Consider the following 230,686-nt stretch of genomic DNA (forward strand, 5'->3'; position numbering starts at 1 on the left):
GATGTTCATCCATAGCAAAATGGTCTTCACATAAAACGCCACCAAACTTAGAAGAATAATCAAAACGTCCACTAGTTTTACCGCAAATGACACAATGGTCAAAGATCGGAGCTACACCAAATCGTTGTAAAACCTGCACTTCAAAAATATTGGTAATAATTTCAGCATCATAGCCATCATTGATTAAATTTAGACACAAAGATAAAAATTGATACAAATGAGGATCATAGATTTTATCTTCAATCGCAGCATCGACTAAATTCAATAAATAAGTACTATAACCTGCTAAAAAGATATCTTGTTGAATCATTATTAGCGGTTTCACATCTTTGGCACCATTTAAAAAAGAAAGGCCATCTGTCTTTAGATTCATAATGAATGTGGCTTCCGTAAAATTTTGCAAAACCGAAGTTAGCGGATTATTCTTTTTATGAATGCCTTTCACATAAAACATTTGTTTGCCGGCAGATTCCGTAAATATTTTTACCAATTTATCTTTTTCCTTATAGTCACGGGAAAATAAAATTAAACCACGACTTTCAGCTAATTGCATGGAAAAGCTCCTTAGTAATCATCTGGACGATAACCGTAATCTTGTAAGTAAGTTTTTTTATCGCGCCAATCTTTTTGAACTTTAACCCACAACTCCAAAAAGACCTTATCTCCAAGTAATTGTTCAATGTCACGACGCGCTTTGGTACCAATGTCTTTTAACATCTTGCCGCCTTTACCGATGATAATTCCTTTTTGACTATTGCGTTCCACGATAATCGTAGCTTGAATGTGAACTTTATCATTTTCATTGCGTTTCATGCTGTCGACTACCACAGCTACAGAATGAGGCACTTCATCACGTGTTAATAACAAAACTTTTTCCCGTACTAATTCAGAGACAATAAAATATTCTGGATGATCGGTAATCTGATCATCTGGGAAATATTGGGGACCAACTGGCATTTGTTCAATTAAGGTAGTCATTAACGTTTCAAAGTTATTGCCTTCTGTAGCAGAAATTGGGACAACTTCTGTAAACGCCATTTGGCTCGTGTAGTCCTCAATAATACCTAATAGATCATCAGGATGCACTTTATCAATTTTATTAATCACTAAAAAGACTGGTGTTTTATTCGTTTTCAACCGCTCCATGATAAAATCATCACCACGACCTCGTTTTTCATCGGCGCTAATCATAAATAAGACTGCATCGACTTCTTTTAAGGCACTGTAAGCTGTTTCTACCATAAAATCGCCTAAACGATGTTTCGGTTTATGAATCCCTGGAGTATCAATAAAAATAATTTGAGCTTCTGGGGCAGTGTAGACCCCTTGAATTTTATTACGTGTCGTTTGCGCTTTGTCACTCATAATTGCAATTTTTTGTCCGACGATTCGATTTAATAGAGTTGATTTGCCGACATTCGGACGACCGACAATTGCCACAAAACCTGATTTATGTTCTGACATATTTTTCCTCATTTCTTTTAAAACAATAGTTGCCAAATTTTTGGTAAAAACAAAATAATACCGATAATTACTGCAAATACAGAGGTTAATAAAACCGCACCTGCTGCCATATCTTTAATTTTTTTTCCAATTGGATGAAAGTGAAAATCGGTAAACATATCTACCACATTTTCAAAAACAGTATTGATAATCTCCACTAGCCAAACTAAAAATACCGCTAGTAATAACCACAGCCATTCAAAACGACTTAAACGAAAAATAAAGCCAGCTATAATCGCTAATATGCCCAAAAAGACATGTTTGCGCATATTCCGTTCTTCTTTAAAAACTGTTTGAATACCGGTAAAAGCAAATTCCACCGAAGTAATGAAATATTTGTTTTTGTGTGTATTCTTATCTTTTGAGTCCATAGGCATCCAAAATTTCCTTTTGTAATCCGAACATCTCTTTTTCATCTTCTGGTGTCATATGATCATAGCCATTAATATGCAAAAAACCATGAAGTGCTAAAAAGCCTAGTTCGCGTTCAAAACTGTGGCCATATTCTGCCGCCTGTTCTTTTGTTTTATCAAGGGAGATCATTAAATCTCCAAGTTCTCTAGGTAAAGGATTTTCACCATCTTCAAAAATAACTGGGATTTCTCCTTCACCTTCTTCTTCAAGCGCAAAGCTAATCACATCAGTGGGACGATCTTTTCCCCGATAATCTCGATTAATAACTTGAATAGCATCATTGTCCATAAAAGTTACCGACATTTCGGTAGTTTTCGGAAGTTTTAAATAATCTGCAGCAAATTGTAATAAATCATCCACTTCTTGCATTTTTTCTGGTGCTAAGGAATTGGTTTCATCCATAAATGTAATATCCATTATTTATCGCTTCTTTCTTGTTCTTCTTTCATTTTTTCGGCTTCAGACTTCATTTTAGGGTATTTAATCCGGGAATGAAACGTACTGCATAGTCCATTCACTAATGAGTCTTCAATAATTCGAATTTCTTTTAATGTCAAACCACTTTCATCTAATTGCCCATCTAAAATACGATCCACGATTAAATTATGAACAAATTGCCGAATTTTTTCATTAGTGGGATGATCCATAGCCCGCACTGCCGCTTCACAGCTATCTGCAATATTTACTACCCCAGCTTCTTTGGTTTGTGGTTTGGGCCCAGGATAGCGAAATTCTGCTTCAGTTACCTCAGGATTGCGCTCTTTGGCTTTAGCATAAAAGTATTTCATTAAGGTAGTACCATGATGTTGGTAACAAATATCGATTACGAGCTTCGGCATTTTATACTCTTCTAACACCTTTGCGCCATCCGTTACATGACCAAAAATAATCTGCTTGCTGTCTTCTGGCAATAAGAAGTTATGAGGATTCTCAGCTCCTGCTGGTAGATTTTCCACAAAGAAATTAGCATGTTTTAATTTGCCAATGTCATGGTAATAACAAGCGACGCGTGTCAAAAGGGAATGCCCTTCAATTAAAGCGACAGCATTGGCAGATAAATTTGCTACCATCATGCTATGATGATAAGTTCCTGGTGCTTCTTCCAGTAATTTTTTTAGTAAGGGATGATTAGGGTTACTCAACTCGTTTAGTACAATCACACTGTTGTCTGTAATTAACAGTTCGATGTATTGATGGAGTCCCATCGTTAATAAAAAGGACAATACTGTTCCTGCTAAACCACAAATAATAGTTGTCCACGTACGACTATCAGAAACGTTTAACCCTTGAAAAACGACCAAGACCAAATTGAGCAAGAACGGAAAAACGATAATCCAAATAACGGCGGTAAAACCTTGTTTTGAGATTCGTTCTCTTCTAACAATTGTCCCCATTAAACCTGAAAACATATACGTAATTAAAATAATCGTAAGTGAATTGGTTCCCAGTGCATCATAATAACAAAAAACTGCTGACACAACTTGGAACATGGCTGCAATAATCCCTGCTCTGCGGTTCACAAAAATATTTAAAACCAGTGGTACAAATGCTGCTGGGAAAAACAACGGAATGTATGGTAACAATTCCGTTTGGAAAACTTGGAAAAATTTCATCAATGTGACACTGCCGATCATAGCCAGTGTATAAAACGTTAAAAATTCTTGGCGTTTATTTTTATCTTGGTATTGTCGGGCAAAATAAAGTAGCACTAAAATTTGCACCAAAATCCCTGAAATCATCGCACCAATTGGAAAAAAAGAAGTATTTTGACTGGTTAATCCTAAAAGCTTCAATTTTTCAATGGCACTCGCATCAATTTGCGAACCTTCTCGGACAATAACTTCTCCTTGAAAAATCATAACCGGGGCCACACTAGCTCGTGCCTGCTCTTTTAATTCTTCTGTCTTTTTATCATTAGGAAAATCGTTTACCACAATGGCCGTCTTTAATAAATCGCTCATAGCATCTTTGGCCACAGTTGCAACCGCTAAACTATTCACTTGATTTTCGGCACTCTCTTTAAAAGTATTCAGGTTTGACTCTCGTACTTGATTTTTCATTTGTTCAGCCAAAATGTTTAAGCTGTTTTCTTTAACGGTATTTAAGGCAGCACTATTTAAAGTAAATGCAGCTTCGTAAAATGAAGTAGGAATTTTTTGATAAAACTGAACATCCTCGTCATTAACTTTTTCAAAAGACTTTTTTAATGCTGCAATGTAATCATCGATGGTAACTGCAGGTATTTCTTTATCTTTTGCTTCTTTTTGACGCTTCTCGTGATCTTCGTCAACTTCTTGCTTTACTTGCGTAATCAAATTAAAAATAGTATCCACCCGACTATGCTGGGTCTCAGCAATATCTTCTTGATACGTATATTCTGGTACAACTGCTTCAGCGGCTAATTGCCGTTTTTGGTCGGTTGCTGCTTTGTTTTCAACCGTTTTATTAGCCCGGATACTTTCACTGGCTACTTGTCCTTCGTGATAATCCACGCTCTTTTGTTTCACACTTGTAAACAAAAGGCCGAAAATGCTAACAAAAAACACTATTAAAATCAACGGAACATAAAAGCGTCCCAGATGTTCTCGTATTTTTCTTAACGGCTCAATAATCAAATTATTTCCCCCTAATTATTACAACAGCCTTAGTCTTTTTTCAGACTGGCTTTGTCATAAGCTTCAATGATTTTAGCGACAACAGGGTGACGAACCACATCACTGGCTTCAAAATTGACAAAGGCAATTTGCGGGATGGTACTTAGCGTTCTTTCAGCATGAACTAAGCCGCTAACAACTCCTTTTGGCAAGTCGATTTGACTGGTATCCCCGTTGACAATCATTTTTGAATTATAACCCAAGCGAGTAAGAAACATTTTCATCTGCATAATGGTTGTATTTTGTGCTTCATCCAAAATGACAAAAGCATCATCTAAAGTGCGACCACGCATATAGGCTAATGGTGCAATTTCAATAATGCCGCGATCCATCAGACGGTTTGTATGCTCCACCCCAAAGATCTGGTACAGTGCATCATAAACTGGACGTAAGTATGGGTCAACCTTTTCTTTTAAATCTCCTGGTAAAAAGCCTAAATTTTCACCCGCCTCTACGGCAGGCCGTGTCAAAATAATTTTTTGGACTTGTCCTTTTTTTAAAGCCGCAATTGCTAAAACGACCGCTAAAAAAGTTTTACCTGTTCCTGCAGGTCCAATACCAAAAACAACATCGTGTTTTTTGACAGCTTCCAGGTAGCGTTTTTGCCCTCGATTTTTAACACGGATAGCTTTGCCATTGCGATCTTTAACAATTTCTTCTTCGTATAAAGCCAAAAAGGCATTGGTCCCTTGAAGTGGAATTGCTTTTAGTGCTTGCGCAACATCAGGGGTACTAATATGTACACCGCGCTTAATTAATTCTTGTAATGCACCGATAACTTGTTGCGCTAAGGCAACAGCTTCAGCTTGGCCTTCTATCATAATCGTTTCACCACGACTACTAATAACTACGTGGATATTTTCTTCAATTAATTTTAAATGTTTATCATGCGCCCCTAACAACATACTGATATCATCTTCGGCGCTAAGTTTTAATTGCAAAACTTTTTTGTCTTCTGTCAAAAAGTTACATCTCCTTGTCATTTCCCTTTTTATCTCAGTTTGAATAGGTGAGTTTTCTGTTTTATCATACCACATTCAAAACTTAAAAGAAAAAAAATCGCAGACAAAAGTCTGCGATTAAATAACTATTTATTTAGTAACTCTTTGACGATAGCATTTACCTTGTTACCATCAGCTTTTCCTTTTACTAAAGGCATAACAGCACCCATTACTTTACCAAACTCACTTGGTGAAGTAGCACCGGTTTTGCTAATTGCTTTGGTTACAATCTGCCGAATTTCTTCATCAGAAAGTTGTGCTGGTAAATACTTTTCAACGACTTTGATTTCCGCTTTTACTTGCGTTGCCAAATCGTCACGTCCTGCTTTTTCAAATTCAGTTAAAGAATCACGTCGTTGCTTCATTTCCCGTGATAATACGGTCAATTCTTCATCGTCAGTTAATTCTGCACCTTTTTTGATTTGTTCGTTTTGCAACGATGCCTTCAACATGCGAATCACCTGCAAAGACTCTTTATCCTTAGCTTTCATCGCTGTCTTCATATCATCGTTCAAAGTACTTAGTAGTGACACACTACCAGCTCCAATCATGCTACAAACTAGAATTTCTTACGTTTTCTAGCTGCTTCAGATTTTTTCTTACGTTTCACACTTGGTTTTTCATAAAATTCCCGTTTACGAGATTCTTGAAGAGTCCCAGCTTTTGAAACGGAACGTTTGAAGCGACGAAGAGCGTCGTCAAGAGATTCATTTTTACGAACCACTGTTTTTGACATGTAAATTCCCTCCCTCCGAGCCTAAAAAGTAACCGTTTTTGTTAATCGAAACATTTTCAAAAAACAACACTGTCCTTCAAAAATTATAGCTAAGTAATAAAATAGTGTCAAGAGTATGGGGCAAATAAAAAAATCTTTTTCTCTTAAACATACGTAAAAAAAGTAAAAAAATAACTACTGACAGTCTGCACAACGCCCTAATATCTCAAACCGATGGCCTTCAATAGTACAACCGGGAAGTTGCCCTTTAAAAAAATCCATCGGACAAAGATCTAATTCTTGAGTTTTGCCACAGACAGTACAGATAAAATGATGATGATGATGATTTTTATCTTGGCAACAGTGAAAACGGAACTTCATTTCACCATTCAAATCCGTTTCTTCCAATAAACCAATTTCTGAAAAATCATGGAGATTGCGATAAACTGTATCAAAACTAATGCTACCAAATTCTGTTTCCATATATTCTTGGACTTCTTTAGCAGCAACATACCGATTTTTTTTGGCTAAAAACGTCAATAGCATTTCTCTTTTATTGGTCTTTTTAAACCCATGTTCCTTTAAAGTCACCATTGCCTGGTCGATTTTTGTCATTTCTTTTGTCAAAAGAAAGAACCTCCTAACAAATTCAGCTACAATACTACAGTAACAATTTGATTCACGATATAAATCATAATGATTACGTATTAGCTTTACGGAGTTATGGTATAATAAATTACAACAAATTACAAGTGAGGGGAAAAAATGAGTAAAGCTGCTGAAGAAATCTTAACAATTTTTGTCATTTCTGATTCTGCTGGCGAGACGGCGACAAAGTTAGCACAAGCCACTATGGCCCAGTATCCAACTGTAGAATTTAATTTGTTTCGCAAGACTTTTATGAGTGAAAAAGCGACTTTATTAAAAGCTTTAAAAGAAGCAAAAAAACTTAACGCGCTGATTTTATACACCATGATTAACGAAGAGTTAGTGCAATTAATTCGTGACTTTTGTCATGAAAGCAATTTGTTTGGCTTTGATGTTTTAACAGCGCCTGTCTTAGAAATTGAAAAAAGAACTGATGTCCCACCAACCAGAGAACCTGGTGCACTGCATCACTTAAATAAAAACTATTTTAAACGCATTGAAGCAATGGAATTTGCGGTAAAGTATGACGATGGTAAAGATCCTCGGGGCTTTTTAGAAGCTGATGTGGTATTGCTAGGTGTTTCTAGAACCTCGAAAACACCGCTAAGTCTATTTTTAGCTAATAAAAATTTGAAAGTGGCCAACTTACCCCTAGTTCCGCAAGCCCATATTCCCAAACAGCTCTGGGAAGTGGATAAGAAAAAAATTGTAGGCTTAACAAACGATCCCAATGTTTTAAATGGGATTCGCAAAGAGCGCATGATTGCATATGGCCTAAACCCGGATACAGCCTATTCCGATATTGATAAAATTCGCGCGGAGTTAGAGTTTGCCAATGATTTATATGAAAAATTAGGTTGTGTTGTCATTAACGTAGCCTCATTGTCTATTGAAGAAACAGCATCTATGATTATGAATGCACTGGATTTAGAAGATCACAGTTACTACACAATGGAAGCTGAATAAAAAAAGACCCCAACAAAATTGTAGGCACTAATTAGTGTCACTGATACGCCGGTGTAAATTAGGCTATAACCTACAATTTTTATTGGGGTCTTTCTCTTTATTTCACTCTTGTGTTTTAAGAAACGAATTTATACATTTAGTTTTCAAAATCTTTCGTTCTTCAACAGTAAAAAATTGACACACATCCGTGCAGTCTCAATAAAATCTTTTAAAAGTTTTTAACGTCTTTTAAAAAACTTGAACACCTTCTCGATCCACTTGGAAAACCTCAATGGTTGCCTTGTCATCAAGCGCTTTTAGTTGTGTAGTAATTTTACCACTAACACTTTTTGGCGCTAAAATAATAACTGTTGGTCCTGCGCCACTTAAATAGCATCCATAACCACTATTTTCGTGACTAATTTGCCGTACTTGGGCTAGATGGGGAACAAAGGAGCTGCGATAAATTTCGTGAAATTGATCTTGTTCCATCATTTTTCCTGCCATGGAAAGATCGCCTTTTATTAACGCGGCTACCATCACGTTGGCCACGCTGCTAGCAGCCACTGCAGCTGGAAATGTTAATTTTTCCGGCAGTACTCCTCGGCTCTCACTTGTTTTAAGCTCCGTATTTGGAATAAAGGCAATCAGTTCACAGTCAGGAAAATAATGTTTAACATAGTTTACTTTTTTTCCATTACCGCTCGCAATAACCAAATCTCCACAAATTGCCGGAGCCACATTATCAGGGTGGCCTTCCATTTGACTAGCTAATTCTACTTTATCACTTTCAGTCAAATGTAAATCTCCCAAACGATTAGCTAATTCAATCCCTGCTACAATCGCAGAAGAACTACTACCTAATCCACGTGTGAGCGGGATATCAGACGCAACTTTAATCCGATGTGGTAAAAGATTGGGGGCTGTCTTTAATGCTGTTTGAATAATTAAATTATTTTCATCAGTGGGAACTTGGTCACCATAGCTATGATCAACGTGCCATGTATCAGCGGCTTCCGCCACTTCTACAAATAAATAGCAGCTGACAGCTACACCACAAGAATCAAAACCGGGTCCTAAATTCGCACTGGTAGCCGGTACACGGATTCTCATAGTTTTGCAACTCCCTGACGCAAGTGATTGCGCATGTCTTCTAAATCACTCATTTTATGAATTGTAACAGCAGTTTCATTAATTGCCGTGTCTGGATCTTTTAGCCCATTACCAGTAAAGACACAAACAACCGTTTCACCTGGTTTAATTTTTCCGCTTTTTACATGCTGAATAACTCCAGCTAACGAAGCTGCTGAGCCAGGTTCGACAAAGACGCCATCTTGTCCGGCTACTTTTTTATAAGCATTCAAAATTTCTGCATCTGTAACAGAATCAATATAGCCGTTAGACTCATCACGAGCAGCCTCGGCTAATTTCCAGCTGGCAGGATTACCTATGCGAATAGCCGTTGCAATTGTTTCAGGCTGTTCTATCACTTCACCTTTGACAATTGCCGCCGCTCCCTGTGCTTCAAAGCCATGCATCCGTGGTAAAGTTGTTCCTTTTACTTCGTGCCACTCTTTAAAGCCTTTCCAGTAAGCAGAAATATTACCAGCGTTACCAACGGGAATCGCAAGTACATCCGGTGCTTTTTCCAATTGCTGACAGACTTCAAAAGCAGCCGTTTTTTGCCCCTCTAATCGATAAGGATTAACCGAATTGACTAAAGCCACTGCTTCTGTCTCAGCAATTTTTCGTACTGCTTTTAAAGCTTCATCAAAATTGCCCGGAATGGAAATAATGTCGGCACCATAGATAATAGCTTGAGCCAATTTTCCCATAGCGATTTTACCATCTGGAATAACAACATAGGCTTTAATACCGGCACGGGTTGCGTACGCTGCTGCTGCAGCACTCGTATTACCAGTTGAAGCACAAATAATTGCTTTGGCTCCATCTTCGACAGCTTTTGCTACGGCCATAACCATTCCACGATCCTTAAACGACCCCGTCGGATTTAAACCTTCATATTTCCCATACAAATTAATCCCTAATTCTTTTGACAAATTGTGTAGCGGAATTAACGGAGTATTGCCCTCTGCGAGTGAAATCATTGGTGTATCTTCTGTCACTGGTAAATACTCTTTAAAAGTTTTTAATAAACCTTCGTACATCTTTATCCCTCCAATATTTCCATCATTTGTGTTACTTCTACCTCAGCTTTACGGAATGCTTTTATCACTTTGTCTCGTTTTTCTAAAGTTATCTTTTGTGTCAAATAAACCAGTCGGAAAGTCTCCGTTTGATTTTGTTCCACTAATTCAACAGCTAAATCCGTTTCAGCTAAAATCGTTGCAATTTTTGTAACCTGTTCTTCGTTTTCCGCTTTAAGCGCAAGATAAAAACGGCCTGACACAGCATTAGCTTTTTGTAATTTTATCTGCTCTTGATAATTTGTAAAGGGCGTCACTTGACGTTTTTCCGCAATACGTTGTGCAATAACGGTTAAGTCATTCACAACACTGGTGGCTGTTGGAATAGATCCGGCACCGGGGCCATAAAACATACTTTCACCAATGCCTAAACTTTTGATAAATACACCATTTAATTCATTGCGAATACTCGCTAACGGATGGAATTTAGGAACTAATTTAGGTGCAACGTCGGCGTAGACCCCATTGTTAGAATTTTTAGTTTGAGCAATTAGTTTCACTTCATACCCGAGTTGTTGTGCGAGTTCTAAATCTGCTAAATCTATCCCGCGAATTCCCTTGATAGAAAAATCCTGCATTTTTAAGTCTTGTTTAAAGGCAAAACGCGTTAAAATGACAGCTTTATAGGCCGCATCAATTCCATCAACATCATTGGTTGGATCAGATTCTGCAAATCCTAACTCTTGGGCTTGTTTTAAGGAAGTTTCATAAGAAAGATGATTTTCCAACATTTGCGTTAGCATATAATTGGTCGTACCATTTACAATACCAAAGACTTCCGTAATTTCATCTGCTAAAAAGCTGTTAACCATTGTTCGCAAAATAGGAATACCACCAGCGACGCTAGCTTCATAATAAAAGTAACAGTCATTTTGTTGTGCTGTTGAAACTAACTCATTGCCATATTGGGCAATCAAATCTTTATTGGCAGAAACGACGTGTTTTTTATTATTAAATGCATTTAGAATAAAAGATTTGGCGGGTTCTATTTTACCCATCACTTCCACTACAATATCAATTTCAGGATCAGATGTAATATCGTTGATATCATGAACTAAAGTAAAACCGTATTCATCGGCTATCGTTTTTTTATCTTCACCTACCCGTACCAAAACTTTGGCAACTTCTAGTTTAATACCGGTAGTTGATAAAATTTTCGCGCTGTTTTGGGCTACCACTTTTATTACGCCAGTACCCACTACACCTAAACCTAGTAGACCAATTTTCAATCGTTTTTCCATACTACCTCCTAAAAGTTGTTTGATAAATGATTAGAATACATTCGTTGTTTTCAAAGAAATTTCTTTAAGCATACCAAAAATGATTAAAAAAAACTAGAACTTTCGCAAATGAAAGCTCTAGTTTTTTCAGTAAAGACAAGAAACATAATGAATTACGCACAAAAGTCTTTCATCAATATTAGTGATGATGAATATGTTCAAAGGTTTGCTCTAAAATATCCAATACGTGATGATCATCTAAACTATATAACACAGTTTTACCCATCCGTCGTGACTTTACCACACGGCTATCTCGCAAAAGCTTTAACTGATGAGAAACAGCCGACTGTTCCATTTCTACAACTTCACCAATGGTCGTAACATTTAATTCACCTGTTTTTAACGCCAGCAAAATTTTAAGTCGTGTTTTATCTGCTAAAACCTTAAAAAGCCGACTAACTTGCATAATTTCTGTTTCTTGATCCATTCTGACACCTCTTTTGCTTTTCCTAATCAGCTGTTATTTCATTAATAGCTGTTTTTAGTGCAGCAACTTTTTCAGCTGCATCTGCCTGACTCTCGCCTTTAACACCAATATAAAACTTGATTTTTGGTTCCGTGCCAGATGGTCGCACAGCAACCCAACTTTCATCTTCTAAAACATATTTCAAAACGTCAGAAGCAGGCGTTGTCATTTTGGTTTCATTCCCATCCAAGCCCACGATGGTACGCGCTTTAAAGTCTTCGGTTTGAACAACTTTAACGCCACCAATCTCGCTAGGTGCTTCATTACGGAATTTATCCATAATCGCTTTGATTTTAGCGGGGCCTTCTAACCCACTTAATGTTACCGAAATTGTTTCTTCAGCATAATAGCCATAGGTTTCAAAAATAGCTTGTAAACCATCATATAATGTTTTACCTTGTTTTTTGTAATAAGCCGCAACTTCTGCTAACAAGACTAATGCTTGAATAGCGTCTTTATCCCGCACAAATGGTTTTACCAAATAACCATAGCTTTCTTCAAAACCAAACATAAACGTTTGACTGTGATCTGTTTCAAATTGTTTAATTTTTTCAGCAATAAATTTAAAGCCGGTTAAAACATTTAACATCGCTACATCATATTTTGTCGCAATCGCTGTCGGTAATTCACTAGAGACAATAGATTTTAACACAGCCGCATTATCAGGGAGCGTTCCTGCTTGGTGATGAGCTGCTAAAATATACTCAGTAAAAATCGCGCCAATTTGGTTACCTGTCAATACTTGATATTCACCATTAGGCAAACGTACTGCCGCGCCTAAACGGTCTGCATCAGGATCAGTGGCAATCAATAAGTCTGCGTCTTCTTTTTTTCCTAGCGCAATTGCATATTCAAATGCTGAATGTTCTTCTGGATTAGGGGATTTGACAGTTGAAAAATCAGGGTCAGCAATTGCTTGTTCAGGTACTAAAACAAATTTCTCAAAGCCAGCTTGTTTTAATGCTTTTTCGCCTAACATCTTCCCTGTACCATGCAACGGTGTATAAACTAATTTTAAATCTTTCCCCATTTCATCAATCAATTCTTGATTAATAGTGACAGTTTTAATTTCTTTTAAGTAAGCCGTATCAATCTCTTCTCCTACGATATTGATTAATCCGCTATGTTTAACTTCTTCATCTGATAAAACTTGAATTTCTAGTGGATTAGCAATTGAGCGTACAAATGTCGTTAGAGCATCTGCATCAGCTGGTGGCATTTGACCACCATCTTCTCCATATACTTTATATCCGTTGTAAGCTGCTGGATTATGAGAGGCTGTAATCATAATACCCGTAAAAGCATTTAAGTAACGGACAGCAAAAGATAATTCCGGTGTTGGACGTAAACTTTCAAAGACAAAAGATGGAATATCGTGTTTCGCTAGTGTTTTTGCTGCTTCCATTGCAAATTCAGGAGACATATGACGAGAATCATAAGCAATCGCTACCCCGCGACGTCTTGTTTGCTCATCTTGTTCATCCATAAAACGCGCCAAACCTTCTGTTGCTTGACGGATAGTGTAAATATTCATCCGGTTAATACCTGGTCCTAAAATTCCTCGCATACCGGCAGTACCAAATTCCAGAGGTGCGTAAAACGCGTCTTCTAGTTTTTCAGGATCTGCTTTTAGATCAGCTAATTGTTTTTTCAAGTTTCCTTCTAAATTTTCATCGTTTAACCATTGTTCATAGACTTGTTCCCAAGACATGAAATAACACCTCTTTCAGTTTTTCTAATTACTTTTTAAGTATATCATTTCCCTTTGATAACGCCAACAATCTTTCTTAACATTGTTTTTAAAAAGTTTCTACTTCATTCAAACAAAACAAAAATTCAAAAAAATTCATCGTTATTTTTGAAAAATTAAAAAAAGTTAATCCAAAAAACAGCTCACTTATCCAACCTTTAGATAAAATGAAATCCGAATAAATCGCGGGCAATTTCTACCAACAACTTATTCGGATATGTTTTATGAGGTAAAACTATTAAGGTGTATTTTATTGATTTTCGATTTGGCTATCTTTTAAGTTTTCCAAATATTGGAAAACTTGTTGTCCCGCAATACCGCCTTCACCAACAGCCGTTGTAATTTGACGCAGATCTTTGGCACGACCATCACCAACAGCAAAAATACCTGGAATTGGTGTCTTCATATTACTATCTGTTAATAACCAACCGGCTTCATCTAAAATTTGCAGCTTTGTAAAGGGGGCAGATAATGGTTCTAACCCGACGTAGATGAAAACACCATCGGCAGTTTCTTCACGCACTTCATCCGTTTTAAGATTGCGGATATTAACACCTGTTACAACCATGTCATTGCCTTTAATTTCTTCTACAACAGAGTCCCAGATAAAATTGATTTTTTCATTAGCGAAAGCACGATCTTGAATAATTTTTTGCGCACGTAATTCATCCCGACGATGCACAATAGTCACTTCACTGGCAAACTGAGTCAAATAAATTGCTTCTTCTACCGCAGAGTCGCCGCCGCCAACTACAATGAGTTTTTTATTACGGAAAAATGCGCCATCACAAACTGCACAATAAGAAACGCCGCGACCAGCATATTCTTCTTCTCCCGGAGCGCCTAATTTACGGTGAACACAACCGGTAGCAATAATGACACTTTTTCCTTGATAGCGATTTTCTTCAGTAATCACTTCTTTATAACTTCCATGATCGACTACATCTTGAACAATACCATATTCATTTTTAGTCCCGAATTTCTCAACATTTTGATACATTTTCATAGAAAGCTCTGGGCCCATAATTGATTCAAAACCAGGATAATTTTCAATTTCGGCGGTATTATTCATTTGTCCACCAGGCGCACCTCTTTCAATCATCAAAACTGACAAATTAGAACGAGATGCATATAACGCAGCGGTCATTCCCGCTGGTCCTGCGCCAATTACGATTACATCATACATTTACTTTCCCTCCACTTACTTTCTATTAGTAAGCTAACTCTAGTTGAAATAGTTTTAGCTGTCTAATAATCTGCCTGTAATACTTTATATCCTTTAAAACTATATTACTTTTTTCTTATAATTGAAATCCCTAGCAGTTAAATTTTGGTGTCTAATATCATTTTATCACTTTAAAATGCACGCAACGTATCATTTTAAGGAAAGTTAAATACCTCAAAATCCTCGCAAGTAAAAAGCCCTGAATTTAAATTCAGGGCTTTTACTTAATCTAACTTTTCACCATTCGTGGCAATAACTTCTTTATACCAAGTAAAGGATTTTTTGCGGGAACGTTTCAGTGTACCATTACCGTGATCATCTAAATCGACATAGATAAAGCCATATCGTTTTTTCATTTCACCCGTTCCAGCAGAAACCAAGTCAATGCATCCCCACGGTGTGTAACCCATTAAATCTACACCATCCAATTCAACTGCATCTTTCATTGCTGCGATGTGCTTTTTAAAATAATCAATCCGATAATCATCCTCAATATTGCCGTCTGCTTTTACAACATCGACTGCACCAAACCCATTTTCAACAATAAATAACGGCACTTGATAACGATCATATAGTTTACACAATGAAATGCGTAGCCCTAATGGGTCAACGGCCCAGCCCCATTCCGATTCTTCCAAATAAGGATTTTTCACCGCCGGCTGCTGATTTCCACCTACATATTTTACATTTTCTGGATTAGCAGAAGAGGCTGTTGACATATAGTAGCTAAACCCAATATAGTCCACTGTTCCTTTTTTGATAATCTCATCATCTTCGGCCTCTTTTTTAATCACAATCTTTTCTCGTTCAAACCATTTTTGCTTATGCGCCGGATAAGTACCTTTCACTTGGACATCAATGAAAAATTCTTGTCCGCGGTTAAATTCTAATGCCGCCATGACATCTTCTGGATTACTCGTCATAGGATAACTTGGGATATAAGCTACCATCATGCCAATTTGAAAAGCGGGATTAATTTCATGTCCTAAGATTACCGCCTTTGCACTTGCGACAAACAGATGATGAATCGCTTGATAACGATGCTGGTTATCATTTTGATGAATACCAATTTGTGTCCAACTTCGTAAAAAATTAATTTCATTAAAGGTCATCCAATATTTCACTTTATCTTTGTAACGTTTGAAAATTGTTTCGCAAAAGAAAATAAAATAATCTACGGTCCGCCGATTGTTCCAACCATCTAATTCATCAGCAAGATACATGGGAATATCAAAATGGTTAATTGTCACAACTGGTTCAATGCCATGTTTTAACAGTTCATCAAAAACAGCATCATAAAAAGCTAAGCCTTCTTCATTGATTTCCTCTGTGCCTTTCGGACAAATTCGAGCCCAAGAAATAGACATCCGAAAACACTTAAAGCCCATTTCAGCAAATAATGCGATATCTTCTTGGTAATGACGATAAAAATCGGTTGCCACATGACTAGGATAATATTTATCAGGGTCAATATAACCAATTGCACCTTCTGGTAAACCTTCTTCACGAGTTACTTCTTTTATTTTTCCATCTTTTGTTTTAAAGGTAATCATTCGCGGTTGGTCTTTACTTCCACCTGTAATGGCATCTAGGGTAGCTAACCCTTTGCCTCCTGATAAATAGCCACCTTCATATTGGTTGGCTGCTGTGGCACCGCCCCACAAAAAGTCTTTACGAAATGTCATCTTTTTCCTCCTGCAACTTTTTTTAAAAGCCAGCCCTATTTGAGCTGGCTTCTCCTTTATTCTGCGCTTAAATCTTCACCGTTCGTGGCAATAACTTGTTTGTACCAATCAAAAGATTTTTTCTTCGTTCGCTTTAAAGTCCCGTTCCCTTCGTTATCGCGATCGACATAAATAAAGCCATAACGTTTCTTCATTTCCCCTGTTCCTGCTGATACCAAATCAATACAACCCCAAGTGGTATAACCTAATAAATCAACGCCATCTAATTCTACTGCATCTTTCATTGCGGCAATGTGGGCTGCTAAATATTCAATCCGATAATCATCCACAACATAGCCATCAGAATCCGGTGTATCCACCGCCCCTAGACCATTTTCCACAATAAATAATGGTTTTTGATAGCGGTCATAAATATCATTTAACGTAATCCGTAAACCTAACGGATCGATTTGCCAGCCCCATTCACTTGCTTTTAAGTATGGATTTTTAACCGAGGCAAAAATATTGCCGGCTGTTTGTTCCAATAATTCCGGATCAGTAGTTGAAACGCGGGATGAATAGTAAGAAAACGAAATGAAGTCCACTGTATTTTCTTTTAGTAATTCTAAATCGCCATCTTCCATTTTCAATTCAATCCCATTGCGTTCCAGTTCTTTTAATGCATAAGCCGGATATTCGCCACGAGATTGAACATCAATAAAGAAATAATTTTCGCGATCATTGTTTCGTGATGCCCAAACATCTTCTGGCTTACAAGAATAAGGATAATAGGCTCCTGCTGCTAACATACAGCCAACTTGATTTTTTGGATCCACTTCATGGGCAATTTTAGTTGCAACTGCTGAAGCCACTAATTCGTGATGCGCCGCTTGATATTTTACTTGCTCTTTATTATCTTCTGCTTCAAAATAAAGCCCCGCCCCCATAAATGGCGCATGTAAAATCATATTAATTTCATTAAAGGTTAGCCAGTATTTTACTAACCCTTTATAGCGATTAAAGATAACGCGACATAAGTTTTCATAAAAACCAATTAATTCACGACTTCGCCATGCCCCGTATTTTTCAATTAAATGCATTGGGCAATCAAAATGCGTAATGGTTACTAATGGTTCAATGCCGTATTTTTTACATTCTTTAAAAATATCTTCATAGAATTTTAGCCCCTCTTCGTTGGGTTCTTTTTCATCCCCTTTAGGAAAAATTCGGCTCCAAGCAATGGATAAACGATACGTTTTAAAGCCCATTTCGGCAAACAAGGCAATGTCTTCTTGCCAACGGTGATACATATCGATTGCTTCTTTAGCAGGATAAAAATGTTCATCATCAAAATCAAACATTTTCTTTTCACCAGTAATAACCGGAAAACGATCTGGTCCAATCGGCACAACATCCACATTGGCTAAACCGCGATCACCTTCGTTATACCCTCCTTCACATTGATTGGCCGCTGTTGCGCCGCCCCATAAAAAGTCTTTTCTAAATCCCATCATAAAGCCTCCATTTTTATCTTTTTGTCGTTTATCGTTATTTCTACTGAAAAGTAGCGAATCTTTTTTATTTTTAATACTACTCGTTTTATATCTACCCTAAATTGGCATTTTAATGCGCCATAATTTCATTCAAAGAAGGATTTATACTTTAACCAGATCCAAAGAATGCGCTACTTCATCTTGTACTTCGATACCTTCTTTTTCTAAACGTTCAATTGTTTCTTTAAAGTTTGGTAAATAGTCTTTATGGGCGATGAATAGTTCATCCATAACGCGTTTGGCTGTTTTTCCAGAAGTGATTAATGGATTTAAGGTAAAAGCTTGTAATGCCGTTCCATAGTCTCCTGTGACCGCCGCTTCAATCGTTAATAATTCCATCGCCTTCATCACTTGTAGCCAGCCTCTTTCTGCGGTTGGTAATGTACCAAAGGCAACATTGCGTGCTCCTTGGGCTCCTACATAAGCGGTTACTTCTACCACACAATCAGCCGGCAAATCCGGCACCGCGCCATTATTTTTAGTGGAAACAACAATTTGTGTTTCCTTATTGGCATAAATTGATGCAATCGTCTCACACGCAGCATCTGAATAATAGGCGCCTCCGCGTTGTTCCAATTGTTCGGGCTTATGGTCTAAGTTTTTATCTTTATAAAGCTCGAACAATTCATGCTCGGTCCGTTTTACCTGTTGGGCGCGTGTACCGATGGTGCGATATTCTTCCAATGCATGGGCCAACATCTCTTCTTCTTGATAATAATAGCGATGATACGCACATGGAATCATGTTCATTTGTTCTAATAATTCTCGTTCAAAGGGAATATCATAAATGTTTTTTGGCAAACCATTATCTTCTTGGTACATTTGATCAATGATTTCCATGGTGACATCGCGGCCTTGAGTGTCTGCTACTTTATGCCAATGAAAATGATTTAAGCCTGCAAATTTGTAAATTAGTTCATCTGTTTTTTTACCCAGCAAACCTGGCTCCAACATGGTGGCCATTACAGGTACATTACAAAGACCAATTACTTTATCCCACTTACCATAGCGCACGATTGCCTCTGTTACCATGCCACTTGGATTAGCAAAATTGACTAACCACGCATTCGGGCATAAGCGTTTCATATCTTCAACAATCTCTAAAATAACAGGTACTGTACGAAAAGCTTTAAACATTCCACCAGCACCGTTTGTTTCTTGTCCTAACATGCCATAATAAGCCGGAATTCGCTCATCTTTCACACGGGCATCCAATAAACCGACACGAAATTGCGTCGTAACAAAATCAGCGTCTTTTAGCGCTTCTTCACGATTTAAAGTTAAATGAATTTTCACATCATAAGGAGAAGCATCCCACATTCGTTGCGCCATCGCCCCCACAATTGCTAATTTTTCTTTTCCCGCTTCAATATCGACTAACCAAATTTCAGCAATTGGCAATTCATCATAACGTTTAATAAATCCTTCCATTAATTCAGGAGTATAACTGCTGCCGCCACCAATTGTGACAATTTTTACGCCTTCTCTCATACTGACCGCTCCTTTGTTGACTTGATAGTTTCATTATTAATGAGTTGTGGTTGAAAAACAATGGAATAACACACGCATTATAAAGCGTTTACAAATTAAAGAAAATTCATTTTATTTTTTGTAAATAATATTTACAAACAGGGTATAATAATTGTAAATAAATACGAAAGAGGTTGCATATGCTGATTCAAGAAAAGATTCGTCAAACAAATTTTTCTGATGCCGAACAAAATGTAATCAATTATATTTTAAATCGCCCTCAAAGCTTGAATTTAACGATCAAGGAAGTAGCAGAAGCTGCTTTTGTTCATCCTTCTACATTAATTCGCATTGCCAAAAAATTAGATTTTACTGGGTGGTTAGAATTTAAAACAGCTTTTAGTAAAGAACAGGACTATCTCACTCATCACTTTCAAACAGTTGATGCAAATCTGCCTTTTGCCCCAAAGGACGGCTTATTGCGCATAGCTAGTAAACTTGCACAATTAGAACAAACCACAATCAGTGACACGTTATCATTATTGCAACACGATGCTTTAAAAAAAGCGAAAGAACTGTTATTAAGTGCCCGTATCACTAGAATTTTTGGGAATAATGCCAATACATTAATTGCACAAGACTTTGCCGTCAAAATGAATCGTATCGGTAAAATTGTCACTACTAGCCAAATCCAAGGAGAAACGGCCTATGAAGCCTATAATTTAACTCCAAGCGATGCAGCCATCCTTATTTCTTATACTGGAGAAAATAAGATGATCTTGCAAACGGCACACATTTTAAGCCAACAACATGTTCCTATTATTGCCATTACAAGTATTGGCGATAATTCTTTAATGCAGCTTGCAACTTGTACCTTGCAAATGACGACTAGAGAACGGCTTTATTCAAAAATTGGTAATTTTACAACTAACTTATCTATCACCTATTTACTAGATGTCTTGTATAGTGTTGTTTTTGCTGAAAACTATCAACAAGAGTTAGACCATTTAATTAAAATTGGACAACAAATTGATCATCGGCAAATCAGTTCCACCATTATGGCTGAAAAAAAACAACCACCTGTCCAAATTCATGATTCCTTTACCCCAAATTAAAAAATTGAAGCTAATTTTGAGCGAAAAAGGCGAGCTGACTTTCTGCCAGCTCGTCTTACTCATTATGCTAAAGCTGTAATTAACTCATCACTACCACTTGCAACATTTGATTTATCACTTTCTAAAATATCCAAATAGTCTGCTGAATTTGTCACAATGACGGGTGTTTCAACACTATATCCCGCAGCTTGAATGGCTTTAATATCAAAACTCATTAATTTTTGTCCTCGTTTAACTTTATCCCCTTGTTTAACATGAGGGGTAAAGAATTTACCATCTAATTGAACAGTGTCAATACCGATGTGAATTAATAACTCCAGGCCGTTATCAGAAATTAAACCAATAGCATGTTTGGTTGGGAATAACGTCATGACTGTTCCATCAAAGGGTGCCACAACTTCGCCGCTTTCTGGTTGAATTAAGACCCCTTTACCTAAAATTCCTTGAGCAAAAGCTTCATCTTTTGAAGCACTTAATGGCATAATCGCACCGTTAATTGGCGCTGTTACAATCTCTTTTCTAACTTCCATGGTAGCTTGACCTTCTTCAACCGCTACAGTTTGATCTTTCCAGAAGAAGAAAGTTAATGAAAAGCTGACTACACAAGCGGCTAAAACTGCTAACACCGATGGAATAACTGTTGATGCATTTCCTTCTGGTGTAATGAAGTTAAAGAAACCAAAAATTCCTAGGCCTCCCATTGTGTAAGCGGTAACATTATTTAACATTAACATTAGGCCGCCGACTGCTCCACCAATCATAGAGAAGATAAAAGGTGTTTTTTTAGGCAATGTAATCCCGTAAATTGCTGGTTCAGTCACACCGAAAATTCCAGAAATAATAGCTGGTGGACAAAGTGCTTTTAGTTTTTTGTCTTTTAATTTAAAGAACATTGCTAAAACAACCGCCGTTTGTGCAAAGCTAGCAGCAAATGATCCCGTTAATACTTGTGAGAATCCTTCTTGTGTTACTTGCATAATTGCTAATGGTACAACAGACCAATGTAAGCCAAAAATTACCAATACTTGCCAGAAGAAACCTAAGATTACACCATATAAAGCAGGTGAGAAGGTCATCAAAGCTTGGAAGCCAGCACTTAATAAATCAGTCAACATACTGATAATTGGTCCGATGACTAAAAAGCCGACCGGCAAGGAGATCAATAAGACGAAAAATGGGACTAAGAAAGTTTGAACCACTGATGGAATAACCCGTTTCATCAACTTTTGAATTTGCGCAGCAAAAGCAATGATAAAGATTACTGGAACAACACTACTGGTATAGTTTGCACCTACCCAAGGAATTCCTAGGAAAGTTGTGTATGCAGGTAAACCAAAAATACTGTAAGGAGCACTAGCACCTTCTTCAACTAACGCTTGTAAAGCAGAACCTTGAATTGTTGGATAGACAAGCGCCGCACCAATTGTAATTCCGATCATGGGATTTAAATTGAATTTTTTAGAAGCAGTATAGCCTAAGATTACGGGCATAAAGTAAAAAATTGAATCCCCGATTGCATTTAACATCATGTAAGTGCCGGATTGAGCGGTGTAAGTAAACCAGCCTAATGTTCCTAAGAAAACCAGCAAGGCATTTAAACCTTTTATCATACCCGCTGCAGCTAATGCGCCTAAGAAAGGTTGGAAGCAACCACTCAAAATATCAATTAATCGATTAAAAATATTGCCGTCACTACTTGCTTCTTCTGATTCACCAGAAATTCCGGCTACTTCTAAAACATCGGCATAAACATCGGGTACATGATTGCCAATTACCACCTGATATTGACCACCGCTTTTCATAACCGTTACTACGCCATCCATGTTTTTTAAAACATCATCATTTGCTTTTCCTTCATCTTTTAACTTAAAACGTAGACGTGTAATACAATGTGTCAGACTGTTAATATTTTCCTTGCCGCCGACATTGCTCACAATTTTCTCGGCTAAATCGTGATATTTTCCCACAATAATTCCTCCAATTATTTTTTATTTTCTGTGGCCGTGCCACTTTCATCTTGACCTAATTTTTGAACCAACCTGGCAATGTGAATTGTCAAATATAATTTTTCGTCATTGGACATATGATAGTTATATTTTTGGACAACATATTGATTAATTTTTTCTACACAACTGTACGCGTTATGGTATTTTTTTTGAATAAGCAAAAGCAACTCTTCATCGGTTTCACCTTCGTTTTGACGATGATTCATAATTCGCGAAGCAAAAAAGCGCAAATGCGTGGAGAAACGATAATAATAAACAGATTCTTCATCAAATTGAACTTTAAAATAATAGCTGACAATCCGAATAATTTCTTGCATCAATTCGGTCATTTCATAAACATTATCATTATCTATTTCTGTTTGTGCATTAACCAAGTGTAAGGCGATAAATCCAGCCTCATCGTCTCCTAAATCAACTTTGTAACGTTTCTTTATCATCGCAACAGCCTCTTTGCCGATGCTGTATTCTGCTATAAAAAAACGTTTAATATCCCAAAGCAATAAATTGGGGACTCGTATTTTATTTTTTACGCGCTGAATTGCTGTGTGCAAATGATCAGTTAAAGAAATATAAATAGAATCATTTAACGAGGCATTTAATTTTTCCTTACTGCAGTCAATAATTTCCGTTGCTAGTTCTAAATAGCCAATTGGTACATCTTCTAATAATTCTTGTAATTTTGTGCTTAAATTTGAATTAGACAAGCGATAAGTCTTATCAACTTGACCTGGAACTACTTCATCCCCTATTTTTTTCTGAAAAGCAATCCCCTTTCCCATTACGACAAGTTCGTTATCCCACTTATCTGCTGTAATAATTACATTGTTATTTAAGATTTTTTTTATTTGCATCAGTGTCGGCCTCCACGTCACGCTTTACCTAATCTAAAATTAACCTTAAACTCATTTAGATTATAATTTGATGTTACTAAGATGCGTTATATTTGTCAACGCTTACATAATATTTTTTGTTTTCTAATCTTATAGAATTTCCTCCCTTCAAAATTTGACAAACAAAAAACCTAATGAGCGCGCACAAAATAACACAACGTCTCATTAGGTTTAGCTTGTAGTTAAACAATCACTATCCATTTGTTTGGTCTATTTAATTTATAGTTATTGTAGCAAACAAAAGAAAGCGCTGTCAATATTTTTTTGAAATTTTTTGCTATTCTTCTCAAATGAACGTAATGCTATTTTATAGAATAAAAAAAGCGGACTGATTGTTCAGTCCGCTTTTCTCGCAAAGTCAAAAGAATTATTTTTTCCCTTGATTTTTCATTTGTTGCATCATTTGACGAATTTTTTTCTCTGAAGGTTTTTGACCCATCGACATCATCATTGAACGTAACATTTCCTCGTTAACGGGAGGATTTTTTTCCAAATAGTCTTTCATATATTTACGGGCTAAGAAAAAGCCACCAACTGCTCCTAATAAAGCAGCAACAATTGCAATAAGCACTACGATTGATGTTGACATGAAAATCTCTCCTTTCTCTTATAGTCTCACTGTGTCATTTTACTAGAAAAGCACAAAAATGAAAAGAGCTTTTCGAGAACAAAGAAAAGTAAGCGTTTCCATTTTGCAAAAAACATGTTATCCTGAATTTATAAATTTTTTTGAGGTGAGTTTATTGGAAGAAAAAACTTTAATCATTATTAAACCAGACGGTGTAAAACGCCATTTAATCGGGCGGATTATCAGCCGTTTTGAAGAACGCCTGTTGACTATTGACCAAATGCGTTATGGCACACTCACAGAGGAAACAGCAAAAGCACATTACGCCCATCTAGCGGACAAACCTTTTTTTCAAGATATTATTGATTATATGACTTCTGGACCAGTTGTTTTTATAGTTCTAAAAGGTGAAAATGCTATTGAAATGGTCCGAAAAATGATTGGTCAAACCAACGCTTTAGAAGCAGCACCAGGAACAATTCGTGGTGATTTTGCTACTAACAAATCACAAAATGTTATTCATGCCTCAGATTGCCCAGCTGCAGCTGACGTTGAAATAAAACGTTTCTTTAGTGATAAGAACTTAAGCTATGTCAAACAGTAACTTTTTTCCAACTACTAAATAAAGTAAAGCTCCGCCCATAAAACAGCCTTTGCTTTGAATTGCCGAAAACAAAAGGCGGAAAATGGACGGATGCGCTACTTTATTTATTTTTTTGCGCGAATACTTTATATTAGATTCATTTTATTGTGCCATTATTTTTTCTAATAAGTTTGGATCAAAAACTCCGTTGCGCAGCATCGCAATTTCAAATTTATAGGGGGGCTTTTTATTTTTCTTTTCTTCACCTACATAAGGTGTTTCAAGAATTTTTGGCAAAGAAACAAGTTTTTCATGATTGGCAATATAATGTAACGCATCAAAGCCAATGGTTCCAAAACCTAAATTAGCATGCCGATCCTTTTTAGCTCCCCGCGGATTTTTTGAATCATTTAAATGAACCACTTTTAAACGTTCCAACCCAATCACTTGATCAAATTCAGCCAAAACGCCATCAAAGTCTTCTTTGACATTATAGCCAGCATCATTTGTATGACATGTATCAAAAGTGACAGATAGTTTATCGTTTAAAGTAACTCCTTCAATAATTGCTGCCAACTCTTCAAAACTACGGCCAATTTCTGTCCCTTTTCCGGCCATTGTTTCTAAGGCAATCTGAGGAATCTGGTCTTTGGTTAAAACTTCATTTAATCCTTTAATAATTTGATTAATACCAGCTTGAGGTCCTGCGCCAACATGAGCTCCGGGATGGAGCGTAATTTGTTTGGCCCCAAGCTCTTGAGCTCTGACAATTTCAGAGCGTAAAAATTCAATTGCAAAACCAAAATTTTGCGGCTTAATTGTATTACCTAAATTCACGATATAAGGCGCATGTACCACAAAATCCTGTATCTCATTTTCTTTCATTAGTTTTTTACCCGCAGCAATACTCTCTTGATTCATCTCGCTACGTCGGGTATTTTGTGGTGCTCCGGTATAAAGCATAAAGGTATTTGCGTCATAGCCTAACGCTTCTTCCACTGAAGAGACCAGTGCTTTACTGGCTTTAAAAGACACGTGGGAACCAATTAACATTTCTTCACTTCTTTCATTCACTTTTTTATTATTGTAATCAAGCTTTTCTTAAAAAGAAACCTTTACGCTCAATTTTAACGATAAGCAAAAATTAATGCTGTCATTAACGGTAAACTGATTAAAAAACTAAGAGAAGAGCAAAAACCCACACTTTCCTCATCACTACCCGTTAGCACTGCATTAATAACATTAAATATTGGAATAGGTGTTACTGCTAAAATACTTAACACCATTTTCATTAACTGATCAAGCGGCATAAAATGAATCACGATTACTAGAAATAGACCAATCAGATAGCGTAAAAACAACGTTTTCATAACTAACAACCGTGCTTTTTCTGGGAGTTTAAACTCTAAGTAAAGGCCAATCATAAACATTGATAAAAAAGTATTGGCATTAGCAATTGGAGAAGCAACTATAAGGAATGGTGATGGAATTTCAACTTCCACAAGACGTAAGATAAGCATTACCAGATAACAAACAAAAGGAACACTGCGTCCTAGTCTTTTAAAAAATAATTTTAAATCAAAATTATAATCTTCTCCTGTTAACATTTCGACTACTAATCCCGTTCCACCTGCCAGCATAACAGAATTACCAATATCGAAAAGAGAAATAAGTGGAATTGCCTGAGGCATAAAACTTTGGGCAAAAGGCAATGTAAAATTGCCAATATTAAATCCAGAACCCATGTATAAACTAAATGATAAATCGTCACGGCTTTGTCTTCCTTTGAAAAAACGAAATAAAATTAATTGTATCAAAGTAAAGCCGACCGCAATAAATATTAAAGAAATCCGATTCAACGTCACTGTTAACTGAGCTAAATTGACAATAATTGCAGCTGGTAAAGTCAAATTTAAAATAATTTGTGAAAGCATATTCCCATCGGCTTTACTAAAAATTCCCCAACGTTTGAAAAGAAATCCCAAGAAAATAATAAATAATAAACTAAAAGCACTTATTACTATCGCTTGCACAACACCACTCCTTATATTTAGAAATTTTATAAACATTATTTACACATGTCTGATGATAATTACTTATTAATTTATATTTTAGCATAGCGGTAAAAACAAATATGAAAAATCTTTTTATCCCCATTATAATAAGTAAATGTTTGGTTTTTTCTTAGTATTTCCCCACCATAATAGTAGAAATCTATCTATTTAAGAACTTTTTTGCTATAATGACACGGTAAATTTAAAACTGAGGTGAAAGTCATTGCCTAAAAAGCAAAAACATCATAATGAGCCTTTTTCCGATCGAAAAAAGGGCTGGTTTTATTTTAATATTTCATTACGGGTTCTACATTCCTTAATTTTAGTGGGAATTTCGTGTTTGATTATCGGCGGTGCATTGGCACTGGGGATTGGTGCGGGTTATTTCGCTTATTTAGTCGAAGATACACCAGCCCCTAATAAAGCGACCATGCAAAAAGAATTAGGAGATGTTTCCCAAACTTCTAAGTTAACTTATGCCGATAACAGTTCGATCGCGACTATCCGTTCTGATTTATTTCGAACATCAGTAAAGTCTGATCAAATTTCAAACCTATTAAAAAAAGCGATTATTGCAACAGAAGATGAGTATTTTTATGAGCATAACGGGGTGGTACCAAAAGCGGTTGTGCGCGCACTTTTATCCGAAGCAACAGGTTTTGGTGGCGGTGGCGGTTCCACTTTAACCCAACAGCTCGTTAAGCAACAGGTTTTAACTAGTGAGACAACCTTCAAGCGTAAGGCCAATGAAATTCTCTTAGCTATGGAAGTGGAAAAATTCTTTAGTAAAGATGAAATTGTCACGATGTATTTAAACGTCTCCCCTTTTGGTCGTAATAATAAAGGCCAAAATATCGCCGGGGTTCAAGAAGCTGCCAAGGGGATTTTTGGTAAAGACGCTAAAGATGTCAACTTACCACAAGCAGCTTTTATTGCTGGTTTGCCACAAAGCCCAATCGTATATAGTCCTTTTGACAATACCGGTAAATTAAAAGAAAATGTGACTGCGGGCTTGGAACGAAAAGATTTTGTTCTTTTTAGTATGTATCGTAATCATGATATTAGTAAAAAAGAATACGAGGCTGCTAAAAAGTACGATTTGAAAAAAGACTTCTTAAAACAACAAACGCAAAATAATGATGACCACGGCTTCTTATATTATACAGTCATGAACGAGGCCAAAAGTATCGTAGCACAACAACTTGCAAAAGACGATGGCGTTTCAACACAAGATTATGAAAAGAAAAAGACCAAAGAAGCTTATCTCGAAAAAGCACAAAATGAATTAATTAATGGCGGTTATACCGTTAAGTCGACGATTGATAAAAAAATCTATGACGCCATGCAAAAAGGTGTCGCAGAATACGGCTACATGTTAGATAACTATAGTGGTGATAAAATCGAAGTAGGAAATGTCATGATGGACAATGCTACTGGTAAAATCTTGGGCTTTATTGGCAGTCGTGACTTTAGCGATAACCAAAATAACCATGCTTTTGACACCTCACGAGCGGCTGGTTCCACTATCAAGCCAATCTTGGTATATGGTCCTGCTATTGACCAAGGCTTAATCGGTAGTCAAACCCGCATTTCTGATTATCCTGCTAAATGGAAAGCTGGAGAAGATGCGGGCAAAGAAATTGTTAATGCCACTAATAAAGGCTCAAAAACTTTCCAAACGGTGGAAGATGCTTTAGCAGAGTCAACAAATATTACCGCTTATCATGTCTATCAAGAGTTGCAAGAAAAGAAATCTGCTGATTTTGTATATGACAATTATTTAGCAAAAATGAACTTCCCCGCGAACAATTCGTGGAATGTTGAATCTGCCCCTCTTGGACCAATGGATGTGACTACCGTTCAACAAACAAATGGTTTTCAAGCTTTAGCTAATGGTGGTGTCTACCAACAAGGTTATTTGATTGAAGCGATTACCGACAGTCAAGGTAAAGCTATTTACAAACATGAAAATAAACCAGTACGGGTTTTCTCTAAAGCTACAGCTTCAATTATGAACAATTTGATGCGCAACGTTTTAAGTCAGGGAATTACCACTCCATTCAAGTCTACAATCAGTAATTTGAACTGGTACTTAGGTCAAGCCGATTGGGTTGGAAAAACTGGTTCATCAGACTACTACCGTGATTCATGGTTAATTGTTTCCACACCTAAGGTCACTATTGGAAGTTGGTCTGGTATGGATAGTCAAAAAGAAAAAAATGACGACGGGGCAGGAACCAGAACCGGAAATTACATGGCCTATTTAATTAATCGGATTTATATGGCTAATCCCGAAATTTTTGGTACCGATCAAAAATTCAAGTTAGATGATTCTGTAAAACAAGAAACGGTTGCTAAAGCGACAGGTGAATTACCCGGAAGTATCAGTTATAATGGCGCCACAGTGCAAGTACCAAATGATACAACTACCTCTCTTTGGGCAAAAAATGGTCCAGCAGACAGTAATTACCGCTTTGGTATTGGTGGAACTGATGCCAATTATGCTGATTATTGGAACAAAATTTATGCCAAGTCAAAAACTAGTACTCAGCAAAAAAACAGTAATAATACAAGTAGCAACAGTACCACAAGTGGCAATAGTAATAATGCAACGACTGCTAACAATAATGGAAGTAATTCTAATAACGCTAATACGACTGCTAACAATACCAATGGCAACAATAGCAGCAACGGCACAACGAATAATAATAACGGACAATAATAAAAGCAGGCGAAATTCGCCTGCTTTTTTCTCACCATCTTTTGTTCTTAAAAAAACAGAAAAACGTCCACAAAACCTGCAGACGTTTTTCTGTTTTATTTTGTTGAACCTTTTTCATCAATACCATATGGTAAAATGATAGTTTTTTCTTCGACTTCTTCTTTGTTCATCATTTTAGTTAATAAGCGCATCGAAACTGCCCCAATATCATATAAAGGTTGTGTGATGCTAGATAGACGAGGTCGCGCAACCTCTGTTAATAATGAATTATTGCTTGTCAAAATTTCAAAATCTTCAGGTACGTTAACACCTTCATCCACTAAACCATCTAAAATACCAATAGCTAATTCATCATCTGTGACAAAAGCCGCTGTAGCACCACTATTTTTCAAACGAGATACTAAAGAGATGCCATCTTTAAAGTTGTATTTTGCTTCAAAAATTAAACCTTCATTATAATCTAAATCATTTTCTTTCAAAGCTTCTTTGTAACCTTGGAGACGATTTTGACCGTTAATTGGATCAATCAATGCACCACTCACAAAAGCAATTTTTTCATTACCATTTTTTGCTAATAGATTCACGGCATCTTTTGTTGCATTCGTATAGTCAATGTTCACGCTGCCGACTTGTTCATCGGGATCAATTGATCCGGCTAATACAACTGGGGTTTTTGAACGAGAGAACTCTCCGCGAATTTCATCAGTAATGCGATGCCCCATGAAAATTACGCCATCAACTTGTTTTGCCAACAAATTATTTAATACATTTACTTCTTTTTGCGTATCGCCATCAGAGTTAGCTAAAATAATATTGTATTTGTACATTGTCGCCACGTCATCAATCCCACGTGCCAATGAAGAGAAATACATATTGCTAACGTCAGGAATAATAACGCCCACAGTCGTCGTCTTTTTGCTAGCTAAACCTCGTGCCACAGCATTAGGTCGATAGTCCAGACGATCGATAACCTCTAAAACTTTTTTACGAGTAGCAGGTTTTACATTAGGATTGCCATTGACCACACGAGAAACAGTAGCCATCGAAACGTTGGCTTCACGGGCAACATCATAAATTGTAATTGTTTGTTTATCCATTTCATATCTCCTTATTTAATTGGTTGATTTTTATTTTCTGAAAATGCCATTTACATTTCTTTGATAGAATAGCATGGAAAGATAGAGAATGCAACCGTTTTACTTCTCTTTCCTGAAAATTTTTATCATTTTTCAAAAATTCTTTTTTAAAAGAAGTGTGTTAAAATAATATTGATTATTCCGAAAGAAGGTTTCCTTATGAATTTAGCAAAAATCGAAGAATTAAAAAAATGGTTAAACTCTCACAATATTCCATTAGCCTACATTTCTAACCCAGATCACATTGCCTATTATTCTGGGTATACTAGTGATCCTCATGAGCGCGTACTCGCACTTTTTATTTCAGCTACAGCGGACCCATTTTTATTTACTCCTGCTTTAGAAGTTGAAACCGCTAAAAATAGTAGTTGGAAGTTTGACGTTTTAGGTTATGCTGATAATCAAAATCCTTGGCAATTAATTGTACAAGCTCTAAAGGAACGTTACGATGAACCTAAAAAAATTGCCATTGAAAAAAATCACTTAACTGTTGATCGTCTTGAAATCTTGCGTTCACTTTTACTTCATACCGATTTTAATTTTGATTTGACTCCTGTCATCCAACAGAGCCAATTACGTAAAACAACTGAAGAAATTACGCTGTTAAAAGAGGCTGGTGCTTGGGCTGATGAAGCCTTCAAAATTGGCTTTGCAGCTATTCAAGCAGGTGCCTCAGAAGCTGAAATCACTGCCGAAATTGAATATCAATTAAAACGACGCGGTGTTAGTCAAATGAGTTTTGATACCATTGTTTTAGCTGGGGATAATGCAGCAAATCCTCACGGTGCTCCAGGAGAACGGAAAATTGTACCAAATGAATTAGTTCTCTTTGACTTAGGGGTTATTTGGAAAGGTTATTGTAGCGATGCGACTCGTACTGTCGCTTACCAAAAACCAACTGCTTTACAAGAAAAGATTTATCAAATTGTCTTAGAAGCCCAATTAGCAGCACAAAATTTTGTACGCCCGGGCGTTACTGCTGCTCAAATTGATCAAGTAGCTCGCAATGTCATTGAAAAAGCAGGCTATGGTAAATATTTTAATCACCGCCTAGGGCACGGTATTGGTACAACGGTTCACGAATTTCCTTCCCTAGTCGAAGGCAATGATTTAGTGATTGAAGAAGGAATGTGTTTTTCTATTGAGCCTGGCATCTATATACCAGGCGAAGTGGGTGTTCGTATCGAAGATTGTGTTCATGTTACACACAACGGGTGCGAATCCTTCACTCAAACGCCAAAAGAATTGCAAATTATCACCCGTAAAGCTGATTAATAAGGTTATAGCGTACTCTTTGATCGCAAAATAAGTGAGTATTACTGTTTCTTATAAATTGAAATTGAAAAATCCCTTGGAGAAATTTCTCCAAGGGATTTTTCTATAAAACGATTACTCAGGATTGTTTTCTTCAATCTTTTCTTTTAATTCTTTTTCAGCTTCTTTAAAATCATCGGCTGCCATCTTTGTTTCTGCTTTGGTAACGTTCTTTGCATCAGAAGCTTCATCTTTCACTTGTGAAGTAACTTCTTTTGCAGCATCTTCTGTATTTTCTTTTAAATCTTTTGCGATCGGTTTTGCTTGTGCAACGCCTTCTTTTACAGTTTCCTTCATATCTTTGGCACTGTCTGTTGCATCAATAATAATATCATCGATGTCTTCTTTTTTATCGTCTGCAATATCTGCACCTTGTTCTTTTACCTCAGCGGCTGATTTTTTGAATTTTTCGGATAAATCGCCAGTTTGCTTTTTCAAATTGGCAATTAAATCTTTAGAGGAATCTTGCAAATCATCTAGAGAGTCGCCAGTTTTATTTTTTAAGCTATCAGCTGTTTCTTCAGCTTGTTGTGTTAATTTAACTGCTTTATCTTTGGCGATATCGGTTAAGTCTTGGCTCTTTTCTTTTGCCATATCGGCATAATCACTAGCAAAATCTAATAAATCATCGGTATGGTCAGCGAGTTTTTTACGCAATTCCTTCCCTGATTCTGGCGCAAGCAACATTACTGCCGCGGCCGCTGCGGCACCTCCGACTACAGCACCTAATAAAAATCCACTTGTTTTTCCCATTGAAATCCCTCCATTTTTTTATCTATTCGCTTTTTGAATTTGCGCTTTGTTCCCGTTGTTTATTGAAAAATTTTAATGCAGTTTGGCCAACTTTTCCCGCCACCGTTGCTTGAGCCGTGGTTTTTCCAACTGCACCTAATTTTGCAACTGCATTTTTACCAGAGCGATTTAACTCTGAAATACTTTCCCCTAAATCAGCAACAGCTGTAAATAACGGATCTATGGTAGCGACTTTCCCGTTAACATCATTTAGTAGCGTATTCGTTTTAACCAATAATCCTTCTACTTCACTAGTTAAAACATCTACATCTTTTGTAACTACTCGAATTGTTTTGTTTGCTTCCTCCACAGTTGTACTGACGCTTGCTACTGTTTTTTGCACTTGGGCTAGTAAACGAATAACAAATACCACTAGAACAGCAAAGGCAATCGCTGCAATTAATGCTGCAATTTCTCCTCCACTCATGCCAAAACTCCTTTCCAACACTGAAATTTTTTTAAATTCCGTCACCTTAAGCATATCACGAGGAATCTTTTGAAACAAATAAAAAGAACAGCTGAATTTTTCTATTTTCCTACTCCTATCCTTTTGTAAGCCGCTTCCAAAAACAAAAAACCTACGTAAGAAAAAATCTCACATAGGTTTTATAATTCTATTTTGTTTTTTGATCTTGTTTAAAATTTGCAGCTAAATCTAAGATATAGTCTTTTAAACCATCTTTTACTTCTGGATGTTTTAAACCATAATCAATACTAGTTTTCATAAAACCTAGTTTATCGCCAACATCATAACGTTGACCCTTAAATTCCCGTGCAAAAACGCGTTGTGTTTTATTTAATTCATCAATAGCATCTGTTAATTGAATTTCATTACCGGCACCAGGTTTTTGCACTTCCAACACGTTAAATATTTCTGGCGTTAATAAGTAGCGTCCAATAATTGCCAAATCACTTGGTGCTTTGTCAGGTGTTGGTTTTTCAACAAAGTTTTTAACATTGTACAAACCAGGTTGTACTTGCTCACCAGGATTAATAATGCCATATTTTGAAGTATCTTCATGAGGTACTTTCATTACGGCAATAGTAGAAGCATGCGTTTTTTCGTAATCATTAATTAATTGTTTTGTTAAAGGTACTTTGTCTTCCATTAAATCATCACCAAGCATCACGACGAAAGGTTCGTTGCCGACAAATGCTTTGGCTTGTAAGACAGCGTGTCCCAAACCTTTGGGATGAGATTGACGGATAAAATGCAAATTAACATCTGTTGTTTCTTCCACCAATTTTAATAAGTCTGTTTTACCCTTTTCTTTCAAATTAGTTTCCAGTTCGATATTGGCATCAAAGTGATCTTCAATGGGACGTTTGGCCTTACCAGTGACAATTAAAATATCTTCAATGCCTGATTTCAATGCTTCTTCCACAATAAATTGAATCGTCGGTTTATCAACAATTGGCAACATTTCTTTTGCCATCGCTTTGGTTGCAGGTAAAAAACGAGTTCCTAAACCTGCTGCTGGAATAACCGCTTTTTTCACTTTCATTTTTAAGACTCCCTTATTTTAAAGTAAACTCATTTTCTTTTCGTCCATCTCGCAACATAATATCACGAGCGGCATCTTTAATGGGTTTATTATCATACAATACATTATAAATTGTTTCCGTAATTGGCATTTCAATATTTAAATTTTGCGCCAATTCCATTGCTGCTTTGGTAGTCGCAACGCCTTCGACAATCATACCCATATTATCTAAAACTTCATCTAAAGAATGACCTTTACCTAGTAAATTTCCCGCACGCCAGTTACGAGAATGCACACTAGTACAAGTTACGATCAAATCCCCTACTCCGCTTAAACCGATAAACGTTAAAGGATTAGCTCCCATTGCCACACCTAAACGGCTGATTTCAGCTAAACCACGAGTCATAATCGCCGCTTTTGCATCATCTCCATAGCCTAATCCATGAATCGCACCCGCACCGATGGCAATAATATTTTTCAATGCCGCACCAGTTTCTACACCAATAACATCATCATTGGTATAAATTCTAAAATAATCATTCATAAATAAATCTTGGACATATTGAGCTGCTTTTTGATCGACACTCGCAGCAGTGATAGTGGTAATATCATGACGCACCACTTCTTCTGCGTGACTTGGACCTGATAAAACGACAACCGCTTTACGATTTTTCGTAGGTATTTCTTCAGTCAAAATTTCTGAAATACGCTTATGGCTTTCTTGTTCCAAACCTTTAGAAGCGTGAATAATGACAGGTTGATGTTTCACATTTTTAGCAAATTCTTTGGCAACAACTCGCATAGCTTTCGTTGGAACGACAAAAAGGGCTGCATCACAGTCTCGAATCGCTTCATTGATATCCTTTACTGCAACAATATTTTCTGGTAACTTCACATCAGGCAAATAGTGACGATTCGTATGATACGTGTTGATTTCATCAATTTGCGCAGGGTTGTTTCCCCAAATTCTTACTTCATGACCATTTTCAGATAACACTTGCGCTAACGCTGTTCCCCATGATCCCGGTCCTAAGACAGCAATTTTTTGTTTCAAAATAAACCCTCCTTGATTGTAAAGTTTCCTACAACAAAATGTCATAAAAAACTATTTTCCGCTAACGGAAAGTTACGATACATTCTTCATTTTAGCACAATTACCAGCGAAACAGTTAGTTAAATTAAAAAACGATTGTTCCCATGGCCGCGGTCATAATCTTTTAGTTTTGCGTTATTTTTACGGCGATAAAGCAATACTCCCCACGCTGCAAAGAACAACACAAACGATAGCGCTTGTGAAATGCGGATTGCACCAAATAGATATAAGCTGTCACTGCGCATCCCTTCAATAAAGAAACGACCAAAACTATACCAAATAATATAACCTAAGAAAACTTCGCCTTCTTTAAAAACTTTTTTGTTTCGCAAAATAATTAAGATTAAAAAGCCTAATATATTCCAAAGTGATTCATACAAAAAAGTAGGTTGGCGAAAATGACCGTCAATATACATATTCTCAATAATAAACTGGGGTAAGTGCAAATTCGTTAAAAAAGTTTTGGTGGTAATGGCACCATAAGCTTCGTGGTTCATAAAATTGCCCCAGCGCCCAATACCTTGAGCTAATATAATGCTAGGGGCTGCGATATCCAAAAATTTCCAAATTGGGATGAAGTGATGGCGACAAAAAATAATCAACCACAATCCTCCTGCAATTAGACCACCATAAATTGCCAATCCACCAGAACGAACATTAAATATTTGAAGCGGATTATTTAAATAAGTGGGTAAATCAAATAATACGTAATAAAGTCTCGCTCCAATTAACGCAACTGGAAGCCCCACCAACATGAAGTCTGTCACATCATCAGCTTTTAAACCAACCCGGACAGCTTCCCGTGAACTTAAAAACATCGCTATAATAACACCTGTGACAATAATAATGGCATACCAATAAATGGCCACACCAAAAACTTCAAAGGCGACACGATCGACTACTGCTAACATGAAAAAACTCCTATTCAATTAAATTATCGTTACTTCAAAAAAATTTTAAACCTAACTATCTGAATTTTCTTCAATTAACTGGCTTAAACGTTGTTCGAAGGTTTTAGTTGCATCATACCCCATTGCTTTAGCGCGGAAATTCATTGCGGCAACCTCAACGATAATCGCCACATTTCGCCCTGTTTTAACAGGAATTTTAATTTGTGGTACATCCACTTCAGCGATCTGAATTGTGGTAGCCGCTGAGCCAAGGCGATCATATGTTTTTTCTTTTGACCAGCCTTCCAAATAAACAGCCAGCTGTACTTGCATACTTCCCCGCACAGCGCTAGCTCCAAATAAATTCATTACATCAATAATCCCAATTCCCCGAATTTCAATCAAATGCTGTAAAATACGCGGCGGCTCCCCAACAAGTGTTAATTCATCTTGTTGATAGACATCCACACGATCATCTGCAATCAAACGGTGTCCACGCTTGATTAATTCTAATGCGGTTTCACTTTTCCCAATGCCACTGTCGCCTTGAATTAATACCCCTAATCCGTAGACGTCCACTAAAACCCCGTGGACACTTGTTCGCGGTGCTAACAAACTGCTTAAGTAGGCCGACATTTCCCCTAATAAACGCGAAGTTGAGATTGGGGAGCGCAAGATTGCAATATCAAATTCTTCACAAGCATCGGTCATTTCTTTTGGAATCGGTAGTCCCCGCGACACTATAAAGGCTGGTGTTTCATCATTACACATCCGTCGCATCACCATCAAACGTTCTTCTGGCATCATGCGCTCTGCAAAAGTAATTTCTTTGCTCCCAAATAGTTGCAAGCGGTCATAAGAATAATAATTAAAATAGCCCGTCAATTCTAAACCGGGACGTGATATATCAGCAGTTTTAATTAATCGATTTAATGCTTTGTCCGAACCTGTCACTACTTCCAAATTTAATTTTTCAACCATTTGGATGACTTTGACAACTTCTGCCATATAATTCCCTCATTTCTAAAAGTATAATCTGCCTCATTTTACCATTCTATTAATAAAGTTACTAGGATAGGGGCACGAAAAAAACAGTCACAAGCCTTACTTCCATTCAAGTCAGGAGTCCCGCCTGACCATACCGGTGTAATGAAACTTGTAACTGTTTTATTTTAATTTCTCTTTTGAAGTGTAGTATAGTCTTGGTCTTCTGTAATTTCCATATACGCTGGGCGCATAATTTTGTTGGAATTAATCAATTCCTCTAAGCGATGAGCCGACCAGCCCACAATTCTAGCAACAGCAAACATTGGCGTGTACAACTCTTTAGGCAGCCCGAGCATGTTATAAACAAAACCGCTAAAAAAATCAATATTCGCACTGACCCCTTTATATATTTTTCGTTTTTCTCCAATGATCCTTGGTGCAAGGCGCTCTACTAGCGCATACAAATCAAATTCAGCTTTTTCTTCTGGTCCCTTTTCTTCTGCCAACTTTTCAACGTAGCGTTTAAAAATAGAAGCACGGGGATCGTTATCACCATATACCGCATGACCAAACCCATAAATTAATCCTTTTTGATCGAAAGCTTTTTTCGCTAAGACTGCTTCTAAATATTTTTTTACTTCTTGTTCGTTGGTTAAATCCTGCACACTTTGCTTTAAATCTTCCATCATATTGGTGACTTTGATGTTGGCACCACCATGTTTGGGACCTTTTAAAGATCCTAAAGCAGCTGCAATCGTTGAGTAAGTGTCCGTTCCACTAGAAGTCACTACTCGAGTTGTAAAAGTCGAGTTATTGCCTCCGCCATGTTCCATGTGTAAAACCAAAGACATATCTAACGTTTGGGCCTCTTGTTTCGTATACTTTTTGTTGGGCCGTAGCATGGTTAAAATCGTTTCAGCTGTACTTAAATTTTCATCAGGACGATGAATGTACATGCTGTCTCCTAAGGTATAGTGATTATAGGCGTGATAAGCATAGACTGTTAATAAGGGAAAGACACTAATTAATCGAATACTTTGCTTCAAAACATTTTCAATAGAAGTATCATCTGCATTTTTATCATAACAAGCTAAAGTTAAAATACTACGAGCTAAATTGTTCATCAAATCACATGACGGTGCTTTCATCACTACGTCACGAACAAAATTAGTTGGTAACGTACGGTTTTCTGCCAATAACTGTCGAAAATCAGCTAATTTGCCCTGATTAGGTAGTTTCCCAAATAATAATAAGTACGTTACTTCTTCAAATCCAAAACGACCTTCTGAAACGAAACCTGACACAAGTTCATTGATATCAATACCTCGATAACGTAATTCCCCCATACCTGACACTATTTTTCCATTTAATTTTTTCTCTGGATAAATGGTTGAAATGGTGGTTAAACCAGCTAAAACACCTTTTCCGTCTACATCCCGCAATCCAATATTGACATTATATTTAGAATAATTATGCATGTTGATTTTATAAATATCCTGACATTGCTGTGCTAACTTTTGATAACCAATGCTTTTAAAGTTCGTTTTTTCCATAAATAACATCACATCCTATAATTTTTATTGTGATTAGTAGTTAAAAAATTGTTAAAAGCGATTATACCACGTATTAAACGAAAAAACATTCATAATTTTATATTTACTTTTATTTTATAAAAACGTATAATTATACTAATTATCGCGAATGGAGTGTTTTTATGAAATGGAAGAACCAATTATCGGTCGCCAATAAAGTGTATAGTTACTGCGACTTAAAAAAAGTTTGTGCCACATTTAATTGCGATTTAAAAAAACTGCCTTATACTATTCGTATCTTATTGGAGAGCGTTGCTCGTAATTTAGACGAAGATATCACCCAAAAAAACGTAGAAATATTAGCCCGTTGGCAAGCAACAAAACCTACTGGTGTGATTCCTTTCAAACCAGCACGCGTTATTTTGCAAGATTTTACGGGTGTACCGGCGGTGGTCGATTTAGCTGCTATGCGAGATGCTATAGTAGCCCTTGGCGGCGACGCGAGTCAAATTAGACCAGCTATTCCAGTTTCCCTTGTAGTCGATCACTCTGTCCAAGTAGATTGTGCAAAAAGTCCGGCAGCTTTAAGCTATAATACAAAAAAAGAATTCGAACGTAATACAGAGCGTTATCAATTTCTAAAATGGGCGCAAAGTTCTTTTCAAGACTTCGAAGTTATCCCACCTGAAACAGGAATTATCCATCAAGTTAATATTGAAGCGCTATCAAATGTCGTGCTCGTAAAAAAGGAAAACGAAGCAAATGTCGTCTTTCCCGATACGCTACAAGGCACTGATTCACATACCACCATGATTAATGGTCTTGGCGTTTTGGGTTGGGGCGTTGGCGGCATCGAAGCTGAGGCTGCACTATTAGGAGAAGCTTCCTATTTTCCATCTCCAGCAGTCATTGGCGTAAAACTAGTTGGCTTCCTTGCTGCTGGAACCACGGCAACAGATTTAGCTTTAACTGTCACAGAAAAATTACGCCAAGAAAATGTGGTGGGAAAATTTGTTGAATTTTTTGGTAGTGGGTATCAAACATTAAGTTTGTCTGATCGGGCCACCATTGCCAACATGGCCCCCGAGTACGGAGCTACCTGTGGCTATTGTCCAATTGATAAAGAAACATTAGATTATTTAGCAGTTACAGGTCGCGATAAAAATTTGATCATGTTAGTAAAAGATTATGCGATAGCCAATGGACTTTTTTACGATGAAGCAGAGGAAATAGAATATACCAAAGTGATTGAAATTAATTTAAATCAAGTAGAACCTTCACTAGCCGGACCAAAGCGCCCGCAAGACCGGATTGCCTTAGCGAAAGTAGCAACTGATTTTAAAAATAGCCTCACTGCGCCAGTTGGACCCCATGGTTTTGGTCTGTCGCCACGAGAATACGAAAAAACCGTTTCGATAGATGGTTTAAAAAAGGAAACGTTACAAACAGGCTCTGTCGTCCTTGCTGCTATTACCAGTTGTACTAATACTAGTAACCCTTCTGTTATGTTGGCGGCGGGATTATTAGCTAAAAAAGCAGTAGAAAAAGGCCTATCGGTTCCAAGTTATGTTAAAACTTCACTAGCGCCGGGTTCAAAAATTGTGACTACTTATCTAAAGGAAAGTGGTCTCATGGTCTATTTGGAAAAATTAGGTTTTTATTTAGTTGGATATGGTTGTACCACTTGTATCGGTAATTCTGGCCCGTTAGCAGAAAATGTCAGTAACGCCATTGAAGAAAATGAGCTCTTAACAGTCTCTGTTTTATCAGGAAATCGTAATTTTGAAGGTCGGATTCATCCACTGATCAAAGCAAATTATCTAGCCTCTCCACCTCTGGTTGTAGCTTATGCGTTGGCGGGGACTGTACAAAAAGATTTAACTACTACACCTTTAGGTTTTGATCAAGAAAATAAGGCGGTTATGCTAGCTGATATTTGGCCTACGACTGCCGAAATTAATCAAACCATTCAAAATTTTGTGAATCCTAGAACTTTTAAAGATACGTACAGTAATCTTTTGGATGCTAACACACGTTGGAATGCTATCCCAACTACAAAGAGCGATTGTTATGCTTGGGATTGTAATTCGACTTATATTGCTAACCCACCATTTTTTGATAACTTAACCAAAGCGTTACCTGAAACTCGTGAACTTCTCGAGTTAGCAGTCTTGGCAAAGCTAGGTGATTCTGTTACAACCGATCATATTTCTCCTGCAGGCGCAATTCCGCTTGATACACCGGCAGGACGTTACTTGCAAGCGCTGGGTGTTCCCATCTCAGATTTTAACTCTTATGGGGCGCGTCGCGGTAATCATGAAATTATGATGCGGGGCACATTCGCCAATATTCGCCTCCAAAACCAACTTATTCCCGAAAAAAGCGGCGGATATACTCGCTTACAGCCAACTGGAAAAATGATATCGATTTATGACGCTGCCATGCATTATCAGACAGAAAATAAAGGGACTATTATTTTAGCTGGAAAAGACTACGGTATGGGATCTTCCCGCGATTGGGCAGCAAAAGGACCCCAATTACTAGGGGTAAAAGCAGTTTTGGCAGAAAGTTTTGAGCGGATTCATCGGAGTAATTTGGTGATGATGGGGATTGTTCCATTAGAATATTGTGATAATCAAAATGCAAAAACGTTAGGCCTTGAAGGCAGTGAAAGTTTTAGTATCTTACTAAATCAGACACCACAAGTTGGTGATACTGTTAGCATAATGGCCAAAAAACCTGATGGTAGAGAAATATCTTTTATAGCTAAATTACGGTTTGATGCACCAGCAGATATTCGTTACTGGCAAAACCAAGGTATTTTACCAATGGTGATTCGTAAAAAATTAAATACTTAAAGCTTTTTTAGGAGGTATTCATGAAAAAAATTACTCTGGAAAATGAAAAAAACGACGTATCCAGTCAAGTCATTATCCCTTTTATTGAAGGGGATGGCATTGGAAAAGAAATCTGGCAAGCATCTTATCCTGTGATTGATGCAGCCGTAAATAAAGCTTACCAAGGTGCTAAGAAAATTGTTTGGCAAGAAGTTTTAGCCGGTGGCAAAGCCTTTGAAACAAAGGGAGAATGGTTACCTTCTGAAACGCTAACCGCGATTCAAGAGGCAAAAATCGCTTTAAAAGGCCCCTTAACCACACCTGTTGGAGGCGGAATCCGTTCTTTAAATGTCGCATTACGGCAAGAATTAGATTTATTTGCCTGCGTTCGTCCTGTTCGTTATTTCAAAGGTATTCCGAGTCCGCTGAAAACACCCGAAAAAACGAACATGATCATTTTTCGTGAAAATACTGAAGATGTTTATGCCGGAATTGAATTTGAAAAAGACAGTCCTGAAGTAAAAGAGTTAATTCAATTTTTAAAGACACAATTTGGCGTAAGTAAGATTCGCTTTCCTAAAACCAGTGCGATTGGGATTAAGCCAATTTCAAAAGAAGGTAGCGAACGTCTAATTAGTGCAGCCATTGAGTATGCTATTTCGCAAAAATTACCGTCGGTTACTTTAGTGCACAAAGGAAATATCATGAAATTTACCGAAGGCGGTTTTAAAAAATGGGGCTATAAATTAGCGGAAACAAAATATGCAGATTCCTGTTTTACAATGAATCAATACCAAGAAATTTTGGCGCAAAAAGGCAAAAAAGCGGCAGAAAATGCCTTAGCTACGGCAAAGACGACTAAAATTATTGTCAACGATGTTATTGCCGATAATTTTTTACAACAAATTTTACTAAATCCAACTAAATTTTCAGTAATTGCAACCTGCAATTTAAACGGCGATTATATTTCAGATGCCTTAGCTGCTCAAGTCGGTGGAATTGGGATTGCCCCCGGAGCCAATATTAACTACAAAACTGGCCACGCCATTTTTGAGGCGACTCATGGCACCGCACCCGATATTGCTGGTTTAGGCAAAGCCAATCCTTGTTCGCTATTACTATCAGCGGTAATGCTGTTAGATTACTTAAACTGGACTGAAGCCGGTGCCTTGATTACTGGTGCCATTGAAAAAGCATTGGCAGATGGTTTTGTAACAGCAGATTTTGCTGCTATGTTACCAAATGCCACTTTAAAAACTACCAAAGAATTTGGGAACTATTTAAAAGAAATCATTGAAAAATAACATATAAATAAAAAAACGACCTTATAAATAGGTCGTTTTTTATTCATCTTGATATTTTTGCATATTGTGTTCAGTTATGATCATATTTACCAGCGACATAATCACGGCCACCATAATTGCCGCTCCAAAAGATGAAAACCCAAAATTCAGCTCTCCCACAAAAGTTGAAGTTAATTTTAACATTGCTGCATTAATGACAAAACTGAACAGTCCTAATGTCAGAAATGTCAAAGGCAGCGACAACAACGATAGAATTGGTTTGACAAATCCGTTTAAAATGGAAAGTACAAAACTGGCAATCAAGGCCATAATCCAGCTACTGACATGAACCATCCCTGGCAGTAAGACTGCCAGGGCAATAAAGGTCAATGTGTTAACTAGTAAACGTTGGAAGTAAGTCATTAGAAATCACTCCAATCGTCATCGTCAATTTTTTCCGCCGATTTTCGGGGACGTGCTTTCGGCTCACTGTAATTTTCATGATAGTTACGTTTTGGTTGTTCATAACCATTCTGACTACTACGCCCGGAAGGCATAATAATCGCTAGGATGATATATAAAGGAATCGTTGAGCCAACACCAAACAAAGTGAAGAACACAAAGATTACACGCACGATGGTTGGGTCAATTCCAAAGAATTCAGCAATCCCTCCCAAAGTCCCAGTCAATACGACATTGTTCTTTGATTTTGTCAGTCTTTTTTTCATAATTCTCACCTCTATCCTCTATATAATACACTAGCTTGTTTTTATTTGTCTTGACTTTTATTCGGCATCTTTTAAAAAGATATTCCCAGTGGTAGTGGTTAACTCTACATGGGCAACTTCTTGATCACTGATACGACGAAATTGTAACATTTGATTCATTTTTTCTTTTTTCTCTCTCACAACATCGTAATCCGTCATGCGCGAATTAATACTGCCTAAACTCGTTCTTGCATTACCTTCTACTCCTAAAGAAGCTGGTAACGCAATTTTAACATTACCATTAACCGAACTAGCGCTAACCTTTTTTAAATTATTTTCTTTAAAGGTCAAACGAACATCACCATTAACCAAAGAAACTCCTAATGTTTGTGGCGTGGCTGTCATAGTCACCGTACCATTCACAGTTTCAATGATACTATCTAAAATACTGCCTTTAAACACGTCAATAGCGCCATTGACACCTTCAATTTCCAACATCGTCGCATTGATGGTTTGAAATTCAATATTTCCGTTGGTGGATTTGGTATAAACATCTTTTGCATCTAATTCTTTGACCGTCACATCACCATTTAATAAACGCAGTGAAACATGGTCATAAATACGTTTTGGTAAATAGAACACTAAGTCCGCCCGTACCCGTTTATTCGGTACTTGAAAAGAAATATGCTCATCATCTACTTCAATTTTACTACGGGCTTCAAAAGCTTCAAAAGGTGTTGCCTCATTCATTTTGCCATATAATTTGATTTTGGCGTCCACTTTGACACCCGGTTCATCCCATAATTCAAAACGGATATTCCCATTAGCTACTTTAATATCCAAAATACTCGCTTGTGTTTCCGGATACTCAAAGATATGTTCAAATTTAGTTGTCGCTACACCCGGAACTTTTAGATTGATATCTTTCCATTCTACATTGTCATTTACTGTTTCAGACACAGTTTGAAACGTTTGTTTTAAAAAACGACCTAAGTGAGTACTGGCTTCTGCCATTTTTTCACCCGCTTGATTAATGGCATCAGTTGCTTGTTCTTTCCAATCATCTGGCAATTCAATTTTAGCAGAAATCTTTTCTTTGGCTTCTTGCCACTGATCCTTTTTAATATCTTTCAATTGGGCTTCTAATGCTACTTTTTCGGCGATTAAATCATCTAAAGAGGATTCTAAATCTTTAATATCTTCTTCTAACAAATGACGTTCTGCTATTTCTGATTCACTAAGCATTTCCAATTCTTCTTTGGTATTGTACTCCATTAACGCGTGGCGTACTTCAGCTAATTGATCTTTCACACCTGCAATTTCAACGTTTAATTCATCTAACTCGGCAGAAGCTTTGCCAGCTTCAGTCGCTAAATTATCTAAAATATCTTCTACTTCTTTTTCGGCAGCTGATTTTTCTTCAGCAGTATCATTGTTATTTTCTACAGTATCGGCATTATCAGCATGAATCGTTTCGCTAGCCTTCTTGATTTGTTTTTCGTCTCTGGCAGTTGCCATGCTTTCCAGCAAATCCAAGGCTTCTTCCGTTGAAAGCACACCTTTTTTCACTAAATCCAAAATTCGTTCTCTTTCATTCATGGAAATTGCCTCCTTAATTATTATTTGCAAGTTTTCCTTACATGTATATTATGCCCTCTTTGATGCTACTTGTCATAGGACTTAAGACGTAACTTTTTCTCCACCCTAGGTCAAATTTAATTCAAATACCTGTTGCAATTTTCATTTAACTATTTTAACAATTACATTGCTACTTGAGACACGTCAAGACAGCAATAAATGAATACCCAATTCATCTGCAATAAGGCCTCAGTTTCTATTCTAATTACCATTGGCCCATTTTTGAGAAAAATCAAAAAACTCGCCAACATCATGTCAAAATTAAAAAATTGACTGTTGTGTTGACGAGTTAAAGAGATACCAAAAGAGCCCTTAAAAACTTTCATCATGATTTGAATTTAATTCAGTAATTTTGCCGGTAGCAAGATAGACGATCCATTCGCAGATATTCGTGACATAATCACCAATTCGCTCTAAATATTGCGCAACGGACAAGTAATCTGTCCCACTAATAACCGTTTCGGGATTTTCTTTCATACTAATAATAGTTTTTTCATAAATAGAAGAATAGTAGTCGTTAATTCGCTGATCCATTTGCGCAATCATCCGGGCATCTTTTTCATTTGTCTTAACATAGGCTACTAATACATTATCAACCATTTTTTTCACATAATCTGACATATCCGAAATATCTTTTTCAATTTCAGCAATTCGGGTTTCCCCTTTTACACGAATCGTCGATTTAGCGATTGAAACTGCATGATCGGCCATTCTTTCCAAATCAGAACTCGCCTTCATAACAGTAATAATCATACGTAAGTCCGTTGTCACAGGTTGTTGTAAGGCAATCATTTCAAAACTTTTCTTTTCCAGCTTTACTTCCATATCATTAATAGCTTCATCGTTATTAATGACTTCATTGGCCAATTCTTTATCATGTTTGATAAAAGCCCGTACGGATTTATGAACGGCTGAACTGACCATCATTCCCATTTCATAAAATTGGTTATGCAGATTTAATAATTCTTCTTCAAATTGTGTCCGTAACATGTTTTCCCTCCTAGCCAAATCTTCCTGAAATATAATCTTCAGTTTCTTTTTTCTGCGGTTGTAAAAAGATTCTTTTCGTATCATCAAACTCAATTAAATTGCCGTCTAAAAAGAAAGCTGTCTTATCTGAAATTCGCGATGCTTGAGACATATTATGCGTTACCATAATCATTGTATAGTTTTCTTTTAGCTCCAATAGCGTACTTTCAATTTTCCCCGATGAAATCGGATCAAGAGCACTCGTGGGTTCATCGAGCAAAATAATCTCAGGATTAACTGCCAATACCCGGGCGATACATACCCGTTGTTGTTGTCCTCCTGAAAGTGATAACGCGCTGGTATTCAATTTATCTTTTACATCATCCCATACAGAAGCTGCTTTAAGACTTTCTTCAACGACTTGATCAAGTTTTTGTTTATCTTTTTCCCCTTTTAATTTTAACCCATAAATAACGTTTTCGTAAATTGAAAACGGAAAAGGATTGGGTTGTTGGAAAACCATCCCAATTTCTTTACGCAATTCAACTGTATCTTGTTTGGGCGCATAGATATCTTTACCTTTATACATCACATTACCCGTAATTGTGACATTCGGAATTAAATCATTCATCCGGTTTAAAGAACGTAAGTACGTTGATTTACCACAACCAGAAGGACCAATCATGGCGGTAATTTCACCTTTATTGATGGCCAGTGATATTCCTTTTAACGCTTCTTTTTCACCATAATATAAATGTAAATCTTTTGATTGGATGATTACTTCTGACATGTTATTCCTCCATAATCCTAATAAACTTGCAGTTAACCAAAGTGACCAGAAACATAATCTTCGGTGGCTTTAATTTTTGGCCGTGTAAAGATTTTACGCGTTTCATCATATTCGATTGCTTTTCCTAAATAGAAAAATGACGTGTAATCACTAATCCGTGCAGCTTGTTGCATATTGTGGGTCACAATAATGATAGTATAGTTTTCTTTTAAGTTAACCAGTGTTTCTTCTACAGTACCGGTTGAGATTGGATCAAGAGCACTGGCAGGTTCATCTAAGAGTAAAATATCAGGTTTCATGGCAATTGCCCGTGCAATACATAAACGTTGTTGTTGCCCCCCTGATAAAGCCAAGGCACTTTTATGAAGACTATCTTTCACTTGATCCCATAAAGCCGCTTGTTTCAAGCTAGTCTCAACTATTTCATCCAATTTTTTCTTGTTTTTTTCGCCATGGCGTTTTAAAGCAAATGTGATATTTTCATATATCGATTTTGAAAAAGGATTGGGCCGTTGAAAAACCATGCCAATTCGTTTGCGCATCTCATAGACATCGACATTGGCTTGATTGACATCCACCCCTTTATACATAATTTTCCCTGTCACTTTGGTATTAGCAATACCATCATTCATACGATTTAAAGAACGTAAGTAAGTTGATTTACCACAACCAGAAGGGCCAATTAAAGCTGTAATTTTATTTTTTTCAAACTCTAAATCAACACCTTTTATGGCTTCATTTTGGCCATACCAAACATGTAAATCATCTGTATACAAAGCTTTTTCTTGGTTTTTGTTTAAGGTAATAATATGACGATCTTCTAAATTATAAGCACTCATAGCGATTCTCCTTGTTTAAAATGTAAGGAATTTTCTGTCTTGTTGTAAAAGAGTACAACCTTTTATGCAGAAGTCATTTTTTTATATAGACGCTTACCAGCTGCACGGGCGCCAAAGTTAAAGATTAAAACTGCAATAATCAGAACGGCAGAAGCGCCGGCAGAAACCGCCGCACCATCTGGCATTGTACCTTCTGTATTAATTTTCCAAATATGCACTGCCAATGTTTCTGCTTGACGAAAAATACTAATCGGACTTGAAACACTTAATGGATTCCAGTTGGTAAAATCCAAAGCTGGAGCACTTTGGCCGGCAGTATAAATCAAAGCCGCAGCTTCCCCAAAGATACGACCAGAACTTAAAATTACACCAGTCAAAATTCCGGGTGTCGCTTCAGGTACCACAATCCGAGTCACTGTTTCCCAACGCGACAATCCTAATGCCAGGCCTGCCTCTCTTTGCGTATAATGAACTGCTTGTAAAGACTCTTCAACGTTACGCGTTAAAAGTGGCAAGTTAAAAAACGTCAATGCCAAAGCCCCTGATAAGATGGAAAAGCCATATTCAAACTGAATTACAAAAACTAAGAAACCAAATAAACCGACCACAACTGATGGTAGTGAACTTAAAATTTCAATTGAAGTACGAATGACATCTGTTATCCAATTTTTTCTTGCGTACTCAGATAAATAAATACCCGCTCCCAATGAAAGAGGAAAACTAATTAACATTGTAATAAAAAGTAAATAAAAAGAGTTGAACAGTTGAATACCAATCCCACCCCCTACTTGATACGCTTTAGAAGGTTGGGTTAAAAAGCTCCATGAGATGTGTGGCACACCGCGAACTAAAATATACAGAAGTAAGGAAGCTAAAATCAAAACGATGATGCCAGAAATTGCATATAAGATACCTGTTGCGATTTTATCTGCACGTTTTGCATTCATTATTTCAAAGCTCCTTTCTTACCAATTAAACGAATAACAATATTAAAGACTAATGACATTAACAATAGGATTAGTGCTAATGACCATAATACGTTATTTTCTACTGTGCCCATAATAGTATTTCCAATTCCCATCGTCAAAATAGAAGTCAATGTCGAGGCTGGTGTAACCAAACTATTTGGCATTAAAGCAGCATTCCCAATCACCATTTGAATGGCTAATGCTTCGCCAAACGCCCGTGCCATTCCAAAAACAACGGCGGTCAAAATTCCTGGTACAGCTGCTCGCAGTACAACTTTATAAATAGTTTGCCAGCGGGTAGCCCCCAAAGCTAAAGAAGCTTCCCGATAATGTCGGGGCACAGCTTTTAAAGCATCCACCGTCATTGTAGTGACAGTAGGCAAAATCATAATGAATAAGACAAATGTTCCAGCTAAAATCCCAAAACCGGTGCCGCCAAAAACAGAACGAACAGCAGGTACAATAACCGATAGTCCAATAAAACCATACACCACTGAAGGAATTCCGACGAGTAATTCAATAACCGGTTGCAAGATTTTTTGTCCTTGCTTAGGTGAAATTTCAGTCATAAAAACCGCGGCACCAATTGCAAATGGCGTTGCCACAATAGCAGATAAAAAAGTAACGATAAAAGAGCCCGCAATCATCGGCAGTGCTCCAACCATTGGTTTACCATCTGCACCTAATTGACTTGGATTCCATTCTGTTCCAAATAAAAAATCAAATACATTAATTTTGTCCGTGAAAAAAGTAGCCAAACCCTTACTTGCAACAAAATAGAAAATGGATAAAACTACTAACACAATTAGGGCAATACACAAAAAACTAATTATTTTCCCTCGCGTTTCCATTTTGGCCCGCTTCGATTTGGTTAACAAAGCTTTTTTTACATCTTCCAAAAAGAATTCCCCCTTAGTATTTCAAGTGCTGTGCACATTTATTTTTTGTTAGAGGTTTGTGACATACTCCCATACTTTTACAGTTTACCGCGTCAAAGTCAATTTGCTTTTAACTTATTGTAAATTTTGTGTAAACTTTGTAGTTTCGTTTCTTCTGTTGAAAAAAAAATCATAACATTCGTTGATTCTCACACAAAAATGTATCATGGCGTGCCAAAAAATGCATAACTAGCTGAATTTTCGTCTTTTTGAATTGAAAAAAGCATTTTACCTTGATAAGGTAAAATGCTCTTCTTATTAATTAATAACGTTACCTTCCCAGTCCCGTTCGACTTTCATTCCCGAAACTGGAATATAGCCTAATTTTCCGACAATATTTTTTTGAATATCAGCAGATAAAATATAGTCTAAAAAATCACTAGTTAACTTGGTTGGTTTTCCTTTAGTATACATGTGTTCATACGCCCAGATCTTCCAATCATTGGTCGTAACATTTTCATCTGTTGGCAGTACACCATCAATTTTTAACGTTGCTACCGCTTTACTCACATAAGAAAAGGCAACATAACTGATAGCTCCAGGAGTATCCGCCACAATTTGACGTACCATCCCACTAGAGTCTTGTTCTTGCGCACGAATAGCAGTCTTGCCATCCAACACCCATTTCTCAAAAGTTCCTCGCGTCCCACTGCCAGCAGCACGATTCAAAATGACAATTTCTTGATTTTTGCCTCCAACTTTTTGCCAGTTGGTAATTTTACCCAAAAAGATATCCCGCAATTGGGCCATCGTTAACTCTGTCACACCCACACCCTTGTTAACAATTGGTGTAATACCCACAACGGCAACTTTGTGGTCAACGAGTTGGTCAGCTTTAATTCCCGTCTTTTCTTCAGCAAACAAATCAGAGTTACCAATCTCAACAGCGCCGGATTGGACTTGGCTTAAGCCGGTTCCGCTGCCGCCGCCTTGGACATTAACGAATTTACCCGGATATTTGTTTTGATATTCTTCTGCTACAGTTTCTACTAAAGGTTGTAAAGCTGAAGAACCTACAGCTGTAATCGATTCGCCACGATCAATCCATTTGGCACAGCCCGTTAAACCTAATAATAGACCGCAAGATGCTACAAATAATAATGCTTTTTTCATCATCTGCTCCTTATCATTTCTGCTTTTACAGTTTTCAAATTACTTGAATGATTTCCATACATAGTCCATATTTTAACATTAAGTGACAATGATTTAAAAGAAAAAATACGTTTCAAATTGGGTAAGGATTACAATAATACTATTCAGTTATTTTTTCCTATGCTATACTTGTTTGTGAAAAGTGTCATTTACTATTCAATTTTTTCTTACTTCCCCAAAAGAAGAAATACCCCAAATTGAGTTTTAACATCACTTTTCGCCATTTCGATAGCATTCTCCCCATATGCTAGGAAATGAAAACGAAGACTGGCAAATCGCCAGTCTTTTTTTATAGATAAATAGATTATATAATTTTAGGAAAGAAGAAGGCTGTTATATCAAATTTCTTGGTGCCAAGCTTTAAGAACGAACTCGCTAGGGCAATAAGTTGAAATTTCAAGAAATTTGGAAAAGCAATTTTTTAAAATTCTATCTTATTACTTGAGGTCAAAGAAGTCCGTTTCTTTTTCTTATAATAGTGGCGAAATCAGACGCGCTAAACCTTCTTTAAATTTAATAACCACACTACGCTGGTTATATAATTCTTTTGTAACACGTTTTGATTTTAACGAATCTTGATAAAAAGCTTGGCGGACCTTGGCAGCCATTTTTTCATCATACAACAAAGCGTTAACTTCAAAATCCAAACGAAAAGAACGAACATCAATATTAGCAGATCCCACTGAAACAATACCACCATCGATAATCATAGTTTTAGCATGCATAAATCCATTTTCATAAGTTTCAATTACTGCGCCATATTCCAATAGTTCAGCTGCAAACGAATAGGTTGCCCAATATACAAGCGGATGATCGGGCTTATTCGGAATTTGAATTTGCACGTGAACACCGGATAATAAAGCTAATTTTAAAGCTTCATGAATCGATTCATCGGGAATATAATACGGCGTTTGAATCAAAATTTCTTTTTTTGCCATACCAATCATTTTTAAATAAGTCATTTTGATTTCTTCATATTCCGAGTCGGGACCACTAGTAACAATTTGAATAGGAATTTTACCAGGAGACGTGATGGGAGGAAAATAATCTTCTGCAAAAAGCACTTCATTTTTATGCTGTGAATTCCAATCCATTAGAAATCGGTTTTGCAACGAGTAGACAGCAGGGCCAAAAATACGCAGATGGTTATCGCGCCAATAACCAAATTTTTTGATAATCCCCAAATACTCGTCTCCGACATTAAAACCACCTGTGTAGCCAATTTCACCGTCAATCACTACTATTTTACGATGATTGCGATAATTGATACGAGGATTAATGTATGGTACAAAAAGTGGGAAAAATAAAGAAACGTCACCGCCAGCTTCTTTTAATTCACTAAAAAAATTCAGGCTAACTTGAGTAGAACCCCAGGCATCTAATAACACCCGGACCTTCACCCCACGTTTTGCTGCTTTGATTAAAGCATCTCTTACTTCTACACCCAAGTTATCGCTACGATAAATATAATATTGCATATGAATATGATTTTTTGCAGCATCAATATCTTGTATTAAACGATCAAATTTTTTACGTCCATCCGTAAATAACTCCACATCGTTTTCAGTAGTATACAAGGAACGCTCAAATACTGTTAGCATATAAACAATTTGTTTGACATCTACTTGGGCTGTATTCGGATGCGGAAACAAGTTGCGCATCAAAGCTTGGCGTTGCTCTTCAATTTCAACGTTCATCCCGACTTTACCTTGCATTTTCAAATCAAAGATTTTTTCCTTTGAAATTCCCCGCCCGAAGAATATATATAAAATAAAACCTAAAACTGGAATGAACATCAACACTAAAAGCCATGCCCAAGTTTGTGCAGTTTCTTTTCGTTCACGAAAAATGATAATAAAAGACAAAAGCATATTGGCAATTACTAAAATTGTCGACATGTTTTGCATAAGATAATCCAACACCTTTTTTCTCCTTACTTCATTTAAATTCTCCTTATAAAGGATAGCTGACTTAACAAACAAAGTAAAGAACAACACGAGGCTGACTTATTTTGCATGATAAACTACTAATGCTTTGCGCCAAGTTTTTACAGGCTTCATACATCGGCGAAAAGAAAATTTTAAGAGATGATCCCTTAGTTTACTTAAACATTCGTCTTACCATTGAAAACTTTAGAAAACAAAAAAAAACGACTGGCTTTTGCCAATCGTTAAAATACTTTTTTAAACTTTCAAGAAACGGCGCATCGACATTACGGATCCGATAGAGCCAATCACAACACCTACGACAACCATTAAAAGACAAATTTGCCAAGTAAAAGTGTCAGGTGCTAATAAACTATAATTGGAACGCAATAGCGAGGGGTTAACCCAACGATAGACTTGATTATAACCAAACACCATAATTAATACAGGCACGATTGAACCAAGCAAACCAATCCAGCCACCTTCTAAAAAGAAAGGCCAACGAATATAGCCATTTTTAGCACCCACTAAGCGCATGATTTGAATTTCTCTTTGTCGTGATAAAATCGTAATTCGAATCGTATTTGAAATTAAAAACATGGCAACAAAGACTAAAAGAACGGCTGCTGCTAAGCCCCACGTCTTCACTGCATCAGCAATTTTAAAGATACGATCTGAGTTTGTGCCACCGTAATCGGCTCTAAAAACGTTACTCAACTCGCCGGCTTGTTTGGAAATAGTTTTTGTATATTTAGGATTTTCTGCACTAACAACATAAACATCATAAAGAGGATTACTATCTCCTTCAAATTGTTGCCAAGCATCTCCCATTGCATCCTGAATTTTTTTCAATTCATCTGCTTTACTAGAAAAATGAACCCCTTTAACATGATCCAAATCTTCTAATTCTGTCTTTAATTTATCCATATCTGCCTGTTTTGTCCCAATATCAACAAAGACAGATACATCAACATTTTTTTCAATATCTTGTGCTAATTTAGTAGCATTCATAATAACACCCATGAAAATCCCTACTAAGGTTAACGTAATTGTAACTGCACTGACAGACGCAATCGTCATCCAGCCATTACGTTTTAAACTCTTAATACTTTCCAATAAATGGCGGAAAAAAGTTCTAATCATCGTAGCCATATTCTCCTTCCGCTTGGTCGCGAATAATACGACCATTTTCAATAGCAATAACCCGATGTCTAATGGTATTTACAATCGTACTATTATGGGTTGCCATTACAATTGTAGTTCCTTGACCATTAATCCGATCCAATAATTTCATGATTTCCCATGAATTTTCAGGATCTAAGTTACCCGTTGGTTCATCAGCGATCAATACTTTAGGCGTATTCACAATAGCCCGGGCAATTGAAACACGTTGTTGTTCCCCACCGGATAATTCACTTGGGAAAACGCGCACTTTATGTTTTAAACCAACTAAATCTAAAACTTCCATCACGCGTTTTTTTATGTCTCGAGGTTTACGACCGATTACTTGCATAGCATAAGCAACATTTTCGTAAACTGTCTTTTTCGGTAATAATTTGTAATCTTGGAAAACAACGCCAATTTCACGGCGCAATAATGGTATTTCTTTGTTTTTGATTTTTAATAAATCATAACCAGCGACATTTAAAACGCCTTTGGTAGCTTTTTCTTCTCGATACATCAATTTAATAAAGGTTGATTTGCCTGCGCCGGAAGGACCGACCACATACACAAATTCCCCCTGATCAATATCGATGGTGATATTACGGATGGCAGTTGTACCATTAGAGTACTTCTTCATTACATCCTTCATTTCAATCATGGCTATCTCTCCATCTCATTTTTTTCATACCCGCTCATTATACCATGTCAATATTGCAGTAATCTTTCACAAGTTTACATTTTGATTTCATTTAAAAGAAAATTATTGTTCCTCTTGGCGCAACTTCATTTTTAAAAATGCATCAATAAAACCATCTAGGTCCCCATCCATTACAGCTGTAACGTTTCCAGTTTCATAATTACTGCGATGATCTTTGACCATAGAATAAGGATGGAAAACATAAGAACGAATTTGAGAACCCCACCCAATTTCCAAGTGTTCTCCTCTTAGCGCTGCAGCTTCTTGTTCTTTTTTTTCTACTTCCAATTGATATAACTTCGCTTTTAACATCCCCATCGCTTGCTCCCTGTTTTTCAATTGGGAACGTTGCGCTTGGCTGGCTACTACCACCCCGGTAGGAATATGCGTAATGCGGACTGCCGATTCAGTTTTATTAATATGTTGTCCGCCAGCACCACTCGCACGATACGTATCAACTTTTAAATCATCAGAATTAATTGCAATATCAATTGTCTCGTCTAATTCCGGCATTACATCGACAGAGCAAAAAGAAGTATGGCGTCTAGCGTTGGAATCAAACGGTGAAATACGAACTAAACGATGAACGCCACGTTCAGATTTTAAATAACCAAAAGCGTTATGCCCTTTAATTAAAAGGGTTACACTTTTAATGCCCGCTTCATCGCCTGCTTGGTAATCCAAGGTTTCTACTTGATAACCATGTTTTTCTGCCCAACGAGTATACATCCGTAAAAGCATGCTGCCCCAATCTTGGGATTCTGTGCCCCCGGCACCAGGATGCAGTTCCAAAATAGCGTTATTATGGTCATAAGGTTCATCTAATAGTAATGAAAGTTCATATGCCTGCAATTTTTCTTTTAATATAGGTAATCGCGATTCAAGTTCCGCAGTCATTTCTAAATCAGATTCTTCTTCTAACATTTCTACCATCACGGATAATTCTTCTTCTTCTTCTGCCAATTGATTAAATTGGTCATAGGTGGCTTTATTGGCATTGTTTTCATTAATTAATTTTTGCGCATTTTGACTATCATCCCAAAAACCTGGTTCCGCCATTTGATGCTCCGCTTGAGCAATCGCCTCTTCTAATTCATCTAAGTCAAAGAGACCTCCTAAAAGATTGAATTTGTGCTTTCATGGCACTTAACTGTTGTTTCATTTCATTTAATTCCATTAACAATTCCTCCTGTAAAAAAGACCATTTTACTTTTATATCATTATACTATGCCAGCATAATTTATCGTTTCTATCATAACCAAAAGATAAGGCTGGTACAAGTCGCGTACCAGCCTTATTTCATTGCATCTTTAAACTATGCGTTTTTGCCATGGCAATTTTTGTATTTTTTGCCACTCCCGCAAGGACATGGATCATTACGTCCCACTTTTTTTACTTGTTGCGGTTTTTGTGGCTGTACCTCTTCTTGTTCTGCCTGTCCTTGTGCTACTTGTTCTCGTTGGACATTTTGGCGAATCTCAGCTTTCATAAATAGACGAGTAACTTCATATTCAATTGCGCCTACCATATCTTCAAACATCGTATAGCCTTCTGTTTGATATTCTACTAATGGATTATTTTGCCCATAAGCCCGCAATCCAATTGATTGACGTAATTGATCCATTGCATCAATATGATCGGTCCATTTAGAGTCCACCACACGTAAAATGACAACTTTTTCAAATTCAAGTAACTGTTCTTGGCTGTTTAATTGTTCTTTCTTTTGATCAAAGATAACTTGTGCTTTATCCATTAAGAAAGTTTTCATTTCTTCTGGTGTTTTATTTTCCAAATCTGCAACAGAAATACTATCTTCATGCACAATAGCATTGCCAGCAAAGTCAACGATACCATCAAGGTTCCATTGGCTCTTATCTTCAATTTGCGTATGGGCGTCGACGACCCGGCTAATTGTGCGTTTCACCATGTTCATCAAAGTTTGGGATAAATCATTTTCTTCCATGATCACTTCTTGGCGTTGACCATAGATAACTTCTCGTTGTTCCCGCATCACGTCGTCATACTGTAAAACATTTTTACGCGTGTCATAGTTATTACCTTCCACTCGTTTTTGTGCTGACTCAACTTGCTTGGTTAGCATTTTACTTTGAATTACTTGGTCTTCTTCGTCCAAGTTCATCCGCTCCATAAAAGCTTTAATACGTTCAGAACCAAAACGTTTCATCAAGTCGTCTTCTAAGGACAAATAAAATTGTGAAACCCCAGGATCACCTTGACGACCAGAACGACCACGCAACTGGTTATCAATCCGGCGTGATTCATGCCGTTCTGTCCCAATTACAGCCAAGCCGCCCAGTTCAGCAACGCCCAAACCTAATTTAATATCGGTACCACGCCCCGCCATATTGGTAGCGATTGTTACTGCACCTTTTTGGCCGGCGTTTAAAATAATTTCAGCTTCCTTAAAGTGATTTTTGGCATTTAAAACTTCATGCGGCACTTTTTCTTTATCCAACATATTGGACAACAATTCCGAAGTTTCAACTGCAACTGTCCCCACCAAGACAGGCTGTCCTTTGCGATAACGTTCTTTGATGTCTTTTACAACCGCATGAAACTTACTATTTAGATTTGGATATAACAAATCAGCGCGGTCATCCCGTACAACAGGTTGGTTAGTTGGAATTTGGATAACCTGCATGTTGTAGATTTCACGGAATTCTTCTTCTTCTGTTTTAGCCGTACCGGTCATCCCAGCTAATTTTTTATACATCCGGAAATAGTTTTGGAAGGTAATCGTTGCCATTGTTTTTGTTTCATCTTCAATTTCAACGCCTTCTTTTGCTTCAATCGCTTGATGCAAGCCATCAGAATAACGACGGCCGTCCATAATACGACCAGTAAATTGATCGACGATTAAAACTTTTCCTTCTTGTACTACATAGTCAAAGTCGCGAATCATAATATAGTTTGCGCGTAACGCATTATCCAAGTGGTGGGTTAAAGCCGTATTTTCAATATCATACAGATTTTTTAACCCAAAGTTTTCTTCTGCTTTTTCAATCCCAGCTTCAGTTAACCCAATCGTCTTGGATTGAATATCGATTTTATAATCTTCCTCTTCTTTTAAACGTTTAATAAAATTGTCTGCCCGCGTGTAAAGAGCAGTTGATTTTTCCGCCTGTCCAGAAATGATTAATGGTGTTCTGGCTTCATCCACTAAAATCGAGTCCACTTCATCGACAACGGCATAATTCAAAGGACGTTGTACCATTTGATTGCGATAAACAACCATATTGTCCCGCAAATAATCAAAACCTAATTCATTATTCGTCGAATAGGTAATATCGCAAGCATAAGCGACACGTTTTTCTTCAGGTGTTTTAGAGTTGATATTCAAACCAACTGTCATACCTAGAAAATTATACAATTCACCCATTTCTTGTGAGTCACGAGTCGCTAAGTATTCATTGACGGTTACAACATGTACCCCTTCGCCACTTAAGGCATTTAAGTAAACGGGCATTGTGGCAGTCAAAGTTTTCCCTTCACCTGTCCGCATTTCTGAAATATTCCCGTCATGTAAAACAATCCCACCCATTAGTTGGACGTGGTAAGGATATAAACCTAAAACGCGTTTGGCTGCTTCTCGCACCACTGCGAACGCTTCAGGCAAAAGCTGATCAAGGGTTTCCCCTTTTTGATAGCGGGCACGAAATTCATCGGTTTTTTCTTTTAACTGAGCGTCAGATAAAGCGGACATTTGGTCAGCAAATGTTTCCACTTCGTTTGCAATTTTATCCAACCGTTTTAATTCTTTTTTATCATTTTCAATTAACTTTCGTATAAAGTTGGCCATTAGTGAATAATTCCCCTTCTTTGCATCAATTCTCGTTTCAAATTAGAAACTCTCCCGTATATTTTAGCATTAAGTTGAAACAAATGAAATACTTAGCATTAGAAACAAGAAGCTTTACTCTAATTTCATATTTATTCTTTTAAGCTATCTCTTCCACTGTGATCTCAAGATGACGCTATAAGATCCTCATCTAGTTTCACCAGAAGAATATGGAAAGTCTTATTTACTTTCTGATTTTTTCAATGATTATTTAAAAAAAGTAGTAATAGGCATTATAATAAGGAAAAAGGAGAAGATGATCCTATGATTGAAAAGTTTTATACTATTTTAACATTTTGCGGTGTGTGGTTACTCTATATTTTTCCTTTGTATCAAGGGGCGTTAGAACTGACTGAACCCAATCGGCTATTAAAAAAATTTCAAAAAACTGGCGACCATTATCCAAAAATATCTCCTTGGTATTGGCTAATACCACCATTAAAGATTCAAAAAGAAAAAAATCGCGGTATTAAAATTTTACGTCATAATATCAAAAATGAAAAAGAAATGGACCGGCTTTATCGTTATTTCAATAAAGCAGTTGCTTGGTATTATATCGCTATTGCTGGTGTACTAAATGGCATCGTGGCAACCCATGAATTTTTTACTGTCTTTTTTCAAAACAAGTATTTTCTTGGCATGATAAGTGTAGACATCTTGCTAATTATAGCGGGCTTTTACCATGTGCACTATCGACTCAAAAATACACGTAAAAAACGGCTGATGAAAAAAATTTTCACCAATGATAAATATCGCGATTTCTAAACCACTTCACATAGACTAACTTCTTTCATAGAAAAAAGAGCGTTCAAAATAAAAAAGCCAGACAGCAACGCTGTCTGGCTAAGACTCTTATTAGTTTGTTTCAATTAAACCATATTTACCATCTTTTCGGCGGTAAACGATGCTTGTGCCGTTGGTTTCGGCATCTTCAAAAATAAAGAAGTTATGACCTAACATATTCATTTGTAAAACAGCTTCTTCGCTATCCATTGGTTTTAAGGATAAGCGTTTTGTCCGAACGATATCTAACGCTGCTTCTGTTTCATCGTCTCCTGCTTCATTGTTAAACAAAACAGCGGCTTCTGCTGTCGGTACTGCTGTTTCGCGTGATTTGCGATTAATTTTTGTCTTGAATTTGCGAATTTGACGTTCTAATTTATCAACGACCAAATCAATACTTGCATATAAATCTGGTGAAGTTTCTTCTGCGCGCAATACCAAATATGGTAGTGGGATTGTCACTTCCACTTTCGCTGTTTTTTCCGTATAGACTTTTAAATTCACATGAGCCGTTGCATCAGGCGCGTCAGTAAAGTAACGCTCTAATTTTCCGACTTTTTTTTCTACATAATCGCGAATAGCTTCGGTAACTTCAATATTTTCTCCGCGTACATTGTATCTAAACATAACAATTGCCCCTTTCGTCTACCACTAAAGAAGGTAAAAGGACCACTCTTTTGCCTTCTTCTTACTATTATTATAGCGAACTCTAACCTATTTGCAAAGTTAAACGCTAACAAATTCATGAATTTCTCAAAACTTTAAAAGGCCTGTATTTTCCTACATTAACGTGCTAATGTAAAAGTCGCTACCTCTTTTGCACCAAGTTGATACAAGAGTTCTACCCCATGATAAATCGTCCTGCCGGTGGTATATACATCATCAACCAATAAAATTTTTCTTCCAGTAATGTTACATGCTGAGCGAGCTATATAGGGTTGCTGCAGAGCCAAACGTTCCTGCCGGTTTTTGAGCGCTTGTGGATTATCGTGCTGTTTTCGAATTAATAAATTTTCGTAAGAAATGTTGGCCGATTTTAGCAATGATTCCACTTGATTAAATCCGCGTTCTTTTTGACGTTCTTCGGATAAAGGAAGCGGTACAATAATGAAACCACGATATTTTTTTAACTTTTGTCTTATTGGTTGGATAAAGGTCGTACATAACTTATAGTCACCGCCAAACTTATAACGATACAGCCAATCTTGAAACGCTTCATTATAACAATAAAGCGCTTGATGTTGCACAGTAAACGCGGGATAAATTTGTCGCCATTGCTGACAATCGCGACAAAGGTCAGGGCAATTCGGTCGCATGCATCCACTACAAGCACTTTTTTTTTCAATTTTTTCAAAGGCGAGCTGACAAGTCTCACAGATTTCCCACTCAGGAATTAACCAGGGCAATATTATTTCATGGATTAAAAGATTTCGTCTGATTTTTTGACCACAATTACTACACTTCATCAATTAGTCCTGCCGCTTGTGCTTGTCGATTCAGCGCTTTAATATCGCTGAGTGCTTTTTTCAATTCTGGGGTCATTTGAGTAAAACAAAAGACGACTTCACTTTGAGAAAAATTACCTTTGCGATCAGCTCTTCCTGCAATTTGTAATAAGGTCGCCTTAGTAAAAACACGGTGATCGGCAGCGAAAACTAAAACCGAAACATTGGCAAAAGTGACACCTCGTTCCATTACTGTGGAACAACAAAAAATTTGAAATTTATTTTGACGCATACCCATTACTTTTTCATGCCGTTCCTGGTCTGTGGCATGAACACTGGCAACAGTTGTTTCCCCAAATTCATGCTTGAGAAATTTTTCCATGGTAATTACCTGACTAACAGTGGCACAAAATAAAAGCAAATGATTTTTCTGCAATAAGGCATTTACCAAGTTCAAAAACTTTTTTTTCGCGCCAAAAGATAATGGTAAATTCTGTTTTTTTAGCCGGACTAGTTGTGGTACTGGCAATTTACGTCGATGATAACGAGCGGGCAAACAAAATAGACTTTCATTTTGTTGTGCCGTTCTAATTTCGCTTTCACTAGGTGTTGCACTTAAAAAAACTTTACATCCGGTTTGATGTAAAGCATTTGCCACAGCAAAATGTAATGTTTCATCATAAACATAAGGAAAAGCATCAATTTCATCAACAATTATCAAATGAAAGGCTTCTTTAAAATATAATAATTGGTGGGTGGTACAAACTAAAAGAGGCGTAGGTTGATAGGGTTTGGCGCCATAATGCCGCAAGCCTATGTTCACTTCAGGAAAAACTGCCTGCAGACGCGGCCAAATTTCACAACAGACATCAACCCGCGGGCTACAAAAAGCAATATTTAGACCGGTTGTTAAACAAAGATGAATCAATGAAAAAAGCATTTCTGTTTTTCCAGCGCCCGTTACCGCATAAATCAAGCTGTCTTTTTTATTAAGAAAATTTTGAATTATACTTTGGCTAATTTTCTGTTGGGCTGGTGTTAATTCACCTGTAAAACAAAACGTAGTTTTTCTTTTTACAGGGTCTTTTAATGGCTTTGTCGCTAAGTAATGAGACGAAGTTATTCGTCCAAGGCCCAGACATTCCCTACAATAATACCTTCCGTCTGGTAAAAGATTTTCCCTTAGTAAAGAATGGGTATTGCAACGCCGACAACGAAATGATTTTTCTTTTATTTCTAGAGCTTTTTGCGCGATTAAATCGGATTGGCCAGCTAATTCATCTTTTGTTACAACGTATTGACATCCTGGATAAAAAACCATATTCATCACCTCAAAATAAAGTACGCAAAAAAAGATACTTCGATTTAATTTTACATACCTTTGCTTTAACCCGAGTTGATGATAAACGGCTTTTCCGTCACTATAGCTTAAATAAAAAAGCGGAAGTCAAAAGACTTCCGCAGCCATGGATATTATCTTATTTGTTTTCAATCAATGCCATTGCTTGTTTCAAAACATTATCGCCATTCATCATGCCATAATCAGCCATGTTAATAACCTCTAATGGAATTCCTTTGGGCGCCAATCTTTTTTCAAAATCAGCTTTCATAAAGCGGACTTGGGGTCCTAGTAATAAAACATCCACCGGTTTACTTTCTAAAGAATTATCCGCCTCAGAAGCAGATACTGCAAACACATCGGCCTCTACTCCTTGTGCTTCAGCCGCCTTTTGCATCTTCGTAACTAATAAACTGGTACTCATTCCAGCAGAACAAACCAACATAATGGTTTTTTTAGCCATTTTATTTCCTCCTTCAGTCATCCTTTAAGATTTTGCTTATATTAATTATAAGATAACAGCTTGTTTTGTCAACGCTTACTACTTATCGTTTCCTAATAGCCACTTTGCTTTCACAAGTTTATTAAAAACGCTATATTCCTTATGAAGATTAACATACACTACTTCATAACCCGCATTTAACCAAGCATAGGCACCTTTTTCTGGGTGATGATAATCGTTGGCCCACCATTCCTTTGTTTTACGAGCACTTTTGGGCAGCCCTGTAGCTGGAAATAACAATTCATCAAACTGCGTAAAAGTTAATGTTACTTGAGATCCCCCGTTTGTTTTTAAATAATGCGTAATAACGTCATATTTTCGTGTCATGATAATCACCTCTTCTAATTATCGCTTAAATGAAGTAAAAAGTGCAACCATTAGCTATTTGCAACTTCCCATCATTTTTTCTATACTAATGGGTAATGAAAACATAAGGAGTAATTTTATGATTGATCATTACGTCACCATTCAAAAAGACGGCGTCGCAGAAATCGAGATTAAAAAATCTCGTTTTATCTGTACACTAAAGCGCGTTACAACTGAAACTGAAGCGAAAGAATTTATTCAAAGTATTAAAAAGAAGCATCATAAAGCCACCCATAATTGTAGTGCTTTTGTTATTGGGGAAAAAAGTGAAATTAAACGCAGCAGCGACGATGGTGAGCCCAGCGGAACTGCAGGCATTCCGATGCTGGAAGTATTAGTAAAAAAAGATTTAATGAATGTTGCTGCTGTTGTCACTCGTTATTTTGGGGGCATTAAATTAGGCTCTGGGGGCTTGATTCGTGCCTATTCTCACGCTGTTTCCCATGCAATTGACGAAATTGGAATAGTAGAAGGTAAACTACAGCAAGAAGTTTTCGTGACAATCGCCTATCCATTATTTGATAAATTACAAAATTACTTAGAAAATCAACAAGTTGCGATTAAAGATACGTATTTTACTGCCGAAGTTGTTGTGACTTGCATGATTGATGAAAACAATTTATCAATTTTTGAAAAAAATATTACTGAGCGCTTAAATGGTCAGGTAACATTTTCTCATGGTGAAAAAAGCTACCACGAAATTTTAGTATCACAATAAAAAAATGGTTTATGCTCAAAAATGCTCTATTTTTTAGAGTGTCTTTGAAATCATAAACCAATTTTTTATTTTTCTAAATAAAATTCAAAACGATTACCGACATACTGCGTCCGCACATATTCAAAAGGTGCGCCATCTTCTAGATAAGAGATTTGACGCATCCGTAAAATCGCATCTCCCCGTTTAATTTTTAAAAATTCGGCAATTTGTTCAGATGCTAACATAGCAGAAATAGTTTGGTTAGCGCCGCCAATTTTCAATCCGCCTTTTTCTTCTAACGTTTTATAAAAAGATGTGGTGATTTCTGCTTTACTATAGTCTTTAATTAAGTGTTCCGGAATACTTGCCACTTCAAAACAAATTGGCACACCATCAGCAAAGCGAATGCGCTCCATTCGCAAAATACCTTCTTCCGGAGCCAATTTCAATTTTTCCATTTCAGAAGAACTCGGTGCTGTCATGAAATAAGAAACTACTTTACTAGAAGGTTCTCTTCCTTGTGATAACATAATTTCTGTAAAGCTTGTTGTGCCGGTCATTTTTTCTTGTACTTTTTGACGAGCTACATAAGTTCCAGAGCCGATTTTTCTTTCCAAAATTCCCTCATCTGCCAAAGTTTGGATTGCCTGTCTTAATGTCATCCGACTCACACTAAATTGTGTTGCCAATTCTCTTTCAGAGGGCAATCGATCACCGATTTGCCAGCCACCCTTTTCAATTTTAGCTTTAATTTGATCATGAATCTGAATATAGATTGGTAAACTATCAGACATTATTTATTTCTCCTTCAATTAAGATAATATTTAGAATAAATTTTCTCACCCAAATCGTATCATCATTATAACTGGTATATACCTAATTGGCAAATTTTCTCGTTCCATTCTTTTATTAAGACATCAAAAGAAGCCTTGAAATAAACTTTTTTTCAAGGCTTCCAAATTTTTTTTATCGCAAAGAAATAATTTGGTACAGATAGTTTTACTTCAGTTATACAGAAATTTTCTCTTCAGTCAGCATTTTATTGGCCGTTGCCATCATTAAACGAATTCGGTTTAATTGATTTACTAAAGATACTCCTGGATCGTAATCAATAGCGGCAATATTGGCTTTTGGATATTGATGACGCAATTCTTTAATCACGCCTTTACCAACTACGTGATTTGGCAGACAGCCAAAAGGTTGCATACAAACAATATTGTTCACACCCGTTTTTAGCAACTCAATCATTTCCCCTGTTAAAAACCAGCCCTCTCCTGTATGGTTGCCAATGGATAAGATTTTACTAGCATCTTCTGCTAAATCATAAATAGATTGAATGCCATCAAAACGCTTCGATGCACGTAATGTTTTATCCATCGGTCTTTCAACCATTTCGATTAAGCGAATACCAAATTCTGCTAAGACTTTGCCTTTTTTAGCCATTCCTAAGTTTTCATACTTCCAGATCTGATTGTATAATGAATAGTTCATAAAGCCGATAATATCTGGTACTACTGCTTCAGCACCTTCTTCTTCTAATAAACGCACGATATCATTATTAGCAGTCGGCGAATACTTGACTAAGATTTCTCCTACCACGCCAACTTTTGGTTTAATCACATCCGATAATGGAACCGTATCAAAATCGGCAATAATTTTTTTCATATTACGATTAAACTGAGTTAATGAGCCATTTCGAACATTTTTAGCCACTTTTTTCAGCCAATCGGCATGCATTTGATCAATTTGACCTTTTTCTAACTCATAAGGACGGGTACGATAGACGACGCGTTCAAATAAATCACCGTATAAAAAGGCGACAACAACGCGTTTTAACATTGGTAAAGTAAACTTAAAGCCTGGATTGGATTCTACCCCTTTATTTCCCATGGAAACAGAAACGACGGGAACTTGCGAAAATCCTGCATCATTTAGCGCTTTTCGCAATAACGGAATATAGTTCGTTGCCCGACAACCGCCACCAGTTTGGGTCATCATCACACTAGTATTTGCTAAATCATATTTGCCACTTTCCAGCGCTTCAACTAATTGACCAATGGAGATAATTGCTGGATAACATGCATCATTATTGACGTATTTCAAACCAACATTTACCGCATCTTTATCTTCTGCTGGTAAACACACTACATTGTATCCGGATGCTTTTAATGCTTCATCTACTAATCCATCTTGGTGGATAGGGCTGAGCATTGGCAATAACAAAGTATGTTTTTTGCGCATATCTTTGGTAAAAACAATTTTTTCAGGTTCATCATATTTTTTAGTAGGTGTGAAATCTTGTTTATCCCGTTCTTTGACAGCTGCTTTTAAGGAACGTAAGCGAATCCGAATTGCTCCTAAATTAGAGCCTTCATCAATTTTTAGCACAGTATAAATTTTGCCATACTGATCCATAATTTCTTCAACTTGGTCAGTTGTAACGGCATCTAAACCACAGCCAAAAGAATTGAGTTGCACCAACTCAAGATTTTTAGACTTCGCTACAACTCGTGCTGCAGCATAAAGGCGTGAATGGTATACCCACTGGTTAACTACTCGTAAGTTGCCAACATCACTTAAGTGGGAAATACTGTCTTCTGTTAACACATGGAAGCCTTCTTGGGTAATTACTTCACTGATACCGTGATTAATTTCGGGATCCAAATGATACGGTCGACCAGAGATAACGATGCCTCGTTCACCTTTAGCTTGTAACATCGCTAACGTTTCCTCACCTTTAGTGCGAATCGCTTGTTTAAAGTTTTCTAACTCTTCAAAACCATGATGAACAGCTGCGGCCATTTCGTCTTGACTAATTCCCAGATCCGCAAAAGTTTTACTCATTACCGCCACAACTGCTTCTTCATTAGCTAAATTCAAGAAAGGATTACGATAATCAACTTTCCCTTCGCGAATATCATCAACATTATTGCGAATCACATCGGGATAGCTTTGGACAATCGGGCAGTTGAAATGATTGTCTGCTTCTGGACTTTCTTGTCGTTCAAAAATAACACCTGGATAAAAAATCAGTGGAACTTCTTGGTCAATCAAAGCTTGAATGTGACCATGGGTAATTTTAGCCGGGTAACAAGCCGTATCACTTGGAATAGTTTCCATCCCTTGTTCATATAAAGCTTTATTAGAGCGCGGAGAAAGTTGAACTCTAAAACCTAAATCAGTAAATAGTGTATGCCACAGAGGGTAATTTTCATACATATTTAAAACCCGCGGAATACCAATCACACCTCTAATCGCATCTTTTTTACGCAATGGCCGATATTTGAAAAGCCGTTTGTATTTATAATCGATTAAATTAACCCGCCGGTCTTCTTTTTTAATTTTGATTTTCGCGCCTCGTTCACAACGATTACCGGTAATAAACTGACGTCCATCTGAAAAAATTGTCACCGTCAACTGACATTTATTTTCACATAAATTACAGTGCGTGAATTCTTTTTCCGCCGTAAAAGTGGCTAATTCTTCGGCATCTAAAATGGTGCTCTCTGCAGCGATATCATAATTTTCCAAAGCGATTAAAGCGGCACCGTATGCTCCCATTAAACCAGCAATAGAAGGACGGACTACTTGACGGCCTGAAATTTCTTCAAAAGCGCGCAACACTGCCTCGTTATAAAAAGTACCCCCTTGGCAAACAATTTTTTCTCCTAATTCTTCCGGCCGGCGAATTTTAATGACTTTATAAATCGCATTTTTAATCACGGAATAAGAAAGGCCGGCTGAGATATCACCCACGCTAGCACCTTCTTTTTGGACCTGTTTTACTTTTGAATTCATAAAGACCGTACAACGAGAACCCAAATCAACCGGTGCTTTTGATTGCGTTGCTGCTAGTGCAAAGTCTTTTACATCATAATTAAGTGATTTGGCAAAGGTTTCGATAAAAGAACCACAGCCAGAAGAACACGCTTCATTTAATTGAATAGATGATAAAACACCGTCTTTAATGGTCATGGCTTTCATATCTTGACCACCAATATCTAAAATGAAATCAACCCCTGGTTGAAAATGATTGGCAGCTTTGTAGTGTGCCATTGTTTCAACTTCACCAATATCGACTTTCAAAGCATTTTTAATTAATTGTTCGCCATAACCTGTTACAGCCGCTTTACCAATAAAAACATCTGCGGGCATTTTTTGATAAAGATCTGCTAATACTGTCATCGTAGTTTCCAATGGCTGGCCTTCATTATTGCCATAAAATGAAAACAAAATCCGGCCAGCATCATCTGTTAAGACAACCTTAGTGGTAGTGGAACCAGCATCAATTCCTAAGAAAGCCACACCGTGATGTTCTTCTAGACGCTTCTCTTCGGCAGTAGCTTGACCGTGACGTTCTCTAAATTCTGTTAACTCTTCGTCACTACTAAATAGTGGTTGTAAAGTATCTGTTGGTTTCAATTGATCTTGTTGGCCATTTTCCAAGCGATACAACAAATCAGTTAAAGTAGTAGCTTCCCCGCTTTCAGCAAATAAAGCCGCCCCCATCGCCACAAATAATTGGGGATTTTCCGGAAAAACAATATCTTCAGCAGCAATATTTAACGTTTCAATAAATCGTTTGCGCAATTCCGACATGAAGTATAGCGGACCACCTAAAAAGGCCACTTTCCCTTTGATTTTACGGCCAGCAGCTAGACCAGCAATCGTCTGGTTGACTACTGCTTGAAAGATACTAGCCGCAATATCAGCCTTATCTGCCCCTTCATTAATTAACGGTTGAACATCTGTTTTGGCAAAAACGCCACAACGCGAAGCAATAGGATAAAGCGTTTGATAGTTTTTGGCTAATTCATTTACGCCATTAGCATCTGTTTTTAAAAGCACCGCCATTTGATCGATAAAAGCACCGGTACCACCGGCACAGCTACCATTCATTCGTTGTTCAAGTGCCCCTTCAAAAAAAGTGATTTTGGCGTCTTCTCCACCTAGTTCAATCACTACATCTGTTTGGGGAATAATGGTCTCCACAGTTTTAGTACAAGCAATTACTTCTTGTACAAAGGGGATTTCTAAAACTTCTGCTAATCCCATTCCTCCAGAGCCTGTGATTTGTAGAGAAACTGGTGTATCTTTAATTACTTCTTTACCTTCTGTTAATATTTTATTTGTTGCTTTTTTCACATCGGAAAAGTGTCGTTCATATTTTGCGAAAATTGTTTCATTTTTTTCATTTAAAATGACTAATTTGACAGTGGTCGAACCTACGTCAATACCCGCTTTTAATTTCATATGGATCATCCTTTTTTATACAACAGTTTGTTGATTAACTTACAACCCGTCTGATATAATACTTATGTCTATTTTAAATTCTTGCTCACTTTTTGACAATACACAAACAAAAGCTGTTTGTGAGATAAACAACAAACTCACGTTTTTTGTTGCGTAACTAGAAAGGAAATTTCGATGAAAAAGATTGACTTGCGGGTGAAACGAACGAATAAAATGATTATTGAAGCGTTTATTCAGTTAGTAGAAAAAAATGGGTTTGAACAAGTCACCGTTCAAGATATTGCCGATGAAGCAATGATTAATCGGGCCACTTTTTATGCTCATTACAAAGACAAACAAGACCTTTATGAAACAATATTTGATTATGCGTTAACCGCCTTTACCTCTGTTTTAAATCCGACAGAACTGGTAAAAGGTAATCGTATTAAGGTCAAACAAATTGAACGGGTGATGTCGCAAATATACAGCAATATCTATGATAATCGTAAATTTTATCTGATCATTATGGATGGCTCTGCCAATGAAATTTTACGTAAAAAAATTGCCGATGTTTTAAATGAACAATATGCGGATATTTTTAATCGCTTAAAAATTACCGAAAATGACATTGAAGTACCTATGGATTTTATTATTGAATATATGACTTCTATTTTTATTGGTACACTTCACTGGTGGCTCACAACGGATTCTCAAATGACGCCTGATCACCTTGCAAAATTGGTTATTAAATTGGTAGGAAATGGTCACTTAACTGTTTTAGGAATAGAAATCGAAAAATAAAAAGTCGCAGGCTGCATTTTTTGCAACCTACGGCTTTTTTTTAATGATTCTTTACATGCCATTTAATTGTATGTCTTGTTGGTCGTGCTTTTTTTATATCGACGCCTTTTTTTGACACATTCACAAAATAATCCTCATTTTTCAACATGTAACGTAATTTTTCAGCAGTTTCTGTGACGGTTTCGGTAATTTTTTCTCTTATTTTCATTTACTAAGCCCCTTTTCTTTATCGTGCACCCTTACTAGACCAAGCAGTAGCAAGTGTGTATACAAGTTGTATTCTTCTTCATTTTAGAGGAATGTCAAGAGGAGAGCAAATGATACGGATTTTATCTTTTAGGTACACGTAAACAACGCATTGCATTTAAAACTGCGATTAAGGTGACACCGACATCGGCAAAGACAGCCCATCCCATCGTTACTAGTCCAGCTGCACCTAAAAGTAAAAAGAATACTTTAATAACAAGCGCAAAAATAATATTTTGTTTAACAATTCGGAGCGTTTTTCTGGAAATTTGAATACCAGTAGCAATTTTTGTCGGCTTATCATCCATAATGACAGCATCAGCTGCTTCAATTGCCGCATCACTTCCTAACCCTCCCATTGCAATACCAATATCGGCTGTGGCTAACACAGGAGCATCATTAATCCCATCTCCGACAAAAGCAACTTTTTTACCAGTTTGACGTAGTTTTTCAACATGCGCCACTTTATCAGCCGGCAAAAGACGTGAAAATACTTGATCGAGACCTAACTTTTTGCCAACATTTGCCGCTACCTGTTGGCCATCACCCGTTAACATTACTGTACTTTTAACATTACTATCTTTTAATTGTGCGATAGCTTCTTTTGCATCGGACTTGATTTGATCATTGACCACCAAATATCCCGCTACCTTTTCATTCACCACCACGTAGACAATGGTTCCGACATTATTAACCGGAGAAAATGTAATATTGTTTTCTCTTAAATATTTATCATTACCCGCAAAAACATTTTTGTTATTGATTATTCCCCTTACTCCCATCCCAGCGATTTCTTTGCTAGCTGTGACGGCAGGTAAAACTTCACCTTCAGCCGCGCGAACGATGGAACGTGCAATGGGATGACTAGAATTTTGTTCTAAAGCACTCGCATAGGCTAAAATCGGTATCGCTTTATCAAAGCGGACAACCTCTTCAACGGCAAACTGACCTTTGGTTAAAGTGCCCGTTTTATCAAAAACAACGGTATCCACTTTGGCTAAAGCTTCCAAATAATTGGAACCTTTTATCAAAATTCCAGCGCGACTAGCACCGCCAATTCCCCCAAAAAAGCTTAATGGTACTGAAATCACTAAAGCACAGGGACATGAAATTACAAGAAAAGTCAAAGCCCGATACAACCATTCTTGAAAATCTCCAAAAAATATAGTAGGAACAACCGCTAATAATACTGCTAAACCGACGACAATGGGAGTATAAACACGCGCAAATTTTGTAATAAATTTTTCTGCTGGTGCTTTTTGACTACTAGCATTTTCGACTAAATCTAAAATTTTGCTGACAGTTGATTGACCAAAAGATTTGGTCACCTCAATCGTTAAAGGTGTATCTTGATTAATACAACCACTTAAAACCGGATTTCCTGTTGCAACCAATTGAGGCATTGATTCCCCCGTTAAAGCAGAGGTATCCAGATAACCGGTTCCCGCTTTTATGATACCGTCTAAGGGAATTTTTTCACCAGGATTTACTTGTACCAATTCTCCTACTGCAACAGCTTCTGGTTTGACAATTTTTAATCCATTGTCAGTAACAAGTCGCGCCGTATCAGGCCGTACATCCATCAACGCCTTAATATTTTTTCGTGATTTATCTACAGCATAATCTTGGAAAAATTCGCCAATCTGATAAAGAAGCATTACTAAAACGGCTTCTGGCCGGTCCCCAATTAGAAAAGCACCAATTGTTGCAATTGTCATCAAAAAATTCTCATCAAAAATTTGACCGGTAAATAAATTCATGACAGCCGTTTTGACAATGTCATATCCAATTAACACATAAATTGCTCCAAATAAAATTGCATTAAAAGGTTCTGCCGGTTTCAGCAAGATAAGTAAAAACATTGCAACTGCTGTTAGTAAGATGCGCCCTAGCATTATTTTGGACATCGTAGCGCCGTGCTCATGCACATGATTGTGTCCTGCCTCTTTTTTAACCATAGTCACATCAGGTTCAATTTTTTGAACAATTTTTTTACTAGCAGTTTCAACATTTTCTGCCAGTTCCTTATCACATTTAATAGCGAGACTAGTGTTCATAAAATCCACTTGCGCTTCTTTTACACCCTCAACTTTAGCAACTGCACGTTCAATTTTTGCAGCACAATTGGCACAATCCAAACCATTTAATTGATATTTTAATTCCATTTTTCCCACTCCTTTACAAACGATTACATGAATTTGTATTCATACGTATTATAAATGAGCATTCATTCATATGTCAAGCAAAAAAAGAAGATTTATCTGTTTACCAGACAAATCTTCTTGACTATTCTTCTTTATCCACATGGTGTTTTGTCAACACATCTTGGCGAAATCTTCTATTTCCCAAAAATTTTAAAGCACACATTAATGGTTGACGATTTTCACCAACTAAGCCAATCAATTCGATAAATAACTCTAAGCCCACAGCAGTAAATACAATAAGCAATACCGTAGCCCATGTACTGGCGTAATTCATTAGGAGTGCGATAAAGGAAAAAACCAGTGCCAAAGCATATATCGTCAATACTGCACCACGATGGGTAAATCCTAGAGACAATAAGCGATGGTGCAAATGCATTTTATCAGCCGAAGAAATGGGTTGTTTATTAAATTTGCGCCGAATCATGGCATAAACAGTATCCGTAATCGGAACGCCTAAAATAAACATTGGCGTCAAAATAGTAATAAATGTAGCATTTTTCAAACCTTGTAGCGACAAAATGGCAATCATATAGCCCAGAAACAAAGCCCCTGTATCGCCTAAATAAATTGTAGCCGGATGAAAATTATAAGGGAAAAATCCGATTATAGAGGCTACCAAACTAAAAATGATAATAGCTAAAAAGACACCTGTATGAGGTAAAAAAAAGTAGCTAATTAAGCCGATGGTGGTCAAGCCAATAATTGAAATTCCCGCGGCCAAGCCATCTAACCCATCAATCAAATTCACAGCATTCGTAATGGCTAAAATCCATAAAAGTGTCACCGGTAAACTTAACCAGCCTAATTCAAACCGCCCAAAAAAAGGTAAACTAAAAGTATTTATTTCAATCCCCGCAATAAAATAAGCTTCTAATGCTGCTAAGGTAATTCCAAGCGTTTTTTGTAATGGCGTTAATTCAAAAATGTCATCAATTAGACCTGTCACGACAATAATTAAAGCCCCTAAAATCATCGGCCATACTTTATCTAGTGGTAATGTATCATTAAACTCCCATAGTAAAGCAATTGAAAATGAGATAAATATACTCAGACCACCCGCAGTTGGCATGGTTTTGGTGTTGATTCTTCTAGCACCAGGCTTATCAACTGCTCCTATTTTAAAAGCCAGTAATTTAACCATAGGAGTTAAGATTAACGAAATTATCATGGTCAAAAAGAGCCTGATAATAAAACGAAAAGTAAAAGTCATCGTTTTTTCCTGCTTTCTTTACTTGGAAGAATCCTGCTTGTTGTCTCTTCCAATTTTTGCTTCAATTTTATTGCCTAATTTAGCTAATGGTCCCTTACGATCTTGGACTTCTTCTCCGGTGATATATTCCGCGATAATGGCATTGGTAATTCCACCTAAAATGATAATCGTCGCTGCCATATTTAACCACAACATTAAAACAATAAAACTTCCGATAATTTGATAACCGCTAACCTTAGCGGCAAAAAACTGCGCATACAAACCAAATAATTGTCCTAATAACATCCAACCCAAAGTAGCGACTACTGCACCAGGCCAAGTAGTCATCAACTTAACTTTGGCATTTGGCACGATCCAATAGATAATCATCATAATGGCTAATAGTGCGATAATGGTTAGCGGCCATTTGAAACGTTGAAACGTCTCAATAATCTGACCGGAAAAGCCAAGGATTGGTTGAAGTCCATCTAAAATCATACGTCCGACACCCAAAACAACAGTAACTCCGACCATAGCTACCAATAATAAAACAATTACAATCACTGAGACAAGTCGAACCGCAATAAAATTTTTGCGATCATTCACTCCATAAGCACTGTTCATTGCTGTTTGTAAGCCGTTAATACTTTTACTAGCCGACCATAAAGCTGCTACAGCCGAGATGGATAAAACACCGCCGGAGCCTTGGGTTAATAAATTTTTAATAGCCGGTCCAATAAAAGTATAGACCTCATCAGGAATGATATCTTTAACATAGGGCAAAATGGAGTTGGGATTAATATTTAAAAAGGGCAATAAATTGCCCACCGCAATTATCAAAGGAAATAAAGACAATAATAAATAGTAAGAGACAATTACTGCGTTATTGCCAATCTGGGCATCACTAAAACGATTTTTTACAATGGTAAAAAGTCGCATTAATTTTTCGTTATTCTGTATTTTAGTAACAAGCTTCATCTGGTACTCCTTCTCAGTTTTGGGTAAAAGAAAGTAATTAACAATCACGGCAAACTTTTTTGTCGTGATTGTTAATTATTTTCAGACCAGATTAATTGTGCCCAAGTTTAGAATAAGCAAGTACCATTACTAGTACTTGCCTACTCGTTAACTAGATTAATACGTACCTTCTTCACCTTGAGAAGTTAAAATTTGAGGTCCTTCTTTCGTAATCGCAATGGTATGTTCATACTGACAGCTTAGTCCTCCGTCTAAAGTATAAGCAGTCCAACCGTTAGGGTCCATTTTCATTTTCCACGTACCGGTATTAACCATTGGCTCAATGGTTATCACCATACCTTCTTTTAGACGTAGCCCTTTTCCTGCTTCACCAAAATGCGGTACAGCTGGTGCTTCATGAATCGTAGGTCCAATCCCATGTCCGATAAAATCTCGGACAACACCATAGCCTTCTCCTTCAACATATGTTTGAATAGCATGGCCGATATCGCCAATGCGATTACCCACTTGCGCTTGCTCAATTCCGAGATATAAAGCTTTTTTAGTCACAGCCATTAGTTTCTCATCTTCTGGCGTAGCTTCTCCCACCACATAAGCCCAACAAGAATCAGACATGGCACCTTTTAAATCAATACACATATCGACCTTTACTAAATCGCCATTATGGAGTGGTTTTTTGCGAGGAAAACCGTGACAAATTTCAGAATTAATACTGACACAAGTTGCATACTTATAACCTTCAAAGCCGATTTGAGCAGCAACGCCGCCATGGCTTTCAATAAAATTCCGGACAAAAACCTCAATATCCCAGCTTGTGATACCCGGTTTAATAAAATCACGTAAATGTTTGTGAACATCTGCCAACAATGCACCTGATTTGCGCATTTCTTCAATTTCTCTAGCAGATTTTAATGTAATCATACTGTCGTCTCCTTTTAAATAAAGATTCCTTTTTGACGTTAACACTTGAAATAAAAAATTTTTTTTATTCTTAAACCTTTATTATTCTACCACAGGCACCTGTTTTCGCCAAATATTCAAATAACACATAGTAGGCAAGTTTTCATCCATTTGTTATAATCGTTACGATACTTGGGAAAACAAGAAAAGAATAGTTTAATTTTACTTAAAGGAGTGGCAGAAATGGCCCTAGCAAAAATTGTTTATGCCAGTTTAACCGGTAATACTGAAGAAGTGGCCGATGTTGTAGCCGAAGCTTTGGAAAATTTGAATATTGATGTAACCGTTGATGAATGTACACAAGTTGAAGCGACAGAATTTGAAGAAGCCGACATTTGCGTAGTAGCAACCTATACCTATGGCGATGGTGAACTTCCTGATGAAATTATTGATTTCTATGAAGAACTGCAAGAATTAGATTTATCGGGCAAAATTTACGGCGTTTGCGGTTCAGGCGATACATTTTACGATGATTTTGCCAAATCTGTAGATGATTTTGATCTGGCTTTTGCTAAAACCGGCGCAACCAAAGGCGCTGAGGTTGTGAAAGTCGATTTAAATGTTGAAGCAGAAGATATTGATAATTTAGAAGAATTCGCTAAAAAAATGGTTGCTGCATTAAATTAGAAACTTGCTAAAAATACCCGCAAAAAGATAGTGGACAGACTTTTAGTAGACTAAAAATACTTTAGTCTTACTTAAGTACCCCCTTTTTAGCGGGTATTTTATATGTGTAAGTTGCTTAATAATTAATTGCTAATGGTTCGTTGCGTTCAATAATTTGTTTAATGGTATCTCGCATCAATGCAATAACCTGCTCTTCTGTTGGATTGATGATTCCAGAAGATTTCAAGGCTGCAATACCCGTAGCCACAATCCAGCAACCTGTGTGTAGGGATTCAATCTCACTGTCAGAAAGATCTTTAAAGGCAGAATCTGATTTCACTGCGTTAGAAAAATATTGGAAAGAAAATTCCTGCATCTCTTTTCCCCCGCCGTATTCTTCTAAATACATGGCCCGGTATAAGCGTTTATGTTCAGTTGCAAAGCCAATGTAATTTAAAGCGAGATCGACAATCTTTTCTCCTGTATGTTCAACCGGAAAAACTTCTGTTGCCAAATAGTCATGCAGTTTTTTAATTAATGCCATTTTTAGATCTTCCATGTTTTTAAATTCCAAGTAAATTGGCTGTGTGGAACACTTCATCTTGGCTGCAATATTGCGTGCAGTAAAGCGAGAAAAACCGTCGGTAGCCACGACATCATAAGCCGCATTCAGAATCTGATCACGGGTGATTGTTTTCTTTCTTGCCATTATTTTTTAACTCCTTTTCCCTCTAGTCTTTTCATTTTTTTGTTATATTAATATTGTACCATGTTTTTTTGCCTTTGCAAAAAAGAAAACGGTTGATTTTTTTGTTTTAAGGGAAAATTCTCTAAAAAAAAGGCGGATAGATGCTAAAGCAGCAAGCTATTTCATTGTTTTCTTCTCATTGAAATGCTATTATCTAAATAGTTTGAAAATTAACGTATGGAATTACTTTTTGGTACTTTTCATCAAAATTTGGAGGTTTTTTTATGACAGATTTCAACAAAAATTTAGCCAAATATGCCGAATTAATTGTCGCCGTTGGCGTAAATGTTACTAAAGGACACACAGTGGTTTTACAAATTAGTGTCGATCAAGCCCCGCTTGCTCGTTTAATTACAGAAAAAGCGTATGCTTTGGGCGCTGCTGAAGTTTTAGTGCAATGGACAGATGATACAATCCAAAGAGAATTTCTTCTTCACGCAGCAGAGGACCGTTTAGAAAATATTCCGGACTATAAGGTAGCTCAAACAGATGATTGGCTTGAAAAAGGGGCCAGTCGCATCAGTGTAGTTTCTTCTGACCCCGGCGCTCTAGCAGGCGTAGATGCAAATCGGGTAGCCACTTATCAAGCAGCAAGCGGTAAAGCTATGATGAATTTGCGCAAAGCCACTCAAGCTAACCAAGTCAGCTGGACAGTTGTAGCAGCGGCCGGTCAGAAATGGGCTCAAAAAGTTTTCCCAAATTTAACAGCTGAACAAGCACAATTAAAATTGTGGGAAGAAATTTTCAAAACGACGCGTATTGATCGCGATGATCCTATCGAAGCTTGGAAAAAACATGATGAAACATTACGCAATAAAGCTGAAGAATTAAATAAAGAGCAATTTTCTGCCTTGCATTATACAGCTCCAGGAACAGACTTAATTATCGGGCTACCTGAAAATCACTTATGGGAAGGTGCCGGTAGCTTTAATGTTCGTGGCGAAGAGTTCATGGCAAATATGCCAACTGAAGAAGTCTTTACTGCTCCTGATTTTCGTCGTATAGATGGTGTGGTTTCTAGTACAAAACCATTAAGTTATGCCGGCTCTATTATTTCTGGTATGAAGTTTACTTTTAAAGACGGTAAAGTTGTTGATTTTTCAGCAGAAGAAGGTCAAGATGTCTTAGCTAAGTTATTAGATACTGACGAAGGTGCTAAAAGCTTAGGTGAAGTAGCATTGGTTCCTGATCCTTCCCCCATCTCACAATCTGGTATTACGTTTTTCAATACACTTTTTGATGAAAATGCCTCTAACCACTTAGCTCTAGGTTCTGCCTATGCTTTTAGCTTACAAGGTGGCACAAAAATGAGTGAAGAAGAATTAAAAGCACATGGTTTGAATCGCAGTCAAACTCACGTAGATTTCATGGTAGGTTCAGACAAAATGAACATTGATGGTATTCGCAAAGATGGTACAAGCGTCCCTGTTTTCCGCAATGGGGATTGGGCTTAAATTTTCGTCTATTTAAGTCTCTGTTTATAATCTTGTCAAAGAATTTTTAAGATACTACCTAAAAAAGGATGAAACTTTTTTTAAAGCCGGATTTTTCCGGTTTTTTTCTTTACCTTCACATCGCTTTTGCTCACAAAAAAAGTTCAAATCAAAATATTTGGATCCCTGCTAGAAAAAAAGAAAGAAATGATTTTCTTAGCAAATGAAGCTTGATTTTTTTACTCTTTTTCCAGCTTCTTCTGCAAACTTCAAGCTGAAAACATAGTAAATGCTGCATTTTTTTGGTAAAATTTGAGGTGATAGCTAGATTTATGCAAGCCATCTAGCCGCTGTGAATGAAAGATTCACCAGAAAGGATTGACTCCTGTGACACCTAATCGTGAAGATTATTTAAAATTAATTTTAGAACTAGGAGGCGACGAAGAAAAAATTAGCAATAAGCAAATTGTCGCCGGTCTAAGTGTTTCACCTGCTTCAGTAAGTGAGATGTTGTCAAAACTCGTTAAAGAAGGCCTCGTTGAACACACCGCCTATCAAGGCGTGCAATTAACAGAGACCGGAAAAAAAAGAGCCAGTGATTTAGTCCGAAAGCATCGGTTGTGGGAAGTTTTTCTAGTCGAACATCTTCACTATTCTTGGAATGAAGTTCACGATGATGCAGAAGTACTGGAGCATGTTACCTCTCATAAATTAGCGAAACGTTTGGATGATTATTTAAACCATCCACCTTACTGTCCTCACGGTGGACAAATTCCTGCTGAAAATACATTGGTTACGGAGAAAAAGCGAAAGACGCTAACAGATTTTCCTATCGGTACGAAAGTGAAAATCGCCCGAGTCTTAGATGAGCGGGAATTATTGGACTATTTAGTCAGTATTGATTTAGCGATTCACGAAGAGTATACCATTACCGATATTGCACCTTATGAAGGACCTGTCACTATTAGCAATGAACAAAAAAAAATGGCTGTTAGTTATAAAGCTGCCAACACGATTTTTGTTGATAAATTGTAAGGAGAGATCACATGACTGAAAATACCAATGTCTTGTTTACCATCTTCGGGGCAACCGGAGATTTGGCCAAACGTAAATTATACCCATCTTTATTTCGTTTATATAGAAAAGGAGATTTAAGCGAGTGTTTTGCGGTTATCGGCACTGCCCGTCGGCCTTGGAGTGATGATTACTATCACGAAGTAGTAAAAGAAGCAATTGCCTCTTTAGAACCAACAACAGAAGAAGCAGAAAAATTTGCCAGTCATTTTTACTATCAATCTCATGATGTTTCAGATACGAGCCACTATACGGTTTTAAAAGAATTAACTAATAAATTAAATGAAAAATATCAGCTTGGTGGCAACCGTCTTTATTATCTTGCCATGTCTCCGCGCTTTTTTGGCACAATTGTTACCCAGTTAAAAGAAAGTGGCATGCTTGACACAGATGGGTATCACCGCGTTATTATTGAAAAACCATTTGGCTCTGATTTTAAATCAGCAAATGAATTGAACAATGAAATCAATGAAGTCTTTGCTGAAAAAGATATCTACCGAATTGATCATTATTTAGGCAAAGAAATGGTACAAAATATCTCTGCAATACGTTTTGCAAACAATCTTTTTGAATCTATGTGGAATCAACGCTATATCGACAATGTTCAAATTACTTTAGCTGAAAATTTAGGTGTTGAAGACCGCGGCGGTTATTACGATCAAAGTGGCGCATTAAAAGATATGGTACAAAATCATATTTTACAAGTTCTTTCCTTACTTGCAATGGAACCGCCTGTAGCTTTTACTGAAGAAGCAATTCGTAACGAAAAAATAAAAGCATTAAATGCTGTACGACTTTATTCTGAAGAAGAAGTATATACAAACTTTGTTCGCGGACAATATACCAAAGGAAAACTTGGCGACAAAGAATTTGCCGATTATCGCCATGAACCAAATGTTGCTACAGACTCTACTACGGAAACGTTTGTCGCTGGTAAGTTTCTAATTGATAACTTTCGCTGGTCTGGCGTGCCATTTTATGTACGAACAGGTAAACGACTAACTGAAAAAGGTACGCGCATTAATATTGTCTTTAAGCAAGTACCAATCAATGTCTTTCGCTCAAGTACAACTGAAGTTGGAACACAAAACGAATTACCGCCCAATGTTTTAACAATTTATATTCAACCAACTGAAGGGTTTAGCATGACTTTAAATGGCAAAGAAATTGGTCAAGGCTATTCTACCAAGCCCGTAAAATTGGATTATCGAAATACTGCTGAAATGGTCGAAAACTCCCCTGAAGCTTACGAGCGATTGATTTTTGATGCTTTAAATGGCGACAGTACTAATTTCACCCATTGGGATGAAGTCGCACAATCTTGGCGCGTTGTAGATCGCATTCGCGCTGCGTGGGATAAACAAACCCCTGATTTTCCCAATTACGCTGCTGGAACTATGGGACCACAAGCAGCTTTTGATTTACTGGCAAAAGACGGCTTTGAGTGGATTTGGCAACCTGATAAGTGGTATAAAGAACGAAAATTATTGTAAAAAAACAAGTTCTCTAATTAGAGAACTTGTTTCTTTTTTTTTTGAGTTTTACACTTCACTTACTGATAAACTAACGCCCGTAAAGCTTCATCGACTTTTTCGGCTGTTTTACGCCCTTCACGGATGGCCCAAATTACTAAACTTGGTCCCCGTTTAGCATCACCAGCTACTAAAATCCGTTCATTATTAGTAGTATAATCATCATAAATTTCAGAAATACCAAATTGCTCAAATAAACTTTGCTCTGCCCCTAAAAAGCCCATGGCTAACAGAACAAGGTCAGCACGTATAACTTGATTAGTCTCTGAAATTGGTTGGAAATTTTGATCAATTGCGACTGTTTCAACCCCAATTACTTGGCCACGTTCCGCACCAATAAAACCGGTAGTTGCAGTACTGTATGTTGTAATTGCTTCACCAAAGCGTTGCACCGCCTCTTCTTGCCCATAACCTATCTTTCCAGTTAGGGGGTATTCTGGCCATGGATTGGTAGCCGTGCGTTGTGCAGGCAAAGCTGGTGTAATTTCTAACTGTTTAACAGAAGCTGCCCCTTGGCGAATAGCCGCTCCGATACAGTCATTACCGGTATCGCCCCCACCAATTACGACTACATGTTTGCCAGCTAATTTCTTACTATTCGCCGCTTTACCATGTTTTAACACATCTTTTGTCGCTTCAGTTAAATAATCTACCGCAAATTGGATTCCCTGAAATTGACGCCCCGCTACATTTAAGTCCCGCGGAACACTAGCACCGGTTGCCAAAATTATCCGATCAAAATCTTTTTCTAATTGAGCGGCGGTAATATCCACCCCAATTTCAGTATTGACAACAAAGGTGATACCTAATTCTTGCATCAGTTTTACCCGCCGTATCACAATATCTTTCTCCAATTTCATATTGGGAATTCCATACATCAAGAGACCACCAAAGCGATCGCTGCGTTCATAAACCGTAACATTATGTCCCAATTGGTTTAAACGCCAAGCTGCAGATAATCCTGCTGGTCCACTACCAACGATGGCAATTTTAAATTTTGTTTTACTCGCTGGTAGTCCACTAGCTTTAACCCAACCTTCTTCAAACGCTTTATCAATAATAAAGCGCTCATTATCGTGAATGGTTACACCGTCCCCATTTAATGACTCGGTACAACCTTTTTCACAAGGCGCCGGGCAAACCCGACCAGTCATTTCCGGTAACGGATTGGTTTTCGCTAACCGTTCAAAAGCAGCTTTAAAACGACCTTGGAAAAGTAAGTCATTCCACTCTGGAATCAGATTATCGTTGGGACAACCTGAAGCTACAGATTGGCTGCCATAAAAAGTACCTGAGTGACAAAAGGGAATTCCACAATTCATACACCGCGCCGCCTGATCTCTACGTTGTGCTTCCAAAAGCGGTTCTTGTAATTCACGCCAGTCATTTATCCTTTGGTCCACTGGTCGAAAGGGATTATCTTGTCGTTGATATTTTAAAAAGCCAAATGGATCTGCCAAATTATCCCCGCTCCTTTCCTGCAACTGAAACAGTTACATCTTTTTTTACCCCAATTACTTTTTCAAAGGCCGCATTTAACAACGCCTCTCCTGCTAACCCTTGACTTGCAAAATCTTCCAATGCATCATTAACAGCATGGAATTCTTTCGGATAAACTTTAACAAAATCTTTTACTGCTGTTTCCCAATTTGCTAAAATTTCACATGCTTTAGGTGAATCGGTATATTCTAAATGTTTTTCAATCATTTCTTTTACAACCGTATCTTGTGCGTCAACTGGATAAAGCTCCACCATTTCTTGATTACAATTTGCTGGAAAACTCTTTTCAGGATCATAAATATAAGCTAATCCACCTGACATGCCGGCAGCAAAATTTCGTCCTGTTTTACCCAAAATGACTGCTACACCGCCAGTCATATATTCACAACCATTATCGCCGACACCTTCAACAACAACCTTTGCACCACTATTGCGGACACAAAATCGTTCGCCTGCTAAACCGCGGAAATAACCTTCCCCTTTATTGGCCCCAAAACAAGCCACGTTTCCCACAATTGGCGATTCATTGGTATCATATGCCGCATCTGTGGGGGGAACAATGATTAGGCGTCCACCACTCAACCCTTTTGCAACATAGTCATTGGCTTCACCGATTAGTTTTAATTCCATCCCCTGGGTTGTAAAGGCACCAAAACTTTGACCTGCAATGCCCTGATACTCATATTTCAATAGGCCTGGAGTTAAGGCATAATTCCCAAATCGTTCTGCAATCCAGCCACCCATTCGAGCGCCGACTGTCCGTTTTACATTATTAATAGTTTCTTTTACTGTCACGGTTTGTTTGGCTGCAATAGCTGCTTTTGCGTAATCATCTAGTAACGGCCATTGACGTTTTTCTAAGAAAGGATCCGTGACTTTTCGTTCAATTCCCGCAATTGTTGTCAATATCCGTGAGAAATCAAGTGATTTTGCCTTGCCTTTTGCCACATAACGAGGTTTTAAAACTTCCGTATGTCCAATCATTTCATCAATTGTTTTAAAGCCTAATTCAGCCATAATCTCTCTTAAATCTTCTGCCAAAAACAGCATGGCATTCACTACGTGTTCCGGTTTACCTGCAAAAAATTGACGCAATGCTGGATTTTGCGTGGCTACGCCAACTGGACAAGTATTTAAACTACAAACGCGCATCATTACACAACCAATTGCTACTAGAGCTAAAGAAGCAAAGCTATATTCTTCTGCCCCTAATAACGCTGCAACCGCAATATCTTTTCCTGTCATTAACTTGCCATCAGTTTCCAAAATTACTCGTTGGCGTAAATGATTTAACGCTAAAGTTTGGTGCGCTTCAGCTAGCCCCATTTCCCAAGGCAACCCCGCATCTCGTACCGAATTGCGTGGAGAAGCCCCTGTTCCACCATCATAACCCGAAATTACTACCACATCTGCACCAGCTTTTACTACGCCAGTTGCAATGGTTCCCACCCCTGTGGAAGAAACTAACTTCACATTAATTTTGGCATATGGATTAATCGCTTTTAAATCATAGATCAGTTGCGCTAAATCCTCAATCGAATAAATATCATGATGAGGCGGTGGTGAAATTAAGCGTACTCCTGGCGTAGAACCGCGAATCTCTGCTACCCAAGGAAAGACTTTATTTCCCGGTAATTGACCACCTTCGCCAGGTTTTGCCCCTTGTGCAACTTTGATTTGTAATTCTTCAGCACTCATTAAATATTCTGCATTCACTCCAAAGCGCCCAGAAGCAACCTGTTTAATCTTACTATTAAAATTACGTCCATCTGGCAGTGGTTTGAAACGATCGCGATTTTCTCCCCCTTCTCCACTATTTGATTTAGCACCAATCGAATTCATCGCTTGGGCTAAACACTTGTGGGCTTCTTCACTTAAGGATCCATAAGACATTGCCCCAACTTTAAAACGTTTGACAATGTCAGTTGCAGGTTCAACCTCAGCTAAAGCAATCACGGGACGTTCCTTTTTAAACTCCCACATCGAACGCAATGTTGTTGGGGTTTTAAGGGCTTCGTCATTCATTGTATTGGCATAGTCTTTGTATAACTTATAATTACCACTACGAATAGCTTTTTGAAAATTATAAATGGTTTTGGGATTAAATAAATGATGTTCCCCATCTGCTTTATATTGATAACTTCCTCCAGAAGGTAAATAATCATGCGCAGAGGCACCAAAAGCCTGCTGATAATGTGCATAGTACTCTGCTTCAATTTGCGTTAAGTTTAATCCTCCAATTCGGCTAGCTGTCCCTGTAAAGTATTGTTCTACTACTGCACTAGAAATTCCCACAGCTTCAAATAATTGTGCGCCATGATATCCGGCTACAGTTGAGATACCCATCCGTGACATTACTTTAATTAAACCTTTTTCACAGGCACTCCGGAAGTTTTCCACTTTATCACTTAGATTGTAGGCTGCAAGCGAAGCATAGGCTAAATATGGATGGACACCGCTAGCCCCATATCCTACTAACATTGCGCAGTGATGAACTTCACAAACTTCAGCACTATCTGCCACAATTGAGGCTAGTGATCCTTTACCGCGAGAAACAAGATAGTTATGCAAGCCCGAAACGGCTAAAAGAATTGGAACAGCCATTTCGCCTTCTTTTCTATTACGATCACTTAAAACGATAATTGTACCACCACTATCAATTTTTGTTTCTGCTTCTTTAAAAATCTGTTCGAGTGCTTGCTGTAAGCTATTGGGATTCTCTTCATTAACAGGGTATAAAATCGATTGAATCATAGTCTTTTGTTGGTCACAATCTATTGACAACAATTTTTCAAAATCCGTGGTGTTTAAAATTGGGCTAGCAATTTTTACTTTATTACAGTTTTGGGCTTGGTCTTGACGGATATCGCTGTCTCTGCCCAAGAAAAGCTCGGTTCCAATGACCAACTTTTCTCGAATGGCATCAATCGGGGGATTCGTCACTTGTGCAAATTGCTGTTTAAAATAAGTAAATAAAGATTGTGGCTTATCACTCAAAACAGCTAATGGCGAATCAAAGCCCATAGAAATAACGGGTTCTTCCCCATTTTGGGCCATCGGCATTATCACGGTTCTTAGAATTTCATCTGTATAACCATTTAGGTGCCATAATTGCCGCAATTCTTGTTCCGTCATTGCTTTTACTTTTTTCTTTGATGCTTTTATCTCACTTAAATTAATTCGCTTTTCCGCCAACCATGTTTCGTAAGGTTTGGCAGTAGCATAATGTTGGCGAATTTCATCGTTACGATAAATCTTTCCTTGTCTAGTATCCACTAAAAATAAATTAGCAGGACCTAAGACTCCTTTTTCAATAACCTCATTAGGGGCTAAATCGACCACACCGGATTCAGACGCCACAACAATCAAACCATCTTTGGTAATTGAATAACGGGAAGGACGTAAACCATTTCGGTCTAACGCAGCTCCGACTATTTCACCATCGGTAAAACACAAGGCTGCCGGCCCATCCCAAGGAGCCATAAAGCTGGCATTGTATTCATTAAATGCTTGTAATTCTTTCGTTAAGTTCGCTTCTTCAGACCAAGCTTCTGGCACCATCATCATTAAAGCATGGGGAATGTCTCGGCCATTACGATACAAGTATTCCAAACAATTTTCTAATTTGGCCGAATCGGAATTATCTTCATTATAAACCTCAATTTTATGGCTATGCATCCAATTTTCCGCACCTCGCAATGTGTTGATTTCGCCATTATGGGCCAAAAATCGGAACGGTTGTGCACGATCCCAACTTGGAAATGTATTCGTTGAAAAACGCGAATGGGTCAAGGCAATGCTTGTCTCCATCAATTCATCTTTTAAATCTGGATAAAAACGGCCAACTTGATAAGCATGTAACATCCCTTTATAAACAATAGTTTTAGCCGAAAGACTACAAATCACTAATTCTTCTGAATGATATGATTTTTCAATTTTCCTTCTTAATCGAAATAGCTGATCTTCAAAAGCACGATCGCTTTTAACATCGAGCGGTTTTTCAATAAATAACTGTAAAAAATTAGGCATTACTGCTTGAGCGCCAGGACCACACTCATAAAAATTATAAGGCACATCCCGCGCCCACAAAACATCATAACCAGCTTTTAAAATATCTTGGATTAACACCTTGGTCATTTGTTCTTTTTGAATAGTATCTTTGGGTAAAAATAACATTGCTACTGCATAATCGCCAGCGTTAGGCAATGTTATGCCAGCTTCTTTGGCTTTTTTGCGGAAGAAGCAATCAGGTAAAGCCATTAAAATCCCTGCACCATCTCCGGTATCTGGTTCAGCACCAGTACCACCCCGATGATTCATTCGTTCTAACATTGTTAATGCATGTTCAACTAATTGGTGGGAGGGCTTGCCATCTTTTTGCGCGATGAAGCCCATTCCGCACGCATCTTTTTCAAACTTGGGGTCATACATCAAGTTTTTCTCTGCAATTTTTTCCACGCAAGCACCTACTTTTTCTATTTTCTGAAAATTCTAATTTTTACTAGTTTACATTGTTTTGTACGACACTGCAATTACTTTCAAAAATTTTCATCGTTTTTTTTTAGAAACGTTCGTAAAATATAACAATAACAAAAAATAAAGAGACGAAATAAGGACTTGGAATGTCGAAACATTCCAGGTCCTTATTATAAAAAGCAATAACCAGATAGGGTTATTTTGTTAGATTTTTATTCAATACCTTCGGCGACTGCATCAGAAAAGTTTTCCTTTACGATTTCGGTACAGTGATGACACAATGTTGGCAAGGCAGGATCAGCTCCAATTTCTTTGCGAACTTGACGGCAACGGTCACACACATGACCCGCTGCTTTTTCGACTAAAATTGCCACATCATCAAATTTCATCGCATTGTCAGGAACTTGTGCACCTACTTTTTCAACCGTAAAGTAGTCAGAAGCCACAATTAATAATTTAGCTAAATTACTATCAATTGCTGTCAATAAATCGGCGACTTGTTCATTGGGATAAATTGTCACTTTGGCTTCTAAAGGCTTACCAATTAATTTTTCATTACGTGCTTCTTCTAAAGCTTTCAGCACATTGTCTCTAAAGTCTAAGAAGGCACTCCACATATCTAATAACTCGGCCTGATTGGCAAATTCTTCATAACTAGGCATTTCTGCTAATTGGACATAGTCTTCTTCTTCTTGCAGGTAAGACCAGATTTCTTCAGCAGTATGAGGAAGAATTGGTGTTAATAGTTTTGTCAAAGCAACAGCTGCTTGGTAGAAAACAGTTTGCATTGAACGTCTTGCATGATCATTTTCTGCTTCAATATATACGACATCTTTGGCAAAATCCAAATAAAATGAAGATAAATCAACCGTCAAAAAGTTCATTACAGTCCGATAAATGTGTAAGAAATTATATTTTTCATAGCCATCTTCTAAAATTGTTTGGATAACTTGATTTAAACGAACAGTCATATATTTATCAACTGAACGTAATTCAGCATAAGGGACTGCATCTGTTTTAGGATTAAAGTCATTTGTATTAGCGAGTAAAAAGCGCATTGTATTGCGGATTTTACGATAAACTTCTGAGACTTGGTTCAAAATGTCCATCGAAACACGTACATCTGCTTCATAGTCAACACTTGCCACCCAAAGACGCAAGATATCAGCACCCATTTGATTAATAACTTTTTCTGGTGCAATGGTATTTCCTAGGGACTTACTCATTTTACGCCCTTCACCATCTAAGGTAAATCCTTGAGATAATACAGCCTTATATGGTGCAACGCCATTGATTGCAACACTTGTTGTAATACTTGAGTTAAACCAACCACGGTATTGATCTGAACCTTCTAAATACATATCTGCCGGAAAACTTAATTCTGGTCGTTGGCGTAGGACAGCTTCATGAGAAGAACCTGAGTCAAACCACACATCCATAATGTCATTTTCTTTGGTAAACTCACCATTCGGAGAACCGGGATGAGTGAAACCAGCTGGCAATAATTCTTTGGCTTCTTTTTCAAACCAGATATTTGAACCATGGGCTGCAAATAATTCAGCTACATGTTCAATTGTTTCAGGCGTGATGATTGCCTCACCATTTTCAGCATAAAAAATTGGTAATGGTACGCCCCATGCCCGTTGCCGTGAAATTACCCAGTCACCACGATCACGAATCATATTGTAAAGGCGCGTTTTTCCCCACGGAATGATCCAATCAACTTTTTCAATTTCAGTTAAAATATCTGCTCTAAATTTATCAATGGATGCGAACCATTGAGGGGTTGCGCGATAAATAACTGGTTTTTTCGTCCGCCAATCATGAGGATAACTATGCGTGAAAAAGTCCAGTTTTAATAAAGCACCTTTTTCTTCCAACAATTTGGTTACTTCAGGATTGGCTTTATCATAAAACATCCCTTCAAAACCAGGTGCTTCGGCAGTAAAGACACCGCGATTATCAATTGGTGATAAAACGTCTAATCCATATTTTTTACCAACGATATAGTCATCTTCACCATGACCTGGAGCAGTATGAACTAATCCTGTTCCGGCATCTAAAGTTACATGATCTCCACACATTACTAAAGAAGTGCGATCATAAAATGGATGTTGCGCTGTCATGTATTCCATAGCTGTACCAGGAAATTCTTGTAAGACTTTGACATCTTGCCAGCCAATTTCATTTTTGACAGTTTCTAATAAATCTTTTGCCACAACATATTTTTGACCTTCAGCCTCAATTTGAACATAAGTATAAGTTGGATTAACAGAAATACCTAAGTTTGCTGGTAACGTCCACGGTGTTGTCGTCCAAATAATCAAAGAAGTATCTGTATCTAGTAAATTTTTACCATCGACAACTTTAAATGCTACAAAAATAGAGGGAGATTTCACATCTTTATATTCAATTTCTGCTTCTGCTAAAGAAGATTCACTTGATGGTGACCAATAAATTGGTTTTAAGCCCTTATAAATATAGCCTTTTTCAGCCATCTTACCAAAAACGCGAATTTCAGCGGCTTCATAAGTTGGATCTAGCGTAACATAAGGATTTTCCCAGTCTCCAGCTACACCAAGTCGTTTAAAATCATTGCGTTGTTTATCAACTTGCGACATCGCATATTCCCGACATTTTTCACGGTACTCGGCCATTGTCATCTCTTTACGCTTAATTCCTTTATTTGCCAATACCTGCTCAATAGGTAAACCATGAGTATCCCAGCCAGGAACATAAGGAGCGCGAAAACCAGACATTGATTTATATCGCACAATAATATCTTTACTAATTTTATTTAAAGCATGGCCAATATGAATATTGCCGTTAGCGTATGGTGGTCCATCGTGTAAAACAAAAGAAGGTTTTCCTTCGTTTAACTTTTGGCGTTGTCCGTATAAATCGGCTTCTTCCCAATCTTTTTGCCATTCTTTTTCCCGATTTGGCAAATTCCCGCGCATGGGAAAACCAGTTTTGCCTAGATGCAATGTTTCTTTCATCTTCATGAATATCCGCTCCTATTCTATCTACTCACTCATTTTTTCAAAATAAAAAAACGTTCCTCCCGGTCAAGGGACGAACGTTGTCGTGGTACCACCCAAATTTGTACAAAATGTACTTCTTTGTGATTGTTAACGAAATCATACGTTAATGTCTACTTACTTCAACATTAAAACCGATAGAGGATCTTTTTTTTAGCAGGGTTCATCGGTCTTTCACTATCACCGACTCGCTGGTAGAAAATACTAAAAACTTTTCTGTTCTATTTTTGGTCTTTTTCTTCAATTTTATTTAGTAATTCCTTAGCATCATCTAATGTGTTGACCGCAGGAATTTCTTGACTTGGTGTGATGATTTTTTCACTGGCTTCTACGATATCAACTTGATTTTCAGTCATATCATTGTTTGAGTTTACTTCATTAGGATTTTCTTTGTCAAGTTCTTTTTCCATCAGTTCTTGAAATGCTTCATGCCCATCTTGCACATAGCTAGCAAATGGTTTTAAAATTTCATCCCATTCTGGACTTTTCACTTGTTCTAATTGTGATTGTAACATTAAAGTCAAGTTTTGATGGAAAACGCGGGTTTTTGTTTTCAAATCGTTGGTTTCAGTTGCTAATTGACGTGCACTTTCACTAGCATCATTCAAAATTTCTTTGGCTTTTTGTTCTGCTGCTGTTGTCAATTCATGGGCATGTTTTTCGGCACTTGAGACTAATTCATCTGCCCGATTTTGAGCAGAAGTTACGATAACCTCAGATTCTTTGCTTGCGCTTGTTTTTACCTTGTCAGCAGTATCTTGTGCTACGATAATGGATTGATTTAAAGCATCTTTTAACTCATTGAAATATTCTAATTTTTCTTCTGCATGTTTTAATGCTTTTTCCATTTCTCGATTTTTTTGTAGTAATTCTTCGTAGTCACGACCTACAATATCTAAAAAGTCGTCAACTTCGTCTTGATTATAGCCGCGCATTTTTACTGCGAAGGTCTTATTGTTAATGTCTAATGGAGTCAATGCCATTTTCTTACCACCTCTGCTTATTTTCTTAAAACACCTAAAGTTAAGCGTATTTTATCTTTTTTAGTTTTTCCTTCTATTTCTTGCAATTGAATACGTCCAAAACCGCGCACAGAAATAATATCTAATAAATCTAATAAAAAATCCGGACGCAATGTTTCAGTCCAATTTACTTTGATCTTTCCGCTTTCGACTAATTGTTTGGCGCGTTGGCGGGAAATATTGAACACAGTTGAGATTACCGTATCCAACCTTAACGATGACACCGTTGTCTTTTCTTCTTCCCAACTATCTTTTGGAGTCAAAATATTAGTATAACGCTGTTCTTCTAAGCGTGCAGTTACATTGCCAACTTTGACGATTTGTAAAGCAACAAAACTAGCCACTTCTTTCGCAATAAAAATTTGCCAAGCTGTACCATCACTAATGATATCGCCAAAATACTCGCGCTTAATTCCTGTACCCAGCATCGTTCCTAATAATTTTCCATGACTTAAATTGGCAAACTTGGTCGGATAATGAACTTCATAGATGGCAATATCAAACTCATCTAAAGTTGGTTCATAATAGTCCGGATAAATTAGTAAGCGGCGTCTCTCAGCTTGCTCATAGCCGCCATAAAACATAAATTTTAAATCCGTTTCTTGACGAATCAAAGTTTCAGCAATATATGCTTGACGAGGATCCAAAAAATCCGTTAAATGCGGCGCATATTGCATTTGAACTTGTTCAATCCAATCCGTTACAGCGTCAATAAAAGGGCGTTCATCAGCCCGGAAATGTTGATAGACATTTACGTTCATTGACTCCCACCCCTCATCTCTTAGTACATAATATTAACTAAAATTGTCGTTAAACCTTGACTAGCTAAATTTAATACAATAATAGCAACTGCAATTGTTAAATCGATTGGTCCAATCGTTAGATTCAGCCGATCAAATAAACTCAAATATGGTTCACAAATTTTTCTTAAAAAGCGACCAATAGCGGACTGATACCCTCCTGGAAACCAGGATAACAAAGCATAAATCATTAGTAAAACCGAATATAAATAGACGGCATCGTTAAGCAAACTTAATAACCTAAAAATAACAATTGCCTCCTTAATTTAAATCATATAAATCCGTTTCAGTGGGCAAAGAATCTTGACCGTCAATTTCCACATCACAAGGTGTGCATAAGAAGATTTCATCACCAACACGTTTAATATCACCATCTTGAGCATAAACAGTTCCGGTTAAAAAGTCGACAATTCTTCTTGCCTGATCTTCTTCTACCGACTGAAAATTAACTAAGACTGCTTCACCGTTTAACACGTGCTGTGCGATCTTTTTTACTTCTTGATAATTACGTGGTTCTAAAATCGTAATTTTACTAGCATTACTTTTAGCCAGACTCGCGTTATGTTGGCGCTTGGCAGCTGTTGGTGTCTTCATATTTTGCCGCAAAGACACAACTTTTTTATCTGCCTTAGGTGTTTCTGGCACAGAAATACTCTCTTGTACAGGATGTGATTGTTTAACTGGAATTTCCTCATCAACAACTGTTTCATAACCATCGACCCCAGGGGCCACTTCATATTCATCATAGTTATCTTCTGATAGACCGAAAAAATCTGCCGCTTTACTAAAAATCGACATGATAACTCCTCCTTTTAGGCATCTTTGACTAAAGCAGTACCGACACGAATGAACGTTGCCCCTTCATAAATGGCCGCTTGAAAGTCATTACTCATTCCCATGCTAAGTTCATGACAAGGAGCATAGACTAAATTAGCCGCTTCAATCTCTTGTTGCAGTTGTCGTAGTCTACCAAAAATATCTCGTTGTACTGATACTGTAGCGCCAAATGGTGCCATTGTCATCAGTCCTACGACCTGTATTTTATCATAAGGTGCAAGGGCTAAAATGAATTCTGAAAGTTCTGCTGGCGTAACGCCATGTTTTGACGTTTCACCAGAAACATTCACTTCCACAAAACATTTAATGACATGTTCTGCTCTTTTTTGAATTTCAGCAGCTAAGCTTAAATTATCCAAAGCATGGAAATAGTCTATTTCATTTATAATTAATTTTACCTTTCTCCGCTGTAAATTACCAATAAAATGCCAACAAATCGTATCAATATCGGCTAATTCTTGTTTTTTGTCTAAGAAAACGTCTGCTCTATTTTCTGCTAGATCTAAAACTTTCAATTCTGTTAATTGGCGCATCACTTGGCTAGAGACAGTTTTAGTCACGGCAACCAACCGGACACTTTTTTCATCACGACCAACAAGAGCACATGACTCCTGTATCTCTTGTCGGACCTCCCGCAAGTTCTCAGCAATCATGTGCTCTTACCTCCAAAGCTTTAATTAACGTTTACGACGGAAGAATGGGGGTGTGCTTAATTCATCATCATCACCAGATTTTACATCGTCACGATTAAATGTATCGAATTCTTTCTTTTCGATATTTTCAAATTGTGTATCATCAACTTTAGGACGCACTGTTTGTTCCTTGCGAATATCCCAATCGCCAAAAGCATTGTCATCTTCTGGTTGCATCGGTTTTGCTTGTTCCATATCTAAAACCGGTTTTTGCGGGATGCTGTGAATTTGATTTTGTCTTGAAGTACGACCTTTATTTTCCTTTTTTGTTGGATCAATCCCTGTTGCAATTACTGTCACGCGGATTTCATCACCTAATTCTTCATTAATTGAAGTACCTAAGATAATGTTGACATCGCCCGTTGCAGCATTAGCAACGATGTCAGAAGCATCTTGTGCTTCAAACAAGGTCATATCTAAACCACCAGTAATATTTAATAAAACTTGTTCAGCACCATCGATTGAAGTTTCAAGCAATGGTGAAGAAATAGCTTTCTTCGTAGCTTCGATTACACGATCTTCACCAGAAGCAACACCGATACCCATTAAAGCCGTACCTTGATTTTCCATTACTGTTTTCACATCAGCAAAGTCCAAATTCACGTAACCTGGAGCAGTAATTAAATCAGAAATGCCTTGTACCCCTTGACGTAAAACGTTATCTGCTTCCCGGAAAGCTTCTAGCATTGGTGTCTTTTTATCAACAACTTCTAGTAAGCGGTTGTTTGAAATAATTAATAGTGTGTCAACATTTTCTTTTAATTGTGCAATACCTTCAGCAGCAAAACGACCACGTTTTGGTCCTTCAAAAGTAAATGGACGTGTTACGACACCAACTGTCAAAGCACCAAGCTCTTTAGCGATTTTAGCGACGATTGGAGCAGCACCAGTACCAGTACCACCGCCCATACCAGCGGTAATGAAAATCATATCTGCGCCATCTAATGCTTCACGAATAGATTCTTCACTTTCTTCAGCAGCTTTTTGACCAACTTCTGGCTGTGAACCAGCCCCAAGCCCGCGGGTATATTTAGGGCCTAATTGGATAACTGTTTCAGCTTTTGAATTTTTTAAGGCTTGCACATCGGTATTTGCTGCGATGAACTCTACACCTTTAACGTTTTCTTCGATCATACGGTTGACTGCGTTGCCACCGCCACCGCCGACACCGATAACTTTAATGACTGCGCCGTCATTTACGGTATTGTCAATTGAAAATTCCATAATGTTTATTCCTCCTGCTTGGGTTTAGTCGAAAATATTCGAAAAGAAATCTTTTACTTTATCTTTAACGCTTTCGCCAGTGGATTCGTTTGTTTCTTCATACGTATCTTCTTGGCTATCGTATTCATCATAAGCTGGTTCTTGGGTGACTGGAACTGGCGCTTCTTGACTAGTAGCAGGCTGTGTTCTTTCACCGGTTACAGCAGTTTTTGCCAACTGATAAACTTCACTTAGATTTGCTGAATAGTCAACAATGGAAATTACATTTGTAAAGACAGGATTCCGTAAGCCCATGTGATTTGGTACATATAATTTCACGTTCGTACCAAAGATTTCTTGTGCTAAATCTACCACACCAGGCAAGCTCGCTGCGCCACCAGTTAAAACAACACCACCAGGTAAACTCAACGCATCAATTTCATCTAAAACTTCTTTAGACTTATTAAAGATTTGCTCCATCCGGGCTTCGATAATTTCAGCTAAATAGCGTTCATCAATTTTGACTGGTTCAGATTTACCAATAACATCCACAGGAAATTCTTCGCTAGCAGATGTTCGTTCTGGATAAGCATCACCATAATTAATTTTCAATGCTTCTGCATTGTTAAAAGATGTATTCAAAACAGTTGAAATATCTTTTGTTACGTATTCGCCACCCTCTTGGTTAACATGGGTGAATTTCAATTGTTTATCATGCATAACTGAAGTTGTAGTTTGACCACCACCAATATCGATAACGGTTGTACCAAAATCCTTCTCACCATCTGATAAAATGGATTCCGTTAAAGCAAGAGGTGTAATCACCATTTCATTTAAATGAAGGCCTGCTTTTTCAACACATTTGCGAATATTGTGCAAAATTGTTTTAGGACCGGTGAAAACAACGCCAAACATTTCGAGACGTACACCGATCATCCCACGTGGATCTTTAATACCTTCAAAGCCATCCACAGTAAATTCTTGCGGCAAAATCGTAATGATTTGTCTTTCAGGAGGAACTGAACGTACTAAAGCAGCTGAAGCGACGTTACGTACATCTTCATCTGTAATTTCTTTTGATTCGCTGTTAACAGCAATCATTCCTTGACAGTTTTCCACTTCTAATAAATTGGCTGGAACACCAACGCTTACGCTACGAATTTGGATACCTGCTTTTTCTTCTGCTTGCTTGACGGCCCGTTGAATTGCTTGAACCGATTTTTCAATATCGACAATAATCCCTCTGTTAATACCTTCAGATTTGGCGTTGCCTACACCAATGATATTCATTTGGTTTTCGACATACTCTGCAACGACAACTTTCACCGAAGTCGTTCCAATGTCAAGGCCGACATACATTCCCGTTTTTGCCATGAATGGGATTCCCTCCTACTAAATTTCCATATAGATCGAACAGTAAAGGTCCGTTTTTATCTATCAGTTTAATATTTTGTTCACTGCTAACAATAATACCACAAAAATCAACTTTTTAGAAATACGTTATGAAAAATATTTGAAATTTTTATTGCCCTATTTGGGTGTTATTATTGGTTTCACTCTGACTTTCATTTTCTGCGGTATTTTCATTGATTTCATTTTGATTATTATTACTATCTGTTGTGGTGTTTTCAGCCGATGATTCTTTCGTTTTTTCATTATCTTTCGGATACGGATACGTGAAAATTCCCACTTCCATATCCACAACCCCTTTGCCTTTTAACTCTTTAGCAACTTGTGGATAATACTTTAGTTGTTCTGTTAAATTAGAGATGTTAATAATAACAGTGTTTCCATCGTTCATTAACAGATTTAACAACTCTGTATTGGCACTAGTGGGTGTGTATTTAATTTGAGAAATACTAGCTCGTAATTCTTGAGAAAGTTTTTGATATTGCTTTAAGACAGTTAAAATGCGTTTTTGTGATTTAAAATCTTCTAAAATAGGCAGATTTTCAGCCGGTTTTTTAACCGTTTCAGCCAGAACTTTTCCATTTTCGATGACAGGAGCATAACTATCTCCTTTTTCTAAAATAGCAACTTCTTGATATTCTGTCACTGTCAATTTAAATTCATTAAAATGTTCAATTCCAACAGCCACACTTTTTACACGCGGTAAAGCCTGCTTTATTTTCGCTTCGTTTTCTCCGCGGTGCCAGTATTGTGACCAAAGGCCATCTTCTAAAGTAAAACCAGCCGCTTTTGTGATAGCATTTTTTGAAACTGCTTCGTTTTTTACTACATGAATAGCAGAGAGCTTACTTAGGGGAGAAACATAGTACAAAACAAATAACAATGGAATCAAAAACAGTGTAATCACAATTGTCAGCCGACGATAAAGTACCGAATTTCGTTCATACTTTAATTTGGGTAGCCGATCAGCAAAAGAACCATTAGGATTGCGCGATCCACCTTCAACGGGTAAATCACTGGCATTTTCCGGTAATTCAGGTTCTTCTTTTGGCTCCTGTCCGTCAATGACTGTGGGAGACCATGTCGCATCTTGACCATTTTTCTTCCGATATTCCAAGTTAGCTTTTTGCCATGGTGTCAAATTTACAGCTACATCTGAATGCTCACCTTTTTGCTTGGATTGGTCTTTTTTACTGATATGCGTCACCACCTTTACATTACACTGTAATTTCTTTAACTAATTGATATAAACGCTGACTAGCATCAGGAATTCCTTCTGATTTTGAAGCGGTAGCCATTTGTTGCCGTTTCGTTTGATTTTGCATAATTTCATCGACGGCTTCCACCAGAGCACTACCAGTCAACATCTCATCTTTAATCATCAACGCCGCCCCAGCATCCACTAAACTTTGTGCATTTTTAGTTTGATGATCTGCGGTCACGTAAGGACTAGGAATTAAGACAGCCGGTAAACCTAAAGCGGTAAATTCAGCAATAGATGTTGCTCCTGCACGCCCTACTAATAAGTCACAGCAAACCATCACCGCTGCCATCTTATCAATATAGGGGGCAACACTGACATTTGTCAACTGGCTTAAGTCAATCTTTGTTTCCTTTTTAATTTCATTAAAGTATCTTTCACCAGAAGCATATAACACTTGATAATCGCGCGTGGCAAAAATTGGCAAAGCTTCTGTTACAGCTTGATTAATTTTCAAAGCGCCTTGACTTCCGCCAAAAATCAGCGCGGTTGGTTTTTCTTGTTTCAAACCAAAAGTTGTTAAAATATCTGATTTTTTGGTATCACTGACTTCACTGGCACGCGGATTTCCCACAAGGACCGTTTTTTCAACTGGAAAAAATTGTGCTGCATCTTTAAAGCAAATCCCCACTTTTGTTGCATATCGACTCAAAAATTTATTGGTTATACCAGGAATACTATTTTGTTCATGTACAATGGTGGGGATTTTCATTTTAGCCGCTGCATAAACGACTGCTCCTGAAACATATCCGCCAGTTCCAATAACCACATCGGGTTGAAAAGATTTTAAGATTTGTTTAGCTTCTTTGATACTTTTAAAAAAAAGTTGGAGCGTTTTTACATTATCAAAAGATAGTTTTCGCTTAAAACCTTGAATTTCCAATGTTTTAAAAGGAATATCCGTTTTTGGTAGAATTTTATTTTCTAATCCTCTTTTGCCTCCAACATACATAAACTCAGAGGTTGGCTCTTGTTGTTTGACATAATTCACAAAGGCTAAGGCGGGATAAATGTGTCCGCCAGTTCCACCACCGGTTACTAATATTCTCACATGCTTCGCTCATTTCTATTATTTTTTCAAGGCATTAACTGCCGTTATAAAGCGTTCGCCTCTAATTTCAAAGTTTTTATACTGATCCCAGCTGGCATTGGCAGGTGATAACAAAATTGTATCTCCCGCCGCACTGAGAGCATACGCTTGTACCACGGCAGTTTCAGCATTTTCACTAAATTCAATAATTGGAACTTTAGCATCTCGTGCAGCTTGGGCTAATTTATCTTTTGTTTGACCAAAAACAATTATCGCTTTCAATCCATTTAACGAGGGAACCAACTCGTCAAATCCATTGCCTCGATCCAAACCACCAGCTAATAAAATTAATTTTTCATGATCAAAGCCGCTTAACGCCATCTCTGTTGCCAAAATATTTGTTGCCTTAGAATCGTTAAAGAAACGTCGTTCATTAATTGTTCCAACAAACTGCGTACGGTGTGGCACACCACTAAAACTTTGCAAAGTTGTTTTAATATTGTCATTTGAAATATTACGTAATTTTGCTACTGCGATTGCTGCCAAAGCATTTTCAACATTATGATTACCAGGCACACCTAATGTATCAGCCGCCATGATAAATTCATCGTGAAAATACAATTGCCCATCTTTTTGATAAGCTCCCGGTACAATTTGTGTACTAGAAAAGGGAACAATTTGGGCTTTTGTTGTTGCAGCCATATCTTGTAAAACCTTTTGATCCCAATTTAAAACCAAGTAATCAGCTGCTGTCATGTTCTCTTGAATATGCCATTTTGCTTTTTCATATTCAGCTTGGGAACCATGGTAATCTAAATGGGCAGAGAAAATATTAGTAATGACAGCAACTTCGGGATGAAAAGTTTGAATTCCCATTAATTGGAAACTAGACAATTCCGTTACCATTACATCGTTCTTTTGGGCATTTTGAGCCACAGTGCTAGCTGGATAACCAATATTGCCTGCTAATAGTGCCTTACCTTGCGTCATTCCAGCATTTAAAATTTCGCCAATCATTGTCGTCGTAGTGGTTTTCCCATTGGTACCGGTAATTCCAATTAGCGGACATTCCGCAATTTGATAAGCCAACTCTACTTCGGTAATAATTGGTAGACCTTTTTCGATTGCTTTTTTTACTAATGGTTGGCTATAAGGAATCCCAGGATTTTTTACCATTAAAGCAAAATCCTCATCTAGTAATTCAATTGGATGGCTGCCCGTGACAACTTTAATCCCTAACGCCAAAAGATCTTGTGCTTCTGGATTTTCTTCAAAGGGTTTTCCGTCATTAACGGTAACAAGTGCGCCCAAATCATGCAATAATTTGGCCGCACTGAATCCACTCTTTGCTAATCCCAGCACAAGAACTTTTTTATTTTGATATTCACTAATTTGTTTCATTTTTTCCATCTCCTACCAAATGATCAAAAGCGTAAGTACCGAACAAACAAAAGCGATCCCCCAAAAAACCAGATCGATTTTCCATTCAGTCCAACCACTCATCTCAAAGTGATGATGGATAGGTGACATTTTAAACAGACGTTTGCCGGTTAGTTTGAAAGAAGATACCTGCAACATTACACTGGCAGTTTCAATGACATAAATTAAACCAACAAGTAACAAAGTCCATTCCTGATGTAAAAGAATGGAAATCGCTGCCAGTAAGCCGCCGAGTGCAAGAGATCCTACATCGCCCATAAAAATCTTTGCTGGTTTGCGATTGTATGGGAAAAAGCCCAATAATCCACCGATCACACTTAAACAAATGATCAAGACATCAAATTGATTTTGCTTCCAAGCTATCATACCATAAGTTGCAAAGGAAATAACCCCCAGCCCCGAAACCAATCCATCAATTCCGTCTGTCAAATTGACTGCATTGGAAAAACCAACTAACCAAAAAATGACAAAAAGCCCGTAAAGAATCCCTAAATTTAATTCAAAACTAAAAACATTTAAACTGTTTGAATTGCCATCTTTTAAAAAGACAAAGTAAAAAATAACAGCACCTAGAATTTGTCCAATTAATTTTTGTAAAGAGTTCAATCCCATGTTGCGCTTTTTAAAAATTTTAATAAAATCATCTAAAAATCCAAGTAATCCATACAAGAATAAAATGAATAATAGGATAAACAAAGACGGTGTTAGTAAATTTTGCCATGCGCCAACCCACAATCCTGTCAAAACAGCAGCAATTAAAAAGACGACTCCTCCCATAGTGGGTGTTCCAGCCTTGACATTGTGCCATTTGGGTCCTTCATCCCGAATTTCTTGTCCGAATTGTTTGACTCTAAAATAGCCAATGAAAAGCGGCATGACAGCATAGGTCATCGCAAAGCTACTCACAATTGGTAAAATCATCTTTGTCCATTCCATTTTTCAAATCTCCTAGTTCATTTTAATGTATTCATTTTTATAAAAATGAAATTTATTTTCTCTACGCATATCATTCCTCTTTGGCAGAATACGCCAAGAGGAACTGACATCCTAGTTCATTTTAATGTATTCATTTTTATAAAAAATGAAATCTATTTTCTCTACACATATCAATCCTCTTTGGCAGAATACGCCAAGAGGATTGATAGCTTTTTTTCACACTGCAAATTTTATACTATTGCGACATGGTAAACTCAATTTCTTTACCATCCACACGGTCATAGGGTGCAAGACTTTGCCCGGAACAATAACCGTCTCCTTTAAAACTAACTTTCACGCCCAATATATCTCCGAGCTTGACCAAATCAGCTTTAGACCAATTGGTAACATCAGGCATGTAATATTCCGAACCAGTGGTTAATAAAATTAATTTTTCTCCTGCTAAGACTTTGGTGCCGTGAGGAGTCCCTTGCTCTTTAATTTTACTACCTGTCCCGATTACTACAGGCACTAAACCATTCTTACTAGCGTCTGCTGCCGCACTATCTTTACCTAAGTTGCGATAATCAGCAATTTCAACTTTTTCGGTATTTTCACTGGCAGAAGCTGGTTGATCATCTTTAAATTCCATTGCTCGTTTTAGCAAAGCATTGCCAATATCGCCAAGTGCTTTTTGTTCCCAATGCTCTGGCATTTTCATCGTCATATATAAAACATATTCTGGGTCTTCAGCTGGAATCATCTCAACTATCGAGTACAAATAAGCTGTATCCCCCTGATAATAACCGCCATTTTTTTCATCCGCTATCTGAGCCGTGCCGGTTTTAGCTGCAATTTTGTAGCCGGGCACATTGTAAACACCGTAAGCACTGCCGTAGTCTTTACTCTCAATAACATCTCGCATGTATTCGCGAACTTTCGCTGTCGTTTCAGCACTAACTGGATTTCCCACGATTTCTGGTTCTGTCACACGCTCGGTATCGTTTTGATTATTAACAATTTTACTAATATAGTGGGGCTCCAACATTTTACCATCATTGGCAATCGCAGAAAAGGCGCGCATCATTTGAAAGTTCGTCACGCCAATCCCTTGACCAAATGAACTCATCGCCTTGTCGACAATATTATTTGTTGGCAAAATACCACTGTTTTCTCCTGGTAAACCAGAATAGGTACTTTGACCAAAGCCAAATTTTTTCAGATAATTTTGCCAAGTATCTCCCATTTTTTGTTCCAATTTAACCATTCCGACATTACTTGACCAAGAGAGGGCTTGACGCATCGTTAACGTTCTTCTTTGCTCTTGGTAGTCCCAGTCATTGATAGTAGCATCGGCAACTTTAATCTCACCGGAAGTAAAGGTTTCATTTTCATTAAACACTCCTGACTCAATAGCAGCAGCAGTTGTCATGACTTTCATCGTTGACCCGGGTTCATAACGATCTTCTACTAATAAATTCATCCAATTAAAGTCTTTGTCGGAAAATTCTTTTTTCGTTTCCGGATTGAATGTCGGTCGTTGACTCATGGCTAGGATTTCTCCAGTTTTGGCTTCCATCAATACTGCGGTTGCATCTTCTGGTTTGTATTTTTTAACAGCTGTATCCATAAGTGACTCAAGATAAGTTTGTAATCCACTATCAAGAGTCGTATAAATATCCTGACCATCTTTAGCGGCCTTTTTTTGCGCTACTGTGCCAGGAAGCGGATTTTGATAATTATCTTTTTGGTAAACAATTTTACCATCAGTCCCACTTAAAATATCATTGTAGGCCGCTTCTAGACCCATTTTGCCGACTAACCCTTTATCTATTCCTTGCTTATCCACTTCAGATTCAGCATAGCCAATAAAATGAGAGGCAAACGTGCCATTGGGATAAATACGGTTAGGGTGTTCATCAAAGTCTAAACCAGACAATTCTGCCTTTTCCATCGCCTGTTCAATTTTTTTCTTCTTCTCTAAAGTAATGTTCTTGCCTTTACCAGAAAATTCAACTTGATACAATTCGTTTTTTGCCCCTTCTTTTAAACGGGCAATAACTTCTTTTTCCTCCAAGCCTAAAATATCATGCAAAATGGCGGCAACTTTTTCATAGTCCTTACTTTGGACGTATAATTTTTTATCACCAGTTTTATAATTTTTTGACAAAATAGCTTTTAAAGAATATGAAGTAGCGTCTTCAGCAATTGCGACGCCGTTGCGATCATAAATTGTACCTCGTTTTGCTTTCACTATTTTACTGCCTTCATAGAGTGCGGCAGTCTTTTTTTCTAAAGAGGTACCCGCCACATTGCCAACTACTACGAGATAGCCTAAACGAGCGGCAAACAAAAAGAACAACCCAATACTCGTAGCAAAGAGAATAATCCCTACTTTTTTGCGGTTGTTCGTTGGATTTTGATTTTTCTTGCGGAAATACTTTCTGATTCGTTTAAAACGCATTTACTTCACTTTCCTTAAATTGTCATCGTTAATTTTAAGTCCTTTTTTCTCTGCAATTTTTTTAATTCGTTCCGTTTTTGAAAGCTCACTTTTTTCTTGTTCTAAACGTGTTTTTTCTTCAGCTTGTTGCGTTGTTTGTGCTTCAATTTGAGAAACTTCTCGTTCTAGCTGGCTAATATCTGTTCGAACATACACTGTTAAAACAGCTAAGCCAATCACAGCAGCCAGAAGAAAAATCCCGATAATTTTTTCCAAACCACTGATACGTTTTAATTTTCGAGCTGGCGAAGCTGGAATGCGAATAATTTCAGGACGTGGTGGCGTCGATGGTTTTGCTGACGGATTGGGTTGTTCAATTTGTGGTGCTGCTTGATTCATATCATAATGATATTCACGTTTCGCTTCTGCCATTTCGACGCTCCTTTTTATTCTTTGATTCTTTCAGCAATTCTCAATTTTGCACTGCGGGAGCGATTATTTTCATCAAGCTCATTTTGACTGGCAACAATTGGTTTGCGATTAATTAATTTTAATTCCGGTTGATATTCCACTGGTACCATAGGTAAACCTGGTGGCAAATCTTTAGGACTACTGTATTCTTTAAAAATATTTTTAACCAAACGATCTTCTAATGAATGAAAGGTAATGACACTCACTCTGCCACTGACATTTAAAAGAGCTATTGCCTGTTCCAATGATTCTTCAATTGCGCCTAATTCATCATTAACCGCGATACGAATCGCTTGAAAAATCCGTTTGGCAGGATGCCCCCCCTTACGTCTAGCTGGAGCAGGAATTGCTTCTTTAATTAAATCTACCAGCTCACCAGTAGTTTCAATAGGGGCTTTTTCCCGCGCACGCTCAATTTGTCTGGCAACTTGTTTGGAAAATTTTTCTTCACCATAACGATAAAAAATTTTTACCATTTCATGATAATCATAAGTATTAACCAAATCATAAGCAGAAAAAGCTGCAGATTGGTCCATGCGCATATCTAATGGTGCATCTTGATGGTAACTAAAACCACGACTGGCTTCATCCAACTGTGGGGATGAAACACCTAAGTCGTATAAAACCCCATCCACTTTTTGGACGCCATATTCTTTTAAAGCAGCTGCTAGATGACGAAAATTACTTTTCACAAAGGTAACTTTCCCAGCTGCCACAGCGTCTTTTAAAAAAACTTGGGCATGATCAATTGCTTTTTGATCTTGATCAAAAGCATACAAATGCCCATTATCACTTAATTGTGATAATAAATATTGGCTATGCCCAGCACCACCTAAGGTACAATCAACATAAATACCGTCAGGTTTAATATTTAGTCCATCGACTGTTTCTTTAAGCATCACGGTGTAATGTTGAAATGAATCCGCCATTTAAGTTCCTCTTTCTATAAGCCAAAATCAATCATTGTTTCAGCAATTTCATCAAAATTCTCTTCAGCTTCTTCTGAGAAAGCCTGCCATTTTGCTTCATCCCAAATTTCAATCCGATTACTCACACCAGTAATAACACAATTTTTCGTTAAACTTGCGTGTTTACGTAACGTTTGAGGAATATTAATACGGCCTTGTTTGTCGATCTCACATTCCGTTGCCGCTGAATAAAAGAAACGGACAAACGTACGTGCATCTTTTTTGGCTAAAGGCATTTCATTTAACTTTGCTTCTAATTTTTCCCATTCTGCTTCAGGGTAGCCAAACAAACAACCATCAAGACCACGCGTGACAATGAATTTTTCGCCGAGTTTTTCCCGCAACTTGGCTGGGACTATTAAACGACCTTTCGCATCGATTGAATGCTGAAATTCGCCCATAAACATCGACAAAGACCCCCTGTCACCACTTGATATACACAGTCTACCACAATCCCCCACTTTCTACCACCAAATATGTATAGGAATAAAGGAAGTTTTTTGACTTTTTTTCACCAAGGATAACAAGAGAATTAATAACAAATCTAATTCACGACAACTTTAAAAAAAATTAAAGAAAATGCCACAAACTAAGCACAATTACAAAAACATAAAATACCATTGTCAATAAGAAAACTAGCCGCCAAAACATTTTTAAGTAGCGTCCATAGGCTAATTCACCATAAAAATAGGCATGAAAAATTGCCAAGCCAATACCCAAAACTAATAAGCCAATAATAAAATAAGGGAGCGCAGAAAAAGCAAAAGTAGCTTGGGAAGCTTGATTAATGCCCAAAAAAAGAAAAGGGACAGCTAAATCTGGTGCTTTTATTTTAAAACGTTTCGTTAAAGCAAAAGTGGTTACAAGAAAGTTACAGGCAACCAAAACGATTACCGGAAAAATGTACCAAAATGCTAATAACGGTGTAAACTTTTCCATTTGTCATTTCCTCTCCATACCGCTAGGGTAACTATACTTGATTTTCTTTACATAAGTGTTGCAGTTCTTTTAAAAATTCTTGCAGTCAACTAAGTTTTTCTTAAGTTTTTATAACCTTTCAAAAGAAATCACACCGTTTTTCTATTATAATGTTTCATAAAGGATGTGACTACATGATTACACATTATTTTCTTGAAGATAATCAATTAACTATAACAGAAGATATTAAGAAGTCTCTTTGGCTTCATGTTGAAAAACCAACAGCTGCAGAAATCGAACTTCTTTCTCAAAAATACGAACTTCCAAAAGATTACTTGACAAGTATCTTAGATGATAATGAAAATGCCCGTGCTGAAGGACTTCAGCAAGAAAAATTTTTAATTCCTGTCTTGCTATTATTACAGTTTCCATATGTTTCAACAAGCCCTAGTGGATACTTACAATTTAACACGTATCCTTTAGCAATGATTATTACTCCTCAAAAAAGACTAATTACAGTCTGCAACTATCATATGCCATTTTTTAAAGATATTTTGGAAAATCCGTTACCTAAAAACGATATGAGTAGCAAATTGAATCTAGTTTTACAGATTCTTTGGCACTTGGCTTTAACTTATAATCAAGATTTAGCCGATTTAAGACGTCAAGTCGATAAATTAGAAGGGCAAATACAAGTTTCCACAGAAAATAAACATTTGTATCAATTGATGGATATTCAAAAAAGTTTGGTCTTATTTGAAGCAGCAACAAAAGCCAACTTTCAAACACTAACCAGATTAGCCGATACTTCAGAATTTCAAGAGCACCATGCTTACCATATTCATCTACATGATATATTAGTTGAAACAAAACAGTCTATGACTTCGGCTAAAATTAATTTGCAACTAGTTAGCCAGATGAACGAAACGTTTTCGGCAATCGTTTCAAATAATTTGAATATTGTCATGAAAATATTGACTTCTTTAACAATCGTTTTAACAATTCCTACTATTGTAGGTGGCGTATATGGTATGAACGTCAAATTACCATTTGCCGAATCAGACAACGCATTTTTCTTGATTAGCGGTATCACAATCGTAATTTGTTATTTGGCAATTAAATATTTAAAAAAGAGGAATCTTTTGTGAAATTGACAGCAATAGACTTGAAGTAACTAACAAATAAGAGTAAACTCCAAGAGAAGAATTTATGTAAGGGTGGCCTTTATGAACGAAAAAAAATCCAGTAGTACTTTTAGTAAAGTAACCAAGATCGTGATTTGGACCATGTTGATTTTAACTGTTGGTTCCGTATTTTTAACTGCAATTTTAAGCGTCATGTAAAATCTATGCCATTAAAATAGCCATGGAAAAGCTGTTGCTTTTTCATGGCTATTTTTTATTCAGTGTCCGGCCATTGCCAATAATTCTTTGGCATGTTCCATCGTCAACTCGGTCACTTCAGAACCTGCCAGCATGCGCGCAATTTCGTATACACGATTTTGGGGTTCTAATTCTGACACTATCGTTTGGGTTCTTCCCTGATTAATTTCTTTTTTAATATAATACTGGTAATCAGCAATTGCTGCCACCTGAGGTAAATGCGTGATACACAAAACTTGGGAATTTGCGGCAATTTTAGCAATTTTTTCCGCAATAGCTTGCGCAACTCTCCCACTCACACCTGTGTCAACCTCATCAAAAACAATACTTGTGATTCCTTGGTTTTGAGAAAATATTGTTTTTAGTGCCAACAACATTCGGGATAACTCTCCGCCAGAAGCAACTTTAACTAAAGGCTTCAAGGGTTCACCCGGATTAGTCGTTAAATAAAATTCTACTTCATCAAAGCCATCTTCTTGTAGTATTTTTTTACTATTCATAAAACGAACTTCAAACTGGCTATGTTCCATGTACAGTTCTTTTAACTCAGTTACAATAGCAAGAGATAGTTTATAGGCAATCTTTTTACGTTCTTGATGCAATTGTTCCGCAAAATGAGAGGCTACTTCTTCTTGTGCACTGACTTCTTTTGCCAACTGTTCCAATTGCCCTTCAGTATAGGCAGATTCGGTCAATTCTTTTGTAATTTCCTCATAATAAGCCAAAACTTCTGAGACTGTTTGGCCATACTTGCGCTTTAACTGATGAATTAACTCTAAGCGCTGATTCACTTCTTCCAAACGCCCTTCATCAAAAGACAAACTATCAAATTGACGCGAGATATCCCCTGCTGCTTCTTGCAACAAATAAAAAGCTGATTGTAAATTTTCACTAACTGTTTCGTACTCACTATCCAAATGAGCAATATCTTGCATACTTGTTAAAGCAGCCCCAATACCGTCTAAGCTATTCCCTTCGTCATTGGTCAAAAGTGCGTAGCTGTGCGCTAAACTGTCGACAATTTTTTGATAATTTCCCAGTTTCGCCCGTTCTTCTGTTAATTCTTCTTCTTCATTGGGTAATAAATTAGCATTAGCAATTTCATCTTGTTGAAACCGTAACATATCCATCCGCTGAACATAAGACTGTTCATTGGCTTGAATTTTTCGCATTTGCTGTTTTAAATGTTGAAATTTTTCAAAAGCTTGACGATATTTTGCTAATAATTCTTGAAACTTTTTGCCCCCAAATTGATCAAGTAAATGCAAATGACGCTCGGGTTGTAATAATTCTTGATGTTCATTTTGCCCTTGGATATCGACTAAAAAAGCTCCAATTCGCCGCAAATTTGACAAAGTTAAAGTGCGGCCATTTACACGGCAAATATTTTTACCACTTTGGCTAATATCACGTTGCACAATTAATAATTCATCTTCTGTTTCAATCCCTAATTCGTGTAATAGCTCTGTAAATTGACTATCTGTCGGCACTTCAAATAGGCCTTCTAGACTACACTTATTACTACCTTGACGAATGTAATCTGTTGAACCGCGACTACCACATAAAAGTCCCATGGCATCAATAATAATTGACTTACCTGCACCTGTTTCTCCCGTTAAAGCCGTCATGCCGTCATGAAACTGGAGGCGCAAACTGGAAATAATGGCAAAATTTTTAATTCCTAATTCTACTAACATCGGCCTCAACTCCTGCTTTTATAAAAAGCGTAAAAATTCCCGTCGTAAATCTTGGGCAGCTGTCTCTGTGCGTGTAATCATTAAGACAGTATCATCATCATTTAATACTGAAAATAAATTATCTTGAAATCTTTTTTCAATGAGATTGGCAATCGCAGAAGCATTGCCTGGCAATGTTTTTAAGACTACAAATTTTTCCATTTGGTCAACAGAGACAAATGCATCTTTTAACATTTTTTCTAACTTTGCGCCGACATCTTCTGCCGTTTCTGCCGGCAGACTGTAGCGATAACCGCCTTCTTGCGAAGGAACTTTAATTAACTTTAACTCTTTAATGTCGCGGGAAATAGTCGCCTGTGTCACCACCACACCACGACTTTTTAATAGTTCAACAAAATCTTCTTGCTTTTGAATATTTTTTTCTGTTAACAAGCGGGTAATCAAACGATGACGCTCTTTCTTTCTCATAGCTTGCTCCTTCACATAAAATAAAGCCGCAGTAAATGAAATTGCTTCGATTTACACGCCTTTTCCTTAAAATTATTTTACTTTGAATTCTTATTAATAATAACGTATTTTTGCGCATAAATAAAGGTAACAAAAAACTAAAATTTCTTTTAGAACTTGTGCTAAATAAGAAAAACCCAACCATTCTCTGTATTTTAGTAATGGGCCCGCAGTAGATACAAGCAAACAAAAAATTACTACTAAATAGAATACAGATCATGTTTGGGTGATTCTTTCATTAAATTTTTATTGTTTTAACTGTTCATGAGCCGCAGCAACAATTTCTGTAATATTGATGCTTGGGGCAATGGCAGGTGTTTTACTTTTTTTCAAATGAGTAATAAACTCAATATTTCCTTCCCCTCCTTTAATGGGAGAGTAATCGAGTCCCACTACTGAAAATCCACTTGTAACTGCCATAGCGAGTGCTTTTTCTAACACTGCTTGATGTACTTTAGGATCTCTAACAATTCCGTGCTTGCCGACTGCTTCTTTACCAGCTTCAAATTGCGGCTTAATTAACGCCATGACATCCCCATTTTCAACTAAAATTTCTGCTAATGGGGGTAAAATTAGACGTAGGGAAATAAATGAAACATCAATTGTGGCAATTTGCGGCAAACCTTCTTGAAAATCACTTGGTTTACTATAACGAAAATTGGTTCGTTCCATCACAATTACGCGCGGGTCTTGCCGTAACTTCCACGCCAATTGATTATAACCCACGTCCAAAGCATAGCTTAATTTTGCTCCATTTTGTAATGCGACATCTGTAAATCCACCGGTAGAAGCACCAATATCCAACAAAATTTTATCTTGCATTGTTAAATCAAAAACCTGCAATGCTTTCTCTAATTTTAAGCCCCCCCGCGAAACATAGGGCAATTTTGCACCTTTTAGCTCCAAAAGAGAATCTTCTGGAATCTTTTCCCCCGGTTTATCTAAACGTTCACTATTTTTTGCCAAATATACTAATCCAGCCATGACTCCTCTTTTGGCTTGTTCTCTTGTCTCAAATAAGCCTTGTTGATGCGCTAAAATATCTACCCGTTCTTTTTTCATTTTATGCTTGTACCTCCAAAGTTAATTCTTCTGTCAGCATCATTAACAAGTCGGGTTTTATCAATGAAATAGCTTGTAATTTAGTGATACAGGCGTTTGTGGCAGCTAATTCTGTGGCCAAAAGTTGATGGCTTTTTTCAATTCCTAATAGTGCAGGATACGTACTTTTATTTAAAGCCACGTCATGTCCCACATTTTTGCCCAGCTGATCTTTGGTTGCTGTTACATCGAGTAAGTCATCACGAATTTGAAATGCCAAACCTAAGTGCTCTGCTAAAGTTTGTAATAAAGCAATCACGCTTTCATCTTGGTTGGCTAATAAGCCACCAGCTGTAATTGCAAAAGTAAACAGGGCACCGGTTTTACGTTGATGGACATAGGCCATTTCTGGTAAAGTCAACTGTTTTCCTTCCCCTTGAATATCTGCAGCTTGACCGGCAACCATTCCGACAGTGCCACTTGCTTTGGCTAGATTTTGTAGCAACAATAATCGCAATTCGCTGGTTAACTCTGCCCTACTTAACAAATGAAAAGCTTCTGTTAGCAGACCATCTCCAGCCAGCGTAGCTATTCCTGCACCAAATTTCATATGATTAGTTGGCAAGCCACGGCGTAATTCATCGTTATCCATTGCAGGCAAATCATCATGAATCAACGAATAGGTATGGATCATCTCTAAAGCTGCGGCTGTTTGATACGCCCCTTGGGTAATTTTTTTGCCAAATCCTGCAATCGTAGCAAGTAATAATAGTGGGCGTAATCTTTTGCCACCGGCATCAATAGAATAAAGCATACTTTCTAATAACAGTTCATCTGTTGTTTGCTGCCGCAAAAAACTACGCATTTCTGTTTGAACTCTAACCAAATGTTCCTGTCTAAATTCTGTCAATAAGGTCATTTTTCTTCCTCTTCAAACACAACAGCCTCGCCATTTTCTTGCATAATTTTTGTCAAGGCATCTTCTGCCTTGGTTAATGTTTCTTGACATTGCTTACTCAAGGTAATTCCTTTTTTAAATGCCGTCAATGCTTCTTCTAAAGCTACGTCCCCTTGTTCCAATTGTTTTACGATAGCTTCTAGTTCTTGTAATGATTCTTCAAAAGTTTGTTTAGCCATTATTTCCTCCATTTTACCAATAAGATTAATTAACATGAAAATCTTACTTCAGCTATTGGTTTACTTCCTGTTATCTTCAGGATTGATTTTTGTTACCGCAGCTTCTACCTGCCCATCTTGATAGTGAATGACTAACTTATCTTCCACTGTAATTTCTGCAACGCTTTTAATCACGTTATCTTCTTTTGTCGTATAACTGTATCCTCTACCCATAATTTTTAAAGGACTGAGTAAATCCAAAGATTGAATTGCATTGTGAAAGGATTGCTGTTTTTGCTGAAAAAGTTGCTTCATACTTTTTTCTAAGCGCTCTTGTAAATAATTCTGTTGTTGTTTTAATTCATTCACCCTATTTTTAGGATTAAATTGCCTTAAATTGTGATTTAATTGCATCACTTTCTTTTCTTCTTCAAAAAGACGGTTTTGCGTACTTTGAAGCAGGCGTTGGGTTAGTTGATCTAACTTTATAGATTGCGCTTCATAGAGTCGTTCCGGTTGTCGCAATACATACGAAGCACTTAAGCGTTCATAGCGCTCTTTTTTTAAAGCCAATTGATGCATAAAGGCCTGTTCCAATCGCGTTTGTTTTTCTTTAATCTTTAAAATTTCATCACTTAATACTGGTACCGCTAATTCAGCTGCAGCTGTGGGCGTTGCCGCCCGTACATCTGCTACTAAATCCGCGATAGTAGTATCTGTTTCATGTCCTACAGAGGAAATAATCGGCGTTTTGGCTGCAAAAATAGCTCGGGCGACTTTCTCTTCATTAAATGGCCATAAATCTTCAATTGAGCCGCCGCCTCGTCCAATAATCATCGTATCAAAATCGCCGCTTGCTTCTACGCGAGCAATATTTGCAACGACATCTCCTGCAGCTTTATCCCCTTGTACGACGGTAGGAAATAAGGTAATTTCAGCAATAGGATAACGTCTTTTAACGGTTGTCATGATATCTCTTATGACAGCCCCGCTAGGACTCGTTAAAACAGCAATTTTTTTAGGATATTTAGGTAAGTTTTTTTTAGGAGCTAAAAAGAGACCTTCTTTTTCTAATTTTGCCTTTAACTGCTCGTATGCTTGATATAATGCACCCACACCATCGGGTTCCATCTGTTCAACATAAATTTGGTAATTACCACTTGCTTCATACAGAGAAATCCGTCCAATAATAAAGACTTTCATTCCTTCTTCGGGTTGAAATTTTAATTTACTAAAAGCACCTTTAAACATCACAGCCGAAATTTTAGCCCCATCATCTTTTAAAGAAAAATACTGATGGTTCGGTCTTAAACGGAAATTAGAGATTTCACCCGTTAAATAAACTTTTTCCAAATAAGGATCCGCATCAAATTTGCGTTTTAAATATTTGGTTAATGCAGTGACAGTTAAATACTCTTGTGCCATCTAAACACCTGATTTCTGCAGATGATAAGCTTTAATCGTTTGGTAGAGTAACATGGTAATTGTCATGGGCCCCACACCGCCTGGAACTGGCGTAATAAAATCTGCAATTGGTTCCACGGCAGCAAAATCAACATCGCCGATTAATTTATTATTAGCATCACGGTTCATTCCAACGTCAATTACAACCGCACCTTCTTTGACATAATTTTTATCGACTAAATGACCCACACCCACTGCAGCAACTAAAATATCCGCCTTTTTGGCAATAGCAGGCAAATTTTGCGTTTTAGAGTGGGCAATTGTTACAGTTGCGTTTTCTTGTAATAAAAGGTGTGCCATGGGTTTTCCCACGATATTACTTCGACCAATTACCACTGCATTTTTGCCGGCTACTGAAATATTGTAAGCCGCCAAAAGCTTCATGATACCATAAGGAGTACATGGAATCATTACCGGATCACCTGCAAACAATCGTCCAATATTTAGCGGATGAAAGCCGTCCACATCTTTTTTAGGATCAATCGCTAAAATTACCTTTTCTTCATCGATGTGGGCAGGTAATGGGAGTTGTACTAAAATCCCATGAAATTGCTCATCTTGATTATATGTTTCAATTAATGCCAATAAGTCCGCTTCTGTAATCGTATCCGGACGACGATCCACTTTCGAACGAATCCCCATTTTTCCTGCTGCCACTTCTTTATTGCGCACATATATTTGGCTCGCTGGATCTTCCCCAACTAAAATGACGACTAAGCCTGGCACAATGCCGTCTTTTTCTTTAATTTTAGCTACTTCACTTTGCATTTCTGCCTGCATGGAGGCAGCTAATTTTTTTCCATCTAGTAATTGGGCCACAAAATCGCCTCTTTCATTCATTTAGCACTATTCTAGCACAGGGGACTTTTATTGTGAAAGTTCAGCAGATAATTTTACTGAAAATTTGGCATTCAAACAAAAAAGCAGCTAAGAATATAAACATTCTTAGCTGCTCTATGCTGTCGACAATCTTAAGCTTCTTTGGTTAAATCTGTGTTAATCGCTGATAACACACCATTAACAAATTTACGGGATTGATCATCACTAAAGGTTTTAGTTAGTTCCAAGGCTTCATTTAACGCCACTTTATTCGGAACATTTGTTTCATACATCATTTCATAACTGGCAATGCGTAAAATACATAAATCCATTTTAGAAAGACGCTTAATGCTCCAACCCTTTTTCAAATGTTTTTGTATCAATTCGTCTAAATCGGCTTTATGTTCGCAAACACCTGCCACCAATTTATCCAAATAAGCGGGTACAAAATTTTCTTGTTCCTCATCCACCATTTCATGGTGCTCTAGTTCAATAGCTTGCATAATGGCATCTTTTTTGTCTAAATCTTGATTAAAATCAAGGGGAAACAATGCTTGTAGTGCCATTTTTCGAATCTCGTGACGAGACAATTCTTTACTCATTTTCTTCCTCATTTTCAAATAATTCATCCAAATCTGGTGTTTCAACTTTTTCTGGTACCACAGCTACTACATGCACATTTACTTCTGCTAATTCAACGTCTGTCATAAATAATACTTGTTGTTTGACCCGATCTTGAATCTCCATCGCAGTTTTGGGCACAGAAATACCATACTTCATGTAGCAGTAAAGGTCAACCTTAATTCCATCTTCACTAATCGTTAACGAAACCCCTTTGCCGTGATTGGAACGACCCAATAACTCGGTCACATTGCTGGTAAAACTTCCTTGCATATCATAAACGCCGTCTACTTTAGAAGCAGCAATCCCAATAATTATTTCAATCACTTCAGGAGCGATGACAATTTCACCTAAATCTTGATTTGTACCTAATATTAAATTCTTTTCGTCAGCCACAATGACTTCCTCCAGTCTAATTACAATTATGCGCGTGAAACATAGGAACCATCTGTTGTATTGATGATTAATTTATCTCCTTGATTAACAAAAAACGGTACATTTACAGTAACACCGGTCTCCATTGTTGCAGGTTTTGAACCACCAGAAGAAGTATCTCCTTTGATATTTGGTTCTGTTTCAGCAACTTCTAAAACTACTGTATTGGGTAAATCAACCCCTAAAATTTCTGAACCATACATGATAACTGTCAATTCCATGTTTTCTAACATATATTTCAGTTCATCTTTAATCTGTTCAGTTGGGATTTCAATTTGTTCGTAAGTATCTAAATCCATGAAGACATGGCTGTCACCACTTTCGTACAAATATTGCATTTTACGGTTGTCAATTTGTGCTTTGGCAACTTTTTCACCAGCACGGAAAGTTTTTTCTTGAACCGCACCTGTTCGTAAATTTTTAAGTTTTGAACGAACAAAAGCAGCTCCTTTTCCAGGTTTCACGTGTTGAAAATCCACTACACGCCAAATACCACCATCAACTTCAATTGTTAAACCCGTTTTAAAATCATTCACTGAGATCATGGCTATCCTCCTTATTTACGATTACCAAAAGGCTATGAGCAAATCCTGCATATTCGTTAATAGTTTATCATTATTTTTAACCAAAGGCTATAAAAACCCACTGCTTTAACGGCAAATCCGCTCTTCTAGCTCTTAGGGTTCCTGCAAAAAAGTACTGTCTTCTATTTGAAAAAGACAAATAAAAGACTGTACTTTCATAATTTAATTTAACGCTTGTAATCCGGCTCCAATTATTCCACCTGTATTAGGATAAGGAGAAATACTTAGCGTACTAATACTGTGTGCTTGTGCTGTAACAATCCATTCTCCAAGCTTGGTTTTAATTAAGGGCAGCAAATCGGGATTTAACGTCATTACACTGCCACCAAACACAATCTTTTGGGGATCTAACAACGAGACTACCATATAAATCGCTCGGCTAACATCTTGACTCCATGACTCTACCAATTCTTTTGCCAAGGGTTCACCTAAGCGATAACGCCGAAAAATTTCTTCTGCAGTGACTGTACCATCATTATAAGCTTCTTTTCCTCGTTCGGCCAAGGCGGGTCCGGCTGCGCTTTGTTCAACCGTTAAAGTTTGACCTTCTTTTTCTTTTAAAGGAATCAGTCCTAATTCTCCGGCAAAACCATTTCCCCGAATAAAATCCCCCTGTGTCATGATAGCACAAGACATCCCGGTACTAATCGTCACATAGACTAAAATTTCTTTATCCTGTAAACCAGCGTAGTGCCACTCTGCTCGCGTGGCTTGGTAAACATCATTATCAATGGTGATGTTGCCAATCGCCGGAAAAGCTTCGCGTAAGCGAGCCACGACTGGAAAATTCTCCCAAGCCAAATTGTTTTGAAAAACAGCAATGCCCGCTGTCCGATCAACTAAACCCGGAACCCCTAAACCAACTGCAACTTCATTTGCTGGTAGTTTGCTATCCACTAAAACCTGCTCAATTACCCGGCAAACTATCGCAAACATTTCTTCACGATCACTTGATTTTGAAAGCAAGCGAGTAATGTGGGTTACATTTCCCATTTCATCAACCAACCCGCCGGCAACTTTGGTACCCCCGATATCAATACCGATTGCATATTTCATTTTGCCATCTCCTACTGATAATTTTTATTATAGCGCCACAAGAGACTTAATAACCCGACCAGCCCTAACAGTTGAAGCGCCAAACCAGTATAGCCAATATTTTTTTGACCATAAATAATTAGTAAAAAACAAATGATAAAAACTGCGACCTGAAACCAATATTTTGCCTTATTCATCATAATCCCTCCATTCAATGGCGCCAGGAGTTAAACTAATATTATAGTTATCTGTTGCTGTATAAACACGAGTTGTTTGTGGCAAATCTGTATTGTTGACAATTGCATATTGTTTTTTTTCAGGATAAGCATGCACTTCAATATCTGGATTGTCGGCATACCAAATTTTTAACTGCTCTTCTTTATGTGCAGCATAATAAATACTACGTAAAAAGATTTGAGCGTTGGCCGGTGAATATGGCAATCCACTAAAATATACCCCCCGACCATTAAAGAAGTCATGCGTTGCCAATTGAACGCTTCCATCCACATAACTTAGAATCTGCGTATCTTTTGAGAGTGCATAAATATTTTTTTGCATTTCACCAAAATCTTTAGCCTCTTTATTTTCGGTGATAAAATGCGTCGTATTTTCTGTTTTAAAATATTTATCTGTCGATAAGCTAAATCCTAATTCTTTATCCACCCCTAAAATGTGGGCTAACTGGAAGAAACGCCCATTAGCTAGGTAAGCTGTTGGTTCCCCAATACCGATAAATCCGCCCCCATTTGCGACCCATTGCGTTATCGTTTCAATCAAACTTGTCTTTGACCAATTTTTACCGCCGGAAAATGCCGTTCCCGCATCACCTACGTTAATCAAAACATCAATTTCACTTGGTACACCTTCTTTTAAGTCGGTAAAATTCAAAAATTCTACTGCTACTTTTTGACCAGATAACGATTCTAAAACACCTAAGTAGCTATAAATTTGTTGATACCAAAGCGCATGAGCAACCATATGCGTTTGCCAAGACCGTAATTTTCCCCATGAATTCAAAATCCCTACTGTAATACCAACATAGGGTTTAGTGTCAGAAATTCGTCCATATAGCTCACGAAACTCTTGCGTCACATGGCTGACATAATCCACAAAACCAGGAAATTGATTCGCTAAAGACAAATAACCGCCATAACCAATCCGATCAACGGGTTTACGTAACAATGCTCGTCGCGCCGTTAGCCAATTTTGTTTTGCTTCTACAGTTGGGTCGTTGCCTTCATAAAAAACATCGGGGAAAAAGTAAGGCAAAAATCGGCCTTCCGTATAGTTTACATGGGGAATTTCAGAAATCATCCGCAAAGTTGTCCCGTTGCCCACACTGCCAACTACAGCATCAATACCGATTTCTTTAAAATAAGGGCCATAGGGTTCTGTCCCAATCCAATTATCGCCCAAAAACATCATCGCTTCTCGACCGGCACCGTGAACGATTGCAACTAATTTTTTTGCTTCTTTTGCAACAAAGCGTTGGATAAAATCAATATAGTCTAAATAAGACTGAGAAGGTACTCGAAAAGTTGAATTATAGTACCCTTCATCGACAAAATTCTCAGCGGATAATTTATAACCATATTCTTTTTCAAAAGCTTTAAGCGCCCGGACGGAAACAGTTGAACCATAACCAAACCAATCGACAAATTTTTCTTTTTTCTGATCATTAAAAAACAACGTAAAATGATAAAAGAAGGTCGTAAAGCGGACTACATCTGTGTCTGGATTTTCTGCTAGCCAATTGGTTAAAAAATTACTTACAAAAGCTTGTGACTCAGGTTGACGCACATCAAATGGAATTTCATGGGATTTATCTCCCCAATCATTTGTTATATGATTATACATTTGCGTTGGATCCCAAACCATACTGGCTAAAAAGGAAACGGTATATTCATGATAAGGATGCCATTTTTTCAGTCGCACGCTATTTTCGGTTTGATTTACTTCCCAATTTTCTGGTGCAACTTTTTCACCTAACGTTCGGTCATATACTTCCCAAAATTCTTTTGGATCTTCGCGATAATTAGGTTGTAGTTGTTCTGCTAAGTATCCTGCCATAAAAGGAATAACCGCGGTGGTTTTTGTTGCCGTCACCCGCTGACTTAACAGAAAAGCTTGCTGTACTTCTTCCAAATGTTTTTCCGCAAAATCATTATGTCCCCGTGCCACAAAATACGTTGTATAAATTTTAGCTCCGATTTGCTTTAACTCGTCATCTAATTTTGTCCCATCGCTATCACGAATAGCATCTGCACCCCACAATGCCATTAAGCGTTTGGTTTCTGCCAAGAAATTACTTTCACTTGGGATAGTTACTCTTCCTTTTTCCATTTTCGTCTCTCCTATTCCTTATTCCCACCGACTGTCATTCCTTGGGTTAATTGTTTTTGAACTAATATATACAAAATTAAGGTTGGCAACATAACAATCACCAAACCGGCATATAATTGTCCGTAATTTGCTGCGGCTTTTTGTCCAGCCATCAAGTTTATTAGTCCGACTGGCAAAGTCTTATTAGGTCCTGGAATTAATGTTAAAGCAATAATGTACTCATTCCAAAAGCTCAAGAAGTTAAATAAAATGACAGTAATGATGCTCGGTTTTGCCAATGGCGCCATAACGACAACTAAAGTTTTGAAAAAGCCTGCGCCGTCAATATAAGCAGCTTCTTCATAAGAAGAAGATAAAGTACGAAAATAATTCGATAACAGATAAATAGTAAATGGCAAAGCCGTTGCAGCATAGACCAGCGCTAACACAAAAAGGTTATCAATAAAAAATCCCTGACCACTAATTTTTCTAAGCGCATTGTCGCCATCTAACAACATTAGGAAAATTGGTACGACAATATAATTAGAATTAATAAAAAGACCCATCATAAACAAAGTATTTAAAATGCCCCGACCCTTAAACTTAAAACGCGCCAACACATATGCTGCCGGCAATGCCACAATAATCAATATGAATAGCGCAAGTACTGTGACTTTAACCGAATTCCACATGTAAAGCCCCATGTTGGCTTTTTCAAAAGCCGCTACAAAATTTTCTAAATAAAAACCTTTGGGCATAGCCCAAGGATCACCATAGAATTCTGAATTCTCTTTTATCGATGCTAAAAACACCCAAGCAATCGGTACGACAATCGAAATTGCCAAAGTAATAAGGGCAACATAGACAAAGATTTTATACAGTTTTGTGTTTTTTTTCATCTTGTTTCCCTCCTAAAATTCATACACGTCACGTTTGGTAATTTTATTTAACACAGCCGATAAAATAAAGGAGAAGGTAAAGACGACTACGCCAATTGCCATTCCATATCCATATGAGGAGTTCGTATAGGCTTGTTTGTACATATAACTTAAAAATACTTCCGTCGAACCATCTGGCCCACCGTTTGTCATGGCTTTTACTAATAAAAAGCTTAAATTAATCGTACTAATAACAAAGAAAGTCAATGTTGTGCGAATCGTACTCCAAGTCAAGGGTAATGTAATCGTAAAGAATTGTTGCAAGGCACCCGCACCTTCTAGTGCAGAAGCTTCATATAAACTTTCTGGAATGGAAGCCATCGAAGCCATATACATTACCATGTAATAGCCGATTGCTTGCCAAATGAGGGCAGCTCCAATCGAATATATGACAATTTTTTGATCACCTAACCACAATTGTTGTAAGTTTTCTAAACGCAAAGCGCTGAATAAATTATTTAATAACCCGTTTGTTGGATCATAGATAGCTGAAAAAATCGCAGCAATAACTACAATAGATAAGATATTTGGCACATAAAAAATAATTCGAAATAAATTGACACCTTTGAATTTTTCTCGCGTTAAAATCGAAGCAAAAATAAGTGCCAACGCTAAGGTAAAAATGGTTACAATCACGATTAATAAAATCGTATTTTGAAAAGAGCGGAAAAATGCCATATCTTTAATGAGAGTCCTAAAATTATCCAAGCCGACAAAAGTTTTCTCTGCAGAATATCCGCCCCATTTAAACAATGACATAAAAAAGACATTGATAGTGGGATAGACCATGAAAATTAAAACCAACAACGTTGCCGGTAGCAGACATAAGGTGATAAACACCTTCTTTTGTTTTTTTTCATTCATAAGATCACCTTTTTTAGTATTATTTACAAATAGCGGTTCGTTTTTTATTTATAACTTTTACTTTATTATGAGAAAAGGCTGTCACAAATTCCTTTGCCACAGCCTTTTGTCTGCTACTTATTGTTTATCTGCTGCTTCGCGAATTTTATCCGCTGCAGTCACAACACTATCTTGCCAATCTTTTACAGTCTTATCACCAGAAACCACACTGTCAACTGCACTGAATAATGTATCGCGCATATTCACACCTTCAACAGTCACTGTGTTCTCAAGTCCACCCATGACAGCTTTAGCACCATTGTCATAGATACTGTAAAATAATTTATTTTCCCCATCTAATTTTTCAGACATTCCTTGAATTGGTTGGATAGCGCCGGCATCTTTAAAAATGTCTGCTGCTTTGTCAGAATACATATAAGCAATGAATTTTTTACCTTCTTCTTTATTTGCTGCACCTGTCGGCATCCACATTTGTTCAAAAAATGTATAAGAATAACTATCGCCACCGGATTCAAAGGCTGGTAATGCAGTCATCCCCCATTCAAAGCCATCTGCCCGAGGTGCATCTTTCATTTCACCTGGTACCCATGTTCCATTAGGCATAAAGATTGCTTTATCGTCTAAGATCAATTGTTGGTTTTTGGTAAAATCATTATCATTGGCATTTGCCACGGTTGTAGTAGCGGTATACTTAGCTAATTTGCCGACCGTATCAAAAGCTTCAGTCGCTTCTTTAGAAGACCATGCGCCTTTTTGATAAGTCATTGCATCATTGAAGAATTCAGGCCCACCAGTTACAGAAAGCAAACTATACATAAAGGAATCTAAGTAACCTGCTGTTGGATAAGTGAATAACGTAATACCTTCTTTTTTCGCTTTTTCCCCTAAATCCCACATTTCATCCCAAGTTTTTGGTACTTCCCAACCTTTTGTTTTTAATAAATTGGCATCATAAAATAATCCAGTTGGCGAATAAAACATCGGTGCCATGTAAGTTTTTTTATTGTTATATGGATTTGTGGCTAATGTATCAATAAAACCTGGAATCAATTTATCCTTCACGGTTTTATCCTCGCCAGGAACCTTCATATCAAAAACATCTGTTAAATCTTCTAAATTTTTATCTTTAATAAACGTTTCTGTCAATCCAGCTTCACGCCCGGTAGCTAGTAGAATAACATCTGGATAATTGCCTGCTTTCATATTAGGACTAATAACATCTTCTAACTTTTTATCAACAGTCAATTCCACTTTCACGTCTGGATTGTCTTTTTCATAGGCATCTTTTATTTTATCCCACATATCGGCACCATATGCAGATTCTAGCGCAGCCACTTTCAATACCTTTTTATCTCCGTCTGTATTCCCTCCATTGCTGCCATCTGTACTGCCTCCACTGCCACAACCTGCTAGCAATAGTCCTGATAATCCTAAAGCCAATGTAATCCCCAATGCTTTTTTCATGTCGGATTCCTCCCTCTTTTGATGCTTTTAGTATAGCTTTTTTGTAAGCGCTTTACTTTTAAAATGTTGGCTGTTTTTTTAGAATTATTTACATATTTCTTTAATAATAAAATACCTGAATAATTCATAGTTTTCAAAAACGCTTCAAAAACCTTGTTATAACAGTCTATTTTGTTTCGTTTATTCGCACCCTTTGGGTGTACAAAAAGAACCCCAATCTGCTATGGTTAAAGTGACTAAACCTAACCAAAGAAAGGGGTTCTCTCAATGGCAACTTTACACGAAAATCGTCTACTTTTCAATTCAAATGTTACAGTATCTCACTCTGGTGGAAATTTGTCCTCAGATTCCGGCTTAATATTAGCAAAAGAGTTCATGAACAAATTTGAGTTTAGCCAAATCTTATGTAAAAACATCCAGATTCAAGATGACCGACTGTATCATGTTCATGAAAATGAATCTATTCTGGAACAAATCATCTTGCAGTTGATTGCAGGCTATCCTACAGATTCTTCAGCCAATATATTAGCAACGGATCCTATCTTTCAAGCTGTTTTAAGCAAAAAGCGGTTGGCTTCACAGTCATCCATTTCTCGCTTTTGGGATCGGATGTCAACAGAAAATATCGTCCAACTACAAAAGGTTAACCAGATTTTGATTGATAAAGCACGTACGATTCGAAATACGAACGAAATGATTTTCGATTTAGATTCTACTCACAGTGATACCTTTGGAAACCAAGAAATGACCGATTATAATGCGCATTACCAGACAACCGGTTATCATCCACTCGTTGCCTTTGATGGTCTTACCGGAGACTTTCTTAAAGCAGAACTTCGTTCTGGAAATGTCTACACCTCAAAAGGCGTCGCAGCATTTACTCGTCCATTATTTGAGCATTATCACTCTGTGACACCAGTAAGCACTATTATGGTACGTGCAGATAGTGGATTCGCAATGCCTGATTTGTATGAACTTTGTGAAGAGTACGATAGTTTGTATACTATCCGTTTGAAATCCAATCGTAATCTGTACAGAATCGCTGAGCAATTCGTTACCATTAAGGATCATCACGATTGGAGTAAGAAAGAAGTTCATTACTATAACGCCACTTATCAAGCAAAGTCGTGGGGAAAATCCAGAAGGATCTGCATAAAATCAACCAGAGAAGCTAGTGAATTGCTTTTTAGACATGAATTCATCATTACCAATTTTTCAAAAGACGTCTCTCCAGAAATGGTTTTCCAAACGTATTCAAAAAGAGGAACGATGGAAAATTACATTAAGGAAGCAAAAAACGGCTTTTACTTGGATAAAACAGATAGCCCACGTTTTATAGAAAATCATGCTCGTATGATCGTAAGCCTATTGGCTTACAATATCGTGAACTTCATGCGAACATTGTGTTTTACCAATGAAACGAAAGGGTATCAGGTTTCTACTATTCGCTTATTTCTCTTTAAAATTGCTGGAAAGATAGTTCATTCCGGAAGAAGACAATACTTGAAATTAAGTAGTTACCATGTTTACCAGAAGTTATTTTATCGGATTCTACAAAACATTCAGGTACTGCAGTGTTAGTTGCGTTTATTGCGCCATTCAAAAAAATTCGTTAACCATTCGATAGGATGAGTGCGCCCAAAATGAGGTCTTTCTTGAACTTAATCAGTTAGCAAAAATAAATTAAACCCTTTAGAAAAATATTTTTGAGAAAAAGAACCATTGAGCATAAAACTAAACAGATAATTATAAAATTTGGTAGTTTATAAAAAGTATGAATTATTCAGGAAATATGCTAAAACTAAAGTTGACGTTTACGATATTGATTTGGGGAGCAGCCGACGCCTTTTTTAAAAGCTTGATTAAAATAGGATTGAGAGGTAAATCCTGAAATTTCAGCGATTTGTCCTATCGAATAATCGGTACTAATTAATAATTCTTGGGCATTTTCCAGTCGTCTTTGCATCATATAGTTCATTGGTGTTTCAGCAAAATTCGCTTTAAAAATATGAATCATATAGTACTTATCCAAATGCAGATGGCTAGATAAAACATCCAACGTCAAATTTTCTTTGTAATGTTGCTCAATAAAGTCTTTAATAATTGCACTATCTTTTGAAATGTTTTTATTTTCTATTTCAATTAGATTAAAGTTGTTGCTACGTAAAACTTTAACTAAAAACACCTCGGCTAATTTTTGTAAAACAAAATCGGCCCCTTCTCCTTGCTCATTAATCTCGCCAATAATCAACTTTAATACAGGCACCATCTCATCTAAAATATCACGAAAAATATAGTAGTTTTCCTGATGATTTTGTTTTACAAAACGAATATTATTTACACCAATGACGATATACCATAAGGGATAATCGCCTGAAGACTTCTCGGTATGACGCACATACGGATTTACCACCACAATATCATGGGCTTTAATAGGATATTCTGCCTCGTCAACAATAAAACTACCTTTTCCACTCAAAATGTACATTACTTCTGTAAAATAATGCGTATGTAAAGTACTGTGCCAATCTTCTTCACTAAATTTTGATTGATGGATATAGATCAATTCAGCTTGTTGTAAAACTTCGTCAATTTCTTTTGCCATGTTTCTCCCCCCTCCTGGCATTGTAACCGCTTACTAATTTATCGTCAAAACATCATTTTTTTGAGAAGCGAAATTTTAGCCATTCCCATAAAAAAACCGCGCTACATCCTTTCGTAGCACGGTCATAATTTCTATAAAATAATCAATTCTTTTGGTGATTTCGTTAAGACTTCATTACCTTCAGACGTAATTAATAAATCATCTTCAATTCGAACGCCACCAATACCTGGTAAATAAATTCCGGGTTCGTCAGTAATAACGTTGTTAATAACAAATTGCTTATCTGCTCTAAAGGAAACATTGGGTCCTTCATGAATTTCTAACCCAATACCATGCCCGGTCGAATGACCAAAAGCTTCACCATAACCAGCAGCTGCAATGTGATCTCTGGCAATAGCATCCAATTGAATTCCTGTTAAACCAGGTTGCGCTGCTTCAATTACTTTTAGTTGGGCTTCCAAAACAATTTGATAAATCTCTTTTAATTTTTCACCTGGGTCACCAATCGCAAATGTCCGTGTCATATCCGATACATAGCCATCATAATAACAACCAAAGTCTAAAGTAATCAAATCCCCTTGTTCAATTACTTTTTCACTCGCAACACCATGGGGCATTGCAGAACGCAAGCCACTTGCAACAATTGTATCAAAAGAGACACTAGTAGCGCCTAAAGAACGCATATAAAAATCTAATTGGTTGGCTACTTCAATTTCAGTCATACCCGGACGAATAAATTTCAACACATGTTCAAAACCTTGATCGGCAATTTGACATGCTTTTTGTATCGTTGCAATTTCATTTTCATCTTTTATTTCCCTTAATTCCTCAATCATCCCGTGAATGGGTACCAATGGCGTTTCTTCAATAATTTCTTCTAAGACAGAGTATTCCGCAAAACTTACAAAATCTTCTTCAAAAGCAAGGGCATTGATATTTTCCTCTGCACAAAGTTTTGCTACCTCATCAAAAATTGGTCCCACATTTTTAATAACTTCAAAATCCGGTGCTTGGGCTGCTGCTTGTTCTGTATAGCGAAAATCAGTAACAAAAAAGGCTTTATCTAATGTAATAACAGCTAAACCTGTCGTCCCTGTAAAATTAGTCAAATAACGTAGATTGTAAGGACTTGTTACTAAAAAGCCATCTACTTGTTCTTTACGCATCGCTTGACGCAATTTTTCAACTCGTAACATCATCATTCAATTCCTTCTTTCTTTTGCAGTTCTCAATCATTATAGCAAATAAGTAGCAAAATAAAAAAGATTGCGACAATATCTGTCAAAATAAAATAACCCAAAAAACTTTTATCTGCAAAAGTAACGCTAGTTTCTGCTAATAAAAGTTTTTTAGAAAGAGATATTCGGAATCATAAAGTGTGCTATTTAGTTTTACCGAAGAAAAAAGATACAATTGCTACAATAATAACGGCTCCTAAAATTGAGGGAATAATCGCCATACCGGCAATATGCGGTCCCATATCACCAAATAACGACTGTCCAACCGATGCACCAGCTAGACCGGCAATAATATTAAATAAACAACCTCTTTTTTCGCCAGTAATTCCGCCGGCAATCGCTCCTATAATTGCACCAACAATTAGTGTCCAAATCATTTTCACCACTCCTTAGCTAATATTTAACTCATGATAGCTTTCACCAACAAATAGTTATTCAGTAGTTCTTTGCAATTTATGGTAACATATTTCAAAATACAACGAAAATATTGAGCCTAAAAAAATAACCATAAAAGCATAAGCCTTCACGGTTATTGTTTTTTCCCAGTTAATTTTACCTTCCAACTCTTCAATCCTCGCTTGACTACCTGGAAAAATGTCAAGGATCGGACAAGGTGATCTGCCGGAACGTATTCACCTATCGCGCGTAAAACTTTTTTTGGTTGTTTTGAAGAAAATGAATAAACACCATTTTTCTTTGTTTGGATGGCATAACGCGGAATCCATTTACCTTTTAAATAAACAGATGCTACGACAAAATCCACTTCTTCCCAAGGAATTTGGATGAATTTATTAATATCACGGTCATTATAAAATTCAAACGCTTTATTGCCAATCATAATTTTTCCATATTCACCGATGCCTAAATAAGACGTTGCATCAATGGCTAAATCGACCTTTGTATTTAAAGATTGAACCATTACAGACACTCCTCACGGATATTTATTAAACATTATAGCCATAACTTATCATCAATGTAAAACAAAAGCTCAGGGAAAACCCCCTGAGCCCTTGTAAAAGTTCAATTACATGATGTGTAATACGTGTAAACCAACACCAACTACGAACAAGCCAATGATGATAACGATTGGAGAAACTTTTTTCTTCAATAACCACATGCAAAGTAATGTTAGTAATAAACCAGCAAGACCTGGAATTAATTGATCCAAGTTATCTTGAAGTGTTGTTACTTTTGTAGGTGTTTGAGAAAGACCAGCACCAACTTGACTGAAGGCTTCTTTGATACCTTCCCAGCCATCAGGCAATTTATCCCAGTGGATATAAGCTTTATCGTCCAATTGTACTTCAGAAACAACTGGTGTAAATTTAACACTTACCCAACGTTGTACTAATGAACCTAAAACGAACATCCCTAAAATAGAAGCACCTTTAGTAACTTTTTGTAATAAACCACCAGATAAGTCATCTGTAATTTTAGAACCCGCTTGGTAACCAAATTCTTGAGTATACCATAAGAAAGCAATACGGATAATATTCCAAGCAAAGAAGAATAATAATGGACCCATGATACTACCACTCATTGCAAGGGAAGCACCTAAAGCACCTAACATCGGACGTACAGTAAACCAGAACACTGGGTCACCAACACCGGCTAAAGGTCCCATCATACCAACTTTAACCCCTTGAATTGCAACATCATCAACAGGCGCACCATTGGCACGTTCTTCTTCAAGAGCTAAAGTAACCCCTAATACTGGAGCTGCTAAATATGGATGTGTATTAAAGAATTCCAAGTGGCGTTTTAAAGCTGCCGCGCGATCTTCTTTAGTTGTATATAATTTTTTGATTGCTGGGATCATTGCATATGCCCAACCACCGTTTTGCATACGTTCATAGTTCCATGAACCTTGAAGGAACATTGAGCGGAACATGACACTTCTACGGTCTGCTTTTGTTAATTGAATTTTTTCAGCCATTGTTTGTTCTCCTCCTTCAAGATTAATAGTCATTCAAAATATCGCCTAATGGGTCACCAGTATTACTGCCGCCGCCATTACCTGAACCACCAGTTTCTTCTAAGTGTAGGTAAATTAAAGCGATAGAAATAGCAAGTGCACCTAATGCGATTAATGTTAATTGTGAAACAGCCGCTACGACAAAACCAATAGCAAAGAATGGCCAAACTTCACGAGTAGCCATCATGTTAATAACCATTGCATAACCAACGGCTACTACCATACCACCACCGATTGCCATACCATCTGTTAACCAAGCTGGCATAGATTCTAAGAAATTACGAACAGTGTCAGCAGGAATTAATAGTAAAGCAGCAGCAGGAATTGCGATACGCAAACCTTGCATACAAATTGCAATCCATTGCCAGATTTCAATTTTACGATAATTACCTTCTTCAGCAGCACTATCCATGATATGGATAATTGGCACAGCTAGAGTACGGGCAATCATGGTTAAGAATAAACCAGCAACAGCTAATGGGATAGCAACGGCAACAGCAGATGCAACACCTGCTTTACCTTGTCCACCTAAAACTAAAATAATTGCGGATGCGACAGCTGCTAACGCAGCATCGGGTGCAACTGCGGCACCAATATTTGCCCAACCTAGGGCGATCATTTGTAGTGAACCACCTAAGATGATTCCGACTTCTAAGTTACCAGTTACTAAACCGATCAACGTACATGCTACTAGTGGTTGGTGGAATTGCCATTGGTCTAGGATTCCTTCCATACCAGCTAAGAAAGCAACGATGACCACTAAAATCATTTGGATTATGTTTAAATCGTGCATGATTAAGCCTCCTCTTTCTTATGACTAATTGGCATTTGCCAATTCAGTTTTTGCCTTTTTCAACAATTCATCAAAGTTTTCTTTTGAGTTGCTTGGTACTTTACGTACATCAAAAGTGATACCTTTGTCTTTTAATGTTTCAAAAGTTTGAACATCCTCTGCATTCATTGACAATACTTTGTTGACTTGAACTTTACCAACTGAATGGGCCATCGAGCCAACGTTAACTTCTTTAATAGCAACGCCGCCTTCAACAGCTTTTAATAAATCTTCAGGGTTTTCAAACAACAATAGCGCTTTAGTGTTACCAAAACGTGGATCTTTAGCTATTTCAATCATTTTATCAATTGGAATAACATTGGCTTTAACACCAGGAGGAGCAGCTTGTTCGATTAATTTTTTACGTAAATCATCTTTGGCCACAGCATCTGAAACTACGATAATGCGGTTAGGTCCCACTGCTTTAGTCCAAGCAGTAGCTACTTGACCATGTAATAAACGTGAATCGATACGAGATAGGACAAATTTGATATGTCCATCTCCTAAAACTGTACCAGGAGGGATAGACCCTGTTGGTTGTGCTGCACCAGCTGCGGCTGGAGCTGCAGTTTTTGGTTCTAATTCTTCTGGTTTGATGCGCACACCTTCCTTCGCAGTTTCAATGATATGAGCTGCAATTTCTTGTGCAGAGTTCATTGAAAAACGTGATGCATACGCTTCAATAACCATTGGCAAGTTCATGCCAGCGACGATTGCCCATTTGTCTTTATGAGCTTCAAACAAGTTATTGGCTTGGTTGAATGGTGTTCCGCCCCAAAGATCGACCAAGAATAATACTTCATCTTGATCATCAAAAGACTTGATCGCTTCTTCCATTTTGGCTCTTACATCATCAGGACCTTCGCTTGGCATTAACGTTACTGCTTTAACGTTTTCTTGTTCTCCGAAAATCATTGCGCCAGATTGCAAGATGCCTTCTGCGAATTCCCCGTGACTAGCCAGGATAATTCCTACCATCTGTATACCTCCTATTAACATTTTTGTTTTAATAATCGTCTAAAATATGAATAAATAATTTCTTAAAAGGGCGACGATTAAAACCAACTAGACAAAATTTTCTTTTTCCAACAATTCCATTAAGTAGACTTTGCGATCAGCGGGGACTTTTCTTAGCTCCAATTCAATATCTTGCTGAGCAAGATATTCAAAAGCTTTAATATCTCCTTGATCTAAAGAAACAAAGTTTGTCAACATCTTCTTACCAACTGTAAATCGCATTCCTCCGATGTTAATCGATGTCAATTTGACACCACCTTGAACCAAACGTGCTACCGCATGAGGATCAGTGAATAACAACATAACTTTTTGACCGGCTAATAAATCTTCGTGATATAACGCAATCATTTTATCTACGCTAATGACATTTGATTTGATACCCGGTGGAGATGCTTCCTGCAACAAAAACCGCCGTAATTGATCTTGGGCCACTTCATCTGAAACCACTAAGATGCGTTCAATCCCAGTCTGTTTGGACCAGGCCGTTGCAACTTGACCATGAATCAGACGATCATCAATGCGCGCTAAGCGAATATCAATGCTCATAAGTAACCCTCCTACTTAATAAAACTGAGCAGTCAAAATTTTAAATCCTGCTCACTTCAGAGTCTTTCACCTCCTGTGTCACTTATATATAAGCAAGATGCGTGCCAACTTTAAAAACGATACACATCTTTAAAAATCCTTAATTATAAAGAATTATCTATGAATTTTACGACACACAAAAAGCGACACACTTCAATACAGTGTGTCGCTTTTTGTGTATTCTCTATAATTCCTCAGAAGATACATTCTTTTTATGCGATTCATTAATGCGTGCTTTGATTACTTCTAAAACGTAATATTCCTCAGATGGCGGAATATTCAAACGCAACATACGTCCAAAAGACTGAATGTGATTATGCACCTGCTCATAAAGAGATTCATTTAGCAATTGTTCAGCCTCGGTGGTGGTTACTGCCAAAGGTTGTTTTAATAAGACGCGCTCTAAAACACCAGCTGTATGCAAAGCTAAGTTTATTTCCAAGCCAAAATCACGAGTACTTAAGCCTACATCTTCTACTAAATTAGTTACAAAATCCCAAATTGGCTGAGCCAATTTGTCCCCATTAATAAAAGTAAAGTTTTCATGAATAAACCGGTTAATCAATTCCACGGCTTTTTCACCTTGAATAGCTTCACTTGGGTAAGTGGCCAATTGTTCATGATCCAGTAATAAACGGTTTAAGATAGCTTTCACATCTTGATTAATAAAACGATCCAAAGGAATAAAAGGAGCATTAATTTTAGGATCAACAATTCCTGTAGCAGCAAGTAAGTTGTAGTCATTTTGAATTTTTTGCAAACGTTCAGGTAACGTAACGACGGATTGCGTAATGACTTGCAGTTGCTTTTGCTCCCCACTTAAAGAACGTTGAATAATTTCTTTGATACGTTGAGCAGTTCCTTCACCAGAAGCGCAGACAGCTAAAATGGCAGTTGGTTTGTTTTGAGTTATCTCATTTTTTTGTGGTATTAAAGTATAACCATTGAACTTGTGTAAAGCCTCATACAAACTATCCAAATCTGTTCCAAGTACCGAAGCTTTACGAACAGTTTCCAAAACAACTGCTGTTGTTACCATATCAATTGTCCGTACTTCAATACCGGTATTTTGGGTAATTTCATTGCCAAAAGTTGCTAAAGACCCCATATCTACAAGTAGCATTACTCCAGAACCATCATCTACTTCGGTCACTGCACGCCTAACTTTTTCTAAAGCAATTTTTGGCGGCATATCAAGAGGCATATCAACGGCTTGCACTTGGTCAATATCTAATAATTGCGTTACCACTTCCACCATACTAGTAGCAGTACTGTTGCCGTGAGCAGCCACCACGACACCAATTTTGCCATCTTTTTGATTCGCCCGTAAAGAAATCAACAAGACCGCTAAATAATAATCTTCGCTTTCCGGAATTTCTACCGTAAAGCTTTCACTAATATAATGGCGAATTTTCCGTGCAATTTGAAATTCAGCTGGAAAACCTGCTACCATTTGGCGGATATTATCATTGGTACTTCGTTCTTCACCATGTTCTAACTTTTTCAAAAAAGAACTGATATGTAGGCTCATAGCATAGACAAAATTTTGTTGAAAAGCATACCCTAATTTTTCCCGTACCATATCATAAATATGATTGGTGGTATCAATGACTTTTTGATCAACGAATTCTGCTAATTTATTATCGGCATTAAAAGCAAAGCCATGATTTTTATAAAATGATTTCAAATGAACATTGATATCTGTGGAGATAAAGTGATTAATGGTCTTTTGATCTAACCCATCCGCTTTTAACAATGCAGCTTTGTCGCCAATAATATCGTACAAATTGTATGGCAATTCATAAGTATCTTGTTGAATTAAAATCATCTGATCATTTGGAGCAATCACAATTTTAGGATCTAAAACTTTTGACAACTCGTTTAGCACTTCTCTTTTATTGGCAAGTAATAGTAAGCCGGAACGAATCCCCTCTGGTAAGTCGTCAATAGTAATATTCATCTCTTCACTGTTCATATGATTTAAAAAACCACGAGCACAAACAAGTTGAACATTCGATTTTAATTGGCCAATATTTCCATAACTAACACTGCCAATTAAAGCTTTCACGACATCTTCGGTCAAAGATATTTGGCGATCAATACGGCCAGCTTCTTGGGCGACCATCACTTTTACCAAATCGACTTTTTCACTGGCCGGACGTTGATCAAAAGCAGGTAATTGAATGTTTATAGGAATTCTTCTTACAAAAGTATCCAGTAAAGAAGAACTTGGATCTTCTGTAGTAGCTCCTACAATCCGGACATCGGCTTTATGATTTTTGCTACTTTCTCCTAAGCGAGAAAAAGTACCATGATCCATAAAATAAAAAACCATCTCTTGCCCTTCAGGAGGCAAACGGTGGATTTCATCTAAAAAGAGCATGCCGCCATCAGCTTGATCAATAATCCCGGTTTTATCTTGTTCAGCTCCTGTAAAAGCACCTTTCACGTACCCAAATAAATGACTCATCAAAAGTTCAGGATTATTCGCATAATCCGCGCAGTTAAAAACAATTAATTCTTTTTCTTCTTCAATTACATGACTGGTTATAGCAAAACGAAACATTGCATGAGCAAAATAAGTTTTCCCAGACCCTGTTGGTCCTGTAATGAGACAATTTAAGCCTCTGGGAGGATATAAAATAGCAGCTTTGGCTTGTTCAACAGCATTTTTCATACTCCCATTTGAACCAATAATACGGGAAAAAATATCCCCCCGACGTAAATCTTGGGGCAAACTCTTTTTCTGACTTACCGTTGGGTTTTCTTTATAACTTAATACATGATTATTTTTAGGGTAGAACTCTTGTGTTGTGTCATTTTCCTTAGGCGAGACGCCCTTTTGAGAAATAGCATATCGAACAGGCCGACCATCAATTTTAAATAAGCGTTCTGCTCGCACCAATTTATTCAAATCTTTACTGACATTCGTTCGCTGCAACGTAAGCCCTTCTGCCACATCATTTGTGGTGAGTCCGGTTTGAAACTGATCATTCATTGCAACAAACTGATAAACACGTTCAATTCTCTTTGTCATTGAATCTCCTCACCTTATTTACGCTAGTGTGTCATCTGTGTTGTTTCATTATAACTTTTTTCCATTAAAGCGCAAACTAAAAAGTCATTTAAGAAAAATAGTTTTCTTAAATGACTTTTCTACTATTATATATATTATAATTAGATACCAAGATGAGGCATAAACATAATGAAAGAACCCACAAATATTAAGAGTGCAGCCAACTGAAATGTTTCAGATTGCACCATCTTTTTCTGCGTTGTCTTTTTCTTTAAAAGAGCAACACCAAATAATAATAACCCAAAAATGAAACTTCCAACCCCAATTAAACTCATTTTTTTCCTCCTTATTAAAAAGCTGATCAATTTACTTAAAGTAAAAATCGCTACTTCATTCGTTAATTTAGTTTAACAAAACTAGGATTTATCCTCCTTATGATGAACTATCATAAAACGAACATTTTTGTAAGTTATCAAACAAAGCCGTCTTGCTTTACAGCAAATAAAAAAGTGCTAAGATATTAATATACGACATGACCTGTTAGTCAAGTGGTTTAAGACGCTGCGTTCTCAGCGCGGAGACACGGGTTCGAATCCCGTACAGGCTATAAAAAGCAAAATGGACTTGTTTGGCTCTCAAGAAACAAGATGGAGTTTTAATAAATTGCGTTTTACATTTCAGCCTCCTTGAGAACACCTATAATCCTTTTATAAAAAAAGACTTGCGTATTTTAACGCAAGTCTTTTTTATATGGTATAAATTTTTTAGGCGGTATCGTGACCGGCTGTATTGTTTTTTGCAACCACACCACATCATACCATTCATTAAACTTGTAGCCTAAATTAGAAAAAAATCCAGCTTGCTCATAACCAAGTTTTTCATGAAACTTTATACTGCCAATATTTCCAGCCGTCACACAGGCCAAGACCTGAATGATATTGAGTTTTTGTAATTCCACTTCTAGGGCCTGATAAAGACGCGTCCCCAAGCCCTGACTTTTCACATCTTTAGCCAAATAAATAGTGACTTCACAACTCCAATCATAAGCCGCTCGCCCTTTATATACACCGGCATAAGCATAACCTACTATTGTTCCATCTTCTTTTTGAGCAACTAGATAGGGATAACGTGATAAAGTTTGAATAATGCGTGCTTCAAAATCGATAAGTGAAGGCACTTCATATTCAAAGGTAATAGCCGTCTCTTTTACATAGGGCGCATAAATTGCTAAGATAGCTTTAGCATCATCTTTAGTAGCCATGCGAATTTTTTCAGTCATCAAATTCTCCTTTTTTAAAAACGTAACATGAACGCATTTCTTTAAACAAGTGAATCGTTACCTTATTCACTCTTACACAACCTTCACTTTGACTGCTTTTTGCTGTCCATTTTGATTAGTAGTAACATCATAACTAACTTTTTCCCCGACGAAAAGGATTTTATTGCTTGGGCTTATGATATCATCCCGATAAACAAACATTACTTGATTATGACTATTCACTAAAAAACCATAGCCGCCTTTTTCATTAAATGATTTTACTTGTCCTTGCACTTTTAAACCTTCTTCTTCCATAAAACTATTATACGAATTTTTGTAAACTGATAAAACCGAGTTGGATAGATTTATTTCTTTTTCTGTGTTAAACATGGAATAAAAAAAGTGTTAGTATTCATTCGAATACTAACACTTTATCATTTCATTAAGCTTCTTTCGCTACTGGGTAGACAGATACTTGTTTTTTGTCGCGGCCTTTACGTTCGAAACGTACTACGCCGTCAACTTTAGCAAATAAAGTATCGTCGCCACCTTTACCCACGTTTACACCTGGATAAATTTTAGTACCGCGTTGGCGGTAAAGGATTGAGCCACCAGTAACAGTTTGACCGTCTGCACGTTTAGCGCCTAAACGTTTAGATTCTGAGTCACGACCGTTAGAAGTAGAACCGCCACCTTTTTTATGAGCGAAGAATTGCAAATTCATTTTCATCAACATGAGATGCACCTCCTATTTTTCAGTAATGGTATTAATTTGAATAAACTCACTATTTTCGGCTTCAATTGACTGTAAACCTAACAACAAATTTTCTAAAAGAATTTGTTCAATGTTAGTTTGTTCTTGAGTTAAACCTGATACGACATCCATTTTAAGATAACCGCCTTCAGATTCATTTGCTTCAACTTTAGGAGCAACCCCTGCTAAAGCATCAATGCCGTTAATGGTACTAATTGCTAGTGCTGAAACACCAGCACAAACGATATCACTACCATATGGCCCAGCTTCGGCATGCCCTGTCAATTTGAACGTAACAATCTGGCCAGAGTCATTGCGTTTGAATGTCCCTTTGATCATTAGTGCGACCTTTCTCGCAAGTATTAAGCGTTGATAGCGTCGATAACCACTTTAGTATACGGTTGACGATGACCTTGCTTGCGGTGAGAGTGTTTTTTAGGTTTGTATTTGAAAGTAACAACTTTCTTTTGTTTCCCGTGTTTTTCAACAGTTCCTTCAACAGTTGCGCCTGCAACAGTTGGTGCGCCAACTTTCGTTGATTCGCCACCTACTAAGATAACTTCGTCAAAAGTGACTTTGCCACCAGCTTCAACGTCTAATTTTTCAACGTAGATTGCTTGACCAACTTCAACTTTAACTTGTTTACCACCAGTTTTGATAATTGCGTACATGCTCTAAAGCACCTCCTTATAATATACTTAGACTCGCCATCCCAAGTGACATAACGTGCTTAATACTTGTTCTGAGCGGTTGTAGCTGTGGAGTCCACAATTACAACATTTACACTTTAACAAAAAACAAGCGCGCCGTCAATTAGTTTTCTTTAAAAGTTAAAAGATAACCTATCTGCCCCAAACGTTATCTCAGATTACAATCTTATATTTTTAACATTTTTTTCAATCACGTTATACTAAATCTGGAGGGATGAAGATGGAGTATCCAAATGAACTGATCACTTTCGTAAAGAAACGAGCACAATATTTTGACTTACAGGGTTTTGTTGCGGGTCAAGGCCCCCTTAGCCCGAAGCTAATGATTGTCGGTGAAGCACCTGGCCGTAAAGAAATTGAAAATTTCATTCCCTTTAGCGGGCAAGCTGGTAAAGAATTAATGGCTTGTTTAGCGAATGTAGGACTAACACGCGCCGATGTTTATATTACCAGTGCAGTCAGAAGCCGACCTTATGCCGTCAAAGAACGTTTCAATAAGAAGACCGGAGCAAAAGAAATAATTTATCCGAACCGTACTCCTTCTAAAAAAGAAGTTTTAGCTCATGCGCCCATTTTGGATTATGAAATAGAAAAAATCGCACCAAAATTAATTACTCCTGTGGGAAATATTGGCCTTCAAAGACTACTAGGAAATTCTTATTTTGTTACTAAATGCCACGGTCAAATTATTCAGCATCCAATTCAAAAACTAAATGAAAATGGAGATGGTTACATTTGGTCAGAAGAAAACTATACGATCGTTCCTTTATTTCATCCCGCGGCAATTTTTTACAATCGTAAATTAGAATCTCTAATACAAGCTGATTGGCAGGTAATTGGTGATTTACTGCATGCTACTTAGTATGTGCTACAAATCTGCCTCATCTGTCTACAAAAACCGCAAACACCACTTCATATACTGAAAATCCAGCAGTGAATGAAGTAGTATTTGCGGTTTAAATTTTCGCTTGTTTTGATTTTGTAATCTCTTTTTTTAGTAGCCCGGTATAAAAATCATACCAAATTTCTCCCACATGGGCCTCTGAATAGTAATTGGATGCTTCATGAGCTAAAGAAGCATACTTTTTCAATAATGCACTATCAGTCTGCAATGCTTTAATATCACGATTCATTTCAGCAAAATCATCTGCTCCAAGGTAGTAGCCAGAAATAACTGCCTCGTATAAGTCCAAATTACGAACCATCACCGGTGTTTGACAGCTAAAAGCTTCCAAAATACTCATGGGAAATAATTCATTATAAGAAGGCAGTAAAAAGATATCCGCAAGATTATAATAATTAACCAACTCGCTCCGATCAATAATACCAGTAAAAGTTAAATTAGCCGGCGGGTTTTCATATACTTCCTTATATTCTTCATACCCATCAGTTATCTTACCAAAGGAAAAGCCCCCCACCCAAATAAAAGAGACCTCGGGATTTTCTTTTGCCAAACGAATAAAATCATCCACGCCTTTACGTTTTTGAATCTGCCCTACTCCTAAAACCACAAATTTATTTAGAGGAATTTGATATTTTTGGCGTAACTCATCCTTTTTTTCAGGTGTCATTTGATAAAATTCTTTTGCTGAAACAAAGTTAGGGATATAGCTAATTTTTTCTGCCGGTATTCCTGCTTTTATCAGTTCAGGAATAAAACTTGGATTCACCACCACTAATTTATCCATTCTGCGATAAAAGGACAATACATACCAATTGAAAATTTTTTGAATCGGCTTTGCCAAATGAATACTACCTTCTAAAGTTTCTGGTAAAAAATGGACATACCCTATCGTTACACCACGTTGTTTTTTAAAAAAAGTCGACAAATAAAACTCAGGGTTGATGGTGTGGTAATGAGAAATATCTGACTTTTTATATTCATTAATCCGCACATCAAAGTCTTGATTAAAGCGTTCTTTTAACATTTTGATTAATTCGTTATAAGCGCTTCCTACCCCTTGACCTTTGACCGTATCGGCTCGAGAAAACATGGCAATTTTTATCATAATTAAATCCTTTCGACGCTTAATTTGCACAAAGTAGGAAAATAACTTGCATATCTTCCCCTTTGATTAATTTTTAATTCTTTCTTTGGAATTTTGTAACGAGCCGTAGATTGGATTCTTCCACAAAGCTCGCCATTCCAAGTAATTTTCATGTATCGCGTAAACCGCTAAATTGACATAAAAAAAATTTTTTTAATACAATTTCCATTATAGCATAAGCCCTGAATGAATAAAATCATACCAAAGCCTGACTTTGTACTTGCGTTGCAACTTGCAAATGTTAAAATTTAATTAAAGAAATAATATATAACCGAGAAAAGGGGTGCGACATGAAAAAAATCTTTCTAATACTTTGCTTAGGTTCAGCTTTGCTTAGCACGGGTTGCCAAAAAGGAGCAGATCACTCTCACGTTTCAGACATAAAGAATTCAAGCGACAGCTCTCTTGTCTCCACTACCAGTTCCACAATTGATAAAAATCCGGATTTACTAATCAATCAAGCAAAGTATCAACAGTTGGCAGAAAAGACAGGTGCCGCTAAAGCAAAATTAGTGGCTACGAAAGAATACAATGTTACTTTAACCGATGCCAACTGGGAAAATGTCACCATAACAAGTGATGAGTGTACCATCATTAAAATCAAAGATTATAAAGATCGCAATAACCACCACTATGAAGGCTATGTTTTAATGCACTTTACCATTACTACAGGAGATACACCGGTAAATGTAATACCAGAAAAAGGTACTCTTACCACTAATACCAGCGGTAAAACTACCGGGAACTTAGCGATGGATGAGTTTGGTGGCAATTTGGCGGCTCACACAACAGTGAAAGGAACCGCCGCTTATCCTTTAGAAAAATTAGCAGATGCCGATGATGTCACGATGATTGCATTACAATTTAGCGGAAAAAAAATCGATTCAGCAAGTTCGGATAAAAATGCTACTCATAATTATGATTTTGTTTTGAATAAAACCCGCTAGTTTTAACAGCAACAGATAAAAGGCAAATCTTTCTCCTGCTTAACCTCACTATCAGCAAAAACAGCCATGATTTGAGAATATGACGCCTGTTTTGTTCATAAACTTACAAGCAATATCTTCGAAATCTCTTGGGGATGATGGTAACCTTAAACTACATTAATCTTAGGAGGGATTATTATGAAGCAGACAAAAGAAGAAATTTTGGCCCGTCGTATTGATAAGTATAAAAAATCCCGTGAAAAAATCATCAAGAACGCATTAAGCGAAGTTGAACCAGCAAAATCAAAATCGATTCACTTTAAATTTGTTCGTCCAACTATTTAGTTGCTAATACAAAGAAACTAACTCAAACAGCTACACTAATTATCAAGCTTTGCAACATTTCATTTGATACTAAACAAAGAAAAACCGTTAGAAATTAAAATTTCTAACGGTTTTTTAGCGTCACAGGAGGGATTCGAACCCCCGACCGTCCGCTTAGAAGGCGGATGCTCTATCCGGCTGAGCTACTATGACATCAGCAACAAAGTCAATTATAGAAAACTGACTACCTAATGTCAAATAGTTTTATTAATAATTGTGTTATTTTTTCTCAGACCAGAAAAATTGCTGCAGCAATGCCACCACGGTAGGGTTTGTTACGAGTTGACTGTGTTTGGCTTTTTGGGTCAGCACTATTTCTTGATAGCTCCGGCTATTTTCATAAAGTAATTGACCAGCCAAGACACTTGTGACTGGAACTGTGCCATCGGAACTTCCAGTTGTAACATCTCCTGCTACATTGATTAATTCAATGGCCTGGGGAAGGCGAAAACTTTTGGCTAAATAACGCGTAAATACGACACTATTTTCTTTAATTGTAGTAAAAGTACCGCCCATTTCATTATATTTCCAACCAACATCATTAAACGGGGTGCCTAAAAAAATGATTTTTTCAGGAACGGGATCAATAGAAAGACGTACATATTCGAGATAGTCTGTCATAACTAAACCACCATTTGAATGACCTAAAAAGTTGTATTTTTGCACACTATAAGTTTGTTGCAGATAATGAATTGCTTTTTGAAACCACTCTGCTTGCTGAGGTACGCTTTCTTCTGAACTGTCAGCAAAACCAATTACAATAATGGGTTGATGATTCTCCTCTGTCAATTTTCCGCTAATCGTTAATTGACCATCAGTTTGTACCGTAATTTTCAAAACATCGATGGTATTTGTTTTTTGTAACTGGGCTAACAATTGATCAAAACGATTTACACTTGCACCTGTCCCCGGGACCATTACCAGTGCCTCTTTTTTTAAGGTAATGGGTTGCTGCTTTTTATCAGCTTGAACAGTTATCATATGAAAACTATTTAATAAAAATGCCAACAGCCCCACTACTAAAACTCCCTTTATCCATTTTCTTATTTTCATCTGATATCCTCACTTTTTAAGTAAGGATAATGTCAATAGCTTAAATGAAAATTAAACTACAAAACAATAGTATCTTTTTCTTTGGTAATGAGTAAAACCCCATCCCCTAAAGGAACTAACGTAGATGTTAGATCCGGGTGATCCAAAACAAGATCTAAAAATTGATTCAATTTCCGATGAATACTGCGATTTTTACGCGGAATATCTTCAATAGCATCCAAAATTGTCCCTCCTTGAAAAACGTCGTCCACCATTAAGACACCGCCAACTTTTAAAAGTCGTAAACATTCTGGTAAAAATTCAATATATTTTGATTTGGCACTATCCATAAATATAAAGTCATAAGGGCCGCTAAGCGTTGGTAATATCTCTGCTGCATCCCCTTCAAGTAAAGTTACTTTATCGGTTAAATTTAATTTTTCATAGTTGGCTTTGGCTTCTGTAATCATTAAATCAAAACGATCAATTGTCGTTACATGGCCCTCACCGACAAACTGCGCCATTAAACTCGAAGAAAAACCAATTGCCGCACCAATCTCTAAAATTTCTTTTGGTTTAATTTGGCCCAGCAAAAATTGCAAAAAAACAACTGTTTCATGGGGAATTATCGGCACACGTCTTTTATGGGCATCTGCTTCTAGTTCTCCTAGGAGCCCATACAAAGGTTTTTGTTTTGTCCGCATATATTCTACCAACTGCTTATTTACAACTGGTCGATCCATCATTTCATTTAACATCTTCTCCACCTCGCTTTTGTTATTATACGTAGGAACAAAAACTTCCGCAATCTTTTTAAAAGATTATCTCACGATAACCTTTCTTTTTGATAGGATTTACCAAACAAAAAAGCCCGCGCTACTTTTTAGTAGTGACGGACTTGTCGATTATGTATCACTTGTTCAAACAAATGCCAAATTGTCGTTAAGGTAATAAAACCCGCAATTAACCAAAAAACTTGTTGGAGTAAATCCAGGAGCTCTCTTGAAACAAAGTGGCCTAAATAAGGCAAATGAATAACCGGCTGACCAATTAAATTACGGCTACTAACATAACCAATCTCCATTTGTTCGGTACCATCACCTTTTGTATAAAAAACTTGATTTTCTTCTTTTGCTACCACTCGTCGCGTTTGAATACTTTCCCCTTGATTGACGTAATAAGTAATGACCTCCCCAACATAAATATTTTGAGGACTTTCTTGTTGTACAAAAATTAAACTTCCCTTAGGATATGTCGGCTGCATATCTCCATCTTTAACAATGGAAATTGTCATGCCAAAAAGATGTGGCAATAACGTAATTAATAGTGCTAACGCCATAATGACAGTCACAATAACTGAGCCCAGCAATCCCATATGTCTAAAATTCGCCATTCCACACCTCACTCATAAAATTCTCTTTTTTTTCTAATTATAATTAGATTATATCACACGTCTTTTATAGAATAAATCCTATCGGCTTCTTTTCCCACGTTTCTTTGAAACAAAACAGCAATTATCTATTCTAAATTACCAAACTTTATTTAAATAACAATTAAAATTGAAGTATAATAGTTTTAAAACCTAAATAATACAAATACCATATTTTAAAAAAACTTAAACAAACAAATTATTTTAATAAAATTCATTTAGAGATAACTCTTTAAAAACTTTATTTAAATGAAACGAAAGGCTTGGGAAATCATGATTAAAAAATTAAATAATGAAAATTTAAAGAAATACAATCATAAAATTCTCTGGATTCCCTATTTATTGGTAGTAGCGACCTTCCTCGCAATTGGGATTTTTTTTACTCAAGCATTAAACGCGCCATTTTCCCAATCAACGATGGCTGAAGTAAAAGATACATGGGTCTATTATGCCAAAGATGATCCAATCACTTTATTTAAAAGCCGTTATGTTAAACGACTAAATAGTGTTTCCTCAGACGAAACAATGGTAATGGAACGCACGATGATTCGGAAAGTGGCAAATCCTACTTTGTTAATCCAAGGAAATCATCAATGGTTAACCGTTACCCTTGATGGCAAAACACTTTATCAGCATACTCCTCAAACTATTAAATCAACTTTTTTGGGTAAACAAAATCCTGGTAGTATCATGACTGAAGTCCAATTGCCTAAAAACTACGTGGGAAAAATCTTACGTTTGGAAGTCAAAAGTCCCTATAAAAACTATTCTGGTATTCCCGCCCGTGTTTTTATTGGGGATGCGGATTCTATTATGTCTTATATTGTCTCTGTTTCCATGCCACAAATCTTAATTTTAATCGTTTGTACTTTTATCAGTCTAGCAATTATGGTTTTTATTGGTTCGGAGCTACTCAAAAAACAACGACTAAATTGGGAATTAATTCTACTGGCTTGCTTTGCCTTGACAATTGCCTTAGAAGCTGCGGCTGGTGATATTTTGGCGGGGTTATTGTTTAGTCCATTAGTTAATTCCACCATGGCAATGTTACTTGCCATTTTTACGCCCATTTTCTTAATTTCCTATTACTGCTTAAAGATGAATCAAAGTCAAAAGTATTATCGCCTTTGGGTATTCTTTCATATCAGTTTTGATTTGATTATTTTATCTTGGGCATTTTTGTCAAAAGTCGATTTACCTGAAGTTAAATTTTATATCGATGCTGCAAATATTTTTGGCACACTAGCCACCACAATTGCCGCCATTACAGAAGCACATCAAAAAAATCGCTTTTTTGTTATTTGTACTCCTTGGATTGTTTTAGTCGCAATGGCTCATTGTTTTATCTATATTACAAGTGTCGTGCAATCAAATTTTTATCTTGTCAATATTTCGGGACTCTTGTTTGCCGTGATACTACTTGTAATTTTTATTTATACATTAGTCGAAGGTGCCGCAATAAGCGAGAAAAACAAGCGTCAAATGCATTTTTTAGAACTAAAGACCGAACTGCTAGAAGACAATCATGCTGCTGTGATTACTCACTTACAGGAATTGGAACAACTTCGACAAGACTTTAAACAAAATTTGCTACTTATTAAAGATTTAGGTGAAGATGGTAATTTACCGGCTGTGAATGAATATTTAGGAAGACTTTTAAAAGAAACGAAGCAACTGGATATTATTGGTGATTTTTCTGAACACACTTTGACCAATTTAATTTTAAGTCGTTATCAAAAAAACGCACAACAAAGAAGTATTACCGTCAACTTTAGCGCCGATTTGCCAGAAACAATCAATGTCGCAGATGATGATTTAAGTCAAATTTTAGTTCATCTTTTAGAACATGCAATGCGGGAAACTTATGCCATACACGATCCTAAAGAACGTAAAATCCAGTTACAAATACAATGTGAAAAAGAAAAACTAAAAATTAATTGTAGTCATACAGCACACTATCATACGAATATTTTTGACCAAGGAATTACTACCGACTTTCCGCAAAAAGAAGTACTCGATCTTTTTGTTATTGAAAAAATCACTAAAAAATATCAGGGACATTTACTACAAGACAAAGATAACCAGACAGACCAAATTACACTTTTCCTTTCACTCCGTTAGTCAAAGGAAAGATCAACAGAATTTGGACTTGCAATTTTTAGTATTTGCGATTAGCATAGAGACAGTCGGATTAGTAATGAAATTATGGTTTAGAGAGCCAATGTCTTGCTGAAAATTTGGTACCCGCTAATTTTTTGAACCTCCCGATGGCAGTGATTATGAAAATAATCGGGTTAAGGCCCTTATCCTTGTCTTGAGTTGGACTGGTAAACCAGTCAATAAAGGTGGTACCGCGAAATTCACGCATTTCGTCCTTTTTAGGATGAAATGCGTTTTTATTTTGGCTTTTTTAGTTAAAACAGTAAAATTTTTAGGAGGAAACAAGATGTCTGAACAACAAAAAAACGATTTTACCGAATGGTATTTGAAAACCATTCAACAAGCGGAATTAATGGCTTATTCTCCCGTCCGCGGCTCCATTATTTTTCGTCCTGACGGCTTTGAGTTATGGGAACATATCCAAGAAGAATTTAATAAATTCTTGAAAACCCAAGAAATTCGCAATGCCTATTTTCCAATGTTAATTCCAAAAAGTTTCTTTATGAAAGAAGCGGATCATATTGAAGGCTTTGCACCTGAATTGCCTTGGGTAACAGAAGTTGGTGATGAAAAATTAGATGAGCCTTTGGCATTACGCCCTACTTCTGAAACTATGATCGGATCTGCTTTTTCAGATTGGATTAATTCCTATCGTGATCTTCCTTACGAAATTAACCAGTGGGCCAATGTCTTTCGTTGGGAGAAAAAAACACTGCCATTTTTACGTACTTCTGAGTTTTTATGGCAAGAAGGTCATACGGCTCATGCAAATGAAGCGGATGCTAGAGAACGGACGATGGGTATTTTGGATGAATATGCCCGTTTAGCGGAAGAATTTTTAGCTATTCCAGTGTACAAAGGCCAAAAAACCCCTTCTGAACGTTTTGCTGGTGCGATAGATACCTACTCCATTGAAGCTATGATGCAAGATGGAAAAGCTGTTCAGGCTGGAACGTCTCACTATTTAGGTACAAAATTTGCTGAAGCATTTGATATCACCTATTTAACCAAAGAAAACAAACATACCCATGTTCATACAACTTCTTGGGGTATGTCAACGCGTTTATTAGGCTCATTAATTATGACGCATGGTGATGAAAAAGGTTTAGTCTTTCCACCAACTGTTGCGCCAACCCAAATCGTATTGATGCCAGTAGGACCTTGGAAGAAAAATCCAGCTATTATGGAAAAACTAGATGAATTATTTGTTAACTTCAAACAAGCTGGCTACCGTGTACGACTTGACGATACCGATAATTCACCGGGCTACAAATTTAACGAGTGGGAACTAAAGGGCGCTTGTTTGCGAATTGAATGTGGTCCCCGCGATTTAGAGAATGGGCATGTGATGGTAAAAGTGCGGGATGTCGATGCCAAAGATACGGTTAATTTTGCAGAATTAGACGCTTATGTTGCGGATCAATTGGCAATTATGCCAAAACGATTGCTTGAAAAAGCTCGGACACGCAATAAAGCCAATGAACATTATGATATTAATACATTAGCCGAACTAAAAGAACACATTGAAAAATCCAATGCTGAAGGAAACGTACCTGGCTTTGTTTTAGTTGGTTGGGACGGTAGTGAAGAAACTGAAGCAAAAATCAAAGAAGAAACAGGTTTTACAACGCGCAATATTCCTTTTGAAGTTCCAATGGAAAAAGAATTTGATTTGGTTAGCGGCAAACCAGCCAAATATACATTATGGATTGCCCGCGCTTACTAATTCGCTGGATATTAAAAAAATATCAAAATAAAAAATCACGACCTTTGTGGCCGTGATTTTTTTACTAATACAGTAGCTCTAAAAATTCTGCTTGGGTAATATTACCAAAATATTTTTTAACGTCAATTTTTTCTACTGTTTCTTTTAAGGCTGCTTTTTCATATTTGACACCTGATAGAGCTTGTTCTACATCGTGAATATCGCCTAAACCAAAGAAATCGCCATAAATTTTAGCGGCTGTGATCATACCTTTTTGGACATTTAATCGTACCTCAATTGAGCCAATCGCAAAGCGTTTGCGCCGTTGCAAATCAAATTCAGGCGAACGACCGTAATTCCAGTCCCAATTCCGATAATAATCTCTTGAAATTTGGTTGATTTTTTCCCAATCACTATCCGTTAGTTGATAGGTTTTAACATCTTTTACATCAGATACGCCAAAGATTTTTAATAAGATTTCTTCACGGAAATCTTTTGTCGTCATGTCTTGTTTATCTGCAGGTAAGAATGGTTTAACGTTTGTGACACGGGAACGAATGGATTTAATTCCCTTTGATTCAATTTTATCTTTTCTTACCTTTAACGCATTCACAACTTCATTAATGTCGCTGTCAAACATAATCGTGCCATGGGCAAACATTCTGCCATTCGTAGCATACATAGCGTTACCAGAAAATTTTTGATCATCAATTACTAAATCGTTACGCCCTTTTAGTTGTGCACCTTTAACACCCATTTCTTGTAAAGCAGCCACAATGGGTTTGGTTAATTTTTCAAAGTCTCGGAAAGAATCACCGTCATCAGGCATAATGAAACTGAAATTTAAGTTACCTAAATCATGATAAACAGCCCCGCCACCACTCAATCGACGCACCACATGAATGCCATGTTCATCTACATATTCTTGATTAATTTCTTCAATAGTATTTTGGTTACGCCCAATAATAATTGATGGCTCATTAATATAAAACAACAAAATTGGTTCAGTTAAGGGATAATCTTGAACCAAAAAATGTTCAATTGCTAAATTTATTCTTGGGTCATTGTTTTCATTTGGTACAAAAATCACAGTACATCCTCCTATTCATCGGCAACACATTTTCTTTAACTACGCTTCATCCTTAAAGCAAAAATTCTTTCCCAACCGCTGCTAATTCAACTGGTACACTACCTGCTGCATCCTGGGCTTGCTTTTGTAACAGTTGCAAATCACCGAATTGCGGTAAATGAGTCAAAACAAGTTTCTTAACAGTAGCATTTTTCGCAAAGCTACCAGACTCTTGCGCTGTAAAATGTGCCTTGTGGTGTTCGTGACCATTAAATAGATACGTATCTGCTAAAAAGAGATCCGCATCTTTGGCAAATTCATTGAAATCAGCTAAATAGCCCGAGTCTCCAGTAAATACAAATATTTTACCTGTATCATTTTCCACAAAGCGCATTGCATAACAAGTAACAGGATGAATCGTCTTCATAAATGTAACAGAAAACGGTCCCAAATCCAACTGTTTTGATTCATAATAAGGACGTCCTTCACTCACATCTGTCATGGTTAAATCGTTAAAATGAAATTCATCTAAAGTATGCCCATAGATTGGTAAAATTTTTTTATTTTTGGCCGGGAAAAGTTGAAAATAATATTGTAAAACACCTAAATCGGCAATATGATCATGATGATAGTGAGAAATTATGACGGCATCAAGGTCAAGTGGATCCAATCTTTTTTCCAATTCTACTAAAGTTGTACTCCCACAATCGAGTAATAAATTAAAATCACCGGACTGTAATAAGTAGCCAGTTGTTCCTTGTCCTTTATAAGGGTAGGCCCCTAGGCACCCTAATACGGTTAATTTCATTTTGTTCACACCTTTCTTTTCTTTTATGCTAGCACAATTTTTTCTTTTCACGAAACAATTACTTTAATCAAAACCTTTGCAAAAATTTTTGAATTACAACTTTTTAAGTAGATAAAAAGGCTTCACCAATTTTTATCGGCAAGCCTTTTTATAATTTTATGCTGAAATGAATCCGTTCACCCATTTCCCACTAGCTGGTTGCAATCACGACAGAATTAATAACTGCGAATAGTTTTGACTGCTTCATCGTCTAAACGACGGACAACCTCTGTCACTAATTTAACAGTATTTAAATAATCATCTTCATGAATAATCGAAGTATGGGAGTGGAGGTAGCGTACCGGTACCGTAATGGCTAACGATGGCACACCGTCGCGGGTTAAATGCATTTGTCCAGCATCTGTCCCCCCACCAGTAATAACAGTGTATTGGAACGGAATTTCCAATTCTTCTGCTACATCAACGACAAAGTTCAATAATTTCTTATGCGGTACCATCGAAGCATCAAAAATTAAGACTTGTGGACCTGCTCCTAATTTGGAATCTGCTTCTTTTGGTGTCATTCCCGGTGTATCTCCTGCAGTACCAGTATCTAACGCAATGGCAATATCTGGATTAACTAAATGCGTACTCGTTCTAGCCCCTCTTAAGCCAACTTCTTCCATCACATCACTACCAGCAAAAAGACAATTAGGATGGCCTTCTTGGGCAAGATTTTCTAAAACGCGTAACGAAACAGCTGTTCCCACTCGATTATCCCAAGCTTTAGCTAATAAAAATTTACCACCGTTTAATCGTTCATACTCAATATAAGGGGTAATCATATCACTAGGACGAATTCCCCAACTTTTTGCTTCTTCAAGGCTAGTCGCACCAATGTCAATAAACATATCTTTAATTTCATAAGGCTGTTTTCTCGCTTCAGGTGTTAAAACATGCGGGGGTTTACAACCAATTACACCACGAATTAATTTTCCAGCTTGTGTTTTAATTTCAACTTGTTGGGCTAACATAACTTGACTCCACCAGCCCCCTAGAGTTTGAAATTCAATAAAGCCTTGGTCGGTGATTTTTGTCACCATAAAACCGACTTCATCCATATGACCAGAAATAAAAATTTTAGGGCCACCACCTTCACCAACGTGTTTTGCGATAACACTACCTAAGCCGTCAAAAGAAATATCTTCAGCAAAAGGTGCCGTGTATTTTTTAAAAACTTCGCGAACTTCATCTTCATTACCAGGAACCCCTCTTGCTGAGGTTAGTTCAATTAGTAACTGCTCTTCACTTTTATCCATCTACATTGCCACTCCTAGCATTATTTATTACGCTTTTGATTATAACATGAGGCATTATAAAAAACAGTAGCACGGCCGTAACCGAACTACTGTTTCAATCATAGACAAAAAGATTGCATCATCTCATAAGCCCTAAATCCGATATACTAAGGGTGTTGTCTAGTTTCACAAAGGAATACTCCGCAATATTAAGTCAAAATTTTGAGAAATTGAAGAGCAATCGCTCAAGAATTTGCCTTATTTCTTAACAGCCAAGCAAATCCATTTAGATTTTATTATTTAATAGTTGCTGGATTTTGATTTTGCCAATCACTTGAATAAAAATAATTATTTAAATGATAAGTTGGGCTTGGTGTGGCATTTTCCAAAAATGGTTGAATGTATTGATCTGCGGCTAACCACCCGCGCCAACCTAAATGAATGGTATCGGTCATGAAATATGGTTCATGATCTTTCGTGGTAAAATCAGCAATTTGGTTAAACCCTTGAGAACGCAGCTGATAAGTAATCTTTTTGCTAAAGTCTTGTAACATATTTTGAGATAAACCGGTGTACTCACTCCATTTACCATTAATCGGTGGAATAATAAAGAGTGCTTGCGCATTTTCTTTAGCCAATTGATCTAAGACTAATTGAAAATCGGAAAATTCTTTGGAATAACGGTAGTCCCATTTGGCTTGGGAATCATTAAATTTAGCCAACCGGGGTTTAATTCGATGACTGTAAAACTTATTTTCAATGGCAAAAGAATTGTTTGAAGTCGCCTTTTGGCCAATTCTTTTTGCTAATTCATCTAATTGTCGCGCATTGTAATCTGCCGGTAATTTTTTTGCTTGGTCTTCAATTTGACCATTTTTAGATAACAAGCCAATTTCACTAAAAAGTTCATCTTCACGATTCAACATGTTGATGTGAAATTTGGCAACATCCACCTGCTTAGCCGTTGGTAATTTTCCTTGAGCAATTTCTTTTAGCATCAAACGCAACGTTTCATCATGATTGACTTTTCCATACGCTAATAATCGCGTCGCTAAATATTTATCAGTTTCAGATACTTGATCTAATTTAATAGCCCAAGTATAGGTTTGTAATTCAGAAAAATAAGCGTCAAAATAGGCTCTTTTAATTCCGCCTTTGACAAACCACTGGGGTGAAATGATAAAGACAACCTTTTTATCTTTTAAATCACTGCCAAAAGACTGCATCATCATATATTGTGTTAGAGATTGTGTGCCAGGAGCGCCAAGTAAAAACGGTGTATAGTTGCGATTATACTTTTGCGCTAAAACAGAAGGATGAAAAGGGCTGATCCGACTTAATTCAGAAGAACCAAAAAATGGAACGTATTCTCCCGACTTCACCGCTTCATTTTTAATCGAGTTTCCCCGTAAAATATTTCCCGACATCGAACTGCTAGCTTGGGCCCATAGGTCTTTATTTTCATCATTAATTTTAAATGGTGAAAAGAAAAACAGCGCCAGCAGGACCGTAGCTGCTATTAGCGGCCCAAAGATAGCAAGAAGCTTTTTTTTCATCACTAGTTCCCTTTTAATTCAGAAACTTTAGCAATAATTTTATTGGGTGTATCCCATTCTTCACGGTCAAATTCTGAAACGGGCACTTGAACATCTAATTGTCCTTCTAATTCCACTAATAATTGAACAGTTGCCATTGAATCCATCAAGCCTTCATCAAATAAGTTAACATCCAAATTTTGTTTGACTTCATCAGTCCCGGTGATTTCTTCTAAAATATCTAATACTGTGTCTTTCATTGTTCATTCTCCTCTTTTAAATTAATTTATCTAAAATTCCTGAAAAAATCATAAAACTAAAACATACTGCCTGAAAGTTTAAAAAGATGGCCAATGCATGCGTAAACTTATTGGAGGGCAAATTTTTATGTTTTTTCTTATAACGCAACCACGCATCAGTTAAACAAATCAGCAAGGCATGGTATAGGCCATAAACAATATAATACCAAGCTAAACCGTGCCAAACCCCCATAATCAAAAAGAGGGCAAAATAACCAACATTGGAAGCCACGATTCGGCTTTTAAAAACTTTCTTTTTTAACAAGGTAAACATTAAGCGCATATAAATGTAATCACGGAACCAAAAAGATAATGTCATGTGCCAACGATTCCAAAATTCTTTAATATTCCAAGCTAAAAATGGTTTATTAAAGTTCATTGGGGTTTCATAGCCTAATATATTACTGGTTCCCACTGCAAATAAACTGTATCCGGCAAAGTCAAAGAACAAATACATACTATAAACATACATATAGCCAACTAATGCCCAAGAGAGGCCGCCATTAATAATGGTGGCACGCTCAACTGGTGGTAATAAAACTGAACCAAAATAATATCCAATAATAAACTTGTATAAAAAGCCGATAAAGATACGATGAATCCCAGTACCTAGTAAATCAACGTATTTTTCTGGGGTTGGCGGATTATCAAAGTCCTTATCAAAACGTCGAAAGCGATCAATTGGACCTGAAGAAATGGTTGGAAAAAACAAGAGAAATTGAATGTAATGCCAAAATTTATAGGATTTAATCATCCCATCTCGCGTTTCCATAATCATTTGAACCGATTTAAAGGTTAAATAAGAAATACCCAAAAAACCTAAAATGGAACTATGACCGCCATTAAAGAAAGGAACTACTTTTGTAATTGCCAAAGGTAAAATTGCTAAAACGACAGCGCCGTAAAAAATACTGCTACTATTTTTTTGCTGGCGATATGAAAAGTACGCATAAACTAATAGCGTCTGCCAAAGGACATAAAGAATTAACGCTACTCCTTGATGCCAACTGGCACCACCAAAACTGACGTATAAGAAAAACAAAGTCACCAAACTTTGGTACCACGCAGGTCGCTTACCGGCAATCAACATACTTAAAATTAACGGAATAAACGCAATCAATAGTAATAAAAAGTATTTGGGATCTGCATAAGGAATACTATGAGGAAATGCCATTAGCTATTCACCTCATTTATCAGACCCTTACGATCAATTTTGCCATTTGCTGTCCGTGGTAGTTGCTCAACATAAACGAAGCGTTGGGGAATCATGTAATCCATAACGCCTTCTGCTAATTCTGCTTTAATTGCTTTTGTTAATTGAAATTCCTTGGCAAAATCATTTTCATTCGCAACCACAAAGGCCACTAATTGTTGCACTTTATGATCTTGATATTTTGGTACCACAGTTGCTTGTTTTACAAAAGAAACTTGATTTAAATGATGATCAACATCCTCTAATTCAATCCGGTAACCATGTAACTTCACTTGAAAGTCCATTCGTCCTTCATACCGCAATAAGCCATCTGCTGGCAAACTTCCAGCATCGCCTGTACGATATGCCCATTTATCATCTAACCAAAAGAATGCTTGCGCAGTCTTTTCTGGGTTGTTTAAGTAGCCTTTTGAGACGCTAGGACCTGAAATAACAATCTCTCCCACCTCGCCAGCAGTAAGGACATTATCTTCATCCATGATTGTAACTGTTGTATCTTCTTTTACATAGCCAATCGGTAAACGATCGACTTGCGCTAATAATGCCGGTGTAATTTCCACACCAGAAATCGCTACTGTTGCTTCAGTTGGACCATAAGTATTATAAATATGAGCTTCAGGAAAACGTTCCAATAAACTTTGCGCCGTTTTTTTGGTTAACTCTTCGCCACAAAAGATAAACGTTGTTAAACTCGGAATATTTTGTGTATTAAATTCTTTTTCCATTAAACAAATGTCCATAAAAGAGGGAGTAGAAACCCAAACTTCTAATGCTAATTGCGGTAGTGTTGCAAATAACGTTTTAAAATCGTTAATAATTTCTTTTTTCATTGGAACCAACGAACCACCAGAACATAATGCTGGATAGACATCAAAAACCGATAAATCAAAAGAGTACGGTGCTTGTGATAAAAACCGACTATTTTCTGGCAAAACAAAATCTGTTAGCGTCCAATTTACAAAGGATAATAAGTTAGCATGACTAATTTGTACACCCTTTGGTACACCAGTTGTCCCAGAAGTAAAAATTAAATAGTAATTTTCATCCTCCCTTACACTTTCAAATGTTGGTAAAGTCCTTTTTCCCTCAAAAATTGTGTTTAGCGCAGTTGGCGTTAAAATTTCACAATTTGCAGCAATTTCAGGCCATGGTTCCACACTAATAACTAAAGCGGGCTGTGCAACTTTCAAAATTAACTCGACGCGTTCATTTGGTGTATTGGCTTCAATTGGGATATAGGCATGACCCGATTTGCTTGCCCCTAAAAAAGCGGCTAACATTTCAAATTCTAAATCCCCATACACTACAATTGGTTTGCGCCCTGATAATTTTTCACTTAAAAAAGCGGCAAGTTGATCTGACCAATCTTTTAACTGACCATAGGTATATTCTTTTTCATCGATGTAAGCAATACGATTGGGTTCAGTTATTCCCCAAGACTCAATTTGTTCAATAATATTTGTTACAGTCATCTGCACTCACCTCTTAAAATTCGTTGTAAATAAATGTGCCGCCTTGAATATTTTTGTAATGATACAAATAAATCAAAATAAGCAGGACACAGAAGTAAAAGAGCGTTTTTCCAATAAATGTTAACCAGTAATGGGTACTTTCTTTATGCAACCAATTTTTCATTCTCACTCTCTCCTTTTCAGCCTCAGTATAAATGACTTATTTAGAATAAAACATTTTTTTGACTTACACCAAAAACGACAATCTAACACTTTCGTCACTTAAGGGCTTTCAATTTCAAAAGCTGAACTATACTTAAATGCTGAGAAATAAGAGCCTTACTAAGTAATGAAATTTTCCTCAATTAGAACTTATGGTAAAAGCAACGGAATTCTAAGATAAAATGCAATTTGGATAAAAAAAGACAACCCAAAAAAAATTCTTTAAAAGCATAAAGCTCAAAAAATTTTATTTTATAGGTTGTCTTTTAAAATAAGAGTGCTTAGCTTTCCCAGCTATGCAAGAAAAATTTTACAGTCAAAATATAGGCTGCGAAATAGATGACAGCAACGATGCCGCAAAATAAATAAGCGAGCCAATAGCTACCATACGTGACAAATTGGGACCATGTATAAATTGCAAAGCCGGCATGTCCACTTACCAACAAGACAGGGGGTGCGAAAATCCAAGCGTTTTGATAATAGAGGTTTCGCTTCATTTGTTTGCGACTAACGCCTAATTTTTGTAATAATAAGTAATCTTTTTTACCATTTTCCACCTCTGACAATTGACGTAACATCACAATTGCGGCAGTAGTAAAAGAAGCAATCATTCCCAGAAAAATCGCTACATACATAAAAATGCCAGCCTCTCTGGTTGCCCTACGAACAATGGGAAAGCGACTCGTATGATTTAAACGGGAATAATTACCGGTAAAAGCATGTGGAGTAGCGTTTTTTAAAACCTTTGTCGTGATTTCACCTTTCAAAAAATGATCTTGATAGGTAAAGTCATAATATATATCATTGCCCCAATCGGCGTTCAAATCTTTTTCCACCGCGGTGGCTAGTTTTTCTTCATCTTTTGTCTTCACATTTACCATTGCAATGGTATAGTCAACACCTTGAATCTGGTTAAACTGTGTATCGGGTAAAACCAACACCCCTGCGCTATAACGAAGCAGTGAATCCCCTAATAAGTCGGAATAAAAGTGTTGCACTTTAATATCCAGTCCATTAGGTAAAGTAACTTTTCGACTGACCTCACTAATGTTGTTATACAACATATAATTATAATCAAATAAAACACCGTTGTTTTCTGACAATGGCGCAATTGGGGGCAAATCCTCATGCTGGGCTTGAAATTTTTGATAATCACTCAGTCGTAAAATGTTAATTAAATTGAAGCGCTGCATTTCTTCGCTGCTAAATATTTTTAAAGCAAACCGCCCGGCTGTGACTTTATAATGTAAGTTTTGCGTAGATGTTATTTTTGCGTCATTTTCTTTAATAATAGTTTGGAGTTTACCAAGTTCATTAACGTGTACTTGAAAATCTGTCGGAGTTTCATTTTGACTTACGCGACTTTGAATACTAACTAAAGAAATTGCCCCGCCAATCAAGGCGATTGCCAAAGAAGTTAAAAGTGTCAGTAATGCTAAAGAACGCCAATTTTTTAAAATTGCTACCAAACCACGACTACGTTCATAATAATTTAGCCCGTGGTAACGGCTCTTTTTTTTATCTAAAAAATGAAAAATCGTTTTTAAACCATAGCGATAAAACAAATAGGTGCCTAAAATACACGCCATTAAAATACTACCCGGCAACCAAAATAAAATCGAAAAACTTTCGCTTAGCAAAATAAAGCGAAAAGTTAATGGTCGAATAAAAAAGGCCACTAAATATGCACTTATAATAAGGAGGATGCTAAAGATACCTAGCCTAATTTCATAGGGTTTAATTTTTAATTTCTGCAATTCAAAAGATGATTTAGCCGAAAATACGCCATCCACTTGTTTTTTAGACAAAACGAGAACATTTTGAAAAGCACTAATGATAAAAACAAAAATAAAGACTGCTGCAGTAACTTGAACCGACTGCCAAGAAAAAAACAGCGTACTTGCAACATCTAGAGCCATTGCCTTCACTAAAATCATAGAAAAAAGTTTGGAGAAAACAACGCCAAAACTAATTCCCAGTAAAAAAGCCAATAAATTCAAAGCGAAAATTTCAACTAAAGATTGTAAAATAATGCGCCGCCGCTTCAAACCAAATAGTTGATAAAGTGCCACTTCTTGTTGACGCTTGACAATAAAAAAACGATTAGCGCTTAAGACAAAAAAGACCATCATCACGATGACAAAAAAACTGCCAACTGTTAAAATATTTTCAATTTTTATATCTTGACCCGCTCTTTTCGTGAGGGGCTGATCGTGTGTCATGGCATTAAAAGAATAATAAATCATTACCGCCATGGTAATACTAATTAAATAAATACCGTAACTACGAAACTGTTTCAAAAAACTGCGCCAGGATAGTTTATAGAGCATTCCTTCGTCCCCCACCACCTAAAGTTGCCTGCATATCAATGACTTGCTCAAAAAAATCTTGCCTACTGCCCCGTTTTACCACTTCAGAAAAAAAGACACCATCTTTAATAAATAAAATACGATTGCAGTAGCTTGCGGTATAAGGATCATGAGTGACCATTAAAATCGTCTTATTTTGTTTTTGATTCAATTCACTTAAATAGTACAATAATTCTGTCGCAGATTTTGAATCTAATGCTCCGGTTGGTTCATCGGCAAAAATAATGCGCGGTCTTACTACGAGTGCACGAGCTGCGGCTACTCGTTGTCTTTGACCTACAGATAACTCATCTGGATAGCGTTGCAAAATGGATTTGATTCCTAATAAATCAGCAGCTTCAGCTACTCTTTTTTCAATTTCATCCAGTTTTAAAAAATCAATAGCCAAAGGTAAAATGATATTATCTTTCGCCGTAAGTGTTGGCAATAAATTGAATTCCTGAAAAATGAAACCTAAATCTTTACGACGAAAGTCACTAAGCTGATCTTCTTTTAATGCGGTTAAATCTTGACCATCAACTTTTACTGTCCCAAAAGTAGGCAATGCAATTGAGGCTAAAATGTTCATCAGAGTCGTTTTTCCTGCTCCACTTGGTCCCATAATACCCACAAATTCACCTTCGTCTACACTAAAGGATAAATTGTCTAAAACTTTGGTTTGATTCATGCGATTACCGTAAGTTTTGCTTAAATGTTTTACTTCTATAATCTTTTTCATATTTTTACTTTTAGTCTCCTTACAAAATAATTTGCGGCTACTTTTTATTATCTCTATGGTAGCATAAGCTGTTTTAAATACGGAGTTTTTAACTTAAGGCCAGACAAAAATTTAAACAAAAAAATTTTTTCAGCGTCATTCATTTTTTATACAAGTTTCCTTTTTTTATAAATTAGAAAAGCCTATGCCTATCTGTTTTCAATCTTTTTACATATTTTTTATACACTATATATAGTGTCTATTGGTAATTAATTAGAACAAAAACACTATATCTAGTCACGTTTTTGGTTGCACCTTATTTCTTTTTCGGCTATCATATTATGTGAGTAAGGGCACAAATAAAGCCGTATGAGCGCAAATAGTCTGATAAAAATACGTGCAAACAGATTGTGAGTTAAGAAATAAAGGAGTGGGCAAGATGATGGATTTAAAAAATGATTTACAAATAAATGATTTACATCCCCAATTACAGACGATTAAAATTATCAAAAGAGACGGACGTCTAATGGATTTTGATGATCAAAAAATCTATGATGCATTAGTAAAAGCTAAACGTCAAATTCACGGGGAACTTTCACCTATCGATCATGAGCGTCTTTTAGAAATAGTAGAACGGATTGATGCAGAAATTGGGCAACGTTTTACTACGGATGTCAAAATTTATGAAATCCAAAATATTGTTGAACATATCCTCCTTGAAAAAGGCGAATACGAACTGGCGGAAGCTTATATCAATTATCGGACCCGCCGCGATTTTGACCGCAGTAAAGCCACCGATATTAACTTTACAATCGGACGCTTAATTAATAAAGATCAAAGTGTCGTAAATGAAAATGCGAATAAAGATAGTAATGTCTTTAATACCCAACGCGATTTAACTGCCGGAATTGTTGGCAAATCTATTGGATTGAAAATGTTGCCAAAACATGTGGCCAATGCCCATCAAAAAGGGGACATTCACTATCACGATTTAGACTATCATCCTTATACGCCAATGACGAACTGTTGTTTAATTGATTTCAAAGGCATGTTAAACAACGGATTTAAAATTGGCAACGCTGAAGTGGAATCACCAAAATCAATTCAAACAGCCACTGCCCAAATTTCACAAATTATCGCAAATGTCGCTTCCAGTCAATATGGTGGCTGTTCGGCAGATCGTACCGATGAATTATTAGCTCCTTTTGCCCAATTGAATTATCAAAAACATTTAAACGATGCCATGGAATGGATTGAAACTCCTGCCCGAAGAGAAGAATACGCTAAAGCAAAAACAAAAAAAGATATTTTCGATGCCATGCAAAGTTTGGAATATGAAATTAATACGTTGTTTACCTCAAATGGTCAAACACCATTTACTTCTCTTGGCTTTGGCCTGGGGACTAACTGGTTTGAGCGTGAAATTCAACGGGCTATTTTACAAATTCGCATTAATGGCTTAGGTAGTGAAAAACGGACAGCAATTTTTCCAAAATTAATTTTTTCTATTAAAAAAGGAGTGAATTCTGCACCGACTGATCCCAATTATGATATCAAACAATTAGCTTTAGAATGTGCCACTAAACGGATGTATCCTGATATTTTAAATTACGATAAAATCGTTGAATTAACTGGTAGCTTTAAAGTACCAATGGGCTGTCGTTCCTTTTTACAAGGATGGCAAGATGAAAACGGTGAAGAAGTAAATGTTGGACGCATGAACTTAGGTGTTGTGACATTAAACTTGCCACGCATTGCTTTGGAAGCTGCTGGCGATCAAGAAAAATTCTGGTCAATTTTAGAAGAACGTTTGGCTACACTGAAAGATGCTTTAGTTTACCGCGTGGAACGTTGTAAAGAAGCAATTCCTGCTAATGCGCCGATTTTATATATGTACGGGGCATTTGGAAAGCGACTCAGCCGCACGGATGCTGTCAACGAACTGTTCAAAAATAAACGCGCTACTGTTTCATTGGGCTATATTGGTTTATATGAAGTTGCTTCTACTTTTTATGGCGGCACTTGGGAAAATAATCCCACTGCCAAAGAATTCACTTTGAATATTGTTAAATCTCTAAAAGCACATGCTGATGACTGGGGCAATGAGTATGGTTACCATTTCAGCGTGTACTCTACCCCGAGTGAAAGTTTAACCGATCGCTTCTGTCGTTTGGATACTGAAAAATTTGGCGTTGTAGAAAATGTGACCGATAAAGAATACTACACCAATAGTTTCCATTATGATGTGCGGAAAAATCCGACACCATTTGAAAAACTAGATTTTGAAAAAGATTACCCCAAATATTGCTCAGGCGGTTTTATACATTACTGCGAATACCCAATGTTGCAGCAAAATCCGAAAGCTTTAGAAGCTGTTTGGGATTATTCTTACGATAAAGTTGGTTATCTGGGAACAAATACACCGATTGATCATTGTTATGACTGTGGCTTTGAAGGCGACTTTACGCCGACAGAACGCGGTTTTGAATGTCCACAATGCGGCAATCACGATCCCAAAACGTGCGACGTAGTAAAACGAACTTGTGGCTACTTAGGTAACCCCCAAGCCCGCCCGATGGTGCATGGCCGTCACAAAGAAATTTCTTCTCGTGTGAAGCATATGAAATAACCCCAATAAATAAAGTTTTGCATAACCCGAGCATAGCAATTGTGGTTCGGGTTATTCTCTTACGCGCATTTCAACGAGATTGTGCTGATTCAATAGAAAGAAGGCATTTTTATGCGTAATCCCAAGCCCAAAGAATGGCAAGCAAATAAGTATAGTAAAAATTATATAGCCGACTATAAAGCATTTAACTTTGTAGATGGTGAAGGTGTCCGCAATAGTCTATATGTCAGCGGCTGTTTGTTTGCTTGTGAAGGATGCTTTAACAAAGCCGTCCAAAATTTCAATTACGGCACTCCTTTTACAGAAGAATTAGAAGAGCAAATCATAACCGATTTAGCCCATGATTATGTCCAAGGACTCACTTTATTAGGTGGCGAACCTTTTTTAAATACAACAGTCTGTCTCCAAGTTGTTAATCGTGTTCACAAAGAATTTGGGGATAAAAAAGATATTTGGAGTTGGTCAGGATATACTTTTGAAGAACTCTTGGAAGAGACAGATGATAAATTAGAACTATTAAGTAAAATTGATATTTTGGTAGATGGCCGCTTTGAATTAGCCAAGCGCAACTTAAACTTGCAATTTCGCGGTAGCAGCAATCAACGAATTATCGATGTAAAAAAATCGCTTGCGGTTAGACGCGCTGTGATTTGGGAAAAATGTCATGATGCAACTGAAAACTTTGAGCAAATAAAAAAACAAGATTTTATTTAAAAATCGCTAACATTCTAAAAAGGTGAGACAAAAATTTTGTCTCACCTTTTTTACGAGTAGAGTTACCAGCTATTTGATTAATCTTTTCCAACATCGTAGTAACAGAGGTAAACATTAGACTGTATCTTCTTCCCACAAAGGCAATGTAAGATTTTCAAAAGTTATCGGATCTAAATTTGTAACAGTGACGCCTAGCAGCCGAATACCTTTTTCAAGTCCCGCCACTTCTTCCCAAATCATACTAGCTTGCGAAAAAATTTCCTGTTTATCTGCTAAATAAGCTGGCAATGTTTTCCTTTTAGTCACAGTTTCATAGCCAGCATAGCGCACTTTTAAAACAACAGTATGGCCATGTTTACCGCTTTTCTTTAAAGCTTCTGCAACTTTTTCAGATAGTTGGCGTAATTGAGACAAAACTTCATCTTCGGTTGTTAAGGGCTTGCCATAAGTATGTTCTTTTCCGACTGACTTTCGCTCCCTGCTTACAGCTACGGGAGAATCGTGAATTCCTCGGACTTTTCGATATAAAAAATAGCCCATTTTCCCAAAAGATTGGATTAATTCCATTTCAGTTTTTTTATATAAATCAGCACCAGTGAAAATCCCCATTTCATGCATTTTTGGGACCGTTTTTTTCCCGACCCCATGAAATTTTTCAATTGGCAATGCCGCTAAAAACGCTTGTGCATCCCGTGGTGGGATAACAGTAATTCCATGGGGCTTCATAAAATCAGAAGCTAATTTGGCTAAAAACTTATTGTAACTAACTCCCGCCGAACAGGTAAGATGAACTTTTTGCCAGACATCTTGCTGGATTAGACGAGCAATTTTTACAGCTGAATGACTATTTATTTTATTATGAGTAACATCTAAATAGGCTTCGTCGATGGAAACGGGTTCAATAATATCTGTATATTTAGAAAATATAGACCGTACTTCCTTGGAAACCAAGCGATACTTCTCATGATTACCCGGTACAAAAATAGCATGGGGACACAATTCATAAGCTTTTTGTGCACTCATTGCTGAATGAATGCCATACTTTCGCGCTTCGTAATTTGCAGTAGTCACCACACCTTTTCCACCTGTATCACTAGGATGGCGGGCAATTACTAGAGGATGTCGTGCCAATTCGGGATTATCTCTTTCTTCCACAGCAGCAAAAAAAGCATCCATATCAATATGAATAATTTTACGACTGGTATCATTTTTTAAGGGAAATTGCAATTCCGCCATCAACTCACCTCCATCCGCTCTTATTATACTAGCCCAAACAGACGTTCGCAACCGCTACTCTTTTAAAAAATTTATTTGAAAAATATCTGAATCAGAAGAAAGACTGACGAATTCCTTCAACTCTCAAATAAGAAGAAATCTTGCTCAATGGCCCTCTAATTTTCTTGAAATTTTTACTTGTTGCCGCTAAAAACGCCAACAGAACTATTCTGCTGGCGCATCGATTTCATGATAAGCTTTATAAACCATCTGCTTTTTCATTTGATTATTTTGGGCAACCAATTTAATGGCGGCATTTGGTTTTAACCCTTCTTCAATTAACACTTGTACCTGTTCTTTGACAGATAGTTCAGATGCTGCTGCTGGTTCTTCCTCCTGGCCACAAGAACCAGCTACTAAGAGACAACATTCTCCTTTAAGAGTATTTGCTGTCAAATAATCAGCTAACTCCATTAGCGTTCCCCTCAAATATTCTTCATGAACTTTAGTTAACTCCCGACAAATAACAGCTTGGCGACTACCAAAAACTTCCCCTAACGTCGCAACGGTTTGCTTTAAACGATAAGGTGATTCATAAAAAATCAAAGTCGCCGTTTCATTTTTTAAGGTTGTCAATACTTTCACTTGTTCATTTTTTTTGCGAGGCAAAAAGCCATAAAAATAATTCGGTTGCGGATTCAAACCAGAGGCAATTAAAGCAGTCAACCCAGCAGTAGGACCAGGTAGCGCAACTACCGGAATATTTGCTGCTATACAAGCAATGACCAACTCATGGCCCGGATCACTAATAGAGGGCATTCCTGCGTCACTCACTTGCGCAATTGTTGTCCCCTGTTGTAATAACGCCATTAGTTCGGGCACCCGTTCTTTGTAGTTATGCTCATGTAAACTTTTTTGTGGGGTCTTAATTTCAAAATGATTTAACAATTTTTGTGTATTACGCGTATCTTCACTGGCAATGAGTTGAACTGTTTTTAATGTTTCGACAGCACGATAGGTCATGTCTTGTAAATTTCCAATCGGCGTTGGCACCAAATAAAGCGTGCCGCTTACTTGTTGACCTTTGAAACTACTTTGCTTTTGCACTTGTTATCACCTTTTCCATAAATTGAAAAAGAATTGATACAAAAGGCAATCCATCCAGCACCTTTTAATCAATTCCTTTTCACTTAATTTTGACTTTCGCGGTACAAAACTTCTAAACAAAAGACACATTGTTCATCATTTTCTCTTCTCGCGCCGTAAGACTCACGGCAAATATGAAAACCTTCTTCATAAATTTTTTCCAAATTCATGCGGGACTTGGACATTCCTTGTTTTACTTCTTCGGCCGCGTTTTCTTCTTTTAACTCCTGTAAGTACTCACGCAACTTTTGATTTTCCAATTCAAGTGTTGTATTTTTTTCTACGATTTCTTGCAAGGCTGCTTTCATTGCTGTTAGTTGTTGCAATGAGCTTTCCAAGTCTAACTCTAACTTGCTTAATCCATCATAAATATCACGTTTGTCCATGCTCACTGGCATCACCTGCTTTTTTTGCTTCATTGGCTGGGGCTGTTACGCTGACAGCTGCTTGTTGTGCCGCAAAATCTTTTAATTCATCATAATGATATTCCATTGGGGTTTCCCGCTGAAAAAGTCGCACTTTGACGATACGACTTAATAAATTCAAACCGATAACTTTGCCTTTACCATCTGGCGTGACAATTTCTTTACCATAATCAGGTAATTCTTTTTTAGCGGCTTCGTATTCATCATTTTCATATTTCAAACAGCACATTAAACGGCCACACAAACCCGAAATTTTAGCTGGATTTAATGATAAGCCTTGATCTTTAGCCATTTTAATTGAAACAGGAATAAAATCTCCTAAAAAAGTCGAACAACATAATTGGCGGCCACAAGGTCCAATTCCACCTAATATTTTGGCTTCATCACGAACACCAATTTGTCGCAATTCGATTCGAGTACGAAACTCACTCGCCAAATCTTTTACCAATTCACGAAAATCGATACGACCATCGGCAGTGAAATAAAAAATCATTTTACTACGGTCAAAAGTATATTCCACAGAGACCAATTTCATCGCCAAATCATGCTGACGAATTTTCTTTTTGCCGATGACAAAAGCCGCTCGCGCGTCTTCTTTATTTTGCGCAGCCCGTTGTAATTCTGCCTTCGAAGCAATATGTAAAATCGGTAGCACTTCATCTGGCAAATCGGCACTGTCAATTTCTACTTTTGGAATAACGACTTCTGCTAATAGTTTCACTTGCTGTGACTCGACAATTACTTTTTCTTCATAACGATATTCCTGCTGCTTGCCAGGTCGATAGTAATAGACATGACCAGCTTCTTTATAGCGGACTCCTACTACTTCCATTAAAGTCCCTCCCTTACTTTAAATTTTATCAGTCGAACCTTACAACGACTAAACATTTTTATGAAAGTCGAACAATCCGTAACACTAATTGTTCACAGACATTTTGAAAGGCAACATTTGCTCGTAATTTTTGTTCTGCTTGCAAAACAAGCTCTAAAATTTGATTTATGAGTTGCAAGTGAGCTAAATTATTGAGTTCTTTTTCCCGTTGCTGCCGAAAATAAAGCAACAATATTTGAAATATTATAAATTGTTGTTCCTTTTCTTTAGCCAAAGGCGTTAACTTTTTTTGAACAAAAATAAAGGCTTGTAAATCTGCTTTTTCAAGATAACGATGCCACGTTAAAACGGCATCCTTAGCACTATTAAACCATTCATCTGATGAGAATTCAATTGCTTTTTCATAACTATTGGTAAGGCTTGCAAGTAAGAGCGCACTTTGAGCTCCAACTCCTTGCGTTTGCAGGCTTTTCACTAATTGTTCTTTTGATAAGGGCGTAAAATGGATGAGCTGACAACGGGATTGAATCGTTGGTAAAATACGACCTAAGGCACTCGTCTCTAAAATTGCTAAAAAGCCAGCTTGGGGTTCCTCTAAAAATTTCAACAAACTGTTAGCTGCATTGACATTCATTTTTTCAGCATCTGAAATAATAAAAATTTGTCGTTGCGACTCAAACCCCTTTTTGCCAAATTCTGCTTGCAAGCGCCGCATTTGGTCCACTTTAATGGTTTGTCCTTCAGGCTTTATTACTTGCACATTGGGGTGTTCATTTAAAGTAATCCGTGTGCAGTTATTACAAACATTACACGGTTCATTATCTGTAACATTGGTACAAAAAAGCCGTTTTGCTAGCCACAGACTCATTTGATGTTTGCCAGTACCTCTCTCCCCTTCAAAAAGATAAGCATGAGCCAAACGCTCATGCTCGACACTTTTTTTTATTTGGGCAAAGACGTGAGGCTCATTTTTTAATAAAAATTCTTGCTCCGTCATTTTCTCTGCTCCTTAATACTGATGGAAACCTTCCACTGGCATCACAAAGACAGTAGCGCCGCCAACTTCAACTTCCACGGGATAAGGGACTTGACCATCTAAAGAAATATCTAAAGACATAGGTGTTGAAACATATTGTTTTCTTGATTGGCACGTTTTTTTAATTAGTTCTAACGCTTCTTGCACGCGTTCATCTTCAATTCCGATAATAAAAGTACTGTTACCTGCTTTTAAAAAACCGCCGGTAGAAGATAATTTTGTTGCGCGAATATTATTGTCGATAAATTCATTTGCCAAACGGTTACTATCCTTATCTTGTACAATCGCCATAATTAATTTCATAAAACTGCCTCCTTTTATTGGAAAGACTTCACAACCTAGCTTTACTACTGCCTAGTCAGCTAAACTGATCGATTAGCACAGCGTAAAGTTAGTTTCTGAAGCAAAACTAATTGCCTATAAACAACATTTTATCCTTTTATAATGGTTTTGTTTAGAAAAACTGTGGATATGCTTCGGTGATAGCAGTAAAACTGGCATCAACCACCTCTTGTAAACTCATACGCGCATCAACTTTGTGGATTCGAATAGGATCTTCTTCTGCTAATTTCAAATAAGCATGCCGCACCCGTTGATGAAATTCCAAACTTTCAATTTCCAAACGATCCGCTTCTCCATGGCGCGAATTTTCAATACGTTTTAACCCTGTGTCTGAATCAACATCCAAATAAAGAGTAAAGTCCGGTTTTAAACCTTCTGTTGCAAATTCATTAATCTTGGCAATTTCAGGAATGCCGATTCTGCGCCCTGCTCCTTGGTAAGCTAAGGAACTATCTACAAAACGATCACAAATCACGATTTTACCAGCATTCAAAGCCGGCATAATAACTTCAACTAAATGTTGACGTCTAGCCGCTGCGTACAACAAAGCTTCTGTGCGATCATCCATTTCTTCATTGCGAGGATCTAAAATAATTTTTCTGATTTTTTCTGCGATTTTAACACCGCCAGGTTCTCGTGTTTTAACGATGCCGCGCTTGGCAATCAGCTGAATCCGAGGAAATAATTCGTTGACAACGCTCGTTTTGCCAGCGCCATCGGGTCCTTCAATCGTGATAAATAATCCGTTCACAAGTTTATCCTCCAATTATCTAATAACATTATTGTACAAAAAAAACATCAATTTTGAAACTTTACAACTCACGCCGGCCCTCGACTGCTTTTAAAAGGGTGACCTCATCTGCATATTCAATATCGCTACCAACAGCTAACCCATGGGCTAATCGTGTGACTTTTATCCCCGCAGGTTTAATTAAGCGAGATAAATAAATCGCTGTGGCTTCTCCTTCTGTCGTAGCATTCGTCGCTAAAATCACTTCTTTTACTTCATCATCATGAAGTCGCTTCAAAAGACTTGGAACGTTGATATCTTCTGGTCCAGTTCCTTCCATCGGTGATAAAACACCATGTAAAACGTGATATAGGCCATGATATTCCCGCATTTTTTCCATTGCCATCACATCTTTGGGCTCTTCTACAACCAAAATTGTACTGCGGTCACGACTTTGATCAGAACAAATCGGACAAGGATCTTCTTCGGTAATATTACCGCAAATGCTGCAAAAATGTAGATCACGTTTGACACTTAAGAGGGATTTGGCAAATTCATTAACAACTTCATCTTTCATATCAATTGTGTAAAAAGCCAATCGCGTCGCGGTTTTTTGACCAATTCCGGGCAGTTTCATATAGCTGTCAATTAATTTGGCAATTGGTTCTGGATATTGCATACACATTTCTCCTTAGCTAAAACTGCTGTATCAAAGGATTTTTTAAAATCCAGGCATCCCTTTAGTATATTTACCTAAAGTTTGTTCTGTTTCTTTTTCAATTTTTGTTAAGGCGTCATTTACCGCCATCATCACTAAATCTTGTAACATCTCACTGTCATCAGGATCAATGACATCTGGCACAACTGTTAAACCAATCATTTTACGGTCGCCAGTGAACGTCGCTTTAACATATTCATTTGTTGAAACGCCGACAAATTCTTTTTCGTTTAATGTAGCCTGTGCTTTTGTCATTTCTTTTTGCATTTTTTGTACTTGTTTCATCATGCCTTGCATATTACCCATGCCACGCATCATATTAACCACTCCTTAATTTTCTAATTAATCATCCATTACTTTTACTACATCCGCGCCAAATAATTCAACTGCTTTTTGTGCTGGATCTTCCTCAGCGGACTCAGGAGGAAGATGATTTAACAAATCATCATCTACGATTCCGGCCGCTGTTAAATCTGCTTTACTGTCTATTGGTGCTGCTTCTTTTTTACTAGCAGTTGGTGTTAGTGTTTTATTTTTATCCTCTTCACTAGTATCATCGGCCAATAAGCTGCCATTTTTTTGAGCTGTAACAAATTCACGTCTTAAATCTTGCCAAGCCGCACTTGTTAAATAGACAGGTGCTGGTGCATAATTTGGAATCATTTTGCTCAAATTATTGGCCACTAATTGACTCATTTCTTCATCGGCCACCGCCTTTTGACAGATAATTTCGTAATCAAACGTCACAACTATGCCAGTCGGACTAGCCGCACGCACTTGTCCTTGTCGTAAGACGGCTTTTTTGGTAATCGGTAAACTTGCTAATAAATCTTCCCAAACATTTTGAGTTTGATGTAAGTTCTCTTTTGTCGCCGCTTTTAACACACCAAAGACTTGACTACGAGGCACCCGCAAATTATTTTGTTTTTGTTTTGGTGTACGATCCGGAGCCTTTTGAGCAGATACGGTTACTTTTTGACTATCCTGTACCTGTAATTGTTTTAATTCCGCTTCAAGCTGATCTACTTTTTGTTTTAAGGCAGTAATTACAGAACCTGTCTCGTCATGGTTTTCTATTGGCTCATTAGTCGCTGACTCCCCAGATATTGTTGGCGTATTTGCTACAGACTGGGAATTTTCTGCTAACTTCACGATACAAACTTCTAAATAAATCGTCGGGCTATTAGTAAAACGCACTTCATTTTGTGTTTCATTTAAAATTTTAATCCAATAAAAAATTTGTTGACTGCTCAATCGTTGCGCTAATTGTTTAAAGGCAGCAGTCAAATGCCCCGCCTTTTGTTGCAATAGTTGGGGGGCTTTTTGATATAACAATAAATCCCGACAGTAGACCAACAAGTTTTCCAACAATCGTCTGGCTTCTTTTCCTTCTGCTAAAATGGCAGATAATGAGGTCAAAGCTGCTCCTGCATCATGATCTAAGCATTGCTCTAAGAGTTGATCCATCATTTCATAGGTCAAACTACCAGTAACAGCCATCACATCGGCTAAAGTAATCGTTCCATCTGCAAATGAAATGGCTTGATCCAACATCGATAAGGCATCTCGCATACCGCCTTCTGCAGCTTGCGCAATAATTTGTAAAGCCTGTTCTTCATAAGGCTGATTGCTTTCTTCTAAAATGTGTTCCATGCGACCGACAATAGCACTTGTATCAATCCGCTTAAAATCAAAGCGTTGTGTCCGAGAGATAATCGTTGCAGGGATTTTATGAGGTTCAGTCGTCGCTAAGATGAAAACTAGACTTTCTCTTGGTTCTTCTAACGTTTTTAATAAAGCGTTAAAGGCCCCAGTAGAAAGCATATGAACTTCATCAATAATATAAACTTTATATTTACCTTTAGTAGGCGAATAGTTTGCCCGCTCTGTCAAAAAACGAATTTCATCAACACCGTTATTACTTGCCGCATCAATTTCAATCACATCATCAAATTGGCCATTCGTAATGGCACGACAATTTTCACATTCATTGCAGGGCTCCCCGTCATGACTATTAGGACAATTAATTGCTTTGGCAAAAATTTTAGCTGCACTGGTCTTTCCTGTTCCTCTTGGCCCAGTAAATAAATACGCATGGGAAATTTTTTGTTGGCTGATTGCATTTTTTAAGGTTTGCGTAATCGCATCTTGTCCTACTACGTCATCAAAACGCTGAGAACGCCAAACACGATATAAGGCTTGATAGGCCATATTTTGCCTCACTCTCTTTAAATTCACTATTTTCTATTATACGCAATTTTTAGCAAAAAAACTAGTTTTGGCTTGTTCTTTTATCAATTCTAAAACCTTGTTTCGTCAAAGCAGGCAACATGTCATTCCTGTGCTATAATTTTATTATAGTAGGCGCTTTCTCTCTTTTGAAAGGGTCGACATGATAAAAAAGGAGGACTTTTGCATGGGAATTATTAAAGCTGCAGCAGGAGCTGTAACAGGTGGTTTAGCCGATCAATGGCTTGAGGTGATTGAACCGGCTGATATGGGAGACAATACTGTTTTAACCAAAGGTGTTCAAGTTAGAAAAGATGCCAAACGCAATGCCAATAAAAAAGGCACAAGCGATGTCATTACAGATGGTTCTGTCATTCACGTTTACCCAAATATGATGATGCTTTTAGTCGATGGTGGCAAAATTATCGATTATACCGCTGAAGAAGGTTATTATACTGTCAAAAATGAGGCAGCCCCCTCTCTTTTCAATGGTTCATTAAAAGATGCTGTCAAAGAAACCTTTGGACGATTTAAATTTGGGGGCACAACGCCACAAAAACAACAGGTCTTTTATATTAATTTACAAGAAATTAAAGGGATAAAATTTGGCACACCCGCACCGCTAAATTATTTTGATAATTTCTACAATGCCGAATTATTTTTAAGAGCCCACGGAACTTATTCTATTAAAATTACTGACCCAATTTTATTTTATACCAATGCTATTCCTAAGAATAAAGATCAAGTAGAAATTGACGATATCAATGAACAATATTTAAATGAGTTTTTAACTGCATTACAAGCAACAATCAATCAAATGTCTGCTGATGGTGTACGTATTTCTTATGTCCCTTCAAAAAGCATGGAATTAAGCAAATATATGGCTGACGTTTTAGATAAAGATTGGAACACTTTGCGTGGCATGGAAATTGTAGCAGTGGCCGTGGCAAGTATTTCTTATACCGATGATTCCACTAAATTAATTAATATGCGTAATGAAGGTGCCATGTTAGGCGATGCCAATATCCGCGAAGGTTACGTACAAGGTTCTGTTGCAAGAGGCATGGAAGCCGCTGGTAAAAATGATGCTGGTGCTGCGACCGGCTTTTTCGGAATGGGAATGGGAATGAACGCTGGAGGTAACTATTTAAATCAAGCCAGCCAAAATAATCAACAACAAATAAACAATCAACAGTCAAATAACCCGCAAGCAAATAGCCAAAACACTGACACTTCCAGTGAAACATGGACATGTCCGCAGTGTGGTACTGAAAATACGGGTAAATTTTGTAGCAATTGCGGCACACCAAAACCCGCTGCCTCCGGTAAAGTAGATTTAAAAATGAAATGCAGTGAATGCGGTAGTATCGTGGATCTTTCTAATGGTATTCCAAAATTCTGCCCTGAATGTGGTAAGCCATTTAAAGGTGTGCCTCTTGATTAAACGATAAAATTTGAATATCGCATAATAGAGTAAGGAGTGACGCCATGGACGCTTTAACGCATAAATGTCCCAACTGCAATGGTCCGCTAACTTTTGATCCTGACGATCAGAAGTTTCATTGCCCATATTGTGGCAGCATTTTTACTGTCGATGAGTTAAGCGCTTTTGAAGCAAACAAAAAAAATACACAAAACAACCCAGAAAATCAATCCGAATTAGATCGCGATGGTATTTCAGCTGACACGGCCAAGACAAAAAGCCAGACAACAGATGCCGTTGATAATTCGTTAGATAACGCGTCTGAAGCAAAAGATGCGACTACTGAAAATATGGAGCTTTATCTTTGTCCAAACTGTGGCGCAGAAATTGTAACAGATGCTACAACAGCTGCAACTTATTGTTATTATTGTCATAATCCGGTCGTCTTACAAGGCCGTCTTTCTGGTAAATTCTTACCCGATAAAGTCTTGCCTTTTGCAATTGGCAAAGAAAAAGCGACAGCAGATTTTTTAAATTGGGCACAAAAAAAATTCTTTGTTCCAAAAGATTTTTTTGATAAAAGCCAAGTTGAAAAATTAACAGGTGTCTATTTTCCTTATTGGCAAGTTGATGCTAAAGGAGCGGGCAGTCTAATGGGCAACGGGACCTCTATTCGAGTTTGGATTGTAGGTGATATTGAATATACTGAAACCAAGCAATATGCTATCAGTCGCAAGGGAAACCTTACTTTTAAAGAACTTGTCAAAAATGCTTTGACAAAAAATACACCCCAAAAGATGGTCGCAAGTGTCCAACCTTTTCCCTTAGAAAAAGCAGTTTCATTTAAAAATCAATATTTAGCTGGTTTTCAAGCAGAAAAACGTGACATTGAATATGCTGATTTAAAAGATGAAGTTTCAGACGAATTAAGAGATTATGGTGAAAAGAAACTCCGCGAAACCGTGGGGAGCTTTACCACATTTACAAAAACACAACAAGATCTCACTTTGACTGAAACAAAATCTTCTTATTTATTATTGCCCGTCTGGCTCGTTACTTATCGGAGTTCGGATACGGATAAAAAAGTTTTTTATTATGCGATGAATGGGCAAACTGGTAAAGTCAGCGGTGTCTTACCTATCAGTTATAAAAAATTAGGTCTGGTATCTGCAGGTATTTTCTTAGGTTTATTTCTACTATTTTTATTAGGAGGTTATTTCCTATGAAAAAAATATGCAGTAGCCTGACCTTACTTGCCACTTTTCTTTTTCTATTGCTGGCCTTACCTGTATATGGCGCCACGGGTTATATTAACGATGAGGCACAACTTTTCAGCCCTGAGCAAACCAATCAATTAAATCAAGAAGCTGAAAAATTAGGACAAAAAATAAAAGGTGGGATTTATATTGTCACCACCGATACTAATGAAGATGAACCGCGAAGTTTTGCAAATGAGTATTTGCGAGACAAAGTGGGCAATAATCAAAACGGTGCCGTCTTTTTAATTGATTTGAACCAACGAGAAATGTACGTGGCAACTTCTGGCAATATGATCGACTATTTGACCGACTCACGTCGAGAAGAATTTTTTGACACGGTAAGTAGCGACATGAGTAATGGTAATTATTATGCTGCTAGTACCACATTTTTAAGCAAAATGACAGACTACGTAAATGCTGGTATCCCGGGCGGACACTATCGCATTGATGAAGAAACTGGCAAAATTACTTATTATAAAACAATCACCTTGTTAGAAGGTGTCATCGCTTTTGCCCTGGCTTTGGTAGCCAGCGTTGCATTTTTTGTAATTGTCAAATCCCGTTATCAATTAAAACTTGGAACCTACAAGTATCCTTTTAAACAAAATACACAGCTTGAACTAACTGAAAATGAAAATCGTTTGATTAATTCTTTTGTTACCACCAGACGTATTCCCCGCAATAACTCTAGTGGCGGCGGTGGTGGTGGCGGTAGTACCACCAATTCCAGTGGAGGGGGTACTTTTGGTGGTGGCGGTCGCGGTTTTTAACCCGTCGCTACAAACTGTCTTGCTTTCACTTTGATAAGAAACAAAAAAACTAACGCTCGGTTCCTCACGTCTTATCCGTGAAGTCACAACCAAGCGTTAGTTTTTTAAATTATTTCTTTAAAAACAGAAAAATCAATATTTCCCCCTGAAACAATGGCAATTGTTTTTTTTCCTTTAAGCAGGTGATCAATATGCCCACTTAAAATAGCAGCAGTACTCAGGGCTCCTGCACCTTCTGCAATCACTTTTTCCTTCAAGGCTAAATAGTGAATCGCTTGTTCGATTTCCTCTTCTTCAACTAGTACTGTTTCATCAATGCGCTCTTTTAAAATGCCATAGGTTAACTCCCCAGCTAAAGCTACATCACAACCATCTGCCAATGTCTTATAACTTCGATTTGCAATCAGTTTTTGCTGCCATATAGACGAAATCATCCCGTGAACATGATAAGATTGCACCCCAATAATTCTCACTTGCGGGCGATAAGATTTAAGTGCTAACGCAATTCCTGCAATTAGCCCGCCGCCCCCAATAGGAACAATTACATTATCCACTTCGGGTAAATCCTGTAACAATTCAATTCCAATCGTCCCTTGTCCTTCCATAACAGCACGGTCATCAAACGGCGAAACAAAAACTTCGCCGCTTTTTGCTACTTCAGCCAATGTAGCAGCTTTTGTTTCATCAAATGTTTCCCCGACTAATTCCACTTTAGCGCCATAATTTTCTGTAGCAGAAATTTTAGTCTTCGGAGCACCTTTTGGCATGAAAATTCGCGCTCCAATATTTAAAAGAGAAGCTGCTAGGGCTACTCCTTGCGCATGATTACCAGCCGAACATGCGATGACGCCTCGCTGTTTTTCTTCAGGTGTTAAAGTTGCTAATTTATTATAAGCTCCCCGGGCTTTAAAAGAACCCGTTCGTTGTAAATTTTCCAGTTTTAAATAAATTTCCCCATCTTTTTCTTGTCCCAAAATATTACTTGGTGCTAAGGGTGTATGAATCATTAATGAATTAATTCGTTCATAAGCTTTTAAAATGCCATAAAGAGCTTGGTCCTGCGTTTCTGAAATCATTTCTTCCACCTTCTTGTTAGCGTTTACAAGTACATTGAAACATGAATTAACTCAAATAGCAATAATCTTTTACAAAACAAAAAAATAACAAGAGTTCCAAAAAAAGCTTGGAATTGTCTTGTTATTGTTTTTCAATTATGTAGCGAAACAATTAACGAAACACTAAATGATAATTCTCACTGCCACTCGCTTCGATAAAATGGTATAAAATCAATTCCATTAACGCAATCATCGAAATATGGGAAGTAATATCCAAATGATTTAACCCAATTTCATCGGTAAACAAGTATAGATTTAAGTCGCTAGAATTTTGTAAAAGATTATTATCTGCCCCTGTGATAGAAACAATTAATGGATGGTTTTGACTCTTCAGCTTACGTACTGCCTCAATCAACTCCAAATCTTCGCCCTTATAACTAAAAAGAAACACAATATCATTTTTTTCTGCTTGTTGCTGGGCAATCGCCCGCGTTTGATGGTCTTCTGGAAAAATGACAAAAAAGCCAGCTGTGTTGTACAAATATTTTACATAGCGCATAATTTCTTTACTGAGTCCTTTAGCAAAAAGAAAAATTTTAGGCTTTTTTTGTAGTTGCGCCACAATTTGCGTTACTTTGTCAGTATCCATTACGCGGACAGATTCCACCACATTTTTCAAATATTCTTCACGATAATCTTTTTGACTTACCACAAAGGGGCTTGATTGTGGTAGCGTCTTTTTGTTTAAAAGAGTATATTTAATCACAGTGGTAAACTCACTGAAACCTGAAAAACCTAGTTTACGGACAAAGCGTAAAAAAGTAGTAGTCGAAACAAAACAGTCATCCGCAACTTCACGAATACTTTTATTTTTGATGCTGTCCAGATTTGTAATGACATAATCAAACAGCACTTGTTCATTTTTAGTCAATTCCGCAATATGACTGTTGACTATTTCAAAAAAATCCATTGTTTCTCTCACCTTTCATGCTGTGGTATACCTTGTGCGATACAGTGAATATTACCGCCCCCAAGTAAAATTTCGCGCGCTTTTATCCCAATCACTTCATAACCTGGGTAAAGTTCGCGTAATAATTTCTCTGCCTTTTCATCATTGGGATCTTCAAAAAGAGGAAAGACGATCCCATTATTAGCCGTATAATAACTGACATAAGTGGCCGTTAAACGATCCCCTGCTAGACGTGGCAACATGCCATTGACCGGATCGACACCAGCCGCTTCTTCACTAGTAATATACAAAGATTTCGGCAATTCCAATTTATGAATCGTAAATTTTCTCCCTTTTGCATCTTTTTGGCTTAACAAGACGGCTTCTGCTTCTCGGGTAATTTCATACATTGGGTCATTAGGATCCTCACACCAAGTTAAAACAACTTCCCCTGGTCGAATAACATTTAATAAATTGTCAATATCACCATTGGTCTCGTCCAAAAAAAAGCCGCGTGGAAACCAAATAACTTTTTCAACCCCACAATATTCTTTTAAAATTTCTTCTATTGCTGCTTTTTTTAATTGGGGATTGCGTCCTTCTGATAACAAGCATTCTTCGGTGGCAAAAAGAGTGCCGTGCCCATCTGTATGAATAGAACAACCTTCTAAGACAAAATCTTTTAGTTGATAATAATCGATTCGTTCCAAATCACAGAGTTTACGAGCTAACAAATCATCTTGATCCCAAGGGAAAAACAAGCCATCTAATAGTCCCCCCCAAGCATTGAAACGAAAATCCACACCGCGTAATTTTCCCAGCTTATTCATCACTAAAACCGGCCCTGTATCTTTTAACCAAGCATCATCATTACTCATTTCCACGACACGAATGGCATTGTCTAACTGGTGCCGTGCATTCAGAAATTGTTGTTTTGAAACTAAAACAGTAACATTTTCAAAACGACTAATGGCTTCAGCTACTTCTTGGTAAATTTTTTGAGCGGGCTTGCCTCCTAATCGCCAATTATCAGTCCGCTCGGGCCAAATCAGGTAACATTCTTTATGAGGTAACCACTCAGGAACTATTTGAAACCCATCCCGCCTTGGTGAAGTTTCTACTAACATCAAAGCTGCCTCCTTATTTTATCTCTTACACTTGGTAGTCAGTAGCTATTATCTATAAATCTGAGTTTTCCTACTATTTAACTATACCATAGGCAAAAGTCGTTTTTTATTTTTTGTCAGAAAAAGCCGAACCATTTGGCTCGACTTTTTTTCTTAATTTGCAATAAAATCCTTCAAATGACTTTTTTGCTCTAAATTTTTTCCACCGTAAATAATAGTACCCGCATCTTCTTTTAATAAGGCATCTAAATTAGCCAACGAAGTAATAACCGCTCTTGCATTCGGACGTGCTTTGACAAATGCCAAGGCCGCTTCCACTTTTGGCAGCATACTTCCCGGTGCAAATTCACCTTGATCCTTATATTTTTCCAACGTTTCACTATCTACTGTCGTGAGATTTTTTTGCGCTGGCGTATTAAAATGAACAGCGACATTAGGTACACCGGTTAAAATAATCAATTCATCTGCGTCAACGATTTCAGCAATTTTTTCTGATGCAAAGTCTTTATCAATCACCGCTTCTACACCCTTTAAACCTTCAGCTGTAGTAATAACAGGAATTCCGCCACCACCACCAGCAATAACTAATGTATCGGTGGCCACCATCGTTTTAATTGTTTCTGATTCGACAATATCAATTGGTTTTGGTGAAGCGACCACTTTGCGCCAGCCTCTGCCTGCATCTTCTTTGTAAGTAACATTACTTGCTGCCATTTCATTTTGCGCTTTTTCTGCTGTTAAAAAGGGCCCGACAGGTTTGGTAGGATTTTTAAAACCCGGATCATCAGCAGACACGACAACTTGCGTTAATAAAGTTGCGACTGGTTTTTTTATATGACGTCTTTTTATCTCATTATCTAACGCCTGGGTTAACCAATACCCGATACTTCCTTGTGTCATTGCGACACTGGTATCTAAAGGCATTTCCGGATTTTCAGGAGAAGCAGCAGCTTTTTGTTGTAGTAAAAGATTGCCCACTTGTGGTCCATTCCCATGGGAAATTATTACCTTATAACCAGCTTCAATCAGACTGACTAAAGCAGTTGCGGTTTTCGCTAATGCCTTTTGTTGTCCAGCGGCGGTTGGATCATCCGTTAAAATGGCATTGCCACCTAAAGCTACCACAACTGTTTTTGCCATCTTCACGCTTCCCCTTTCGGAATTTGTTGGGTAATACAGTGAATATTACCGCCACCTAGCAAAATTTCACGTGCATAAACGCCAACAATTTTGCGATCGGGATATAACTTTTGTAAGGTTTCTTTGGCTTTTTCGTCCATTGGATCATCAAATAACGGATAAACAATCCCGCCATTTGCAGTATAGTAATTGACGTAGCTAGCAGCCAGACGATCGCCTACTTGTCGCGGCAAAGTACCATCAACTGCATCGACACCCCCACTTTCTTCTTCATTAATTAAAATTGGTTTTGGTACATATAATTTGGTTACATTAATTTTACGACCCTTGGCATCTGTTTCACTTTCCAAAATATCCAAACATTCTTTTGAAATTTCATATTGCGGATCATTTTTGTCATCCGTCCACGCTAAGGCAACTTCTCCTGGAGCAACAAAATTTGCAATATTATCGACATGACCATTGGTTTCATCCAAATAAATACCACGTTTTAGCCAAATTACTTTTTCAATATTCAAATACTCTTTTAAAATATTTTCAATTTGTTCTTTTGATAATTGAGGATTACGCCCTTCTGACAATAAGCATTCTTCTGTCGTAATTAAGGTTCCTTCGCCATCCACATGAATTGATCCGCCTTCTAAAACAAAATCATTTAAGCGATAACGATCTTTCCATTCATTTTCACAAATTTTTTGTGCTACTTGATCATCTTTATCCCAAGGAAAATATAAACCGTCAACTAAGCCACCCCAAGCATTGAAAGTCCAATCAACTCCTCTGGTTTCTCCCTTACCATTGGTCACAAAAGTTGGACCGCAATCTCTGACCCATGAATCATCACTGGCAATTTCAACCACCCGAATATTTTCAGGCAACATATGGCGCGCATTATTGTATTGATCAGGATTTACTCCCATTGTTACAGATTCAAAAGCAGAAATCGCTTTAGCAACTTCCACAAAAGATTGTTGGGCAGGTTTTCCCCCGTCTCGCCAATTATCAGGACGTTGCGGCCACAACATATAAACGCCTTCATGAGGTGCAAATTCTCCTGGCATTTTAAATCCATCTTGACGTGGTGAACTATCAATTGTTTTCATCTGTAATAACTCCTTTTTCATGTTTTTCTTTTGCTGAGTAACGAATTACAATCTCACCGATTACAAAGGCTAAAATCGTACCAATTAAGACAGGTATTTTGGCATTCATTTCCGCGCTACTGGAATCAAGAGGCACAATTGAAAAAATTAAAGTAATAATTAATAAAATCATAGGAACAAACGTCATTATTTTCATTAACCAGTTTGGCCCAGGTATTTTAAAAGGATGGACAGCGTTTGGATCAATTTTACGTAGTTTCAAAAAAGCCGGGAACATCATAATATAAGAAAGCAACAACGCGACGACATTCAATGAGAAAAACGCCCAAAAAATGTTTTCATTGGGAATAAAAGGTGCAGCTACTACGAGAATAGAAGCAATAACCCCATTCACAATGGAAGCCCCAACTGGCATATCATTTTTAGGATTTTCTTTGGCAAAAACAGCTGGCATATCGTTGTTTCTAGCAGCGTACAATGCGACATAATTCACACCTAATGCCCAAGAAATCAGATTTGCAGCTAATGTGTACATAAATAAGATGCCAATAATGACTACAAATGGATTTAATCCTCCCACTAATAAAATGAAACTATCAATTAAGCCCCCTGAAGCAGACAGTTGATCGGCTGGTACCGCTGCGCCCATACCAAAAGCAGCAAAAAGATAAAAGAAGGCAATTAAAATTCCACCATAAATAATGGCTTGCGGAATTTGTTTTTTGGGATTGTCCATATCACTGGCTAGCGTAGTTACAACTTCAAAACCTAAAAAGTTAAACAAAATAACTGATAGAAAACTTAAATTTTGAATATCAAACTTAGGTAATAATGCGGCACCAGAAAAATCATTTGCCATTCCTTTTGTCACAGCATGATAGATACCTAAAATACCCAAGCAAACCATAATTGCAACTTTTGCAAAAGCAGCAATATTTAAAATCCATTTACTATCACTAACAGGATAACAACTAATAATCGTGACAAACCATATAAAAATAAGTTGAATCAACACTAAAACGGGAGTACTTAAGTGAATTTGAAAAATTTGTGTTAACACTTCTTGAAACAAAACGGCAAGACTAGCCATCCAAATTGGAAAGTTAATCCAATAAAACCAGGCAACACGTGCTCCCCATCGTCGACCATAAGCCTTTTTAACCCAGTCGTAAATACCACCTTCATCATCATAAGTTGTCCCAAGTTCTGCTGAAATTAAACCATAAGGGAGGAAAAATAAAATTAACAGTAATCCCCACCAGAAGAATTGTGAAGATCCAATTGCCGCAGCGGGTGCTGCTGACTCTACTACCAAAATAACAACGACGGCCATTAATACCGCATCAAAAAGACGAAACTTCTTCTTTTCTTTCATAATTGTGCTCCTTTCAATGAGCCCGAGCAGAAAAACTCAGCAAACTTGACAGAATTTGTGATAAATCGTGTCAAGTTTGTGATAGTTTTTCAAAGTTCCAAAATTAGTCTTTGCGTTCCAATTGGCGTTTTGGTTGCAACATATATTGCAATTCACCATCGAATTTCGCTGCTAAAGCAGCATCCGCATAGTCTAAATATGGATTTAAGAAATAAACTAATAATGCTCGCATTGCAGTTAAACGATTTTCAGCTTCATCCAAGACAACTGATTGTTTGCCATCTAATACTTCATCGGTTACTTCTTCACCACGAGTCGCTGGTAAGCAATGCATGAATTTAGCATGGGGAGCTGCTTTTGCCATCAATTCATCATTAACCTGATATTTAGGATAAAAGGTATTCATGCGTTCTTCTTCTGATAATTCTGCTTCATATAAGCCATACCATACATCTGTATAGACAAAATCAGCATCCTTCAGTGCTTCATCGGCATCTTCAGTAATTAAAACGCTACCCCCTGATTTTTCAGCATTGGCTTGACCAATGGCTAATGTTTCTTCTTTAATTTGGAAACCTTTGGGACCAAATTGCACAAAATCCATACCCATTTTGGTTGCCATAAACATCGTTGATACACAAACTTGTGTGGCGTCGCCAACAAAAACAATTTTACAATCGGATAATTTTTTCCCAGCCGGCAAATGTTCAGTCATCGTGATAATGTCCCCTAATTCTTGGGTTGGATGGTTATAATCACTCATACCATTAATAACTGGAATGGTAGCATCTTTTGCTAAAGCAACGACGGATTCATGACGTTCTACTCGGGCCATTAAAATATCAACTAAGCGCGACAATACGCGAGCTGTATCTCCTAAGCTTTCATGGCCGCCTAATTGAATTTGACCTGGTGCTAGATATTGTGCATGGCCACCTAATTGGGTCATTGCTGTTTCAAAAGAAACGCGGGTACGTGTAGAAGATTGTTCAAAAATCATTCCCAATGTTTTATTTTTAAGTAATAATGGATAATGGCCGTGTTTGATACTATCTTTAATTTTTAAAGCTAACGCGATTAAATATTCAATTTCTTCTTTAGTAAAATCATTGGTATCGATAAAGTCTCTTTTTTGCATGATATAACACTCCTTTAAGTTATTAATATATTTGTCTTTACTCGAGTAATGCTTTTGACATATTTAGCTTAACGTGAAGCAATAATTTTAGAAAGGGTTTCCAATCTTTTAGAAAGAAGCTTGTGATAAAGAAAACATGTTACATTTCCCGTAACATGTTACACTAATTAGCGCTAGCAAGTTTAAAAGCCTACTGCATAAACTTTCACACAACGCTTAAACATAATAGTTTAAGCAGCAGCTGACTTTAATTTGCGGAATTTTTACCAGAAGATTATAGTAGAATTAGTGAGATTTGCTAAGATACAGATTTTTATAGAGAGATAAAAATGTACCATCGCAATAAAAATTGTTTCGCTGAGTTCTTAATTAAGAAGTGCGTCATTTTAAGAAAAGGGGATGAAAAAATGTTTCGTGTCAGTGTTTTGGAGATTTTATGTCGTTTGGGTTTGGTCATTCTAACAAGTGGCATCATCGGATTTGATCGGGAACAAAAAAATCGACCAGCCGGGATGCGGACACACATTCTCGTAGGAATTGGAGCTTGTATTATTGCCATGATGCAACAAGAAATTGCAGCACAAGCTGTTATATTTGCGAAAAGCAATCCTCAAATCGCTACTGTCATCAGAGCTGATCAAGCTCGTCTTATCGCACAAGTCGTTAGCGGAATTGGCTTTCTTGGTGCTGGAACCATCGTTGTAACTCATCATTCCATTCGTGGATTAACCACTGCTGCTTCTTTATGGGCCACCGCTGGATTGGGATTAGCAATTGGTATGGGCTATTACGCCATTGCATTATTAAGTTTTATTGCTGTCATCGCGGTTTTAGTCCTATTGAAAAAAATTGTGCATGTACCGACGAATAAAAATTTTCAAATTAAATATGTAAATCCCGATGAGGTAGAACCCTTTATTCAAGAATTTTTCAAAAGCCGCAACATCAAAGCGATTACGACAGATTACGCAGTGGATACACAAGATGATGTAAAAATTTTTCGCAAAAATTATGCGATTGCCTTTATTAGTGCTGATACTTCAGCAGAAATTATTGATGGCTTAGCCCAAAATAAAAATATTATCGCAGTTCGTGCCCTAGCCAAATAATCGTACGGGTTTCTAAAAAGTCCTTGTAAAATATAAACAGTAAACATTGAAGGAGTTTGTTATGACGTTTGAAAAAATTCAACAAATCTATCCAACTGCTCACTTTAGTAATACTCCGATAGACGATCCCAACTTTTATTGCATTCGTCTGGAAGAAGGCTTTGCAATTTTGCGCACGAGTATGCTGACAAATAATGAACGCAGCCTCTTGCAGTTGTTGGAAAATCCAGTAAAAGAACCTAAAAATGCCGCTACCCACCGTTGGTACCGTATTTTATTTAAAGCGGATAAAGCGCCTAATACCAACCAAGTGCGTATCTTACAAATAAAAATAAAAGGTGGCAAAGACTTTGAAAAAGAAACTTGGCAACAAGCCATTATAGAAATTGTACAAGCGACAGCAGATGCTTTTTGGCTTAGTCAAGATACTTTTATTCTCATTGAAAATAAGGAAATTGGTAATTTTTCTCCGAGTGAACTCTTTAGTATTTTTCAGGCTCTTGATAGTGATTTCAACTGTTACAGCCAAGTTTTTATTGGTAGTTTTCATCAAGCAGATGATAAACTTTCACAAGATTTCCAAGCAGAAAGGCAAATTTTTTTACAACAAGCCCATCGCAGTAATAGTCAACAAAATTTTACATTACCCAATTCCGCTATTGATTACCTTATTTTTGAACCCATGCAAAGCACACCTCTTTTTAAAAATTTATTTGAATTGTGGTTTAGTGATTCTGAAATGACAGCTATTTTAGAAGCGTTATGGCAAGCGCAAGGAAATGTTAGTTCGGCAGCGAAGACAATGTTTTTGCATCGTAACACCATCAGTTATCGTATTGACAAATTCCAAGAAGCAACAGGTTTAGATTTGAAAAAGATGGACGACTTAATGTTTTGCCACCTTCTGATTACCTGCTTTTCAGAAACATAAAAAAGCCAAACGAATTCGCTTGGCTTTCAGGCAATTTTAATAGATGACTCTTAAAATTTCAGCTTATTGTCCTAGAGAGTTCTTTTGGATAGCTAGACATCACCCCTTGGTATATCGGCTGTATTTCTTAACAAGATTAGATAATTTCTTTACCTAAAATAAAATTGTAAAACCGAGCTAGAAACCCTGCGAGCTCGCTTTTACAATTTTTTTGTTCGAAAATTTAATTACCTTCTGCCAAGCTAGCTTTGTGATCAGCTTTGATTTGTGCCAATAGAGCCGGCTGCTCAAATAGATCCAAAGCTGTTTTGGCCAGCAACTCTGCTGCAATGGCAATTGAAGCTAAACCTTTTTCACTTTTTGCTGCTGCTTTAAATTCTTCAGAGTGACCCGCAATATATACATCTGCAATAGAAACTGTCGGTTGAATAGTAGGGACAACTTGGCTGACATTTCCTACATCAGAAGAACCTAAGCTCGTGCGTATTTCTGTTTCTACTTCATTTTCAGGAATCTTTAGTGCTGCTAAATGTTGAAAGAAAAGCGCATCAAAACTTGGTGTTACAATGACATCATCCACTGAATTTTGAAAAAGACCAAATTCATAGGACGCCCCAGTTGCTAACGCAGCGGCTTTGACAATATTTTCTACTTTTTGATAAACCTCATTTAATGTACTACGATTTTTTGCCCGAAGATAAAACCGGCCAGCGGCATATTCAGGAATGACGTTGGCTGCTACCCCGCCATCGGTAATAATACCGTGAATATTCACATCTTTTGGCAAAAATAATCTTAAACTGTTAATTCCATTAAAGACTTGTAATAATGCTTCTAAAGCGCTAATTCCTTTTTCTGGTGCACCCGCTGCGTGGGAAGCACGACCATAAAACTTAATATCCACCGGATCATTGGCCAAAGAAGCCGTTGTTTTGCCATAACGATAAGCAGGATGGACACATAAAGCAGCATCCACATCTGCAAAAAAACCTTCCCGGACAAAGCTGCCTTTGGCTGAACCATTTTCTCCTCCTTCTTCACCAGGCGTTCCGTACACGCGGATTTCCCCACCAAAATCGCCGATCAAATCTTTTAGCGCACTGGCCGCTAAAACAGAATAAGTGCCAAAAAGATTGTGTCCACAAGCATGACCAATACCAGGTAAAGCATCAAATTCGGCTAAAAAAACAATGACCGGTCCGGGTTTACCAGAAACAAAGCGTGCATCAAAACCGGTCCGATGTCCAGCTACATCTTTTTCTACCACAAAACCTTCTTTTTCCAATTGTTTAACTAGCGCATTGGAGGAATAAAACTCATAATTACTGACCTCAGGATGGTTATGAATATCTAAAGCAATTTCTTGATAACTTGGCAAACTCGCGTTAATAAATTCTTCGATGTGTTGTTGTCTTGTTGTTGTAATGGACATATTCTTCACTCCTCTTTTTTACTGGTTGCTAAAATCTTTTCTATTTGAAAGGTTGCTTTTTTTATTGTGAGTTCTAGTTTTTATTTACGTCCAAATGTTTCCCAAGCAGGAATGCTAGAACCTTTGGAAGTTTCTTCAATCACTTTTTCAGTTGCTTTTGTTTGATAAGCATCCACGATCTTTTGATAAACTTTATTGTTTGCATCTTCTTTGCGCGCCACGATAATATTGACATAAGGACGGGCGTTATCATCTACTGGCTCCAAAAAGATGGCATCTTTCGTCGGAGTAAAACCCGCATCTACTGCGACGCCACTGTTAATGACGGAAATATCTACATCAGACAAAGCGCGGGCAGTTTGGGCAGCATCTAATTCGGTAATTTTCAAATCTTTTTTATTTTCGGTAATATCTGAAACCGTCGGCGTCTGTTTTTTAGCCGGATCGACTTTGATTAATCCCGCTGTTTGAAGTAACAGTAAAGCACGTCCACCATTGGTAACATCATTTGGAATGGCAACTTTCGCGCCATCTTTTAATTCTTTTACATCTTTTAATTTATCAGAATAAATTCCTAAAGGGGCATTGACAGTATTGCCGATAGAAACCAAATTGGTTTTATGTTCTTTATTGTAGTTATCTAAGAAAAATTGATGCTGAAAAGAATTCAAATCAATCGATTTATCCACTAATGCGGCATTGGGCTGATTATAGTCTGTGAATTTGACATATTCCAAATTGACACCTTCTTTTTTGAGACGATCTTTCACATTATCCCAAACATCTGTATCAGACCCAATTACGCCAAGTTTCACTGTCGTTTCTTTTTGTGTTTCACTTTTTGCCTTAGCATCACCTTTTGAACAACCAGTACCAACAAGTAACAACGTAACCGCAACAATACCAAATTTCACTAATTTTTTCATTTTAAATTCCTCCACTATCTTCTTATATTAATGACTGATTTTCTTAATCACTTGATTACTAATAAATTGACTGATAAAAACTAAAATTAAAATTAATAAGGTTGCCACAATCGTCACATCGGTTTGGAAACGATTATAGCCTCGCGAAATAGCTAAATTGCCTAAACCACCCGCACCAACAGCTCCTGCCATCGTCGTTAAACCAATCACATTAATTATTGTTAAAGCTGAAACACGGACAATCCCCGGTAACCCTTCTAGTAAATAAACGCGAAAAATAATGCCTAAAGGACTAGTCCCCATTGATTCTGCTGCCTCAATTACACCCGGATCAACTTCTAATAAGGCATTTTCAATTTGACGCGCAAAAAATGGGACAACTCCCACAACAAGAGGTACTAGCGCTGCTTTTTCACCAATAGTTGTTCCTACCACAAAGCGGGTTACTAAAGCTAAAAGTGAAAGCATAATAATAAAGGGAATCGAACGTACGATATTAATCAGTTTATCTAAAAGACTATACAACAAACGATTTGGTAAAATGCCATTTGGCCGACTGACTACTAAAATTACACCTAATAAGATGCCAAAAACCCCCCCAACTAAAGCCGTCCAAAATGACATATATAACGTTTGTTTGGTTGCTTCAATAAATTCATCTGGTATGGATAAGACATTCGGGAAATACTTTTCTAATAATGATTGCATCTTAAAAACCTCCAATAGCCACTTTGGCACTTTCCTGCTGATACTTTAAAACATTGGTGTAGACACCGAGTTTTTGCAAATGTTTTAAGGCTTGGCGTCGTTGATTTTCTTCCCCAGCAAGTGTCACAATTAAACTTCCCAGTGGGACTTCTTGAATAATTTCCACATTGCCATACAAAATATTTGTAGTTACTTGATAGCGACTGTACAACTGGGCAATTAATGGTTCATTCGTTTGATCTCCCACATAAGCCAATTCCACTAACCATTCATTATCTGCTAAGCGACTGAACTTTTCACTGTTCAAAATAGTCTCTAACGCTTGATCGATATGGGTAGCTGTCCGAATAAAATCCCGCGTTAAGGCTTGTTTAGGTTGACTAAAAACCTGAATACTACTTCCTTTTTCAATAATTTTCCCTGCTTCCATCACCGCAACTTTATTACAAATTTCTTTTACAACTTGCATTTCGTGCGTAATTAAAATAATCGTCAGTCCCAATTTCTTATTTAAATCTTTTAATAATGCCAAAATTTGGAGGGTGGTTTTAGGATCTAGTGCGCTTGTCGCTTCATCACATAATAAGATACTAGGATCATTTGCTAATGCTCTAGCAATAGCCACACGTTGCTTTTGACCACCTGATAATTGGGAGGGGTAGCTATCGGCTTTATCAGCAATACCCACAAGATTTAATAGTTCATCGACTTTTTGTTGACGTTCCTGTTTGGATTTTCCTGAGTATTTAAGCGAAAATGCCACGTTTTCAAAAATTGTCCGACTATTCATTAAATTAAAATGCTGGAAAATCATCCCAATTTCTTTGCGTTTTTCCCGCAATTCTTTATCTTTTAAAGTCGTTAATTCCGTCCCATTAATCTTAACTGTCCCGGTAGTGGGGCGTTGCAATAAATTTATAACTCGCACCAAGGTACTTTTACCTGCACCAGAGTAACCTACAATTCCATATACATCACCTTTTTGGATGTGCAAATCGACATCTGCTACCGCTTGTATCACTTTATCCTGAGTAAAAGTTACCGAAATATTCTTTAAGTCAATCATCTTTTTCCTCCTAAAAATCCATTTTGCTTCGTCTTTTTAAAAGGATCACATTCGCTTTAGCTCCATTTTATCCAACCTTTCTTAAAACATTTGATACAAAAAAAGCATCCTCAAACAAAGAAATTTTCTTTGCTTGAGGACGCTTTTTTGCGTGTTACCACCTCATTTTGAATTTAGCTCACACTAAATTCCTCTTCAAGTACCAGCATACTCTAGCGCTATATCGGGCGCTCCCGTTATCTTCTTACCTAGGGCTCGAAGACAAATTACTCATAGGCCATTTTCAACAATTTCCTTTTTACTTCTTTTCAGCTACCGAAGCTCTCTTAAAAAAATTTGATTGTTTACTTACCCAGTCATCGTAATGAATATAAAAAAAGTCCTTTTATAGATTAAATCTATAAAAGGACGAATAATCGTGTTACCACCTTAGTTCAAAAGCAATTGCTTTCCTCTATCCAACGTTTATGAAATTTATCATAAAGATTGGTGCTTCTTTTAACGGTGAAACATCCGAAGCTGCCTACTTATCGGCAAACTTTTTCTCTTAGGCCATTTTCAGCTTTTTGTCCATAACACTTTTCACCAACCAGTGTCTCTCTAAAATGTACGCCAAACTTACTTTCCTCATCAACGAAATTTTATTTATTTGTTGAAATGAAGTTTACGCTAGCCACTATTTTTTGTCAACTCCAAAATAAAATTTATTTCTGATGATTGATAGATAAATACAAATGAATAGCGCCACTATAGCCTTTATAAAACATAAAATAAATTTCCAGCCAACAATTTGCAACCCCTTTCAAAAAGGTGCACAAAAAATTGGCTTCATTTTGTGCATACTGTCCTAACAATTAAAAACGGTTACATTTATACTATGATTATAGCAAAACAAAAAAAGAAAAAGAGGTAGAGATTATGGTACAAATGGCACTAAACCACGTTTACAAAAAATATGACAACGCGGAAAATTATTCCGTTACTGATTTTAATTTAAATATTGCCGATCGTGAATTTATCGTTTTTGTTGGCCCTTCTGGCTGTGGTAAATCGACAACTTTACGTATGATTGCTGGTCTTGAAGATATTACAGAAGGCGAACTTTCGATTGGCGACAAAGTGATGAATGATGTTGCACCAAAAGACCGCGATATCGCAATGGTATTCCAAAACTATGCATTGTATCCTCATATGACAGTATTTGATAACATGGCATTTGGTTTGAAATTACGTAAATATAACAAAGAAGATATCAAAACTCGTGTAGAAAATGCAGCTGAAATTTTAGGTTTAACCGAATACTTAGATCGTAAACCAGCTGCTTTATCTGGTGGACAACGCCAACGTGTTGCTTTAGGACGCGCTATTGTGCGTGATGCCAAAGTCTTTTTAATGGATGAACCTTTGTCAAACTTAGATGCAAAATTACGTGTAGCAATGCGGGCTGAAATTGCAAAATTACACCAACGTTTAAATACAACTACTATTTATGTAACCCATGACCAAACCGAAGCTATGACAATGGCTGACCGAATTGTCATCATGAAAGATGGCTTTATTCAACAAATCGGTACACCACAACAAGTATACGATACACCCGTAAATGTCTTTGTTGCAGGTTTCATTGGCTCTCCAGCTATGAACTTCTTCAACGTTACACTAAATAACGGTATTATCACAGATGGATATGGCTTAAAATTACGTATTCCTGAAGGAAAAAATAAAATCTTAGTGGAAAAAGGTTACGAAGGCAAAGAAGTGATCTTTGGTATTCGTCCAGAAGATATCCACTCTGAACAAGTAGCAATTGATGCTTCACCAGAAGCAACAGTGAACGCTGAAGTAGTCGTTTCAGAATTACTTGGTGCTGAATCTATGCTATACACAAAAACTGGCGAAACAGAATTCGTTTCAAAAGTAGATGCACGTGACTTCCACAAACCAGGTGAATTCATTGATCTTGCTTTCAATATTAATAAAGCACACTTCTTTGACAAAGATAGCGAAAACGTTATCAAATTACCTTAATTCCGTTCATTTCTTATTTTCCCATAAAGGCAAAAAACGTTCGCAGTCGCGAACGTTTTTTGTTTGCTTTAATGAAGATAGACCCGAAGAATCAATTCTGATTCATCAGTCCTATAAATTATAGAGCCAATTTAGTTATCGAATAATGTCAGTAGCATTAATTTAATAGCGCTTTAGTACTCTTAATTACTGGTGTATAATATTTATATGTTACAAATTGAATAAGGAGGTGTCATTGTGGACTTAGAATTCATAACTAAAGGTAAACAAATTTCTGACAACGATTATCATATTCTAAAATATCTGGTAGAGCAGACGAATAATCTTGATGGTGTCTCTTTACGTCAAATTGCTGGTAACCTTTATACTTCTCCTGCAACCATTGTTCGTTTAGCACAAAAACTGGGCTTTTCAGGTTATTTAGAATTATTCTATTTTTTAAAGAATCAATATCGTCCTACTAACCAATTAGCCGAAGCTGCTATTGATATTACAATTGACACAAAACTAATTACACCTTCAATTTCGGCGATGAAGCAAATATATGCAGATAACCAGCACAAATTTATTACCATTTATGCAGCCGGATTCTCTAGTATTATTGCTGAATATTTACATAAAAAGTTGTTAGTTAATGGAATAAAGACACTTTTTGTTAACGCAGCCGATTCTTCTGGAATTATTAACAACAATACTAATAATATCAGTATGCTAATAAGTATCTCAAAATCTGGAGAAACTACTAAAGCCATTGAAAAAATGCGATTTTGTCAGGAAAAAGGTATTCCCAATATTTTATTTACCGGCAACAAAGAATCCCTAGCAGCAGAACTCGCGACAATTATTTTTGAAGTTCCGGATGAACGTCCATTAGATAGTCAAAACATTCACTCCAATAGTTTTTTTGGTAAATTACTTTTACTCTTAGAATATATCGTGCAGGAGTTTACTCAAGATTAAATTAGAAATACTTTATGAATGTATCTTTTACTCTATGCAATGTAAATAGTAAAAAAACAATGGCTGTGAGAATCTCACAAACCATTGTTTTTTACTCAAAATAATTTTGACTTAATTTTTCATAGGCTACTTGAATTTTAGTGTCTGGAATAAAATGAGCACCGTTATCTTCTTTGAAAATATCTGGTTGAAAATATAAGTAGTAGAGGCCAAAAATCGGTTCGTTTTCAACCGCATAAAAACATTCTGCACCAAAAACATCACTCGCCAACTGAGCCAGTTCGCTTGTTTGGAAAAATCCGCCACTAACAGATATGGTCTCACTAGGAGCAACCAGCTTCACAAGACGTCTGATATTTAATAACATTCCTTCGATAACACTTCGTAATAATTCATCGCGCGTATGCTGTAAAGTCAAATCATAAAATCCACCTTTGACATTTTGATCCCATAACGGAGCTCTTTCCCCATTCAAGTAAGGAAAAAAACGTAGCCCCCGCGCACCAACTGAAGTCCTTTTTAGTAGGTCTGGTAATTGTTTATAAAATTCAGTTGAATTTTGTGACAGTTGCAGTGCTGACCATTCTAACAAACACGCACCATTGTTAGAGGGAGCACCAATAACAAAGTATTTTTCATTTAGATAATAACAAAAGTTTTGTTGCTTGGGTTCTAATTTTATTTTCGTAGAAATTTGTCTGACTGCTGCACTTGTCCCAATCGTCAAACTAGCACTACGTTTGGTATGATAAAAACTGGCGTAAGCAGCTAATGTGCCATCGCTCGCTCCTGCTATTACTTGAATATTTTGTGAAAAACCGAATTTTTTAATTTGTTCTGGTAGCATCTCAAAAACATCAGTAGTATCGACAATCTCTGCTAATTGGTATTTTTTGATCCCGATATAAGCTAAAATTTCTTCACTCCATTTTTGTTGATACAAATCATAATATCCCGTTGCTGACGCACAGGAACGATCGATGATAAAACGTCCCGTAAAGTATTCTAAGACAAGTTCTTTTAGACCATACCATTTTTTTACAGTTTGAAACTTATTTGACAGTTTAAAATAGAGTAGTTTAGCAAAGGGTGACATAGCATGTATCGGTGTACCGCTTAATTGGTAAAATCTTTTAGCTAAATTACTACGAGCAAATTTTGCTATAACATCTTGTGCTTGTAAATCAGACCACAGAAAAATTTCGTGATGTTTTTCTGGTAATAAACTATGCATAGCAGAACTAAAACCAATTTTATCCGCTTTCCTTCGCCATTTTTCCGGAATTGCATAAATTCCTTTTTCTAATACTGAAATAATTTCAGACTTATCTTGGTATTTTTTTACATCATTTCCATATGTTATAATCTTAATTGATATTTCAAAGACAAGAGATCCATTTTCAATTACACCAAATTTGATTGCAGTTGTTCCGATATCAATACCCAAAAAAACAGACAAATTATTCACCTTCTATAAATGCATGGCCGCCAAATTGATTCCGTAATAAAGCGACCACTTTTTCTCCTATTTTATCACAATCTTCAGAAGCATAACGGGTCATAAGTGACTGCGTTATAACGGGTAAACTGACTTTTAGCCGCAACGCTTCTTCAACAGTCCATTTTCCTTCTCCTGAAGATGGTACAACACCTGAAATTTTATCAAAGTCAATTTCGCTACGATACACATTTTCTGTCAGCTCCATTAACCATGAACGAATAACAGAACCGTGATTAAAAACTTGTGCTACATTTGCCAGATTATATTCATAAGGGCTATGAGTCAACAAATTGAATCCCTCTCCAATTGACTGCATCATACCGTATTCAATTCCATTATGAACCATTTTTAAATAATGACCGCTTCCAGCTTTACCACAATATAAATAACCACTTTCAACACAAATATCTTTAAAAAGTGTTTCGATTTTTTTAAAAATAGACGCTTCGCCTCCAATCATCATACATGCGCCATACTTGGCTCCATTAACACCGCCAGAAGTACCGACATCTAAAAAATGAATACCTTTTTTCGCTAGAAATTTTGTATTATAAACAGAATCTGTATAATGCGAATTTCCTGCATCAATTACAATACTACCAGGGTTTAAATACTCTGCAGTTTTTTGGATAGTTTCATTTGTAATTTTTCCAGCGGGCAGCATAATCCAAACTAATTGTTGCTCATCTGTTAGTAACGATTGTAGGCTCTCATAGTACGCTCCGCCCCTTTTTTCTAACTCCAAACGTGTCTCTTTAGCAGTATCAAATCCTCTGACTGTATGACCATTGCGCAATAAATTTTCAGCAATTCCCATCCCCATTTTACCTAATCCGATTACTTTTACTATCATTTTTTCCTCCTGTATAGAAAATATCATTTATTTTTCCACTAAAAAACCTGAACCCCAACTTTACTACATTACTATATTAGGCAATATCAAATTACCAATAACAGTTTTTATGCAGTACATCTAAGTGAGTCCAGGCATGAGTTTTTATTATTTTATTTATCTAGTAGGTATTAATGTAGTTCTGGCCAAAAGTCACCATTTTCTTCAATTAAATCATCTAAAAGTTCTTTTGCTACTTGAGCACTCGGTACAGTTTTTGATAGCGTTAATGCTTGCCACATCTTTTGATAACTCTTTTCTACGTATGCTTCCACCACCAATTTCTCAACCGTTACCTGTTGAAACATTAAAGCATGTTGGAAAGCGGGGATATTTCCTTGTGTTAACGGTTCAGGACCATCTACTCCTACAATGCAAGGTACTTCTACCATCGCATTATCAGGGAAATTAGCAATCGCCCCATTATTTTCAACAATCATAACCATCCGCTCATGGGTATTGAAAGCTATTGCTCGAGCTAGGTCTACGATAAACGTAGCATGGGAGTCAATATCAAAACCAATACCTTCAGCTGAACCATTTTCAATAATTTTACGAGCATGATCAAAAACGTGTTTTTCTCGTCCTTGCATAACTTCATTAGCTCGAGTATATTCGGGGTGTTCTTTCATGTGTTCAAAAACATAATCAGGATATAAATAATATTTCAAATAAGTGTTTGGTAAATATTCAGGGGTAACTGCTAAGATATCCTTTGCCTTTTTATGTGTCTCTTGCCAGCTAGGATCGGTATGTTGTGTATCCACTTCAATTTGTGTTAAATAGCCATGTTCAGAAACATAATCCCGAATTTGATCTAAATACTCGTGTCCTTCTTTGTCTTTTACGCTTGTCCACCAGCCAAAATGATTTAATCCAAAATAGCGGACTTCCAATTCTTCAGGTTTTTTACCAACAATTTGAGACATCCGACGTAATGTTCCAACTGGCATATCACAAATATTTAATACTTTAGAGTTTGGACGTAATACGCGACAAGCTTCTGCCACGATAGCAGCAGGATTGGAATAGTTTAACATCCAGCAATTAGGAGAATACTGTTCCATATAATCAATTATTTCTAACATCCCAGTAATACTGCGCATACCGTATGCAATTCCACCAGGACCACATGTTTCTTGACCGAAGACACCATGACGTAAAGGAACTTTTTCATCTTTTTCTCTCATTGCATATTTACCAACACGAATATGCGCCATACAAAAATCAACATCTGTAAAAGCTGTTTTAGGATCTGTTGTATAAATAAATTCAATTTCAGGAGCTTGTTCTTTCAAAAGAATTTCAAGTGCATCTCCCAATATTTTTTGTCGATCTTTATCATTATCGTATAATTTCAATGTTCTAAGTGGAAAACGATCCAGATTATCTAACAACATCATCACGATGCCTGGCGTAAATGTACTTCCCCCACCAGCAATTACTACAGAAAATTTTTTCATTATTCTTCGTCTCCTTTATCTCTACCTAAATATTTTTCCAGTTTTTCTCTAATTTTTGGTACTGTTAAACCATATACAACATGGACATTTTCACCGTTACGAATAACGCCTTTTGCTTGTGTAACTTCTTTTAAATATTCCTCGTTCACTATGGCCGGATCAGTAAGTTTTAAACGAAGTCTAGTATAACAATTATCAATTGTCTTAATATTTTCAGCTCCACCTAAACCAACCACAATTTCTTTAGAAAACTCATCTTCAGGTATAACTTCAGTAACTCCTCCTTTAGAAAAAGTTTTTTTCTTTTCGTTGTATTCTTTTTTAGAGTATAATTTTGTTTCTTTTCCACTGTCTTCCCGTCCAACTGTTTTTAAGTTCAATTTGCTAATCAAAAATCGGAAAGTAAAATAGTAAATGAAGAAAAAGGCAATTCCAACCCCTATATAAATTGGCCAGCGAGTTTTTTCAACACCTAATGGTACATTGTAAAGTAGGAAATCGATAAATCCGTTTGGTCCAATGGCACGAGACCCTAGAACATTTAGAGCAACCATGCTCAAACCACTTAATGCTGAATGAATGACAAATAACACTGGTGCTACAAACATAAATGAAAATTCGATTGGTTCAGTTACACCAGCCACAAAGGAAGTCACCACAGCAGGAATCAAAATTGCTTTTACTTTTAATTTATTTTCTGGTTTAGCAGTTTGATACATTGCTAAACAAGCACCAATTAGACCAAACATTTTTGAAATTCCTCGTGCATCCCAAATTACACTTTGAGACAATACCTTAATAGCAGGATCAGCAATTTCAGCAAAGTAAATGTTACGCGCGCCTTCAAAAACTTGACCGCCAACTTCGGCTACACCACCAAGAGATGTATATAAAAATGGAGTATAGATTAAATGATGTAGTCCAGTTGGAATAAGTAAACGTTCCAATGAACCATATAAGAAGATACCAAAATTACCAGTAGTCTGAATAATTCCTCCTAATGCGTCAATTCCTTGTTGAATAACTGGCCAAATGAATGAAAGTAAAATAGCAAATACAACCAGCACAGGAATTAGAACAATAAAAACAAAACGAGCACCACCATAAACTTGAAAGGCATTATTAAATGTTGTGTCAATAAATCGATTATGGATAAGTGCTACTACAATCCCTAAAATAATTCCAAGAAAAACGCCCATATCTAACACTTGTACACCTAAGACTAGCGCTTGTCCGGAACCTTGTAATTGCTCAGGATCAACCAACATTCCCCGTAATTCCATGAACTTATTCATAGCATATAAAAAGACTAGATATCCAAGTAAAGCAGTAAATGCAGCTTCAGCTTTCTTTTTGTTCGCTAATCCAAGTGTAATTCCTACACAAAAAATGACACCAAGATTAGTTAAAACTGGTAATAAAGAGGCAGACAAAATACTGCCAAATCCCATTGTAATTGGGTTATCTAAAAAACTAAATCTTTCAATCAAACGGGGATTAGTAAAAACATTCCCAATAGCAATTAAAATACCAGCAATTGGTAAAATAAGAACTGGTACAAACATTGCTTTTGAAAATTTTTGCATGATATCCATGACTTTTGCTTTCATATTTTTAGCTCCTTCTTCTTTGATGTATTCAGTATATGGTTAAAGAATCTATAGTTAAATAGGTAACGCTTACAAATTAATGTGTTTCAAGAAATGAAACACATTTCATAAAGAGCCATTGGGCCTATCATTTATGTTACACCACAAAAAAAGACGCCAATACAATCATTGGCGTCTTACTATTTGAAAATTAACGGTGGATATAAGTTAAGCCAGATGCACTTAAAGTTTCAATGTTTGGACCAGTTGGAGATGAGAAGCCCATACCACCTTGTGAAATTGTAATGGTGTTGTTCGCAGCGTTATAAGATTCTACGTAAGCTACGTGTCCATAAACTGGATCAGCATTCCAACTACCTACGCTTTGACCACCGGCAAACACGACAACTGCGCCAGCCGCTGGTGTACCATCTACGCGATAGCCATCAGCTGCAGCAGATGCTCCCCATTGAGCTCCATTACCCCAGTAAGTACCTACCCAAGGTGCAACTTGTTTTACATACCAAGTACATTGTCCTTGTGCATACATGTTACCTGAGCCAGAATGGTCAACACCATTTCCTGAACCACTACCATTGTCAGAGTCATTAGTATCATTATTTGAATTATTGGTATCATTATCATTTGAGTTATTTGTATTGTTTCCTGTATTACTTGTTTGGTCTTCTTGTGCTGGTTTACTTGTTTCAGTAGAATTTGAATTTGAAGTTGAACCAGTTGTATTACTTACAGGTGTTTTGCTTGTTTCTTGTTGCGCTTGCGCAGCTAATTTTTCTTGACGAGCTGCTTCTTCAGCGGCTGCTTTTTGTGCAGCTTCTTGTTCTTTACGGATCCGAGCTGCTTGTGCTTCAGCTTCTGCTTTTTGTTTATTTAATTTGTCTTTATCGCTTTTAGCAGTTGCTTCTTCTGCTGCCAAGTTGGCTTTCAAAACATTCAATTCAGCTTGCTTATTAGCAATATCATTTTTTTGTGTTTCTAATTCTTTTTGGGTTGCAGCTAAAGCATTCACTTTTTCTTCGTTTTCTTTAACTTTTGTTTCAACGGCTTGTTTGTCAAGTTTTTGTTGTGCTACTAAATCATTGTTTGCTTTTACAATGGTTGTCATTGCTTGAACGCGACCAATAGCATCTGATAATGAATCAGATTCAACTACAGCATCGATGAAGTTTGTGCTTTGGCCATTGACTTGTACGTCACGGGCTTGCTTTTTAATTGCTTCTTCACGTTTTGCAATTCGCACTTTCAATGTTGCAATCTTATCTTGTAATTTCATTGTGTCATTATTTAATTTAGCTTGTTTTGCTTCTAAGTTACTTACTTTTTCAGCAACTGCAGCAATTTCAGCTTCTAATGAACTAATTTGATTGGATACATCAGCTTGTTGTCCTTTCAAGCTGTTAATTTTTTGATCTTGTGCTTCAATTTTCTCATCAATAGTATCTGCAAAGGCTACATTACTTGGTACGGCAGCAAGCGTTAATGAGCAAACTAATAATGCTGATAACAAACTTTTCTTCACGTAAATTTCCTCCGAATGGCGTCTTATTTAATAAATAATAATTACAGGTTAAAAACTTAAATTTCTTTTAACGCTAAGAGCAGTTTAACATAGTGATATGTCAAACAAATAATAACTATGTTACAAAATTGTTTCAAAAGAACCTGTTTTTTTTACATTTATAAAAAAAGTGATTAAATCAACCTTGATCATTGCTTTTTTTATGAAACTTTTTCATTTTTTTGTTCTTTTTAAACAAATAAAGTTTCTTTTTTATTCAATTACCTAACATTTTTGTCATTTGAAAGTAGAAAAATAATTTTATTTGCCAAGAATATCCTGAATAATTCATAGTTTTCAAAAACGCTTCAAAAACCTTGTTATAACAGTCTATTTTGTTTCGTTTATTCGCACCCTTTGGGTGTACAAAAAGAACCCCAATCTGCTATGGTTAAAGTGACTAAACCTAACCAAAGAAAGGGGTTCTCTCAATGGCAACTTTACACGAAAATCGTCTACTTTTCAATTCAAATGTTACAGTATCTCACTCTGGTGGAAATTTGTCCTCAGATTCCGGCTTAATATTAGCAAAAGAGTTCATGAACAAATTTGAGTTTAGCCAAATCTTATGTAAAAACATCCAGATTCAAGATGACCGACTGTATCATGTTCATGAAAATGAATCTATTCTGGAACAAATCATCTTGCAGTTGATTGCAGGCTATCCTACAGATTCTTCAGCCAATATATTAGCAACGGATCCTATCTTTCAAGCTGTTTTAAGCAAAAAGCGGTTGGCTTCACAGTCATCCATTTCTCGCTTTTGGGATCGGATGTCAACAGAAAATATCGTCCAACTACAAAAGGTTAACCAGATTTTGATTGATAAAGCACGTACGATTCGAAATACGAACGAAATGATTTTCGATTTAGATTCTACTCACAGTGATACCTTTGGAAACCAAGAAATGACCGATTATAATGCGCATTACCAGACAACCGGTTATCATCCACTCGTTGCCTTTGATGGTCTTACCGGAGACTTTCTTAAAGCAGAACTTCGTTCTGGAAATGTCTACACCTCAAAAGGCGTCGCAGCATTTACTCGTCCATTATTTGAGCATTATCACTCTGTGACACCAGTAAGCACTATTATGGTACGTGCAGATAGTGGATTCGCAATGCCTGATTTGTATGAACTTTGTGAAGAGTACGATAGTTTGTATACTATCCGTTTGAAATCCAATCGTAATCTGTACAGAATCGCTGAGCAATTCGTTACCATTAAGGATCATCACGATTGGAGTAAGAAAGAAGTTCATTACTATAACGCCACTTATCAAGCAAAGTCGTGGGGAAAATCCAGAAGGATCTGCATAAAATCAACCAGAGAAGCTAGTGAATTGCTTTTTAGACATGAATTCATCATTACCAATTTTTCAAAAGACGTCTCTCCAGAAATGGTTTTCCAAACGTATTCAAAAAGAGGAACGATGGAAAATTACATTAAGGAAGCAAAAAACGGCTTTTACTTGGATAAAACAGATAGCCCACGTTTTATAGAAAATCATGCTCGTATGATCGTAAGCCTATTGGCTTACAATATCGTGAACTTCATGCGAACATTGTGTTTTACCAATGAAACGAAAGGGTATCAGGTTTCTACTATTCGCTTATTTCTCTTTAAAATTGCTGGAAAGATAGTTCATTCCGGAAGAAGACAATACTTGAAATTAAGTAGTTACCATGTTTACCAGAAGTTATTTTATCGGATTCTACAAAACATTCAGGTACTGCAGTGTTAGTTGCGTTTATTGCGCCATTCAAAAAAATTCGTTAACCATTCGATAGGATGAGTGCGCCCAAAATGAGGTCTTTCTTGAACTTAATCAGTTAGCAAAAATAAATTAAACCCTTTAGAAAAATATTTTTGAGAAAAAGAACCATTGAGCATAAAACTAAACAGATAATTATAAAATTTGGTAGTTTATAAAAAGTATGAATTATTCAGGCTTATATTTAAAAGTTAAGGAAAAAAGATGAAAAGCACAAAGAACCATTTACGTTTCTAGCGAGAAAGTAGTCACTAGGATAAGGACTGATAACGTAATCCGGATATCAATCAACCACAAGTTTATAAAGAAGGAGAAGATTTTATTGAACCAAGCTCACTACGGTTTCAACGATTTAAATGAACAAACTGACTACACCTGCCCAACTGAAGCATTAGCAAACTTGTTGGGTAAAAAATGGATTCCGCAAATTATCGAACTTTTGAACCAACAGGATATGCGCTTTGGCCAATTGCATCAAGCGATGGATGGGAGCACACCTAAAATGATCAAACAACAACTGACACTTCTGGAACAAAATAAGATAGTGGGAAATGAGAAAGTAACAGAAAATAATATGCTGCAGTCCACTTACCATTTAACCGCCAAGGGCAAAAAATTAGCAGTAATAGTTGAGCAAATGAAAATGTGGGGACAAAGAGAACTGGTTTGTCCTTAATGAAAAAAGGAGATGAGCAACTAGACTCATCTCCTTTATCATTTATTTCAAGACATCATTCAAAGCTTCCGCCATTGTAGGGTGGGTAAATATTTGATCTCTCAACACTTTATAAGAGATGCCTGCCTTCATGGCTAATGAAATGATATTAATGGTTTCATGGGACTCGATGCCATATAGAGAAGCGCCTAAAATATTCTCGGTTTCTGTGTCCACGATAATTTTATACATGCCACGTGCATCTTCTGCTACTTGTGCTTTTGGAATCGCGGCAACGGGTTGTTTGAACACTTGATACTTAAAACCTTCTGCCTGCACTTGCCGTTCTGTAAGTCCCACATTGGATAGTGGCGGAGTTAAGAAAACTGTATAAGGAACTACAGCCCGGTCATTAGTCGATCGGCTGCCATCTCCGAATAATTGATCTGCAATGATACGGTAATCATCCAACGAGATATAGGTGAACTGCAGTCCGCCTTTTACATCCCCGATGGCCCAGATATTCTCAGTGGTTGTCTGCAATTTTTCATCAACCATAACAGCCCCATTCGGCGACACTTCAATAGAAGTATTTTCTAAACCCAAACCTTCTGTGTTTGGCTTCCGGCCCGTTGCAACTAACACCATATCGGCTTCAATCACTTTGGTTTCGTTGTTTCCATAGTGGATTTCAACAGCCTCTGGATTCTCTACGACTTTAACCAACTGCTGATCCAACTCAAATTTTATACCTTGATTGCCCATGTCCTCATAAATCATAGCTGCAATATCCTCGTCTTCTCGAGGAATAAATTCTGCACGGCCATCAATCACCGTAACTTCCGAACCAAAATTCGCAAACATTGAAGCGTATTCCAGTCCAATATAGCCTGCTCCAATGATGACCAACCGATCAGGGCGTCGATCCAAGGACATGATTTCTTTAGAAGTAACCACGCGCTTCCCTAAAGTAAGCCCATCAATCGAAGGGATAATTGATGTGGCGCCGGTATTGATAAAAATTCTTTCCGCTTTGATTGTCCGTTCTGATCCATCCATCATATTGACCAGCAGCTCATGGTCATTTAAAAAGGAAGCTTTTCCTGTCCAGACGGTAGCCGATTCTTCATCCTGAAGCATATGATAGTTTTTGTCTCTTAGTTTTTCTATCAAGACATCTTTCTTCAGGACAGCCTGCTCAAAAGCTTCTCCTTTTTCGCCTTGAAGAATCAAAAATTTGGAGGGAATGCAGCCCACGTTGATACAGGTTCCTCCGTACATTTGGTCGGACTCTTCAATGATCAGTACCTCTTCATTATGCTTGGCTAACAGCTTCGCCAGTGTTTTACCGCCCTTTCCAAACCCGATAATCACATTTTTATAAGCTTCCATCTGAATCCTCCTTTAACGATTTGTGCTATATAAAGTATACCAATAATTTCCAAAAGCTAACAATTAGGTACTTTGAAGTAACCGGGTAGGGTGAATTTTGATGGTTCGGGATTATATACTACTAGGTATTTGAACGTAGAAGACATCCATGAAATGAATGGAGTTTATTTATGGAATACACAATTAAAAGCTAGTATAACGATGACAGAGAAGGAACTTGATAGGATAGTTGACACTGCTGTAAATGAGCTTACTAGGTACTACAATATTGTAAATTAGTATCTCCCACATCATTTAAAAAGTCGTTTGCTAAGGATGTTAAATCAGTATGAAAAAAGACTTATTAGAGTTGATAGCGGGTTTGGTGAAAGGGAATATTGGGCCTATACAAACGAATATTGGCAATTGGTTCGGGTTGCTGCCGCAGAAATCATTTTGCAAAATACTGCCACTGAACCAGTGAATTATGACGGACGCTATTATGATGATGAAGCAAAAGTTCCGGTTACAGAGAACGCAAATCTTGATCAAGGGCATGTCATTGCCGATTCCTTAGGAGGAGTGGCCAATGCTTATAATATTACGCCACAAGACAGTGTGCTGAATCGTCACGGGGACCAGGCTTATATGGAACGAAACATTGTACAAGCAGGTGGGGCCACTAATTTTGAGGCGATCATTACCTACCCAGATACAACTACACAAGTTCCGAGTCATTATAGGTACACGTATACGATTAATGGGTATCAAGTAGTAGATGAGTTTCAAAATATTAACCCGGATGAATATAATGCAGCACAAGGATTAACAGGAGAGGGCAGCTCGCCTTCTGACGGCTCCGGAACAGCAGCATTCGCTGCGCCCACCGAGACTGCTGGAGGAGATGTATCTGCTGTAGATACGAACGGAAACGGACAAGTCACAATCCAAGAAGCAAAAAACGCGGGATATGCTATGCCCATTTATAGTGATCATTGGTTGTATCAGTACATGGATGACCGAGATGGGGATGGGCAAGTCGGAGAATAGCTATCTTAATAAGTACAGGTTCATAAAATCAACTCCCTTTGAAACATCTCATTCAGGTGATTCAAAGGGAGTTTTTGTTATAAAAACCCACTGATATCAAGGTTTACAGCCATTCTCGTTACACAATCCGGGAATGCAGGATAAAAATAGGAAGAACCAGGCCGTAATAGGTTACATTATGATTTTTGAATTTTGAAAATACAAAAAGCCAGATATTTCTATCCGACTTTTCTAGCAAATTCAGAATGGTTTCACTCATTTGTTTCTATTCTGAAGAAACCGTATAAAAATGCATGAATTCTGTTTTATAAAAAAAATCTAATAGTGTAGTTAAGATTTTTTTTTATTGAATATATAAGCAGCCAACAAACCGTGTATATTAGAATACCAATAATAGTTATTGAAAAATTATTATTGGTCGACAAAGAATTTTTGCTTAAAATAATTAGAATGAAAATAATGACTTTCAAGATGCTTTCTTCCCAAGATGATATTAAGTTTTTTTTTTTCATTCATTAATTCCCTCCTACATTTAACTCTTATATTAATAATAATAGACTATTTTTTGCCCTATTAAGTTTGTTCTGCTACTATTTGAGTATTGCTTTATAGTAACCCTTTCGCCCATTATAGTAGGGACAGGAGTAGAATAATCAAAAATCCTATACACATCTTCAGAATTATATACATAGGTTAGGTTCATAGAGTAGGCCATAGCTGCAACTTCGATTAAGTAAGCTGATATTTGCGCATATACATGTGGAACATAACCAAGTGACTTTGAAATTGCGAGTGCTATTGCTCCCACAGTCAATCCTTTTGCATAGGTACTTGTTTTAAATGTCTTTAAGTATTCCCAATTGCTATCCATAAAAGGGGTAACTCGGTTATCCGCTGATCGTTTTCCAGTATCTTTTTCAACTTCTCCCAACTCAATATTTTGACTAAATTCCTCACCATAAAAAATTCCCTCTTGATATAAGGAGTTGTCTATTAGCTCTGTTTTAATTATGGACACTGTTATGGGAGTGTCAGACTCTTTTATTTCATAGGTAGTGGTTTCCACTTTCCCAGATTTAAAGTCAATTTTCTCAATTGTTTGATAGTTCATATTATCTTTTGAATAGTTATAAACTATTTCTGTAGTACTTTGTCTTACAAATTCGAAATTCGTTATACTTTCATTAGTTTCTTCAAAAGTATTTGCCACACTTTCTAAATTATTTTGAGCAGCAGATACTGTAGTAGATGTGGTTAAAATTGGTGAAGCGACTAATGTAACTATAAAACCTATAGTTATAAATTTTGATAATTTCATATCGATACCCTCCATATCTAAATAGTACTATAGAAAAACTGATAGATATTGAACATGGATAATATTGCTTAATTACATGTTCAAATTAACCACTTTGATGCATAAATTTTTATATACTCCTCCTCTCCATATTTTTAACAAAAAATGTTAACGCTTACATATAAAGTGTAACATACAGCAGCTAAATTATTACCAAATATCCATAAATGAATATTCGGTGTCTATCCTATTAATTTCTTATGTAATGAAAAAGACTTACTTTGGCACCTATAATTATACCCGTCAGTATTTTCAGTAAAACTATACTATCAGATAAGTTTAGCTGTCGAACTAATTCTTGCGCTCATTTACTTAATCAAACGTTACAATATACAGATGCAGTATTTCTTAATCGTTTACATATCTCTTCTCGCTTAAGCATAATTATATAACACTAAATATAGCGTGATACAAAATAGTCATATACGACTATTTTGTATTTGGGAAAGTGCTATAAAAATCATACAGACTTTTCTTAGAGCATTTCTATTGTTTTCAAGTAGACTTTATAGTGAGCACTTCCGCTTAAAAATTTTCCAATGTTCATTAGTATACGTCCTCTGCGTCCATCCCCAACTGAAAACGGATGGATCCCTTCGAGTTGATTATATTTATCTAAAATACTCTCTAACTTCTCTTCTTCAGTAGCTGCATTCTCCAACCGGTATTCTAGGTTATACACCAACTGTTGAATAAGAAATGGCGTTTGCGATAGCGAAGCAGTTTGGAATTCTGCACCTATAATCATGTTTTTTTTCTTTTTGAATTGGCCTTTATCATATTGAAGGCGATCGGTTAAATCAGCATGAATCTCTTTGATAATGGCCACAGAAAGTTTATCATTATTCTCTAAATGATCCAATAGATTAGAAAAAGCTATTTTATGATTTTCAATTTCGTAAAATTCACGTACAGTTGCCCCACCGCTAACTGGCAGTATGCCATTCAAAATAATTGAGACTGTCGCAGGCAATGATATCGTATTTCCTTCGATCCCTGCTGAGTGGTGAGCAAGACGTACCAACATATCATCTAAATAGTCTTGTGGTATTTTTTTTAAACAAATCATATGGCTTCTCCAATAATAAAAATAAGTTTCTACTATCAAATAATATAAAATAAAGTTGACTAAACACACTAAGTATACTAGCAGAGGAGAGGGAATGAGCAAGTGAGCAGAGTTGTACTCTAATTCACTAAAAAATTTTTTTAGTGAATTAGAGTACAACATGCTTATGCAAGTCCGTTCTAGCGTCGGATCGGTCAGTCGCGTGTTTCGCATCTGTATGCGTCGGTGTCTTTTCAACACACCTGAAACCCTCTTAAAATCCTCCCTAAGAGCATTGTTTCCGGTTACCGGGCTTTCGGCCCAGGATTACCACCCCCGCCGTTTACGGCCGCGGACGCCATTCGGGGAGAGCATGCATACAGTAATGCTCTTGATCCCCTAGCATTATTTATTGCAGCGGCTAATGCTTAACCTTTCCACTTCGTTTCTAAATTAATAGATCGCTGCTTGGCTCCAACGATGTTAAAAAAGCCTTTGCCATTTGTCCAGGTGCTTGGTATAATGACAGTACATAAATCGTGAGTTATGTTTTGTCCTGCGAACGCCAATTCGTGGGGCTTTTTTTGTATTCAATTTTTAACCTCTATCAAACCTTATAAGATACTCACAGAAAGCTTCTTCAATATTTTGAATACTCATAAAGTTACCTTAACCTAACTTATTTTGTAAGTAAACCCTTTAATGCTCCTCAAAACTACACAAGAGTATACTGGTATACCAAAATAACTATACAAGAGTATACCAGTATACTTCCGCGTAGTTATTTTTAGGTCAAATCACTCTCGCGAAATTTTAAATCGCCTATATAACTTGTTTTCATTTCCTTTCATTCCGGAATACAAAATACACGTAAGTATACCAGTATACTTACGCACCAGTATACTAAAAAAACTATGCAAGAGTATACTGGTATACTCTTGCATATATTACATTTCTGTTACATCCTTACAAAAGTATCTTTCAAATGAGTATACCGTTGCATAGTTTTTTATGAATGGTATAATCTATACATGAGTATACTATTGAATATTTTTCGGAGGGACATACATGGACGGAAAAGTATATGTTGTAGGAAATTTTAAAGGTGGCGTAGGAAAAACAAAAGTCGTCACAATGTTAGCGTATGAAGCAGCCACACAATTTAAAGATCGCACTTTAGTAATCGATTTGGATCCACAAGGGAATGCCACACGTGTCTTAGCCAAAACGGGTAATATTGATAATATAGATAAATCTATTACTGACGGATTTCGTGTAGGTAATTTAGAGAATGAAGTCATATCCATTATGCCTAAACTTGATTTGATACCAGCCAATACTTCCTTCAGGAACTTAACAAAAGTATTGTTCGAAAAGTTTCCAGAAGATGAGATTTCTCAAATTTCTTATTTAAAAGAGTTAATCAAACCGTTGAAAGGAAAATACGATCGTATTTATATTGATGTTCCACCTACCATTTCGGATTACTCAGACAATGCAATGATGGCAGCAGACTACTGTATTATTGTCTTACAGACGCAAGAATTATCATTAGATGGCGCGCAGACATATATCGCTTATATGCAGTTTCTCTCTGAAAAGTACAACGCACATTTGCAAGTACTGGGAATCATTCCTATGATGTTACGACAGGGAGGACGTGTTGATACAAAAGTCCTCGATCAAGCAAAAGAAATGTATGGGAATAATGTATTGGGAACAATTGTAAATTACCAGGAACGCTTGAAAGTTTATGACGTGGAAGGTATCCATGTAAACAGAAATATCAGTGGAACTATAGAAATGTGGGACGGAAAGGCACACCAATTATTCATAGATGTTTTGACAGAGCTAGATGAACACGAAAGGTACTTGGAAAGCATTTAGATTATTATCGCGTAGGAAAGGAGTCGTTTTATGAGTAAATCATTTGAACCACTTATCAAAAAGAATAAGAATAGCCTACTAGAAAAAAATGTCAGCATTAAAGGAACCAATGAATTCGATCGGACACCCCTTCGGCCTATTATAACGCCCTCAAAAATAGACAGACCTTCTGAGCAAAAAATAGAACAACAATCACAAGAAAAAAGTATTCCAGATAATTTTTTTAAGGCTACAAAAACCGCAAAGTTATCACCCGACGTATTACTTCGATTAAATACTTTGAAACCATTTATTGAAGAGTTAGAAGAGACAGATAAGTCTACAGTTAATGATATGATGCAAATGCTGATTGAATGTTATGTGAATACACGACTCACTACTCGTCAAAGAGAAGGATATAATCAAATGTATGCTCACCTTTTTGAGCACTCAAAAAAGTAAAGCTTCTGATAAATATGCCCTACACTTAATCAAAAGCATGGATAACTGTCAATAAGCACCTTATGATGCGCAGTGCTCTTATTTAAGAGTATCCGAGACAAAGGAAGTTTGAAATTCTTTATTCCTTAATACGTATTTAAAAGTAAACATTTTATCACTACTAATGACTAACTTATGATTCTGTAATTCAGTGAAAAAAATATTTTTGACTCAGCCTAATTCGTTAAAGGTAAGTCTAAAGTTATTTTTCCATGAGCATAAGGAGGTCACTCCGCTGCGGTTTTCTCAATCTCTCGAAAACCGCGGCAGATCAGGCAAAGCCTGATGCGTCCTCTACTCCGCTCAAAACGACCCAAAAAGGCCTATTTTAATAGTTTTTAATAGGAATTAGTAGTTTTTAATAAGCCTAAAACACATTTTTAATAACTTTTAATAAGAGGATGAAAGTCATCTTAATCAAGAATTTCTCTCCTCGTCTTTATATAATTGAGTAAAGAATGCCGCAGTCCATTCTTATTCTTGCTTTGCTTAAGAATAGGATAAAAGATTAGAGACTTTTCATATCCAATAGTCTATTGAGACAAAATTTTGTAGGATATACTTTGGGGAAATTTGAATTTTCTTGATAAATCGTAGACATATCCGATTAAGAACATACATTCAATAAAACAAATATCTGCTGTAAAGAAAACACACAGGTACTATTATTTGCAAACAGATTTCCTTTCCTTTGATTGAGTATATGAGTAGATTGTTTTCTTGGTTATGAACTTCTAGTTCGTCATTTCCCTACTTATATTAATTTCAACAGGGCTTATTTCACGCTAATTGTTATAAGAAAGCGACTCTTTCTACTAGACCAGAAAGAGTCGCTTTTTATTAATGTAAGAAAGAAAAGAAGTGTTGTTCCCGGGTTTATACGGGGCCGCTATTCTTCCAGTAGAAAATCAAAAACATTTTTGTGTAGAATCCCATTTTGGGACATATCCAGTCGATCCATCGTGATCAACCATTTTGGATAATTGTCCGTAATTTTTTCAAAAGCTTTAAATTCTCGTTCTTTTGTCTGCTCGTCCATCACCGAAAGAGAGACTTGAATATACATTTTTGTATCCGATCTTTCCGCAATGAAATCAATTTCGGCGGTCCCGTTTTTCCCAACAAAAACCTGGTATCCTCGTCTGATTAACTCTAAGAACACAATGTTCTCAAGATCGTGGCCCATGTTGGAAGACTTATAGCCGATCAATTGATTGCGTAGTCCCATGTCGACAATATAATACTTCCCGTTCGTCCGTAAGAGCTCTTTTCCGCGTATGTCATAACGATTGCACTGGTAAAGAATATAGGCATTACACATCAACATCAAGTAATTATCCACTGTGTCATGGCTGATTTTTGATCCCTCAGAACGTAACGTATTGGCTATTTTATTGGTAGACAGACTATTGCCGATATTATCAAATACAAATTTTGCGACCTTGTAGAAGCCACCAATTTCTCTTATTTCACCGCGGCTAATAATATCTCTTGAGAAAATAGAATCAAAGAGTCCTTGGTTAATCGTTCGAATCAAATTTTCGTCTTCCACCAGGTTCACTGCGGGGAAGGATCCGCTGCGGATATACTCTTGATAATGTTGTTCTAGATTATTTACCGTATCGTACTGTTTAAACTCCAAAAACTCACGGAAAGACAAGGGGTAGACCTTTATTTCAATATACCGTCCGGATAAGTAAGTAAGATATTCTCCAGAAAAAAGACTGGAGTTTGATCCTGTCACATAAATATCCGCATTGAACGTCACCTTGAGACTATTTATAACCTTAGCCCATTCCTGAATTTCCTGCGCTTCGTCAATCAGCAGATACACCCGCTTCTGTCCTGGAATCCGTTCCCTTAGATAAGCATGGAGGCGGTGGCCGTCTTTCAAAGGTTCATTTTCCATCTTCTCATAACTGATTTCGATAACTTGATCTTCTTCGACTCCACGCTCCAGCAGCCAGTCTTTATACAGCATTAAAAGGGTTGATTTCCCACAGCGTCGGACCCCAGTCAGTACTTTTACAAAATCGCTGTCTTTTGCCTGAATTAATTTATCTAAATAACTCTGACGATTAAACATACTGTTCCTCCTAAAATCCTGCGACATAAGCGAAATATGTCTCATTCTCAATTATATTTCAAACATACTCTAATAATTTTCTTTCTATGCATATATTTCGATTATACTCTAAAAAATCATTTATTTGTTTACTTTTTCGATTATACTCGAGGAATTTTTGTTAATCGTAAAATCTAGTGAACTTTAATGGGTAGATACCTCTTATTCAGAATGAACGTGCCTTAAAACCCTTTATTTTACCACCCCTTTTAAAGTAAAAATGGGTCTGAGGTTAGTTGAGAGAAATATAATACGTCTTTCTGCACAAAGAATACACGTTCGCTCATCGTCCTTGATAAAGGCTTTCCGAGAGGGGTAAAATAGAGAAAAGAATTATTCGGGCTAAGATGAAAGGCAGGCGGTAATATGTTGCGGGGCGAAAAAATTGTATTTACGGGTAAATTGGATACGTTATCTCGGAAGCAAGCGCAGGCCTTAGTCACTGCCTTAGGCGGAAAGCCGCAAGCAGCTGTCACTAAGGACACGACGATTCTAGTGGTAGGAAAGGCGAACACCAATCTTTTCCAAGAAGACCCGAGGAGTTTGAAGATGCAAAAAGTGGAAGCTTTGCAACAAGAAGGCCATTCTGTTTGTGTTTTATCTGAGCAGGCGTTCTTGGAGAAAGCTCTGTTACACCTAAATCAAGTAGTGGGGATCATGAAAGGGAATCGTGGATAGGAATATCCCTATTTAATTTTCGAACGGTTAAATGTCTTAAAGAAATTAAAGAAGGAACAATGCCTGATTTAGTCAGCTTTGTTCCTTCTTTTTTTCGTAGTAGATTTTGATAGGTAGTCCCTATGAGTAACCGACCGTTGCTACTGCTGGTCGGATTTGTACTTCAATAATTGTGATTGGAGTATCTTTAGTGCTTCGTTCAATCCGCTAAGACGGCCCTCTTCACTATCCAGCAATGCATAATGATCAGAGAATTGCTCTACCGGTGCACCCGAGCGTAATTGCTTATGTAGATACGTCTCTGTCTTTTTGATAGTAGCCTTACTAGTTGCAATCTTAGAACAAATCTGATCAACTACTTCCGCATAATGTTCCAACTTTATGATATCCCCCCCTTAAAATTAAGTATACGCTCTCTTAATCAGGAAAGAAATAGTTCAAAAACTAGAAAAAAACGCTGAACAGCCGTACGCTACATACCTATTTCTGAGATGGCTAGATATCCCAGGTGCCTCGACTACTCTATCCACTCCTCGCTCTGATTGAAGTCCTCAATCCAGGTAATTTCCGTATCCAAAGTATCATTTTCTTCAATAGGGGAAGATGTTGGATTAGGATTCTTTCCGGCTATTTGCATTCGATTATTTGTAAAGACGTGAATCTGGAACCATTTTTCCTCTTGTAAAAGCTGTATATTGCGAATAGATTCCAGTGAAATCCATTGATTGTTAATGAAGATTTTATTTCCCCTTTTATTATTACTAATAAATATATAAAAATCTACTACCACTATTGAACAAACAGTTCATTAGCTTTGGAAGTAGATTTTTTTGAAGCTTTTCTTCATTACTATTTTGTATACTTATTCTGAAATTCCACTATCGCATCATATTCTTGTTCATACATACGGCTCAAGCGAATATATAAAGGCATTATTTCATTGTAGATAGTGTTTTTCTCTTCATCTGGATAATTAATAGTTTCTGTCTGGACCATATATTTGACTTCGGAAAGGTCTTCGACTTCTCCTAGAGCATACATCCCTAGAATCGCTGCTCCTAAACAGGCACTTTCGACCGTTTTTGGAACATGGACTTCCTGCCCAAAAATATCTGCGATCATCTGCCGCCAGACTTCTGAGTGCGCAAAGCCGCCGGTTGCACGGACTTCTTTTGGTGTACCGATCAATTCTTCCAAAGCGAGCATCACCATATGAATGTTCATACTGATGCCTTCTAAAACTGCCCGCATCATGTGTTCTCTATGATGATGGATGGCCAGTCCGAAAAAAGATCCTCTGGCATTGGCATTCCAGGAAGGTGCTCTTTCTCCGGATAAGTAAGGGTGGAATAACAACCCTTCAGATCCTGCTGGAACCTGATCGATTTTCTCGGTAATCAGGTCATATGGATCTCGCCCCTGTCGGTTTGCTTCCTGCACCTCTTCCGAACATAGCTCATCCCTCATCCATCTGAAAACCATGCCGCCATTGTTCACAGGACCACCGATGACCCAGTGATTTTCGGTCAAAGCATAACAGAAGGTCCGGCCTTTTTCGTCAATAACCGGTTTGTCGGTGACGGTTCGAATCGCTCCGCTTGTCCCGATCGTAATGGCTACTTCTCCCGGCATGACGGCATCTACACCGAGATTTGCCGAGCAGCCGTCATTAGCGCCGATTACAAAAACAACCTGTTCATCCAGTCCCAGCTCTTCTGCCAGTGCCGGTTCAATGCCTTTAAATTGAGTAGTTGTCGGTACAATCCGGGATAACTTTTCTGGCCCGATTCCCAGAATGTTGAGTGCTTCCTCATCCCAGTCCAATGTATGCAGATTGAACATTCCTGTAGCCGAAGCAATCGAATGATCAATGACATATTCTTTAAAGAATGCATGGAACACATATTCCTTAATGCCAATGAACCGGTCCGTCTGTTCAAACACTTCCGGTCTATCTGTTTTAATCCAGAGGATATTGGTTAATGGCGACATCGGATGAATCGGCGTGCCGGTTCTTTTATATAAGTCTAACCCTGTTTGAGCTTTGATTTGTTCTGCATAAAGGGCGCTTCGCTGATCTGCCCAGGTAATGGATGGCGTGAGCGGCTTTCCCTCTTGATTGATCGCTATCAGGCTATGCATCGCTGCACTGAATGAGACCACCTTTAAATCTTTTGGATCAATGCTGCTCTCTTTCATGACCGTTCTGATCGATTGCTTGACCGCCTCCAGAATTTCGTCGGGATCCTGCTCTGCAGCACCTGGCTCTGGAACGTTCAGCGGATATTCTATGGATGACTGTTTCACAGCGTTGCCTTGTCGGTCGAACAAGACGGCTTTTGTACTAGTCGTTCCAATATCTACTCCCAGCATATATGATTTCATATAGATAATCCTCTCTAGCAAGATATAATTACTTTGGGTTCGTTTACATACTTTGCTTCTTAAGCATAACGATAAAAGTCGATTCTGTCTATTTCAAATTTGAAAAATCCTTTTTAACGCTTTTCTACAGCATGTCCGCCAAATTGATTTCTTAATGAAGCCACCACTTTTCCGCTGAAAGAATCCTCTTCCAGTGAACGATTTCTCATCATCAGTGACAAAGCAATAACAGGAGCGGCTGTCTGCAGTTCCATGGCCGTCTCAACCGTCCATTTTCCTTCACCGGACGCTTGGACGACACCTTTGATTTCATCTAACTTCGGATCTTCTGAAAATGCATTTTCCATCAATTCCATCAGCCAGGAGCGGATTACTGAACCATTATTCCAAACACGCGCTACTTTTTCATGGTCAAAGTCATAGTCGCTTTTTTCTAAAATATCAAAGCCTTCACTAATCGCTTGCATCATGCCGTATTCCACACCGTTATGCACCATTTTTAAAAAGTGTCCGCTGCCTGACTTTCCAGTATATAAATACCCATTCTCTACTGAAATGTCTTTGAAAATCGGCTCGATCTGCTCAAAGACTTTCTGGTCGCCGCCGATCATTGTGCAAGCACCTCCCCGAGCGCCCTCCATACCGCCGCTTGTCCCTACATCTACATAAGAAACACCTTGATTTTTCAATGCTTCATATCTTCTGACTGTATCTTTGTAGTTGCTGTTTCCTCCATCAATCAGGACATCTCTTTCTGACAGAAGCGGTTTCAATTCATTGATCAGATTCTCTGTAATCTCACCTGCCGGCACCATCATCCAGACTATTTTCTGTTCTCCCAACAACTGTATAGCTTCTTCTGCAGACCCGGCAGGTTCCGCACCTTTTGCCGCTGCCTGTCTGACCGTTTCTTCATGAATGTCGTAAGCTACTACTTCGTGCCCATGGTCTAATAAATTCAGCATCAAGTTCCAACCCATTTTTCCTAATCCTAATAATGCTAGTTTCATAATTGATTCCTCCTAAGAAATTTTATTTCGCACTATCAGTATATAAAAGAATTTTATTCTGCACAAGTGAATAGAAGAAAAATATTTCTTCCAGCTGTCTTTTTATTTATAATAGCTCTAACGATAGTAAAGGAGCTGACGAGGTATGCCGACTGAAAATCAAACCTGCAAAATGAGGATCCGCTCAATCTACGGAACTTTTAGTACAAAAGAAAAACGATTAGCCGATTACATCTTGAATCACCCTGAAAAAATGATCCACGGGACCATCAGCCAAATTGCTGCAGAAACAGAACTGGCTGAATCGACCGTTTTTCGTTTCTGCAAAAGGATTGGATATAAAGGATTCCAGGCTATGAAGATTGCACTCGCTTCTGAACAGACCGAAGAATTTCCTGATATTCATGAACATATCTCTGCTGATGATGATGAAAAAGCGGTTTTGAAAAAGGTCTTTCAGTCAAATATCAAAACACTGGAAGATACATTGACCGTACTAGACGAGACAGCCTTTAAAAAAGCTGTTTCCGCTTTACTGGATTCAGATAGAATCGAACTGTTCGGGTTCGGCGGCTCGAATGTTATCGCTTTGGATGGATATCATAAATTTGTGCGGACCGGTCTGCCTGTCTCCACCCAGATCGATGCCCATATGCAGATGATGTCTGCTTCACAACTGACTGCCGGTGCAACAGCCATTTTGATTTCTCATACTGGTCAATCAAAAGATATCCTGGAGCTGCTAGAAACCTTGCAGCACAATCAAGTGACCACCATCGGAGTTACCAGTTTCACTCAATCACCTTTAAGCCGTAAAGTCGATATACCGTTATACACCCTATCAGAAGAAACCGATTATCGATCTGAGGCTTTAGCTTCGAGAATCGCTCAACTCAGCCTGCTGGATGCCCTCTATGTCAACTTAATGATGCAGCTGGAAGAAAAAGGAACACACTCGCTTAAAAAAGTGCGTGAAGCTATTCAGAACCGCCGCATCTAATGGACTGATTAGCGATATACTGACCAACCTGAAACTCTTCACATTAGAAAGGGTCCATTTGATTAGAAAAAATATTATCATTGACTTAAAGAAACCCATAAAAAGGAGAATATTAATGACAACGAGAAAAAACTATATATTAGAAATGTCAGAAGTTGATCCTTTAGGAGTACCCATTTACTTTTTAGTTTCATTAGGTAGAGGGACACTTAGTGACGGAGGGAGAACTCTCCAAAATTTGGAAAGCTTACAACAAAATATAGAAACATATATCCCTTTATTTCATTCTTTTGGAGTTTCCTATATACCTGAAGAAATAGTTTTTCAAACCAAAGACATAGATGTTCGAAAAGGTGGCGAATTACTCGTTTCGGTGTGTTCAGAAGAAGATGTAAATTATAAAATTTGGGATTTTGTTGATTGTTTATCTGCTTTGAATCAAAAGATAAAAGAAGAAACACCTCAATAGAACATAATATAAACCTATAAGTAAAGATATACTAGCATTAGGTGTGCAAAATAGAACCCAGATGAGGCAGAATACGTCCTTTTAGCAGAAACGAAAAAAGACAAGAATATAAAAAAGATAAACATGTCCTTGTCTTTTTTTGGTTATGAATTTTACTAGGGTTAAATTTATACTTTACTACTTAGATTTTAACTACGTTTGTAGCTTGAGGTCCACGGTTTCCTTCTTCGATATCGAATTCTACCGCTTGGCCTTCGTCTAGAGATTTGAATCCTTCTTCTTGCGGAACAAAAATCAATTCCTTCGCCAAGGAGAAGTGGCGCTCAGCTATGTCATCTGGTATTCAGCTGGAAGGTTTTTTATTGAAGGCATGCGGACAGACAGCTTATGGATAGGCGATTTCTTGCGAGTTTCACAAGGCTTGTCCCTCGTTTTGGTCGTAGCAGCAATTGGAGTTTGGATGTATCGCAGATATTATAGTTACCCACCCGCACCTTACTATAGGGGTAAACTTAATCTTCACAAGGCAGTTAATTACGAGGAGGTAAAAATATGCTAAACAGATGGCAGTTAATTAACAGAGAGACCGACAAAGTGGAAATGGAAGGAACATTGCAAGAGATTCTGGAAGAATTGGAAGTGCCCTCTCCTGAAGAGATTCAGATCAATACACACTAACGAAACCTCAAAATCACTCCACAGGAGATCATGAAAAAAGAAGAGTCAATGAATAAAGCTCTTTTTAGGTTAAACGCAAAAGCTGAATCAGAAAAAGTTTACGACTTTTTGATTCAGCTTTTTTGTCGATTATGAGTGTACCCCAAAACTACATAGCTAGAACTTCTTCCATACAAAAATATTTTTGTATGGAAGAAGTGTCTATTAATTTAGGATGTGTAGTGAGGATGATCGATGTTGAGTGATATACTTATTTTACCTGGTATTCTAACCTATATCTTTAACGTTCTCTTTAACTCGGAGCGCTAGGCGAATTTGAGTATAGAAGAAGAGAATGAAATAGAGTAGCAGTTATTCACTATAAAGTTGAAAAGGAATAATTTTAGAATGTTAAATAAAAATATAATTGAAAAATATAAAAAAATAAAAGCTAGTAAAAATAGGATGGGCGACTATAAGAAAACATTATTTCATGTGCATACTCCAGCTTCCTATGATTACCGATTCAAATCTGAATGGAATAGTAATGATTATAAAGGGCTATCTGAACAAGACTTATTCCATGAACATATTGTTAGTAGTTTTGATAATGAGATTGCTGCGTTAATTGGCGAAGTAGAACTAAACGGAGAATTGGCTATTTTTGAAACAAAAAAGGACTTTTATTCATACTTATTAATAGCAAATCAGTTAGTAAAAAATAATTATGAAATTGTAGTTGTAACCGATCATAATACTACGAAAGGGATTGTGAAACTACAAAAAGCTTTAGATGAACATAGAACCAATATGCACAAGCACTGTAATGTAATTTACGGTATCGAAATTACATGTGCAGATAGACTCCACGTTGTGGGGATGTTTCGAGCAGAGCAACTAAGAGAAGTTGAACAGTGGCTATCTGATCATCTTATTTCAGAAGAGTATGGAGTCATGAAAAGTAGCTACGATGTCCTTAAGTATTTTTATGATAAACAGAGCTATGCATACATAGCACATATAAATACTTCAGAATTATTTAGTAAAAAGAATATATACAGCGGTGGTTATAAAAAAGAATTATTAAGCGATCGCTATTCTAAATTTATCGGAGTTAATTCCGAAAAAGAAATTTCAAGATATAACCTGAATAATTCATAGTTTTCAAAAACGCTTCAAAAACCTTGTTATAACAGTCTATTTTGTTTCGTTTATTCGCACCCTTTGGGTGTACAAAAAGAACCCCAATCTGCTATGGTTAAAGTGACTAAACCTAACCAAAGAAAGGGGTTCTCTCAATGGCAACTTTACACGAAAATCGTCTACTTTTCAATTCAAATGTTACAGTATCTCACTCTGGTGGAAATTTGTCCTCAGATTCCGGCTTAATATTAGCAAAAGAGTTCATGAACAAATTTGAGTTTAGCCAAATCTTATGTAAAAACATCCAGATTCAAGATGACCGACTGTATCATGTTCATGAAAATGAATCTATTCTGGAACAAATCATCTTGCAGTTGATTGCAGGCTATCCTACAGATTCTTCAGCCAATATATTAGCAACGGATCCTATCTTTCAAGCTGTTTTAAGCAAAAAGCGGTTGGCTTCACAGTCATCCATTTCTCGCTTTTGGGATCGGATGTCAACAGAAAATATCGTCCAACTACAAAAGGTTAACCAGATTTTGATTGATAAAGCACGTACGATTCGAAATACGAACGAAATGATTTTCGATTTAGATTCTACTCACAGTGATACCTTTGGAAACCAAGAAATGACCGATTATAATGCGCATTACCAGACAACCGGTTATCATCCACTCGTTGCCTTAGATGGTCTTACCGGAGACTTTCTTAAAGCAGAACTTCGTTCTGGAAATGTCTACACCTCAAAAGGCGTCGCAGCATTTACTCGTCCATTATTTGAGCATTATCACTCTGTGACACCAGTAAGCACTATTATGGTACGTGCAGATAGTGGATTCGCAATGCCTGATTTGTATGAACTTTGTGAAGAGTACGATAGTTTGTATACTATCCGTTTGAAATCCAATCGTAATCTGTACAGAATCGCTGAGCAATTCGTTACCATTAAGGATCATCACGATTGGAGTAAGAAAGAAGTTCATTACTATAACGCCACTTATCAAGCAAAGTCGTGGGGAAAATCCAGAAGGATCTGCATAAAATCAACCAGAGAAGCTAGTGAATTGCTTTTTAGACATGAATTCATCATTACCAATTTTTCAAAAGACGTCTCTCCAGAAATGGTTTTCCAAACGTATTCAAAAAGAGGAACGATGGAAAATTACATTAAGGAAGCAAAAAACGGCTTTTACTTGGATAAAACAGATAGCCCACGTTTTATAGAAAATCATGCTCGTATGATCGTAAGCCTATTGGCTTACAATATCGTGAACTTCATGCGAACATTGTGTTTTACCAATGAAACGAAAGGGTATCAGGTTTCTACTATTCGCTTATTTCTCTTTAAAATTGCTGGAAAGATAGTTCATTCCGGAAGAAGACAATACTTGAAATTAAGTAGTTACCATGTTTACCAGAAGTTATTTTATCGGATTCTACAAAACATTCAGGTACTGCAGTGTTAGTTGCGTTTATTGCGCCATTCAAAAAAATTCGTTAACCATTCGATAGGATGAGTGCGCCCAAAATGAGGTCTTTCTTGAACTTAATCAGTTAGCAAAAATAAATTAAACCCTTTAGAAAAATATTTTTGAGAAAAAGAACCATTGAGCATAAAACTAAACAGATAATTATAAAATTTGGTAGTTTATAAAAAGTATGAATTATTCAGGCAGAATTTAGTCATGTTATGAATCCAATAAAGTAGATATGGAATATTTATTTTCTCTTGTCTAATTTATAAGAACTAAATGATTTCATCATTGTTTTGACACTCTCAGATAAAGCAGTGAAGACAAGTAATTATTACTTTGAAGATGTAGCATAACTATTACTATTCAAGTATAACCTGAATAATTCATACTTATAAATTTCCTTTATTTATTTGGGAAAATCATTGGTTTTTCTTGTTTATCAGGGATTTCCGGATGAGAATCGCGTCGTTGGCGCAAAATGTACCTATTTTTTCGGAACGGCAGGAATTTATTCCGAATTTCGGACGCAAAGACCCCTCGGAACCGGTGAAATTTTAAAAATTTAACTGTGCATGGCTTTTACCCAGGGAGCTGTTGGATTTTATCCAAGAGACAGTAGAATAGATCCTGGTAAACATAGGAGGAGCTCATTTTCAGAAATAGCTTCCGTCCGCTCCGAACGAGCTTTCCGGCCACCTGGAAGGCTGCTTCTTTTGCCGGCAGGCAGAGGGTCTTCATGAAGTTGACCAGGTTTTAGGCCAGTAAGCTGACCATCATTCGGGCATGATTTTCCAGGAAATCAGAGCTGTCCGTCTTGTCCAAGTAAAAGCCGTTCTTCGCTTCCATGATGTAGTTTTCCTTTGCGACACGTTTTTGGTACAACTGGAAAACCATTTTTACAGAAAGGTTTTCCGATAGACCCGTCACTACATATTCGTGGCGGAAGGTCAGTTCCCCGGCTTCCCGCGTAGATTGGATGCAGACCCGCCATCCTTTTGGCCAGCTGCTGGCCCGGTAAGAAATCGAGTAATGGTCAACTTCTTCCTGTTCCCAGGGGTGATTGTCCCCGATCCGAACGAGGGATTCCACCAATGCGGCCAGCTTGGCATTCACCTTATGGCGAATCACGTAGTGTCTTTGGTAAGTTTCGCAGACATCGTACACTTCCGGTGTCGCAAACCCGCTGTCCCCACGCACCAGAATGTCCGTGCAAGGAAGCGTCTGGGTATAATGTTCCAGCAAGGGCTCCAGAACCCCCCCCGTTGGAGATATAGACATTACCGGAACGAAGTTCCGCCTTCAGTAAGTCGCCGGTCAAACCGTCAAAAGCGACTAAGGGATGGTACCCATTTGTTTCATAGCGGGCGTTGTAGTCCGTGTCCTCCTGGTTCCCAACGATATCGGAATAGGCGGAATCCAAATCAATCAGGAGTTCCGTTGTATTCCGTTCCAGCCGGCTTTGTCCACCAAAGCTTGATTTAGGTTTAGGTTTTAGAATTGGGAAATGGTTTACGGCGTGATCCGTCCCCAGAACCGGGAAAGTCAATCTTGGGAAGCAATCCCCCTTCAGGGAGTTGGCGGCCGAATCCGCTGGGTAGCCGACAATCAGCTGAAACAAGAGCTGTTCCAGTAAGGAAAGGTTGTCGTGAATCCAGTAGCTTCGGTTATCCCGGAACGTGAGCAGCCGGGCGGCCATTTCCGATAAACCGATGGAATGCATAAAATCCTTCACCAAAATCAAGCCGGCATCGGTCGAAAGATTGACACCGAATCTCCTCCCCTTTCCCAATCGAGTAGAGGGAAAATAAAATAATTTATTTTCGCCCCTCTCACAACACCGTACGTACGGTTCTCGTATAGGGCGTTTCAATTTATATTACAGTATGTACTTTTAGATAACGTTCCAAAGCAGAGGGGATGCCTCTCTGCTTTAATCGTTTATTTGAGAGTGCTCTGTGAAAAACTTTCGATAATCCGATATACCGATAACCTTTCCTGCAGTAAGTTAAGCCTTTGGCTTCTTCTTCCGGTATCCCTAGTTGGATTAACGATTTGATTTGTTTTCGGGGTTTCTTCCATTGTTTCCAGATAATTACCCGGATTCTTGACCGCAATTTCTCATCTATCCGAGTCATTGCTTTCTTCATATTAGCGATTCTAAAGTAATTGACCCAGCCCACAATAACTTGTTTTAATTTCACGATTCGGTAGTCCAATGGAACACTCCAATTTCGCTTCGTCAGATGCCGAAGCTTCCTTTGGAATTTCCGAACGGAAATCTGATGGGGTTTCACTTGGTATCTTTTGTTTCTGAAATCGTAATAGTAGCCGAATCCTAAGAATTTCAAGTCTTTCGAGCGAGAGATTCTGCTCTTCTCGGCGTTGACGATTAATCCCAGTTTTCCTTCGATTAGCTTCACGATGGAATGTATCACGCGATTTGCCGCTTTCTCGCTTTTCACAAACAAAGATGAGCGCATCATCGGCATATCTGATGAATCGCAGTCCTCTGCTCTCAAATTCTTTATCAAGTTCGTTTAACATGATATTACTGAGTAACGGGCTGAGGTTCCCTCCTTGCGGAGTCCCGACAGGCGTCTCTTCGTATTTCCCCTTCACCATGACACCACTGACCAGATATTTTCTGATAAGCGAAATGACATCTCCATCATCTATTGTATTGGCGATGATTCGCATGAGCTTGTCGTGGTGGACGGTATCGAAGAACCTTTCCAGGTCGATGTCCACAACCCAATCGTATCCGTCATTTAAAAATTCCAAGCTTTTGACAATCGCCATCTCACAACTTCTTTTTGGTCTGAAACCATAACTGAATTCACTGAACTGTTTTTCAAATATCGGACTGAGTACTTGATGAATAGCCTGCTGAACGACCCGGTCCACTACTGTTGGTATGCCCAATTTGCGCATCTTGCCATTCTCTTTTGGGATTTCCACTCGTAAGGCAGCCTGTGGCTGGTACTTTCTTGCTCTGATGCGCTGGCGCAGTTCATCCTTGTTCTCTTTCAGGTATTCTTTCAGTTCTTCGACCGTGATTCCATCAACCCCACTTGCTCCTTTATTTCGGTAAACACGCAAGTAGGCTTCATTCATGTTTTGATTACTTAGAATCTGTTCTAAAAGGTTCACACTCGTTTCTCCTTTCCTCTCGCGTAGTAACTGATAGCTCCATTTTGGGTTGTCCTTTGAGATACGCTCATACTTTCACCCGTAACACATTCGGTGTTCGTCTCTTACGCACTCGCGGCGTTGAAACTCTATAAATTGTTCTGCCCTTCACGAATCTCTTCGCTATTATGGCTTCGGCTGACTTCTTGCGGCTAACCTTTTTCGACTGCACCTCCCAGGGTAAGACAACTATCTTTCCTCTTTTACTCGCCTGATCTACCCATCAAAGTTACGCACATCTTTTGGACTTCGACTTGTTATGGAGCCTTATCCCTTTGAAAAGCCTTCGTATCAGATTTCTGTTCGTCGAGCCAAGATTTTATTCCACACTTCCTCCAGCCCTTACCTCACGGCAAGCACCTTGTGCTTCCTTAGTGGTTGGTCAATGTGTACCCCCACAGTGGACTTTCACCACCTAGATAGTTGCCATGCCTGGCACACATAAAAAAAGCTGCCTTCTGCAGGCAGCTTTTGGTTTATTTGACTGATCCCAGCATTCCGGCCACGAAGTATTTCTGCAGGGCGAAGAATACAAATGCGGTCGGGATGGTGGCGATGAAGATGGCCATCATCATGAGTCCGAAATCGGGGGTGTAGCTGGAGCCCAGGTTGGAAATCATGAGCGGCAGGGTTTGTTTACTTGGCGACTGGATGACGATTAGCGGCCACAGGTAGTTATTCCAACTGTTCAGGAAGGCGATGATACCGGCAGCTGCGTATGTGGTTTTCATGGTTGGGACGTAAATCCGGAAGAAGAGTCCCAGTTCGGATAGTCCGTCGATTCGTCCGGCTTCTAGTAAGGCTTTCGGGAACATTTTGGTGTTCTGCCGGAAGAAGAAAATCAGGAAAGCTGTGGACAAATATGGCAAGATAACCGCGCTGATGGTGTCGATCCCGATAATCGGAGCGACGGCGGATAAAGTTCCAAACATTTGAAACAGCGGCACCATGAGAGCAGCGAACGGAATCATCATCGACAAGAGCAAAATGCGGAAAACAATTTCTTTGCCTTTGCTTTGGTGGATTTCAAAACCGTATCCGGCTAAGGAAGCCAGGAAAATCGACAATATCGTCTGCAAGAGGGAAATTACCAAGCTGTTTTTGGCTGCTGTCCAAATATCGTATTGGCTCGTCAAGTTGCGCAAGTTTTCTATAAAGTACGTTCCCGGTGTCAGGACGCCTTGCATGATGTCGCTTGATTTGTTGGTGGCGCTGACAATCAAGAAATAGAACGGGAAGGCAAAAATAATTGCCATGACAACTAAAAAGAGATAGGTACAGAATTTTTTCATCGGTTTGTTCATCTTGATTTCTCCTCCGCTTTGAATTGGATTATGGAAAATATGATAACCAGAATCACAATGGCGTAGGAAACGGCTGCAGCATAACCGAAGTCCGGCGTATATTTAAAGGAGAGGTTGTAAATATACTGGGAAATGGTTGTAGTCGCGTTCCCCGGTCCGCCTTGTGTCAAGTTCATCGGTTCGTCAAACAACTGCAAGGTACCAATTGTGGAAGTGATGGAAGAAAACAGGATGACCGGCCGTAGCATTGGGATGGTGATGGTGAAAAACTGCTTCACAGCGGAAGCTCCGTCGATCCGTGCTGCTTCATAAATTTCTTCATCGATATTCTGCAGTGCGGAAAGGAAGAAAATCATATTGTATCCAGTCCAGCGCCAAGTGATCGCCAGAATAATGACAAACTTCGACCAGAACGGGCTGGAAAAAAAGGCGATCGGCTGAGCTACCAAATGGAATTGTACCAAGAGATGATTGATGATTCCTTCGTTAGCGAATAAGGTTTTGAAAACGATAGAATACGCAACCAGAGAGGTAACCGCCGGCAAGAAGACTATCGTCCGGAACAGGCCTTTCAAGTGCAGCGTCTTGTTATTCAAAAGCACCGAGAAGAAAATTGCCATGACAACCATAATGGGTACTTGGAATAGCAGGAAAATCAACGTATTTTTTGTAGCTGTCAGAAAGGTTGGGTCGGAAAACAGGCGTTTATAGTTATCTAAGCCGACAAAGGACAAGTTGGTGCCTGCTCCTGACTGGAAGGAAAGAATCAAGGCTTTGATCATCGGGTAGAAGTAGAAAATAGAAATCAGTATGACGGAGAATGAAACGAATGACCAGCTCATGATCTTCTTTCTCATCTCCAAGGAATGCAGCAAACTTTTTTTATTGGGATTCATCAATCATTCGTCTCCTTTGTGTTCGACAACGAGAGGGAAATATCTGCTCGTCTTTTCTGTTTCGAGTTGTTTTGTTTTAAAAGGCAGCCCCGATGATCGTTCATCCTGCAAGGCAGCAACGGTTCGGGACTGATAACCTTTTTTACGTTCGTTTATTTCACTTGTGTTTCAGCTGTTTTTTGAGCTTCTTCCAAGGCTTTGTCCAAGTCTTTTCCGTTCATGTAGTCTTGGAGAGTAGTTTTGACTACGTCTTCGAATGCATAAGTGTTTTTACCGAAGTTCACAGCTGGAACTTCTTTTGCCCACTCGATGAAATCATGGTAGATTTTCTGGTTGTCGAAGAAAGCATCTTCTTGCTGGTAAGTCTCGGTTTCCGCTGCCGGTTCGTAAGAGCCGATTGCGCCGATTTCTGTTGCCAAGTCTTCGTAGAAGTCTACGTCTTTGCCAAAGGTTTCTGCAATAAATTCAGCTGCTTCTTCTTTACCGTCGATATTCAAAATGTAGATGGAAGATCCACCCAAGTTGGAAGCGTTGGTTGCTCCGACGATGCCTTCTTGTCTTGGGTAAGGAACAACTACCCAGTCGCCTGCTTGGCTTTCTTCCGCTTTGATGGAAGGGATGATCCAGTTTCCTTGCGCCACACCGGCTACTCGACCGCTGTTGAAGTTGGCAACCAATTGATCCCAAGCGTTATGTGTAATCATGACGCCACTGTCCATCATTTCCTTGAAGTCTTGTAAAGCAATTTTCAAAGACTCGTTACCGGCGAAGTTCGGTGTAGAACCGTCTTCTTTGGAATACCAGCTGCCGCTGGAGTGCATCATCGTTCTTAAGAGACCCAAGTCGTTCATGTCAGAAGACAAAAGCGGTTTGTCAGTTTTGTCTTTGACTTGTTTGCCCAATTCAATGAATTCAGTCCAAGTGATGTCGGTAAAGTCTTCTGGAGCCAAACCAGCGTCCCCAATTACTGATTTTCTCAGGAACAAACCGGTCACCCCGGAGTCGAATGGAGTCCCATATTGAACGCCGTCCACAGAAGTAGCTGCGATTTTATAGTCCATGAATTCGCTCGGGTCGATAAAATCGGTTACCGGGAAGAAGGAATCCGGAAAAGCTTCTAGGAAGCTCTTGGCACGGTAGTCTTCAATCATGACGATATTCGGCAAGCCGGTTTTAGTTCCGGAACTCAGGTTGGTATTCAGCTTTTGAACCATATCTTTTTGTGCATTTTCCACGATGTTCAGTTTAAAGTCAGGATTGTCTTTTTGGTAATCAGCCTCTGCCATTTCAAAAGCAGCGATGTTGAATTTCGGATCCCAAGCCCAAACAGTCAAGGCATCTTTGGCGTTTCCTCCCCCGGCTGTGGAGTCTCCGGTACCGGCGCTTCCGCCGTTTCCGCATGCGGCCAGTGTCAAAAGTGTTCCTACAGCAATCCCCAGTTTCCATAATCCATTTTTCATCTTGTTTTCCTCCGTTTGTTTTCGTTTATTTTTCTGACGGGAAGGAGACTGTGAAGCCCCATTCCCAATTTCTTTCACTGATGCAGTACTGCTCGGAAAGTTCTGGTCCGCAGCTGTTGGAGCCGATTCCCGCTTGCTTGTAATCGATAATCAAATCATGGGAGTCGTTTTCTGTCAATTCATAGCTGTGTTTCTTCTCGCGCAGTTCTTCAATGGAATAAAGCGAGAAGTTGAAGCCGAAATCATGATCAGCTTGTGCGCGCAGACGGTGTGTTTTGTCTTCCACTTCCACTAGGTTGCAGAAGGAGCGTTCGCCATGTTCTTGCGGCTGCAAGTAATTTTCGTACAACTCTTGAATCGTTTGTTCGTAGCTGCCCAAGCGGCTGGCTTGGTGTTTGTCTTGATAGTTTTCATACGGCCCGTAACCGAAGTAGCGGACTTCGTCGAAGGAAGTCTTGAGCGGGAAGCGGACGCCGAAACGAGGCAGGCTCGGTACATACGGGTTCTTCTCCACATGCATGAAGCAGCTCAGTTCTTCTTCGCGTTTGATGGTCCACGTCAAGGTTAAGGAAACGATTTTCTCTCGGTAAACCGGCAAGAGTGCCATTTCAAAGGTGAAGCTCAAAGAGTTTTCCTCTTCTTTGACACTACTTGTGTAAACGCGGGTTTCATAGTCGAAGACTCCGGCTTCTTCCCATTCCAGTTTGATTTTGCGGTCGTTGTCGGTCGGTGCGCGAAAGACTACCAAATCAGCTGCTTTTTCCAAGAAGCCGCCTTTTTTGTCTGCCAATTGATGCAGCATCCCGGTGTGTTTGCCGATTGCAAAGGACAAACGGTCGGTTTGAACTTGGTACTCTGTTTCTGTTTCCTCGTATTCCAATTTGGAACTGGCGGAAGTTTCAGCGAAATCCTTCAGCACCCATGCGAACTCTTCCGGCACATAGCTGTCCATGCCGCAGAAAACCTCTTCTCCCATGGAATCTTTGTAGTAGTCAAAGTGCACATAGCCGGTTTCGGCATTCAATTCTTCCAGTTCTGGGAAGCCCACCCAAACTTCTTCTCCCGGTTTTATTTCCGGCAAGTCCAGCTGTCCTTCTTTGACAGCTTTTTCTTGGTCATAAATGGCGTACGCGACGTGGATGCTGTCTTTTGCATCCAGGAAGCCAAGCATGTTTTTCATCAGCAGGCGGTTTTTGTTGCGGTCTGTTTCCAACAGGCGTAGCGGACGGTAGACTTGGCGGAATTCCAGCAATCCGGACTTGATATCCCGGTTTGGAGAAACCAATCCGTCCACACAGAAGTTGCCGTCGTGGTACCTTTCACCGGAGTCGCCACCGTAAAGCAGTTTCCCGTCGCCGAAGTCCAGCGCATGGTCGGTCCATTCCCAAATGAAGACACCCATGAAGCTTGGTTCTTTTTGGAAGTAGTAATCGTAATCCAAGATGTCTCCCGGGCTATTCCCCATAGCATGCGCATATTCGCAAAGCATGTAAGGTTTGTCGTAGTCCTCGAAGTAGTCTTCGATTTCTTTGAAAGTCGGGTACATGCGGCTGTGGACATCCAAGTTGCTGTAATCGTGCTCCTTGTTCGGATCGGCATAGAAAGCTGCTTCGTAATGCAGCAGACGAGAATCGTCGATCTCGCGAGCCAGTTCCAAACCTTTTTCAAAATTGACGCCGTAGCCGGATTCATTCCCCATCGACCACATGAAAATGGATGTTTCGTTCAGGAACGGAATCATGGAGGCAGCTACCCGGTCCAAAATCACTTCTTGGTAAATCGGGTCATCGGCAATCATATTGTAGTTGGCGTTTCTGCCTTTTCCGTACAGATCCACCACTCCGTGCGTTTCGATGTCGGCTTCGCTGACAACATAAAAGCCTAGTTCGTTGCACATTTCATAGAAAAGCGGTGCTTTCGGATAGTGCGCTGTGCGGATGACGTTGATGTTATGGTCTTTCATGATTTTCAGATCCCGCAGGAAATCTTCTCTGTCGATAACCGGTCCTGTTTTCGGATCGCTGTCGTGATGGTTCACACCGTGTAGCTTGATCGGCTCTCCGTTGAACAGGAAAACGCGGTCTTTAATTTCAATCGTGCGGAAGCCTACTTTTTTATAGAAAGTTTCTTCCGGTGTTTCCAAATACAGCTGGTACAAGTAAGGATCTTCTGCCGACCATAAATGGATATCCTTCAAGTTGAATTCTAGACTGTTTTCGGTTATTTCTTCTTCAAACAGCTTTTGTCCTTCGCCGTCCAGGAAAGTAACTTTCACTGGCAGTTCTGGATTGGTTTTCTTGAATTCCAGTTTTACTGCTGCTTTCTTTTCTGAAACGTTTACATCTTCTTTGAAAACATAGTCAGTCAAATGCTCTTTCGGGCGTTTCAAAAGGTAAACGTCACGGAAGATGCCGCTGGTGCGGAATTTGTCCTGATCCTCGAAGTAAGTAGCCGTACACCACTTGAGAACAAAAACAACCAGTTCGTTTTCTCCTTCTTTCAGAAAAGATGTAACATCGAATTCATGCTGGGCATGGGAGATTTGACTGAAGCCGACAAACTCTCCGTTCAAGTAGACATAAAAACAGGCATCTACTCCTTCGAAGTTCAAATAGTAGTTTTCTTTCGTTTTTCCGACAGTAAAAGTACGGCGATAAATGCCGCCTGGATTTTCATAAGGAACGTACGGCGGGTCGTAAGGAATCGGATAACGCACGTTGGTGTATTGCGGCTGATCATAGCCGTTCATCTGCCAAACGCTCGGTACTTTCAAGTCACCTTCAAATTTTTCGCTGTCATTCAGCCAATCTTCTACGTCAACGGTGCGGATATTCGGCTGATAGCTGAATTTCCAAGTACCGTCCAAGTCGATATACTGGGAAGAATGCTTGCGGTCTTTTTTGAATTCTTCCGCTTCTTCTTTTTGAAAAGGTATAAAATAACTGCGCTGAGGCAGTGTGCCGATGTGCAACGGATCAAATTTTTCGAAATAATTCTGTAATTTTGTCATCTCTTTCTCCTTTGCTCTCATTTGAATTCGCTTTCATATTTATAAGTATAACAGAAAAAATTTCGCATCAAACTATATAATCTACCCTATCCATGTTATAATGTGTACAAAATTGAAATAAGCGAGGAGAAAAATGAAGTTATTATGGAAACATTATAAACCGTCTAATTCAGATTTGAATGTCATTGAATGCGGAATTGAACAATTTTATCTTAATCTGACTTATGATTACAAAGTTAGGCAAGAATTTGTAATACACTATATTGAAGAAGGTGAAGGCTTTTTTATGCTGGATAATAAAAAAGTCGAGTTGAAAGCCGGAGATGGATTTATTTTGCGGAAGGGAATGGTTCCGAAATACGGCACTAGGAAAGAAAATCCTTGGAAGTATTACTGGGTTGGCGTGAGCGGTGAAAAAGCACTGGAATACTTGATGCGTTCATCTGTCTTAAATTCCTTTGGCTTTACTTATCCAGATTCTTCGCAATCTCCTGCCATCATCAAAGATATTTGCGAAATTTCTATGAATGAAACGGAATATTTGTCGAGTGACTTGAAGAAACTGGCTAAGCTGTATGATTTGACTTATGATTTGATTGCTTCTTTCCCCTCTGATTATTCTGAAAAAAATCTCCAGCTTGCTTTTCCACTGCAAGACGCAATTCTTTTCATGAATGAACATTACAATGAAAAAATCGCGATTACCGAAATCTCCGCCCATGCCAACATCAGCCGCAGCTATCTTTATAAATTGTTCATGCGCTATACATTCCAGACTCCGCAAAGTTATCTAATCAATCTGCGTTTATTCAAAGCTTCTATTTTGTTGAAGAACACTCCGCAAACTGTCAAAGAAATCGCCCTACAAGTCGGCTATTCCGACCCATTTGTCTTTTCGCATGCTTTTAAAAAGAATTACGGCGTTTCACCGAGCGAGTATCGGATGCATCCTTAGAGTTGCTTCTTAAAAACTTTGAAAACTTCCTGTCTGCTTCTAAAATAATTTATTTTGCGTATAATGAAATCACACAAAATAAAACAAACAGCTTCACCTATCTGTTCGAAGCAAAATCCAATCAAAAAAGATAGAAGAAAAAGGAGGGGAGGTTTTGCAAGAAGTAGAAGACACAAGAATGGGAACAGAGCCTGTCTCTGGGTTGATGTTTTCTTTGGCGCTGCCTTCTATTTTGGCGCAAGTCATCAATATTCTTTACAACATTGTGACCGGATGTATATCGGCCACATTCCTGAAGTCGGTGCTTATGCTTTGAAGGGATTGGGAATCAGTGTGCCGCTTTTGCTGATTATTTCCGCTTTCAGTATGCTGGTCGGCGGAGGCGGAGCGCCTTTAGCTGCGATTGCCTTGGGGAGGAAAGACCGGGAAGAAGCAGAGAGGATTTTGGGAGCCGGGACTTTTTTTCTGACTGTTCTTGGTATTTTTTTGCCCATTATTATCCTGAATTATTCATACTTCTAAATTCCCTTTATTTATTTGGGAAAATCGTTGGTTTTCTTGTTTATCAGGGATTTCCGGATGAGAATCGCGCCGTTGGCGCAAAATGTACCTATTTTTTCGGAACGCCAGGAAATTCTTCCGAATTTTGGATGCAAAGATCCCTTGGAACCGGTGAAGTTTTTAAAAATTCAACTGTGCATGGCTTTTACCAACGGAGCTGTTGGATTTTATCCAAGAGGCGGAGGCTTTTCTCGGCTTCCGTTCTAAGTAAAAAACGTTCTTATCCTAAGCTCCTCATTATAGCATGAGCGGACAAACAAAAAACGCATAAAGTAGAAATTATTCGCGCCTTTTTAATTATTTTGTTGACAGTTGATCGTTAGCTACACCGTTTAGTAATTGCCAACATTTCTTACACAATCGCGCCCAACCCGGAACAATTTAAACTCAACTAACTTTATGATAAGTTGAATAGTTCTATTGTCTCGAAATAGATAGCTCTTATGTGCCTTAGTACTTTTCTCAGCTCTCAATTTGTTTAATAAAATATTCTACAGTTGATTTTTCTTGCCATTGCTGAATAGTAGAGGCATCTAAATGAACGAATGGCCCATCTTCAACTATTAGGTATTCTCCATCCTGCGAACCGACCCCACCTGCTTCAACATGTTTTTCTATTTTTTCATAATGCATGGTAATCGCGTTACGGACTTCTTCACGCGCTGTAATGTAGCTTTCTGTTTCTTCATTTGGGATGAGATACGTATCAACTTGTGTCATACCTTCTACACGTCCTTCGACCTCACCTATAATAGGCAGCTTATCCCAAATGAAAAGTTCAATTCGCCCATCATCAGGAGTAAACATATATTTTGTAAAAGGATAGCGGCTTCCTTTCCACACAATTTCCTCATAGAGCGGCAAATCCTCGTAATTCATCGTATAGGTTACAAATTCTTGCCCTCCAAAAACTTCACTTTCTTTACGAACATAAGGAAGTGCTTCAATCCATTCTTTCGCTTCCTTTTTTTCTCTAAACAAACCCACTGTATGGCGTCGATCTCCTTGTTGTAATTCTACTAAATACATAGTGATTCCTCCCGGTATGTTTTCTTCTAGTCTACACACCTTAATTTTTCTGTCTAGTTAATTGTAGCCCATCCAACGAATACGTTCATTATGTAAATAACTGTCCTTTAAAATTATATGTCTTTACGCGAATAGATAATTTAAAACAAAGGATAGAAAATAGAATCATATATGGTGGTGTAGTTTTGACAGATAAAAGAAACAGTAGAAAACGACAAAGTTCTTTACTAAATCTGCCTAACAAAAAAGGCAAGTCACTATAACATAGCGACTCACCTTTTTTATTAAACTATAAGTTGTACATCAAAAAATTATTTAGCTACGATAGATTCTAGACCTTCAGCTTTTAGGTACTCGCTAAATGGTACTAATTCTTCAGCTTCATATTTTTCTTTGTAAGCTTTGATTTCTTCTGCGCTGTACAATGCAGGGTCTAATTTCAATGTTTCTACTGGAATTGGACGATCTTTAGTGATCTTAGCATCGATTACAACTGTTTTACCTTCTTTGTTAGCTTTAATAGCTTCAGCCATTACTTGATCCATGTCTTCGATACGGCTTACTGTGAAACCAACAGCACCTTGTGCTTCACCAATTTTAGCGTAGTCTACATCAGTAAATTCAGTACCGAAAGTATTTGTGTTTGTATCTTCGTATTTGTTCTTGATGAAACCATACTCAGTGTTAGTGAATACTACGTTGATAACAGGCATGTTGTAACGTACGTTAGTAACAACATCTTGGTAGTTCATAGAGAACGCACCGTCACCCATTAAGTTAAATACTTGACGTCCAGGGTAAACATTATTCGCTGCAATACCACCTGGAAGTGCGATACCCATTGAAGCAAACAATGGAGAAGTTCTCCACATGTTTTTAGGAGTCATGTGCAAGTGACGGATAGATGTTTGAGTTGAGTTACCAACATCAATTGAGTAGATTGCATCTTCGTCAGCATATTTGTTGATAGCGTTGTATACTTGATAAAGTTGTAAAGCACCAGATTCTTTAGTTTCCAACTTAGTCATGTAGTCATGCCAGTTTTGAACGTTTTTCAAGTTAGCATTCCACCAAGCTGATTCTTCAACAGGTGCTACTTTTTCTAGTAATGAATGAACTGCTTCACCAGCATCACCAAGAATAGCAACATCTGCGTTATGGCGTTTACCAAGCATTGTTGGGTTGTTGTCGATTTGGATGAATTTTTCAACGCTTCCGAAAGTATTTTCTACTTCAGCAAACGGGAAGTTTGAACCAACGAAAAGAACTGTATCTGCTTCTCTAACAGCTTCGTTAGCTGGTTTCCAACCAACACGGTATGTTGAACCAGTTAATCCTTCAAAGTCATAGTCGAAAGTTTCAAAGTTTTTACCAGTTGTGATAACTGGAGCTTTTAATTTACGAGATAATTCTTGGACTGCTGGACCGTGTCCCATAGTTCCGATACCTGCATAGATAACAGGTCGTTTAGCGTTGTTTAACACTTCAACAGCTGCGTCGATATCTGCTTCATTGATTGCAGAAGAAACGTAATCACGGTAGCTGTGACCTGAAGAGTAGAATGCGTTGTTAGCAATTTCATGGTAACCGAAGTCGCCAGGTACTTCTAATACGGCTACTCCACGTTTAGAGATAGCAGTACGGATTGCATCGTCAATCAATTTTGGTAATTGTTCAGCGTAAGCAACACGACGGTTATATACTGCAATATGATCAAACATTGGATTTTGGTTCAATTCTTGGAACGCGTCCATATTCAATTCTCTTTGAGGGCGAGATCCTAAAATAGCTAAAACTGGTGTATTATCCATAGCTGCATCGTAAAGACCATTGATTAAGTGAGAAGCACCAGGACCACCTGATCCAACACACACACCTAGTTTCCCTCCGAATTTCCATTGCATTACAGCTGCCATTGCTCCAACTTCTTCATGTTTTACTTGAAGGAATTTAATATCTGTCTCTTCTTGTTCACCTAAAGCTTCCATTAAAGGGGCTAAAGTTCCCGAAGGAATTCCATAAATTGTGTCTATTCCCCATCCTGCTAACACTTTTAGTGAAGCTGTACTAACTTTAATTTTTCCATCTGTCATTCAAATGATCCTCCTAGAGATTAATTTCACAAAAAAATTCCAAGTATAATCTTACCCCTGAATAATTCATAGTTTTCAAAAACGCTTCAAAAACCTTGTTATAACAGTCTATTTTGTTTCGTTTATTCGCACCCTTTGGGTGTACAAAAAGAACCCCAATCTGCTATGGTTAAAGTGACTAAACCTAACC

The 230,686-nt window shown here is 37.5% G+C and carries 206 protein-coding genes, 2 tRNA genes, 3 pseudogenes and 3 other annotated features (1 of these 214 running past the window's edge); of the genes and pseudogenes, 46 read left to right on the plus strand and 165 right to left on the minus strand.

Features of this window, described 5'->3' with window-relative positions:
* The 9 genes from recO to RK01_RS06220 all read right to left on the minus strand — a co-directional run.
* A protein-coding gene (gene recO, locus RK01_RS06180; RefSeq protein ID WP_016172431.1) for a DNA repair protein RecO crosses the window boundary here: on the minus strand, positions 1-553 show its 5' portion. Its footprint begins 218 nt before the window's first position; only the first 553 of its 771 coding nucleotides appear in the window; its start codon is at positions 551-553; the stop codon falls past the left edge of the window.
* A gap of 11 nt (positions 554-564) precedes the next feature.
* On the minus strand, positions 565-1,464 hold the full coding sequence (gene era, locus RK01_RS06185) for a GTPase Era (protein WP_016172432.1): 900 nt from the start codon (positions 1,462-1,464) through the stop codon (positions 565-567).
* Between the two features lie 17 nt (positions 1,465-1,481).
* Positions 1,482-1,874 carry a diacylglycerol kinase family protein gene (locus tag RK01_RS06190; protein ID WP_195515623.1) on the minus strand — a complete coding sequence of 131 codons (393 nt, stop codon included), beginning with the start codon at positions 1,872-1,874 and terminating at the stop codon, positions 1,482-1,484.
* Positions 1,858-2,334 carry an rRNA maturation RNase YbeY gene (gene ybeY, locus RK01_RS06195; protein ID WP_016172434.1) on the minus strand — a complete coding sequence of 159 codons (477 nt, stop codon included), beginning with the start codon at positions 2,332-2,334 and terminating at the stop codon, positions 1,858-1,860. The genes RK01_RS06190 and ybeY overlap by 17 nt, the downstream gene beginning before the upstream one ends.
* A complete protein-coding gene (locus RK01_RS06200) occupies positions 2,334-4,532 on the minus strand; it encodes an HD family phosphohydrolase (protein WP_016172435.1) in 2,199 nt (732 codons plus the stop codon). Before RK01_RS06200 ends, ybeY begins: the two co-directional genes overlap by 1 nt.
* 29 nt (positions 4,533-4,561) lie before the next feature.
* Positions 4,562-5,476, minus strand: a complete 915-nt coding sequence (locus RK01_RS06205) for a PhoH family protein (protein ID WP_420864522.1) — start codon at positions 5,474-5,476, stop codon at positions 4,562-4,564.
* Positions 5,477-5,658: 182 nt separating this feature from the next.
* Entirely contained in the window at positions 5,659-6,105 is a 447-nt protein-coding gene (locus tag RK01_RS06210; RefSeq protein ID WP_016172437.1) for a GatB/YqeY domain-containing protein, read from the minus strand.
* Between the two features lie 26 nt (positions 6,106-6,131).
* Positions 6,132-6,308, minus strand: coding sequence for a 30S ribosomal protein S21 (rpsU, locus tag RK01_RS06215; protein ID WP_002356740.1), 177 nt, complete (start codon positions 6,306-6,308; stop codon positions 6,132-6,134).
* A gap of 174 nt (positions 6,309-6,482) precedes the next feature.
* Positions 6,483-6,902, minus strand: coding sequence for a Fur family transcriptional regulator (locus RK01_RS06220; protein WP_034864870.1), 420 nt, complete (start codon positions 6,900-6,902; stop codon positions 6,483-6,485).
* A gap of 150 nt (positions 6,903-7,052) precedes the next feature.
* Between RK01_RS06220 and RK01_RS06225 the strand changes: the two genes are divergently transcribed.
* Complete coding sequence (locus RK01_RS06225; protein ID WP_016172439.1) at positions 7,053-7,901, plus strand: pyruvate, water dikinase regulatory protein; 849 nt, start codon at positions 7,053-7,055, stop codon at positions 7,899-7,901.
* A gap of 228 nt (positions 7,902-8,129) precedes the next feature.
* Here RK01_RS06225 and thrB read toward each other — a convergent pair whose 3' ends face one another.
* From thrB to RK01_RS06270, 9 genes are all read right to left on the minus strand, one after another.
* Positions 8,130-8,993 (minus strand): homoserine kinase, encoded by an 864-nt coding sequence (gene thrB, locus RK01_RS06230; protein WP_016172440.1) that lies wholly within the window; start codon positions 8,991-8,993, stop codon positions 8,130-8,132.
* Positions 8,990-10,048 carry a threonine synthase gene (gene thrC / locus RK01_RS06235; protein ID WP_016172441.1) on the minus strand — a complete coding sequence of 353 codons (1,059 nt, stop codon included), beginning with the start codon at positions 10,046-10,048 and terminating at the stop codon, positions 8,990-8,992. The genes thrB and thrC overlap by 4 nt, the downstream gene beginning before the upstream one ends.
* A 2-nt stretch (positions 10,049-10,050) precedes the next feature.
* On the minus strand, positions 10,051-11,328 hold the full coding sequence (locus tag RK01_RS06240; protein WP_016172442.1) for a homoserine dehydrogenase: 1,278 nt from the start codon (positions 11,326-11,328) through the stop codon (positions 10,051-10,053).
* A gap of 178 nt (positions 11,329-11,506) precedes the next feature.
* Positions 11,507-11,794, minus strand: coding sequence for an ArsR/SmtB family transcription factor (locus RK01_RS06245; RefSeq protein WP_016172443.1), 288 nt, complete (start codon positions 11,792-11,794; stop codon positions 11,507-11,509).
* A 22-nt stretch (positions 11,795-11,816) separates the two neighbouring features.
* Positions 11,817-13,544 (minus strand): phospho-sugar mutase, encoded by a 1,728-nt coding sequence (locus RK01_RS06250; protein ID WP_016172444.1) that lies wholly within the window; start codon positions 13,542-13,544, stop codon positions 11,817-11,819.
* A gap of 289 nt (positions 13,545-13,833) precedes the next feature.
* Positions 13,834-14,769: a thioredoxin-disulfide reductase gene (gene trxB / locus RK01_RS06255; RefSeq protein WP_016172445.1), complete on the minus strand. Its 936-nt coding sequence runs from the start codon at positions 14,767-14,769 to the stop codon at positions 13,834-13,836.
* A gap of 263 nt (positions 14,770-15,032) precedes the next feature.
* Positions 15,033-16,493: a family 1 glycosylhydrolase gene (locus tag RK01_RS06260; RefSeq protein ID WP_016172446.1), complete on the minus strand. Its 1,461-nt coding sequence runs from the start codon at positions 16,491-16,493 to the stop codon at positions 15,033-15,035.
* Positions 16,494-16,549: 56 nt separating this feature from the next.
* Positions 16,550-17,983, minus strand: a complete 1,434-nt coding sequence (locus RK01_RS06265; RefSeq protein WP_016172447.1) for a 6-phospho-beta-glucosidase — start codon at positions 17,981-17,983, stop codon at positions 16,550-16,552.
* A 144-nt stretch (positions 17,984-18,127) separates the two neighbouring features.
* The gene (locus tag RK01_RS06270; RefSeq protein ID WP_016172448.1) at positions 18,128-19,516 is read right to left on the minus strand and encodes a 6-phospho-beta-glucosidase; all 1,389 of its coding nucleotides are present in this window, start codon (positions 19,514-19,516) and stop codon (positions 18,128-18,130) included.
* 179 nt (positions 19,517-19,695) lie between these two features.
* On the opposite strand from RK01_RS06270, the gene RK01_RS06275 reads away from it, so the two are divergent.
* Positions 19,696-20,610 carry a MurR/RpiR family transcriptional regulator gene (locus RK01_RS06275; protein ID WP_016172449.1) on the plus strand — a complete coding sequence of 305 codons (915 nt, stop codon included), beginning with the start codon at positions 19,696-19,698 and terminating at the stop codon, positions 20,608-20,610.
* Positions 20,611-20,672: 62 nt separating this feature from the next.
* On the opposite strand, the gene RK01_RS06280 is transcribed toward RK01_RS06275, so the two are convergent.
* The 3 genes from RK01_RS06280 to RK01_RS06290 all read right to left on the minus strand — a co-directional run bounded on the left by RK01_RS06280 (position 20,673) and on the right by RK01_RS06290 (position 24,095).
* Complete coding sequence (locus RK01_RS06280) at positions 20,673-22,577, minus strand: beta-glucoside-specific PTS transporter subunit IIABC (protein ID WP_016172450.1); 1,905 nt, start codon at positions 22,575-22,577, stop codon at positions 20,673-20,675.
* A 14-nt stretch (positions 22,578-22,591) separates the two neighbouring features.
* Positions 22,592-23,467, minus strand: coding sequence for a BglG family transcription antiterminator LicT (licT, locus tag RK01_RS06285; protein ID WP_016172451.1), 876 nt, complete (start codon positions 23,465-23,467; stop codon positions 22,592-22,594).
* 406 nt (positions 23,468-23,873) lie between these two features.
* Positions 23,874-24,095, minus strand: coding sequence for a YneF family protein (locus RK01_RS06290; protein WP_016172452.1), 222 nt, complete (start codon positions 24,093-24,095; stop codon positions 23,874-23,876).
* A gap of 154 nt (positions 24,096-24,249) precedes the next feature.
* Here RK01_RS06290 and ndk point away from each other — a divergent pair, with 154 nt between their 5' ends.
* Positions 24,250-24,678 carry a nucleoside-diphosphate kinase gene (gene ndk / locus RK01_RS06295; protein ID WP_016172453.1) on the plus strand — a complete coding sequence of 143 codons (429 nt, stop codon included), beginning with the start codon at positions 24,250-24,252 and terminating at the stop codon, positions 24,676-24,678.
* A 141-nt stretch (positions 24,679-24,819) separates the two neighbouring features.
* On the opposite strand, the gene RK01_RS06300 is transcribed toward ndk, so the two are convergent.
* Entirely contained in the window at positions 24,820-25,710 is an 891-nt protein-coding gene (locus RK01_RS06300) for a deoxyribonuclease IV (RefSeq protein WP_016172454.1), read from the minus strand.
* Positions 25,711-25,784: 74 nt separating this feature from the next.
* Positions 25,785-26,690: an AEC family transporter gene (locus RK01_RS06305; RefSeq protein WP_016172455.1), complete on the minus strand. Its 906-nt coding sequence runs from the start codon at positions 26,688-26,690 to the stop codon at positions 25,785-25,787.
* Between the two features lie 244 nt (positions 26,691-26,934).
* Between RK01_RS06305 and RK01_RS06310 the strand changes: the two genes are divergently transcribed.
* The gene (locus RK01_RS06310) at positions 26,935-29,433 is read left to right on the plus strand and encodes a transglycosylase domain-containing protein (RefSeq protein ID WP_016172456.1); all 2,499 of its coding nucleotides are present in this window, start codon (positions 26,935-26,937) and stop codon (positions 29,431-29,433) included.
* A 95-nt stretch (positions 29,434-29,528) separates the two neighbouring features.
* Here RK01_RS06310 and ccpA read toward each other — a convergent pair whose 3' ends face one another.
* Positions 29,529-30,530 (minus strand): catabolite control protein A, encoded by a 1,002-nt coding sequence (gene ccpA / locus RK01_RS06315; RefSeq protein ID WP_016172457.1) that lies wholly within the window; start codon positions 30,528-30,530, stop codon positions 29,529-29,531.
* A 198-nt stretch (positions 30,531-30,728) separates the two neighbouring features.
* Between ccpA and RK01_RS06320 the strand changes: the two genes are divergently transcribed.
* Entirely contained in the window at positions 30,729-31,844 is a 1,116-nt protein-coding gene (locus RK01_RS06320; protein ID WP_016172458.1) for an aminopeptidase P family protein, read from the plus strand.
* 114 nt (positions 31,845-31,958) lie between these two features.
* On the opposite strand, the gene RK01_RS06325 is transcribed toward RK01_RS06320, so the two are convergent.
* From RK01_RS06325 to RK01_RS06355, 7 genes are all read right to left on the minus strand, one after another.
* Positions 31,959-32,636 carry a YtxH domain-containing protein gene (locus RK01_RS06325; protein WP_016172459.1) on the minus strand — a complete coding sequence of 226 codons (678 nt, stop codon included), beginning with the start codon at positions 32,634-32,636 and terminating at the stop codon, positions 31,959-31,961.
* Between the two features lie 22 nt (positions 32,637-32,658).
* Complete coding sequence (locus tag RK01_RS06330; protein ID WP_016172460.1) at positions 32,659-33,102, minus strand: DUF948 domain-containing protein; 444 nt, start codon at positions 33,100-33,102, stop codon at positions 32,659-32,661.
* Between the two features lie 187 nt (positions 33,103-33,289).
* Positions 33,290-34,180 (minus strand): UTP--glucose-1-phosphate uridylyltransferase GalU, encoded by an 891-nt coding sequence (gene galU, locus RK01_RS06335; protein ID WP_016172461.1) that lies wholly within the window; start codon positions 34,178-34,180, stop codon positions 33,290-33,292.
* 13 nt (positions 34,181-34,193) lie between these two features.
* Positions 34,194-35,213, minus strand: a complete 1,020-nt coding sequence (locus tag RK01_RS06340; RefSeq protein ID WP_016172462.1) for an NAD(P)H-dependent glycerol-3-phosphate dehydrogenase — start codon at positions 35,211-35,213, stop codon at positions 34,194-34,196.
* 119 nt (positions 35,214-35,332) lie between these two features.
* Positions 35,333-36,163: a prolipoprotein diacylglyceryl transferase gene (gene lgt / locus RK01_RS06345; RefSeq protein WP_016172463.1), complete on the minus strand. Its 831-nt coding sequence runs from the start codon at positions 36,161-36,163 to the stop codon at positions 35,333-35,335.
* Positions 36,164-36,214: 51 nt separating this feature from the next.
* Complete coding sequence (gene hprK, locus RK01_RS06350) at positions 36,215-37,150, minus strand: HPr(Ser) kinase/phosphatase (RefSeq protein ID WP_016172464.1); 936 nt, start codon at positions 37,148-37,150, stop codon at positions 36,215-36,217.
* 164 nt (positions 37,151-37,314) lie between these two features.
* The gene (locus RK01_RS06355; RefSeq protein WP_016172465.1) at positions 37,315-38,691 is read right to left on the minus strand and encodes a citrate/2-methylcitrate synthase; all 1,377 of its coding nucleotides are present in this window, start codon (positions 38,689-38,691) and stop codon (positions 37,315-37,317) included.
* 152 nt (positions 38,692-38,843) lie between these two features.
* Between RK01_RS06355 and acnA the strand changes: the two genes are divergently transcribed.
* Together acnA and icd are read left to right on the plus strand one after the other, a co-directional pair.
* Positions 38,844-41,519: an aconitate hydratase AcnA gene (gene acnA / locus RK01_RS06360; protein ID WP_016172466.1), complete on the plus strand. Its 2,676-nt coding sequence runs from the start codon at positions 38,844-38,846 to the stop codon at positions 41,517-41,519.
* A 20-nt stretch (positions 41,520-41,539) separates the two neighbouring features.
* Positions 41,540-42,802: an NADP-dependent isocitrate dehydrogenase gene (gene icd, locus RK01_RS06365; protein WP_016172467.1), complete on the plus strand. Its 1,263-nt coding sequence runs from the start codon at positions 41,540-41,542 to the stop codon at positions 42,800-42,802.
* Between the two features lie 39 nt (positions 42,803-42,841).
* On the opposite strand, the gene RK01_RS06370 is transcribed toward icd, so the two are convergent.
* The 14 genes from RK01_RS06370 to secA form a co-directional block, all read right to left on the minus strand.
* Positions 42,842-43,204 (minus strand): phage holin family protein, encoded by a 363-nt coding sequence (locus RK01_RS06370; RefSeq protein WP_016172468.1) that lies wholly within the window; start codon positions 43,202-43,204, stop codon positions 42,842-42,844.
* Positions 43,204-43,509, minus strand: coding sequence for a PspC domain-containing protein (locus RK01_RS06375; RefSeq protein ID WP_016172469.1), 306 nt, complete (start codon positions 43,507-43,509; stop codon positions 43,204-43,206). The genes RK01_RS06370 and RK01_RS06375 overlap by 1 nt, the downstream gene beginning before the upstream one ends.
* Positions 43,510-43,566: 57 nt before the next feature.
* Positions 43,567-45,087 carry a daptomycin-sensing surface protein LiaX gene (liaX, locus tag RK01_RS06380; protein WP_016172470.1) on the minus strand — a complete coding sequence of 507 codons (1,521 nt, stop codon included), beginning with the start codon at positions 45,085-45,087 and terminating at the stop codon, positions 43,567-43,569.
* Positions 45,088-45,438: 351 nt separating this feature from the next.
* Entirely contained in the window at positions 45,439-46,116 is a 678-nt protein-coding gene (gene phoU, locus RK01_RS06385) for a phosphate signaling complex protein PhoU (RefSeq protein WP_016172471.1), read from the minus strand.
* A gap of 10 nt (positions 46,117-46,126) precedes the next feature.
* Positions 46,127-46,885 carry a phosphate ABC transporter ATP-binding protein PstB gene (gene pstB / locus RK01_RS06390; RefSeq protein WP_016172472.1) on the minus strand — a complete coding sequence of 253 codons (759 nt, stop codon included), beginning with the start codon at positions 46,883-46,885 and terminating at the stop codon, positions 46,127-46,129.
* Positions 46,886-46,917: 32 nt separating this feature from the next.
* The gene (pstB, locus tag RK01_RS06395) at positions 46,918-47,724 is read right to left on the minus strand and encodes a phosphate ABC transporter ATP-binding protein PstB (RefSeq protein ID WP_016172473.1); all 807 of its coding nucleotides are present in this window, start codon (positions 47,722-47,724) and stop codon (positions 46,918-46,920) included.
* 62 nt (positions 47,725-47,786) lie between these two features.
* Positions 47,787-48,671, minus strand: coding sequence for a phosphate ABC transporter permease PstA (gene pstA, locus RK01_RS06400; protein WP_016172474.1), 885 nt, complete (start codon positions 48,669-48,671; stop codon positions 47,787-47,789).
* The gene (gene pstC / locus RK01_RS06405) at positions 48,671-49,591 is read right to left on the minus strand and encodes a phosphate ABC transporter permease subunit PstC (RefSeq protein WP_016172475.1); all 921 of its coding nucleotides are present in this window, start codon (positions 49,589-49,591) and stop codon (positions 48,671-48,673) included. Before pstC ends, pstA begins: the two co-directional genes overlap by 1 nt.
* A 297-nt stretch (positions 49,592-49,888) precedes the next feature.
* A complete protein-coding gene (locus tag RK01_RS06410) occupies positions 49,889-50,743 on the minus strand; it encodes a phosphate ABC transporter substrate-binding protein PstS (RefSeq protein WP_016172476.1) in 855 nt (284 codons plus the stop codon).
* A 509-nt stretch (positions 50,744-51,252) separates the two neighbouring features.
* On the minus strand, positions 51,253-52,689 hold the full coding sequence (cls, locus tag RK01_RS06415) for a cardiolipin synthase (RefSeq protein WP_211212155.1): 1,437 nt from the start codon (positions 52,687-52,689) through the stop codon (positions 51,253-51,255).
* 276 nt (positions 52,690-52,965) lie between these two features.
* The gene (ftsX, locus tag RK01_RS06420; RefSeq protein WP_016172478.1) at positions 52,966-53,850 is read right to left on the minus strand and encodes a permease-like cell division protein FtsX; all 885 of its coding nucleotides are present in this window, start codon (positions 53,848-53,850) and stop codon (positions 52,966-52,968) included.
* Entirely contained in the window at positions 53,843-54,529 is a 687-nt protein-coding gene (gene ftsE, locus RK01_RS06425) for a cell division ATP-binding protein FtsE (RefSeq protein ID WP_016172479.1), read from the minus strand. Before ftsE ends, ftsX begins: the two co-directional genes overlap by 8 nt.
* A 102-nt stretch (positions 54,530-54,631) precedes the next feature.
* Positions 54,632-55,745 (minus strand): peptide chain release factor 2 gene (prfB, locus tag RK01_RS06430; protein WP_143139804.1). Its coding sequence is split into 2 segments (ribosomal slippage): positions 54,632-55,672 and positions 55,674-55,745, totalling 1,113 coding nucleotides; the frame shifts between segments, so codons are not numbered across the junction.
* Positions 55,746-55,883: 138 nt separating this feature from the next.
* Positions 55,884-58,388 carry a preprotein translocase subunit SecA gene (gene secA, locus RK01_RS06435; RefSeq protein ID WP_016172481.1) on the minus strand — a complete coding sequence of 835 codons (2,505 nt, stop codon included), beginning with the start codon at positions 58,386-58,388 and terminating at the stop codon, positions 55,884-55,886.
* Between the two features lie 303 nt (positions 58,389-58,691).
* Here secA and RK01_RS06440 point away from each other — a divergent pair, with 303 nt between their 5' ends.
* Positions 58,692-59,192: a hypothetical protein gene (locus RK01_RS06440; protein WP_016172482.1), complete on the plus strand. Its 501-nt coding sequence runs from the start codon at positions 58,692-58,694 to the stop codon at positions 59,190-59,192.
* Between the two features lie 90 nt (positions 59,193-59,282).
* On the opposite strand, the gene hpf is transcribed toward RK01_RS06440, so the two are convergent.
* The 5 genes from hpf to RK01_RS06465 all read right to left on the minus strand — a co-directional run bounded on the left by hpf (position 59,283) and on the right by RK01_RS06465 (position 62,823).
* Positions 59,283-59,837, minus strand: coding sequence for a ribosome hibernation-promoting factor, HPF/YfiA family (hpf, locus tag RK01_RS06445; protein WP_016172483.1), 555 nt, complete (start codon positions 59,835-59,837; stop codon positions 59,283-59,285).
* 158 nt (positions 59,838-59,995) lie between these two features.
* A complete protein-coding gene (locus RK01_RS06450; protein ID WP_016172484.1) occupies positions 59,996-60,676 on the minus strand; it encodes a ComF family protein in 681 nt (226 codons plus the stop codon).
* A complete protein-coding gene (locus RK01_RS06455; protein WP_016172485.1) occupies positions 60,666-61,976 on the minus strand; it encodes a DEAD/DEAH box helicase in 1,311 nt (436 codons plus the stop codon). The genes RK01_RS06450 and RK01_RS06455 overlap by 11 nt, the downstream gene beginning before the upstream one ends.
* Positions 61,977-62,133: 157 nt before the next feature.
* Positions 62,134-62,457 (minus strand): PTS sugar transporter subunit IIB, encoded by a 324-nt coding sequence (locus RK01_RS06460; protein WP_016172486.1) that lies wholly within the window; start codon positions 62,455-62,457, stop codon positions 62,134-62,136.
* A 78-nt stretch (positions 62,458-62,535) separates the two neighbouring features.
* On the minus strand, positions 62,536-62,823 hold the full coding sequence (locus RK01_RS06465) for a DUF7662 domain-containing protein (RefSeq protein ID WP_016172487.1): 288 nt from the start codon (positions 62,821-62,823) through the stop codon (positions 62,536-62,538).
* A 118-nt stretch (positions 62,824-62,941) separates the two neighbouring features.
* Here RK01_RS06465 and RK01_RS06470 point away from each other — a divergent pair, with 118 nt between their 5' ends.
* On the plus strand, positions 62,942-63,580 hold the full coding sequence (locus RK01_RS06470; protein ID WP_016172488.1) for a YigZ family protein: 639 nt from the start codon (positions 62,942-62,944) through the stop codon (positions 63,578-63,580).
* 65 nt (positions 63,581-63,645) lie between these two features.
* Here the strand turns inward: RK01_RS06470 and RK01_RS06475 are convergent, their stop codons facing one another.
* Together RK01_RS06475 and RK01_RS06480 are read right to left on the minus strand one after the other, a co-directional pair.
* A complete protein-coding gene (locus RK01_RS06475) occupies positions 63,646-64,353 on the minus strand; it encodes a GntR family transcriptional regulator (RefSeq protein WP_016172489.1) in 708 nt (235 codons plus the stop codon).
* 214 nt (positions 64,354-64,567) lie between these two features.
* Positions 64,568-68,812: a 2-hydroxyacyl-CoA dehydratase gene (locus tag RK01_RS06480; protein WP_016172490.1), complete on the minus strand. Its 4,245-nt coding sequence runs from the start codon at positions 68,810-68,812 to the stop codon at positions 64,568-64,570.
* A gap of 174 nt (positions 68,813-68,986) precedes the next feature.
* Here RK01_RS06480 and RK01_RS06485 point away from each other — a divergent pair, with 174 nt between their 5' ends.
* Complete coding sequence (locus RK01_RS06485) at positions 68,987-69,592, plus strand: TetR/AcrR family transcriptional regulator (RefSeq protein WP_016172491.1); 606 nt, start codon at positions 68,987-68,989, stop codon at positions 69,590-69,592.
* 40 nt (positions 69,593-69,632) lie between these two features.
* Here the strand turns inward: RK01_RS06485 and RK01_RS13725 are convergent, their stop codons facing one another.
* From RK01_RS13725 to map, 5 genes are all read right to left on the minus strand, one after another.
* On the minus strand, positions 69,633-69,800 hold the full coding sequence (locus tag RK01_RS13725; RefSeq protein ID WP_016172492.1) for a hypothetical protein: 168 nt from the start codon (positions 69,798-69,800) through the stop codon (positions 69,633-69,635).
* Positions 69,801-69,921: 121 nt separating this feature from the next.
* Positions 69,922-72,003 (minus strand): heavy metal translocating P-type ATPase, encoded by a 2,082-nt coding sequence (locus tag RK01_RS06490; RefSeq protein ID WP_016172493.1) that lies wholly within the window; start codon positions 72,001-72,003, stop codon positions 69,922-69,924.
* A gap of 121 nt (positions 72,004-72,124) precedes the next feature.
* Complete coding sequence (locus tag RK01_RS06495; RefSeq protein ID WP_016172494.1) at positions 72,125-73,252, minus strand: glycosyltransferase family 4 protein; 1,128 nt, start codon at positions 73,250-73,252, stop codon at positions 72,125-72,127.
* 18 nt (positions 73,253-73,270) lie between these two features.
* A complete protein-coding gene (locus RK01_RS06500; RefSeq protein ID WP_016172495.1) occupies positions 73,271-74,209 on the minus strand; it encodes a YihY/virulence factor BrkB family protein in 939 nt (312 codons plus the stop codon).
* A 156-nt stretch (positions 74,210-74,365) separates the two neighbouring features.
* Complete coding sequence (gene map / locus RK01_RS06505; RefSeq protein ID WP_016172496.1) at positions 74,366-75,130, minus strand: type I methionyl aminopeptidase; 765 nt, start codon at positions 75,128-75,130, stop codon at positions 74,366-74,368.
* A 222-nt stretch (positions 75,131-75,352) separates the two neighbouring features.
* Here map and RK01_RS06510 point away from each other — a divergent pair, with 222 nt between their 5' ends.
* Positions 75,353-75,796, plus strand: a complete 444-nt coding sequence (locus RK01_RS06510; protein ID WP_016172497.1) for a flavodoxin — start codon at positions 75,353-75,355, stop codon at positions 75,794-75,796.
* A gap of 115 nt (positions 75,797-75,911) precedes the next feature.
* On the opposite strand, the gene RK01_RS06515 is transcribed toward RK01_RS06510, so the two are convergent.
* Positions 75,912-76,484 carry a TetR/AcrR family transcriptional regulator gene (locus RK01_RS06515; RefSeq protein ID WP_016172498.1) on the minus strand — a complete coding sequence of 191 codons (573 nt, stop codon included), beginning with the start codon at positions 76,482-76,484 and terminating at the stop codon, positions 75,912-75,914.
* 263 nt (positions 76,485-76,747) lie between these two features.
* Between RK01_RS06515 and RK01_RS06520 the strand changes: the two genes are divergently transcribed.
* The 3 genes from RK01_RS06520 to zwf all read left to right on the plus strand — a co-directional run bounded on the left by RK01_RS06520 (position 76,748) and on the right by zwf (position 80,523).
* Entirely contained in the window at positions 76,748-77,977 is a 1,230-nt protein-coding gene (locus RK01_RS06520) for an aminopeptidase (RefSeq protein ID WP_016172499.1), read from the plus strand.
* Between the two features lie 366 nt (positions 77,978-78,343).
* Positions 78,344-78,991: a transcriptional regulator EfaR gene (gene efaR / locus RK01_RS06525; RefSeq protein ID WP_016172500.1), complete on the plus strand. Its 648-nt coding sequence runs from the start codon at positions 78,344-78,346 to the stop codon at positions 78,989-78,991.
* Between the two features lie 11 nt (positions 78,992-79,002).
* Positions 79,003-80,523 (plus strand): glucose-6-phosphate dehydrogenase, encoded by a 1,521-nt coding sequence (gene zwf, locus RK01_RS06530; protein WP_016172501.1) that lies wholly within the window; start codon positions 79,003-79,005, stop codon positions 80,521-80,523.
* 59 nt (positions 80,524-80,582) lie between these two features.
* On the opposite strand, the gene RK01_RS06535 is transcribed toward zwf, so the two are convergent.
* The 19 genes from RK01_RS06535 to RK01_RS06625 all read right to left on the minus strand — a co-directional run bounded on the left by RK01_RS06535 (position 80,583) and on the right by RK01_RS06625 (position 105,010).
* Positions 80,583-82,022 (minus strand): glutamate synthase subunit beta, encoded by a 1,440-nt coding sequence (locus RK01_RS06535; RefSeq protein WP_016172502.1) that lies wholly within the window; start codon positions 82,020-82,022, stop codon positions 80,583-80,585.
* A 1-nt stretch (position 82,023) separates the two neighbouring features.
* Complete coding sequence (gene gltB, locus RK01_RS06540; protein ID WP_051113725.1) at positions 82,024-86,493, minus strand: glutamate synthase large subunit; 4,470 nt, start codon at positions 86,491-86,493, stop codon at positions 82,024-82,026.
* 257 nt (positions 86,494-86,750) lie between these two features.
* Complete coding sequence (gene ileS, locus RK01_RS06545; protein ID WP_016172504.1) at positions 86,751-89,543, minus strand: isoleucine--tRNA ligase; 2,793 nt, start codon at positions 89,541-89,543, stop codon at positions 86,751-86,753.
* A 257-nt stretch (positions 89,544-89,800) separates the two neighbouring features.
* Positions 89,801-90,562: a DivIVA domain-containing protein gene (locus RK01_RS06550; protein WP_016172505.1), complete on the minus strand. Its 762-nt coding sequence runs from the start codon at positions 90,560-90,562 to the stop codon at positions 89,801-89,803.
* A 17-nt stretch (positions 90,563-90,579) separates the two neighbouring features.
* Positions 90,580-91,362: a YlmH family RNA-binding protein gene (locus tag RK01_RS06555; RefSeq protein WP_016172506.1), complete on the minus strand. Its 783-nt coding sequence runs from the start codon at positions 91,360-91,362 to the stop codon at positions 90,580-90,582.
* A 20-nt stretch (positions 91,363-91,382) separates the two neighbouring features.
* Positions 91,383-91,631: a YggT family protein gene (locus RK01_RS06560; protein WP_016172507.1), complete on the minus strand. Its 249-nt coding sequence runs from the start codon at positions 91,629-91,631 to the stop codon at positions 91,383-91,385.
* A gap of 31 nt (positions 91,632-91,662) precedes the next feature.
* On the minus strand, positions 91,663-92,199 hold the full coding sequence (locus RK01_RS06565) for a cell division protein SepF (RefSeq protein WP_016172508.1): 537 nt from the start codon (positions 92,197-92,199) through the stop codon (positions 91,663-91,665).
* Between the two features lie 14 nt (positions 92,200-92,213).
* A complete protein-coding gene (locus RK01_RS06570; protein ID WP_016172509.1) occupies positions 92,214-92,891 on the minus strand; it encodes a YggS family pyridoxal phosphate-dependent enzyme in 678 nt (225 codons plus the stop codon).
* Between the two features lie 24 nt (positions 92,892-92,915).
* Entirely contained in the window at positions 92,916-94,154 is a 1,239-nt protein-coding gene (gene ftsZ / locus RK01_RS06575; RefSeq protein ID WP_016172510.1) for a cell division protein FtsZ, read from the minus strand.
* 24 nt (positions 94,155-94,178) lie between these two features.
* Complete coding sequence (ftsA, locus tag RK01_RS06580) at positions 94,179-95,507, minus strand: cell division protein FtsA (protein WP_016172511.1); 1,329 nt, start codon at positions 95,505-95,507, stop codon at positions 94,179-94,181.
* 148 nt (positions 95,508-95,655) lie between these two features.
* Positions 95,656-96,750: a cell division protein FtsQ/DivIB gene (locus RK01_RS06585; protein WP_244874955.1), complete on the minus strand. Its 1,095-nt coding sequence runs from the start codon at positions 96,748-96,750 to the stop codon at positions 95,656-95,658.
* Between the two features lie 10 nt (positions 96,751-96,760).
* Positions 96,761-97,855 (minus strand): undecaprenyldiphospho-muramoylpentapeptide beta-N-acetylglucosaminyltransferase, encoded by a 1,095-nt coding sequence (gene murG / locus RK01_RS06590; RefSeq protein WP_016172513.1) that lies wholly within the window; start codon positions 97,853-97,855, stop codon positions 96,761-96,763.
* A gap of 18 nt (positions 97,856-97,873) precedes the next feature.
* Positions 97,874-99,235, minus strand: a complete 1,362-nt coding sequence (murD, locus tag RK01_RS06595) for a UDP-N-acetylmuramoyl-L-alanine--D-glutamate ligase (RefSeq protein ID WP_016172514.1) — start codon at positions 99,233-99,235, stop codon at positions 97,874-97,876.
* 12 nt (positions 99,236-99,247) lie between these two features.
* Positions 99,248-100,210 (minus strand): phospho-N-acetylmuramoyl-pentapeptide-transferase, encoded by a 963-nt coding sequence (gene mraY, locus RK01_RS06600; RefSeq protein ID WP_016172515.1) that lies wholly within the window; start codon positions 100,208-100,210, stop codon positions 99,248-99,250.
* 235 nt (positions 100,211-100,445) lie between these two features.
* Positions 100,446-102,653, minus strand: a complete 2,208-nt coding sequence (locus tag RK01_RS06605) for a penicillin-binding transpeptidase domain-containing protein (RefSeq protein WP_016172516.1) — start codon at positions 102,651-102,653, stop codon at positions 100,446-100,448.
* Positions 102,654-103,064, minus strand: coding sequence for a cell division protein FtsL (gene ftsL, locus RK01_RS06610; RefSeq protein WP_016172517.1), 411 nt, complete (start codon positions 103,062-103,064; stop codon positions 102,654-102,656).
* Between the two features lie 14 nt (positions 103,065-103,078).
* Entirely contained in the window at positions 103,079-104,032 is a 954-nt protein-coding gene (gene rsmH, locus RK01_RS06615; RefSeq protein WP_016172518.1) for a 16S rRNA (cytosine(1402)-N(4))-methyltransferase RsmH, read from the minus strand.
* 14 nt (positions 104,033-104,046) lie between these two features.
* Entirely contained in the window at positions 104,047-104,478 is a 432-nt protein-coding gene (gene mraZ, locus RK01_RS06620; RefSeq protein ID WP_016172519.1) for a division/cell wall cluster transcriptional repressor MraZ, read from the minus strand.
* A gap of 163 nt (positions 104,479-104,641) precedes the next feature.
* Positions 104,642-105,010, minus strand: coding sequence for a DUF3397 domain-containing protein (locus tag RK01_RS06625; protein WP_016172520.1), 369 nt, complete (start codon positions 105,008-105,010; stop codon positions 104,642-104,644).
* Between the two features lie 173 nt (positions 105,011-105,183).
* Here RK01_RS06625 and RK01_RS06630 point away from each other — a divergent pair, with 173 nt between their 5' ends.
* Positions 105,184-106,137, plus strand: coding sequence for a magnesium transporter CorA family protein (locus RK01_RS06630; protein ID WP_016172521.1), 954 nt, complete (start codon positions 105,184-105,186; stop codon positions 106,135-106,137).
* A 78-nt stretch (positions 106,138-106,215) separates the two neighbouring features.
* Positions 106,216-106,332 (plus strand): DUF4044 domain-containing protein, encoded by a 117-nt coding sequence (locus RK01_RS13490; RefSeq protein ID WP_016172522.1) that lies wholly within the window; start codon positions 106,216-106,218, stop codon positions 106,330-106,332.
* A 59-nt stretch (positions 106,333-106,391) separates the two neighbouring features.
* Here RK01_RS13490 and recN read toward each other — a convergent pair whose 3' ends face one another.
* The 16 genes from recN to RK01_RS06705 form a co-directional block, all read right to left on the minus strand.
* Positions 106,392-108,068 carry a DNA repair protein RecN gene (gene recN / locus RK01_RS06635; RefSeq protein ID WP_016172523.1) on the minus strand — a complete coding sequence of 559 codons (1,677 nt, stop codon included), beginning with the start codon at positions 108,066-108,068 and terminating at the stop codon, positions 106,392-106,394.
* 18 nt (positions 108,069-108,086) lie between these two features.
* A complete protein-coding gene (gene argR, locus RK01_RS06640; protein ID WP_016172524.1) occupies positions 108,087-108,536 on the minus strand; it encodes an arginine repressor in 450 nt (149 codons plus the stop codon).
* 285 nt (positions 108,537-108,821) lie between these two features.
* Entirely contained in the window at positions 108,822-109,637 is an 816-nt protein-coding gene (locus RK01_RS06645) for a TlyA family RNA methyltransferase (protein WP_016172525.1), read from the minus strand.
* Between the two features lies 1 nt (position 109,638).
* A complete protein-coding gene (locus RK01_RS06650) occupies positions 109,639-110,535 on the minus strand; it encodes a polyprenyl synthetase family protein (RefSeq protein ID WP_016172526.1) in 897 nt (298 codons plus the stop codon).
* Positions 110,532-110,753 (minus strand): exodeoxyribonuclease VII small subunit, encoded by a 222-nt coding sequence (locus RK01_RS06655; protein WP_016172527.1) that lies wholly within the window; start codon positions 110,751-110,753, stop codon positions 110,532-110,534. The genes RK01_RS06650 and RK01_RS06655 overlap by 4 nt, the downstream gene beginning before the upstream one ends.
* A 60-nt stretch (positions 110,754-110,813) precedes the next feature.
* Positions 110,814-112,157, minus strand: coding sequence for an exodeoxyribonuclease VII large subunit (xseA, locus tag RK01_RS06660; RefSeq protein ID WP_016172528.1), 1,344 nt, complete (start codon positions 112,155-112,157; stop codon positions 110,814-110,816).
* Positions 112,158-113,015: a bifunctional methylenetetrahydrofolate dehydrogenase/methenyltetrahydrofolate cyclohydrolase gene (locus tag RK01_RS06665; protein ID WP_016172529.1), complete on the minus strand. Its 858-nt coding sequence runs from the start codon at positions 113,013-113,015 to the stop codon at positions 112,158-112,160.
* A gap of 152 nt (positions 113,016-113,167) precedes the next feature.
* On the minus strand, positions 113,168-113,617 hold the full coding sequence (nusB, locus tag RK01_RS06670; RefSeq protein ID WP_016172530.1) for a transcription antitermination factor NusB: 450 nt from the start codon (positions 113,615-113,617) through the stop codon (positions 113,168-113,170).
* Positions 113,610-114,032, minus strand: coding sequence for an Asp23/Gls24 family envelope stress response protein (locus tag RK01_RS06675; protein ID WP_016172531.1), 423 nt, complete (start codon positions 114,030-114,032; stop codon positions 113,610-113,612). The genes nusB and RK01_RS06675 overlap by 8 nt, the downstream gene beginning before the upstream one ends.
* 26 nt (positions 114,033-114,058) lie before the next feature.
* Entirely contained in the window at positions 114,059-114,616 is a 558-nt protein-coding gene (gene efp / locus RK01_RS06680; RefSeq protein WP_016172532.1) for an elongation factor P, read from the minus strand.
* 201 nt (positions 114,617-114,817) lie between these two features.
* A complete protein-coding gene (locus tag RK01_RS06685; protein ID WP_016172533.1) occupies positions 114,818-115,711 on the minus strand; it encodes an ROK family protein in 894 nt (297 codons plus the stop codon).
* Between the two features lie 11 nt (positions 115,712-115,722).
* Positions 115,723-115,887, minus strand: a complete 165-nt coding sequence (locus RK01_RS13730) for a DUF6903 family protein (RefSeq protein WP_016172534.1) — start codon at positions 115,885-115,887, stop codon at positions 115,723-115,725.
* Entirely contained in the window at positions 115,880-118,033 is a 2,154-nt protein-coding gene (gnpA, locus tag RK01_RS06690) for a 1,3-beta-galactosyl-N-acetylhexosamine phosphorylase (RefSeq protein WP_016172535.1), read from the minus strand. Before gnpA ends, RK01_RS13730 begins: the two co-directional genes overlap by 8 nt.
* An 11-nt stretch (positions 118,034-118,044) precedes the next feature.
* Positions 118,045-118,911, minus strand: a complete 867-nt coding sequence (locus RK01_RS06695) for a carbohydrate ABC transporter permease (RefSeq protein WP_016172536.1) — start codon at positions 118,909-118,911, stop codon at positions 118,045-118,047.
* Between the two features lie 12 nt (positions 118,912-118,923).
* Positions 118,924-119,814, minus strand: coding sequence for a carbohydrate ABC transporter permease (locus RK01_RS06700; protein WP_016172537.1), 891 nt, complete (start codon positions 119,812-119,814; stop codon positions 118,924-118,926).
* Positions 119,815-119,931: 117 nt separating this feature from the next.
* Positions 119,932-121,278 (minus strand): carbohydrate ABC transporter substrate-binding protein, encoded by a 1,347-nt coding sequence (locus RK01_RS06705; protein ID WP_016172538.1) that lies wholly within the window; start codon positions 121,276-121,278, stop codon positions 119,932-119,934.
* Positions 121,279-121,545: 267 nt separating this feature from the next.
* Here RK01_RS06705 and RK01_RS06710 point away from each other — a divergent pair, with 267 nt between their 5' ends.
* The gene (locus RK01_RS06710) at positions 121,546-122,859 is read left to right on the plus strand and encodes an IS1380 family transposase (RefSeq protein ID WP_016171469.1); all 1,314 of its coding nucleotides are present in this window, start codon (positions 121,546-121,548) and stop codon (positions 122,857-122,859) included.
* 220 nt (positions 122,860-123,079) lie between these two features.
* Here the strand turns inward: RK01_RS06710 and RK01_RS06715 are convergent, their stop codons facing one another.
* The 10 genes from RK01_RS06715 to RK01_RS13735 all read right to left on the minus strand — a co-directional run bounded on the left by RK01_RS06715 (position 123,080) and on the right by RK01_RS13735 (position 132,881).
* Entirely contained in the window at positions 123,080-123,883 is an 804-nt protein-coding gene (locus RK01_RS06715) for a helix-turn-helix transcriptional regulator (protein WP_016172539.1), read from the minus strand.
* Between the two features lie 131 nt (positions 123,884-124,014).
* Positions 124,015-125,082: a M24 family metallopeptidase gene (locus RK01_RS06720; protein ID WP_016172540.1), complete on the minus strand. Its 1,068-nt coding sequence runs from the start codon at positions 125,080-125,082 to the stop codon at positions 124,015-124,017.
* Between the two features lie 182 nt (positions 125,083-125,264).
* Positions 125,265-125,504, minus strand: a complete 240-nt coding sequence (locus tag RK01_RS06725; protein ID WP_308618278.1) for a GlsB/YeaQ/YmgE family stress response membrane protein — start codon at positions 125,502-125,504, stop codon at positions 125,265-125,267.
* Between the two features lie 146 nt (positions 125,505-125,650).
* Complete coding sequence (locus RK01_RS06730; protein WP_016172542.1) at positions 125,651-126,040, minus strand: DUF956 family protein; 390 nt, start codon at positions 126,038-126,040, stop codon at positions 125,651-125,653.
* Between the two features lie 105 nt (positions 126,041-126,145).
* Positions 126,146-127,057, minus strand: a complete 912-nt coding sequence (locus tag RK01_RS06735; RefSeq protein ID WP_016172543.1) for a PTS system mannose/fructose/sorbose family transporter subunit IID — start codon at positions 127,055-127,057, stop codon at positions 126,146-126,148.
* A gap of 22 nt (positions 127,058-127,079) precedes the next feature.
* Positions 127,080-127,889 (minus strand): PTS mannose/fructose/sorbose transporter subunit IIC, encoded by an 810-nt coding sequence (locus tag RK01_RS06740; protein ID WP_016172544.1) that lies wholly within the window; start codon positions 127,887-127,889, stop codon positions 127,080-127,082.
* A gap of 24 nt (positions 127,890-127,913) precedes the next feature.
* Positions 127,914-128,906 (minus strand): mannose/fructose/sorbose PTS transporter subunit IIB, encoded by a 993-nt coding sequence (locus RK01_RS06745; protein WP_016172545.1) that lies wholly within the window; start codon positions 128,904-128,906, stop codon positions 127,914-127,916.
* An 87-nt stretch (positions 128,907-128,993) separates the two neighbouring features.
* Positions 128,994-129,485, minus strand: a complete 492-nt coding sequence (locus tag RK01_RS06750; RefSeq protein ID WP_195515618.1) for a mannose/fructose/sorbose PTS transporter subunit IIB — start codon at positions 129,483-129,485, stop codon at positions 128,994-128,996.
* Positions 129,486-129,714: 229 nt separating this feature from the next.
* Positions 129,715-132,567 carry a sigma-54-dependent transcriptional regulator gene (locus tag RK01_RS06755; protein ID WP_016172547.1) on the minus strand — a complete coding sequence of 951 codons (2,853 nt, stop codon included), beginning with the start codon at positions 132,565-132,567 and terminating at the stop codon, positions 129,715-129,717.
* Between the two features lie 140 nt (positions 132,568-132,707).
* Positions 132,708-132,881 (minus strand): hypothetical protein, encoded by a 174-nt coding sequence (locus RK01_RS13735; protein WP_016172548.1) that lies wholly within the window; start codon positions 132,879-132,881, stop codon positions 132,708-132,710.
* A 199-nt stretch (positions 132,882-133,080) separates the two neighbouring features.
* Between RK01_RS13735 and RK01_RS06760 the strand changes: the two genes are divergently transcribed.
* Positions 133,081-133,153: transfer RNA gene (locus RK01_RS06760), tRNA-Glu, on the plus strand.
* A 123-nt stretch (positions 133,154-133,276) separates the two neighbouring features.
* On the opposite strand, the gene RK01_RS06765 is transcribed toward RK01_RS06760, so the two are convergent.
* From RK01_RS06765 to rplU, 5 genes are all read right to left on the minus strand, one after another.
* Complete coding sequence (locus RK01_RS06765; RefSeq protein WP_016172549.1) at positions 133,277-133,825, minus strand: GNAT family N-acetyltransferase; 549 nt, start codon at positions 133,823-133,825, stop codon at positions 133,277-133,279.
* Positions 133,826-133,897: 72 nt separating this feature from the next.
* Positions 133,898-134,098, minus strand: coding sequence for a cold-shock protein (locus tag RK01_RS06770; protein ID WP_244874956.1), 201 nt, complete (start codon positions 134,096-134,098; stop codon positions 133,898-133,900).
* Between the two features lie 148 nt (positions 134,099-134,246).
* Positions 134,247-134,540 (minus strand): 50S ribosomal protein L27, encoded by a 294-nt coding sequence (gene rpmA / locus RK01_RS06775; protein ID WP_016172551.1) that lies wholly within the window; start codon positions 134,538-134,540, stop codon positions 134,247-134,249.
* Positions 134,541-134,552: 12 nt separating this feature from the next.
* Positions 134,553-134,897 (minus strand): ribosomal-processing cysteine protease Prp, encoded by a 345-nt coding sequence (locus RK01_RS06780; RefSeq protein ID WP_016172552.1) that lies wholly within the window; start codon positions 134,895-134,897, stop codon positions 134,553-134,555.
* Positions 134,898-134,920: 23 nt separating this feature from the next.
* Positions 134,921-135,229 (minus strand): 50S ribosomal protein L21, encoded by a 309-nt coding sequence (gene rplU / locus RK01_RS06785; protein ID WP_016172553.1) that lies wholly within the window; start codon positions 135,227-135,229, stop codon positions 134,921-134,923.
* A gap of 19 nt (positions 135,230-135,248) precedes the next feature.
* Positions 135,249-135,320: a sequence feature (ribosomal protein L21 leader region), on the minus strand.
* Between the two features lie 168 nt (positions 135,321-135,488).
* On the opposite strand from rplU, the gene RK01_RS06790 reads away from it, so the two are divergent.
* Positions 135,489-136,130, plus strand: coding sequence for a uracil-DNA glycosylase (locus RK01_RS06790; protein WP_016172554.1), 642 nt, complete (start codon positions 135,489-135,491; stop codon positions 136,128-136,130).
* Positions 136,131-136,224: 94 nt separating this feature from the next.
* Here the strand turns inward: RK01_RS06790 and RK01_RS06795 are convergent, their stop codons facing one another.
* Positions 136,225-137,277 carry a glycosyltransferase family 4 protein gene (locus RK01_RS06795; protein WP_016172555.1) on the minus strand — a complete coding sequence of 351 codons (1,053 nt, stop codon included), beginning with the start codon at positions 137,275-137,277 and terminating at the stop codon, positions 136,225-136,227.
* A gap of 329 nt (positions 137,278-137,606) precedes the next feature.
* Here RK01_RS06795 and RK01_RS06800 point away from each other — a divergent pair, with 329 nt between their 5' ends.
* A complete protein-coding gene (locus RK01_RS06800) occupies positions 137,607-138,263 on the plus strand; it encodes a hypothetical protein (RefSeq protein ID WP_016172556.1) in 657 nt (218 codons plus the stop codon).
* A gap of 177 nt (positions 138,264-138,440) precedes the next feature.
* Positions 138,441-138,587, plus strand: coding sequence for a hypothetical protein (locus RK01_RS13740; protein WP_016172557.1), 147 nt, complete (start codon positions 138,441-138,443; stop codon positions 138,585-138,587).
* A 118-nt stretch (positions 138,588-138,705) separates the two neighbouring features.
* Here RK01_RS13740 and RK01_RS06805 read toward each other — a convergent pair.
* The 4 genes from RK01_RS06805 to RK01_RS06820 form a co-directional block, all read right to left on the minus strand.
* Positions 138,706-138,779: transfer RNA gene (locus RK01_RS06805), tRNA-Arg, on the minus strand.
* Between the two features lie 66 nt (positions 138,780-138,845).
* The gene (locus RK01_RS06810) at positions 138,846-139,679 is read right to left on the minus strand and encodes an alpha/beta hydrolase (protein ID WP_016172558.1); all 834 of its coding nucleotides are present in this window, start codon (positions 139,677-139,679) and stop codon (positions 138,846-138,848) included.
* Between the two features lie 56 nt (positions 139,680-139,735).
* Entirely contained in the window at positions 139,736-140,416 is a 681-nt protein-coding gene (locus tag RK01_RS06815) for an O-methyltransferase (RefSeq protein ID WP_016172559.1), read from the minus strand.
* A 125-nt stretch (positions 140,417-140,541) separates the two neighbouring features.
* Positions 140,542-141,051: a signal peptidase I gene (locus RK01_RS06820; protein ID WP_016172560.1), complete on the minus strand. Its 510-nt coding sequence runs from the start codon at positions 141,049-141,051 to the stop codon at positions 140,542-140,544.
* 309 nt (positions 141,052-141,360) lie between these two features.
* Between RK01_RS06820 and RK01_RS06825 the strand changes: the two genes are divergently transcribed.
* Both RK01_RS06825 and proS read left to right on the plus strand, forming a co-directional pair.
* Positions 141,361-143,208: a GHKL domain-containing protein gene (locus tag RK01_RS06825; protein WP_016172561.1), complete on the plus strand. Its 1,848-nt coding sequence runs from the start codon at positions 141,361-141,363 to the stop codon at positions 143,206-143,208.
* Between the two features lie 325 nt (positions 143,209-143,533).
* The gene (gene proS / locus RK01_RS06830) at positions 143,534-144,973 is read left to right on the plus strand and encodes a proline--tRNA ligase (protein ID WP_016172562.1); all 1,440 of its coding nucleotides are present in this window, start codon (positions 143,534-143,536) and stop codon (positions 144,971-144,973) included.
* A gap of 64 nt (positions 144,974-145,037) precedes the next feature.
* On the opposite strand, the gene RK01_RS06835 is transcribed toward proS, so the two are convergent.
* The 10 genes from RK01_RS06835 to RK01_RS06880 all read right to left on the minus strand — a co-directional run bounded on the left by RK01_RS06835 (position 145,038) and on the right by RK01_RS06880 (position 155,913).
* Positions 145,038-146,042, minus strand: a complete 1,005-nt coding sequence (locus RK01_RS06835; protein WP_016172563.1) for a lipoate--protein ligase — start codon at positions 146,040-146,042, stop codon at positions 145,038-145,040.
* 52 nt (positions 146,043-146,094) lie between these two features.
* Positions 146,095-146,829 (minus strand): MBL fold metallo-hydrolase, encoded by a 735-nt coding sequence (locus RK01_RS06840; protein ID WP_016172564.1) that lies wholly within the window; start codon positions 146,827-146,829, stop codon positions 146,095-146,097.
* Between the two features lie 215 nt (positions 146,830-147,044).
* The gene (locus tag RK01_RS06845) at positions 147,045-148,127 is read right to left on the minus strand and encodes a M42 family metallopeptidase (protein ID WP_016172565.1); all 1,083 of its coding nucleotides are present in this window, start codon (positions 148,125-148,127) and stop codon (positions 147,045-147,047) included.
* A 275-nt stretch (positions 148,128-148,402) separates the two neighbouring features.
* On the minus strand, positions 148,403-149,662 hold the full coding sequence (dltD, locus tag RK01_RS06850) for a D-alanyl-lipoteichoic acid biosynthesis protein DltD (protein ID WP_016172566.1): 1,260 nt from the start codon (positions 149,660-149,662) through the stop codon (positions 148,403-148,405).
* Positions 149,663-149,664: 2 nt separating this feature from the next.
* Positions 149,665-149,901 (minus strand): D-alanine--poly(phosphoribitol) ligase subunit DltC, encoded by a 237-nt coding sequence (gene dltC, locus RK01_RS06855; RefSeq protein ID WP_016172567.1) that lies wholly within the window; start codon positions 149,899-149,901, stop codon positions 149,665-149,667.
* Positions 149,902-149,917: 16 nt separating this feature from the next.
* Entirely contained in the window at positions 149,918-151,114 is a 1,197-nt protein-coding gene (gene dltB, locus RK01_RS06860; protein WP_016172568.1) for a D-alanyl-lipoteichoic acid biosynthesis protein DltB, read from the minus strand.
* On the minus strand, positions 151,114-152,625 hold the full coding sequence (dltA, locus tag RK01_RS06865) for a D-alanine--poly(phosphoribitol) ligase subunit DltA (protein WP_016172569.1): 1,512 nt from the start codon (positions 152,623-152,625) through the stop codon (positions 151,114-151,116). The genes dltB and dltA overlap by 1 nt, the downstream gene beginning before the upstream one ends.
* A 13-nt stretch (positions 152,626-152,638) precedes the next feature.
* A complete protein-coding gene (locus tag RK01_RS06870) occupies positions 152,639-152,788 on the minus strand; it encodes a teichoic acid D-Ala incorporation-associated protein DltX (RefSeq protein ID WP_016172570.1) in 150 nt (49 codons plus the stop codon).
* Between the two features lie 319 nt (positions 152,789-153,107).
* On the minus strand, positions 153,108-155,156 hold the full coding sequence (locus RK01_RS06875) for an ABC transporter permease (protein WP_016172571.1): 2,049 nt from the start codon (positions 155,154-155,156) through the stop codon (positions 153,108-153,110).
* The gene (locus RK01_RS06880) at positions 155,146-155,913 is read right to left on the minus strand and encodes an ABC transporter ATP-binding protein (RefSeq protein ID WP_016172572.1); all 768 of its coding nucleotides are present in this window, start codon (positions 155,911-155,913) and stop codon (positions 155,146-155,148) included. The genes RK01_RS06875 and RK01_RS06880 overlap by 11 nt, the downstream gene beginning before the upstream one ends.
* Before the next feature lie 418 nt (positions 155,914-156,331).
* Between RK01_RS06880 and nrdD the strand changes: the two genes are divergently transcribed.
* Both nrdD and nrdG read left to right on the plus strand, forming a co-directional pair.
* Complete coding sequence (gene nrdD / locus RK01_RS06885) at positions 156,332-158,521, plus strand: anaerobic ribonucleoside-triphosphate reductase (protein WP_016172573.1); 2,190 nt, start codon at positions 156,332-156,334, stop codon at positions 158,519-158,521.
* Between the two features lie 111 nt (positions 158,522-158,632).
* A complete protein-coding gene (gene nrdG / locus RK01_RS06890; RefSeq protein ID WP_016172574.1) occupies positions 158,633-159,235 on the plus strand; it encodes an anaerobic ribonucleoside-triphosphate reductase activating protein in 603 nt (200 codons plus the stop codon).
* A 114-nt stretch (positions 159,236-159,349) separates the two neighbouring features.
* Here nrdG and dinB read toward each other — a convergent pair whose 3' ends face one another.
* The 10 genes from dinB to dnaX all read right to left on the minus strand — a co-directional run bounded on the left by dinB (position 159,350) and on the right by dnaX (position 167,890).
* Complete coding sequence (dinB, locus tag RK01_RS06895) at positions 159,350-160,471, minus strand: DNA polymerase IV (protein WP_016172576.1); 1,122 nt, start codon at positions 160,469-160,471, stop codon at positions 159,350-159,352.
* A gap of 204 nt (positions 160,472-160,675) precedes the next feature.
* Complete coding sequence (gene rsmI, locus RK01_RS06900; RefSeq protein ID WP_016172577.1) at positions 160,676-161,557, minus strand: 16S rRNA (cytidine(1402)-2'-O)-methyltransferase; 882 nt, start codon at positions 161,555-161,557, stop codon at positions 160,676-160,678.
* A gap of 83 nt (positions 161,558-161,640) precedes the next feature.
* Positions 161,641-161,982 (minus strand): DNA replication initiation control protein YabA, encoded by a 342-nt coding sequence (locus tag RK01_RS06905; RefSeq protein ID WP_034864815.1) that lies wholly within the window; start codon positions 161,980-161,982, stop codon positions 161,641-161,643.
* On the minus strand, positions 161,969-162,853 hold the full coding sequence (locus RK01_RS06910) for a PSP1 domain-containing protein (protein ID WP_016172579.1): 885 nt from the start codon (positions 162,851-162,853) through the stop codon (positions 161,969-161,971). The genes RK01_RS06905 and RK01_RS06910 overlap by 14 nt, the downstream gene beginning before the upstream one ends.
* 58 nt (positions 162,854-162,911) lie before the next feature.
* A complete protein-coding gene (gene holB, locus RK01_RS06915) occupies positions 162,912-163,850 on the minus strand; it encodes a DNA polymerase III subunit delta' (RefSeq protein ID WP_016172580.1) in 939 nt (312 codons plus the stop codon).
* Between the two features lie 12 nt (positions 163,851-163,862).
* A complete protein-coding gene (locus RK01_RS06920; RefSeq protein ID WP_016172581.1) occupies positions 163,863-164,192 on the minus strand; it encodes a cyclic-di-AMP receptor in 330 nt (109 codons plus the stop codon).
* A gap of 151 nt (positions 164,193-164,343) precedes the next feature.
* Positions 164,344-164,982 (minus strand): dTMP kinase, encoded by a 639-nt coding sequence (gene tmk, locus RK01_RS06925; RefSeq protein WP_016172582.1) that lies wholly within the window; start codon positions 164,980-164,982, stop codon positions 164,344-164,346.
* 61 nt (positions 164,983-165,043) lie between these two features.
* Positions 165,044-165,640 (minus strand): recombination mediator RecR, encoded by a 597-nt coding sequence (gene recR / locus RK01_RS06930; RefSeq protein WP_016172583.1) that lies wholly within the window; start codon positions 165,638-165,640, stop codon positions 165,044-165,046.
* 42 nt (positions 165,641-165,682) lie between these two features.
* Entirely contained in the window at positions 165,683-165,997 is a 315-nt protein-coding gene (locus tag RK01_RS06935) for a YbaB/EbfC family nucleoid-associated protein (protein ID WP_016172584.1), read from the minus strand.
* Between the two features lie 24 nt (positions 165,998-166,021).
* Complete coding sequence (gene dnaX, locus RK01_RS06940; protein WP_016172585.1) at positions 166,022-167,890, minus strand: DNA polymerase III subunit gamma/tau; 1,869 nt, start codon at positions 167,888-167,890, stop codon at positions 166,022-166,024.
* A gap of 205 nt (positions 167,891-168,095) precedes the next feature.
* Here dnaX and RK01_RS06945 point away from each other — a divergent pair, with 205 nt between their 5' ends.
* From RK01_RS06945 to RK01_RS06955, 3 genes are read left to right on the plus strand one after another with little or no spacing between them, the layout of a single operon-like run.
* Complete coding sequence (locus tag RK01_RS06945; RefSeq protein WP_016172586.1) at positions 168,096-169,352, plus strand: SPFH domain-containing protein; 1,257 nt, start codon at positions 168,096-168,098, stop codon at positions 169,350-169,352.
* 44 nt (positions 169,353-169,396) lie between these two features.
* Positions 169,397-170,557, plus strand: coding sequence for a TFIIB-type zinc ribbon-containing protein (locus RK01_RS06950; protein ID WP_016172587.1), 1,161 nt, complete (start codon positions 169,397-169,399; stop codon positions 170,555-170,557).
* Positions 170,554-171,360, plus strand: coding sequence for a TPM domain-containing protein (locus RK01_RS06955; RefSeq protein WP_016172588.1), 807 nt, complete (start codon positions 170,554-170,556; stop codon positions 171,358-171,360). The genes RK01_RS06950 and RK01_RS06955 overlap by 4 nt, the downstream gene beginning before the upstream one ends.
* A 104-nt stretch (positions 171,361-171,464) precedes the next feature.
* On the opposite strand, the gene RK01_RS06960 is transcribed toward RK01_RS06955, so the two are convergent.
* From RK01_RS06960 to ptcA, 7 genes are all read right to left on the minus strand, one after another.
* Positions 171,465-172,436, minus strand: a complete 972-nt coding sequence (locus RK01_RS06960; RefSeq protein ID WP_016172589.1) for a pyridoxal-phosphate dependent enzyme — start codon at positions 172,434-172,436, stop codon at positions 171,465-171,467.
* A 151-nt stretch (positions 172,437-172,587) separates the two neighbouring features.
* Positions 172,588-173,385, minus strand: a complete 798-nt coding sequence (locus RK01_RS06965) for a MurR/RpiR family transcriptional regulator (protein ID WP_016172590.1) — start codon at positions 173,383-173,385, stop codon at positions 172,588-172,590.
* A gap of 8 nt (positions 173,386-173,393) precedes the next feature.
* Positions 173,394-174,491 (minus strand): agmatine deiminase, encoded by a 1,098-nt coding sequence (gene aguA, locus RK01_RS06970; protein ID WP_016172591.1) that lies wholly within the window; start codon positions 174,489-174,491, stop codon positions 173,394-173,396.
* A 153-nt stretch (positions 174,492-174,644) separates the two neighbouring features.
* Positions 174,645-175,631: a carbamate kinase gene (gene arcC, locus RK01_RS06975; protein ID WP_016172592.1), complete on the minus strand. Its 987-nt coding sequence runs from the start codon at positions 175,629-175,631 to the stop codon at positions 174,645-174,647.
* A 2-nt stretch (positions 175,632-175,633) separates the two neighbouring features.
* Positions 175,634-176,734: an agmatine deiminase gene (gene aguA / locus RK01_RS06980; RefSeq protein ID WP_016172593.1), complete on the minus strand. Its 1,101-nt coding sequence runs from the start codon at positions 176,732-176,734 to the stop codon at positions 175,634-175,636.
* Positions 176,721-178,109, minus strand: a complete 1,389-nt coding sequence (locus tag RK01_RS06985; RefSeq protein WP_016172594.1) for an APC family permease — start codon at positions 178,107-178,109, stop codon at positions 176,721-176,723. The genes aguA (RK01_RS06980) and RK01_RS06985 overlap by 14 nt, the downstream gene beginning before the upstream one ends.
* Before the next feature lie 103 nt (positions 178,110-178,212).
* Complete coding sequence (gene ptcA / locus RK01_RS06990; protein ID WP_016172595.1) at positions 178,213-179,247, minus strand: putrescine carbamoyltransferase; 1,035 nt, start codon at positions 179,245-179,247, stop codon at positions 178,213-178,215.
* Between the two features lie 407 nt (positions 179,248-179,654).
* On the opposite strand from ptcA, the gene RK01_RS06995 reads away from it, so the two are divergent.
* Both RK01_RS06995 and RK01_RS07000 read left to right on the plus strand, forming a co-directional pair.
* Positions 179,655-180,356 (plus strand): MgtC/SapB family protein, encoded by a 702-nt coding sequence (locus tag RK01_RS06995; protein ID WP_420864514.1) that lies wholly within the window; start codon positions 179,655-179,657, stop codon positions 180,354-180,356.
* A gap of 61 nt (positions 180,357-180,417) precedes the next feature.
* Positions 180,418-181,287 carry a helix-turn-helix domain-containing protein gene (locus tag RK01_RS07000; RefSeq protein WP_016172597.1) on the plus strand — a complete coding sequence of 290 codons (870 nt, stop codon included), beginning with the start codon at positions 180,418-180,420 and terminating at the stop codon, positions 181,285-181,287.
* A 223-nt stretch (positions 181,288-181,510) separates the two neighbouring features.
* On the opposite strand, the gene RK01_RS07005 is transcribed toward RK01_RS07000, so the two are convergent.
* The 4 genes from RK01_RS07005 to RK01_RS07020 form a co-directional block, all read right to left on the minus strand.
* Entirely contained in the window at positions 181,511-182,719 is a 1,209-nt protein-coding gene (locus tag RK01_RS07005; protein WP_016172598.1) for a M20 family metallopeptidase, read from the minus strand.
* An 80-nt stretch (positions 182,720-182,799) separates the two neighbouring features.
* The gene (locus RK01_RS07010) at positions 182,800-183,645 is read right to left on the minus strand and encodes a MetQ/NlpA family ABC transporter substrate-binding protein (protein WP_016172599.1); all 846 of its coding nucleotides are present in this window, start codon (positions 183,643-183,645) and stop codon (positions 182,800-182,802) included.
* A gap of 27 nt (positions 183,646-183,672) precedes the next feature.
* Positions 183,673-184,353 carry a methionine ABC transporter permease gene (locus RK01_RS07015; protein ID WP_016172600.1) on the minus strand — a complete coding sequence of 227 codons (681 nt, stop codon included), beginning with the start codon at positions 184,351-184,353 and terminating at the stop codon, positions 183,673-183,675.
* 1 nt (position 184,354) lies between these two features.
* On the minus strand, positions 184,355-185,419 hold the full coding sequence (locus RK01_RS07020; RefSeq protein WP_016172601.1) for a methionine ABC transporter ATP-binding protein: 1,065 nt from the start codon (positions 185,417-185,419) through the stop codon (positions 184,355-184,357).
* 132 nt (positions 185,420-185,551) lie between these two features.
* Positions 185,552-185,788 (minus strand) — a binding site (T-box leader).
* A 32-nt stretch (positions 185,789-185,820) separates the two neighbouring features.
* Positions 185,821-186,062, minus strand: a binding site (T-box leader).
* A 275-nt stretch (positions 186,063-186,337) separates the two neighbouring features.
* Between RK01_RS07020 and RK01_RS07025 the strand changes: the two genes are divergently transcribed.
* Positions 186,338-187,447 (plus strand): ABC transporter ATP-binding protein, encoded by a 1,110-nt coding sequence (locus tag RK01_RS07025; protein WP_016172602.1) that lies wholly within the window; start codon positions 186,338-186,340, stop codon positions 187,445-187,447.
* 237 nt (positions 187,448-187,684) lie between these two features.
* On the plus strand, positions 187,685-188,407 hold the full coding sequence (locus tag RK01_RS07030) for a MurR/RpiR family transcriptional regulator (protein ID WP_016172603.1): 723 nt from the start codon (positions 187,685-187,687) through the stop codon (positions 188,405-188,407).
* 91 nt (positions 188,408-188,498) lie between these two features.
* Here RK01_RS07030 and RK01_RS07035 read toward each other — a convergent pair whose 3' ends face one another.
* The 5 genes from RK01_RS07035 to RK01_RS07055 form a co-directional block, all read right to left on the minus strand.
* A complete protein-coding gene (locus RK01_RS07035; protein WP_016172604.1) occupies positions 188,499-189,866 on the minus strand; it encodes a gluconokinase in 1,368 nt (455 codons plus the stop codon).
* Position 189,867: 1 nt separating this feature from the next.
* The gene (gene gnd / locus RK01_RS07040) at positions 189,868-190,761 is read right to left on the minus strand and encodes a phosphogluconate dehydrogenase (NAD(+)-dependent, decarboxylating) (protein WP_016172605.1); all 894 of its coding nucleotides are present in this window, start codon (positions 190,759-190,761) and stop codon (positions 189,868-189,870) included.
* A 170-nt stretch (positions 190,762-190,931) separates the two neighbouring features.
* The gene (locus RK01_RS07045; RefSeq protein ID WP_016172606.1) at positions 190,932-192,263 is read right to left on the minus strand and encodes a 6-phospho-alpha-glucosidase; all 1,332 of its coding nucleotides are present in this window, start codon (positions 192,261-192,263) and stop codon (positions 190,932-190,934) included.
* The gene (locus RK01_RS07050; protein WP_016172607.1) at positions 192,263-193,873 is read right to left on the minus strand and encodes a PTS transporter subunit EIIC; all 1,611 of its coding nucleotides are present in this window, start codon (positions 193,871-193,873) and stop codon (positions 192,263-192,265) included. Before RK01_RS07050 ends, RK01_RS07045 begins: the two co-directional genes overlap by 1 nt.
* 190 nt (positions 193,874-194,063) lie before the next feature.
* The gene (locus RK01_RS07055; protein WP_016172608.1) at positions 194,064-195,392 is read right to left on the minus strand and encodes a CHAP domain-containing protein; all 1,329 of its coding nucleotides are present in this window, start codon (positions 195,390-195,392) and stop codon (positions 194,064-194,066) included.
* A gap of 470 nt (positions 195,393-195,862) precedes the next feature.
* Here RK01_RS07055 and RK01_RS07060 point away from each other — a divergent pair, with 470 nt between their 5' ends.
* Both RK01_RS07060 and RK01_RS07065 read left to right on the plus strand, forming a co-directional pair.
* Entirely contained in the window at positions 195,863-197,176 is a 1,314-nt protein-coding gene (locus RK01_RS07060) for an IS1380 family transposase (protein ID WP_016171469.1), read from the plus strand.
* 352 nt (positions 197,177-197,528) lie between these two features.
* On the plus strand, positions 197,529-197,882 hold the full coding sequence (locus RK01_RS07065; protein WP_016172609.1) for a winged helix-turn-helix transcriptional regulator: 354 nt from the start codon (positions 197,529-197,531) through the stop codon (positions 197,880-197,882).
* Between the two features lie 42 nt (positions 197,883-197,924).
* Here RK01_RS07065 and RK01_RS07070 read toward each other — a convergent pair whose 3' ends face one another.
* Complete coding sequence (locus RK01_RS07070) at positions 197,925-199,253, minus strand: FAD-dependent oxidoreductase (RefSeq protein ID WP_016172610.1); 1,329 nt, start codon at positions 199,251-199,253, stop codon at positions 197,925-197,927.
* Between the two features lie 315 nt (positions 199,254-199,568).
* Here RK01_RS07070 and RK01_RS07075 point away from each other — a divergent pair, with 315 nt between their 5' ends.
* Complete coding sequence (locus RK01_RS07075; RefSeq protein ID WP_016172611.1) at positions 199,569-200,282, plus strand: DNA/RNA non-specific endonuclease; 714 nt, start codon at positions 199,569-199,571, stop codon at positions 200,280-200,282.
* A gap of 544 nt (positions 200,283-200,826) precedes the next feature.
* On the opposite strand, the gene RK01_RS07080 is transcribed toward RK01_RS07075, so the two are convergent.
* Both RK01_RS07080 and RK01_RS07085 read right to left on the minus strand, forming a co-directional pair.
* Entirely contained in the window at positions 200,827-201,600 is a 774-nt protein-coding gene (locus RK01_RS07080) for a hypothetical protein (RefSeq protein ID WP_016172613.1), read from the minus strand.
* Positions 201,601-202,114: 514 nt separating this feature from the next.
* Positions 202,115-202,708, minus strand: a complete 594-nt coding sequence (locus tag RK01_RS07085) for a Fic family protein (RefSeq protein ID WP_016172614.1) — start codon at positions 202,706-202,708, stop codon at positions 202,115-202,117.
* A gap of 1,047 nt (positions 202,709-203,755) precedes the next feature.
* Between RK01_RS07085 and RK01_RS07090 the strand changes: the two genes are divergently transcribed.
* Positions 203,756-204,574 (plus strand): ParA family protein, encoded by an 819-nt coding sequence (locus RK01_RS07090; protein ID WP_016172615.1) that lies wholly within the window; start codon positions 203,756-203,758, stop codon positions 204,572-204,574.
* Between the two features lie 30 nt (positions 204,575-204,604).
* Positions 204,605-205,015, plus strand: coding sequence for a hypothetical protein (locus RK01_RS07095; RefSeq protein WP_016172616.1), 411 nt, complete (start codon positions 204,605-204,607; stop codon positions 205,013-205,015).
* Positions 205,016-205,943: 928 nt separating this feature from the next.
* Here RK01_RS07095 and RK01_RS07100 read toward each other — a convergent pair.
* Positions 205,944-207,140 (minus strand): ATP-binding protein, encoded by a 1,197-nt coding sequence (locus tag RK01_RS07100; RefSeq protein WP_016172617.1) that lies wholly within the window; start codon positions 207,138-207,140, stop codon positions 205,944-205,946.
* A 405-nt stretch (positions 207,141-207,545) separates the two neighbouring features.
* Here RK01_RS07100 and RK01_RS07105 point away from each other — a divergent pair, with 405 nt between their 5' ends.
* Positions 207,546-207,857, plus strand: coding sequence for a BRCT domain-containing protein (locus RK01_RS07105; RefSeq protein ID WP_016172618.1), 312 nt, complete (start codon positions 207,546-207,548; stop codon positions 207,855-207,857).
* Positions 207,858-208,706: 849 nt separating this feature from the next.
* On the opposite strand, the gene gntK is transcribed toward RK01_RS07105, so the two are convergent.
* Both gntK and gnd (RK01_RS07125) read right to left on the minus strand, forming a co-directional pair.
* A complete protein-coding gene (gntK, locus tag RK01_RS07120; RefSeq protein WP_016172619.1) occupies positions 208,707-210,242 on the minus strand; it encodes a gluconokinase in 1,536 nt (511 codons plus the stop codon).
* Between the two features lie 113 nt (positions 210,243-210,355).
* Positions 210,356-211,252, minus strand: coding sequence for a phosphogluconate dehydrogenase (NAD(+)-dependent, decarboxylating) (gnd, locus tag RK01_RS07125; protein ID WP_016172620.1), 897 nt, complete (start codon positions 211,250-211,252; stop codon positions 210,356-210,358).
* A 145-nt stretch (positions 211,253-211,397) separates the two neighbouring features.
* Here gnd (RK01_RS07125) and RK01_RS07130 point away from each other — a divergent pair, with 145 nt between their 5' ends.
* A complete protein-coding gene (locus RK01_RS07130; protein ID WP_016172621.1) occupies positions 211,398-212,252 on the plus strand; it encodes a MurR/RpiR family transcriptional regulator in 855 nt (284 codons plus the stop codon).
* Positions 212,253-212,367: 115 nt separating this feature from the next.
* Positions 212,368-212,721, plus strand: coding sequence for a hypothetical protein (locus tag RK01_RS07135; protein ID WP_016172622.1), 354 nt, complete (start codon positions 212,368-212,370; stop codon positions 212,719-212,721).
* Between the two features lie 181 nt (positions 212,722-212,902).
* Here the strand turns inward: RK01_RS07135 and RK01_RS13930 are convergent.
* Positions 212,903-213,004: pseudogene (locus tag RK01_RS13930) on the minus strand (cold shock domain-containing protein); the annotation flags it as partial.
* Here RK01_RS13930 and RK01_RS13505 point away from each other — a divergent pair.
* The 4 genes and pseudogenes from RK01_RS13505 to RK01_RS07145 all read left to right on the plus strand — a co-directional run.
* A pseudogene (locus RK01_RS13505) lies at positions 213,002-213,280 on the plus strand (prolipoprotein diacylglyceryl transferase family protein); the annotation flags it as partial. The pseudogenes RK01_RS13930 and RK01_RS13505 overlap by 3 nt on opposite strands.
* Positions 213,274-213,399, plus strand: coding sequence for a hypothetical protein (locus tag RK01_RS14005; RefSeq protein WP_016172623.1), 126 nt, complete (start codon positions 213,274-213,276; stop codon positions 213,397-213,399). The pseudogene RK01_RS13505 and the gene RK01_RS14005, both read left to right, overlap by 7 nt.
* Positions 213,400-213,786: 387 nt before the next feature.
* The gene (locus tag RK01_RS07140) at positions 213,787-214,539 is read left to right on the plus strand and encodes a PHP domain-containing protein (RefSeq protein WP_016172624.1); all 753 of its coding nucleotides are present in this window, start codon (positions 213,787-213,789) and stop codon (positions 214,537-214,539) included.
* 137 nt (positions 214,540-214,676) lie between these two features.
* On the plus strand, positions 214,677-215,990 hold the full coding sequence (locus RK01_RS07145; RefSeq protein WP_016172625.1) for an IS1380 family transposase: 1,314 nt from the start codon (positions 214,677-214,679) through the stop codon (positions 215,988-215,990).
* A gap of 588 nt (positions 215,991-216,578) precedes the next feature.
* On the opposite strand, the pseudogene RK01_RS14065 reads toward RK01_RS07145, so the two are convergent.
* From RK01_RS14065 to RK01_RS07185, 7 genes and pseudogenes are all read right to left on the minus strand, one after another.
* Positions 216,579-217,788: pseudogene (locus RK01_RS14065) on the minus strand (IS1380 family transposase).
* 82 nt (positions 217,789-217,870) lie between these two features.
* On the minus strand, positions 217,871-218,215 hold the full coding sequence (locus RK01_RS13935) for a group II intron maturase-specific domain-containing protein (RefSeq protein WP_244874957.1): 345 nt from the start codon (positions 218,213-218,215) through the stop codon (positions 217,871-217,873).
* Positions 218,157-219,149: a group II intron reverse transcriptase/maturase gene (gene ltrA, locus RK01_RS07165; RefSeq protein ID WP_016172627.1), complete on the minus strand. Its 993-nt coding sequence runs from the start codon at positions 219,147-219,149 to the stop codon at positions 218,157-218,159. Before ltrA ends, RK01_RS13935 begins: the two co-directional genes overlap by 59 nt.
* A 515-nt stretch (positions 219,150-219,664) precedes the next feature.
* Positions 219,665-220,492, minus strand: coding sequence for a carbohydrate ABC transporter permease (locus RK01_RS07170; protein WP_016172628.1), 828 nt, complete (start codon positions 220,490-220,492; stop codon positions 219,665-219,667).
* Positions 220,489-221,349 (minus strand): carbohydrate ABC transporter permease, encoded by an 861-nt coding sequence (locus RK01_RS07175; RefSeq protein ID WP_211212159.1) that lies wholly within the window; start codon positions 221,347-221,349, stop codon positions 220,489-220,491. Before RK01_RS07175 ends, RK01_RS07170 begins: the two co-directional genes overlap by 4 nt.
* Before the next feature lie 191 nt (positions 221,350-221,540).
* Positions 221,541-222,848 (minus strand): ABC transporter substrate-binding protein, encoded by a 1,308-nt coding sequence (locus RK01_RS07180; RefSeq protein ID WP_016172630.1) that lies wholly within the window; start codon positions 222,846-222,848, stop codon positions 221,541-221,543.
* A gap of 25 nt (positions 222,849-222,873) precedes the next feature.
* Positions 222,874-225,858: a glycoside hydrolase family 2 gene (locus RK01_RS07185; RefSeq protein ID WP_016172631.1), complete on the minus strand. Its 2,985-nt coding sequence runs from the start codon at positions 225,856-225,858 to the stop codon at positions 222,874-222,876.
* 133 nt (positions 225,859-225,991) lie between these two features.
* Here RK01_RS07185 and RK01_RS07190 point away from each other — a divergent pair, with 133 nt between their 5' ends.
* Positions 225,992-226,813: an AraC family transcriptional regulator gene (locus RK01_RS07190; protein ID WP_016172632.1), complete on the plus strand. Its 822-nt coding sequence runs from the start codon at positions 225,992-225,994 to the stop codon at positions 226,811-226,813.
* 63 nt (positions 226,814-226,876) lie between these two features.
* Positions 226,877-227,335, plus strand: coding sequence for an MATE family efflux transporter (locus RK01_RS13515; protein WP_081633704.1), 459 nt, complete (start codon positions 226,877-226,879; stop codon positions 227,333-227,335).
* Between the two features lie 501 nt (positions 227,336-227,836).
* Here RK01_RS13515 and RK01_RS07200 read toward each other — a convergent pair.
* Positions 227,837-228,403, minus strand: a complete 567-nt coding sequence (locus tag RK01_RS07200; RefSeq protein WP_016172633.1) for a hypothetical protein — start codon at positions 228,401-228,403, stop codon at positions 227,837-227,839.
* Positions 228,404-228,714: 311 nt separating this feature from the next.
* A complete protein-coding gene (gene spxB / locus RK01_RS07205; protein ID WP_016172634.1) occupies positions 228,715-230,496 on the minus strand; it encodes a pyruvate oxidase in 1,782 nt (593 codons plus the stop codon).
* Positions 230,497-230,686 lie beyond the last annotated feature (190 nt).

The sequence above is a fragment of the Enterococcus dispar ATCC 51266 genome, from assembly GCF_000406945.1.
In the GTDB taxonomy this organism is placed as follows: Bacteria; Bacillota; Bacilli; order Lactobacillales; family Enterococcaceae; genus Enterococcus_C; species Enterococcus_C dispar.

Excerpts from the sequence above, each read along its gene's own strand:
- RK01_RS06650 (WP_016172526.1), bottom strand. The coding sequence starts at position 110,535 with ATGACCTTATTGACAGAATTTAGACAGGAACATTTGGTTAGAGTTCAA.
- RK01_RS07050 (WP_016172607.1), bottom strand. The coding sequence starts at position 193,873 with ATGAAAGCAAAAGTCATGGATATCATGCAAAAATTTTCAAAAGCAATG.
- trxB (WP_016172445.1), bottom strand. The coding sequence starts at position 14,769 with ATGTATGATGTAATCGTAATTGGCGCAGGACCAGCGGGAATGACCGCT.
- ftsX (WP_016172478.1), bottom strand. The coding sequence starts at position 53,850 with ATGATTAGAACTTTTTTCCGCCATTTATTGGAAAGTATTAAGAGTTTA.
- RK01_RS07135 (WP_016172622.1), top strand. The coding sequence starts at position 212,368 with ATGACAACGAGAAAAAACTATATATTAGAAATGTCAGAAGTTGATCCT.
- RK01_RS06220 (WP_034864870.1), bottom strand. The coding sequence starts at position 6,902 with ATGACAAAAATCGACCAGGCAATGGTGACTTTAAAGGAACATGGGTTT.
- RK01_RS07145 (WP_016172625.1), top strand. The coding sequence starts at position 214,677 with ATGGCAACTTTACACGAAAATCGTCTACTTTTCAATTCAAATGTTACA.
- RK01_RS07045 (WP_016172606.1), bottom strand. The coding sequence starts at position 192,263 with ATGAAAAAATTTTCTGTAGTAATTGCTGGTGGGGGAAGTACATTTACG.
- RK01_RS06410 (WP_016172476.1), bottom strand. The coding sequence starts at position 50,743 with ATGAAAAAAGCATTATTATTTGTAGCATCTTGCGGTCTATTATTAGGT.
- RK01_RS06965 (WP_016172590.1), bottom strand. The coding sequence starts at position 173,385 with ATGGATTTTTTTGAAATAGTCAACAGTCATATTGCGGAATTGACTAAA.
- RK01_RS06300 (WP_016172454.1), bottom strand. The coding sequence starts at position 25,710 with ATGTTAATTGGTTCCCACGTGTCTTTTAAAGCCAGTAAAGCACTGGTC.
- dinB (WP_016172576.1), bottom strand. The coding sequence starts at position 160,471 with ATGGCGGAATTGCAATTTCCCTTAAAAAATGATACCAGTCGTAAAATT.
- secA (WP_016172481.1), bottom strand. The coding sequence starts at position 58,388 with ATGGCCAACTTTATACGAAAGTTAATTGAAAATGATAAAAAAGAATTA.
- RK01_RS06695 (WP_016172536.1), bottom strand. The coding sequence starts at position 118,911 with ATGAAAAAAAACACAAAACTGTATAAAATCTTTGTCTATGTTGCCCTT.
- zwf (WP_016172501.1), top strand. The coding sequence starts at position 79,003 with ATGACTGAAAATACCAATGTCTTGTTTACCATCTTCGGGGCAACCGGA.
- gntK (WP_016172619.1), bottom strand. The coding sequence starts at position 210,242 with ATGAAATCATATATGCTGGGAGTAGATATTGGAACGACTAGTACAAAA.
- RK01_RS06625 (WP_016172520.1), bottom strand. The coding sequence starts at position 105,010 with ATGGAAAAGTTTACACCGTTATTAGCATTTTGGTACATTTTTCCGGTA.
- thrB (WP_016172440.1), bottom strand. The coding sequence starts at position 8,993 with ATGAGAATCCGTGTACCGGCTACCAGTGCGAATTTAGGACCCGGTTTT.
- RK01_RS06685 (WP_016172533.1), bottom strand. The coding sequence starts at position 115,711 with ATGAAATATGCAATCGGTATTGATATCGGGGGTACCAAAGTTGCCGGC.
- gnd (WP_016172605.1), bottom strand. The coding sequence starts at position 190,761 with ATGATAGTAAAAGTAATCGGATTAGGTAAAATGGGGATGGGAATTGCT.
- RK01_RS13730 (WP_016172534.1), bottom strand. The coding sequence starts at position 115,887 with ATGAATAAGGCAAAATATTGGTTTCAGGTCGCAGTTTTTATCATTTGT.
- RK01_RS06715 (WP_016172539.1), bottom strand. The coding sequence starts at position 123,883 with ATGGCAAAAGAAATTGACGAAGTTTTACAACAAGCTGAATTGATCTAT.
- RK01_RS06265 (WP_016172447.1), bottom strand. The coding sequence starts at position 17,983 with ATGGGATTTAGAAAAGACTTTTTATGGGGCGGCGCAACAGCGGCCAAT.
- map (WP_016172496.1), bottom strand. The coding sequence starts at position 75,130 with ATGATTACATTAAAATCTGCTAGAGAAATTGAAGAAATGCGCAAATCA.
- ybeY (WP_016172434.1), bottom strand. The coding sequence starts at position 2,334 with ATGGATATTACATTTATGGATGAAACCAATTCCTTAGCACCAGAAAAA.
- holB (WP_016172580.1), bottom strand. The coding sequence starts at position 163,850 with ATGACGGAGCAAGAATTTTTATTAAAAAATGAGCCTCACGTCTTTGCC.
- RK01_RS07075 (WP_016172611.1), top strand. The coding sequence starts at position 199,569 with ATGTTAAATCAGTATGAAAAAAGACTTATTAGAGTTGATAGCGGGTTT.
- ftsL (WP_016172517.1), bottom strand. The coding sequence starts at position 103,064 with ATGGCAGAAGCGAAACGTGAATATCATTATGATATGAATCAAGCAGCA.
- RK01_RS13735 (WP_016172548.1), bottom strand. The coding sequence starts at position 132,881 with ATGAGTTTAATTGGGGTTGGAAGTTTCATTTTTGGGTTATTATTATTT.
- RK01_RS07005 (WP_016172598.1), bottom strand. The coding sequence starts at position 182,719 with ATGTCCATTACAACAACAAGACAACAACACATCGAAGAATTTATTAAC.
- aguA (WP_016172593.1), bottom strand. The coding sequence starts at position 176,734 with ATGAAAACAATTGATAGTTCACCACGTCAAGATGGATTTAAAATGCCA.
- RK01_RS14005 (WP_016172623.1), top strand. The coding sequence starts at position 213,274 with ATGCTAAACAGATGGCAGTTAATTAACAGAGAGACCGACAAAGTGGAA.
- RK01_RS06470 (WP_016172488.1), top strand. The coding sequence starts at position 62,942 with ATGATTGATCATTACGTCACCATTCAAAAAGACGGCGTCGCAGAAATC.
- RK01_RS13725 (WP_016172492.1), bottom strand. The coding sequence starts at position 69,800 with ATGAAAATAAGAGAAAAAATTACCGAAACCGTCACAGAAACTGCTGAA.
- lgt (WP_016172463.1), bottom strand. The coding sequence starts at position 36,163 with ATGTTAGCAGTAGTCGATCGTGTCGCCTTTGAAGTTTTTGGTGTGGCC.
- RK01_RS06880 (WP_016172572.1), bottom strand. The coding sequence starts at position 155,913 with ATGAAAAAGATTATAGAAGTAAAACATTTAAGCAAAACTTACGGTAAT.
- RK01_RS07105 (WP_016172618.1), top strand. The coding sequence starts at position 207,546 with ATGTTGCGGGGCGAAAAAATTGTATTTACGGGTAAATTGGATACGTTA.
- RK01_RS06450 (WP_016172484.1), bottom strand. The coding sequence starts at position 60,676 with ATGAAGTGTAGTAATTGTGGTCAAAAAATCAGACGAAATCTTTTAATC.
- RK01_RS07180 (WP_016172630.1), bottom strand. The coding sequence starts at position 222,848 with ATGAAAAATGGATTATGGAAACTGGGGATTGCTGTAGGAACACTTTTG.
- RK01_RS07060 (WP_016171469.1), top strand. The coding sequence starts at position 195,863 with ATGGCAACTTTACACGAAAATCGTCTACTTTTCAATTCAAATGTTACA.
- RK01_RS06240 (WP_016172442.1), bottom strand. The coding sequence starts at position 11,328 with ATGGAAAAACGATTGAAAATTGGTCTACTAGGTTTAGGTGTAGTGGGT.
- gnpA (WP_016172535.1), bottom strand. The coding sequence starts at position 118,033 with ATGGAAAAAGGAAGAGTAACTATCCCAAGTGAAAGTAATTTCTTGGCA.
- RK01_RS06710 (WP_016171469.1), top strand. The coding sequence starts at position 121,546 with ATGGCAACTTTACACGAAAATCGTCTACTTTTCAATTCAAATGTTACA.
- RK01_RS06840 (WP_016172564.1), bottom strand. The coding sequence starts at position 146,829 with ATGAAATTAACCGTATTAGGGTGCCTAGGGGCCTACCCTTATAAAGGA.
- RK01_RS06565 (WP_016172508.1), bottom strand. The coding sequence starts at position 92,199 with ATGTCGATTTTTAGTAAAGCGGCAGATTTTTTCGGTCTATCAGAAGAT.
- RK01_RS07000 (WP_016172597.1), top strand. The coding sequence starts at position 180,418 with ATGACGTTTGAAAAAATTCAACAAATCTATCCAACTGCTCACTTTAGT.
- RK01_RS06465 (WP_016172487.1), bottom strand. The coding sequence starts at position 62,823 with ATGACACGAAAATATGACGTTATTACGCATTATTTAAAAACAAACGGG.
- xseA (WP_016172528.1), bottom strand. The coding sequence starts at position 112,157 with ATGGCACAAGAGTATTTAACTGTCACTGCATTAACCAAATATTTAAAA.
- efp (WP_016172532.1), bottom strand. The coding sequence starts at position 114,616 with ATGATCTCAGTGAATGATTTTAAAACGGGTTTAACAATTGAAGTTGAT.
- RK01_RS06985 (WP_016172594.1), bottom strand. The coding sequence starts at position 178,109 with ATGAAAGAAAAGAAGAAGTTTCGTCTTTTTGATGCGGTATTAATGGCC.
- RK01_RS06205 (WP_420864522.1), bottom strand. The coding sequence starts at position 5,476 with ATGTTGTTAGGGGCGCATGATAAACATTTAAAATTAATTGAAGAAAAT.
- RK01_RS06790 (WP_016172554.1), top strand. The coding sequence starts at position 135,489 with ATGGAGTATCCAAATGAACTGATCACTTTCGTAAAGAAACGAGCACAA.
- RK01_RS07200 (WP_016172633.1), bottom strand. The coding sequence starts at position 228,403 with ATGTATTTAGTAGAATTACAACAAGGAGATCGACGCCATACAGTGGGT.
- era (WP_016172432.1), bottom strand. The coding sequence starts at position 1,464 with ATGTCAGAACATAAATCAGGTTTTGTGGCAATTGTCGGTCGTCCGAAT.
- RK01_RS06960 (WP_016172589.1), bottom strand. The coding sequence starts at position 172,436 with ATGATTTCAGAAACGCAGGACCAAGCTCTTTATGGCATTTTAAAAGCT.
- rpsU (WP_002356740.1), bottom strand. The coding sequence starts at position 6,308 with ATGTCAAAAACAGTGGTTCGTAAAAATGAATCTCTTGACGACGCTCTT.
- RK01_RS06275 (WP_016172449.1), top strand. The coding sequence starts at position 19,696 with ATGCTGATTCAAGAAAAGATTCGTCAAACAAATTTTTCTGATGCCGAA.
- RK01_RS06655 (WP_016172527.1), bottom strand. The coding sequence starts at position 110,753 with ATGGCTAAACAAACTTTTGAAGAATCATTACAAGAACTAGAAGCTATC.
- liaX (WP_016172470.1), bottom strand. The coding sequence starts at position 45,087 with ATGAATGAAAGAGAACGAATTTTGGATTTAGTGAAAAAAGGTGTGCTT.
- RK01_RS06480 (WP_016172490.1), bottom strand. The coding sequence starts at position 68,812 with ATGAAATTAAAAGCGGGTATTGACGTAGGTTCGACCACTGTCAAATTA.
- pstA (WP_016172474.1), bottom strand. The coding sequence starts at position 48,671 with ATGAATGCAAAACGTGCAGATAAAATCGCAACAGGTATCTTATATGCA.
- nusB (WP_016172530.1), bottom strand. The coding sequence starts at position 113,617 with ATGAGTAAAGAATTGTCTCGTCACGAGATTCGAAAAATGGCACTACAA.
- RK01_RS06485 (WP_016172491.1), top strand. The coding sequence starts at position 68,987 with ATGAAAAAGATTGACTTGCGGGTGAAACGAACGAATAAAATGATTATT.
- RK01_RS06550 (WP_016172505.1), bottom strand. The coding sequence starts at position 90,562 with ATGGCATTGACTCCATTAGACATTAACAATAAGACCTTCGCAGTAAAA.
- RK01_RS07025 (WP_016172602.1), top strand. The coding sequence starts at position 186,338 with ATGGTACAAATGGCACTAAACCACGTTTACAAAAAATATGACAACGCG.
- RK01_RS06935 (WP_016172584.1), bottom strand. The coding sequence starts at position 165,997 with ATGATGCGTGGCATGGGTAATATGCAAGGCATGATGAAACAAGTACAA.
- ftsZ (WP_016172510.1), bottom strand. The coding sequence starts at position 94,154 with ATGGAATTTTCAATTGACAATACCGTAAATGACGGCGCAGTCATTAAA.
- RK01_RS06570 (WP_016172509.1), bottom strand. The coding sequence starts at position 92,891 with ATGATTGCTGAGAACTTGCGGGAGGTCCGACAAGAGATACAGGAGTCA.
- RK01_RS06645 (WP_016172525.1), bottom strand. The coding sequence starts at position 109,637 with ATGAAAAAAGAACGGGTAGATATTTTAGCGCATCAACAAGGCTTATTT.
- RK01_RS06945 (WP_016172586.1), top strand. The coding sequence starts at position 168,096 with ATGGGAATTATTAAAGCTGCAGCAGGAGCTGTAACAGGTGGTTTAGCC.
- recN (WP_016172523.1), bottom strand. The coding sequence starts at position 108,068 with ATGTTAGTAGAATTAGGAATTAAAAATTTTGCCATTATTTCCAGTTTG.
- ccpA (WP_016172457.1), bottom strand. The coding sequence starts at position 30,530 with ATGGATAAACAAACAATTACAATTTATGATGTTGCCCGTGAAGCCAAC.
- RK01_RS06910 (WP_016172579.1), bottom strand. The coding sequence starts at position 162,853 with ATGGAAGTAGTAGGAGTCCGCTATAAAGAAGCTGGTCATGTCTATTAC.
- RK01_RS06735 (WP_016172543.1), bottom strand. The coding sequence starts at position 127,057 with ATGGCTGAAAAAATTCAATTAACAAAAGCAGACCGTAGAAGTGTCATG.
- gltB (WP_051113725.1), bottom strand. The coding sequence starts at position 86,493 with ATGTATGACCCCAAGTTTGAAAAAGATGCGTGCGGAATGGGCTTCATC.
- dnaX (WP_016172585.1), bottom strand. The coding sequence starts at position 167,890 with ATGGCCTATCAAGCCTTATATCGTGTTTGGCGTTCTCAGCGTTTTGAT.
- RK01_RS07100 (WP_016172617.1), bottom strand. The coding sequence starts at position 207,140 with ATGTTTAATCGTCAGAGTTATTTAGATAAATTAATTCAGGCAAAAGAC.
- RK01_RS06245 (WP_016172443.1), bottom strand. The coding sequence starts at position 11,794 with ATGGATCAAGAAACAGAAATTATGCAAGTTAGTCGGCTTTTTAAGGTT.
- RK01_RS06995 (WP_420864514.1), top strand. The coding sequence starts at position 179,655 with ATGTTTCGTGTCAGTGTTTTGGAGATTTTATGTCGTTTGGGTTTGGTC.
- RK01_RS06630 (WP_016172521.1), top strand. The coding sequence starts at position 105,184 with ATGATTACACATTATTTTCTTGAAGATAATCAATTAACTATAACAGAA.
- RK01_RS06325 (WP_016172459.1), bottom strand. The coding sequence starts at position 32,636 with ATGGGAAAAACAAGTGGATTTTTATTAGGTGCTGTAGTCGGAGGTGCC.
- RK01_RS06730 (WP_016172542.1), bottom strand. The coding sequence starts at position 126,040 with ATGGTTCAATCTTTAAATACAAAGGTCGATTTAGCCATTGATGCAACG.
- RK01_RS06955 (WP_016172588.1), top strand. The coding sequence starts at position 170,554 with ATGAAAAAAATATGCAGTAGCCTGACCTTACTTGCCACTTTTCTTTTT.
- proS (WP_016172562.1), top strand. The coding sequence starts at position 143,534 with ATGTCTGAACAACAAAAAAACGATTTTACCGAATGGTATTTGAAAACC.
- thrC (WP_016172441.1), bottom strand. The coding sequence starts at position 10,048 with ATGTACGAAGGTTTATTAAAAACTTTTAAAGAGTATTTACCAGTGACA.
- RK01_RS06500 (WP_016172495.1), bottom strand. The coding sequence starts at position 74,209 with ATGAAGCTTGTTACTAAAATACAGAATAACGAAAAATTAATGCGACTT.
- RK01_RS06355 (WP_016172465.1), bottom strand. The coding sequence starts at position 38,691 with ATGTTATTTATGGAAAAAACGAACTTTAAAAGCATTGGTTATCAAAAG.
- RK01_RS07190 (WP_016172632.1), top strand. The coding sequence starts at position 225,992 with ATGAAGTTATTATGGAAACATTATAAACCGTCTAATTCAGATTTGAAT.
- RK01_RS07170 (WP_016172628.1), bottom strand. The coding sequence starts at position 220,492 with ATGAACAAACCGATGAAAAAATTCTGTACCTATCTCTTTTTAGTTGTC.
- spxB (WP_016172634.1), bottom strand. The coding sequence starts at position 230,496 with ATGACAGATGGAAAAATTAAAGTTAGTACAGCTTCACTAAAAGTGTTA.
- RK01_RS13740 (WP_016172557.1), top strand. The coding sequence starts at position 138,441 with ATGAAGCAGACAAAAGAAGAAATTTTGGCCCGTCGTATTGATAAGTAT.
- RK01_RS06455 (WP_016172485.1), bottom strand. The coding sequence starts at position 61,976 with ATGGTTTTTTATCCAGGATGTCAATACGTTGTAACAAAAGATGAATTA.
- hpf (WP_016172483.1), bottom strand. The coding sequence starts at position 59,837 with ATGTTTAGATACAATGTACGCGGAGAAAATATTGAAGTTACCGAAGCT.
- RK01_RS06490 (WP_016172493.1), bottom strand. The coding sequence starts at position 72,003 with ATGGAATTAAAATATCAATTAAATGGTTTGGATTGTGCCAATTGTGCT.
- RK01_RS06825 (WP_016172561.1), top strand. The coding sequence starts at position 141,361 with ATGATTAAAAAATTAAATAATGAAAATTTAAAGAAATACAATCATAAA.
- rplU (WP_016172553.1), bottom strand. The coding sequence starts at position 135,229 with ATGTACGCAATTATCAAAACTGGTGGTAAACAAGTTAAAGTTGAAGTT.
- argR (WP_016172524.1), bottom strand. The coding sequence starts at position 108,536 with ATGAGAAAGAAAGAGCGTCATCGTTTGATTACCCGCTTGTTAACAGAA.
- RK01_RS06460 (WP_016172486.1), bottom strand. The coding sequence starts at position 62,457 with ATGGCTAAAAAAACCATTATGTTGGTTTGTTCTGCTGGAATGAGTACC.
- RK01_RS06250 (WP_016172444.1), bottom strand. The coding sequence starts at position 13,544 with ATGTCTTGGGAACAAGTCTATGAACAATGGTTAAACGATGAAAATTTA.
- RK01_RS06555 (WP_016172506.1), bottom strand. The coding sequence starts at position 91,362 with ATGAACGTAAATGTCTATCAACATTTCCGGGCTGATGAACGCCCTTTT.
- nrdG (WP_016172574.1), top strand. The coding sequence starts at position 158,633 with ATGCGTAATCCCAAGCCCAAAGAATGGCAAGCAAATAAGTATAGTAAA.
- RK01_RS06700 (WP_016172537.1), bottom strand. The coding sequence starts at position 119,814 with ATGAATGAAAAAAAACAAAAGAAGGTGTTTATCACCTTATGTCTGCTA.
- RK01_RS06270 (WP_016172448.1), bottom strand. The coding sequence starts at position 19,516 with ATGAGAGAAGGCGTAAAAATTGTCACAATTGGTGGCGGCAGCAGTTAT.
- recR (WP_016172583.1), bottom strand. The coding sequence starts at position 165,640 with ATGCAATATCCAGAACCAATTGCCAAATTAATTGACAGCTATATGAAA.
- RK01_RS06950 (WP_016172587.1), top strand. The coding sequence starts at position 169,397 with ATGGACGCTTTAACGCATAAATGTCCCAACTGCAATGGTCCGCTAACT.
- cls (WP_211212155.1), bottom strand. The coding sequence starts at position 52,689 with ATGCAAAACATGTCGACAATTTTAGTAATTGCCAATATGCTTTTGTCT.
- RK01_RS07070 (WP_016172610.1), bottom strand. The coding sequence starts at position 199,253 with ATGGAAGCTTATAAAAATGTGATTATCGGGTTTGGAAAGGGCGGTAAA.
- pstB (WP_016172472.1), bottom strand. The coding sequence starts at position 46,885 with ATGTCAGAAGTAATCATCCAATCAAAAGATTTACATTTATATTATGGT.
- RK01_RS06815 (WP_016172559.1), bottom strand. The coding sequence starts at position 140,416 with ATGTTAAATGAAATGATGGATCGACCAGTTGTAAATAAGCAGTTGGTA.
- RK01_RS06745 (WP_016172545.1), bottom strand. The coding sequence starts at position 128,906 with ATGGTAGGAATTATCCTGGCTAGTCACGGGGAATTCGCAGAAGGCATC.
- phoU (WP_016172471.1), bottom strand. The coding sequence starts at position 46,116 with ATGTTACGGACACAATTTGAAGAAGAATTATTAAATCTGCATAACCAA.
- icd (WP_016172467.1), top strand. The coding sequence starts at position 41,540 with ATGAAAAAAATTACTCTGGAAAATGAAAAAAACGACGTATCCAGTCAA.
- ileS (WP_016172504.1), bottom strand. The coding sequence starts at position 89,543 with ATGAAGATGAAAGAAACATTGCATCTAGGCAAAACTGGTTTTCCCATG.
- murD (WP_016172514.1), bottom strand. The coding sequence starts at position 99,235 with ATGAAACAAATTAGTGAATATCAAAATAAAAAAGTTCTTGTGCTGGGA.
- dltD (WP_016172566.1), bottom strand. The coding sequence starts at position 149,662 with ATGAAAAAAAAGCTTCTTGCTATCTTTGGGCCGCTAATAGCAGCTACG.
- RK01_RS06875 (WP_016172571.1), bottom strand. The coding sequence starts at position 155,156 with ATGCTCTATAAACTATCCTGGCGCAGTTTTTTGAAACAGTTTCGTAGT.
- RK01_RS06475 (WP_016172489.1), bottom strand. The coding sequence starts at position 64,353 with ATGTCTGATAGTTTACCAATCTATATTCAGATTCATGATCAAATTAAA.
- RK01_RS06320 (WP_016172458.1), top strand. The coding sequence starts at position 30,729 with ATGAATTTAGCAAAAATCGAAGAATTAAAAAAATGGTTAAACTCTCAC.
- RK01_RS06870 (WP_016172570.1), bottom strand. The coding sequence starts at position 152,788 with ATGAAAAATTGGTTGCATAAAGAAAGTACCCATTACTGGTTAACATTT.
- dltA (WP_016172569.1), bottom strand. The coding sequence starts at position 152,625 with ATGACTGTAACAAATATTATTGAACAAATTGAGTCTTGGGGAATAACT.
- RK01_RS06780 (WP_016172552.1), bottom strand. The coding sequence starts at position 134,897 with ATGATCAAAGGGACATTCAAACGCAATGACTCTGGCCAGATTGTTACG.
- RK01_RS06765 (WP_016172549.1), bottom strand. The coding sequence starts at position 133,825 with ATGACTGAAAAAATTCGCATGGCTACTAAAGATGATGCTAAAGCTATC.
- RK01_RS07090 (WP_016172615.1), top strand. The coding sequence starts at position 203,756 with ATGGACGGAAAAGTATATGTTGTAGGAAATTTTAAAGGTGGCGTAGGA.
- RK01_RS07095 (WP_016172616.1), top strand. The coding sequence starts at position 204,605 with ATGAGTAAATCATTTGAACCACTTATCAAAAAGAATAAGAATAGCCTA.
- RK01_RS06495 (WP_016172494.1), bottom strand. The coding sequence starts at position 73,252 with ATGACTTTTACTTTTCGTTTTATTATCAGGCTCTTTTTGACCATGATA.
- ptcA (WP_016172595.1), bottom strand. The coding sequence starts at position 179,247 with ATGCAAAAAAGAGACTTTATCGATACCAATGATTTTACTAAAGAAGAA.
- dltB (WP_016172568.1), bottom strand. The coding sequence starts at position 151,114 with ATGGCATTTCCTCATAGTATTCCTTATGCAGATCCCAAATACTTTTTA.
- RK01_RS13515 (WP_081633704.1), top strand. The coding sequence starts at position 226,877 with ATGAAATCACACAAAATAAAACAAACAGCTTCACCTATCTGTTCGAAG.
- RK01_RS06720 (WP_016172540.1), bottom strand. The coding sequence starts at position 125,082 with ATGATGTTACGAGTTGAAAAATTGCGTCAAGCGATGCGTAAAGAACAA.
- pstB (WP_016172473.1), bottom strand. The coding sequence starts at position 47,724 with ATGAGTGCTTATAATTTAGAAGATCGTCATATTATTACCTTAAACAAA.
- RK01_RS06375 (WP_016172469.1), bottom strand. The coding sequence starts at position 43,509 with ATGAAAAAAAGACTGACAAAATCAAAGAACAATGTCGTATTGACTGGG.
- RK01_RS06510 (WP_016172497.1), top strand. The coding sequence starts at position 75,353 with ATGGCCCTAGCAAAAATTGTTTATGCCAGTTTAACCGGTAATACTGAA.
- RK01_RS07185 (WP_016172631.1), bottom strand. The coding sequence starts at position 225,858 with ATGACAAAATTACAGAATTATTTCGAAAAATTTGATCCGTTGCACATC.
- RK01_RS06370 (WP_016172468.1), bottom strand. The coding sequence starts at position 43,204 with ATGACTTACTTCCAACGTTTACTAGTTAACACATTGACCTTTATTGCC.
- dltC (WP_016172567.1), bottom strand. The coding sequence starts at position 149,901 with ATGAAAGACACAGTATTAGATATTTTAGAAGAAATCACCGGGACTGAT.
- RK01_RS06845 (WP_016172565.1), bottom strand. The coding sequence starts at position 148,127 with ATGGATAAAAGTGAAGAGCAGTTACTAATTGAACTAACCTCAGCAAGA.
- galU (WP_016172461.1), bottom strand. The coding sequence starts at position 34,180 with ATGAAAGTGAAAAAAGCGGTTATTCCAGCAGCAGGTTTAGGAACTCGT.
- rsmH (WP_016172518.1), bottom strand. The coding sequence starts at position 104,032 with ATGGCGGATTCATTTCAACATTACACCGTGATGCTTAAAGAAACAGTC.
- RK01_RS06260 (WP_016172446.1), bottom strand. The coding sequence starts at position 16,493 with ATGACATTTCGTAAAGACTTTTTGTGGGGCGGTGCCACAGCAGCCAAC.
- hprK (WP_016172464.1), bottom strand. The coding sequence starts at position 37,150 with ATGGCAGAAGTTGTCAAAGTCATCCAAATGGTTGAAAAATTAAATTTG.
- RK01_RS06290 (WP_016172452.1), bottom strand. The coding sequence starts at position 24,095 with ATGTCAACATCAATCGTAGTGCTTATTGCAATTGTTGCTGCTTTATTA.
- rpmA (WP_016172551.1), bottom strand. The coding sequence starts at position 134,540 with ATGTTGATGAAAATGAATTTGCAATTCTTCGCTCATAAAAAAGGTGGC.
- RK01_RS06440 (WP_016172482.1), top strand. The coding sequence starts at position 58,692 with ATGATTGAAAAGTTTTATACTATTTTAACATTTTGCGGTGTGTGGTTA.
- RK01_RS07085 (WP_016172614.1), bottom strand. The coding sequence starts at position 202,708 with ATGATTTGTTTAAAAAAAATACCACAAGACTATTTAGATGATATGTTG.
- mraY (WP_016172515.1), bottom strand. The coding sequence starts at position 100,210 with ATGGAATGGACAAAGATGATTTTACCAATTGTGAGTAGCTTTGCGATG.
- RK01_RS06705 (WP_016172538.1), bottom strand. The coding sequence starts at position 121,278 with ATGAAAAAAGCATTGGGGATTACATTGGCTTTAGGATTATCAGGACTA.
- RK01_RS07015 (WP_016172600.1), bottom strand. The coding sequence starts at position 184,353 with ATGCAATCATTATTAGAAAAGTATTTCCCGAATGTCTTATCCATACCA.
- RK01_RS06905 (WP_034864815.1), bottom strand. The coding sequence starts at position 161,982 with ATGGACAAACGTGATATTTATGATGGATTAAGCAAGTTAGAGTTAGAC.
- RK01_RS06920 (WP_016172581.1), bottom strand. The coding sequence starts at position 164,192 with ATGAAATTAATTATGGCGATTGTACAAGATAAGGATAGTAACCGTTTG.
- RK01_RS06820 (WP_016172560.1), bottom strand. The coding sequence starts at position 141,051 with ATGGCGAATTTTAGACATATGGGATTGCTGGGCTCAGTTATTGTGACT.
- ftsE (WP_016172479.1), bottom strand. The coding sequence starts at position 54,529 with ATGATTGAAATGAAGGATGTAATGAAGAAGTACTCTAATGGTACAACT.
- RK01_RS06515 (WP_016172498.1), bottom strand. The coding sequence starts at position 76,484 with ATGGCAAGAAAGAAAACAATCACCCGTGATCAGATTCTGAATGCGGCT.
- ftsA (WP_016172511.1), bottom strand. The coding sequence starts at position 95,507 with ATGGCAAAAACGGGAATGTATGTCGGCCTTGACATTGGAACGACTTCG.
- RK01_RS07080 (WP_016172613.1), bottom strand. The coding sequence starts at position 201,600 with ATGAAATTATCAAAATTTATAACTATAGGTTTTATAGTTACATTAGTC.
- licT (WP_016172451.1), bottom strand. The coding sequence starts at position 23,467 with ATGCAAATAAAAAAAATCTTAAATAACAATGTAATTATTACAGCAGAT.
- RK01_RS07175 (WP_211212159.1), bottom strand. The coding sequence starts at position 221,349 with ATGAGAAAGAAGATCATGAGCTGGTCATTCGTTTCATTCTCCGTCATA.
- RK01_RS06520 (WP_016172499.1), top strand. The coding sequence starts at position 76,748 with ATGACAGATTTCAACAAAAATTTAGCCAAATATGCCGAATTAATTGTC.
- aguA (WP_016172591.1), bottom strand. The coding sequence starts at position 174,491 with ATGTTAGTAGAAACTTCACCAAGGCGGGATGGGTTTCAAATAGTTCCT.
- RK01_RS06605 (WP_016172516.1), bottom strand. The coding sequence starts at position 102,653 with ATGCGTTTTAAACGAATCAGAAAGTATTTCCGCAAGAAAAATCAAAAT.
- RK01_RS06225 (WP_016172439.1), top strand. The coding sequence starts at position 7,053 with ATGAGTAAAGCTGCTGAAGAAATCTTAACAATTTTTGTCATTTCTGAT.
- RK01_RS06740 (WP_016172544.1), bottom strand. The coding sequence starts at position 127,889 with ATGCACGATTTAAACATAATCCAAATGATTTTAGTGGTCATCGTTGCT.
- nrdD (WP_016172573.1), top strand. The coding sequence starts at position 156,332 with ATGATGGATTTAAAAAATGATTTACAAATAAATGATTTACATCCCCAA.
- RK01_RS06190 (WP_195515623.1), bottom strand. The coding sequence starts at position 1,874 with ATGGACTCAAAAGATAAGAATACACACAAAAACAAATATTTCATTACT.
- RK01_RS13490 (WP_016172522.1), top strand. The coding sequence starts at position 106,216 with ATGAACGAAAAAAAATCCAGTAGTACTTTTAGTAAAGTAACCAAGATC.
- RK01_RS06800 (WP_016172556.1), top strand. The coding sequence starts at position 137,607 with ATGAAAAAAATCTTTCTAATACTTTGCTTAGGTTCAGCTTTGCTTAGC.
- acnA (WP_016172466.1), top strand. The coding sequence starts at position 38,844 with ATGAAATGGAAGAACCAATTATCGGTCGCCAATAAAGTGTATAGTTAC.
- mraZ (WP_016172519.1), bottom strand. The coding sequence starts at position 104,478 with ATGTTTATGGGCGAATTTCAGCATTCAATCGATGCGAAAGGTCGTTTA.
- RK01_RS07140 (WP_016172624.1), top strand. The coding sequence starts at position 213,787 with ATGTTAAATAAAAATATAATTGAAAAATATAAAAAAATAAAAGCTAGT.
- RK01_RS07020 (WP_016172601.1), bottom strand. The coding sequence starts at position 185,419 with ATGATTGACTTAAAGAATATTTCGGTAACTTTTACTCAGGATAAAGTG.
- RK01_RS07010 (WP_016172599.1), bottom strand. The coding sequence starts at position 183,645 with ATGAAAAAATTAGTGAAATTTGGTATTGTTGCGGTTACGTTGTTACTT.
- RK01_RS06755 (WP_016172547.1), bottom strand. The coding sequence starts at position 132,567 with ATGACAAAGAGAATTGAACGTGTTTATCAGTTTGTTGCAATGAATGAT.
- RK01_RS06810 (WP_016172558.1), bottom strand. The coding sequence starts at position 139,679 with ATGAAAATAAGAAAATGGATAAAGGGAGTTTTAGTAGTGGGGCTGTTG.
- RK01_RS07130 (WP_016172621.1), top strand. The coding sequence starts at position 211,398 with ATGCCGACTGAAAATCAAACCTGCAAAATGAGGATCCGCTCAATCTAC.
- RK01_RS06795 (WP_016172555.1), bottom strand. The coding sequence starts at position 137,277 with ATGATAAAAATTGCCATGTTTTCTCGAGCCGATACGGTCAAAGGTCAA.
- arcC (WP_016172592.1), bottom strand. The coding sequence starts at position 175,631 with ATGGCAAAAACAGTTGTGGTAGCTTTAGGTGGCAATGCCATTTTAACG.
- RK01_RS06330 (WP_016172460.1), bottom strand. The coding sequence starts at position 33,102 with ATGAGTGGAGGAGAAATTGCAGCATTAATTGCAGCGATTGCCTTTGCT.
- gnd (WP_016172620.1), bottom strand. The coding sequence starts at position 211,252 with ATGAAACTAGCATTATTAGGATTAGGAAAAATGGGTTGGAACTTGATG.